Raw genomic sequence first — 230686 nt, 5'->3', positions numbered from 1 at the left:
TACCTACCCTACGTAATGTCACAATCAGCCTGAATGGTCATTACGCGTGTCCCCCAGAAGCTACTGTCCGAGATTGGTGCGAAAAATATCAAAAAATAATTACGCTGGCAATAATTTTCAATAAATCGATAAAAACTTAAATTTTCTATTGATTAAGAATATTGATAAATCAAATGGTTAGTTTATAAAATGAATCAGCCCTCGTATTACGGAGGGCTGATTATATTCTTATGCGTTTTTTGGCAAAGATAAACGAAGCAATATATAGCCTACAATCGCGGCAGTGGTTGAGCCCATTAATATACCGAGCCGTGCAAACGTATCAAATTCAGCATTGGTCGGTCCAAAAGCCAATGACGAGATAAAAATCGACATTGTAAAGCCAATACCACATAGCACTGACACGGCAAAAATATGCTTGAAATTGATCCCTTCAGGCAATTTAGCGACACCGAGTTTCACCGCAGCCCAACTGAAGGTAAAAATACCCAATGGCTTACCAATAAATAGGCCAAGAGCCACGCCCAAAGGCAACATTGACGTGAGGCTAGATACGGAGATCCCTTCCAGTGAAATCCCGGCATTGGCAAATGCGAACAATGGCAGAATACCAAAAACGACATACGGGTGTAGCGCATGCTCAAGATGCTTTAGCGGAGAATATTCACCTTTATCACCTTTCAGCGGAATAGCAAAACCAATCACTACACCAGCCAAGGTTGCATGAACACCAGATTTAAGTACGGCAAACCATAAAATCGCACCGACAATTAAGTAAAGGCTGATTTTGGTAACATGCTTGTTGTTTAGTATAAAAAGCACACCAGTCATTAAGAAACCGACGGTTAACGCAATGGTGGAAAGATCACCGCTATAAAATAGCGCAATAATGACCACAACCCCTAAGTCATCAATAATCGCAAGCGCCAGCAAGAACACTTTTAAGCTGATCGGAACACGTTTACCCAATAGCGCCATAATACCTAGCGCAAACGCAATATCAGTGGCCGCTGGGATCGCCCAACCTTGAATCGCTTGTGCATCACCAGCCGTAAACAGCACGTAAATTAATGCTGGAGCAAGCATGCCGCCGACGGCAGCAATGGCTGGGAAAATAGCCGTTTCTTTGGATTTAAGAGCACCTTCCAACAATTCACGTTTGACTTCTAAACCAATCAACAAAAAGAATACGGCCATTAAGCCATCATTGATCCAATGCGACACTGACATTCCAAACACGTAGGAATGTAAAAAAGATTGGTAAACATCATTTAGCGGTGAGTTAGCAATCATCATTGCAATTGCAGCAGCAATAACCAGCAAAATACCACCTGCTGATTCCATCTTGAAAAAGTCGCGAATCACATCACTCATGATATCGTCCTTATAGTTATGCATGTTAATAAACCATTAACAAATGAATATGACAGAGTTTATACAGTAGCTGATAGAAGTAAAAATCGCTTGTTCAGATATTAAGAATCGGAATTTCCGAGTCAAGTATAACAATACAACGTATATTCCTTGGTTTTCACTATTTTCCCATTGTTGATTAGTTTTCATGTATAACAATTTTACAACAAAATAAAAAAGGTTCACAAAAACACAAAAGGCCAAGAACAACTTGACCTTTAGATTCCGCAAATATTTGAACTTAGTTGCTCGTTAGTTGCATGAAACCCGTCACCTTATGACTACCATCGGTGATAATGGGGCCTTCCCAATAAGGGAGCAGAAAGGGTGACCACAAATCGCGATTCACCGCTTTCGTCACCAGATGAATATTATATTTAGGGATGTTTACCACCCATTGTAAGGGGATGTCACGCTCATTCTCCGACGCGGCAGAAACGACAGGAACTAAATCAATTTCATCAGCAGATAGTGCGATCGTGGTGCCCGAATCTTTCACAATTGCCCCAAACAAATAGGGCTCTTGCTGAAAATAACGATAGCGATTAACCAATAAGGTTGTTTTGCTATCGAGTTTAACGAACAACTTATCCCATCCCTGTTTAGCGTTAGGCAGTAGATTATTACCCCACTCCTTGCTCAGCCATGCATTACCTGTAACTTGAATAGGTTGAGAGTTAACACCTAAGTTGAGCACACCTTTGACCTGCAAAAACGGTGCTTGGAGACTATATGAGGCTAAAGAGAGTGAATCATGCTTTTTTTGGTATCCCTGCTGACCAGGTAATACAAATGGCCCGGAAAGGTTATTTTTTAATGAGAGTGAAAACGTGTCCGTCGCTACGTCTAATACTCCAGGAAATGGAGTCGTCCCCGGTGCGCGCCAGTTCCAATTATCAATCCACATTTTAAACGGTTTTAATTCTAAGCCGGCTTGACCAATTCCGCCCCGCGCAATCCGCTGTTCACGCCAGACTTCATTCTTTGCAGAGATCACCACATAAGCAAGATAAAGCTGAGGACTAAGCCATCCATTGGCATCTCGAGCTTCATTAGCGAGACGAAAATAACTCCACTGGATCCCATATTGCTGCCCATGTTCATCACTGACATTCGCAAAGTAATGCCACCACTCATGTTCAAAACCTTGATGAAAATTGAAATCTTGAGGAAGTCGTACCGAGCGATTAGGAAGCACGAACTCGAACGGGTGCTCTTTCGATATTGATGATGTATCCATTTGCTTAGAAGCTGTTTCAGAAACGGCATATTCTGAAATCGTTTGCTGTGCCTGCCAATACTGGTGCCACGAATAGAGGCTGAACAATACAGCAATCAACAAAGAGCACAAAAGTACGAGGTATCGTTTCATCATTTATAACGCGTCTCTAAATGAGCTAATCGGTGGCCTTCTGACCAAACGAATAACCGGGATTGCACCTGCGCACATCAAGGTCACCATCGCCCATGCTGCCGTTTTCAAATACTCCCCGGGGATCAACTGCAGTTGGATTGTCCAACCAAAGGATTGTTTAATCACGATGTCCACCACAAGACGAGCGAGTGCAAGCCCTAACGGCATTGCAATCACGAGCGCTATCGCCCCAAAAACACACAACTGCAAGCTGCCAATCACCACCAGCTCTTTACCAGAAACACCCAAACAACGCAGTAGCGAAACATGTCGCTGGCGGGAAACCTCTCCGGCTAACGTAGCAAAGAAAATACCACACACGGCAATCAACAAAGTAATACGCCCGAGCGTATCGGCGATGGCAAAGGTTCGGTCAAACACCCGCATCGCTTGAGTGTGGATGTGATTGTTATCAAAAATCCGCTCAGGGCCCAACCTAAATACCGATTCTAGTCGCTTCTTTAATCCTTGGTCATTCACACCTTCGTGCAAAACCACTCCTAGCGCCACATTTCCCGTACTGGCAAACGCAAATAACCAATTTTGGTGTGACAATAAGACTTGGTGGTAAGGGTTACCATAATCGTAATACACCCCCACGACTTGCCACTTTTGGCCCAAAGGCTCAGAAAGGTCAATAAAATCACCAGGCTTAATGCCTAATTTAAGCGCCATGGATTCACTGATCATCAAACTCTTTGAATGGTGTAAATCATACCAATAGTTAGGAACAGCGAGTTTAACCGTCAACGAGTCTAACTCACCATCGGAGATACCCGTGCTGACCACTTGCAATGCACCTTTGTCAGTGGCGAAATCTTTTTCCCAACGCCACCAAACATCATTGACCTCAGGCTGCGCTTTCAACCAACTGCTCATTCTTGATGCCGAACTGTTGGTAGGATAGACATAAATATCGGCCGCTAAACGTTGGTTTAACCATTTTTCAGTAGTGTCTCTAAAGCTACCAACCATGGTTTCAATGCCAATATTCGCCGCCATAGCAATCATAAATGCCATAGTTGCGACACCGCGATAGCTCATACTGGCCGCTGCATCGGCAAAGAACCAACGCGCTTTTACCCAAGCGAGTGAATAGGAAAAACTGTTGAAGAGCGTCCAAATAAGATAAGGCGTAAACAGCGCAACACTGAGTAACATCAACGCAATAATTGCAAAACCAGAAAGTTGCGTTTGTGGAACTTGATACACGGCAATCGCCGCGACAGTCAATGCGCAAGCAACAAGGGCTTGCAGGCGAAATTCTGTGCCAGCAAATCGAAGCAAAGAGAGACGAGCCGAAAGACGAATAGGCTGCGATTTTAGCAACCGGACGAGGGGCCAAGCGCACGCCGCAAATGCACCAATCAACGCCATGGCTAAACTGTAACTACTCCACTGCCAATTCCAGCTAATCGATAAACCGACATTAGCATCATACAAGTCACCCAAACTGGCTGAAACCGCTGGGATAAGTTGATTGGCCAATAATAACCCCAATCCGTTACCGCATATCCAGCTAAGCAGGACCATGCCAAACAACTCAATCACCAATGCTTGGGTAAGCTGCCAGCCAGAAACGCCCGCTTGCCGTAATAACCCGACTAAAGGTTGGCGCTGGATTAAAGATAAAGACATGGCTTGGTAGAATATGAATAGCCCGACCAAAAATGCCAACATACCCATTGCATTGAGATTGAGATGAAAAGCACGCGTGAGTGATTCCAGCTCAGTGCGAGAACTACGGACTAGCGTCAAACCATTAGGTAAATTATCTTTTAGTCTTTTCAGTTTCTCTGGCGGCATATCACCACAAGCAATAACAGATAAGCCCGAACTTTTCTTGAGCATTCGCACCAAGGATAGATCCGCAATAACGCGTGTGCCGTTGATGAGATCTTGTTGATCGATCTGAATAGGACCTAACTTTGATTCATCATCAAGCACGATAAAATCACCCGTTTGCCAACCTTGGAGACGAGCGAGATCAACACTCACCAAAATAGGATACGGCGGATTCATCAATGATAATGTCGAAAATTCCGATAAAGGAAGGCCGCTATTGGTTGGCAACATCGCGACGGGATCAAGCCCAATCAGCGAAATATCCGTGCCATTTTTTGTCGTCAAACGATGGTTTTCAAAAGGAGCGCACTGAGAAAATCCATCACGGCGCAACTGAATATAGAAACCTTGGGGGATTTTATTGGCAATATGCTTGGAACGAATACGATAAGGTAATGGATTAGAAAACAGCTTTTCGCCATGTTCATAACTTTGACGAGCATGCTGGTTGATGGCCGTCACTCCCACCAACAATGAAACGCCAAGCGTTAAACCCAGCCATACTAGGATGATTTGTAAAGGATAACGCCGATAATGACCAAGTAGCGCCTTAACTACGGGCCATAACATGCAACAACCCTCCTTGTAAACGTACGCGACCATCCATATGCTGCGCGACTTTTTCACTGTGCGTCACCAATAATAACGTGCAATCCAACTGGCGAGTTAAGGTCGTCAATAAACGCATCACCGCCTCGGCATTACGCTCATCAAGACTACCGGTTGGTTCATCTGCTAATAAAATCTTAGGCTCCATGTACAAGGAGCGCGCGATCGCAGCACGCTGCTGCTGCCCACCAGAAACCTCTTCAGGGTATCGGCCTAGCAACGGCATTAAATCAAGCGAAGAAAGAATTTGACGCAGTAAACCTTGGTCTTCCGGCATTCCTTTCAACTGACGACAAAAGCGAATATTATCCGCGAGATTGAGGGTGGGAAGAAGATTAAACTGCTGAAATATATGACCAATGTTATTTCGGCGATAAGCGGTACGCTTATTTTCTGACGTGTCATGCATGGCAAAACTTGGAAACCAAATTTCGCCAGAATCGACAATATCTAATCCGGCAATAAGGTTGAGTAATGTACTCTTACCCGAACCACTTTCACCCATCAATGCGATTTGGTCGCCTCGGTTTAATGTTAACTCTGCCCCCTGTAGCACGGGATGAAATTCATCGCCATCTAGATAGCCTTTACACAGGTTGGTCAGCTGTAACATCAAATCGCTCGCAATCGACTAAAATTGGATTGTGAATCTACACTAATTCTCCTGCAGTAGAAAGCATTTTGGATACCGGATCACATTATGTGCATCAAATTGCACCACCTAACTGCGTTGTGTCTAATTTTCAATCAAATTTCGCATCCACTTCTTGCTTTTCATTCGATAAAGAGAACCGCCCCATTTAATCAACTCTTCAACGAGAAACAATAAATAGATGGCTTCAGGCTTAGCCCCAAGCACAATCGCACAAAATGCGGCTAACGGAATACCGATCAGCCACTGCGCGACTAAATCTTGATAAAGACAAAACTTTACGTCACCGCCAGCTCGCAACACGCCAACAATCACCGTCATTGGAATGGAACGTAAAATGATGCCAAGGCTCAGTATCACGATAAACTCTTCAGATAAAGCACGGGTTTCATCCGTCAAGGCGGTGAAAGAGTTCAGGATAGGGATCTGCACCACATACAAAGCGGCAGCGACAACCACGCCCACAAGAAGGCTGATGATAGTTAGGCCCAAGGCTTGATAATAAACGGCATCGTACTGCTTAGCGCCAAGTTGGTTACCGACTAAAACCGCAGCCGCATTCGACATCCCAATCAGTAAACTCAATGAAATTGATTCTACTGGCGTCATCACCGATAACGCAGCTAAGCCTTGCACACCACTCTGCCCCATAATGGCATGATAGACAAATAAACCGCCTGCCCATGCTAGGAAATTAAAGGTAGTTGGCAACGAAAGCTTCAAAAAACGAGAAATGGTAGGCCATTCAATGATGGCTCGGATATCGTCAATTCCAAACGCTAACAGATGTTTCTTGGCATAGAGGTAACCGTATAAACACGCGACTTCAATAAAACCACTGAGCACGGTAGCAATCGCCGCACCTTCGATTCCCATCGCGGGAAAACCCAATTTGCCGAAAATCAGCACCCAGTTTAAAAACACGTTTGAAACAATACCAATACCGCTAAAAAACGTACTGAGCCCCGGTTTATGCATCGCTCGCAGCCCTACCGCCATACTACTGACGCAAGCTACAGCAAACATACTGAGTGAGGTAATAATCAAATATTGGCTACCTAGCGCATTAACGGTCTCGGAATCCGTGGTTAGTGCCATGATTTGACTTGGAAACAGTAAAAATAGTGCCACCGTCATTACAGCAAATAGGTTAGCGACTAACCACGTAAGTGCCGTACTTTCTCGCACGCCCTGTTTGTTTCCTGCGCCCCAATACTGAGCTGTTAAAAGTGCGCCTCCGGTTGTCACGCCCACTAGCATGATGGTGGTGACAAAAGTTGCTCTAGCGGCAACGCCTACCGCAGCAATTTCTGCCTCACCTAATTGCCCTAGCATCAAAACATCCACTAGACCACGGCTAGAAAACATAATACTTTGCAAGGTGATCGGCAGAGCGATAGCCATTAAGCGACGGAAAAAATCGCCTCTTGTATGTAACACGATTTGCGAAAAAACAGACAACCGATCACCTCAAATTCAACACATTGATAGCACAGGAAAAATGAAGTCGCTATTATACGTCTGTGAGCATAATCTAACCATCTTATTTGAAGGGACCGTCATGAAAAAAGTGTTAGTACTCGGCGCATCAGGCTATGTCGGCTCACAACTGTTACCTTTGCTATTAGCGCAAGGTTTTCAAGTAACGGCCGCAGCTAGGCACATTGACTATTTAACCTCACGTGCCATATCTCATCCCAACCTTACCTTGCGTTATTTAGACCTTACCGATAAAGAGGCGACACTTGCGCTTATCCCACAATTTGAACTGGTTTATTTTTTAGTGCACGGTATGGCGCAAGGACATGATTTCGTCGACTATGAATTGTCGTTAGCGGAAAACGTTAAACAAGCCCTTGAGGTTAGCCAGGTCAAACACCTGATCTACTTAAGTGCGATTCAGCCACAAACCGGAAACTCAGAGCACCTCAAAGCACGGAAAATGACCGGCGATCTACTTAGGAAAAGTCCTGTACCAGTGACCGAATTAAGAGCCGGTGTCATTCTTGGACCGGGATCAGCCGCATTTGAAATCATGCGTGATTTTGTTTACAACTTACCGATGCTCATCACTCCCAAATGGGTTGATTCCAAAGCAAATCCGATAGCGCTGGAAAACCTCAATCATTATCTACTTGAATTAGCTAATGAGCAGCCCGTTGCACACCAATTGTTTGAAGTCGGTGGGCCTGACGCCCTCTCCTACCGCGAACAATTTGCCATTATTTGTCAGGCAACGCAGAAACCTTTTCGGTTATGGTCTACCCCACTATTAACCCCCAAAATGGCTTCTTACTGGCTAGGTCTTGTCACCTCCGTCCCTTCTAATATTGGCAGAGCACTACTTGCCGGTTTAGATCATGATTACATTGCCGACTCACAAGCCATTGAAGCACGCTATCCTCAAAGACTGATCTCATATCGTGACGTTGTCACCAAAATAATCGAGCGTGAAGGTGAATTTACACGCTCGCAGGTGTGGGGATTTGATCCAAGTGCCCTACAGCGTTGGCAACCCGGTTTTGGCTACTATCCTAAACAGGCAGGAGCAACGATTCAGACCAGCGCTTCTGCTGAGGCTTTATGGGATGTTATCCGAACCATAGGCAGCCGCCAAGAAGGCTATTTTTTTGCCAATGCACTATGGCGTACACGCGAATGGCTCGATCTTTTATTCGGTGGTGGCAAACCTGTGCGCCGCTCCCCTTGTGGCCCGGAACTGCAAGTTGGCGATTTTATTGATTCGTGGAAAGTGATCCGCTGCCAACCTCAACAGTTTTTGTCTCTTCTTTTTGGGATGAAAGGCCCAGGGTTAGGGCGATTGGAATTTACCATTAAAGATCTAGGCGAAACGCGAGAACTCAATGTGACCGCATGGTGGCACCCCAAAGGATTCTTAGGGTTACTTTACTGGTTCGCGATGATGCCTGCCCACCTTTTTATTTTTAATGGCATGGTCAAAGCCATCGTCAAAAAGGCACAAAAAAAGAGCTAGTGAAATCGCTAGCTCTGCAACTTATTGGGTTTCAATTCCATACTAATCAATAGGAAAGCCTAATGGAATTTCAGCCAATTGCACGCCATGGTTGCTTGGGTATATCAAATACTCACCATGATATTTCACATTCGACTTATAATCGGTACGTTTATGCACCATAAAGCCAGCACTGCTGGCCTTTTCGACGAAATCAGCATGATGGCCCCGTACAAACCAGTTCATCGGCTTCACGAGCAGTTCACCATCAAAGCATGATTCACACTGATTTGCGCACAAAGCTAATGAGTTTTGCCCATCGGTAAAAAGCTGTAATTTGCCTTCATTCACCAATGGATCACATGTTGTCACTTCCCAGTGAGCCGCTTCCATGAATTCCAAAAACGCGTCAATTTTCTTATCGGTAATGATGTTATCCGCGTCTTGCGCAAAAAACTGACCGTAAAATGCTGAGATGCGTTTGAAGATAAACAGTAATTCAGATTGGTTGCCTTTCGAACGTCCAGCTTTCTGCCAACGATTTAAATCATCCACCACACAGCGATGGAATCGTTGTGCTTTCAATGCCTTACTCACCCAATGCACCAAAAAGTGATTATTAGCTAAAGGCGCATTCACCAGCTTATTCGCTTGGTGTTCTGCTGTTAACTCTTGCAGCGCTGTATTCACTACACGTTGAATTTCGAGGTAATACTCTGACATTACGCCTTTCTTCCTAATGTCCAATAAAAAAGAGATGAAAGTACCGAGCACGCCGTCATGACCACAATCATCGGCCACTCAACATCACTAGGCATCATCGCGACAATCGCTGCAACCACTGAGCCTGTACCAAAACGCAACGTTCCAGCCAGTGAAGAAGCGGTACCCGCCATTTTCGGATAACCACTTAACAATAATCCCATTGAATTACTGCCTATCGTTGACAATGTACCAATAAAAAGCACCACAAAAGGCACAATACCCCATAAACCAAGGTTGAGTAACCACGCGATAAATAGCCCGATACCTGCGCACAACTGAATCAACAAACCAAAGCGTAGCATGGCGTGGGAACCGACTCGTTTCACCATTCGACCATTTAAACTGGTCATGATAATCATCGCGACGATATTGAGGCCAAACAGGTAACCAAATTGATCAGGATCGACTCCATAAATATCAATATAGACAAAAGAGCCTGCGGTCAAAAAGGCAAACATACCAGCGAACGAGAAAGCACCAGAAAAAACAAGCCCCATCGCGACTGGGTTACGGCTTAACTGCACATAGTTGCGAATGGTATTTCGAAAGCGCAGCGGTTGACGATTTTCTGCACTGAGTGTTTCTGGAATTTTCCAAACCACGAGAGCAATCACCACCGCGGCAAAAATAGCCAACACCCAAAATATCGAACGCCAACCAAACCAAATGGCCAAGTGTCCGCCAATCATCGGCGCAGCTAACGGGGCAACGGTCATCACTAAGGTGACAAAAGACATGGCGCGAGCAAAATCTTCGCGATCAAACATATCACGCACCACCGCTTGAATAACCACAGCCGCCGCTGCTCCAGCAAAACCTTGCGCAGCGCGAACATACGTTAACGCTTCAATACCTTGCGTAGTCGCACTCACAGTGGCAGCAATACCAAACAGTAATACGCCGATCAGCAGCACTGGGCGACGGCCATAACTGTCGGCTAGAGGACCATGCAATAGTTGGCCTATCGCAAAACCAGCGGTATAAGCAGTCAGCGTCATTTGTACCGCTCCAGCACTCACACCGAGATCTTTAGCAATCGCTGGCATGGCTGGCAGATACATATCAATCGCCAGCGGCGTTAATGCGCCAATCGCACCTAATACTAAGAAGAGTAAAAAACTAATGTGCGGCGTATTATTCGCTGTAACAGGTTGAGATGAAGTCATAGTTCTCCAGATAAATAAGGAATGAAGTTGCAATAAAGCTAGGCCTTTCAAGCCCCAATAGAAGCCACTTCTTGGTCAGTCAAATAACGGTATTCACCGGGCTCTAGTGCCTCATCTAGCACAATATGACCAATGCGCTCACGGTGAAGGCCAACCACTTTATTGCCTAAAGCAGCAAACATGCGTTTAACTTGATGGTATTTGCCTTCATGAATGGTCAGTAAACATTCATTCTCACCGACGACTTCCAATTGCGCAGGCAAGGTTGGCTCACGCTCATTACGCAGTTCAATACCCGTTAAGAATTGTTCGACATAATTCGCTTCAATAGGGTCTGCAAGCCAGACACGGTAGGTTTTGTCGCATTTGTGTTTTGGCGAGGTAATGCGATGAGACCATTGACCGTCATCGGTGATCAGAACCAAACCTGTGGTATCGACATCCAAACGTCCTGCAAAATGCAAGTCTTGAACATTCACTTCATCGAGCAAAATAAATGCCGTATGATTGAAGCCGTCTTCATGTGAGCAAACGTAGCCAGCGGGTTTGTGTAACATGATATAGCGCGGGCCATGCAAGATTAACTCACGACCTTGCCACTCCACCTCACACTCCTGCGTCACCTGCAATGAACCACTTTTCTGCGTCTTACCATTTACTGTGACATCACCACTTTTGATGATCTTGGTGGCTTCTTTACGTGTCGCACCTAACGCATCACACAAAAATTTATCTAACCGCATGATTACCTCATCTAAATCAAGTCAGGTATTATACGCAGCTAAAATGAAATAGTTGATCTATTTCACTGTTTTTATCCAGAGTTCAACAAGAGACAACGCGAGTTATGTACACACTTCGTCCTTATCAATCGGACTCGGTCAAAGCCGTGATCCACTATTTTCGTCATCACACTACGCCCGCCGTAATTGTACTACCGACGGGGGCAGGAAAAAGTTTGGTTATTGCTGAGCTGGCAAGGCTTGCCAAAGGACGAGTCTTAGTACTAGCGCACGTGAAAGAACTGGTAGAGCAAAACCATGCCAAATATGAGGGCTACGGTTTGCAAGGCGCGGTATTTGCGGCAGGTTTAGGACGAAAAGAGACAGATCAACAGGTCGTCTTTGCTTCGGTACAATCCGTGGTGCGCAATTTAGATGCCTTTAAAAATCAATTTTCATTACTGGTGATTGATGAATGCCACCGCGTACCGGATGAGAAAAGTAGTAGCTATCAAAAGGTGATCACCCATTTAAGCGAGCTCAACCCAGGGATTAAAGTGTTGGGGTTAACCGCTACGCCTTATCGTTTAGGCATGGGCTGGATTTATCAATACCATACTCGTGGCCAAGTGCGCAGTGAGGAGCCTCGCTTCTTCCGTGACTGTATTTTTGAGCTACCGATCCGTTATCTGCTTGATGAAGCTTTTTTAACGCCAGCGCGAATGGTTGATGCCCCCGTGCTCAGTTACGATTTTTCGCAGTTAAAACCCGCCAATACCGGGCGCTACAAAGAAGCCGAACTCGACATGGTGATTGAGCAATCGAAACGTGCCACACCACAGATTGTTCAACAAATCATCCAACTAGCACAGCAAAAACAGGGAGTAATGATCTTTGCGGCCACCGTTCGCCACGCCCAAGAAATTGTGCAATTACTGCCCAATAACGAAACTGCCATCGTCATTGGTGACACGCCGACCCCTGAACGCGACACCATCATCAAGCAGTTTAAACAGCGCCAAATCAAATTCTTAGTTAACGTGTCGGTATTAACCACAGGTTTTGATGCTCCGCATGTTGACCTGATTGCGATTTTACGCCCCACCGAGTCCATCAGTTTATATCAGCAAATTGTCGGACGTGGGCTACGCTTATCCGCAGGAAAAACCGAATGTTTGGTATTGGATTATGCGGGCAATAACTATGATCTTTATCAACCAGAAGTCGGAGAGCCAAAGCCCGATCCCAACAGTGAAATTATTACCATTCCCTGTCCGGCCTGCGGTTTTAATAACAACTTTTGGGGTAAACTCGATGCCGCTGGTTTTTTGCTTGAACACTATGGTCGACGTTGCCAAGGCTATTTTACAGACGAAGAAAGTGGCGAACGAGAACACTGTGGTTACCGTTTTAGAGCAAAATATTGCGGTGAGTGTGGGGCTGACAACGATATCGCCGCACGTATCTGCCATGAATGTGACGCAACACTGGTTGACCCTGATAAAAAGCTCAAAGAGGCACTCAACCTCAAAGATGCATTGGTTTTTGAATGTATCGAAATGGATTTGAATGTACATAAAGATGCAAGTGGAAAAGCGCAACTGCGCGTTACCTATCGTGGTGAGAACGATGCACAAGTCCACGAATTTTGGCCACTAACCACCAAGAAACAGAAACAGGTGTTCCACGACCAATTTGTGCGACCACACCTAGCCGATAAGCATCGCCCTTTTGATCAATCTTCACCAAGCAAAGTAGTGGCTCATCAACACCGTTTTCGTCCACCACAATTTGTCATTGCGCGAAAAGTGGGACGATTTTGGAAAATGCGCGATAAGATCTTTGAAGATGAGCTACAAAACCGATGATTCACTTTCTATTCATGTAAGGTCATTTATACTCTGTTCATCTTATTTACAGGGGGCGCAACATGTTGTTCAAAAAGGGTAAAGCTTTCGCACGCTTACTGCTGCTCTCATCATTATCCTTACCCACTTTAGCTGCGAGCAGTGATGTACACGATTGGGTTCAAGACACTTATAAGCCAGGAACCAAGGTAGAGATTGATGAGGATCAAGACGAGGTCTACGCGGCAGTTCAAAAAGGTTTAATTCATCCATTGTCTGAGCTTTATGCCACGATAGATAAAGAACTCAATGGCCGAGTTATCAAGGTAGAGTTAGATGAAGATGATGGTGAATGGGTCTACGAATTAAAACTGATGCATGACAACCGAGTTATCCGCGTAGAATATAATGCAAGCACATTAGAACTAATGGCTATTCGTGGCAGGAACCTACGCGACATCATCAAAAAATAGAGAATAACCATGAAAATATTGGTAGTCGAAGACGATCCTCGTCTTGGGGAACAAATTGTAGAAGCGCTTGAACAGACCGGCTGGGTGCCTGAATTATCACAAGATGGCATTGATGCACTCTATCGCGCTACATCAGAAGAGTGGGATGTGATTGTGCTTGACCTCGGTTTACCCAAGCTCGATGGGCTCACCGTATTGAAAGGCATTCGAGATGAAAACATCAATACGCCCATTGTAATCCTCAGTGCAAGAGACGGTTTGACTCAACGAGTCGAGGGCTTAAATGCAGGAGCGGATGATTACCTCACCAAACCATTTGAGATGGTGGAATTAACCGCTCGTATCCGCGCACAACTGCGCCGAGCATCAGGTAACGCTTCCCCTGTGATGCAAATCGGTGACTTAAGCCTTGATACTCGAACCTCTAAAGTGATGTGGCAAGGTCAAGCGGTGAGCTTGACGGCACTGGAATACAAAGTGGTTGCCTACTTCATGCACAATGCCGACAAAGTCATTTCACGGACTGAACTGGTGGAACACATCTACAAACAAGATTTCGATAGAGACTCCAACACCATCGAAGTGTTTATTGGCCGCATCCGTAAAAAAATCAATAACAACATTATCAAAACCGTGAGAGGACTGGGATACCAGCTTAATGCAAAATAAAACCTCGGCCTTAAAGCGCCTCAGTTTAAAAAGTCGTTTACTGCTCGCGGCAACGTTTTGGTTAGGTACCATGATTTTAGCGGCGGGAATTGGCATTCCCACACTGATCAAAGACTACCTAGTCAATGATGTGCAAAGTCAGCTACGCTTAGCGATGGATGAAATCACGGCGAACTTGGAAGCGACACCGCAAGGGAATCTAGTGCTGTCGTCGCGCCTTTCCGACCCTCGTTTTAGCCAACCCTACAGCGGCCTTTATTGGACGGCCTCAAGCCATGATCAATCGCTTCGTTCTCGCTCATTGTGGGATAAGCGCCTTACCAGCGAAAAACATGGCTTGAAAAGCATCGTCAAAGGCGCAAGAGATGAAAAACTGATCGTCATTGAACAAATCATCTACTTACCAGACTTCCCTTCTCCTATCACCATTACCATCGGTCTTGATGAAGCGCCATTACAAGACACTTTAAACAGCGTAATTAGCCAATTGTGGATGATACTAGGTCTGCTCTTCAGTGGTGTATTGGTGCTGATTGGCTTGCAAGTCAGTTGGTCATTACGGCCGTTAGGGAAAATGCAAAAAGAGCTGGCCGCATTGCGCAAAGGTCAACAAGCCAGTCTCAGTGACGAGTACCCAAAAGAAGTCTTTCCGTTAGTCAATGATTTGAATGCACTGTTATTCCACTATCAAGAATTGCTTGAACGTGCACGTAATCATGCAGGCAATCTCTCTCACGCTTTAAAAACGCCGATTTCTGTACTGCGCAATGAGATCGATCATCTTGATTTCGCACAACAGCAGAAACTCAGAACACCGATTGAACAGTTACAAAAGCAGATTGACTACCATCTAGGGCGCGCGCGCATGGCTGGCTCAATGAATATTCTTGCGGTAAAAGCCAATCCAAGCGAACGGGTAGATGCTATTTCTATGGCATTTGACAAAATTTACGCACAGCGTGAAATCACGTTAGTTAATGAGTTGGATTCTGATCTAGAGGTTGCCGTTGACCCAACCGATCTCGACGAGATGCTCGGCAACCTACTGGAAAATAGCTACAAATGGGCAGCTTCTTTAGTTCGAGTTCACGCAAAAAATCGAGAAGAAGGCTGGGTAGAAATCCACATCGAAGACGATGGCCCAGGTATTGCTGAGCAAGATCTGGCCAAAGCGATACAGCGTGGCGTGCGCTTAGACGAAACAACCTCTGGATCTGGGCTTGGGTTGAATATTGTCAGTGAAATGGCGCACAGTTATCGCGGTACGCTAACCCTATCGACTAGCACCATGGGGGGGTTAAAAGCGGTGCTAACTTTTCGTTCGGTTTAATGGACGAAATCGAACTCGACATTAAACAATAAAGACTGTCACGGTCCTTCGTAACACTGCAATAAATCGATGCTGCAAGGGATTTTCTATTGCCCCATCTTAGATAGAGTGCTAGTATCCGCGCTCGTTTTGTTAGTAATCATTGATTCACTATCAAAGCTATACCACATCAGCAAGGTCGCATTGCAGATGTGAAGTTTATTTTTACTAATTTGAGTGTAAAAACTATGAAATTCGAAGCAGTAGTACGTACTGAACTAGGTAAAGGTGCGAGCCGCCGCCTACGTCACGCGGGCCAATTCCCAGCAGTTGTTTACGGTGGTGAAGCAGCGCCAGTTGCTATCGCACTGGATCATTCTGACGTGATCAACCAAATGGACAAACCAGAATTCTACGAAGCAATTACTCTAGTAATTGATGGCGCAGAAGTAAAAGTTAAGCCACAAGACGTTCAACGTCACGTGTTCAAGCCAAAAGTTGAGCACATGGACTTCATCCGCATCTAATTTCCTACCAAGGAATTAGTTGGATAAAATCCAACCTTTTGCATAAAGATGATCGGCCTTACCATCCGAGAAATCTAAAAATTCGAAACCCCGATAGCTACCAACTATCGGGGTTTCACCGTTTTATAAGACCGTGTTATAACGGAAAGTCATTCAAACAAGAACATGGCTATTATGATCATCACGATTTCCCTCCCCTCATTGATTCATCGGCTTGGTGGAGAAAATGCGAAAAAAGCAAAAATGCTGGCGAGAGAATATCAGTGCGACCTGAAACGAATACGACGTTCCAGAAATTGGCAAATCAGTGGTGAGATAACGCAACTTGAATTATTGGCAAATCGGCTCAGAGAGCTTGATTCACTGGCCATGCAATTTCTAATAACGAGACTCAAAGACAAACTGGCAGAATATCAGGAACAGCTTGAACCCAAATCAGCCAAGTTGGTAAGGCTTGTTAAACAAAACCCATCAATCACTCTCGCCGAACTTATGCACATTACGCACTGCACAATCGCAGAAGCACGCACCGCTCGTTTCAACGCAGACAGTTTTTGATTTAAGCAGAACGTAAAGACGAGAAGTAAGACGGGTATCTTTGGCGAATATAACGCTGTTCTTCAACCATGTGCTTAAAAGCAGGACCATTGGATAGTTGAACCACGACTTCATCTTGTTGAAAGCGCAGTACTTGACCTGCAATTTTGACTGTATTGTTGCTGCGTAGCTGCACCGTACCAGACATCGATAGACCACAATATAAGGTAGTCACTCTCGGCATTGAGATACGAATGCCTTGCTCTGATATTTCACAGACATGGAATAGCTGATCATCAATTTTTACGGTAGGTCTTGCCCGCTTTGGATACTTTAAGCGGTAATATTGCCGTTTCTGTACAAAATCTGCATTGTCCATGGCGTCTATGCATCCTTTATCAAGGTTAATTACTTCTGCGTCATCATGATGCTACGCAAGTGTTGAGAGTCTACCATTTATTATCGGCTTCTGAAGTAAAAACATAATAGAAAGATAGGCAACCGCTATGAATCACCAATTCATCTCATTTGTGAACTCAAATACAATTGGTAAATAATGTGGGAAATTTATCACTGATCACGATAAACGTGAGATAAATCACTCTAAATCCTATATAGTGCACGGCTAAAATTAAGAACTGTAGGCTGTCTGCTTAAGGAACCCGTTAAATGTCATTTTCATCTCAAGGTTTTGCACCTGAACTTGTTAAAGCGCTTACTGAATGCGGCTATGAAAAACTTACCCCCATTCAGCGACAAGCCATTCCCGAGGCTCGTAAAGGGCATGATATTTTTGCAACGGCGCAAACTGGCACAGGCAAAACCGCAGCATTCGCACTGCCCGTTATTCAACATCTGTTAGATAGCGGCAAGCAACCTTCGCCTAAAACAGCGCGAGGCTTAATTTTGGCACCCACGCGTGAATTAGTGGCACAAATTGCCCAGAACATTAAAGACTACGTCAAGTACACCAAACTCAGTGTCGCTGCTGTTTACGGTGGAAATAAAATGTCTTCTCAAGTTCGTCAGCTTGAAATGGGTGTGGACATTTTGGTCGCGACCCCTGGCCGATTAGAAGAGCATTTAAGTGAAGGTAATGTTTCACTCGCTAACCTTGAGTTTTTGGTTTTCGACGAAGCAGATCGAATTTTAGATATGGGATTCATCAATCCCGTGCGTAAAATCATGCTGGAAGTAGAAACCTCACCGCAAATCATGATGTTCTCGGCCACTACATCCACTCAGCTTAACCAACTGGCGGGCGATATTTTACGCAAACCCAAGCGCATTAATGCTGATCGTGCCAATACCACGGCCGCAACAGTGGCGCATGTGGTTTACCCTGTCGATCAAGAGCGTAAAACGGAACTGCTGTCTGAACTGATTGGCCGCAAAAATTGGCAACAAGTCTTAGTGTTTGTGAACTATAAAGAGACGGCTAATGAAGTGGTTAAAGAGCTAAAACTGGATGGCATCAAGGCCGTGCTATGTCATGGCGATAAAGCACAAAGTTCACGTCGACGCGCTCTTGAAGAATTTAAAGAAGGCAAAGTGCGTGTCATGGTTGCGACCGATGTGGCTGCACGTGGTTTAGATATCGTCGACCTGCCGCACGTGGTTAACTATGACATGCCATTTCTCGCCGAAGATTATGTACACCGCATAGGTCGTACTGGTCGTGCTGGCAAACAGGGACATGCTGTCTCATTTGTCAGCCGCGAAGAAGAGTTGACTGTTGTTCAGGTTGAAAACCTTATCCAGCAACGCATCCGCCGTGTTGAACAGCCTGGTTATGAGCCTAAACAGCGTGATGCCTACATTGAAAAACTTCACACAAAAGCGGCGTACAAAGATCGCCAAGGCCGTCGTAACAACCCAAATGACGAAAAACCGGATCAAGCCTCAGCAGAACGTCGTTTGAACATGATGAATCGACTAAAAAATCGTAAGAAGTAAGTCATAACAACGAAAGAGCTGCAGCAATGCGGCTTTTTCATCTCTGTGCATCCTATCTATGCTTCATCATCCCAAACGGTCATCTTTATTAGTTTCAATCCGTAAGTAGCACTGTCGTCAATTGCACAACAAAGTGAAATAGTGAAGATTGTAATTAATGTGTATGCTAGAGCTCTTGTCTCTCAACACGGATTGATTAATGAGCAGTACTTTACTTCTGGCATTTATACCAACATTCTTTTTTGTTTCGATTACTCCAGGTATGTGCATGACATTGGCACTGAGTCTTGGGATGAGTATTGGTTATCGCCGAACTTTATGGATGATGATGGGAGAGATCGTCGGTGTGGCGTTCGTTTCCATCGCAGCCGTTTTGGGGATGGCTTCGATTATGCTCAATTACCCTTGGCTCTTTACCGGATTCAAAACCATCGGTGCCATCTATCTTGGCTATATAGGCATTCAGATGTGGCGCTCAAAAGGCAAGCTTGCCCTCAGTAGCGACTCACAAGTCACTCCCCATAACAAAGACTGGGATCTTGTCATGCAAGGTTTTGTGACCGCGATTGCTAACCCTAAAGGCTGGGCGTTTATGATCTCCCTACTTCCGCCTTTTATTAATAGTGAAGCACCACTTGCACCTCAACTATTACTGCTGGTGTCCATTATTATGGTCTCAGAATTTGTCTGTATGACACTTTACGCAACAGGTGGCAAGGGGTTAAAACGAGCTCTAGGGCATTCAAAAAATGTGCGTCTAATGAACCGTATTTCAGGCTCATTGATGATAGGTGTTGGATTCTGGTTATTGATGAGTTAGTCGTTAAAGTAGTAGGCTCTGACTTTTGGCCAGAGCCTTAACCGTTAATTTAAAACTTTAGCTAATCTAAAACATTAGCATTCAATGCCTTGAGCAATACAATCTCTCGATTGATACGCTGTTTTTCAGCATCAGAAGCTTGGCTACTTTGCAAAATACGCGCATTGATCGCCTCTTCAGCCGCGGCCTTATTGGTAAAAAGTAGTGCTTTAACATTGATCGAGGCGATATTGCTATAACGCCCATCATCACTACTTGGTACATCAATTTGGCCACTATTAATTAGAGCTTTCACGATGGCACGTTCCGATTCATACCCTTGCAAACCTTCTAGCTTCCAACGTTGCATTGGTTTCCCTTCGTAGCGGCCTTGCTTCTCTTGGGTGAGATAGCGGATCGTTAGGTTTCTAATAGTTCCTTCCTCTTCGCCATATTCCGCTTCCGAGTCAAAAATAATCGGGAATGACCGCCCTTCAAGGCTACCCCCTTTCTGCGTCAAATGCCCCATTCGGTAACTATTCATACCCAACCGAATATCACTAGTATCATCAATCGGTTGTCCACCAGCAAAACGCAGATCTTTAATTCGCTTACCCGCAGGTTGAGTAAGATCAATGGTGTAAGTGACACCCGCAAAAAAATCATTGGTTGAGTATTTCGATGCGCGCCGCTTTGGATCAAAGCTATAAGTCACATCGCCTGGCAAGACGGAATTGAAATACCCAGCGGCCCATTCCATGTAGGTGCGCAGCTCTTTACCCGTCATTTGGTAAACCGTAATTTCACCACCAGCATATTGATAGTTAAACGCGATATCTTTTGCTTTGATTGGGCCAGTATCAAGTTGAGCTTGGTCATTATCAATTTGCAGTGCGATCACGTTTGCTTTTGGCGCGTAGAAAAAACTGGCTTCCTGAAACAGCGCACTGATGCCGGTATCTTGAATATGCACTTGAGGGATACCGCGTATTTCATCATCAGGAACCAAGTCGACTCCGTCAAGTATCGCAATTTCGCGATTGGCGTTTTCTCGTAAGCGTTGATGATAAGGTGCGTACAGCGTTTCCATTTTCGAATCAGAATCAACACCTTTCATAGGGTAAGTGAAGCTGTCTTTATGAACGAGCGTATATTTGCCATACTTTTCTTCAAATTGGAAATCGATTCGAGATAAAACGCGTCCATATTTATCAGGCTCGGTAATGATGACACCGTTTACCGTCGCTTTATCAATTTTAGTGTGCATGTGGCCAGCAACAATGGCATCGATTTCTGGGTTAGCATTGGCAATATCAGATACGCCCGTATCTTTGATGTCGTTTTCGTTATCCAGCCCCATGTGCGCAACCAAAACGATCGCATCGACACCATTTTTTATCTGCCCAATCACTTTTTTTACTTCAAGTGTTGGGTTAGTGAAGCTCATGCCTTCAAGGCGATTAGTGCCTTCAGCAAACACTTGTGTCATCGGGGTATCCATTCCAATAATACCGATCTTGACGCCATTTTTTTCAATAATTGTTGCGGCGGGTAAGAATGGATTGCCATCGGGCCTCTGAATATTCCCGGCTAACGCTCGGCCTTTAAATTGAGTCAGGGAGCGATTTAATACCGATAAACCAAAATCAAACTCATGGTTACCCAGTACCCAAACATCGTAGTTCATCTCATTAAAACCGAGCATCATAGGGTCTACGGCTTCATGCTTAAACGTTTCAACAAAGTTTCCCTGAATCGTATCTCCCGCATCCACTAAAATAACGTTTTTATCTTGCTCTCGTATCTGTTTAACCTTGGTGGCGATTTGACTTAGGCTCCCCTGCATATTCAGTTTGTCAGCAGCATAATCCCATGGCATAAAATGCCCGTGAATATCGGAAGTACCAAGAATGGTAACTTGATGAATATCGCCATCAGCAGCGAAAGAAGAAGCGGCAATAGAAGCAAGTATTGCGCTAGTAACAATTTTTAGTTTCATAACATACTCATACGTATAAACAGGCTTTCATTAAAACAGAGTGGATATTATTGATTTTATAAATATGTTTATGTGATGGGGTCGCTCATTTGGTTGCAACACTAAAAAGCAATCACAAAATTTCGGGAGCGATCTCTCTTTAAATAGATTCTATGGCTTAAAGAGCTTTAATCGAGCCAAATCAGGTGGTTAATTTTTAACCATAAAATTGAGCGAATTTTAAGCAGATCTTTGATTGACGCTGTACTGGATCGCTTCTATTTTTTCTATTGGTTACCACAACAATGGAGGTTATAGAAATGAAACGCGCAAGTTCCACTTATCGATTACAACTGATAAAAGATGTTGTAACGCGGCACCGACGTACGGATCCAATGGCGAACTATATTCAACAGCTTCTGACAGAAAAACCCAACATGGAACAACCCGCAGTGAATAAACGTTTTCACGGTAATCATTTTGATGAACATGCTGGTGGTTGGGTCAGTGATTTTTGGGGAATGAAGTAATTGATTAAAACAGATCGCGCTGCGGGTTCGTTTCTGGCTCGGAATCTGCTTGGTTTTGCGCTTGTTGTTTCTGTTTTTTCCGCTTATAGCGCTGTTGGCATAATTTTATGACATGCAGTTGCTGCGCAGCAGTCATTGAGAGCCAGTTAAAACGCTCTTCCCTTTTACGCATACAGCCTTGGCAATAACCTTTGTCATCAACTGAACATACACCGATACAAGGGCTCAGCACTTTAAAAAATTCGAGTTGCTCCATGGTTACTCAATTATTTTTCCAATTTAATGTCCGCCACATAAGAGTAACGTGTGTCACTTCCTGATTGTAAACTGTGACGCATATAAAACAATCACCTTATACTGACAAAAACAGTACTCAATTTTATATACTGTGCGCGTTTTCCAAATTCTGGGGTCTAATACGATGAAGTTTAGTTCAAAAAAATGGCTAGCCGCAATTTCTCTACCTGTATTGGTGAGTGCCTGTGCAAGTAATGGTGATGTAGAAAGCATTACCGCTCAAGATTTGCAGCATCACAATTGGCAACTGGTGCAAATTGATGGCAAGGACGTGGTCAATAATGACAAACAAAAAGCACCGCGATTAGAAATCGGCGAAAAGATGATGGCTAGCGGTAACGCAGGTTGCAATAACTTTTTTGGGCAAGCCGAGCTAAAAGACAACCAATTCCGCATCGAAAAAATGGGCATGACCATGATGATGTGTATCGGTGATGTCATGGATACCGAGCAGGCGTTTTCTCAAACATTGTCAGATTGGAGCGAGATCAATCTGACTAAAGATAGCCTAACGCTTAAAAATGAGGTTCACACGCTCACCTTTACTTTACGTGATTGGGTAAATTAATTTCAGTCATTCTTCTCATGGCAGTCTTCTCCATCAGGCTGCCATTTCCGTAGACCACCTCACACATCATTCACCTATCTGCGACTTCTGCTTTTTCTCACCAATTCAGATCTTTTGTTTTTTTTCGTTCATAATGAATGAATATGGAAATATCTCCGGTCTATTCACTAAGTCACTGAATAAAGCGATCTTTAAGGATAATTATGAAAAAGCTCATCACCTTACTCTGCACGTGTGCCTTCGCACTTTCCGCGTCAGCGCAAACTTGGCAACAAACCACAGATGCAGCTAAAGGACAAACCGTTTACTTTCACGCGTGGGGAGGAAGCCAAGAGATTAATGAGTACATTCGCTGGGCAGGCAACGAGCTTCAAGATCGCTACGGTATCGAGTTAAAACAGGTGAAAGTGACCGATATTGCCGAGACAACAACACGGCTTATTGCAGAAAAGGCGGCCGCTAAAAATAATAATGGCAGTGTCGATCTAGTATGGATTAATGGTGAAAACTTTAACTCCATGAAAAGTAATGGTTTACTGTATGGTCCATTTACGGAGCGTTTACCTAACTGGCAATATGTTGATTCCTCACTGCCGATCGATCAAGATTTTTCAGAGCCGACTCTTGGCCTTGAAGCGCCTTGGGGTGTAGGACAACTGGTGTTTATTTACGATCAGGAAAAGCTCAATAACCCACCCCGTTCATTTTCAGAAATGTTGAGCTACGCAAAGGCGTTTCCGAATCGTGTTAGTTACCCTCGTCCTCCTGAGTTTCATGGCACCAGTTTCCTTAAAGCCTTATTGATTGAACTAACAGAGAACGATGTTGCCCTGTCTAAGCCTGTGGATGAACAAAATTTTGCCATAGTGACAGCACCTCTTTGGCGCTATCTTGATGAATTTCATCCTGTGGCCTGGCGTCAAGGCAAGCAGTTTCCCAGCGGTTCCGCTCAAATGCTGCAATTGCTTGATGATGGTCAGCTTGATCTTTCCATCAACTTTAACCCCAATGCTGTTTTTTCCGCTCAAGCAAATGGAACGCTAGCGGCCTCTACCCGCTCCTACGCGTTTGAAACAGGGGCTCTTTCTAACATTCATTTTCTCGCCATTCCTTGGAATGCGAGCGCCAAAGAAGGCGCATTGGTTGCGATCAATTTCTTACTCAGTCCGGAAGCACAATCTCGTAAAGGAGATCTTTCCATTTGGGGAGATCCATCGGTATTACAAAATGAGTTCTTAAGTGGCAGCGCTAAGAAAACTCAGCTGTTTAAATCAATCGCCGAGCCACATCCAAGTTGGCAAACGGCGCTTGAAGCCGAATGGCAACAACGCTACGGCCACTAAAGAGACTGAGATAAAGCCCGATGTTTAGAGCAAGCTATTTGCTGATTATTGTCATCTGTATTGCCCCAGTTGTTCCCGGCCTACTTGGGGTCATACTCTCCTCATTGGGCTATATTCCTCCCGTTGGCTTGCACCACTTTTCTCTAGATGGCTACATCGCCATCTTACAATGGTCGGGAGTCGGGCAATCTCTACTACTTAGCATAGGTTCTGCGTTAATCAGTACCTATCTCGCCGCAGCGATCTGCTTTGTGATATTGCAATCATTATGGCACAGCCGTCACTGGTCAAAAGTAGAGAACGCTTTGTCACCGCTACTGGCTATGCCTCACGTCGCTTTTGCCATTGGTTTTGCTTTTTTATTCTCGCCAAGCGGCATGACGGATCGCCTTTTGTATCATCTGTTTGGAACCTCATTCATGGGAGATGGCGCTTCACTTTTAGTACGCAACCCTTACGCAGTCGGGTTAACCTTAGCGTTAGCACTTAAAGAAGTTCCTTTTTTACTGCTGATGAGCATCCCCATCTTGCAGCAATTAAACATTGATAAACTGCAACAAGCAGCGGCTTCGCTGGGTTATTCTCAACCCCAACTATGGCTAAAAGTGATCTTCCCACAGTGGTTAAATAAACTGCGGTTTGCCCTCTTTGCCGTGATTGCCTACGGCGTATCCGTTGTCGATTTGGCGCTCATTTTAGGCCCCAATAATCCACCAACGTTTGCAGTATTGGTATGGCAGTGGTTTAGTGACCCTAACTTAGCCTTAATTCCTCGCGCCGCCGCTGGCGCCGTTCTGTTGTTTATACTTGCAAGCGCCATGTTATTGATCGTTCTCTTCATCGAAAAGTGTTCGACGCAACACTACAAACGCTGGCAATACTCAGGCCGCTATGCGCTTTCCTTGCCAGGAAAATCACTGTTTTTATTCATCATTACCTTATCTCTGCTGATGTTGCCTTTAATGGTGATTTGGAGTTTTGCACAACGTTGGCGCTTTCCAGACTTATGGCCCAGCCAGTTCAGTGCCCGTTTTTGGGACAACGAATGGTTGAATATCGCACCAACCATTTATCAAAGCGTACAATTAGCGCTATTTAGCACTGTGATTGCGCTGGTGTTATCTCTACTCGCTCATGAGTATAAGCTCAAATATCAGCGTCATTTACCCAGTTATTTGATCGCCTTGCCAATGCTCATTCCTCAACTTTCACTGTTATTTGGCATGCAGATCGCCACACTCTTTTTAGCCAGCGATCAGTATTGGCTTTGGGTTACATGGTCACATGTATTCTTCGCCTTTCCTTTTGTCTACCTTGCGTTGGATGGCCCGTGGCAAAGCTACAATCAAAACCTGACTAAAGCAGCGTTAAGTTTAGGAAAAACGCCGTGGCAAGTATTTTGGCAAATTAAAACGCCGCAACTCTTGCCAGCCATCGTTTACGCGGCAGCGGTTGGAATGAGTGTGAGCTTAGCGCAATATTTGCCGACTTTGATGCTCGGCGCAGGAAGGATCGCTACTATTACTACCGAAGCCGTTGCGCTCTCGAGTGGCTTTGACCGCAGAGTCACCGCTATCTATGCCATTTGGCAAGCCCTACTTCCTTTAATTTTTTTCACCTTGGCGATTGTGATCAGCCGCCTACAAACTCATCGCCGTACCATGAACCCTATCGTTAAAAAAACTGCCCGTAAGGAAGCCATTACTCATGACGTTCTGCCTCGAAAACCTCGCCATCCATAAACAAAATGGTGAAGCTCTCTTATCGGATTTAAATATCACCATCTCCCCAGGTGAAATTGTTAGCTTAATGGGGCCGAGCGGCTGCGGAAAATCAACGCTACTTAATGTAATTGCGGGTCATTTGGGGAGGGATTTTAGCTTCCAAGGCAGAGTTATACTGGACGGTGTCGACATCACTTTGCGGCCTGCACATCAGCGGCAAGTCGGTATTTTATTTCAAGATGATCTGCTCTTCCCACATCTGACGGTTTGGCAAAATTTGGCTTTTGCCTTGCCCAACTCGGTAAAAGGCCATGAACGGCAGTCTCAAGCAGAAAAAGCATTACAGAAAATTTCTCTCGAACATCTTGCCAATGCTTACCCAGAACAGATATCTGGGGGGCAGCGAGCACGTATTAGCTTGGCTCGCATGCTACTGGCTCAACCTAAACTGGCACTATTGGATGAACCATTTAGTAAGTTAGATAAAGCACTGCGGATCCAATTTAGGGATTGGGTCTTCAATCAACTGGTCGCCGAAGGCATTCCGACCTTGATGGTCACACACGATAAAGACGATGTTCCGCCTAACAGCCGCATTTTAACCTGCTCATGGGAGAGCGCACATGCTTGATCGATTTAGTGTCAAAATCATTCGTTGGCCACTAGAGAAAACAGCTCAAGGGCTTCATCGCTTAGGCATTACAGCGAACCAAACGACACTCTGGGGTTTTGCTTTAGGTTGCTGTGCACTTCCTGCACTTGCTTTCTCGCAGTACACTCTGGCATTAATTTTCATCATACTAAACCGAATAGCAGATGGCCTTGATGGTGCGTTGGCAAGAATTCAAGGGGTCAGCGATGCGGGAGGATTTCTCGATATCAGTTTAGATTTTCTGTTTTACTCGCTCATCCCGTTTGGTTTTGTGCTGGCTTCACCTGAGCACAATGCGGTAGCTGGCGCCTTTTTGATCTTTTCTTTTATCGGTACGGGAAGCAGCTTTCTTGCCTTCGCCGTGATGGCCAGCAAGCGAAACATCCACAGCCCTATCTACAAGCATAAATCACTGTATTACATGTCAGGCTTGACTGAGGGTACGGAAACGGTTGCTTGTTTCGTCCTGTTTTGTCTTTTTCCTCAACATTTTGCCTTAATAGCTTATCTATTCGGCGGCGCATGCTGGTTCACCAGCATTACCCGCATTTATTCTGGATTTCAAACACTCTCTAACACTCACTCACGTCAAGAATACAACCATGATTAACGCTATCACTTTTGGCTTCGAACTACGGCTTCAAATCCAGATAATGTAATACATTGGGTAATCGTATAACTCTTCGAAATTCTCATCAATTGAACCAGTGGCATGCTAAACTGCGCACTTACTAACGCAGTGGCATAACGATGCCTAAGGTTGCATTTATGACTTTGACCAGACCCGTTAAAATAGCGATCTTACTCTTTCTGATCCCGACTCTTATTTTTTCGTTAGCCATCCCGATATTAATCAATCCGTTGACACGCTATGTGCTGGAAAGCAAACTCGATACCGTCAATATTTATTTGTCCAATAGAGCTCAGAGCTTAAATGATATGATTTTAGATCAAGTCGCTCAGATAAATTATGAATGCCAAGCAAGCGATATGTCATTAATTCGTGATTCCAAGTACTACAACCGATTTATCAGAATGATCGCGGTTGTCAACAAAGACGGGCGTAGCTGCTCGACTGTCGGTTTCCCATTACAACTTTCGGATGAGTTGAAAGCCTATGACCTCTCTTCAGGGTTTTACATGTCCACCACTCCCGCACTTTTTGATACAGAAAAAGAGCTACTTATTTATTATCAAAAAGAAGGTAATCGAATTTTTTGGATATTAGACAGTAGCTGGCAAGAAGAGATATTAAAAGGTGATTGTATAAATTGCTTTTTATTAAATTTTCATTATTTATCGCCTAGTTTAAATGGATTGAGAATGAGTCGAGGCAATAAAGAGATTGCTTACCAAGACCACATCACAACCATTAGTTACACCATAAAAGAGTTTGATATTCAAGAAACACTCTCTGTTGGTAAAGAATTCAACCAATATCTTTACTACCAATTAATATATTGGGGTTATCCCATTGCGCTAGCAATTGGTATCTTATTATCTATTTTTTATTTAAAGTTCAGAAATTATAAAAACTCAATTCAAGGATTAATTCTTAAAGGCATTAAAGATAAACAATTCATCCCTTACTACCAAGCCATTCTTGATAGCCGAGAAGAGAGAGTTATTGGCTATGAGATCTTAGTTCGTTGGTGCAAAGGCAAGGAGATGGTTCCACCAAATGAGTTCGTTGGTCCGGCGGAAACATCCGGTTTAATCATCCAGATAACGAATCAAATCATAAGAAAAGTAATTGATGATTTAGAACAATTCGATGTGCAGCAATGGGTGAGTATCAATATCGTGCCTGCCCATATTGAAAGTGGTGGCTTAGCAGAAACACTAGAAGAACTCAATTGGCCGACCACCAAACAGATTCATTTTGAAATAACAGAAAGAACGCCATTTATTAATATTGAAAATGCAGGTAGGGCACTATCTCATCTTATGGAAAAAGGCTATAAATTCAAAATTGATGATTTTGGTACAGGCTACGGTGGTTACTCATATATACAAAATCTTGGCATTTCTTGTATTAAAATAGACAAAATGTTTATTGATACGATTGGAACTGACGACTTAAAAATAAAGGTACTCAATTCCATTATTCTCTCAGCACAAGAAGCTAACATTGAAATTATTGCTGAAGGCGTTGAACGCGGAGACCAAGTTGATTATCTTGCTACTCGTGCTGTGTATCTTATCCAAGGATTCATCTATTCTAAACCCTCACCGATTGAACATATTTTGCAAAATTAATAATTCCTGAAGTCAGGAGCAATCACACCATAACCAACTTTATTATGGCGTGATCTTACCTAGTCTCCATTCTACTTAGGAGAAAATCAGTGCTTTCAGGCTGGCTTGCGGATCAATATCTTCAAACTCTGGTGGGTTTTCTAGGCGAGCTTGAAAAGTAAGTGATGGCGCTTCTACCTTCATCCCTTCGATTAAAAAATCGCAGGTTACGGCTGGTGAATTAACGCATGCAAGCACTTCGCCGCCTTGTTCTAACAGCTCAGGTAAACGGCGTAAGATACGTTGATAATCTTTAGTCAGCGCAAAGCTGCCTTTTTGAAACGAAGGAGGATCAATAATAATCAGATCATATGGCCCTGATTTTTTGATTTTTCCCCAAGACTTGAAAATATCATGTCCAAGAAACTTCACTGAATTGAGATTGTGGCCATTTAATTGATGGTTTTCACGGCCTTTAGCCAGTGATGCTTTGGCCATATCGACATTCACAACTTGGTCAGCACCACCAGCAATCGCTGCTACTGAAAAACCGCAAGTATAGGCAAATAGATTCAGTACATTTTTATGTTTAGCATGAGATGAAACCCACTCACGGCCGTAGCGCATATCCAAAAACAGCCCGAAATTCTGGTTACGCCCAATGCTCAATTGGTACTTTAAGCCATTTTCGACCACCACAGGGAAAGGCTCTAACGCTCCCCATACTGTTTCTGAAGGCGCGCCATCGGCATATCGATGCTGAAGTAAGACACAACTACCTTGCTTTTCTAGCCATAACGGACGGGTTGTTAGGTGCGACAAACCCGCTTTTAACTCCGCGAGAAAATCTTCTTCGACATTTTTAAATAAGTTGACGACTAACTGCCCTTGCAACCAGTCACAGGTGAGCTGTTCTAGACCTGGCCACTGACGACCTCGGCCATGAAATAAGCGGCGAATTTCACCTGTATTACAAGAGAGCTGCTGCTCAATATGGGTAAAAAAGTGAGAAAGCGCTGAACGTTGCATTGTTTGTTCTGTCATTTGTTTACTTTCGGCCAAACTAGATTCCAAGGTGTTAACCAAGATTCAATCCCTTGGCTAACAATGTCTGAGTTCCATTTCTGCCCCATCGCTACTTGATTGCGTGGGTCGCAGATAAATTGATACCACTGATCCTGATAGCAAAAATGTAACGCAAAAGCGTGTAGATAGCCTCTATCAGAACCATCATGAGAATGATAAATCGGGTCACCGACAATCGCAGAGCCGAGTGATTTCAAAGCAACCCTAATTTGGTGGGTTTTCCCGGTAAAAGGTTTACATAAAAAGAGACGTTCACCCGGCTCAGCAGAACAGGAAAAAAACTGCGTTACTGCAGGGTTATTTTGTGTCGCTACTAACTTCCATGACGAACGTCGAGAGCGTTCCATATCACCGCTTATCAAGCCCTGTTTCTTTTTAGGCTTTTTACTGCCAATGGCAAGATAGAATTTCTCGACTTCCCTTGCTGCAAAGTTTTTAGACAACTCACTGGCCGCAGCTTGGTGGCGGGCAAGCAATAAAATGCCGGACGTCATTTTATCCAACCGATGAACTAAGTAGAGCTGGCCATCACCTGAAACCTTACCCACTTCTTGCAGAAGCATCGTATCCCCGTCATCTTTGTGTACAGAAACATTGGGATGCTTGTTGATGATGAGAAAATCGTTGTGAGTATAAAGAATATCAAACATGTGAATCACTAACTGCAGAATAGGCGGCTGAGTATAGCGTTAAACAACACAGATACCAATAAATGCAAGGTTCAAGGCCGTAGGATGATAAAAAGGCTCTCGGATGAGAGCCTTAGGAATGCGCTAAATTAATGAATAAGCAAACACCATTAAAATCGCCACGGGGCAAACAAAACGCACGTACCATGGCCAAATTTTCCAGAATAGGCTTTGTGCAATGTCTGGGTTACCTTGTTTGATCTCATCAAGCAATTTATTACGATGCCAAACCCAACCCACCACAATAGCCCAAACCACACCTAATAAAGGTTGCATATAGACGGTCGAGACGTTAGCCACTAGGTTAAATAACGCCCCAAAGTTAAGGGAAATGATGATGCTCAGCAGCGCAATGGCTCCACCGATCATCCATGTTGCTTGGCTACGAGTCATTTTTAGTTCATCTTGCGCGCAAGATACTGGTACTTCTAGCATAGAAATTGAAGAAGTTAGCGCTGCGATAACCATCAAAATAAAGAAACCAAAACCGAGCAACACCCCTGCACTGCCCATATTATCAAACATCGCAGGCAGCACGGTGAAGACTAAATCGCCCGAACTCATCAAGTTGCCTGCATCATCAAAAATTTCGACACCATGATTTTTAGCCACAAACATTGCTGGGAGAATCAAAAGGCCTGCTGCAAACGCCACTCCTGTATCAATCGCCGCGACTTGCGCCGCTGTTTTTGGCAAATTAACATCTTTCTTAAGATATGAGCCATAAACGATCATCGCTCCAACGCCTAAAGAGAGAGAGAAGAAAGCTTGCCCCATTGCGTCTACTAATAAACTGGGAGTGATGTGCGCAATATCAGGGATCAAATACATCTTCAATCCTTCCATTGCCCCATCTTGGGTAAAGATATAAGCAATCATGGCGCCGAATAGAATAAAAAGCACTGGCATCAAACGGGTAGACCATTTTTCAATGCCGTCCGCGACACCTTTTCGCACAACATAAATAGTGAGCAAAGAAAATGCGAGAGCCAGTAAAACATTGCGTAAGCCGCTAAAATTCACTAACCAATCGGCCGCCGTCTGTAAACCCAACAAGCCTAATATAGGGGATGCCGCAAAACCCATAAGCCATCCGGCAAGAATGGAGTAAAAACTGAGGATCATCGATGAGGCAATCATCGCAATAATGCCAAACAGTGCCGCCGCCGCACGATTTTTGGTCCAGATACTTCTTAAAGAAGCGATGGGGTTAGATTGTCCATGTCGCCCGATCGTCAATTCCGCAACCAGCATTGGAAACGCCAGCAAGAATACCATTGCCAAATAAATCACTAAAAATGCCGCGCCACCATTACTTGCCGCTTTGGTCGGAAAACCCCACACATTCCCTAGGCCAACCGCAGAACCTGCAGCCGCCATAATAAAACCAAGTCTCGATGAGAAATGACCTCTTGAACTACTTGCCATAAACTATTTACCAATGTTGTGTTTGTTAGGCAGTGCTAAAAGTGAGTGTAAACTTTTAATTACACAAATTATAATTTTTAGTCGCACTGTGATGGTGGCAAGTAAAACAGTTTGAGATTAAAATTGGAAGTCCGAACGATATAAATTATGGATTAGACCGTAGTTTTATAGTTCAATTGTTGCTTTTTTATCCTCAGATCATTTTTTTAAACTGCTATGATCACTTTAGTAACACGATTCATCTGTTACTATTTTCATATTATTCACGCGATAAACTTCCTTACCTTTCCCTTTCCCTTTACTATCGTGACTTATTCTATCGACAAGATTAATGGCATGGACAAGGTTTACCACGTTCTTACTTTAGCAGGCATCGCACTCTATTGGTTTTTGGTCGCCGCAGTCACGCTACGCGTTGTATTGAAACGCCGAGCGGTGAGTGTTTCTCTGGCTTGGCTGATGGTGATTTATATCATTCCGATTGTGGGAGTGATCTGCTATTTTCTTTTTGGTGAGCTAAATTTAGGGCGCAAGCGTGCAGAGCGTGCGAAGGAAATGTTTGCTCCATTTGGTGATTGGTTTAGACAGCTTAACGATTGCCAAGCTCATGCCCCTGAGGGAATGGGTGCTCAAATTTATAAAATTGATGAACTGTGTAACCACCGTATGGGGATTCCGGCCTTAAGTGGTAATACGTTATCACTGCAAACCTCCCCTAATGAAATTCTGCATTCCATTATTGCCGACATTGAACAAGCTCACACTAGCATCCAAATGGTCTTTTATATTTGGCACCCAGGTGGATTGGCGGATTCGGTTGCATCGGCTCTGATCCAAGCGGCCAAACGAGGTGTACACGTTAAGCTGCTGCTTGATTCCGCAGGGAGCCCCCGTTTTTTCAAAAGTCATTGGTATACCATGATGAAAGACGCAGGAGTTGAAGTCGTCCAAGCGTTAGAAGTGAGCCCGTGGCGGATGTTCTTACGCCGCTTAGACCTACGCCAACATCGTAAAATCATTGTTATCGACGATAAAATTGCCTACACAGGCTCGATGAATTTGGTTGAACCGGCCTATTTCAAACAAAACTCTGGTGTGGGTCAATGGGTCGATATTATGGTTCGTATTACTGGGCCTGCGGTCAATGTGCTGTCCGCAGTACATTGCTGGGACTGGGAGGTGGAAACAGGAACACGCATGTTGCCAGCACAACCAGAATGCACAATTGGTCCGGATCAGCCCCATCATCCTGTACAGGTTGTCCCTTCAGGCCCTGGTATGCCAGAAAACTTAATCTCTCAAGTGTTAACACTGGCGATTAATCAGTCAAACCAATCCGTTAGGATCACTACCCCTTACTTTGTACCTAGTGCAGACCTATTAGCAACGCTAAAAATGACCGCTCAGCGCGGTATCAATGTTGAGATCATTATTCCACATAAAAATGACTCATTGATGGTCAAATGGGCATCTCGCGCATTCTATGGTGAGCTACTGGAAGCAGGGGTGAAAATATACGAATTCTACGGTGGTTTGCTGCACACTAAATCCGTCGTGATCGATAACCAGTTCTGTCTTGTCGGTACAGTGAATATCGATATGCGCAGCCTATGGCTCAATTTTGAAGTCACGCTCGCGATTGAAGACCAATCCTTCACTCAGGAAATGAACTGGCTACAGCAACACTATATAGAACAATCTCACTTGGTTGAGCTACCAATATGGGAGCAACGCCCGTTGTATCATAGGTTTTTTGAACGATTGTTCTATCTGTTTAACCCTCTGCTATAAACTTTTTATCTGACTGGGGTTGCCAAGCTAGGCAACTCCATGTTTTAAATAACGAACTCTCTCCCAGACAAGGATTTCGGATGTCAGAAGGTAAAAAAACACTGTTGGTCAATGCGGGTCGTAGTAAAAAGTGGACCAATGGCGTTGTCAACCCACCTATTCAGCGCGCCTCTACCGTTGTGTTTGATAGTGTGGCTGAAAAAAATCATGCCACTGTCAATCGGGCTAATAAAACACTCTTTTATGGACGCCGTGGTACTCATACGCACTTTGCGTTCCAAGAAGCAATGGTGGAAATTGAAGGTGGTGTCGGTTGCGCGCTTTTCCCTTGCGGTGCGGCCGCCATTGCCAATAGTATTCTTTCCTTTGTGCAAACGGGTGACCATATTCTGATGGTCGACACTTGCTATGAACCTACTCGTGATTTTTGTGAAAAAATCATGAAAAAAATGGGCATAGAAACGACCTACTACCCACCGACCATAGGTGAAGGGATCCGTACTTTGATCCAACCCAATACCAAAGTGTTGTTCACTGAATCACCCGGTTCGATCACGATGGAAGTGCAAGATATCCCAACCTTAGCGCAGGTTGCACATGAGCATGACATCATTGTCATGCTGGATAACACTTGGGCGGCGGGCGTGAACTTTTCACCTTTTGAACATGGTGTTGATATTTCGATCCAAGCGGCGACGAAATACATTGTTGGCCACTCAGACGTGATGTTAGGAACAGCGATTGCCAATGAAAAATGCTGGGATCAATTACGAGAGCAAAGCTATTTGATGGGACAATGTATCTCACCTGATGACGCTTATTTAGGGCTACGAGGGCTAAGAACGTTAGATGTTCGCTTACGTCAACATGCTCAAAATAGCTTAGCCATTGCACACTGGTTAGCAGACCAACCTGAAGTGGATCACGTTCGCCATCCTGCGTTAGAGACTTGTCCTGGACATGAGTTTTATCAGCGTGATTTCACTGGTGGTAACGGACTGTTTTCATTTGTATTAAAGAGCAGTGATACAAAAGCTACGACGGCTTTGCTCGATGGCATGCAACATTTTAGTATGGGCTTTTCATGGGGTGGATTTGAAAGCTTGATTTTAGCTAATGAACCCAAAAGCTTTGATAGTTTAAGAACCGTCGCACACCCGCACTTTGCAGGTACACTGATTCGAGTGCATATTGGTCTTGAAGATGTAGACGATCTGATCGCTGATCTAAAAGCGGGATTAGAACGCTACAGTGCACAGCTTGCTCTGCGTGCATAATATGAGCGGAAGACCAAAAGGCCGCTGAATCTTCAGCGGTCTTTTGCATATTAGGTTGCCCTGAAAAATTAACGCTTGGGGCAATCAGCCAAATGATCGTTCACCATACCCACCGCCTGCATAAAAGCATAACAAATCGTTTCGCCAATAAACTTGAAGCCTTTTTTCTTTAGAAATTGGCTCATCGCCTTAGACGTGGGCGTCGATGTAGGGATATCACTCATCTGCTGCCAATGATTGAGCACTGGTTGACCATCCACAAACTGCCACAATGCTTTGGATAAAGAGCCATACTCTTGCTGCAACAATAAAGCCGCTCGTGCATTGGAATAGACAGAGGTAATTTTGCCTTTGTGCTTCACCACATCGAAATGCTCGATAATGTAAGGTGCCCGCGTTTCGTCGTACTGAGCCAGTTTTTCAAGATCATAACCGTCAAAGGCTAAGCGATAACCTTCGCGCTTTTTCAAAATCGTAATCCAGCTCAGCCCAGCTTGCGCACCTTCTAACGTCAAAAATTCGAACAACTTGACATCATCGTAAACGGGAATGCCCCACTCATTATCGTGATAATCGCGCTCTAAAGGGTGATTCATCGCCCATGCACAAGTCATTTCTGTATGATGCTTCATTTTTTGTTTCCTTACCCTTACCTTCATTTGCGGTGTCAGTTGAACAATGACACTGCAAACCTACGTGCCCTAGCTTTGCTTTTAAAGCTGATTAAACTCACGATTGACTTTAAATGCTTCAGAGGTGACATAAGCCTCCATTTTACGGATTTTCTGATCCACTTGAGTTAAATCTTGATCCAATGTCGCCAGCAAAGCTTCGGCGGTTTGTCCTTGCTCCCAAGGCTTATTCTTCAATGTATGTTCGCGTTGGGCTTTTAGCGTTTCAACATACTGAGTAGGCTGCTTTTCTAACATCAGCATCAAAGCCATATAAGCTAAAAGCACTAAAAAACCGCCACCGAGTAGTGCAGCCGAGATGACCAATATACGCACCAACCAAACTTCTAACCCAAGATAATTAGCAAGCCCAGCGCATACGCCAGCTATTTTGCCATTGACCGGATCTTTATAGAGTTCTCGGCTAGCCATGATTTTGCCTCCAAGTCGGTGATTCAGCATCTAAGATGCGTTCAAGGGTTTCAACACGGCTTTGCAGTTTTTCCGCTTTTTCAGATAACGCTTTAATCCGCTCTAAATCCTCTTGTGACAATGAGTTGCTGCTATGTCGTTTACCTCTGTAATGCAGAAAAAGCCATATCGGTGCAACAAAAATCAAAAAGACAATCAGTGGACCTGCGATAAAAAATGATGACATATATGCCACTCCTCGTTATTGGTTTTTGTCCATTTGCTGTTTCAGTTTTGCTAGCTCTTGTTCAATTTCATCTTGCGCTTGAAGTTCAGCAAATTCTTGGTCGAGTGACTTAGCGTTACCAGACATAGCGTAGAGATCGGCTTCAGCTTCAAGTTCATCGACTTTACGCGAGTACTGCTCAAACTTCGCCATCGCTTCATCAGTACGGCTAGTATGCAAATGACGTTGCACATCACGACGGTTGTGCGCAGTTTGGCTACGAAGTGCCAAAGCTTGTTGCTTCACCCGTGTTTCGGCAATTTTGGCCTCTAACTTACCGATTTCCCCAGTCAATTTATCGATAGTTTCTTCTACCAAGGTTTGTTCAGTGTGCAAGCCTTTCTGCATTTCTTGCAATTTCTTTTTTTCAACTAAAGCAGCGCGAGCGAGATCTTCACGCTGTTTAGCAAGCGCCAAGGTCGCTTTCTGTTGCCAATCTTCAATATGAGAGGCCATAGAATCCACTTTACGCGCGAGCTCTTTCTTATCCGCAATAGCTTTGGCCGAATTGGTGCGTACTTCCACCAAGGTGTCTTCCATCTCTTGGATGATTAAGCGGATCATCTTTTCAGGATCTTCCGCTTTATCTAACAGTGCACTGATATTCGAGTTTACGATATCGGCAAAACGAGAAAAAATACCCATGTTCAATCTCCTGATTAGTTGTTCATGACGATGTAGTTATTGGTGAGCCATTTTGAATCGCTCAAAACGTTAAGACGAGAAGAGATAACCAAGTTTCATGCCATATATAAATCTATTGATAATCAATAAATTAGATAATATCTCATAGAATGAGATTACTGTGCTATGATGATTTTCGCCAAGAGTTGGTGAATTTAACCACCCTTTCAATCACACAATCACAGTATGGAGAGTGAACATGCAACAAAACTTACTGGGTGAAGCGCCTCAATTTTTATCGGTACTGGATAAAGTCTCTAAGCTTGCACCGATTGATAGGCCGGTATTAATTATTGGCGAGCGGGGAACGGGCAAAGAGTTAATCGCTCAGCGCTTACACTATCTTTCCAAACGTTGGGACCAACCACTGGTTTCGTTAAACTGTTCAACCTTGAGTGAAGGGTTAATTGACTCTGAGCTCTTTGGTCATGAATCAGGCTCGTTTACCGGAGCCAAAGGACGTCACCAAGGACGATTTGAACGGGCAGAAGGTGGAACTCTTTTTTTGGACGAACTCGCCACCGCGCCGCTTGCTGTACAAGAGAAACTACTTCGAGTGATTGAATATGGACATTACGAACGTGTCGGCGGTAGCCAACGGCTTAATGCGAATGTCCGTATCGTCTGCGCAACCAACGCCAATCTTCCACAATTAGCTGAAATTGGAAAGTTTCGAGCTGATTTACTCGACCGACTGGCCTTTGATGTGATCCAGCTTCCACCGCTAAGAGAGCGAAAAGAAGACATTATGCTACTTGCTGAGTATTACGCGATTAAGATGTGCCGTGAACTGAACTTAGCGCTCTTTGTCGGGTTTAGTGCAGAAGCGGCAGATCAGCTTCAACACTACTTGTGGCCGGGAAATGTGCGTGAACTTAAAAATGTCGTGGAGCGTGCTGTCTATCAACACGGAACGGCCTCCCATCCGATTGAAAACTTGGTTTTTAACCCTTTTGCTAATGAGTGGCACAAACCAGATGACCTTACTGGCAATCTCTCCACAGATCGCCATACTTACACCACTGGCTTTGAATTTCCGATGGATTACAAAATGTGGCAGGAGGATCAGGACAGACAACTACTGAGTGCCGCGCTCAATGCCAGTAAGTTTAATCAAAGACAAGCTGCAGAATTACTCGGCTTGAGCTACCACCAATTGAGAGGTATGGTGAGAAAATATCAACTCGTCGGCAGCAATGATGATTAACCCTAGGTTTAGATCAACAAAAAATGGTAGATTATCAGGATTTTGAGGCATAATGATTAGCTTTGTTTGCCCTACTTCTCACAGTTATTTCTCTTTATGAAAACATTGATACGATTCGCACTAGGAATATGCAGCTTTAGCCTACTGATAGGCTGTAGCGAACAAATTGACCATAGTAAAATTCGCCAGAGCGGATTCGTATATTGTGGTCACGGCAATCCCACCACTTTTAACCCACAATTGGTTGAGAGCGGCATTACGTCTGAAGCTCTCAGCCCACAGATTTACGACACGCTGTTGCAATTGGATTCAGAAACCTTACAACCGATACCAAGTCTGGCCACGAGTTGGACAGTGAATCCACAGGGTACAGAGTATACATTCAAGCTAAACGATGGCGTTCAATTTCAATCAACCGCTTGGTTTACACCGACTCGCGCTCTTAATGCCGATGATGTGGTCTTCAGCTTTCGCCGAATCATTGACCCAACCAACCCGTTTCATTACGTCAATAGTGGCGTCTACCCATGGTTTGCGGGTATTGATTTCAAAAACTTGCTGATCGATGTTCAAGCTCTGGATGAACTCACGGTTAAATTTACCCTCAGCCGTCCCGACAACTCCTTTTTATCCAATATCGCCACCAGTCATGCTGTCATACTCTCCTATGAGTATGCTAATCAATTAGTGATTGAAGATGAAAAAAGCATGATCGACAGCCATCCTGTTGGATCCGGACCATTTTATCTAGACGAATTTAAAGTGAATGACCTTATCCGCCTCCGTCGTCATGGCGCTTATTGGAATGGCGTGGCGAAGATGGAACAAGTCGTATTTGATGTCTCCAACCGAGGCACAGGGACACTCGCCAAACTACTACGCCATGAATGCGATGTGCTCAGCTCGCCTATTTCAAGCCAAATCCCTATTATCAAGCAGCAATCGGAAATAGAGCTTGATGCCAAGCCTGCGATGAACGTGTCTTATATTGCTGTGAATACCTCTCACCCTGCGCTCAGTGATGTTCGCGTGCGTAAAGCGCTTAATTTTGCGATCAACCGCCAAAATATTTTGGACTCGGTCTATTACGGTACAGGAAGTATTGCTTATAACATTCTTCCCCCCTCCTCTTGGGCCTATCAAAAGGACAGTATTCAAATTCGCTATGATCGTAACTACGCGATCGCATTACTTAAAGAGGCTGGCTATTACGCCAACTTGGAATTGACGATGTCTGTTCCTGCAGAGTCTCATGCCTATAATCCAAGCCCACGTAAAACCGCCGAGTTAATTAACGCTAACCTTGCCGACATTGGTATTACATTGCATATCATCACGGAAGACCGCCTCGATCGTTCAAATTTGACCCAGCACGCCAACGTTGATCTGATTTTAACGGGCTGGAATGGCGATACCGCAGACCCAGATAACTTTTTGCGTCCACTGCTCTCATGTAATTCAGATCGCTCAGGGCTCAATGCCTCGATGTGGTGCAATAGTGATTTCGATTTTCTACTCGATTTGGCCTTGGAAGTAGACAAGTCGCGCTATCGCCTTAACTTATACAAACAAGCGCAAAATATCTTGAATGAAGAATTCCCTGTTATCCCATTGGCACACGGCATGCAATTTAAAGCGTACAGCAAAACATTAACGGGCTTTAAACTCAGCCCATTTAATGTACAACCCTTCAATACGGTTGAGAGGATCGAATAGTGTTTTTATATACGGTACGCAGACTCAACTTATTTATTATCACGTTACTCATTTTGACTATGGTCGGGTTTGCGCTGCTGCGCTTAGATCCACAGTCGCCTCTAACTGCTCATGGATTTTGGTCAGGTTGGTCAACCTATTTAGGGCAACTACTGCAACTGAATTTTGGCGTCAATCACAGTGGTGTCCCGATTGTGGATGAACTGGCGATGGTCTTTCCAGCAACGCTGGAGTTATGCCTCATTGCTTTTACTCTCTCTTTGTTAATTGGTCTCCCTATTGGTACGCTCGCAGGAATGAAGCAAGGTAAATGGATTGATACCGTCATCTCCTTCACGTCAATGTCCGGCTATTCAGCACCGCTATTTTGGGTAGCTTTGCTAATGATCATGGTCTTTTCACTGCATTATGAGCTGTTTCCTGTTTCAGGACGTTATGATCTACTCTACCAAGTGGAACACGTGACAGGTTTCGCTCTGATCGATGCTTTTTTCGCTGAAGGCAACTACCGTGCTCATGCTTTGCAAAGTGTTATTGAACATATGATTTTACCCTGCTTGGTACTGGCTCTAGCACCGACGACACAAGTGGTGAGCCTGATGCGTTCTTCGGTGGCCGATGTAATGGCTCAGAACTATATACGCGCCGCTCGAATTAAGGGTTTAAGTGATTACGAAATTGTCACCGAGCATGTGCTGAGAAATGCAATTCCACCTATTATTCCTAAATTCGGGGTTCAGTTATCGAGTATGTTAACGCTAGCAATTATTACTGAATCCATCTTCAACTGGCCGGGAATCGGCCGTTGGCTGCTCGATGCCTTATCTAACCAAGATTATGTCTCCATTCAAGCCGGCGTGATCGTAGTTGGTACGCTCGTTCTCACAGCAAACATTCTGTCTGATTTGATTGGCGCTATGGTTAACCCGCTGGTAAGAAAGGAATGGTATGCTAACAAATAACATTTATCAGGAAGAGCATATTCCAACTCAGTTTGAGCGGTTTTGGCGCAGCTATCGCAATAACAGTTTGGCGATGTTTGGCTTGTGGTGCTTAGGACTCATTGTGTTGATTACCCTCACCTCTCCTTGGATAGCCCCTCATGATCCGCAGTTGCAAACGAGCAACCTATTAATACCGCCTTCTTGGGATCCTGCGGGTACTGTCGAATTTTTCTTAGGTACCGACGATTTAGGCCGAGATATCTTGTCACGGTTGATTGATGGTACCCAATACACCTTCGCTGCCGCTATTTTAATCACCGCTATCGCGGCTGTGATCGGCTGTTTTATCGGCATTATGGCAGGCATGACCAAAGGATTATTGTCCAGTACATTGAACCACTTACTCGACACGGTCATGTCGATTCCATCGTTGCTGCTTGCCATTATTTTTGTGGCACTGCTCGGTTTTGGCGAGTTCAATATTTTGCTTGCGATTGGTTTGGCACTCATCCCTCGCTTTGTTCGTTCGGTGTATATTGCCGTACACAACGAAGTAGAAAAAGACTATATCCTTGCCGCACGTTTAGATGGTGCCAATGACTTTTATCTGTTGTGGAACTCCATTTTACCCAATGTCCTTGCTGTCATCGCCAACGAAATAACACTCGCGTTATCCATTGCCATCTTAGACATCACCGCTTTGGGCTTTCTTGGTTTGGGTGCTCAAGCACCAAGCACCGAATGGGGCACCATCTTAGGTGATTCAGTTGAGCTGATTTACCTCGCACCATGGACAGTCACTCTCCCCGGTTTAGCGATTATGTTTACGGTGATCATCATCAACTTAGTCGGTGAAGGTGTACGACAAGCTCTGAATGCAGGGGTGGAATAATGCCATTATTAGATATTCGCCATCTCACCATCGAAATTGATACGCCACAAGGCATGGTAAAAGCAGTCGATCGCATGAGCTTAACCATGAACGAAGGCGAAATTCGCGGGTTGGTGGGAGAATCCGGATCAGGAAAAAGCTTGGTGGCTAAAGCCATCGTAGGAATATGCAAAGATAATTGGACCATCACCGCCGACCGCATGCGCTTAGGTAACATTGATCTACTTCAGCTGACGCCGCGCGAACGCCGGCGAGTGATTGCCCGCGACATCGCGATGATTTTTCAAGAACCGTCAACCTGCTTAGACCCTTCAGATGAAGTGGGAAAACAGTTGATTGAATCAATTCCATCGCGCACATTTGAAGGCAAATGGTGGCAGCGTTTTACATGGCGTAAAAAACAAGCCATTGCCCTTTTACATAAAGTAGGAATCAAAGAGCACGCGCGCATCATGAGTAGCTACCCCTATGAGCTAACTGATGGTGAATGCCAAAAGGTGATGATTGCGATGGCTATCGCAACCAAACCAAAAATTTTGATTGCTGATGAACCAACGAACGATTTGGACCCCATTACCCAATCACAGATATTGCGCCTGCTAAGCCGGATGAACCAGGTTAATAACACCACGATTCTATTGATTGGCCACGACTTAACCACCATTACCCAATGGGCTAACCGTATTACAGTGATGTACTGCGGTCAGTCTGTTGAGTCAGCCGATACCCAGAAAATATTGAGTGAACCCAAACACCCTTATACGGCCGCACTACTGAAAGCGATGCCTGATTTTAGTGATTGGATCCCGCATAAAGAAAAATTGCAATCCTTACCGGGTTCCATTCCACCCTTGCAACATTTACCGATTGGTTGCAGATTAGGGCCTCGCTGCCCCTATGCTCAGCGCCAATGCGTTGAAATACCGTATCCACAACGTATTAAAAATCATAAGTTTGCCTGTCATTTCCCACTCAATATGGAGCAACAGTCATGAGTGCATCATTATTAGAAGTGAACGGGTTAACTAAAGATTTCATTACTCGTTCAGGTCTGTTTCGCAAGAAAATTCAGCATGCGGTCAAACCGGTCAGCTTTACGTTAGAAGCGGGACAAACCATTGGTTTTATTGGCCAAAATGGTTCTGGTAAATCGACATTGGCACGAATGCTTGCGGGGATGGTTGAACCCTCTGCTGGCGAGATACGCGTTAATGGAGAGTTATTGGAACACAAGGATTACTCCACGCGCTGTAAGCTGATTCGAATGATTTTTCAAGATCCGAACACATCGCTCAACCCAAGAATTCAAATTGGTCGTATTCTAGAAGGGCCGCTCAAAAGAAACACCAATATGCCACCGGAAGCGCGCATGAAGCGCGTGAAAGATACGCTATTGCGCGTTGGGTTATTGCCAGAGCACGCCTACTTCTACCCGCAAATGCTCGCCACCGGGCAAAAACAGCGGATTTGCTTGGCACGAGCACTTATTCTACAACCGTCGATCATTGTGGCTGATGAAGCATTAAACGGGCTAGACATGGCAATGCGATCACAGATGATTAACTTGTTTCTAGAACTGCAAGAAGAGATGGGTGTCTCGTTTGTGTATGTATCTCAACACCTTGGTATTGTAAAACACATTACAGACAAAATTATGGTGATGCACGAAGGCGAAGTCGTCGAATCGGGTGACACACAAGAAGTATTGTCTAATCCAACTCATCCCATCACTCAAAGAATGATTGAGAGCCACTTCAACAAAGCGCCCAGCTTTAAATAGCCGCTCTGTATTTAATATCGGAAGACAATATCGTCGATATTGTACTGTTCCTCCCCCTTTTAGGGGGAGGTTAGGAGGGGGTGTACAGGCCCTAGCCCTCCTCTTGAAGGGGAGGATTGACAGTGCTCACCCCACCCTAACCCTCCCCTAAAAGGGGAGGGAATTAGTTTCGTTAGCGTTGAGAGTATTTCATTTATGATGATAGATGCGGGTTGCTAAAATAGTTTTACCCTAAACCTTCTTGAGGAAATTGAGTTCCCATTTCAGTAAATCACTATTTGGCTTGTCTTTTCGTAATACCAATAACCTGACTACTTGATTAGTTTAATTCAATCTACTTCTACTGCTTTTCATAAAACTGAGAGGTGTTTGTCCTGTTTGTTTCTTAAAAAAAGCAATAAACGCACTATCAGAAGAAAAGCCTAGCAAATGAGAGACCTCGCTAACTTGTATTTCTTTAGACAGCAACTCAATCGCCTTTAACAAGCGCCATTGCTGCCTCCAGTCTTGATAGGACATTCCTGTTTCTGCTTTGAATAGCCTTGTGATCGTTTTGGTACTTGCACCTATAGAATGTGCGATGGTGGTAAGAGGCGGCACCAAAAAAGATTCTTGCATCACTTGTTGGCAGAATTTTTTAAACCGACGATCTAACGGTAAGGGTAATTGGAAAGAATGACGTTTAGCCGCATAAAATTCCTCCCAAAAAAGAGCCGTCGTTTTTTGCATTTCATTTTCAGGTTTATCCCATGCCCACAATGCCATCTTATCAATGAGTGCCTTTAGCAAAGCATCAACTTCTATCATAATCATGTTATTTGGACATTCAAAAACTGCACAATCGAAGTATAGCGATCGATAAGCTACCACGTTCGTCATCATCGCTCGATGTTGGATGTATGGTGGAATCCAAACTGCTTTTGTCGGTGGTAAAATACAGATTGAGTTATCTAAAGCAAAGCTGATGCATCCTTGAGGCGCATAGAGAAGTTGGCCTTTTTTATGTTGATGCATTCCCGAGTCGTGTTTACCGATGTCGGCTGCTATCCCTACAACGCAAGCTGTTAATTTATCAGCATCGAATTGGGTTTGTTCATCAATAATCGCCATTTGTTCGAATCTTGTTGTTTCTGGTATTAATGTTGTTAATAGATAAAGAATAGCCTCATTTATACTGTGCGCCAAGTTCATTGATGAGGACACAAGATGAATACAAAACCTTCTTTATGGCTGATGGTTGTCATGTTGATGTTTCCGCAAATCGTGGAAACCATTTACAGCCCTGCTTTAGGTTCTATTGCCCAATCCTTTTCGGTAAACGACGCCCAAGCAGCTCAAACGCTGTCCGTTTATTTTTTAGCTTTTGCTATTGGTGTTCTTGTTTGGGGAATACTGGCAGACAAATTTGGCAGACGCCCAACCATGATTATTGGCCTATTTATATACGGCTGCGCTTCTTTGGTGGCTATGCAAACTGAAAGCTTTAGCATCATCATGGTCGCACGCGCATTTAGCGCATTGGGAATCGCTGTTGGTTCAGTTGTGACACAGACCATGCTTCGCGATGCGTTCAGTGGCGAAGAGTTAGGCAAGGTCTTTAGCCTAATGGGAATGGGGATATCAATTAGCCCTGTGTTAGGAATGCTACTAGGTGGTCAGCTAACGTCTATTGGTGGTCATCATTGTGTGTTCTTGGCGCTATTTGTTATGGCGATAATGCTATTTTTGTACAACCTGATTAAGCTTCCTGAAACTCAAAAAGAAAGTCAGTCTCTACAACTAGGTAGCTTAAGTCTTCGAATGTTGAAAGATTCGCACATCTGGTTTTCGGCTTTATTGGTTGCGCTATACAACATTGCACTGTTCTCTTATTACCAGCTTGGCGCTTTTACTTTTGAAGCGTTAGGTCTTAGCTCTGCCCAATTTGGTTACAGTGGGGTTGTATTAGGGCTTGGGACGTTACTAGGCAGTTACTTAAACAAAACTCTACTTTCGAAACAAGTGTCGCAACGTTCTCTTTTATGGGTATCCGCTATGCTGTTAACTATTGGTGCTATCGGGGTTTATGCCATGCAGGGCTCTATTTGGTTTTTAGCACCAATGATGTTAGTGGTGATGTCTTTTGGTATTGCGATCCCAAATGTGCTGAGTGTCGCTTTGGTTGACTATAAACAACAATCGGGTAGTGCTGGTGCTCTATTTGGACTTCTGTATTACTTATTGATTGGTGGCGGATTAGCTCTAGTTGGCGAGGTTCAAAACTTAGGTATGGTGCTTATCGTATGTAGTGCAGCCACGGTATTGGTCACAACATCACGCAAGTAATAAGTTACTGATATTTAATTGCAAATCTTTCCCGCACTGTTACTAATTTAGCTAGAAAAAGAGCTTCTATCAGAAGCTCTTTGAGTTAGCGCGTTTTACTGGCTTGCTTTTTCAATTCAAAATCAAACTCGTCGGGAAATAACACAACGCCTTCTTCATTCTCATTGGGGAACACCACCACCGACAGTTCATCTTCTTCCAAGCCCGAAGTCCAACGGCTGTGCCATTTGTTCAAAGAGATCGCTTCCGCTTCACACGCTTGCCACTCGCCTGTTGCCCATGCCTTGGCAAACTCTTGGTTAGGCCACACAGGAACACAATCATCTTCTTCTGTGTTGAGCATGACACAACCGTGTTCATCTTTTAGTATCCAAACTTCACGGTTTGCAACAATGGCTTTAATGCAGTATTTAAAACGTTCTTCTTCATTATAGCGATTGATTGTTTCTATCTGTTCTGTGGTTAATGCGTCTGCCATAGCCCGGCTCCATGCGAAAGTTGGGGAATATAAAAACGCCTACAGTGTAGCACTGCAGGCGTTACATTTAGAATCTTAAACAATAAGATGATAAAAAGGATTAAGCCAATTCAGCTTGCAGCCAAGGCCAACCTTGTTTCTTACGGCTTAAGGTATTTTCCATCATCAACATGCCATCTTGTTCGTGTTTAGTCAGTTTTTCAGCCCATTCACCAGTATAAAGAAGACGGGTCTGCGCGGTGGTAATGTCGGTCAACATCACGGCGGCAAACGCAAGGCCTTCCTCTTCACAGCGACGAACTAGATCTGCTTGAATGGCGTCAATCATGCCATCGACTTGTTCAAGCGTTGCCAATTCCACTTGACCAACCACCACATCACGGCCGTTGAATGGGTAAGCTTTCAAATCTTTCTCAACAAGTTGAGCGGCAGATAAACCTTCAATGTCTGTTTTCGCAATCAAAAGCGCTTTAATAAAGGCATCAAGGTCTTCAACATCAGCAATTTCAGCCAGTGCCAGCACCGCTTCTTTATCTTTTGGTGTGCACGTTGGAGACGCAAAACCGACCGTGTCAGACAAAATCGCAGACATCATCAATATGGCTAAAGGACGTGTGATTGGCGCATTTTCCATCTTGAATAGGTTGAACAAGATAGTACAGGTACAGCCAACTGGCCAAATCCACGCTTCTAGCGGATTCACTGTCATTACGTCGCCTAGGCGATGATGGTCAACAATACCGAGAATTTCCGCTTGGTTGATGTCATCAGGTGCTTGCGCAAGATCGGTATAGTCCACAAGCCATACTTTTTCGCCCGCGACGCTAGTACGAAGTTCAGGTTGATCAACACCGGCTGTTGCAAGAATGTGTTGAGTTTCACGGTTAATTTCACCCTGACGAACAGGCGTTGCTTCTAGACCACGTGCTTTAAGTAATTCAGCAGCAACTAATGCACCACAAATGCTATCACTATCTGGGTTTTTATGACCGACAACGAAAATCATCTTTCTTCCTATTTTAATGCTATTTGATGGCCTATCGAAGGTGATAGGCGAGATTGCTCACAAAGGCCGATACTTTACCTGATTTTCAGAATTTGTCATGGCTTGTGGTTAAGAAATTATGGCTAATTTAGCGCAGCATTCCGCTACCCCGAATCATTCAGTTAACCTGAGCACTCTGTTAACAAGGGCACTCCACTAACAAGAGGTAATCACTGCTCGGCTGGCTAAGCCACTTGCCAAGGAGACTTCAAATACTTTGACTGGCTCTGGCGAAAGCTTATCTCCTGTCCAGTAGTCATACCAATCCACTGGCTGGCTCGCTGTTAAGGTATAGTCACACGCCTCACCTTGGTAATTGAATAAGCAGTGCAGATCATTGCGTTCTGTTAACTTTAAAAATAGGTGATTGAGAGCCAATGAAGTTGGCTTAGCCGCATCTTGGTTGTGTTTGCGCCTAATCATTAACTTATTTAGGCTCTGCTTAGCAAAAGAGGTCAATTCTGGGAGTGGATCACCTGAAAGCAATAAACCACCACACGCAAGCAATACATTGCGATGAAATTCATAGCTGATGCGATCGGTCGATTGATTCGCAAGCGACGTCAGTGTTGCGCAATCAGGATCAATTTGCCATAACTTGCGGTGCTGCCAACTGCGATAAAAAGTCTCTTTAGCGATTTGTTCAAAGCGCTGTGGCGAACGCTCGACATCGTCCGAAACACGCATGGCATCTACTAAACCCAGTGACGGCCACATCGGCGCGTTACATCCAAGTAACCATGCCTCTCCCGCGCCTTCTGCGATCGCCTGCATCCCTAAACGGTACGCTTCAACACCCGTCACTCCCGACTGATAGCGCCGCCCTTTAAGTGCTCCCCAATAGTTCGCATCCAATTTAAACAGCTCAACCCCCCACTCTTCTTTCATGGTTTTGATCACATGGGTTAAGTATTCCTGCACGTCAGGATGAGAGCCATCCAGCACATACCAAGGTGTACAGCGCCAGCCACCGTAGGTTATTTCTTCGGCTTTCAGTGGCTGTCTTTGAGCATTTTGTACAAACCAATCTGGATGTTGCTTAAATAATTGAGATTCAGCTTGTGCAATGAAGGGAGCGAGCCAAATTGCAGGTTTTTTGCCCGCTTGTTTGATCTCTTGGATCAGCGCTTTAACACCACGAGAAAACTTATCAGACGGCGTCAACCAATCGCCCATAAACGCCTGATAGCCATCATCCAGCAACACCCATTCTAGCCCCGAAAGTTCTCCTTGCATTGCCGCAAGGTTGGTTAGGATGTGCTGTTCATTAACATCGGCATAATAGGCATACCATGAACACCATCCAACAGGCGCAGGTTGTGCCACACCAGCACGCGGCGTATGGTGACAACTAATATATTGTGCATACTGTTGATACAAATCTGATAATGAATCACCTTGCAAAATAACGACGGATTCTAAACTGTTATTTGTCCAATCTTGTGGATGGGTCTGCTCGCCGTCAATGGAAGCGACTAAATAGGTGCCCGTCCTTTCCTCAAGAATTTCAAAATAGCCAGCAAAACGGTGGCAAGAGGTAAAACCAAACAGTTGGTATCCGGTGGATTGTTCAATCACCAGCGTGTTGTAATAACGTTGGCTGTCTTGCTGCGGGTAAATCCGGTAGCTCAAGCTATTGTCAGGGCAACGCCCCACATCCACCGGATGATGCGGCGAACCTGCAGTTTGCGCTAGCATTTGAAAACCGTCACCAATCACTCGTGCGTCCGATTCAACGTCAAATAGAGTGCGAAACAGCGAGTAGTGATCGGAAATGGGCGAGTTATGTATTCCTGAATAGGAAAAACTGATCTCATCGCCTTGCAATTGGGCAATCAAATCCGGTTGAAGTAACTCAACTTCTCGATGACATGGCAGAGTGATCGTTGTCATAACACCTCAGTACAAAGTACAAATTGTTGTTCTGGCAGTGTCTAATGAATTCGCGTTGCATGTAAGTTGTTTTGATCACGTTTTCTCTTTGACGTGGCTCCGTATGCTGTTTTATTCAACAATGAGAACGCCCAAGGTACAAGTTTGGATGTGACAAGTAAAACGCCAGCATGTTTGCTGGCGTTTCGTTGAGCTAATGACGGAATTACGCCACTTCGATTGGTCCACCGAATGACGTCACTGGTGGTACTTTACCAGTAAATTTCTCGAAATCGACAATGCAAGTATTGGCTGAAGTGGCTTGCGCCAGCTCAGATGAGCCGACATCGAGTGTGAGTGTATTTGGATCGCCATAGGTGCAAATAGCTCCCTCTTTCTCATTCAACGGGCCATACCACGCCCCCTCTTCGATACGGATCACGCCGCGCGGGTAGCCATCGCTTAAGACGGCACCAGCTAATAGCTGGCCGCGATCATTAAATACGCGAACTAAATCCCCTGCTTTAATGCCTTTTTGTTTCGCATCGATTGGGTTGATATACACGGGCTCACGGCCATTGACAGCATAGGTCGCGCGATACTCTTCTGACTCACACATTTGTGAGTGCAAACGCTTATCTGGGTGACAAGATTGTAACCAATATGGATGCTTATCTGAACCTGGGCCACCGTGCGAACGCTCGGTTTTTTCAAACCACATTGGGTGATCTTGGCAATGTTCATAGCCATAACGCCCAATCTTACGTGACGTAATCTCGATAAAGCCAGACGGTGTACCCAATGCGTTTATCTCAGGGTCTTTACGGAAATCGGCGTGGCGAACCCAAGGTTGGCCTTCACCAAAATCCAGTACGCTCTGCTGCCAAAACTGTTCAAATTCTGGTAAATCAAACTTACCCACGTTGGCTTTTTTACACTCGTCATAGAGCGAACGTACCCACTCCATCTCATCCATGCCGCGAGTGAACTCTTCATGGCGACCAAAGCGACGCGTCAATTCAGTGAAAATCTCAAAGTCAGTACGCGATTGGAACAAAGGATCAACCAAGCGGTGCATGGCAATCAAACCCTTGCCCGAATAAGAACCGTATACATCGATATCATTGCGCTCAAACTGAGTACAGGCAGGAAGAACGATGTCGGAGAAACGGCAAGTCGCCGTCCAAGCAAAATCGATCGTGACGACGGTTTGAAGCTTGCGAAACGCCTTCTTCATTCGGTTACGATCTTGGTGATGATGCCACGGGTTGTTGCCTGAAATCACCATCATTTTGTAATCAGGTAGTTTTACGCTCGAACCGTTGTAGCGGATCTCTTTACCCGGCTCTAGCAAGCAATCGACCCAACGGGCAACAGGAATCGTTTTACTGTAGCCGTTGTAGTCTTCGTTGTCCCATTTCGGTTTTGAACCCGAATCTAGGTTACGTGGAAAACCGCCGGGCGAGGCAAAACCGGTTGATGGGACCCCAATACCAGAATAATGATGTCCGTAGGAGATCCCCCCGCCTGGCAGGCCAATTTGACCAACCATCGCCGCCACAACCGCACCAGCCCAGTAAGGTTGTTCGCCATGCTCTTGACGCTGAATACACCAACCAAACAGTAACTGAGTTCGGCCATTAACGAGCATACGTGCAAATTCGCGGATCTTATCGGCTGTTACGCCACAAATCTCGGCGGCCCATTCTGGCGACTTAACAATCTTATCTTTCGTTTCGCCTTGAACGTACTGAATAAAAGGTTCAAATCCTAAGCAATAGGTTTTGATGAACGCCTTGTCATACAGATCTTCGTTATACAACACATGCGCCACCGCCAACATAAACGCCACATCGGTCTGTGGGTTAATGTACCAATGGTCACTGTTTAAGAAGCGCTGGGTTTTATTCTTGACTGGATCAACCGAAATAACGTTGATCTCTCCTTTCGCCACTTTTTCTTTCAACTGATCAAGATAAGGAAAGGATTGGTGCGTTTCACAGTTCCAGCCAACTTGCAGGTTTTTTACCGGGTCGGTCGCCCACAAAACAATGTTGTCTGAATGCTCAAGAATTTCCGACCAAGAGGTTCCTTGGGCATACACTTCTGTCGAACCTAACACGTAAGGAAGAATGGTTTGGCCTGCACCTGTTGAGTAATCACCCACTTTAGTGATGAAGTTACCGTGCATACCTACAGCGCGTTGCATCATCGCTGTACAGTTGTGAAATGACCCCGTTTGGTTCCAACCCGTTTGTCCTGCATGCAGCGCCCAAGGGCCGTACTCTTTTTGTACACGCTCAAGTTCACGATAAAACAGATCCAACGCTTCATCCCAAGTGACGCGGATAAAACGGTTGTTGCCACGTGTTTCGCCGCTGTATTTATGTTTTTTGAGCCAATCAAGGCGAACCATTGGGTAACGCACTCGTGATGGGCTATAGATAATGCCTTTGATCCCGTTGAGCATATCAGTGGGGTGCGTGTCTGACTCTAGCGGCTTGACCGATTGTACTTTTCCGCCATACACATGTGCGCGAAATGCACCCCAATGAGAGCCTGATACTTTCCAACTGCCTGTGGTTTCTGCCGCGTTAGCCGATGTCGAGACCAATAAACTTGGCCCAATAACCGACGCCGCACTGGTGGTTGCTACACCTTTAAGAAAACTTCTTCGTGTAATCGCCATATTTAAAACTCCGTTTGACGTGGATTAATGGTGACCTTCAGCAAAATCTGAAGAGTGTTTTTGTAGATACTTCAAGACTAACGCTTCGCTGTCTGTGTCGAAGTTGACGAATGCCATCATGCCGTTAAACATGCCCGGCCAAGTATTCGCATCAAAATGCGCTTCATCCGGTTGGCTATGACAGACAGAGCAGTTCGTTTTATAGGCCTCACCCGCTTTTTCCCAAATTGGATCCACGCTATCGAGCATGGCTTGTTTTTTCATCCACACTTTCGCGTTTACTTTTTCCCAAGGTAGACCGGTGAGATCATCGACACGCTTTTCACCAACAGTGACGATTGCATCATTTTGTGCCGCTTCTTTCATCAAGGAGCCCACTGCGATGTTCATACCAAAATCTTCTTGGATCACACGACCAAAGCCTTTTGCTTTACGCCAACCATCAATTTCGATTTGAATCATCTCGCCTTTCTCATCCAATACCGTGACTGCCGATGCTGGGTTCAGAAGGCCTGCTTCCACTTGAGCTTGCGCATCTTCATAAATAGGTAAGAAGCGAACGCTCACCACTTGCTTGCCGACCGAGTAATCGGTTTTAGATGCCAACTGCTCTAGCTCGCCAATCAGTCCACCTGAGCTATCCATATTTTTAGGCAGGTTATGGGCGATCCCTTTATGGCAATCTAGGCAACTTTGATCTTTTTCCGCTGCTTGTTTCATCTGAATACGCGCGGTTGCCGACATCTGTTCGAAATCCATCGAATCGTAATTGTGGCAATTTTTACATTCCAATGAGTTGTTGGCTGAAAAGCGCTCCCACTCATGCTTGGCCAATTCAATACGGCGCTCTTCGAATTTTTCAGGGGTACCTAAATCACCAAAAACTTGCGCAAATACCTCCTTAGAGGCTTGCATCTTACGCGCAATTTTAGCGGTCCATTCGTGTGGTACGTGGCAGTCTGGGCAAGTGGCACGTACGCCTGAATGGTTTTTCCAGTGCACGGTTTCTTGCAGCTCAACATAAACGTTGTCGCGCATTGTGTGGCAGCTGATACAGAATGCTTCTGTGTTGGTGGCTTCCAGTGCAGTATTAAAACCGCCCCAGAAAATCACACCGGCGATAAAACCGCCCATCGTGAGCACACCAAGGCTGATGTGCACGGCTGGACGAGTCATAGTGCGCCAAATTTTGACTAACAATGATTTCATGATTCGCTCTCTTAAATTTTCGATCAAAAGGATTACGGGTGAACCGTGGAATTAACCGTGCGCACCAGGAGGACCAAAGAGGAACACTTGCAGCATCCAAACAATAAATCCATAACCGCCGACAAAGGCGATACTTAAGATCGGAAAGAGAACCACTGTGATTAAGAGGAAAGACTTCCACTCAAGCGAACGTTTCTCATTACTCTCTATTTTATTAACATCACTCATACATTTGCCTGTTTTGTATTTCAGTCATTTTGAGCAGCTCGACGACAGAGCTCAGCTTATTACCATTTCTGATACGAAATGTTAGACCATACTCTTTGTAGGGTTCAATCGATTCCTACCTTATATAGCAAGGAATCCACTACTTTTTTGAGCTCGCACGGAGTTGTGTTTGATTAAGAATTTATGTATAGAAATGTGAGTAGTTGTGTCAATTTAATTTCTTTTCATAAACGTTAAACAAGAAACAAAAAAGAAACAAAATGAATTGCAAGATAGGATTGAGGTGCGAATTTCTTCCCGCAAAACGCTCAAATGGCAACCGAAATGTAACACTATTGTTAATAAGATAAGGCATGGTTAGATGTCGATCACCGCTCAGGAATCGGTGTTATATTCGCCCCACTTCAGTGCATAATGCACTGCCCACTGCTGGGTTTTTGTGCACTTCTTGATAGAATTCATCTTACACACTGGCTTTAAAACAGCTTATCCACAGAAAATGTGGATAAGCTGTTTTAAAGGTATAAATAGTGAACAAACACTAGCAGAAGCAGTCAACACCACCTAAGGCGATGGTTTAGAGATGGCAACAAAAAGCGGCCCTTAAAGCCGCTTCTAAAATCATCTCTTCAATAAGGAATTATTCGTGAGATCCATCTCGAAGGTAAATTAACCAGTACCAAATGCCAACAAAAACACCCCCACCGATGATATTGCCAATCGTCACGGGTAATAGGTTATTGATCAAAAAACCCATTAAGTTAAGGTCTGCGTAGTCGGCAATATTGGCACCCGTCATCTGCCAAAACTCAGCGGGTGCAAAATATTTGATACCAATTGCCATCGGAACTTGGAACATATTAGCGATGCAGTGCTCAAAACCCGCGGCGACAAACATGGCGACAGGTAAAATCATCACCATAATTTTGTCAGTCAAGGTACGACCACTGAAAGTCATCCAGACCGCCACGCACACCAACACGTTACACATAATGCCAAGCGCTACTGCCTGCATAAACTCGTGATGCAATTTATGCTGAGAAATGGCCATCGCATTGAGGCCAACTTGGCCACCATCAAACATATATTGTTTGGAAACTAGCATACAAGCGACAAGCATCAGCGCACCAGCAAGGTTGCCAAAATAGACGATGACCCAGTTTTTAATCAACATGCTCCAAGAAATTTTGCCACTCGCACGTGCAACCAACGTTAGCACTGAACTAGTGAATAACTCACCACCGGTGACCACCACCAGAATAAGGCCTAAGCTAAACGCAAAGCCGCCGATAAAACGGCTCAGACCCCAAGCCATATCGCCCGTGCCTGTCGTCACTGTAGTGTAAAAAACGAAAGCAATACCGATATGAATGCCAGCAGAAATGGCAAGAAGGAAAGACTTCATCGGATCTTTCGTCGCTTTTCCAACGCCAGTTTCTGCGGCGCGCTCTGCCATTTGCGGTGGCAATAGGGAATCAAATTGGTTTAAGTTCATGGCAAGTAACATTTTGAAACAAGTTATATAAGGCGCGGATAATCGCTCCATTCCTATGACAATTCAAGAGCTATTTTCTATGTTTACAAAAAATGTGTTTAGCGTGATGAAAATCATAAAAATTTATTGATAGCCCATATCCAGCGTCTATAGATAGCCACTCTCTTGCAAACCAATGATGAATATATACCCAAACAACTTGGAGTTGCAGGTAGGCGGCAAGTGAGTGAGTCCCCATGAGCATAGGCAAACTATGTGATTGGGGTGAACGAACGTAGCCAACACCGCTGCAGCTTCAAGTAGGAAGGGTATAACTGTGTGAAATATCCCCAATTTGGTTGCAGATAACATTTCTTACAACAACTGATTGCAGCCAACAGCGCTGCCATCTATGGTGACAAAAAATCATTCACTATATAGGTGTCGAGATGAAATTTACTCAACAAAATATCGCCGAGCTCAATCTACTCCTCCAATTTGATTTAAGCAGCGCTGCGACTGGCATTAAAGTCCGTAATGATGCGTCTGACGACATGCAATCCGCCGTTCAACGTCTTTACGAAAAAGGTCTGTGTACATTACCTGATGGTGGCTATTTAACGGATGAAGGTATCGAAGTGGCCGAGCATGCAGAGCGCGTGCTGCGCGTTTTGAACTCTTAATCTAGCCTGCAAAGGCAGCCATGACTCTGCTGGCTGCCTTGTCCCCTTAAAAACCGCCCTTCTTTATTTGGCCATTCGCTCAATCCAACGTTGATAGGGCTGAATTCGATCATATCCCCAGTTAAACAGTGTGGTGTAGATAAAGAAAAAGGTCAGAAACCCAGCTTCCAAAATCAATGCATCCCACATCGATACGTCTAAAACCCAAGCGATCACCGGAATAGAAATAAAGACGAGCCCACCTTCAAAACCGGTCGTGTGTAACAAGCGTAAGCTAACCGTACGCGCTAATCGGTTGGTACCAAACACTCGGTCGAACAAAACGTTGTATAGATAGTTCCACGCTACGGCAAATAGGCTCAAACCAATACCTATCATGGCTAAATCCCCCGTTCCCTGCCCTGTCACCAATGCGGAGATTGGAATAATTAACGCTAATGCGGTCACTTCAAACGTTATTGCATGGAAAAGGCGCTCTTTCATCGACAACTCTCTCATTGACATCATTTTTCTCCTCTTTATTCTTCGTCTGAGGTGTTGAATGGGCTCATTTTCATCTATATTGAAGATACTAAAAAGTTAGATAGTATCGGTAAATGAGATATGTTGAGTATTGATCAATTGCAAGCCTTCACCGCAACCGTTGAGAGTGGCTCTTTCTCCGGCGCGGCAAGACAGTTGGGCAAAGTTCAATCGGCCGTTAGCCAACACATCATCAATTTAGAAATTGATTGCGGCGTAGAACTGTTTGATCGCTCCGGCCGTTATCCACGATTAACCGCGCAAGGCGAGCGACTTCTACCGTATGCGCAAGCGACGTTGCAGCAACATCAACGCTTAGCGCAACAAGCACAACTGCTTGCTTCATCACCCAATCAACAGCTTTCGCTCGCGATGGATGAAGGGATCCCGTTACAAGGGTTAACCCATTTATTCAAACAGTTAGCCACACAGTTTCCACACATTGAAATTGAATGTTTAAGTGCATCAAGTACCGATGTGATTGAGATGGTGGAACAAGGTCGCGCTAGCTGTGGGATCATCTTCAGTGAATTGGCCTTACCGAATAACCTTGATTTTGAAAATGTCGGTTCAATCCGTTTTGATGTTTATGTGGCCGCAGAGCATGAATTGGCTCAGCATCAAGCGCCCCATATCGATATGCTAAGATTGCATCGCCAACTCGTTATCCGCTCACGCAGCCATAAAACCAGCAGTTTCCATCAAGCCTTTAGCCCCGAGATATGGTACGCCGATAACTACTATCTATTATTAGAGATGGCGTTAAGCGGTTTAGGATGGTGTTTGCTGCCAAGCTATTTTGCCGAAAGTGAACAAGCGATGGGGAAATTAGTGCGTGTCCCTGTTGAGTTTGAACAGCTGGCTTGGTATACCAACATTGATGTCATTCAGCACCAGCGCATGAGCGCCGATCCTATCCATAAAATGGTCAGGCAGTTGTTGCGCCAGCTTAGCCCACTCACCGATGCCTGATCGGCATACAATCAATACAGGATGTACATTTTATGAGCATCATTACCCTCATTGGCGCAGGTTGGCTAGGCCTTCCTCTAGCGCAAGCTCTTACCGAAAACCACCAAGTCTACGCCAGCCGCACCCAAACGGCAGGAATGCATGAGTTAACGCAACATGGCATCACAGGCTTTGTATGCGATCTTTCTCTGCGCGACCAAAACTTATCGCAGCACTTTATTGCTCAAAAAAGTGAGATTGTGATAGGCAGCTTTCCACCCGGTTTTCGCAAGGGAAGAGGGCAAGAGTATGCGCAGCAGTGGCAGCATTTAGTCGCACAAGCAAAGCTGGCTAATGTGCGTAAAATCGTCATGGTCAGCTCAACCAGCGTCTATCCTGACATTGCACAACCCATGAGTGAACAGGATGCCTCCTTGTCACTGGCGCAAAATGACTCAAACTTCAGTGAAGGAGCACGAATCATGTTGCAAGCCGAGCAACACGTTATCGATTCAGGGCTGGATTATGTCATTGTACGCTGTAGTGGCTTGATCGGAGCAAAGCGTCATCCCTCACGATTTGCAGCGCGTTTGGCGCAAGTCAGCCAGCTTGCACCAGCTAATATGTTGCATCAAAAAGACGCCATTGGTGCACTAATTTTTGCCAGCGAAAAACTCTCCAACCAGGTCGTTAATGCCACCACACCACAAACCGTGAATAAAGCTGAGTTTTATCAAGCCGCGTTGGCAGCCGCCGAGCTAGACTCACCATTGCCGCCAATTGTCGATATTGCAGACAAACGCATCTTAAGCGACAAGCTGAGCCAATTGGGCTATCAATTTCATTATTCACACACGTTAGAGGCACTGGCACTGAATGAGTAAACATCTCTACCAACACATTGAAACCTTGTGGCAGTACATGCAGATGAAGCATGAGCTCGTCGCGGCCGATATCATTATGGTGTTTTGCAGCAATGATTTGCGCGTGGCTGAGTATGCTGCTCATTTGTACCAACAAAATCTGGCTCCCTACCTTCTTTTCTCTGGCGGACAAGGGCGTTTTACTGAGGGTAAATTTGCTAAAAGCGAAGCAGAAACCTTTGCTGACATAGCCAAAGATTGTGGCGTCCCAACCCACGCGATTTTACTGGAAAAAAAGGCGACTCACTCTGGAGAAAATGTACGATTTAGTCACCATCTATTGGCAGAAAAATCGATCACTGCGCAACGTATTATTGTGGTTCAAAAACCCTTCATGGAACGTCGTGCCTACGCCACATTTGTTAAGCAGTGGCCCGCCCCATTTGAGTCATTGATGGTGACCTCTGGCGGAGAGACATTTTTCGATTATCTTGATGAGGATTTCACCGTTGATGTTGTACTGAGTGCGCTATTAGACGATTTTGTGCGAGTCCGCGACTACCCAGCACAAGGATTTCAGATTGAGCAACCGATCCCAGACGATGTGACACTTGCTTACCAAGTTCTGAGTCAATTTGAGTGGTAACACAAGTTGTGGGGCATACAAAATAGATAGGGAGGCTTAAACCTCCCTATCGAATAATTTGTTCAAGGCGCAGAAGTAATGAATTTACTTACCCAAGGCTTCTTTATAGTGCTGACGACATACCGACACGTATTTATCGTTACCACCAATAGAGACTTGATCACCTTCGGCAATCGCCACTCCATGTTCATCGGTACGAATGACCATGTTCGCTTTACGGCCACAATGACAAATTGTTTTCAATTCCACCAGCTTATCGGCCCAAGAAAGTAGATATTTACTCCCTTCAAATAGCTCACCTAAAAAATCGGTACGCAAGCCATAGCACAGTACCGGAATACCGATTTTATCGACCACTTCAGTCAATTGATAGACTTGCTCTTTGGTTAAGAATTGGCACTCATCAACCAAAATACAGTGGCGCTTTTGTTGCTCGTGCAGTGCGTTGATCTCATCATACAAATTCGTTTCAGCGGTAAAAAGCTGGGCGTCTGATTCCAATCCTATTCTTGAACTTACTTTACCAACACCATAGCGGTCGTCGATGGCCGCGGTATAGATCACGGGCGTCATACCACGCTCTTGATAGTTGAAAGAAGATTGTAGAAGAGTGGTTGATTTACCTGCATTCATCGCAGAGTAATAGAAATACATTTGAGCCAAAAGAGAGATTCCTGTCACTAAGTCAATTGGCGAGAGAACAAGGTTCACTCAAATAAAAAAGGATAACCCTACGCGGGGCAAAAAAGAGGGTGACTTTCGCCACCCTGCTACCGTTGCGTTTATTGCGCTTTTTCTTTTGCGACCGTCACCGCAATCGCCAACTCTTCGAGCGACGCTGGGTTAGCCAGACTCGGTGCATCCGTTAGCAAACAAGCGGCGGCGGTTGTTTTAGGGAAGGCAATCACATCGCGAATATTTTCCGTACCACACAACAGCATCACCAAACGGTCAAGACCGAATGCAAGACCTGCGTGTGGTGGCGTACCAAATTTCAGCGCATCCAATAGGAAGCCAAATTTCAGTTGTTGCTCTTGCGCATCGATACCTAAAATATCAAACACCACAGATTGCATTTCAGCATTGTGAATACGCACCGAGCCACCGCCCACTTCATAGCCGTTTAGTACCATGTCGTAAGCATTTGAATTTGCAACCGCTGGGTTGGTTTGCAGCTCTTGCGCGGTTAAGTTAAGTGGCGCGGTAAATGGGTGATGCATAGCATGCAAGTTACCTTCGTCATCTTCCTCAAACATCGGGAAATCAACAACCCATAGTGGAGCCCATGAATTTTCATTGGTGATCGCCAGATCTTTACCCAATTTCAAACGCAGCGCACCCAAGGCTTCAGTCACCACTTTTATTTTATCGGCACCAAACAAAATGATGTCGCCAGACTCAGCGTGAGTGCGTTCTAAAATACCTTCCACAATGTCAGCCGAAAGGAATTTCGCGACCGGAGATTGAACGCCCTCTAAGCCAGCAGCGCGGTCATTGACTTTCATCCACGCCAAACCTTTCGCGCCATAAATACCAACAAACTCAGCGTAGCTATCAATTTGCTTACGAGTTAATGCCGCGCCACCCGGTACACGAATAACCGCCACGCGTCCTTTAGCATCATTAGCTGGGCCAGAGAAAACATTGAAATCCACATCTTTTACAAGGTCTGCAACATCAACCAATTCCAGTGGGTTACGCAGATCCGGCTTGTCGCTACCATAGCGACGCATCGCTTCGCTGTATGGCATCACAGGGAAATCGCCTAGATCAACGTTTAGTAGTTCTAGCCACATGTTGCGAACCATTTTTTCGGTCACTTCACGCACTTGATCTGCCGTCATAAATGACGTTTCAATATCGATTTGAGTAAATTCTGGTTGACGGTCAGCACGTAAATCTTCATCACGGAAACATTTTACGATTTGATAGTAACGGTCAAAACCTGACATCATCAGCAACTGTTTAAACAGTTGTGGCGATTGAGGAAGTGCATAGAAACTGCCTTTGTGCACACGACTTGGCACTAAGTAATCACGCGCCCCTTCCGGCGTTGCTTTCGTCAAAACTGGCGTTTCAATATCGAGGAAACCGTGTTCGTCAAGGAAGCGGCGTACAAAGCTAGACGCTTTAGCACGCAGCTTAATACGATCACTCATTTCTGGACGGCGTAGATCTAAGTAACGATATTTTAGACGTTGCTCTTCTGAGTTCTTTTGGTTGAAATCCAGTGGCAAAACATCACTGCGGTTGATAATCGAAATCCCACTCGCGAGAATTTCCACTTCGCCAGTCGCCATCTCTTTATTGATTTGACTTTCTGGACGCGCGCGTACTTCACCAGTGAGCTTAATGCAGAATTCATTACGCAGTTGGTTAGCTACTGCAAATACATCCGCCATATCTGGATCAACCACCACCTGAACGATGCCTTCACGATCTCGCATATCAATAAAGATAAGACCGCCTAAATCACGACGGCGATTAACCCAGCCGCACAACTCCACAGTTTGTCCTGCGAGGGACTTGTTCAGGTGACCACAATAATGGCTACGCATAATGAATTTCCCAATCTCTAATTAGTTATCAATTCTAAGCCGCTCAGCGTCATTATCTGAGCAGCGCAAAGTTCCATTTATACGCTGAAAGATGTGCAAAATCGACCTTCCAGAATACAATTTGTTGTGTTTTATCAAGGGTTGCTGCTTTTTAAATCAATAATCAACCAAAATAGCAACACCGCTGAGAAATTGCGGCTGATTATAGCGTTAAAATACCAAAATCATCAAAACTCTCGTAGAGTATTTATTTTTAGTAATGGATAGAAGGTCAGTATGATGAATTTACCACTGCGACTCGGCCTTACCATGTGGTCACACGCGGGCTGGCAAAGTACGTTTTACGGCGCGGGAACGCCTGCGGCGCAGCGTCTTGAAAAGTATGCGAGGGTTTTTCATACCGTTGAAGGCAACACTACTTTCTATGCGTCACCTTCCATGAACACAGTACAGAACTGGCGCGCCGCCACTCATGATGATTTTCGGTTTACGTTCAAACTGCCCAAAGCTATTACCCACGAACATAAGCTCACTGGCTGCCAAGATCAGTTAAAAGATTTTATGATGCTCATGGAGCCTCTGCACTCTCGTGTTGGATTATGGACCATCCAACTGCCAGCTACTTTTGGCCCACAGCACTTAGAGCAGCTGAAAAAATTCTGCGCCTATTTTCCCGCGGGTTTTCCACTAAGCGTTGAAGTACGGCACCTTGAGTTTTTTGCTAAAGGCGAAGCTGAAAAAGCGCTCAATCAATGGTTAGTTGAATCGTCGATTGACCGAATCATTATGGATAGTCGTCCTATCTTTTCGGCCAAACCGACGACCGACGTCATCATTGATGCTCAGAAAAAGAAACCTAAAGTCCCTGTTCACGCCATTGCCACGGCACAAACGCCGATGATCCGTTTTATCGGCCACCCAGAATTAGAGGCCAATTACCCCTTTTTTGAAGCGTGGATGACCAAACTGCCACATTGGATCGAACAAGGAAAACAACCTTATCTTATGGTCCACACGCCAGACAATATTGAAGCCCCATTATTAGCCGCCGAACTATACCAACAGCTGCAACAACGACTCACATTACCTACATTGACAACATTTCCAGCCCAAGATGACCAGCACCAAATCACCCTATTTTGATGATCGCGTGCGAGGTTAATGACACGCGCACACTTTTCTCTTAGAATGTGCGCCTTTTTTAAGGTAGCGCGACGGTCAGCATTGCTTTTTACGCATCGCCATGAGGTACATTATGAGCCATCATAAAGACATCATTTTTTCTGCTCCAATCGATAAAATTGGTGATTTTACGTTTGATGAACGAGTTGCTGAAGTCTTCCCTGATATGATTCAGCGCTCTGTGCCGGGGTACAGCAATATTATCTCTGCAATCGGCATGTTAGCTGAGCGCTTTGTTAAGCCACACTCTACTATTTATGATCTGGGTTGCTCTTTAGGGGCGGCTACGCTTTCGATGCGTCGTCATATTCACCAAGAAGGTTGTAAAATTGTAGCGGTTGATAATTCGCCTGCTATGGTTGAGCGTTGTAAATTGCACATTAACGCCTATCGTTCGGATACGCCTGTCGAGGTGATTGAAGCCGACATCCGTGAGATTGAAATTCATGATGCCTCAGTGGTGGTGCTCAATTTTACGCTGCAATTTCTATCGCCAGAAGATAGGCTCGCACTGCTTGAAAAAATCTACGTGGGTCTTCGCCCCGGTGGCATACTGATTTTATCTGAAAAGTACATTTTTGAAGATGAAACGGCGCATGATCTGCTAATTGACCTTCATCATGATTTCAAGCGAGCCAATGGTTACAGCGAATTAGAAATCAGTCAAAAACGCAGTGCGATTGAAAATGTGATGCGCCCAGACTCCATCACAACACATAAAGCTCGCTTTAAACACATTGGCTTTTCAAGTTATGAAGTGTGGTTCCAGTGTTTCAACTTTGGCTCGATGTTCGCTATCAAATAATAGAATGCCGTTTTGGCTTTTTTCCCTAGAAGGCCCAAAACCTGACCAGCCATTTATCTAGGATCTTTTTACCTCATCTAGGAATACGCTTTGCATGTTTAACTTTGCCAATTTTTATCAACTGATCGCTCAAGATACCCGTCTTCAACCTTGGCTAAACGTTTTGCCACAACAGTTGACGGACTGGCAAAATACAGAGCATGGCGACTTTGACCGCTGGGTTCGTGCGTTAAATAAAATTCCCTCGGGTACACCTGAGCTGATCGAGCTCAAGCAGTCAGTCACTCTCTCAAATAGCACACCGCTGACGTTAGGCGAACAGAAGAAATTAGAAAGTTTGCTTAAAACCTTTCATCCTTGGCGCAAAGGCCCCTATCACTTACACGGTATCCATATCGACACTGAGTGGCGATCCGATTGGAAATGGGACCGCGTATTGCCCCACATTTCACCGCTGAAAGACCGTTCCGTGCTGGATGTCGGCTGTGGTAATGGTTATCACATGTGGCGTATGCTTGGCGAAGGTGCTCGCCTGTGTGTGGGTATCGACCCTTCGCACCTGTTTTTAGTGCAGTTTGAAGCGGTGCGTAAACTATTGGGTGATGACCAACGTGCTCATCTTCTGCCACTAGGCATTGAACAGTTACCCGAATTGAACGCCTTTGATACCGTATTTAGCATGGGTGTCCTATACCATCGCCGCTCACCGCTAGATCATCTGATCCAATTGAAAAATCAGTTGGTCACAGGGGGCGAATTGATTCTTGAGACGCTGGTGATTGAAGGCGATGAAAATGCGGTGTTGGTCCCTGTCGACCGCTACGCACAAATGCGTAACGTCTATTTTTTCCCTTCCGCCAAAGCGCTCAAAGTGTGGCTTGAGAAATGTGGTTTTGGTGACGTGCGTATCGTTGATGAGAGCGTCACCTCTGTTGATGAACAACGAACAACTCAATGGATGACGCACAACTCATTGCCCGACTATCTTGACCCAAACGACCCAAGCAAAACCGTAGAAGGGTATCCCGCACCACGACGCGCTATTTTGGTAGCAAAAAAACTATAATTGACACAGTTTTAACGCTTGACTATGCGTATAATACTACCCTTGTCAAAGGATGCCGTACGCATCCTTTTTTATCAGCTAAATTTTGTTAGCTAAACTTCGGTTTATCCGTATTCATTCATTCATTACAAACACATAAGGTCGCAAATGTTTAAGTCTGTAGCCCCCGTCATTGCCATTGCCTTACTGTCAGGTTGCACTCTAACCAATGGTGAACAATACCACCAAGCTACCCTCGCAGCGATTCAAGCTTCCGAATCGAACCTCAGCAACACAATGACCAACCTTGAGCTTCAGCTAAGTAACCAGAATGATTACATTGAAAGCCTTGAAAACCAAATATCAAAACTCGATCGAAAACTAACAAAACTTAAGCAGATCACGACCAATACCCAACAAAAACGTGTAGAAGCAACCAGTAATGATGATGTGATAATTCCAGTCGCTACACCCTCTATTCAAAAATCACGCTATGACGTCATTTTAGGTGAAGTCGAAAAAGTCACGATTGATTCGATCAAACAAACCTTTGATGCTCGAGTTGATACAGGGGCCGCCACCTCTTCACTCAATGCGATTGATATTGAAGAGTTTGAACGTAATGGGAAAAACTGGGTGCGCTTTCATCTTTCCGATGGTGAGAAAGCAACAGACGAGAGTAACTGGATTGAATCACCCATTATTCGCTACGTTAAAATTCGCCAATCGACCAATGAAGAAATGGAACGCAGAGCCGTTGTTGAGCTGTGGGTAAAATTAGGCAGTATTCACGAAAAAGCACAGTTCACTTTGGCTGATCGCTCTCAAATGAGCCATGCTATTCTTCTAGGCCGCGAGTTTATTCGTGATATCGCGTTAGTCGATGTCAGTCGCAAGTACATCCAAACCGAAACTAAATAGTAGCAAGGACATTTATGACGTCACGAGTTCCATTTTATCTATCCGTTTTATTGCTGATAGTGGCAGGAATTACACTGAGTGTAGTTCGCCACCAAACTTACGGGGTGCCATGGACACCTGGAGAAACTCGCCAAATTTGGGATATTGAAGCACGCGTCGAATTCAATGCGTTAGGTAAAGAAGCCAAAGTCTCTTTAGCTGCACCTCATACTCAAGATGGGTATACCTTAATCAATGAATCGTCATCGTCGCCGGGTTATGGCGTAGCTTACGTGACTACTGACACGGGCAAACGTGTTGAGTGGTCAATCCGCAAAGCAACTGGCCCGCAAACGATTTACTACAAAAGCCAATTTTTAGTCGATCCTCAAGCGAAAGCGGACCCTATCCCGCCGGTGGGTGATGTAGTTCAACCGACCTTTAACGGTCCAGAAGAAGCAGCAGCTATCGCATTAATTGAACGAGCGAATCAACGCTCGGCGGATAACATCACTTTTACCCGCGAACTGATTAAAAACCTCAATGACGCCGATAGCCAAAACGCCTCTTTGCTGCTTAATAAAATGAGCAAAGTGGACGCCACACAAAAACTGCTGTCATACTCTCAAATTCCCAATAAGGTCGTTGGTGTTATTCAGCTCGAAGATGGTCGCCGCCGTCAAACGATTCAACACATGAACGAAATATGGAATGGCGATCAGTGGGTGCTTTTTAACCCTGAAACGGGCACGCAGCCCAACCACCCTAACCTACTGGTTTGGGATGAATCCAACGTTTCACTGCTGGATGTCACGGGTGGACAAAATAGCCAAGTTCACTTCACTATGCTGTCTCAAGATGTTTCACCTCAAACGGCAACCAATAATAAAATTGAGGCCGACAAACTCTTAAACTTCTCTATTCACAGCTTACCGCTTGAAGAGCAAGCAATGTTCAAGACCATTATGTTGATCCCTATCGGCGCATTAATTGTGGTGTTCTTACGGGTGATTATTGGGCTAAAGACCTCAGGTACTTTCATGCCTGTACTGATCGCCGTAGCCTTTGTTCAAACTCAATTACTGACAGGTATCGTGGGCTTTCTGCTTATCGTCGGAACGGGTTTAATCATTCGTAGCTATTTATCGAAATTAAACCTGCTATTGGTAGCACGGATATCGGCGGTCATCATTGCGGTAATACTCATCATCTCTGTCTTTACCGTCGTTGCCTTTAAGATCGGGCTGACCGAAGGGTTATCCATTACCTTCTTCCCGATGATCATTCTCTCTTGGACCATCGAACGCATGTCGATTCTGTGGGAAGAAGAAGGAGCAAAAGAGGTTATCTTACAAGGTGGCGGCTCACTGTTTACCTCAGTATTGATCTACTTAGGTATGACTAACTCTTATGTGCAACACCTAACCTTTAATTTTATTGGCTTACAGCTGATCGTATTGGCTGCCATTCTGCTATTGGGAACCTATACGGGCTACCGTTTAACTGAACTTCGCCGCTTTAAACCGTTAGCCGAGGAGTAAAGATGTTTTCATTATCCGAATACACTTCTCCATTTAAGCTACGCCGTAAAGGCATTATGGGCATGAACAAGCGTAACCATAGCTACATTGGTCGCTATAACGATCGCTCAAAATACCCATTGGTTGATGATAAGTTACAAACCAAATTGATTGCGCAACGTGCGGGTTGTACTGTGCCAAAACTGATTGGTGTGATCAGTAATCAAGCGGATGTGAAGTCGATCCATGCCATGGTTAAAGAGTGGCCGGGCTTTGTGATAAAACCTGCACGCGGAAGCGGTGGTAAAGGAATTTTAGTGATTATGTCGCACAAGGATGGCGTGTACACTAAACCTTCTGGTGCGACAATCAACCAGCAAGATGTTGAGCGCCACATCAGTAATGCCTTGGCCGGACTATTTTCACTAGGCGGTAAAAATGATGTTGCTGTGGTTGAAAACCTAATTAAGTTTGACGATTGTTTCGAAGGCTTTAGCTATGAAGGTGTGCCTGATGTACGCATTATTGTCTTCAAAGGTTACCCCGTCATGGCGATGATGCGCCTTTCGACTTCGGCTTCTGATGGTAAAGCCAACTTACACCAAGGCGCTGTTGGCGTAGGTCTTGATATTGCGACAGGAAAAGCAGTACGAGCCGTGCAGTTTAATTTACCCATCACTGAGCACCCAGATACCGGCAAAGAGCTCTCCACGCTGCAAGTACCACATTGGAAAAAGCTACTCACCTTAGCCTCTAGCGCTTGGGAAATGACCGGCCTTGGTTATATGGGAACCGACATGGTGTTGGATAAAGAAGAAGGACCAATGGTACTTGAACTGAACGCTCGCCCAGGGCTTGCTATCCAGATAGCCAATGGCGCAGGGCTGCTGCCACGTTTGCAGCATATCGAAAGTTTAGGATCGCAACTTATCTACCCTAGCCCAGAAGAACGCGTGGCTTATGCCGCTAAGCAATTCGGCTCTGGTGAGTTAAGTGAGTAACTCTCACCAAATTTAATCACTAAAAAGCCCAATCTCTATCAGGAGTATTGGGCTTTTTTATTAGCGATGGAGGCGATGCTTACAGCATTTCGGCCATCTGCTGTGCTTCTGATTTTGGTTTTTCAGTTTGACCAAAACCTCGCAGACCGACCACATGAACGTGTTCGTGATCTTTAAACACTTTGCGCACTAATTTATAGGTCGTGCCTTTCTCAGGGCTAATGTTCTCTGGCGCAGCAATTAAAAGTTGCATATCCAGACGCTCGCACAGTTCAAACAAGGTTGAAATGGATTTAGCATCCAAACGCGCCGCTTCATCTAAAAACAGTAAACGACATGGAACGATGTCTTTACTGCGTAGACGACGAGATTCCTCTTCCCAACTTTGAATCACCATCAATAAAATAGACTGCCCAGTACCAATCGCTTCACCAGTCGATAACGCCCCCGATTCCGCTTGCAACCAGCCATCGGATCCGCGATTTACTTCAACACTCAACTCTAAGTAGTTACGGTAATCCAATAGCTCTTCACCCAATACTTGCGGTGAACGTTGCCCCATATCGATATGCGGGTTAACACGCTGGAACAATTTCGCCATCGCTTCGGAGAAGGTATAACGAGTACTCTCAAACAGATCTTTATGCTGACTCTGTTTTTCAGATAATCCCGCGAGTAGGATTTCATGGCTCTCGCGTACTTTCACGTTAAGGCGAACGCCTTTCACCTGACCAAAGTTAATGTTAGACAAACCTTGGTTGAGCATCCGAATACGATTTTGCTCACGTTGAATGGTTTTTTTGATGATGCTGGCCACCGATTCAGAGCTGATCGCTAAACGGTTTTCACGTTGAGTCAACTCTTCAGTTAGACGCGCAAGCTCCACTTCCATCTCTTCAATCGCTTCAACAGGATCATCGGTGCGAATGATGTCTTGGCGAATACGCTCACGCAGATGTTGATACACGGCGATGTAGAATAACACTTTGCGTTCTGGATGTGCGTTATCTTCCGACAAACGCAGTGCATCGCGTAAGTCGTCATTGCTTGCGACTGCTAAACGCAGCGCGCCCAACGATTTATCCGACATGGAACGCAGTTCATCGGCCGATAGATACGCCAGCTCACGTTTATGCAAGCGGCGCTCAACATCGTGATCACGCGCCAAACGTAATACAGAGCACCACCCTGCTTTTGCATTCACCACAAATGTGCGCAGATCTTGATAATCTTTCTGCACCTTTTTCAACCGTTTAACTAATGCTTTCATTTCAAGATCAGTTGCGGTCAGTGTACGTTCATACTCGCTCTTACGGGTACGTGAGGCATGCAGACGCTGTTGCAATTCATCACGACGACGTTCAGCACGCTCTTGCGCACCTTCATCGGCATGCACACCAAACTCTTGTAGCTCCTGCTTGAACTCTTGAACCGTTTCCAACTTAGCTTGATGTGAGCTTTTTAAGGCTGCTAGTACTTGGTTATATTGGTTCATTTGACTTTGAGCCTGTTTGAGCTCATCACGAGTACGGGTACGGGCGCTTTCTGCCTCAACCAATTTGTTTTTGAGCTGCTCACTTAGCTCGCTGCTTTTACTGAGCAGATCAACCGAATCGGAATAGCTAAAATAGTGGCGGCGTTCAATCACGTCTGAGAGTGCAAAGATCTGCACTTTCAATGTCTGAAGAGCTTGATCCGCTTGCTGATATTGTGCAGTGAGTGCATCAAATTGCTGCGGGTCAACTTCAAGCGCTGAAGCAAGCTGCTCTAACTCCGCGATGGCTTTACCGTGCGAACTTAAAAACGCTTTCGCTTCCGCCAGTTGATTAATATTCAGCTCAGCTTCATCGAAACGTGCTTGCAATGCCTCATCTTCAATGAGCAACATGTTAGGAGCCAGCTTATCGAGCATCGTTAACGCGTGTTTGCTCAACTGTAACTGGTTGCGCTGCTGCTGCTCTTTTGCGTCCAATTCAGCCAATACACGGACGAGCTGATTGCGTTGCTCACGTGCAGCTTGCAACGCTTGTTCTGGATCGGCTTCAAAAGCGACTTGGATGTGTGAAGCAACAAATTGGTTAAAGCTGTGGTATAGACGTTGCAGTTTTTGTGAATCAAACGCCGCTTTCGCGTGCTCTTCCACCACTTCTTCGCGCTCGTTACGCAGTAACTCTAAACGTTGTTCGCGCGCGGCTCGGCCAAAGAGTGGGATCTCAGGTAAACGAGAATAACGCATTTGGCGGTTATTGAGCTGTACACATACCGCTCCTTCCAATTCGTCAGCATTGAACGAGCTATCATCAAAGGCATCGACATCCCCTTCAATGATGTACAGATCTTCTGGGCAGTCATCAAGCTCGACCAGCTTCTCTTTGATGCCAGATAAATCCGAAACCACAATCGCATGGCGAGCCGGGCCGTACATGGCACTGAAATAAGGTGCATCGTCAATCGTGATGTCATCGTAAATTTCAGACAGTAAAACGCCACCTAAGCTATCCGCTAATCCTTTCAAGCGAGGATCATTTGAACCACCAGGAGACGCCAAGCGCTCGATTTCGTTTTCAAGCTGCGCGCGACGTTCTGCCAGCTTATCTTTAGCGATTGATTGTGCTTTTTCTTGCTCAAGCACTTGCTGCATCTGCGCCATCACAGCTTGGCTATTTTCTAATGTTGCACCACTTTGTTCACGTAAAGTATGCAATGCATCATTGGCAGCAATCCAAGTCGGAGCGATCGATTCCAGTCGTTGAATTTCAGCCTGTTTATCTTGTTCGGTACGGCGCTGCTCACTGCGCTGTTCACGCAGCACTTCTTGTTCATATTCCAGAGATTCAATCAGAGCGGCGTGGCGCTCGCGCTCTTGCTCTAGTGTTAGCTCATCGTGCAAGTCAATATGGTGTTGCTTTTGGTATTCAACCACGGACTGACGCGCCACTTGCTGCTGATTTAAGCGACGTTCCAGATCTCGCTGCTGTGCATACCACTGTGCTTCATTTTGGCTGATTTGCTGGGCGTTACGCGCTTGCTGCATGATGGCTTTTGCATGCTGAGCCGCATCATGACGAGGCACTTCACCCACCACACTGCGCACCAATTTCAGTGCCTGCTCAAACTGTTCGACCGCGGCCGAAGACATGTCCAATTTATGCTTTAACGCTAATAACGTGGTCGTATTAGCGTCTTGCTGATGCTTGAGATCAGAAACCTGTGCTTGGGCACGCTCTGGTGTTAACTGATCATCATTTAGCAACTGTTTGGCTTTATCGAGCGCCTGTACGGCTTGTTGATATTGCAAGGCTCGCGTTTGTTGAACATCTAATGCTTGTTGGTAATCGGCCAGTTGACTCTTTAAGCTATCGACCTCATCTTCAGAGATAATCGCTTGCTCTTCAGCCATCATGACGCGCTCTTGCGCCTCTTCGACCACCATCATTTGCTCTTCAAGGCGAATAGTGAGCTCTTGCAAATCCTCTTGATAGCGTTCAATTTTCTCTTGCTGACGCAGTGCGTTTTGCACCAGTTGCAAATGATCAGAAGCGGCTTGGTGATCTTGCTCTAAGGTAGACTCTTGCTCTAACAGCAGTTCAAGCTCTTCTTGAACTTGATTGAGTAATCGGTTTTGTTCAATCAATGTATGGCGAGAGCCGAACAACTCGTTACGCAACGCGAGCGTTTGCTCTAGCTTATTGTGGCGATCGTTAGCGTGGCGCATGTAATCCGCGGCCACGTAATTTGTCGATTCGGTAATCAGGTGCTTGAAGAGATCGCGATCCGCTTGCGTGGTTTTGATCGCTTCTAATGTCATGCGGTTTTCACGTAACGCCGATTCCATATCTTGGAATGCTTTCTTCACACCACCATTTTGTGGCAACAGATAATCACGCAACGAGCGAGTAATGGCACTGGAAATACCGCCGTATAAAGAAGCCTCAATCAAGCGATAGAATTTTGAACGGTCACTGCTGTTACGCAGTTTTTTCGGCACCACGCCAAATTCAAACATCTGCGCGTGATAATCAACAATGGAGCTAAACGCTTTAAAATGCGCCCCTTCAATTTTCGCGACAATCTCTTTCACTTCATTGAGTTGACGCACGCGCGCGTGGTTGTCTGAGACGTTTTCAATCAGTACATCGGTTGGTTTGACATGGCTTGGCAAGCCTTGAATCACAAACGGTTTGATATCTACTTTCTTATCACGCCCCGCCACCTGTTGTAGCTTAACGCCAAACAGTAAACGCTGTTTGCGTGAATTCACTACATCCAACGCGGCGTAACATGCGCCCGCTTGCAGTTTACCGTATAAGCCTTTATCGCGAGACGCTTGTGAGCTGCCCGCTTCGGTGGTGTTTCTAAAATGGAGCAAACTTTGATCTGGGATCAAGGTAGTGATAAATGCCGCCATGGTGGTCGATTTGCCCGCACCGTTACCGCCTGACAAGGTGGTAACTAATCCATCAATATCAAAAGTACGAGCAAAAAAGCCGTTCCAATTGATCATGGTTAGCGATTGATATTTACCTCTCTCAATCATGCTTCACCTTCCCATTCTGTTTGCTCGTTAACATTTTGTTCTTCAATCTCGTCTTCGTTATCCAGCAAGCTGCCTTGATTCGGCTCTTGGGCGTGGACAACCGCCTCACCATCGCGGATCAAACGCAGTTGTGCTTCACGCATGTCGTCACCAATACGCACATCGGCACCAAAACGAAATACGGCTTCGCTAATGCGGAATTTATTGGTATCACCTAAATGGATGATCATCCCCAAACGACGTAAACGACGCAGTGAGGTACGCACTTTTTCAAACAGCTTTTCTTTATCTAAGTCTGAACCGCTGGCTCGGTTGGTAACGAGCTTCATCAGTTTTTTTTCATCGGCCAGAGACAGTAGCTCTTCGTACAATTCTTGATTAGTAAAGATGCCTTCGTGCGCAAGGCGTTCCGGACTCAAATAAAGAAAACAGAGCACTTTGCCGACCAGCATATCCAACTCAGACAGCACGCTACGATTGATTAAAGCAGTAGAGCGAGGACGCAGGTAAAAAAAGCCTTCCGGCGCTTTGACTAATTCGGTGTTATAGCGTTGGTAAAACAGCGCTAAATCGGGCTCAAAATCCAATAAAAAGGTGTGATTATCCAAATCATCACTAGAAACATGACGCCCAGCTCGAAGCTGGCTATCTAGCGCAGGAAATAAAGGATTTGAAATCGCTTTAGCCAGATTTTCTGGCATGTATTCATTAATATCTGTCGATGACATTTGCTTGTACCTTTGCACCAAAATCGTTGATCGCTTGCCAGTCAGGTTGGATGGCTTGGTAATCTTGCTCTGAGTAGCCAAGCCTCACCGCTTGATCAACAATAATTCGGGCTAAATCAAAATGATGTGTATGGGGATGAGTGGCGAGGTAGTCTCTCAGTACTCGTCCTAAATCAATTGGCATCCCTTGATCTTTATGACCTTTGAGCATGCTGCCGATACGCAAGGAGAGCTCATCATTGACTTGCTGGAACTCTTCGTACTCCACTTCTGGAGGCACTTGCCCCATCACCTCATCATCTCTTAACACGAGAGCTTCATCACGCAGGTCGGTTAAACGCTCAGCATCGGCATAAGTGAGATACCAAGGCGCGTCAAAATAGTCACTGAGCGATTGACGTAAACGCTGGCTAAACGCTCGGTTTTGGTCCATATCAATAGCGGTACGAATGAATTTATGAACATGGCGGTCGTAGCCAATCCAGAGATCGATCGCCTGTTGTCCCCAACTGGTGATGCGATCAAGTTTCATCTGTAATCCAAACAGGATTTCTTCAATGAATTCGAGTTCAGCTTCGCCATAAACCAATTCTTGGATATCCAAAATTTGCGTTTGCAGCTCATCCCCCGCCGCTTGTAAAGTGTCTTGCAGTTCACGCAGCGTTGAAGAGGTTTCAGACAATAACGATTCACAGTTGTTGATCGCTTCACGCCAATCTTTATTCAGCAACTCTGCGATTTGCAGTTTGACCGATTGCTGCTGCTCGTCCATCACACGTTGGTTTAAATCGATACGATCAAAAATTTCCCCTACCGAGTATTTTAATACGCCGTAGACGTTCTTTTTCCAATGCCCGGGAGTACCACCTTTATTCGCAGCTTCAATCGCCTTGGCCATTTCATCGGCAACCATAGAAAGCTGAATTGAGAGCTTCAGCTTGGAAAACTCTCTATGGCGGACGTAATAGTCCGTAATACCAATAGCCAACGGTGACAAACGGTAAATACTAACGCCATCAGTCATCTCGCTGGTGAAGCGGCTCATTAAGCGCTGTTTTACCAACTCATTGATCGCATTATTGGCACGAAACGCGGAGGCTTCACCAGTTTCTTCAAATAAGCGAGTTACGATGGCAAACGCATCGTGTAACTCACCTTCACCTAATTCTTCATCAAACCTTTCGTTACTCAATACTGCAATGGCAATAAGGAACGCCAGTCGTTCTGTCGTCAGGTTCAATGAGAAATCATGCTGCTTTACCCAACCAACCAATTCATCAATAGGTTGCTGTGCAGCGTTCTGAGTCATCTCACTCATTGTTATTCCTGCTCTATTTTCTTTTTCGCCCATACATGAATGTATCGACCTAGTGAGAGGTACGGCTCTTGTCTACATAATTGTTGTTCGAGTGCCAGTACATCTTCATATTGGTAGTCACCCATATTTTTCACATTCCCAATATAGTCACTGAATGATCGGATGCCCGATTTTCCACAAATCTCAAATCCTGATTCTTCGATCCATTGATACACTTCTTCAGGTTTTAGCCCTTGCTGAGGCTGGAGCTTAAACCGCTTGCGATGCGGCATGCCCTCCAATACATGGGGAATGTTGCCACAGACAACATTTTTGTACACCAAGCCATGATGGTTATAGAACATGATTGATGCCATACCACCTGGCCTAACTTGCTCTAACAAATTCTGCAATGCGGGTTTTGGCTCGGCTAACCATTCCATCACCGCGTGAAACAACAACACATCCACTGGCGCACTGAGGTGCGATTGGATGGATTGCACGGGGGAATGTACCAACCGATACTGCTCAAGCAGACCATTTTTGCGGATCTCTTGTTCGGCTAGCTGGAGCATTTCCGAGGATAAATCACACAGCGTGATTTGGTGTCCAAGCTTGGCTATTTTTTGTGACATTTGTGCCAAACCGCCGCCAGCATCAAGCACTTGCAAAGGTTTTGGGTGGTTGCTCAACAAAGCGAGCAGTTGCTCAAGATCTTGCCAAACAATGACTTGACGAATTTCACCTTTGTCAGAGCCGTATATGTTTTTTGCAAATTTGTGGGCAATATCGTCGAAATTCCGGTCTTCAGTCACAGTGGCTTGAGTTATGATAGCGAATCGTGCTGCTATTCTGTCATAGGAATGGCAGGAATAAAGGGGCTTTGTTCCTTTTTATTATCAAGTGGTGTTTTTTCGGACTATTTTGTATATGTTTGAGCTGAAAAAAGTTATTTCCTCATTATTAATGCCTCTTCCGGCAATGCTAATCCTCGGTTTTGTCGGATTAATGCTCATAATGTTCACCGTCAGACGTAAGACTGGCTGTATGTTTGTCCTCTTCTCTTTAGTGGGGATATTTCTTATCTCTTTCCAACCCTTTGCAACGCGCATGCTAATGCCTTTGGAAAGACAATACTCGGCTTTTCTCCCCGTTGATGGCACCATCGATTATGTGATGGTTTTAGGTAGCGGCCACGTAGTGGATGACCAAATCCCGCCGACCTCGGAACTCAGCCGCACTGCGTTGGTACGCTTAAACGAAGGCATACGAGTCATGCGTATGTACCCCGGCTCAAAGTTGATTTTATCAGGCTACTCTGGTGGGTCGGAATTTAGCCATGCGCGCATGCTAGCCGTGGTGGCACTCGCGCTTGGAGTGAATAAATCCGATATTATTTTGCTAGAAACAGCTAAAGATACTTGGGAAGAAGCACGACAAGCCGCCGCCTTTGTTCAACAGCGTAGGCTGGTTTTGGTAACGTCAGCCAGTCATATGGAAAGAGCGTTAAAAGAGTTTAATTCTGCAGGTATTGACCCAATACCTGCGCCAACCAATTTCTTAGCGCAAACGAATATTGAGCAACCTTGGGAAAAATACGCTCCTCGAGCGCGTTATTTAGAACAAACCGAGCGTTACTGGTATGAAACGTTAGGGCTGCTGTGGCAAGACTTACGTGATTGGGCCTCCGGGCATGGCGATACAGAGTTGGACATCAATAGCAATTAGCAATTAGCAATTGTATTCAACCCAAAACGGAGCCACTTATGTGCTCCGTTTTTCTTGATAATTGCGGCTACAAAAAATCATGGGAATAAAAAGGCACGGCCCAACGCCAATTTTACACACACGACCACTCAGCTAATCGCCAGCGAACATATAACCTTCACCGTGCACAGTCACAAAGATTTGCGGATTCTTGGGATCAAACTCCATCTTCGCCCTCATGCGTCGAATCAGTACATCAATCGTTCGATCGTTAGGTGCATCCACACGGTGGCTGATCATATTTAAAATACGTTCACGGCTAAGGACTTGATTCGGATATGACGACAAGGCAACTAATAGCTCATATTCCGCTTTGGTCAGTTTTACGGGCTCACCATTACGGCTCAGCGCTCGGCGCTGGATATCAAAGGTCCACTCGCTAAAGCGCACTAAATTCGCATTGTGAGATACACCACTCTCTTCGTTCAGTTTGTTTTTTGCGGTCGAGATCCGCCACAGCAAGTTTTTCACTCTCACCAGCAACTCGCGCAATTCAAAAGGTTTCGTTACGTAATCATCGGCCCCCATTTCAAGACCAACAATCTTATCAATGCTATCCGTGCGCCCTGTCACTAATATGATGCCAATATCAGATTGGCTGCGTAGCTCACGCGTTAACATTAAACCATCTTCACCGGGTAAATTAATGTCTAGCATAATCAGATCTATCGCGCTGTTTTTCAAAGCATCTCTCATCTGAGTACCGCTTTCCGCTTGCGTTACCATATAACCTTCGCTTTGAAAGTATCCAGCTAGCTTGCTGCGAGTGACTGCATCATCTTCAACTACTAATACGTGATAGCTCATTTACACCACTTTACTCGATAGAAATGTTCAAACCTCGGCTCGAGATTCTGTACAAAGCCATTCTATTCATAAATAGTCATAATTCTAGTCGTATCACTTTTAAAATTAAGAAAGATGAGAGTTTATTGATTCAAAACAACCTTCCAGACATCCATTAACTTAATGAAAAAATCACTCATATTTTTTCATTTTCTTAGCGACTGCTATTCATTTTTATTAGTTACACTTAGATCAATTACTTTTTAAAAACGATTTTCGCAAAACCACCCCCTTGGAGAGCCAATACCATGCAAGACATCAAAGCTTTTAATGAACAGCGTGCCGAGATTTATTGGTGGCTTTCGAGCTTATTTGTGAAAGAACTTTCGGAGCATGAATTAGAGCAATACTATACGCCCGCTATTCGCACATTTCTTTCAGGATTAGCAGAAAACGCGACACTTAAACCTGCCATTGATAAATTAGTTGATGCACTGAACCGATTGCAAGACAAAGAAGACGCACAGCTTGAGCTCGCAGCCGATTTCTGTGATCTTTTTTTAAAATCCAATAAGGAGTCCGCGCTACCCTATGCCTCAATTTACATTGGAAAATCAGGGTTGCTCAATGACGAACCAGCCAGAGCAATGTCGGATTTGATGGCAGCCCATCACATTGCAGTCAACGATACACTCAACGAACCCGCCGACCACATTGCGATTGAACTGGATTTCTTAGGTAACTTGATCATTCGCTCAAATGAGCTTGAACAAGAGACACACCTTGAACAAGCCTTTACGCAGCAGTGTGATTTTATTGAACAACATTTGCTCTCTTGGATCCCACAATTCCATCTTCGCTGCCAACAAATTGATCAATTTGGTTTTTACGGTGCCGCAAGCGAATTGTTGGTCGCGTTTCTTCACTTAGACCGCGACTATTTATCAAACTAGTAAGATAACTTGGTTAATACCAATTACTAAATCGGTCAATTGTGACTGTTGACCGATTTATTCGGTGGATTTTTCGTTGCTTGATGGACATTTGCGGACTAGAATCTTGACCGCAAACGATAAAAAATGAATTTAAGATGCAACCGCTGATTAGAGGCGGTTTTTGTGTTTTTACTACTTTTAGGCTTCAATATAACACCGATAGGCCTAATACCGCTGAATTGCTCTTCGTGACTATCACTTTCAGCAGTTATCGACAGGACAGAGAATTTATGGCTACGATTAAAGACGTTGCACGCTTAGCGGGCGTATCAACCACCACGGTATCGCATGTAATCAATAAAACTCGCTTTGTGGCTGAAGCAACCCAAGAACGAGTGATGGAAGCGGTATCAGAGCTTAACTATGCACCAAGTGCAGTCGCTCGCAGCTTAAAATGCAACACCACCCGTACCATTGGTATGTTAGTGACCCAATCGACAAACTTATTTTTTTCTGAGGTTATCGATGGTGTTGAAAGTTACTGCTACCGCCAAGGCTACACACTTATTTTGTGCAATACCGGCGGTATTTACGAGAAGCAACGCGACTACATCCGCATGCTAGCGGAAAAACGTGTCGATGGTATGTTGGTCATGTGCTCGGACCTCACCCAAGAACTGCTTGAGATGCTTGATCGTCATTCAGACATTCCGAAAGTTATCATGGACTGGGGCCCTGAAAGTTCTCAAGCCGATAAAATTATTGATAACTCAGAGGAAGGCGGATATCTCGCCACCAAATACCTTATTGATCATGGCCATACTGACATTGCTTGCTTAAGTGGACACTTCGAAAAAGCGGCGTGCCAAGAGCGTATTCAAGGGTTTAAGCGTGCTCTTGCCGAAGCAAGCCTAACCGTTCATGAAGATTGGATTTTGGAAGGTAACTTCGAGTGTGATACTGCGGTTCTCGCCGCCGACAAGATCGCCGCCATGGACAAGCGCCCAACGGCTGTTTTTTGCTTTAACGATACAATGGCTCTCGGTTTAATGAGTCGCTTGCAACAAAAAGGCATCCGTATTCCTGATGACATGTCTGTTATTGGTTATGACAATATTGAACTTGCTGAGTATTTCTCGCCACCGTTAACCACGGTTCACCAGCCAAAACGACGAGTAGGGAAAAACGCCTTTGAAATCCTATTGGAACGCATTAAAGACAAAGAGCATGAACGTCGTGTGTTTGAGATGCATCCCGAGATTGTTGAACGCAACACAGTAAAAAACATAACGAAATAGTGTCATTATTTAAAGCAAGCGACAAATGTCAATTTTATGGATTTTCCCATATTCGAGACAGAGCGCCGTATTAAATAATAGTAAATTTGGAATGAGCATCACGCAAATAATAAATAAACGTGATGCTCATCCAAAAATTTATATATTCTTACTATTAGAAGTCACGCACAGGGCAAACCATTTGAAAAGATGGGACGCAAAGCCTCCGGCCTAAACCGACTATTCGGTAGGTAGCGGGGTTGCCGATGGCAAATATGCAAACGTTAAGTTTACCCCTTACTGACACTCTTTCTGCATAAGTTTGCTAATCTCTCGGACCTGATTTTGGTGGCGTTTTTCCCATACACCGAGAATTTACAGCATGGATAAACCAGTACTTAAAGATTCAATGCGACTCTTCGAACAACTTGGACGCGTTAAGTCCCGTTCAATGTTTGGCGGCTTCGGCATTTTTGTCGATGACACCATGTTTGCTTTGGTCGTAAACGATAAACTTCATATTCGCGCAGACGATCTATCAACCTCTCGCTTTAAAGAGCAAGGCTATGAGCCCTATATCTATAAAAAACGTGGGTTCCCTGTCGTCACAAAATACTTCGCATTACCTGACAATTGTTGGGAAAACCCTTCGCTTATTTTACGAGATGCTGCTGTCGCACTCGAAATCGCCAAACAAGAACGAGAAGTTCAAGCCCAAACGAAGCCAGAACGCCTAAAAGATCTCCCGAACCTTCGACTCGCCACCGAACGTATGCTTAAGAAAGCAGGAATAGAATCTGTAACGGATTTGCATACAAAGGGGGCTTTGGAAGCCTATAAAGCGATTCAGCAAACCCATTCTTCTTCAATCAGTCTTGAATTGCTATGGGCCCTTGAAGGTGCGATTGAAGGCAAGCATTGGTCGGTTATCCCACAATCTCGACGCGATGAATTAGCGAAAAGCCTTTAACCTCCGAGTAAATAAATATCTCGATTAAATAATCAAATACGCTCGTATCACCATGCGAGCGTTTTTTTTCATCCCGTTTTGAAATATAAATTCGACTTCCTCTGTCTTCTTCACTATATCTAGTAAAATATGTCGTTTTGAGGAATACCATGAATAAAAAACTTCTCTTAGGCTTGGCTTTATTTGCCTTTATTGTCTTTTTGATTGTAAATTTTGGCCACTATCTAACGTTAGATAATGCCAAAGCACAGCAAATGCTATTAAACGAATACATTAGCCAAAACGTGATCAGCGCTGCTTTGATCTATTTCTCACTCTATATTGTGCTCACGGCTTTCTCTATCCCAGGAGCGGCGGTCGTCACGTTACTGGGTGCTGCGCTGTTTGGTTTTTGGACTAGCTTACTGCTTGTCTCCTTTGCCAGCACCATAGGCGCAACTATCGCCTTTTTGAGTAGCCGTTTCTTACTGCGTGAATGGATTCAAACAAAATTTGGTCAAAAGCTGCAAACGATTAATCAAGGCGTTGCAAAAGATGGGGCATTTTATCTATTCTCACTGCGCTTAATTCCGGTTCTCCCTTTTTTCTTGATTAATTTATTAATGGGCCTAACACCCATATCAACCGCTCGCTTTTACCTGATTAGCCAACTCGGTATGCTGCCCGGCACTGCCGTTTATCTGAATGCTGGTACTCAACTAGCTGAAATTGAAAGCTTATCCGGCATTGTATCTCCTTCGGTTTTGCTTTCATTTGCTCTATTAGGTCTTTTTCCTATTCTCACCAAGTGGATTATGGCCAGATTGAACAAAAAACCAACTTCCGCCTGAAGTGAATAATGATGAAAATTTGTGTTTCAAACCACCCGATAGAGGCATATATAGTTTGTCAGTATTTACAGCAATTCAATATTCGCTGTGAAGTGAGAGGCGATAACTTATACGGCTTAGGTGGAGAGCTCCCTTTTTCAGAAGAAACCTTGCCCTATATATGGCTGTTGGATGAAACTCAAATCGCCGAGGCTCAAGCACAATTATTGACCTATCAGATAGAAGAGATAAACGAAGAACCTAACTGGGTTTGTGGACAGTGCAACGAGGAAAATGGGCCGCAGTTTGCAGCCTGCTGGTACTGCGGTTGTTTAGATTCAGACTAACGAGTCTGATGCTGGCGGATGAACTCAATTGAATGGCGGTTAAACATCTCAGATTGTTCAACATTGCACACGTGGCCGCAATCTGGGATCTCTAATAACACACTTTGTCTATGCATTGCCACCATGTCTTTAACGGGTTGAATGAACATATAGTCTCTCTCTCCCATAAGATAAAGAGTGGGAATGGGTAGCTCTTTCTCTTTGAAGCATTTCATCAGAGGATTGACTTCGGAAGTCAGCATAAACCAGCGTTTAAACTCTTTTTGGCACAGCTTCTTCGCTTCTCGAATAAAAAGATGCCGTGACTCTTTTTGGTTGCGTTGTGGCATCACAATGTAAGCAAACAGACGATAAAGCCACATGTAAGGAATGATGTGTTTACTCAAATTACCCAACTTTACGAGCACTTGAGAGCGCACATTCAAACGGGTTATCGCTCCGCCCAAAACCATAGAGCAAACTCGCCCAGTCGCTATTTCAGCAAGATTACGCACAATAATGGTGCCGAGTGACATTCCAACAAAATGGGCAGACTGAATTTTCAAATGATCGAGCACTTTGAGAATATCAAGAGTGACGGATTTAAACGTGTAACGATTTGCCATCAACTCTTTAAACAGCTGGTTTGACTTGCCATGACCTCGTAAATCAACTAATAACAGGTTGAAATGCTCACGGTACGCTTTGATTTGCTTAAACCAGATGGATGAACTTCCACCTGCACCATGCACAAAAACAACCCATTCATCACTGGTGGGATGCAGGTAGGTCTTATGGAAAAGTAGGCTATGAGACATACAAAACCGTTAATCAGCTTCAATTTGAGAAACGCAAGACTACCACAAAACGGGGGCTGAATAGCAAAAAATCATGCGGGCTCGTTCGACTAAACAAGTAAGGCGCCAAAGCGCCTTACTTGTTATAAAAACATCAGTCATGAAACGCGAGATGATACATCTTGATGTACTCTTTCGCTGAATCCTGCCAGCTAAAATTTTGTCGCATCGCCCTCTGCTGAACCTCCAACATAGTTTCGGGATGTTGAAGATAAAACAGCATCGCTCGCTGCATTGCAATAAGCAGTGCTTCTGGAGAAGGATCATGAAAACCAAAGCCGGTCGCTTCTTCAGGAAACTTATCATAATCACGCACGGTGTCTTTTAAACCACCAACTTCACGAACGATGGGCAGCGTGCCATAAGCCATGCTGTAGATCTGATTCAAACCGCAAGCTTCAAATTCTGAAGGCATTAAGAAGAAATCAGAACCGGCTTCAACCAAATGTGCAAAACGATTGCTATAAGCTTCAACAAACGCAAATTTATCAGCATGCTTCGCCGCCATTTTATGTAGCTGAACAGCAACTTCAGGCTCTCCTGTGCCAACAATAATGAGCTGAGCATCATTGCGTAAGAACGACTCTAGTATAGGTAAAATGTAGTGGAAACCTTTTTGGTGGGTGAGTCGACAAACCATCCCAAACAAAGGCAAGTCACGCTGAGGTAATTGCAGCTCCTCTTGCAACATGCGCTTACTCGCCCGTTTGCCCGCTTGAAGTGATTCAGCTTCATCACAGTAGCCAAGAGGAAGAAATTCATCGTTTTGTGGATCCCACTCGCTATAATCACACCCATTAACAATGCCGTGCAAATCTCTAGCTCGGTGAACAAAATCATCTACTAACCCATGAGAGCCAAGCGGTGTTAGCAGCTCGGAAGCATAATTAGGGCTAACGGCATTGATTTTATCAGCAAAGGCAATCCCTGCTCTTAGCATACTGACGTGATCGTGTCCGTAGCGTAAAAATTCCATGCCAGATAAGTTCAATTCTGGGATGATCTCTAATTGATGATAAGAAAAAATACCTTTAAAAATCGCGTTGTGAACGGTCAATACGCTTTTCATATCAGAAAAATAAGCGTCATGCTGGTAACGCGTTTTCAACAAAAATGGAACCAACCCTGTATGCCAATCATTTGCATGGATAATCTGTGGTTTTTTACCGAGCTTAGGTAAAACATCTAGGCTAGCTGCTGAAAAGAAACCAAAACGCTCGCCATTATCAGCGTACGCTTGGTTATTCTCGCCATACATTTGTGCTCGGCCAAAATATTGTTCACATTCAATTAAGTACACGGCCACTCCATCTAGCTCCATCTGACGGACCAGATATGAAGTATGAGGCCAATGGGTAAGCTCAGTTTCTAGCACAACAGGAGCATCTGAAATGCCCAATATAGAACGATAAGCAGGTAGCACAATAGCTACCTGATGACCTAACTCTTGCAGTGCTTTAGGCAGTGCTTTAGCCACATCGGCCAAACCACCACTTTTGATCAAACCTTGAGCTTCTGAAACGGTAAACCAAACATCGATTTTTTCCATTCTAGAATCCAACTTTTGTTCCTTTTGCGATAACAACGATGCCCTCATCAGAAACATGGAAACGTTGTCTATCGAGTTCTAAATCTTCACCAATGATAGTACCTGGTGCTATTTCGACATTTTTATCAATAATCGCACGCTTAATTGTACATCCTTCACCAATTTTAACATCACCGAGGATCACGGATTCACTCACTAAAGTGTTGGCTCCAATGTTACTGCGGTAACCTAGTACCGATTTATAAATCTTCGCACCTTGAATGTAGCTTCCGCCGGAGATCAAGCTGTCGGTGATCTGTACTTTACGATCGTGTGAATCAACAAAGGTTGCAGGTGGCAACGGTGGATAATAAGTGTGGAGAGGCCAGCTACGGTTATACAACGAGAAATCGGCATCATGCTCTAATAGATCCATGTGCGCTGCCCAGTAGGCCTCAATCGTACCGACATCACGCCAGTAAGTTGTGTCTTTTTCGCCTTTGATTTTATTGGTTGAAAAATCATAGACATAAACCTCTCCTTCCGGGAAAAGTTTAGGAATAATATCTTTGCCAAAATCATGGCTGGAGTGATTATCTTCAGCATCACGACGCAGTTCTGCACAGAGTTTATCTGTATCGAATATGTAGTTACCCATAGAAACAAGTGCAAGGTCTGGGTGCCCAGGGATCGCTTTAGGGTTGCAAGGTTTTTCTTCAAAACCGACCATTTTTCCGGCTTCATCAACTTCAATCACACCAAACTGAGACGCTTCTTTCAGCGGCATTCTCAGCGCAGAAACGGTCAGTTTTGCGTCTACACGTTTATGGAAATCGAGCATCTGGCGGATATCCATTTTATAGATATGATCAGAGCCAAAAATACATACTTGGTCGGGGGTAGAGAGTTCAATAAAACGAATATTCTGGTAGATAGCATCCGCAGTACCTTCGTACCAGCGCTTGCCATCACGCATCTGTGCGGGGATTGAATCGATAAACCGATCAGTGATGCCCGAAAGGTTCCAGCCTTTCTTCATATGTAAATACAACGATTGTGATTTAAATTGTGTAAGCACGTAGATACGCATCAAATCCGCGTTTACAAAATTATTCAAAGCAAAATCGATTAAACGATAACTGCCACCAAATGGCACTGCAGGTTTACTACGAGATTCCGTTAAAGGCATCAAGCGCGAGCCTTCGCCACCAGCAAGGATCATTCCTAAAACACCAGCCATTTTAATTCTCCTTATTTCATTCTTATATTTGCATTCCATACCTTAATTTACAGGGGATGTATGGATGCTATCCTTATTGACCACTTGCAGTGGGCTGTATGAAACTCCCTCACCACCCTAAATGCAATCGGTTGTTTATACGTTATCGAATTAAAGAAATAATACAATTTTAAATACGCTGTTCTGACTTGTCTGAACCCTTTAGTTTGCTAACTCCTAACCTAGCTCACATTTACAGCTCGGTGTAACATATAAACATAACAATGTATTAACTAATCATTTTTATTCACTTTATTGATGCATTCTTAATTTTATATACACTCTCTTTTTATTAAAAATACAACGAATTTATGACGCTATGTTTACTAGGTTAAAGACATAAGTATTAATTAAACCAAATATTTTGATTTCAGTTATTAAGTAGCATGAGCTGATAGCAAGGTGCTGACAGAATAGATTAGTTTTATGAGAATGGTTCTTAACATCCGACAATACCTCGTATCGCTTGTGGATAGTTCATCATTACTGTCTTACTCGACAAATGTCAAAATATTGGCGATAAATTCACTATGAATTATATGAATAATTGAACTTGCTCAAACTCCAGCCAAAAAAAAGTAGCCCGAAGGCTACCTTTTCGCATTGATCACATTAAAGGCTATTTTTTAGCGTTTTTACGCTTATCGGTAATTTCCCACCGCCCATTATCGAACAACGCCGTCCAACCTGAGGGTTTACCCTCTATCTCAGTTCGTACATAGTGTTCTTTTGACTTACGACTAAAGCGTACAACCGCCGCCACACCATCAGGATCATGTGCAGGCGCATCAGCTAAGTATTGATACTTTGGTGCTAGGCGCTCTTTAAAACGAGCCAATTCTTCAACCAATGGCGCACGTGTCTCGCGAGATTTCGGGAAATTGCTCGCCGCAAGAAACAGGCCTGAAGCGCCATCACGCAGTACAAAATACGCATCCGAGTTTTCACAAGGCAATTCAGGGAAATGGATAGGATCTTCTTTTGGTGGAGCAACTTCGCCGCTTCTTAAGATCTTACGCGTATTTTTACAGTCATCGCTGGTGCAATCCATGTACTTACCAAAACGGCCATTTTTCAGTACCATGTTTGACCCACACTTGTCACACTCGACAACTGGGCCATCATAGCCTTTAACTTTAAACTCACCGAATTCTACAACGTAACCTTCGCAGTTCGGATTGTTCCCGCACACATGCATTTTACGTGTGTCATCGATTAGGTACGCATCCATCGCCGTTTCACAGATAGGACAACGCTTTTTAGCGCGCAGTGCAGCCGTTTCAACATCTTCTTCCAAGACATTGATGACGCCTTCTTCGTCACCTAGGTTAATGGTGGTTTTACAACGCTCTTTAGGTGGCAGTGCATAACCAGAACAACCGAGGAACACCCCTGTAGAGGCTGTACGAATTCCCATTGGACGTGAACATGTCGGACATTGAATGTCGGTCATCACGATGTGGTTGGGTTTCATACCACCTTGTTCTTCATCCAGTTCAGCCGTTTCTAAATCTGCAGTGAAATCTTTAAAGAAATCGTCCAAAACTCCTTTCCAATTTGCAGATCCTGCTGCAATTTGGTCCAGCTTTTCTTCCATTCGCGCGGTGAAGTCATAGTTCATCAAATCATTGAAGCTGTCATCCAGACGATCGGTGACGATTTCACCCATTTTCTCAGCATAAAAACGTCGCTGATCCACTTTCACATAGCCGCGATCTTGAATGGTAGAGATGATAGAAGCATACGTCGATGGTCGGCCTATACCACGCTTTTCAAGCTCTTTTACCAACGCAGCTTCCGTATAACGTGCCGGTGGCTTAGTGAAATGTTGTTTTGGATCTAACGTTTGCAATAACAACGTTTCGCCCACTTTCACTGGAGGTAAAATTTGGTCTTCATTCTTACCCATTGGCCGTTGAACTCGCGTCCAACCATCAAATTTAAGGATGCGACCTTTCGCCTTAAGGGTAAATTCTGCCGCTTTCACGCTCACAGTGGTCGAATCGTATTGAGCTGGCGTCATTTGGCAAGCAACAAACTGATTCCAGATTAGCGCGTATAGCTTATGAGCATCCGCTTCCATACCTTGTAAATCATCGGCTTTAACATCCACACTGGATGGACGAATCGCTTCGTGCGCTTCTTGAGCGCCCTGCTTACTTCCATAAGCTAACGGATTCTCAGGTAAGTAGGCTTGTCCAAACTCACTACCAATATAGCTGCGAACCGCTTCGACCGCTTCAGCACTTAAGTTGGTTGAATCGGTACGCATATAAGTGATGTAACCTGCCTCATACAAGCGCTGAGCTAGCATCATCGTTTTCTTAACTCCGTAACCCAAGCGAGTACTGGCTGCTTGCTGTAACGTCGAGGTGATAAAAGGAGCGGAAGGTTTACTGCTGGTTGGGCGGTCTTCACGTTTACACACTTCGTAAGAAGCTTTTTCTAAAATCGAAACCGCTGATTTAGCTTCCGCTTCGTTGACAGGCTTAAACGCTACATCATTTTTTTGCGCAACCAACAGACGGAAATCCGTTTTATCTTGCGTTTTCGTATCAGCATGGATATCCCAGAACTCTTCAGGGACAAACGCGTTAATTTCACGCTCACGCTCAACAAGTAATTTCACCGCCACCGATTGGACGCGACCCGCAGACAGGCCACGCGCCACTTTTTTCCAAAGTAATGGAGAGACCATAAAACCCACCACACGGTCCATGAAACGACGTGCTTGTTGGGCGTTTACACCGTCGATATTCAATTCACCCGGTGTTTGGAAGGCTTGTTGGATTGCATTTTTAGTAATTTCGTTAAATACAACTCGTTTGTATCGCTGTTCATCGCCACCGATGATCTCACGAAGGTGCCAAGCGATGGCCTCTCCTTCGCGGTCCAAATCGGTTGCGAGATAAATGCAGTCGGCATCTTTAGCAAGCTTTTGCAATTCCGCCACTACTTTTTCTTTACCCGGCAAAATTTGGTAATTCGCTTCCCAGCCGTGATAAGGGTCGATGCCCATCTTCTTAATTAACGAACTGCGGTCTTTCTCGCTTTTCAAGCGTGCTTTCTCTTCAGCGCTAAGGTTCTTTGAAGAAGAACTAGGCGTTGCTTTTTTAGCGGTACTTTGACCTGCGGTTGGAAGATCACGAACATGCCCTACGCTCGACTTAACAATAAAATCTTTACCAAGATATTTATTGATCGTTTTAGCCTTGGCTGGCGATTCCACTATAACGAGTGATTTACCCATAATTGACTCAAATGCCCTTAATCATTACGCGAAAGTAAATCGCATGACGTTCTAAATTATTGCTTCTTTTTTTACTATCGAGCCAGTTAACAAGAAGATCAACATGTTTTTTAAAAATAAAATTCAACCACGCAATAATTGGTCAAAATGCAACCAGAGCTCAGTGGCCTATTCTCCGCCAGCCTTCCAACCTAAATTGAAAAGTTTAAAATCGAGTCCTGTGGCGCTTGTGAGCTTGACTTTCATTGCTGCAGCACTCTACTAAACGTGCTTTGGCGCTCATACTAAAGTGAGTATTATCAGTTCGCGAAATAAATCCAATGAAATATGCCGTAAGTCACACATTCTCATTGCATAAAAAATCGGCTTTCTTGACTAAGCTTAGACGTGACTTCTCTCTTTGGTCAAAGCTTGAGAATCCACTCCATCGAATTTTGCGCCGAATTCTATTTGAAATCATTGAAATTACCTACCCTTTTACGGCACTATCCTCGCACATCTACTCATAGGACCGTAAAAGATGAGCGAAAAACAATCTATTACTGAATTTGATTTGTTACTTATTGCAAACCAAATCATTCAAGAACATGACGCTTATATCGTTGGCATGCGCGCCGATAGCGTTGAAGAAAAAGAGGATGTATTAGTTTTTAAAGGCAACTACTTTTTAGACGACAAGGGGCTGCCAACACCTAATACCACTGCGGTATTTAACATGTTCAAGTACCTTGCCTTGCATTTATCAAAGCAATTTACTCTCGTTCAATCGTAATTCTTGATGAAAAAAAGCCTCATTCGAGGCTTTTCATTATTGGGTTTAAACGCTCAATGCCTAGTGGCTTAGTTGCGCAAGCTGTTCAAAATAATCAGGAAACGTTTTCGAAGTACATTTAGGATCATTAATCGTCACTGCGGTATCGCTCAGTGCAACCAGCGAAAAACACATCGCCATTCGATGATCGTCATAAGTGTCGATTGCCGCATGCTGTAATGACGTTGGTGGTGTAATGATAATGTAATCATCCCCTTCCTCAACCTCTGCACCCACTTTACGCAGCTCCGTCGCCATTGCGGCTAAACGATCGGTTTCTTTAACACGCCAATTATATACGTTGCGAATGGCTGTGGTGCCTTTGGCAAATAATGCGGTCGTCGCAATGGTCATAGCCGCATCAGGAATGTGATTAAAATCGAGATCAACCGCATTAAGCTCTCCACGACGAGCGATGACATAATCATTCCCCCATTCGATGACTGCGCCCATTTTTTCTAGCGCATCGGCAAATTGAATATCTCCTTGGATACTGTTTTTACCAATACCAGTAACTTTTACTTCGCCACCTTTGATAGCCGCCGCCGCGAGGAAGTAAGAAGCAGAGGATGCATCTCCTTCCACCAAAAACTGCCCAGGAGAAACATACGATTGCCCAGCTGGGATCACAAATTGAGTGTAGTTATGGTTGATCACTTTTACACCAAACTGCGCCATGATGTGTAACGTGATGTCAATGTAGGGCTTTGAGACTAAGTCACCGACGATGTTGATCGTCATTTCACCATCAGACAGTGGCGCAGCCATTAAAAAGGCGGTCAAAAATTGACTCGAGATTGAACCGTCAATCGCCACGGTTCCAGCTTTAAGGCCGGTTGCCGTAATTTTTAACGGCGGGAAGTCTTCGTTTTCAAGGTACTCAATATCAGCGCCCGCTTCACGTAACGCCGTAACGAGATGACCGATTGGACGCTCTTTCATCCTCGGCTCACCAGTCAAAATGAATTCACCCTGTCCAAGAACTAATGCTGCCGCAAGTGGACGCATTGCCGTCCCTGCATTACCTAAAAACAGCTCAACGGATTGCTCGATGCTAAAAGGCCGACCCAAACCTTTTATCTCACACACCGTTTTGTCGTCTGACAAACGATACTCCACACCAAGTTTTTCTAGTGCGTTGAGCATGTGGCGAATGTCGTCACTGTCTAACAAGTTCGTTAGCTTAGTCGTACCACTTGCCAGAGCGGCAAGCAGTAGCGCTCGGTTTGAGACACTTTTGGAACCGGGTAAATTGACTTGCCCATTAATTTTTTTTATTGGTTGTAACGTGAGGCTTTCCATTCGAGTTGTGTTTCCTTGCATCTTCCAAAGAGCTCCTGTTTGCTCTGGGAAAATGAAAATTCTTCGTACTTGCAGCCTATCTAAAAATAAAAGCGAACTCCAGTACAAATATGGCCTGATAGTAATGATTGGCAAACTATTGAAAAATCCCTACTATCCTCATTCCGTGGCCTTATCTTGATGGTTAACCCAGATCGGATCGAACATGACTATTTACCTTCCTCAACTTGCGCTTGATGATTTCTCTTTTCCTTCCGCTGATGAGGCGCTAGAAGAGCCAAATGGACTGCTCGCGTTTGGTGGGGATTTACAACCAGAACGTATTTATAATGCTTATCGACACGGAATTTTTCCTTGGTATGGCCCACAAGAGCCTATTCTTTGGTGGAGCCCCGCTCCACGAGCTGTGTTTAACCCACAAACTTTTTCTCCAGCTAAAAGCGTTAAAAAATTCCAGCGAAAACATCAATATAAAATAAGCCTTAACCATGCAACTAAAGAGGTAATTACAAGTTGCGCCAACGTAAGACCCGCAGATCAAACTTGGCTAAATGAAGAGATGCGCAGCGCCTACCTCGCCCTTGCGGCTTCTGGCCTTTGTCATTCGGTTGAGGTGTGGCAGGAAGATAAATTGATCGGCGGGCTCTATGGCATACAAATGGGCCAAATGTTTTGCGGTGAGTCGATGTTTAGTATCAAAGCCAATGCATCAAAAATTGCGCTTTGGTATTTTTGCCAGCATTTTCAATCACACGGTGGACAGTTGATTGATTGTCAGGTGATGAATCCGCATCTGGCATCATTGGGAGCTTTCGAATTAGAGCGCGACGATTTTCTCAAATCCTTGCTATCTTTTAGAGATAGCTCTGTCGATGAGCGCTGCTTTACACCCCAGTGGATCACCTTGCCTAATGAAGGATAACCATGAGCTCAGATTTACAGCAAATACGCATCGGTTTAACCAATAACCACCCTTGTAGCTATTTAAAAGATAGGCAAGAACGTGTCGCTGTGACTTTAGACTCCGCCATGCAATCGCCTGAGAATTATGAAATTCTACTCGCAAATGGTTTTCGACGCAGTGGGGATACCATTTACAAACCTCACTGTGACAATTGCAACTCCTGCCAAGCATTGCGTGTTTTTGTTGACCAAGTCAAGCTATCAACCAGCCAAAAGCGATTACTCAAAAAGGCACACGCTTTTCAGTGGCAGCTGAAACCGACCATGGATTCGGGTTGGTTTGCACTCTATGCCCGCTATATTGAAGCGCGACATAAAGAGGGCAGCATGTACCCTCCCAACGAGCAGGAGTTTGAAACCTTTTCCGCTTGTCGTTGGCTAGATACTCAATACCTGCATATTTATCAAAACGGACAACTGGTCGCGATTGCGGTGACGGATATTTTACAAAACAGTGCCAGCGCCTTTTATACCTTTTATGATCCAGAGTCAGATCTGTCACTCGGGACACTTGGCGTTTTATTTCAACTGCAATATTGCCAAGCCACACAGAAACAATGGTTATATTTGGGTTATCAAATTGATGAATGCCCAGCAATGAACTACAAAGTACGCTTTGAGCGCCATCAAAAGCTAGTAAATCAACGTTGGCAAGGGTAGAATACGCCCCAACTTTACATATTTATCTTTTAGCGGCAGAATGCGTCCGTTAAAAATCGCCAAGTTTCTAAAGAGGATTAAATGGCTAAAGAAGACGTAATTGAGATGCAAGGCACTGTCCTTGATACTCTTCCAAACACAATGTTCCGTGTTGAGCTAGAAAACGGCCACGTAGTAACAGCTCACATCTCTGGTAAAATGCGTAAGAACTACATTCGTATTCTTACTGGTGACAAAGTAACTGTAGAGATGACTCCATACGACCTAACTAAAGGCCGCATCGTCTTCCGTGCTCGTTAATCTCTGATTTTCGAACGCAACAAAAAACGGAGCTAAATGCTCCGTTTTTTGTTACTTATAGAACTGGATTAAATGCAATGCATAGAAGAAAGCACGCCTCAGCGTGCTTTTGTTATTAGGTGATAAGCATCGGGATTACCGATTAGTGAACCGCTTCTTCACGAGAACCAATGTACTTAAACTTAAGCTCTTCACCATCTAAATCCACTTTCACTGTGCCACCATCGACCAACGAGCCAAACAACAACTCATTCGCTAATGGCTTTTTCAGCTTATCCTGAATCACACGGCCCATCGGACGAGCGCCCATCTCAATATCGTAGCCTTTCACAGCAAGCCAATGACGAGCATCCTCAGAAACCTCTAACGATACACCTCTCGCATCGAGTTGAGCTTGTAGTTCAACAATAAACTTATCAACCACTTGATGGATTACACGCTCATCCAAACGATTAAACCAGATGATGTTATCTAAACGGTTACGAAACTCGGGTGTGAATACTTTCTTAATCTCTGACATCGCATCAAAACTATTGTCTTGTTGGATAAGACCAATCGATTTTTTCACTGTCTCTGCAACACCTGCGTTGGTTGTCATCACCAAAATGATGTTACGGAAATCCGCTTTTCGTCCATTGTTATCCGTTAAAGTGCCGTTATCCATGACTTGAAGTAACAAGTTAAAAATATCAGGGTGCGCTTTCTCAATCTCATCAAGTAGCACCACTGAATGTGGATGTTTAATCACAGCATCTGTTAGCAAGCCACCTTGGTCATACCCAACATAACCAGGAGGAGCACCAATTAAACGACTCACCGAGTGACGTTCACCATACTCAGACATATCAAAACGCAGCAGCTCAATGCCAAGTAGCTTCGATAACTGCACTGTCACTTCTGTTTTACCCACGCCTGTTGGCCCTGCAAACAAGAATGAGCCCACCGGTTTATTGTCGGCACCTAAGCCAGCGCGTGAGAGTTTGATCGCCTCACTCAATACATCGATAGCGTCATCTTGTCCAAATACCAACATTTTCATTTTTCTATCAAGGTGCTGCAAAATGTCTTTATCGGAAGAAGAGACCGATTTTTCTGGAATACGCGCCATTTTAGCAACCATCGCTTCAATATCGGCCACTCCAACGGTTTTCTTGCGACGACTTGCAGGTGCCAACCTTGAACGTGCTCCCGCTTCATCAATCACATCAATCGCTTTATCAGGCAAATGACGTTCATTGATGTATTTTGCAGAAAGCTCTACGGCCGCACGTAACGCTTTATTGGTGTAACGTACATCATGGTGCGCCTCGTATTTTGTTTTCAGGCCCATAAGTATTTTAGTGGTGTCATCCAACGATGGCTCGACCACATCGATTTTTTGAAAACGGCGAGCCAGCGCGCGCTCTTTTTCAAAGATGTTGTTGTACTCTTGATAAGTCGTTGAGCCGATGCAGCGCAATTTACCGCTGCTAAGCAGAGGTTTGATTAAGTTAGCCGCATCCACCTGACCACCAGAAGCGGCACCCGCACCGATGATGGTATGAATTTCATCAATAAATAGAATCGCGTCCTGCTCTTTTTCAAGCTGTTTCAAAATGGTTTTAAAACGCTTTTCAAAATCGCCACGATACTTAGTTCCAGCGAGTAATGAGCCAATATCCAGTGAATAAATAACACTATTTTGAATTATTTCAGGCACTTGGCCTTCCACAATACGCCACGCCAGCCCTTCCGCAATCGCCGTTTTACCGACTCCCGCTTCTCCCACTAACAGCGGATTATTTTTACGGCGACGACACAACACTTGAATGGTTCGTTCTAGCTCTTTATCACGCCCAATTAGCGGATCAATCAACCCTTGCTTTGCCAATTGGTTGAGGTTGCTGGCAAAGCTTTCCAAACGTTCATCAGAACTGACTTCATCAGCTGATTCGCTGCTAAAAGAGTCGGAAGAGGCTGAATTATCACTTGCGCTGGAAGCTTTAGTGATGCCGTGTGAAATGTAGTTGACGATATCTAAGCGACTGATGTCATTTTTTTTCAGTAGGTAAGCCGCGTGTGACTCCTGCTCACTAAAGATTGCAACCAGTACATTCGCCCCTGTGACTTCATTGCGGCCAGAGGATTGCACATGAAATACAGCACGTTGCAGCACACGTTGAAAACTCAATGTAGGTTGCGTTTCACGTGTTTCGTCACTTTCAGGAATAAGAGGTGTGGTTTGATCAATAAAAATATCAAGCTCTTGGCGTAAGGCATCCAAATCCGCTTGGCAGGCTAATAAGGCCTCTCTGGCTGCATCATTTTCTAATAACGCAAGTAGGAGGTGCTCGACGGTCATGAATTCATGTCTTTTGTCTCGCGCTCGAGCGAACGCGCCGTTTAGACTCGACTCTAGTTCTTTATTAAGCATAAGTACCTCCTTAAGGAACCACTTTGTTGCTCCAGCAAGCGACTACGCTTGCTCCATAGTACAAAGCAGTGGATGCTCATTTTCCCTTGAGTACAAAGTAACTTGAGCTACTTTGGTCTCTGCAATCTCAGCACTGAACGTGCCACAAATTGCTTTCCCTTCATAATGCACCTTGAGCATTATCTGTGTTGCTTTGTCGATATCCATCGAGAAAAATCGCTCAAGGATTTCAATCACAAACTCCATCGGCGTGTAGTCATCGTTATTGAGAACTACGTTGTACATCGCTGGTGGTTTAATTGCTGTCTTCTCTTTCTCCAGAAGATCTGAGTCTGGAGTCACCCATTCAAAATGTTTACTCATGATGACCGTATTTAGAGTGCTTCTCTACCTAGTGGAACCGTGTGCCTCTCAGTAACCATTGTGTCGTTGGAATCTATTAATGTTATTAGTGCTACCGACACAGTTGAAAAACAACCCTTACTTAGAGACTAATGCAGCAATTGTATCGCTGCAAATAAAACATTGCTATTCCGAACTATCAACGGCGTAGTTGATTAAAAAGAAAACAAAAGCAACTGCTTTCTTTAACTATTTCATTCTTAACGCCCTATTTAATCGTTACAACAATGTAAACCTGAAAAGTGATTTATTTGCAAATATGTCGAGTATCATACCTTTTGCCTATTGACTGCGCCGAATCATTGACTACATTGGTCAATTAGTGACTAAAAATTTGGCAGCGGCTGAATTGATATTCACATTCGGGTAACGTTTTTAGGATAAGTTTCTCGATAACAACATCAGTAACTAAAATGCAATGAGGGATGTAAAGCATGGCTACAGGTACAGTAAAATGGTTTAACAACGCCAAAGGATTTGGGTTTATTTGTCCAGAAGGTGAGGATACCGATATTTTTGCTCACTATTCAACCATTCAAATGGAAGGCTACCGCACACTCAAAGCGGGCCAACAAGTTTCCTACGAGATTGAACAGGGGCCGAAAGGTTATCACGCTAGCGCTGTTGTTCCAATCGAAGGTCAACTTGCAAAATAATCGCTGCCAAACGTGTATTTGATGAAAAACCCGCCGAACTGGCGGGTTTTTTTATTGCTTAGAGGTGAATAACTGAAGGTTAAGCGCCAATGATCGCGTTCAAGGTTTGGCTTGGACGCATTAGTGCTGATGCTTTTTCAAACACTGGCGCATAGTAACCACCCAAATCACCCGGAGTACCTTGTGCCTGATTCAGCTCAGAGACGATAACCTGTTCATTTTCTTGTAGCTGCTTCGCAATCGGTGCGAATTCCGCCGCTAAATCAGCATCCGCCGTCTGCTCTGCTAAGGCCTCAGCCCAATAGGTTGCAAGATAGTAGTGACTGCCACGGTTATCAAGCTCACCAACTCTGCGCGATGGTGATTTATTGAGATCAAGGAACTTACCTGTGGCTTTATCAAGCGCATCGGCTAGTACTTTCGCTTTCGCATTTCCAGTGACAACACTCAAATGTTCCAAAGACGCCGCCAGCGCCAAAAATTCGCCTAACGAATCCCAACGCAAGTGGTTTTCTTTCTCAACCTGCTGAACGTGTTTTGGCGCAGAGCCACCAGCACCTGTTTCAAACAAGCCACCGCCATTCATCAAGGGAACAATCGACAACATTTTAGCCGAAGTACCGAGCTCAAGAATGGGGAATAGATCCGTGAGGTAATCACGCAGTACGTTACCCGTAACTGAGATGGTATCTTTACCCGCTTTGAGACGCTCAAGTGTGAACAGAGTCGCTTCAACGGGTGATAGGATCTGAATATCTAAGCCAGCCGTATCATGATCAGCAAGGTAGACGTTGACTTTTTTGATCAATTCACGGTCATGCGCACGCTGATCGTCTAACCAGAAAATCGCAGGAACACCAGTAGCTCTGGCACGAGTCACGGCAAGTTTCACCCAGTCTTGGATCGGTGCATCTTTCACTTGGCACATGCGGAAAATATCACCAGCTTCAACAGCTTGCTCTAGCAATACTTTGCCGGAGGTATCCACAACACGTACCGAACCCGCTGCATCGAGGATAAAGGTTTTATCGTGCGATCCATATTCTTCAGCTTTTTGCGCCATAAGGCCCACGTTTGGCACACTGCCCATCGTGGTGGGATCAAATGCACCGTGCTTTTTACAAAAATCAATCACCGCTTGATAAACGCAAGCGTAGCAGCGATCTGGGATCAGTGCTTTGGTGTCTTGTTGCTTGCCATCTGGCCCCCACATTTGACCAGAAGCGCGCAGCATTGCTGGCATTGACGCATCAACAATGATATCGCTCGGGACATGTAGGTTAGTAATACCTCGGTCAGAATCGACCATAGCAAGCGGTGGTTGCGTGTTATAAACCGCTTGAATCGCGGCTTCAATTTCTTCTTTTTGTGCTTGTGGCAATGCTTGAATTTTCGCGTAAACATCGCCTAGGCCATTGTTGACATCAACACCTAATGAGTCAAACAACGCGCCATACTTCGCAAATACGTCTTTGTAGTACACTTTAACGGCATGGCCGAAAATGACTGGGTCAGACACTTTCATCATGGTTGCTTTCATGTGCAAGGAAAGCAGCACATCTTGCTGTTTCGCTGCTGCGATTTGTTGCTCGAAAAACTCAACTAACGCTTTTTTGCTTAAAACTGAAGCATCGATAATTTCTTTATCAAGCAGCGCAAACTCTTTCTTTAAGACTTTAGTCGAGCCATCATGGCCGACAAACTCAATTTTGACCTTAGTGTCACCTTCAATGGTGACTGACTTTTCTGTTCCATAGAAATCTTTGTCTTGCATGCTGGCAACATGTGAACGGGATTGCGGTGACCATGCGCCCATTGAATGTGGGTTTTTCTTCGCATAATTCTTGACTGATAATGGTGCGCGGCGATCGGAGTTTCCTTCACGCAACACTGGGTTAACCGCACTGCCTTTGATTTTATCGTAAGTCGCTTTAATCGCTTCTTCTTCGTAGGTACTTGGTTCTTCAGGATAATTTGGTAGGTCGTAACCTTTTTCCTGCAACTCTTTAATCGCGGCTTTCAATTGTGGGACCGATGCAGAAACGTTAGGCAGTTTAATAATATTCGCTTCTGGTTTGGTCGCCAGTTCACCTAATTCGGCAAGCGCATCACTTACACGTTGATTTTCTTTTAAATGTTCTGGGAAGCTGGCAAGGATACGCGCAGCCAGTGAAATATCGCGGGTTTCAACGCTAATGCCTGACGAGGCGGTAAAGGATTGGATAATCGGCAATAAAGAATAAGTGGCCAGTGCTGGTGCTTCATCTGTGATGGTATAAATAATTGTAGGTTTTTCTGTAGGCATGAAAAATTTCCCTATTTGTTCTAGCAGCACCATTGGATGAAACAGCGCTGTGTGATTGTCCGTGTCAAGTGGGTTAGCATCCTCGCGACTTGAACACGATAGCGTCACTCTTTCAAAAACTGAATCGAATGTCGTTGAGCGTTATCCGATTTTAGTCATTGAGTGAAAATACGTATACACCCAAACCCTTTATTGATACTGAATCCAAATAGCATGGGTTGGGTATAATTAAACAAAACTAGGATAATAGTCTATTATCTTGTGCGTCAATCCTGTTTCTGGGCGCGCAAATCATAGCTTAAATCCAAAGTTCAGAAAACTTTCAAACACACTTCATTTACATTTTTGCAAGGTAGTTAACATGTCATCCCGCTTGCGTCGTGATTCTTCATCAGTATCAAAACCCTCTGGCTCTTCTCATTTTAAACGGCGCGATCCACATCAGCGTTCAACCGCCCGTTCCTCTTCATCTGCAGAAGAGGTAAAAAAACGAGTATCACTTGCTGATCGAAAAGTCATCATCTTTAATAAGCCTTTTGATACGCTAAGCCAGTTTACCGATGGTGATGGGCGCAAAACTCTCGCTGATTTTATTCCCGTAAAAGAGGTGTATGCCGCAGGTCGCTTGGACAGAGACAGCGAAGGTTTGATGGTGCTCACCAATGACGGCATCTTGCAAGCAAGACTAACGCAGCCGCAGTCAAAATTACCAAAAACGTATTGGGTTCAAGTAGAAGGAGAACCCGCTCAAAACGATTTAGATAAATTGCGCCAAGGTGTAGAGCTAAAAGATGGCATGACGCTGCCTGCCAAGGTTGAGATTTTGCAACCGCCTACCTTGTGGGAACGTAATCCACCGGTTCGTTTTCGCGCACAAATCCCAACCACATGGCTTGCGATTACCATTACTGAAGGTAAAAACCGGCAAGTACGACGTATGACAGCGCATATTGGCTTTCCAACACTGCGCTTAGTGCGCTACGCGATGGGCGACATTGTTTTAGGCGATCTACAACCCGGTGAGTGGAAAGAAATTACCCTCTAACACCGCTCTCAAAAAACGGAAGCCTCTTTAATTTAAGAGGCTTCACTGTGTTTATTTATGGCGTTCTTTAAGCTTATCAATCACATCACTCAACGCTAATCCTTGGTCTTGCAATAGCACCAATAAGTGATAAATCAAATCAGCAGACTCACACACTAACTCCGCCTTATCGCCCGACGTCGCCGCAAGCGCAACTTCAACGCCCTCTTCACCCACTTTCTGCGAAATACGCTTTGTTCCACGGGCATAAAGGCTAGCGGTGTAAGAGGAATCAGGGTCGGCACTCTTGCGGGCAGCCAATAGCTGCTCAAGCTGATGAAGCCACACCATTTGAGACTCTTCTTGTGCATCGTTATCCCAACAGGTTGTGGTTCCAGTATGGCACGTTGGCCCAATGGGATTCACTTTGACCAATAAAGTGTCGTTATCACAATCGAGCGCCATGTTTTTCAACTGTAACACATGACCAGAGGTCTCTCCTTTGGTCCAAAGGCGCTGTTTGCTGCGAGAAAAGAACGTCACTTGGCCTGTTTGCGCGGTTTTTTGCAACGCATCTTGGTTCATGTAACCCATCATAAGCACTTGACTTGATTGAAAATCTTGCACTATCGCCGGAACAAGGCCATCAACTTTGTTCCAATCAATACGCTCAGAAAGTGCAGCCGCACTCGATACTTGAAAACTCATCGTCTTACCTCTACACCTTCTGCTTGTAAATATTGTTTTAATTCGCCGATATTGATGATCTGCTTGTGAAAAACCGATGCCGCCAACGCGCCATCGACATGAGCTTGTTGGTAAGCTTGCGCAAAGTGCTCCATCGTTCCCGCCCCGCCAGAAGCGATAAGTGGCACGCGACACACAGCACGTACCTTCTGGAGTTGCTGTAGATCATAACCATTACGCACGCCGTCTTGGTTCATCATATTCAATACGATTTCACCCGCACCACGTTTTTGTACCTCTTGTACCCAATCGCAAGTTTGCCACTGTGTTGCTTTGGTGCGCGTCTCATCTCCAGTAAATTGATAGACCTGATACTGACCCGTTTCTTGATCGAAGTAAGAGTCAATGCCGACCACAATACATTGCACGCCAAATTTATCCGCCAAGTCAGTAATCAACTGTGGGTTAGCGAGTGCTGGAGAGTTAATGGAGACTTTATCTGCACCAAATTCTAAAATTCGCGCAGCATCTTCGGCAGATTTAATACCGCCCGCGACGCAAAATGGAATATCAATCACTGCCGCGACACGCGCAACCCAACTTTTATCCACCACTCGGCCATCACTCGACGCGGTAATGTCGTAAAACACCAATTCATCCGCGCCCTCTTCGGCGTAGCGTTTTGCAAGCGGTACGATATCACCAATGATTTCGTGATTGCGAAACTGCACCCCTTTCACTACTTGTCCATCGCGGACATCCAAACAAGGAATTATGCGTTTTGCCAACATTCGAATGCCTCCTGAGCGGTGAACTTACCATCTAATAAGGCACGACCGACAATCACGCCTGCGACGCCACTGCCTGTTAAAGCTTTGATGTCCGCTAAGCTACCGATACCACCTGAGGATTGAAACTGTACTTGTGGGTACTGTTTGCATAAATCGATATACAACTCAACGTTAGAACCGGCTAGTGTGCCATCGCGCGAAATATCAGTGCACAATACGTGCGTCAAACCGACCGTTAGGTAATCATCAATCAAGGCTTCTATCGTTACACCTGAATCTTCTTGCCAACCTGAAATGGCCACTTTACGTGTGCCGTCTTGATCAATGTTGATGTCGAGCGCTAGCATAATTTTTTCTGCGCCATACTTTTCCATCCATCCTTTGACTAATTCAGGCTGTTTTACGGCCGTAGAACCGACAACCACGCGCTGCGCACCCGCATTTAATAAATCCACCACATCTTGCTCACTACGCACACCGCCACCAATTTGAATATTGGCAGGGGTACTGGCAAGCAGTTTGGCAATCAGATCAAGCTGTCGGGCTGAGGTATCTTTTGCACCCGTTAAATCGACAAGGTGCAACCAGTTAGCTCCAGCCTGATGATAGAGGCGAAACTGCTCTGCAGGATCCACTTTGTATTCGGTAACTTGACCATAATCGCCTTGAAATAAGCGAACCACTTGGCCATCAATTAAATCTAATGCTGGAATAATCATTGCTAATTCCCTTTTATAATTCCAAGAAGTTCTTGATCAGTGCTGAGCCTGCTTTGGATGAGCGCTCTGGGTGAAATTGGACACCATAGTAATTACCGCTTTGCAGCGCCGCGGTGAAAGGCTTACCGTATTCACATTCGGCAATCGTGTATTCACCGACGGGCATGGCGTAGCTATGGACAAAATAGAAATATTCGCCTTGCTCAATGCCTTTAAACAGAGGATGGCCGCTTTCGGCATTGACCGTGTTCCAACCCATATGTGGCAGTGGTAAATCGCCTGTATCCATCAGGCGAACCTCGCCGTCACATAACCCCAAGCATTCAACAATGTCATTAGCTTGATCGTTAGCTTGCTGTCCTTTTTCTTCTGACAGCTGACCTAACAGTTGCATGCCTAAGCAGATGCCGAGCAGTGGCTTTTCAACCTGTTTCACCAGCGTGATTAAATCGCGCTGTTGCAGATTTTTCATCGCCTCACTTGCCGTACCGACACCGGGTAAAAACAGCTTATCTGCCGTCAACACCACATCAGGATCTTTTGAAATAATGACTGGGTAACCCAAGCGTTCGATGGCAAATTTCACGGAAGAAACATTAGCGCAGCCTGTATCAATGATGACGACCTTTTGCGGCTGGCGGCTGTTATCACTCATCGCTTCGCGGACTGACGACATTACAGTACTCCTTTGCTGCTAGGTAGTTCATTGCCTTCCACTTTAATGGCTTGGCGCAATGTGCGGCCAAAAGCCTTAAACAAACTTTCAATAATATGGTGATCATTCTCGCCATTGGATGAGAGATGTAGCGTACAGGCCAAAGTGTCGGTTAATGAACGGAAGAAGTGATATACCATTTCAGTGGAGAGATCGCCCACTTGCTCACGTGTAAAGGTGGCCTCAAATTTCAGATAAGGGCGACCCGATAGATCGAGCGCGCATTGTGCTAAACACTCATCCATCGGCAACGAAAAACCAAAACGACCAATGCCACGCTTATCGCCTAATGCCTCTTTTAAGGCTTGCCCGAGTGCTAATGCCGTATCTTCAATGGTGTGGTGATCATCAATGTGCAGATCACCATTGACGCTCAACTTCAATTGAAAACCACCATGGGTTGCGATTTGGTCAAGCATGTGGTCAAAAAAACCTAACCCCGTTGTAATCTGATTACCACCCGTTTCATCCAAATTGACCGCAACTTTAATGTCGGTCTCTTTAGTGGTTCTTACCACTTCGGCGCTGCGCGCTTTCACGGTTAAGTCTTTAACTATTTCACGCCATCCCATACTTTTCGGATGATATTGAATACCACGGATCGCCATATTTTCAGCCAGTTGCAGGTCGGTCATTCGATCGCCAATCACCACTGATTGCTGAAAATCGACTTTGCCTCCTTGCAGATACTCTTTAACCATCCCCAGTTTGGGTTTGCGGCAAGAGCAATTATCTTTTTCAAAGTGCGGGCAAATCAGCACATCATCAAAGATCACTCCTTGGGACTGAAAAATGTCCATCATCATCGCATGAGGGGCATCGAAATCCGCTTGAGGATAGCTATCCGTCCCCAGCCCATCTTGGTTGGTGACCATTACCAGCCGATAACCCGCAGCCTGCAAAGCCAGTAGGCTTGGGATCACATACGGCTCTAGTTTCAGTTTGTCTAAACGATCAACTTGGAAATCGACCGGAGGCTCAACAATTAAGGTTCCGTCACGATCAATAAAGAGAATTTTTTGCTGTTTGCTCACTGGAATATCCTTTTCTATTGGCCAGTAACGTCACTTAAACGACTGGCTCTTATTCATTTTGGGCTATTTATGGTGCTCGATTACTGATAATAATTGCGAATAAAAGCGAGTGTTTTTTCACACTCTTCGCGATTACCGATACTGATCCTCACGCAATTTTCAATCGGAGAATTGCGTAAAATGATGCCGTGATCCCAAGCGGCTTTAAACAGCGCATCACCATCGGGAAATTTCACTAATAGGTAGTTTCCCCACCCTTCAAACACAGTTAAATTGGGCATCATATACAGCCCTGCTTGTAAGTAAGCACGGTTTGCATTGAGATCCAACACTTGAAATTTGGTACGAGCCAGCCCAGCTTCCGATAACGCTTGCACGGCAATGTCTGCTATCGGAATTGGAACGGGATAAGGTGCAATTACCTTCTGCAGCACATCAATCAGCTCTTTATTGGCCAAGGTAAAACCGCAGCGCAAACCGGCAAGCGCAAACGCTTTAGATAAGGTGCGTAAAATCGCCAAATTCGGGTATTGCGCTAATAAATCAACGGTTGAGGCTTCTGGACAAAAATCAATGTAGGCTTCATCCATCACGACAATAGCGCGGTCTTTAGTCATTTCCAGCAAAGCAATAATATCTTGGCGCTTAACCAAATTGCCGGTTGGATTATTAGGACTACAAATGAAGATCAACTTCACGCTGTCCAAATTGGCACGAATGGCTGACAGGTCGAGCTGCCAATCCGCCGTTAATGGCACAACTTTACGCTCGACACCGAACGTTTCAGCGCTAATCGCGTACATACCATAAGTCGGTGGACAGTATAAAATAGCGTCTTGATTGGGCTCACAAAATGCGCGGATCAAAAGTTCAATCCCTTCATCGGCACCACGTGAGGTCAACACCTGCTCTGGCTGTACCTTGGCATAAGCCGCATACGCATCGATCATAGCTTTGGGTTGGCAATCACTGTAACGGTTCAAACGCACAAAATCGGTTTTGTACTCATTATTGAATGGCGATTCGTTGGCATTGAGCCACACATCACCACTGCCGCCAATACGGCGAGCCGATAAGTAAGGTTTCAGTGCTTGAATTTGCTTACGAGCCAGTTTTTCCATTATTTTTTCGCCTTTTGCAATTTTTCGACTCGAATGGTGACCGCACGTTTGTGTGCATCCAATCCTTCAGCTTCTGCCATTGTGACCACGGTTGGCGCTAACCCTTGTAAGCCCTCTGCACTGAGCTCTTGCACCGTCATGCGCTTACTAAAATCGGCCAAACCAAGGCTAGAATAAGTACGCGTGTAACCGTATGTTGGCAAAACGTGGTTGGTACCCGAAGCGTAGTCACCGGCTGATTCTGGTGACCACTCACCTAAGAAAATTGAGCCGGCGTTATCAAGTAACGGCAACAGCTCACGAGGGTTCCGCGTTTGCACAATTAAGTGCTCAGGACCGTAGTAGTTCGAGATAGAAACCGCTTGGGTCAAAGACTCAGCGATGATAATCAAACTAGAAGCCAAGGCCTTTTCTGCAATGGCGGCGCGAGATAAGCTTTTTAGCTGCTTTTGCACTGCATCTGTTACTTGATCGGCAATCACCGCTGAAGGGGTCACTAACACAACTTGTGAATCAGGTCCGTGCTCAGCTTGGCTAAGCAGATCAGCCGCGATAAAATCGGCATCAGCCGTATCATCAGCAATCACCAACACTTCCGAAGGACCCGCTGGCATATCAATCGCTGCACCGCGAAAATCATTACTCACTTGACGTTTTGCTTCTGTCACGTAGGCATTACCGGGGCCGAAGATTTTGTCTACTTTAGCAACGGATTTAGTCCCATAAGCCATTGCTGCAACCGCTTGACCACCACCAATGTTGTACACCTCATCAATGTTACACAGCTTGGCCACGTAGAGGATTTCGTCCGCAATCGGTGGCGGTGAGCAGAGCACCACTTTACGACACCCTGCAATTTGTGCAGGAACACCCAACATTAATACGGTAGAAGGTAAAGGCGCACTGCCTCCGGGAATGTACAAACCCACCGTATTAATTGGACGCGTCACTTGTTCACACACCACTCCCGGCTGCGTTTCCACTTTGATCGGTTGCAGCTTTTGTGCTTTATGGAACTTAGTAATGTTCTCATAAGCTTGTTGAAGCGCTTGTTTCATCTTGTCAGAAAGACGCTCACACGCCGCATCAATCTCACCACTTGAAACGCGAATTGAATCCGGTTTCACGCGGTCAAATTTTTCAGTTAACTCAATTAACGCTTGGTCACCTTGCGCTTTCACCTGCGCAATCACGGCGCTCACGGCAGCAGTGACATTGGCTCCTTCAGTAATGGCCGGGCGTTCTAAAATTGAATCTTGCTGAGTTTCACTCAACGATTGCCAAACGACAGTTCTCATCGCCGTTACTCCATCATTTTATCGATAGGTAAAACCAAAATAGAACTCGCCCCTAATGCTTTTAGGCGCTCCATGGTTTCCCAAAATAGGTTCTCGGTACTGACCACATGTACTGCAACACGATTTTTCTCCGCCGATAAAGGCAGCACTGTTGGGTCTTCCGCTCCCGGAAGTAAGTCTTTAATCGCTTCTAATTGATCAACCGGAGCATGCAGCATGATGTATTTGGACTCTTTGGCTTGAATCACGCCTTGCATACGCGTCAATAAACGAGCAATCAATGCCTGCTTATCTTCACTGAATTCACCTTGACGCTGAATGAGTGTTGCTTTGGATTGGAAGATAACTTCAGCCTCTTTGAGACCATTCGCTTCTAATGTTGCGCCGGTAGAAACAAGGTCAGCAATCGCATCAGCTAAGCCAGCTCGTGGCGCAACCTCAACAGAGCCTGTGAGCACACAAGTGCTAAAATCAATGCCCTTTTCATCCATGTACGCTTTGAGTAGCTGCGGATAAGTTGTGGCGATGCGTTTACCCGCCAAATCTTGAGGACCGTTGTATTGCTGATCTTTATTGATCGCGATGGATAAGCGGCAACCACCAAAATCAAGACGGCGCAGTGAAACAAACTCACTTTTCTTATTTTGCGACAAGCGTTCTAAACGCACCTCTTCCAGTTCATTCTCACCAATGAAACCGAGATCAACCACACCGTCCATCACCAGCCCGGGTATGTCGTCATCACGCACTAGCAGTAGGTCGATCGGCATATTGAGAGAGTGAACGACAAGACGCTCACCCATGATATTGAATTTCACGCCGCATTTTTTAAGTAAGTCTTGGCACTCTGAGCTCAAGCGGCCTTTCTTCTGGATGGCAATTCTTAGGCGTTGTGTTTGCATGACAATTTCCCTGTGCAATGTATTGAATGTATTTGGAATTGAGTTAAAGCAAAATGAAAAAACCCTCGGGAGATTTGCGTTCTCCCGAGGGTTTTAATCTAAATGCTTTGACTTAACCACCGGGAGTTTCCTGCCTCCCGGGTATGCGTACATCTCCCCGAAAGATTATTTAGGGTGATGGTGATGATGAATGTTCATTACAAAATTACGCATACTTATCAGCTCTTATTGGTTTGCTGTCTTGACTCCACACTAACCAAGCTGATGTTCTTTTTCAACTAAAAATTTTGCTTTTTTAAAATCTTTTTTCGCCGTCGTGCACCAGTAATAAAAAAGGGAAACTTTCGTTTCCCTTTTATCAACTCTATTTAACCAAAATACGGCTACAACGTCTCGCAATGTGTCATTTTTGATTTCGCCATAGCGGCCATAATCATGCACACAATGATAAATGCAACAGAGGCACAAGCCAACGAGATCAGCACTGACGCTGTCATGCCTAAAACAACAAAACCGACACTCGAAACCAAGGCCGTAGCCAGTGCATACGGCAATTGTGTCGCAACGTGATCGATATGGTTACAACGCGCGCCTGTCGACGATAAAATGGTGGTGTCAGAAATAGGAGAACAGTGGTCACCAAAAACGGAACCAGCGAGCACCGCGCTCAGCATCGGGAGTATTAGAGCGATATCGGTCGCCGCGGCCATATCTCCAGCAATGGGCAACATGATGCCAAACGTTCCCCAAGAAGTGCCGGTTGAAAACGCCATCACACCCGATAGTAAGAATAAGATGACCGGTAGCCAATGCGGATCAATATTACCTTGAACCAAAGATGACATATACGCACCGGTTTTCATGTCCCCAATAACAGAGCCAATTGTCCACGCAAAAATCAGGATCAAAATCGCACCAAACATCGATTTAGCACCGATCCACAATGTATTACTGATGTCATTTATTGGCAGCTTTTGCTTAAACACAGTAAACAGAGCCATCGCCAAGCCAACTAGCCCGCCGTAAATCAATGAAGCGCCGACATTGGTGTTTTCAAACGCACCCAGTAGATCAAATGCTTTACCGTCTGCGGCTAAAGATTGACCACCCGTAAATAACATGGCTGAAATCGTTGCAATGATGAGTAATACGATAGGCAAAACCAGATCCAACACTTTGCCATGTTCGCTCTCTTTGATATCAAGCTCTTCATTTAACTCATGTGCGTCTTGGCTATCGTTTTCATTTGCGTCGTCAAATCCACGGCCTTGGGAGGCATTAATTTCATGCTGGCGCATTTGACCAATATCTAATTGGAACCACACCACCGCAAACACCATCAGTAATGCAAAAATGGCATAAAAATTCATTGGTACTAAACGCATGTACGCGCCCAATGCCGAATATTCGGTAATCCCGTGAGAAACGAGAATACCGCCAATAATCGTCATAATGTACGCGCCCCAGCTAGAAGCTGGCATCACAACGCACATTGGTGCTGCAGTTGAATCAAGGATATAGGCAAGTTTAGCGCGAGATACATAAAAGCGGTCAGTCACAGGACGAGAAATAGAACCTACGGCTAAACTGTTAAAATAATCATCAACGAAAATAAACACACCCAAAAATGCCGCCAGCAGTTTTGAGCCACGTTTACTTTTTACGCGGACTTGTGCCCATTCTGCAAAAGCACGAGTACCGCCAGACAAAGTTAATAGCGCGGTCATCATACCTAATAAAAGCAAAAACCCGACGATACTCATATTCCAAGTGTTAATGCCGCCATCAGCAACAAAGACGCTTGATACCTTAGTAGCAACATAACTGAATGCACTACCAAAAGAATAATCCGCGAGTAATACCGCGCCTAATACAATACCGACACCTAATGAAACAAGTACTCTGCGTGTAAGAACAGCCAAACTTAATGCTACCAGAGGCGGTAACAGCGACAGAGGAGATGATGCAAAATCGATTAAATTCATGATCTTCAAAAACCAGTAAGTAAATGGTTAGAGATCTACTGCAGACAAATTACGAGCTAAGATAACCACGTAATTCATGTTGAACTAAGCGAAAGGGAAGCGAACACTTCACCCAACCCTACAGTAGCGCTCCATAGTTTAAAAAAAGAATAGACTATGGCAGTGTTGTTCCTATTCGAATACAACCCCAGCAAGCTGCTTTAATGTGCATACTTACTTCGGCGATAAAACCTTTCACTTTTGTTCATTGGCATTACCCCAACAGAAGTTACTATTTTTTACCGCACCTCTACGTCAAAGAAAGTACAATAAATCACCGTTATTAAGTCATTTTAACAATGATAAATGTCTTACTTCGCTTTAGGTAAATGACATTGTACTTAACAACGAATGCATTGCAACCGATCATGTCATCAAAGTGCATCAATTATTGGTCACATTCATTAAGAAACATTGAGACTTCTTTCATAATGTGGTGCAATGAATATCACGAAGATTATAATAAAAAACATTAATTATAAGTCTATCTAAGAATCATTGATGATCTTCTTGATACTACTACTTATGTATGAAATTAGCTCATCACTAACAAGTTCATATTTTTTTGATTTTTATTTATCTATAAAATTTTCATTAATATTTGAATCTAATATTGTAAGTACCAATTCAGCAGTTTATTATTGCTGTGTCGACTAAATTAAATCAAATAGGAATAGTCATGTCTGAATTAACAAAAACTCTACTTAATATTCGTAGCCTACGCGCTTTTTCTCGTGAACTCACTCTAGAGCAGCTTGAAGAAGCACTAGATAAATTAACGATCGTTGTGCAAGAACGCAGAGAAGCGGAAGAAGAAGAACGCTCTGCTCGCGCAGAACAAGAAGCGAAGCTGGCTGCGATTGCAGAACAGATTGCCAAAGACGGTATTGATGTAAGCGCATTAATTTCTGCACTTTCTGGTGAAACTAAGAACAAAGTTAAAGTTCAAGGCAAACGCGCACCTCGTCCAGCAAAATACAAATATCTTGATGCCAATGGCCAAGAAAAAACATGGACAGGTCAAGGTCGCACACCTTCTGCAATTCAAGAGCAACTTGATGCAGGTAAATCTCTAGAAGAATTCGAGATTTAATAACTCTTTAGCAAATAAAAAGGCTCCTAACGGAGCCTTTTTATTATTTTAATCTTTTATCTTTCCCAATACGCTTCTTCTAAGCTGTCTTCACGTTCAGGTAAACCACGTGACAGACGAGGTGAATGCTGGGCTAGCACCTCATAACTGGCACGGTTGGAATATTTGCAAACTTGCGAGAAGGATGAATAGGTTAAAAAGTTATTCTGATGCTTGCTCGAATTAGGGACGTTCTCTTTATGATATTTATTGGCTGCCATATCATGCAGCAATGCCGATAACGCCGCATCTCCCGCACCATTAGTATTTTTAATTTTCTCAGGCCCACCCATATACGGTGAAATATGAGAATAAACACGTATCGGATTTTCACAACTTATTTTTGATGCTGGGCGACTAAATTCATAACGATTGAATTCAGCAATAGAACCAGGTAATAGTGGCAACGATGTTTCACGTTTCGCCGCATCTTCAGTATATCCTGCCATAAATAAACCGACTGGGCCTGCGGTGCATAATACAAGATCAACCCAGTTTAAGGCTTTATTTGACGCTGCAAGGGGATCACTTTCCCCGGTTAATGCTTCGGCTTCATCTTCATTCATGGCAACAACAGTGACATGATCACGCAAAAAATTTTGCCAAAATTGAGGGTCATCTTGAATAACAAATTTAGTACCTAAGGTTAAAACAACAGGTACATCATATTTCTTAGCATATTCAATCGCTCTCATTGTTGCCTCTGGCATTGGATCACCAGTTTTGCAGCGAATTAAATAAGCAGTCAATACTAAGGCTGAAGCACTTTTAAATATTTTTTCTGGAACACTTTCTGCGCGAAGTTGGTTCATTTGCCCTTCACTAATAGCAAAGGTTCTTTCTCCATCCTCTGTGATCAAGGCAAAGCAGCGCCCAATCGCTCCATCGACCGCTTGTAAATAATTCAGATCCATCCGACTTGATGTATTACATAAATAACGATAACCGTAGCTACCAATTTTTATATCTTGACTCATCACACCTAACAACGTTGAGCGATCATCTGCCAGCACCGAATAATTGTGTAATGTGTTGCCAATCGTTCCCCCAGCATATTCGTTAGTAATCAGACCATTTTGTTTGAGCTCAGTGTACAAAGCTTCAGCCTTTTGGTCGTCAATCACTAATGAATGGCCTTTACTAAGCTCATATTTGTCAATGAGGTCAGTATTTACTTTCGCCTCTATATCCACCAATGTCTGGTCGATACCAATAATATGTGTGCGCGACATTTTTTTATTTTCTTGTGCTTGGATCACAAGTGGGTCACGAGCATGGACAGGAAAGTAGTGCTTTGATTTGCGTTGGCCAGGAAATTTCATAACATCAGTCTGAGTAGAGGGGAAAAAGATGCGCGATTCTACCGCGCACCCATTAGCGCGGCAACTAAGGCAATCATAGCAAACGTTTGCTCTTGGTTATTTTTATTCACCTTCCATAAAGCTGAGATCAGGTAACCTATCTAAATGCTCTGAATAGCGTTTTAGGTCAAATTGCCCTTCGTTTTTCATCACATCAAAAATCTCAATTGCAAGCGCACAAGCTATCGATGCTACGGCGTCTTCCCTTGAATGGCCTGTCATCATTAGGCGCATCAAGGTTTCTTTAACTTTTATCGGATTCCCATCCGCAAGCTGGTTCTCTACGGTTTCGATCAGAAACGCGTCATCCATAATCTGGTTGTCATCTTGCATTTTGCGACCTTTTATTACGCTTTAAAATGGCACGCACTATGCCATAAGCAAGAGTGGAATTCTAAAACTAATTATGGACAATATTGATGGAAACAAAGCCAATTAAACTCAATGGAAGTGTGATTACTGTCTCGGATCTGTCGCGACGAAAATCTTTCTGCTAGAATCTGCGACCAAGTCAATCGAGTGGTACTAAGTAATGTCAAACAACCGCAGCGCAAACAGCCAAAAGAAAGTCATCGTCGGCATGTCCGGTGGTGTTGACTCCTCCGTTTCGGCGTATCTTCTCAAAGAGCAAGGTTATCAAGTAGAAGGCCTGTTCATGAAGAACTGGGAAGAAGATGATAACGAGGAATATTGTACAGCGGCGGAAGATTTAGCCGATGCACAAGCCGTGTGCGATAAGTTAGACATCCCTCTTCATACCATTAATTTTGCCGCCGAATATTGGGACAACGTATTTGAATATTTCCTTGAGGAATATAAAGCCGGGCGAACTCCCAACCCAGACATTCTTTGTAACAAAGAAATCAAGTTTAAAGCCTTTTTAGAGTTTGCAGATGAAGTGCTAGATGCCGATTATATCGCCATGGGCCACTATGTTCGACGCACCTTCCCTGAAGGTAATGACAAACCACAAATGCTGCGCGGCTTGGACAACAACAAAGACCAAAGCTACTTCCTCTATACATTAAGCCATGAACAAGTGGCTCGTAGCTTATTTCCTGTCGGTGATTTAGAAAAACCCGAAGTTCGACGCATTGCGGAAGAACAAGGTTTGGTGACGGCGAAGAAAAAAGATTCAACTGGTATCTGTTTCATCGGCGAGCGCAAATTTACCGACTTCTTGTCTCGCTATTTACCAGCACAACCGGGTAAAATTGAAACACCAGAAGGTCTCGTTATTGGTGAACATCAAGGCCTGATGTACCACACTTTAGGTCAACGCAAAGGGTTACACATTGGTGGCCAAAAAGGCGGTGGCGGTAACGAAGACCCATGGTATGTCGCTGATAAAGATCTTAAACGTAACGTTTTGATTGCAGTCCAAGGCGCTGATCACCCATTATTGAAATCTCATGGCTTGATCGCTTCCCAATTACACTGGGTTGATCGTACACCAATCCAAGCAACGCTAAGCTGCACGGTAAAAACACGTTACCGTCAAACGGATATAGCGTGTACCATCATCCCTATTGATGATGAAAACATTAAAGTCATTTTTGATGAGCCACAAGTGGCCGTCACGCCTGGTCAATCCGCGGTTTTCTATCAAGGCGATGTGTGTCTTGGCGGTGGAATTATTGAGCAGCGAATTTAAACAACTTAGGAGTAATAAACGTGGCTAACACCCTTTATGACCGTACCATCGCTTTTGCGGGTATCTGCCAAGCTGTCGCTTTAGTGCAACACGTAGCAAAAAATGGTCACTGTGATTCAGACGCGTTTGAAACTTCTCTAACGGCTATCTTAAGTACTAATCCAAACAATACACTTGATGTCTTCGGCTCTGAGGCCAACTTAAAAATTGGCCTCGAATGTTTGGTGAAAGGTATTGATAGCACGCCATCAGGGAGTGAAATCACTCGCTATATCATTAGCCTGATGGCATTAGAGCGTAAATTAAGCGCTCGTCGTGATGCGATGTCACAGCTGGGCGATCGTATTCAAACGATTGAACGTCAAGTCAACCATTTTGACTTGCTTGATGATCAGATGATCAGCAACCTTGCCAGTATCTACTTGGATGTTATCAGCCCTATTGGCCCGAGAATCCAAGTCACTGGAACCCCTACCATACTTCAACAAACTTCAACCCAGCACAAAGTGCGCGCCTTACTCCTTTCAGGAATTCGTTGCGCTGTCTTGTGGCGTCAGGTTGGAGGAAAGCGTCGCCATCTGATCTTCGGTCGTAAGAAAATGATCGAACAAGCTCAGATTTTATTAGCTCGAGTCTAATATTGACGCAAAGAATTCACTCTCACACTTAACCTCAAAATTCAGGAGAAAAACATGGAACTGTCAGCCTTGACTGCTGTTTCACCGGTAGACGGCCGCTACGGAAGTAAAACGATTGCGTTACGCAGTATCTTTAGTGAGTTTGGTCTCCTCAAGTATCGGACCATTGTTGAAATTCGTTGGTTACAGAAGCTTTCAGCCACTGCTGGAATTGCCGAAGTTCCAGCATTCAGTGATGAAGCCAATCAATTTCTTAATGCGATAGCAGACAATTTTAGCGAAGAAGATGCCGCTCGTATTAAAGAAATTGAACGCACAACGAACCATGATGTTAAGGCTGTAGAGTATTTCTTAAAAGAAAAAGTAGCGGGTGTTCCTGAGCTGCACGCCGTTAATGAATTCATTCACTTTGCTTGTACTTCAGAAGACATCAACAACACATCTCACGCGCTAATGCTCAAAGAAGCGCGCGATACCGTGCTTCTTCCTGAAATGCGCAACATTATTGATGCGATTCGTCACTTAGCAGAAGAGTATCGCGATATTCCGTTATTGTCTCGTACCCACGGACAGCCAGCATCACCAAGTACTATGGGTAAAGAGATGGCTAACGTAGCGTACCGTATGGAACGCCAATATAAGCAGATTGCCAATATCGAGATTCTCGCAAAAGTAAACGGCGCAGTAGGTAACTACAACGCTCACCTTTCAGCCTATCCAGAACTCGACTGGCATACCTTTAGTGAAGAGTTTATCACTGAATCGCTAGGTGTGGCGTGGAACCCTTATACCACACAAATTGAGCCACATGATTACATCGCAGAGCTATTTGATGCCGTTGCCCGCTTCAATACTATTCTGATCGACTTCGATCGTGACATTTGGGGCTATATCGCTTTGGGCCACTTCAGACAAAGAACCATTGCGGGTGAAATTGGTTCATCGACAATGCCACATAAAGTCAACCCGATCGATTTTGAAAACTCAGAAGGCAACCTAGGCCTTGCTAATGCCGTGTTCAATCACCTAGCACAAAAGCTGCCTATTTCTCGCTGGCAACGTGACTTAACAGATTCAACCGTGCTGCGTAACCTTGGTGTGGGTGTTGGTTATGCGATCATCGCCTACACTTCAACGCTAAAAGGGATCAGTAAACTGGAAGTGAACCGTGATGCGCTGCTTGCTGAGCTCGATAAAAACTGGGAAGTCCTTGCTGAACCAGTGCAAACAGTTATGCGCCGCTACGGCATCGAAAAACCGTACGAAAAATTGAAAGAACTCACGCGCGGTAAGCGAGTCGATGGTGAAGCAATGCGCCACTTTATTGATGGCCTTGCGCTACCTGAAGCTGAAAAAGCACGCTTGAAAGAGATGACACCAGCCAACTATATTGGCCAAGCAATTGAGTTAACCGACAAATTGTAATGCTCTTCAATCTAGCCGATTAATGACAAAGCCCACTTAGTGGGCTTTGTTTTTTAAGGTCGTATTTTATGTTATATCGTTTTTGATACCATCAAAAAACGTTAGGCGTACTGCTGTTCAAACTCTTGCATAAAATCAACTAAGGCTTGAACGCCTTCCAGTGTCATCGCATTGTAAATCGAGGCACGCATACCACCCGCGACTCGGTGACCTTGCAGCGAGACTAAACCACGCGCTTCAGCCAACTCTAAAAACGTACTATCCAACTCTGGTTTCACTAATTGGAAAGGCACATTCATCAGTGAACGGTTGTCTGGGTGAATGGTATTGCGATAGAAAGGTGACTCATCAATTGCGTTATAAAGCAGCGCTGCTTTCTCGCGGTTGATTTTCTCAATCGCCGCGACACCACCCTGCCCTTTTAGCCACTTGAACACGAGACCCGACAAATACCACGCAAACGTAGGCGGCGTGTTGAACATAGAATCTTGTTCAGCTTGCACTTTATAATTCAATATAGTCGGTAGCACATCACTGGCTAAATCAAGCAAATCATCACGAACAATCGCAATACAGATCCCCGCTGGCCCAATGTTTTTCTGCGCTCCCGCATAAATGACTCCGTACTTTGAGACGTCTATTTGGCGCGACAAAATCGTAGATGACATATCAGCTACAATCGGTTTGTCTGTATCTGGTAAATCATTAATCTCAATACCATCTATCGTTTCATTCGGACAAAAATGCACGTAAGCCGACTCAGGATCGATTTTCCATTCGCTAGCTGGTAATACCGCTGTTTTGCCCTCTTTGGTCACTTTGGCGTTGAAAACATCGATTTCACAATATTTCTTCGCTTCTTTGACCGCACTTTCAGCCCAGTAACCCGCATCAATATAGGTCGCTTTAGTCGCATCGCCTAATAAGTTTAAAGGCACCGCCGCAAACTGAGCGCGCGCTCCACCCTGACAAAATAATACTTTGTAATTACTCGGGATATTAAGCAAATCTCGCAGATCTTGCTCCGCTTCTTGAGCAACGCGAATAAAAGGTTTACTGCGATGACTAATTTCCATAACGGACGTGCCAAGCTCGTGCCAGTTAATAAACTCGGCTTGCGCTTTTTCCATCACGGCTTTAGGTAAGGCTGCTGGGCCTGCGCTGAAATTATAGACTGGGCCCGCTTGATTTGATTCCATGAGTTCCTTGCTCCTGCTATCGACAATTAATGTGATTAATACCACTTTTTGATGTGGATAAAAAGCGAGAAAAGAGCTTCTATCGGCTCTTTTCTCTTACTGATTGCTAAAACTCGCGAAATCGTTTGCTTGAGCGCCGTTCGCTATCGCATCAATGCCGGAAGTAATAGTGTCAATAGCGGCATTTGGTTGCCATTTTCAAATTCCAAGTTGCCCTCTTTCAGTTCAGCTTGGAGTCGATATCCTTGATCGGTTTGCTGCATAATTTCCATCACAACAAGCTCATCAATACCTTGCTGGATAAAAGGAAAATCTTCAACCAGCTGGTCAGAAATGAAGGTATCAATGTGGCCGGTTAAGGCTGGTAAAATGGTACTCGGATCTTGCACCACATTATTTGTCCCTTCAGGAACCGCTATCTTCCAGTTTGATTCAAACTCACCTTGGCCAACTTTTAGCGCCATTTTATTCATCGATAGATAAAAACCTTTCTCGAATAATGATTGCACATAAGGTAGTGCTTGCTGAATGTCCTCATCAGAAAGTTCTGGGCTGTTTTGGTAAAGCGTTGAGAGCTTCTCAAAAGCGTCACCATCTAAATCACCCAAAGTAAAATCAAGATTGAGGTCCTTCACCTCGCCTTCGCTATAAGTTAATTTATCCATCTCAATCAAGTGATTACTATCAAAGCGAGAAGGCTCTCCTTTTAATACCGAATCAAAGGAATAACGCATGTTGTCCATACTCAGCGTATTTTCACCTAGGCCATCGACAAGATTAATTTTTGCTAACGCCAATGACTGTTGTCCTAGCCAGAAGCCTTTATCTTGTTTACCTATACCTTGACCAGTTAGCTGTGAAAGCATCATTTTTTCACCACTGGTAAAATCCAACTCAACAGAAGGAACATTCAGTTGATAAGTGATTTCACCTAGCACCGAAATATCACCTTTCAATGTGGCGGGCGTTGTCGAGAACGTCATCTCGCCATCTTCACTTTGGTAGTGCCAACTGTCTAGCGCCACAGTGTATTGAGTATTGCCATTCAACTGCGTGATACTGGTCATCGTCAATGGTAGATTTTCTTGATCAGCTATAACGGATGTTGCTGTTAAACTCAACAGGCCATGCTTAACCTCGCTATTGACTAAAACTTGGGTCGGTAAACCATCGGCAACAAACTGTTGTTTGAGCGTTTTATCTGCAATCTGATAGCGGGTTTGCACGGTTGATGAAAGGTAACCGCGCTTATAACTGACAATGTCAGCCTCGATTGAACCTGAAGAGATATTTGCAATACCGTTAGTGATCACCTTTTCACCGATTTGCCCGACAGCCAACGGCCAACATGCTGCTAAGACGATAGCACCACCAACCGCACCAATGATTTTTAACTGTTTCATAGTGTTCCATTCCTTAAGATTTTACCCAGTCTACCGTAAACAATTGAAAACCAAAACATGGAGTTAGGTCAGAGTATTGCTAAGATGTGATGAGAAATTCTAAAACCTAGCTCTCAAACCCACTGCGTAATACTTGCTACAGTAGTCAAAACAGCGATGACAGTAGAGGCTTGTGTGAACCATTACGCACTACTTTGTTTAGACAATAACCCAATCAGCACAGAACAGTTGCGAGCTGAGTTAGCTCCGTTCGCCGCTAAATTTGATCTTCATACAGCGGACACCATAGATGAAGCTGAGCAAGCCCTAGAATATTTGCACGAGCAGCAACAAACGATTGCATTGGTCATTGCCAGTCACCATGAGCAGTTTGATGGTGCGGATTTTTTGACTCAACTCGATAAATCAATCCACACGCGTTCAGCGCGGAAAGTGCTGATAAGCTGCGGACAAGATATTCAAGCCATTCTCACCGCCGTCAATGAGGGGCGATTAGATCACTGCCTCACTAAGCCACTACAAAATAACGTGCTCTATAAAACCGTCCAAAAAGAGCTCACGACCTACATCTTAGATCACGATAAAGACAACATTCTCAACTACAGCACAATACTTGATCAACAGCGCATCTTACGCGCGCACATCGATAATAAAATGCGCAGTTATCGAGATGGTTTTATCTCCGATTACCACAAGCTTTCTGATACAGAACTGGCTGAGCAAGTAATTGGTGCTTTACACCAATTTTTTGAAAATGAAGATGAAACTCGCGCCTGCCGTACCTACTCCACTAATCACTTTCTTACCAAAGAGGGAGAAGAGAACCGCTTTCTTTGGTTCATCACTGAAGGTGAAGTGGCCTTGTATAAAAAAGATGATTTAGGGCAACAAAGAGAAGTGGTTCGCCACAAAAAAGGCAACATTGTCGGTGGTATGTCTTTTGTGACTGGTGAGAAATCTTTTTCTACTGCCGTCACCCTGACTAAAACCGATGTGATTAAACTAGACCGAGATGTGTTTGCAAAAGTCATGCATTCGGATACTCGGCTATTACCCCTATTTACTAACTTGCTGCTCCGCCATTTTAACCGCCGCTTACAACGCAGTATTAACACTAAATTGCAACTACAAAAAACGCTCGAATCACTTGAGTCAGCTCATCAGCAATTAATCGAGCGGGAAAAAATGGCCATGCTCGGCCAGCTTGTTGCAGGTGTCGCTCATGAACTAAACAATCCTGTCGCCGCAATTTTACGTGGAACCGAAACATTGTCAGACAAGATTGAGCACTTAGTCCAAGAGACTGAACATAAAAATCTGCAACATAAAGGCAGCCAACTATTAAGGAATGCACTTTCAGCCAAACCTACTTCTACATCAGAAGAGCGGGCACGCGCTAAAGCCATAGAAAATGAAATTCATCATCGTTTGATCGCGAAAAAATTGGTCAAACTCAATCTAGATGACGATCTTGCGCTCCGACAATCGGCTAAACACGATCCCGAAAAAACGTTAGAAACACTGGAACAGTTAGAAAACTATTTCCTAACAGGTAGTACACTTCGTTCTATCAATGTTTGTGCACAACGCATAGCCGATATGGTACGAAGCCTTAAAGGGTATGCTCGCCCTGATGATGAAGCGCTGCACAAGGTCAATATTCATGAAGGTATTGAAGACACTCTGGTTATTTTCGAAAATCGTCTTAAGCGCCACAAAGTCGAAAAAGAGTATGCCGACTTACCTTTGATTACCTGTCAGCCGATTGCATTACAACAAGTATGGACAAACCTCATTTCCAACGCTATTGATGCCTTCCCAGCCAATGGCGTACTGCACATTGCAACCACATTAGCAAAACAGGGTAATCAATCTTTTGTGACCATCAGTTTCACGGATAATGGTTGTGGGATCCCGTACGAGCAGAAAGAGCGTATCTTCACATTAAATTACACGACGAAAAAAGAAGGTAACTTTGGACTCGGTATTGGGCTTTCTGTCTGCCAACAAATAGTCCACCAGCATCAAGGTTGGATCGATGTTCAATCTGAACAGGATAAATACACGACAATGACGGTATGGCTGCCAGTTAGTCGATAACTTGTCGTGCTGATGATTAAGGAGAATATCATGAACAAATTTTTGATCTTATGCGTGGACGATGAACGTGAAGTATTGGACAGCGTCATACAAGACCTCGACGAATTTGAAGAGTTTTTTATCTTAGAAGCCGCAGAATCTGTTGCAGAGGCAAAAGAAGTGATTGCCGATCACCAAGCTCAAAATATCAAGCTGGCTTTAATTTTGTGCGATCACATTATGCCCGAACAAACAGGTATTAGTTTCTTAATTGAATTAAGCCGCAATGAAGAGACGCAACATACACGCAAAGTACTACTAACAGGCCAAGCAGGGCTAGAAGACACCGTAGAAGCGGTGAATCATGCCAGCCTACATTTTTATGTAGCCAAACCTTGGGATGGGAACAAACTTCGCGATGTTATCAAAGATCAATTAACACAATATATGATTGAAAACGAATCAGATTTAATGCCTTGGGCCAGAGTCTTGGATGCCGAGAAAATCTTCAATGCGATCGCACAAAACCGCATCAGTTTTGGTGAATAAAATATCCTAACGAAGAAATGGCACTCTCTTTGCTTATTTTTTGCGAAGACAACAAAAGAATGACACTTTTTAATGGCGACAATGTCAATCTATGCACTATGATGTCTAAATTCTTTAATGTCACCGCGGGTATTCCGCGACTGACCATGGAAATAAACTAAAAATATAGGTTTATAGTGACTATGCGTAAAACAATCATTGCAGCCGCTTTGCTGCTAGCCTCAGGCCAAACACTGGCAGAAATAGACCGAAATAGCCCATCCGTTATGAGCAATTTTAGTTATGACTATATCGAAGCTCGTATTGGAGCAAGTCCAGTCACCTTTGGTGCTGCGATGAGCAAATCAATTCACCCAAATGCACATGTTATTGGTCGTATAGACTCTGAGTTTGAAGGTGATTTTGACGCAGCCGCAGGTTTTGGCTTTCATGCTCCTATTAACAACTGGGCTGACTTCACGGGTGAAATGCTATTACGCGTCGTAGATACCCGCGATAATAAAAGCGCCGATACAGGAATGGAATTAAACCTTGGCGTACGTCAATGGCTTGGACCACAGTTGGAAGTTGGTGGCAAAGGTGGCTTTGTTTCTATCGATGACAATGATGACTGGATTGCGTCTGTTTATGCCCGTTTTCATTCTACAGAACTTTTCTCTCTCGGTGCCGAGGCTCGCATCAATGATGCTTACGGCGATCAACTGATGTTTACGACTCGTTTTAAGTTCTAGGTGTAAGCTAAATACAATAAAAAGCCGAGACGTAAGACTCGGCTTTTTATTTGATAACTATTTATTTGATAACTGTGCTACAAAACTGTCAGCGTAATGAGCAGCTTTCTAATAATTGACGCTTGCGAGGCTCTTGCAGCAATTTCCAATGAATACCTTCGATCGCACCAGCAAACTTCCACAGTAGTTTTACATCGACGTCACTACCGTACGTTTTTCTCACTTTAGAAAATATCGTAGGAGCACCTAAGCGCATGAACGTTTCAACATCATTGATGCCCGCTTTTTTAACCATACGCTCTAACGTTAACTGCATGTTTGGTAAATCACGTAGTCGACGGCTTGCAGAGGATTTTTGAAAACTACGTTGCTCAACAGAATAGCGAATGGAACGTTCAATGATCGTATCTAGGCTCTCATGATTGCTCACAAAAAGCTCAGTAATATCATAATAATTAACGGTTGCTGTAGTCTGCTTTTTAACGTGTTTGTATTTTTCGCAGCCTAATTTTGTGAGTGCATCATCGAGCTCTTCACCTCCACGAATAAAAACAGACTCTTCACTAATCAGTGAATACATCGCTTCTTTTTGGAAAAGCCCAACACCGCCAAACATTGAACGCTTTTGAAATGCGCCAAATTTAATAACGTAATTGAAAAATGCATGCTCAATCATATCCATTGATCCTTAATCAAGTTCCCCGATTAATAGTGATCACCAGATAGCAGCGTATTTTTGCGAATAAAAAGAGTAAGTTAGTAACAAGCTTGTAGTAGTTTAGTATTAGCTTGCTTAATATGGGTACTATCATAGTTAACGATACAAAATAAGTCTGGGCATACATCACATCAATAGACATATCTCAGCAGAGTTATGAGATAGAAATCACATCATTGTGTTTATGAATAAATTTTTTTGACACATACGCTTTCCATTAACGTATTAAGATTAATGCATCAAGAAAACAAATTAATGCGATTGATGGTGAATTGATTGCTTATTTGGGTTAGCAGACGGTAAAATGCCTTCAGTACAGATTGAGCACAAATTTATGAATCATCTATCTTTTTACTGGCTTCCAGATCATCATCAAATGCTCATCCAAGGGTTAGAAAGTGAATTTTCTCAATTGGTTGAACACTCACTCAGCACAGGAAAAATTTCACTTCCTCCTATTCCGGATGTTGTTCTAAAAATACAGCGCTTATGCACATTAGAATCTACTGAAATTTCAGATGTCGCCGATTGTCTACTTGAAGATCCCGGACTGACTGCAATTGTAGTACGCGTAGCAAACTCTGTTGTCTTTAATCGTCGAAATATTACCTGTACGGATTTAGTCACGGCTGTATCACGCTTAGGCATACTACGAGTACGCGACATTGTAACAGCCCAAGCGATTGAGCAGTTAAAGCACTCTGTAAACTTAAGCAAAGAATGCAATAAAATATTGGTTAATAGCGCCGCCATATCGCGAGAGCTTGGCGCAACCATGGTGATGGTAACTCACGCATTTAAACAACTTGAACCAAGCCGATATCAACATTTAGAGCAGGAAAAAGCCTTACTTGTCGGTCTACTTGCGGATATTGGCTTGTTTTGTCTGGTACACGAATATCATTTATATCTTGAGAAAGGCAACTATCTCGATCAAGACATCGCCCTACAGATTTTTCAGTCGCGATGTTCAAAAACCAGTCAGCTTGTGTTAAGAAGTTGGGGGTTCGACTCAGATTTCCTTGAAGTAGCAGGAAATCAATCTTTAGTCGCATCTTCTCACGAAGTCAGTTACCTTGATGTGGCACGTATTGCTCACCATCTTTTACTGTTTCGTCGTCAAGATGAAGAGATTGAAGAGCATGACGTCGAAATTAATGCGACCGGAGCTGAGGTGCTATACAACTTAAGTAACCTTAGTGAGCTTGAATTCAAATCAAAACTCAATGATGTGATCAACGCAAGCGGCTTCTAAACCCAAAATAATCAGAGGATGAGATGTTCTCAGGGATGTTATTTATTTTTGCCCCACTAATAGTGGGGTATCTATTTTCTATTGCCAATCAACAGTGGCTAGCAGCATTAAATAAAGCCACGTCTTGGTTAGTTTACGTCATTCTGTTTCTGATGGGTTTAAGCTTGGCAGCCCTCGATAACTTGGGCAGTAACCTACAGTTGATACTCAAATTTACCACCGTATTTTTCTTGATGATTGGTGCTTGCAACTTATTGGTCTTGCCTTTTATTGACAAATTTCTACCCATAAAAACCGATGCGAACCATTCAAAACTGCCACTATCTAGCATGGCGTTAGAATCCGTAAAGCTGATTGTGGTTGTCGGTGGAGGATTGGCGCTTGGGGTTGTATTAGGATTCGATTTAAGTTGGGTGAGCACCGCCAGTGAATGGATCCTGTTCGTATTACTTTTCTTTATTGGTATTCAGTTGAGAAATAGTGGTTTAACTCTACGACAAATTTTGCTCAATAAATACGGAATGGTCATCGCATTAGTCATTATATTGACCTCTTGGATTGGGGGGATCATTGCGGCCATGATTCTTGATATCCCAATTTATCGAGGACTAGCCATGGCTTCCGGTTTTGGATGGTATTCACTTGCCGGGATTTTAATGGGTGATGCTTTCGGCCCAGTCTATGGTGGTGCCTCTTTCATGATAGAGCTACTTAGAGAACTGGTTGCTTTAGTGATGATCCCCATGCTAATCCGAACCAAACCTTGCTCTGCCATCGGCTATGCTGGGGCAACCGCGATGGATTTCACCTTGCCCGTGATCCAGACAACTGGCGGGGTTCGTTGCGTACCGATCGCGATTGTCAGTGGGTTTATTCTCAGCCTACTGGTGCCTATTCTTATGCTGTTCTTTGTATCACTTGCAGGCTAGATCTCAGGAATCACTTTAGCCTTCATTTAAACTAACAATAGGGAGTAGAAAACTCCCATACAATAACAAAGCCCAAAGGAAGATTTATGAAACGTGTTATCGTTGCCCTACTGCTCTCAACTTCAGCGAATGTTGCTCTCGCTGCTGATAACCAATGCTTATCCGAAAAATATGACGCTTATGTCGACGCGTCTCTCCATTGGTATAGTGATCTCGCAGACTTAACGACCGCGCAATATCCTGAACTTACTGAAGTCAGCCAATGGTTTCTGCAAGGACGCCAGCATCACTTTGAATTAAGCCGTGCGGCAGTCCACTATTACCTAAGCAACGATCCTTCTAAAGTTGCCACCTCGCAACCTGTAGAAGCTTGGTTAAAACTAGAACAGCACGACATTAAAGTATTGGCCTCACGCAGTGATGATCTCGGCCACATTGCTAAAATTACCTATGAAGATCGCCAAGCAAAGCCTAACGAAAAAAACTATGAATTACGTTCAGCTTTAGCCGAATTGCTCAGTCATCCGAAGCAGATCGAAGCTGCGTTGAATAAATATAACGATGCCATCGCCTTGATCGAAAAGAAAGTCTGTAACTAGTCGCCGCCTCTACTCTAGCCGAATTAAGACGGGACAACTGTCCCGTTTTCGTTTAGATTGTGCCGCTCGCATTCCATAAAATCAAAATAACGAAGCTATATGGTATCAGAACAAAAAACTGCAAATGTGAGTTTCGAGAGCTTGTTACGGATCTTCACTGTGCCCGAAGGCCCCGATTCAACACTGACAAAAATAGACCAAGAGCTATCGCGCAATTTGAACCTCTTCTTGCGTGAACATATTGTCGCTGAAGAAAAACCACTCAAAGAGATCGAAAAAGATTTCTCTAATCCGCAAATTCCAGAGTCACCGGAGTTCGTTTCAGAACATACTCAGCATTTGTTGGATAATTTAGTCGCTCATTCAGTGCATACCTCGGCTCCTAGCTTTATTGGTCATATGACATCTGCACTGCCATATTTCTTGATGCCGTTATCAAAGATCATGATTGCGCTGAATCAAAACTTAGTCAAAATTGAAACGTCAAAAGCGTTTACACCGCTAGAACGGCAGGTTTTGGGTATGTTGCATCGTTTGATCTATCAAAAAAACGACGCTTTTTACAGCCAATGGATGCATAGCGCTAATCATTCGCTCGGTGCATTTTGCTCTGGCGGAACAATTGCCAATATCACGGCATTGTGGGTGGCTCGTAATAATGCTTTGAAAGCCGATGGTGATTTCCAAGGCGTCGAAAAAGAGGGGCTGTTTAAAGCCATGCGTCATTATGGTTACCACGGGTTAGCCATTTTAGTGTCTGATCGTGGCCATTACTCTTTAAAGAAAGCCGCTGACGTATTGGGTATCGGCCAAGAAGGCTTGGTTTGTGTAAAAACCGACCACAACAACCGCTTATGCCCACAAGATTTGAAAGCCAAAATGGCACACCTAAAAAGCCAGAAAATTAAACCTTTTGCGGTTGTTGGCGTCGCCGGAACGACAGAAACGGGCAACATTGATCCCTTAAGAGATATCGCCAATATTTGCCAGCAAGAAGGTTGTCATTTTCACGTAGACGCCGCTTGGGGCGGTGCAACATTAATGTCGAATAATCACCGACACTTACTCAATGGTATTGAGTTGGCTGACTCCGTCACGATTGATGCACATAAACAGCTCTACATCCCTATGGGGGCAGGCATGGTACTATTCAAAAAGCCTGATGCTATGCATTCAATTGAGCACCATGCGCAGTATATTTTGCGGAAAGGTTCAAAAGATCTAGGCAGCCATACGTTAGAAGGTTCTCGTTCAGGTATGGCCATGTTGGTGTACGCTAGCATGCACATTATTAGTCGCCCTGGCTACGAATTATTGATTGACCAAAGCCTAGCTAAAGCTCGCTATTTCGCCGATCTAATTAAAGAACAAGACGATTTTGAGCTGATTTCTGAACCCGAACTGTGTCTTTTAACCTATCGTTATATTCCTGCTTTTGTTCGCCAAGCACTGCAACAAGCCTTGCCCAATCAAAAAGCAGAACTGAACGAGTTGCTGAATGAAATCACCCAGTTTGTGCAGAAAAAACAAAGGGAAACGGGGCGTTCATTTGTCTCTCGAACCCGTTTAAACCCAGAACGCTGGGACAAGCTTGATACAATCGTATTTCGCGTGGTACTAGCCAACCCGCTAACGACACATGCTATCTTGCACTCGATATTAGATGAGCAACGACATATTGCCACGCTAGCCCCTAATTTGATGGCCAAAATTGAGCAGCTTGCTCAAAGAATCATCAGCTAGAATCCCTGTAAGTTACAGCGAATTGAAAATTTATTTCTTTTTGCTGTAACTAATACATCATTAATGAGCTGGAAATTTCCATTAATCATCGATTTAAATCTAAATCCTGTAGTTTTCATGAAATTTTGTTTGAGGCTTGTCATGTTCTCATCAATTGTTAACTTGAATTGTTACGGAAATCTACATCCTAGGTTTATACTCATTGCATGGCGTTGGTTTAACTTACCTTTTTGGAAATGTGTTATTTCCAATCCCCCCAAAGGGCGACCGGGTAAAACCAACGAGTTGTTCTCTTCGCCCGCGTGAACACTATGAATACATTAGAAAAAATTCAAAAAAATCTGGAAAACTTTAGCAAGTCGGAACGTAAAGTCGCCGAAGTAATTATGGCTTCGCCCCAAACCGCGATTCACTCAAGTATTGCGACGCTCGCCAAAATGGCCGATGTCAGTGAACCAACGGTAAACCGCTTTTGTCGACGACTCGACACCAAAGGCTTTCCCGACTTTAAGCTTCATTTAGCGCAAAGCCTTGCTAACGGAACTCCGTATGTAAACCGAAATGTTGAAGAAGATGATGGCCCAGACGCCTACACCCATAAGATTTTCGAATCGACTATGGCGTGTTTGGATGTGGCTAAAAACAGCTTGGATCCAATGCAAATTAACCGTGCAGTTGACTTACTCACACAAGCAAAACGGATATCTTTCTTCGGCTTAGGAGCCTCTTCTGCTGTAGCAAAAGATGCCCAGAACAAATTTATTCGCTTTAACATTCCGATCACTTGCTTTGAAGATATCGTGATGCAACGCATGAGTTGTATCAACTGTACCGATAATGACGTAATTGTTTTGATTTCGCATACAGGTCGTACTAAAAGCCAAGTGGAAATCGCCAATCTTGCGCGCGAAAATGGTGCGACTGTCATTGCGATTACGGCAAAAGATTCACCGCTGGACAAAGCAAGCTCGTTGTCGATCTCTCTTGACGTACCTGAAGATACTGACGTCTATATGCCCATGGCAAGCCGTGTGGTGCAAATGACGGTAATTGATGTACTGGCTACTGGTTTCACCCTGCGCCGTGGCTCTGGTTTTCGTGAAAATCTTAAACGCGTCAAGGATGTACTAAAAGACTCGCGCTACGATAAGCTGTCACAGTTCTAAGATAATCGCGATCCTAAAATAATCGTTAGAACGGAGCTCAATTGCTCCGTTTTTTTATCAACTTTGCTTGCTACTTTCAGGCGCGACTGGATCATGCCTAACTTCTACCTGATTGGATGAATTCGGTTGCCACTCCTCACACTCACCTTGGCACTCGCAAACTTGATTTAATATATGGATTAACCTTTCTTGTGTTAAAGGCAAAGGGTTACCTTTAATCGCGACCGACTTTAAAGCATCTAACGCCACGCGCTCAAACGACGTATTGCACACACCAAACTGGTTGAGTTTAGGCAGTTGCAACTTATCTAACATCATTTTCACCCACAGCACGCCATCTTCAACGTGAACATTTGTTCTGCCAGTCACAATTTGAGCTATTTTTTTATAACGTGTAAGTACATCATTTCGCCCTGCTTTTTGCGCTGCTCGAATGTTTTCTCGCATAACATGAGGGGCTAAACGCGCCGTGATCACGCTGTGTGGGGCATCAAGTTTTCCTCCCAATGCCGATGCCAAGCCATGTGCAGCGCCAAGCTTTGCATTGGTAATTGCCATTCCTCCAAGCATTGCTGCAAAAGAGAGATCCGCTCGCGCTTTATGATCATCTTTTCGACACGCTGGCAATATAGAACGACTGAGTTTGCGCAACCCCTCTTCACACACCATATCGGTGAGTGGATTGGGTTCACCACACACATAGGCTTCCATTAAATGCGTAAAAGCATCCATTGCGCCTCTGCCAGAGGTGTAACTGTCGGTACCATGGGTCAACGTGGGGTCAACAATCGCAACATCTGCCAGCATATCTGGGCTGCGCAAGCTTACTTTTACTTTGTCTTGTCCCGATTTCAACACAGCATTACGCGTGACTTCGGATCCCGTACTGGCGGTGGTTGGAATAGCAATAAATGGCAACGGTTTTGTCTTTAACGGCACATTTCGGCCAACCACTTCCACATAATCATAAACGTTACCTTGGTTAGGAATGATTGCCGCGAGTGCCTTGCCCATATCAATCACACTACCGCCACCAATAGCAACGACCATGTCCGGTTGAAAACGTCGGCCTAAAATGGCCGTTTCCTCCACCATGGTAATATTAGGTTCACCAACAATAGCTACATGCTGATAGCGCATATTCTGCATTTTCAGGTATTGAACAATAGGGGAAGCTCGTTGTTGTTCTTTTCCCGAAACCAGCAGTACGCTATAGCCATATTGGTTGAGAACAGAAAGTGAATTCAATAACGCTCCTTCTCCAAAAATGATCCGCGTCGCCGTCATAAATTGGAACATGAATAACTCCCTTTTCTCTCATCTAGATTAGCTCTGTTTAGAGTGCACCTATCGTTAAAAAAATTTTTTGATGCAGTGCAATGTGGAGCAAATAACCATATAAAAAACACAAGTTTATGCGGCATGTCACAGCCAAGCCATTATTGATCTATTCCCAACACCATCGAGAGGTAAGCTTGCTTTGATTAAGGAATAAGCAATAGCTTTTACCTATTGAAGTAACTGGTGAATGCCACTTTATTTCCGACCTTGGATCGGGCATAGTTGCATGCAACAAGAATGAAGGAGAAAGCTATGTTCGTTGTTATTTTTGGCCGCCCTGGTTGCCCCTACTGTGTTCGCGCAAAAGAACACGCTGAAACATTGAAATTAAAACGCGATGATTTTAACTACCGTTATGTCGATATTCACGCGGAAGGCATCAGCAAAGCTGATTTAGAAAAGACAGTGGGTAAACCAGTTGAAACTGTGCCACAAATCTTTATTGATCAAGAACACATCGGTGGTTGCACTGATTTCGAAGCTTATGCGAAAGAACATTTAGGCTTATTCGACGAATAAAACCAAGAAACATAAAAACCCGCTGATTTTTAGCGGGTTTTTGCTATTTATAGATAAATGGCTCTTTCTCTCAAATTAAGTCAATGAAATGTCAATTGTCACAAATTTCACTTATCTTTTTGCAATATTCAGATACAATTCCCACACTTTACCTACCCCACTTGGCACACATAACGAGTTGAGCCGTGAATATCGACGTCGTACTTTTGCTTGATCAGAACCCTATTCTTCTTATTTTTGTTGTCTTAGCGATTGGCCTTGGTTTTGGCAAAATTCGTTTTGGTAGCTTACAACTGGGCAACTCTATTGGGGTGTTAATTACATCACTCATCATGGGGCACCTTGGTTTTTCCTTCAATGCTGAAGCCTTAACCATAGGTTTCATGCTGTTCATTTACTGTGTCGGCATTGAAGCTGGCCCTAACTTTTTTGGCATATTTTTCCGTGACGGAAAACATTATCTCATCTTAAGTTTAGTGGTGCTCATTACCGCCACTTGGATTACTTATTTTGGCAGTTATTATCTCGGCCTCGATTTTGGCTTAGCTGCTGGTATGATGGCAGGTGCATTAACCTCCACCCCCGTATTAGTAGGCGCACAAGATGCGTTAAACTCCGGGCTAGCCACCATTCCAAGAAATATGGATTTATCCCTTATTTTAGATAATGTTTCGGTGGGTTATGCGATGGCTTATCTAATTGGCCTCATCAGCATGATCATGTTTGCCAAATTGCTGCCTAAGTTGCAAAAACAAAACCTCTCTGATTCTGCTCAACAGATTGCTCAAGAGCGTGGATTAGGTGGTAGCGGTCAACGCAAAGTCTATTTACCCATCATCCGTGCCTATCGTGTTGGTCAAGAGTTGATCAACTGGATTGATGGGCGCAATTTACGTGAGCTTGGTATTTATCGCCAAACCGGTTGTTATATTGAACGCATTCGACGTAATGGCATTCTTGCCCATCCTGACGGTGACGCCATCTTGCAAGAAGGGGATGAAATTGCACTGGTCGGCTTCCCTGACAGCCATGCAAGGCTAGACCCTAGCTTTCGAAATGGCAAAGAGGTGTTTGATCGCAACTTGCTTGATTTGCGCATCTCTGAAGAGGAAATCGTCGTAAAAAGTGACAGTATTGCCGGTAAACGCCTATCGGATCTGAATTTATCCGAATATGGTTGTTTCCTGAACCGAGTGATACGCGCACAAATTGAAATGCCAATGGACTTAGACATTGTGCTTGCCAAAGGCGATGTACTGCAAGTCAGTGGTGAAAAAAGCCGTGTTCAAGGCTTGGCCGATAAAATCGGTTTCATCTCTATCCATAGTCAAATGGCCGATTTACTCGCCTTTTGTAGCTTCTTTATTCTCGGCATTTTATTTGGTTTGATCACCATGACCTTTGGACAAGTCTCCTTCGGTTTAGGCAACGCGGTTGGGCTACTGCTTTCTGGTATTATGCTTGGCTTTTTACGAGCCAATCACCCCACTTTCGGCTATGTACCACAAGGGGCATTAAATATGGTGAAAGACCTAGGTTTGATGTTCTTTATGGTAGGCATTGGCTTAAGTGCTGGCGGGAAAATGTTCCAGCACCTCTCAGAAGTGGGCGTACAAGTGATCGGCCTTGCATTTTTAGTCAGCGTGGTGCCAGTCGTCTTTGCCTATTTGGTCGGTGCGTACATTTTGAAAATGAACCGCGCGCTTCTATTTGGTGCGATTATCGGGGCACGAACTTGCGCACCAGCGATGGATATCGTTAACGACTACGCAAAATCGACCATTCCCGCATTGGGTTATGCTGGCACCTATGCTATCGCCAATATACTGATGACACTGACAGGAACTATTTTAATTTTACTCAGTTAAACCTAATAATCCTCAGTGCTACTCGCCAAAAGTCACATGTGTGGCTTTGGGCGAGCCATCGCCCCTCTATTTACTTCGCTTTTATCTCAATGTTTGCCGCTTTATCGGCTCAGAACTGCATCTTTTCTCCTGAGTTCAACTCACCACTGCTTAATTTTCCAAACAAAAGGCAATCGTTTGCTTTTTATCTGGCAGCAGAAAATAGTTCTGGTATGATGCGCACAGTTTATCGATATCCTTACTAGCGTTGAGCTAAGCGATATCTTCTCTGTATGACGTTTGAAAAAGATAGGAATGTCTAAATGAGCCTTGCTGATCAAATCCTTGCCGTCAATGACGACCTCCCAATTCGCACTCACCAACCTGTTCATAGCGGCAAAGTTCGCTCTGTTTATTGGCTAACTCCAGAAGATAGCCAGCGTTTGATCAAAGAAAAAGGTTACAACGTTGCTCCTGATGCACCTTTAGCCATTATGGTAATCAGTGACCGTATTTCCGCTTTTGATTGTATCTGGCATGCCGAAGGTGGCATCAAAGGTGTACCGGGTAAGGGCGCGGCATTGAACGCGATTTCAAACCACTGGTTTAAGCTATTTCAAGAGAGCGGGTTAGCCGATAGCCATATTTTAGATATTCCCCATCCTTTTGTATGGATTGTGCAAAAAGCCAAGCCAATCAAAATTGAAGCGATTTGTCGCCAGTATATTACCGGTTCAATGTGGCGTGCTTACGAAAAAGGTGAACGAGATTTTTGTGGTATTCAATTACCAGAAAGCTTGCAGAAAGATAAAAAACTGCCAGAACTGCTCATTACACCATCAACCAAAGGCATCTTAAAAGGCATTCCCGGTGTTGCAGAAGCCGATGATGTCAATATCTCACGTCATAATATTGAAAAGAATTTTGCCGCTTTTAACTTCAGTCGTGTCGAAGATATTGCCTTGTATGAAAAGCTATTAAAAGAAGGCTTCAGCGTCATTAGCCATGCACTCTGCCAAGTAGAGCAAATCTTCGTCGATACCAAGTTTGAGTTTGGTTATGTCACCGATGCCAACGGCGTTGAGAAACTCATTTATATGGATGAAGTAGGTACGCCGGACTCTTCTCGCATCTGGGACAGCGCTTCCTATCAGCAAGGACGTATTGTGGAAAATTCGAAAGAAGGTTTTCGTCAATTCTTGCTCAACTACTTCCCTGACCCAGATATTTTACTCAACAAAGAACGGATGGCTGAGCGAGAAGCGCTTGCACGTGATAATGCGCTGCCTTTGGCTGCATTAATAGATATTTCCAATACCTATCTTGCGATTGCAGAGAAAATTGTTGGCCAACCGATCGTATTAAGCCAAAACCCAAAGCAAGAGATCATTACGATCCTGCGTTCTCAATATGGCTTGATTGACTAGCACTCAACAATAACGGGGCATTAAATATGCCCCGTTATCTGTTTATACCCTTACAGGGTGATAATAAATTCGTCTGGTTTTGTATTTTTTATCAAAGATTGGCTTTTATTTTGAATCAATTGGATCTGTTCAGAATCCAACGCATACGGCATCACTAATTTTAGCTCTTCAATCCCCTCTAATTTCGCCAATCTCACTAGTGAAATTAAATTCGCTTCATCACTACGGCGTGTTGATAACGACTTCAACGCCATTTCCCATAGGCGATCCTCTGGGCTTGATAATTCTTTAATGCTGTCTTTCCATACCGTACCAAAAATCGGTGCAAATGACGTCATGGCTTCGAGGAATGTCCATTTCTTATTACATGACGCACCAAGAAATGTAGTGTAATCAAACACCACCCGTCTCCTTTCTTGTGTATTCATTTTGTCCCCCGACAAATTGGCAGCACACTGTACTCAATATCATCCATGATTGTTCATATAGCAATAGGATATAAAAAAACAGTCTTTTATGCCTTAAAACCGAATAGATTGGCTATATCAAAACCAGGTTTGTAACAAGGCATAAACAGACTTACTGACATATGTGTCTGATTGATTAATATTTCAAACCGTGAACAAAAAGTCGCTTTATCACTTAAAGTGATCATCGCTCAACACTACTTTTGAAATCTCTGCTTAAGGAGACCAATAGACAAAAATGTGTACATTGATGCCCTCAGCAATTAACACGGAGAATTCTACCGTTTTTATCGGCATTCTTCAGTATTCTGTGCCATGTGTCGCCGCTCGTCTATTTACAATCTCATGAGTAAACCGTTATCATTTTTGAGTTCCCTTCTACCCTAAAATAGGCCGACAATGAATAATGATAAACGCCCTCTTTATATTCCCTATGCGGGCCCAGCTCTACTCAGCACGCCTTTGCTCAATAAAGGCAGTGCATTTTGTGCTGAAGAGCGCAGTTCCTTCAACTTAGAAGGCCTGCTTCCTGAAACGACGGAAACGATACAAGAACAAGTTGTTCGCGCATACCAACAATACTGCAGCTTTGAAAGTGATATGGATAAGCATATCTATCTGCGTAATATTCAAGATACTAACGAAACCTTATTCTATCGTTTAGTACAAAACCACATCACTGAGATGATGCCCATCATCTACACACCAACGGTGGGTGCCGCGTGTGAAAACTTTTCAAATATTTATCGTCGCGGCCGCGGTCTGTTCATTTCCTTTCCGAATCGAGATCGCATCGATGACTTACTCAATAATGCAGCGAACCATAACGTAAAAGTTATCGTAGTGACCGATGGTGAACGCATTCTCGGCTTGGGCGACCAAGGAATTGGTGGCATGGGTATTCCTATCGGCAAACTGGCACTTTATACCGCATGTGGTGGTATTAGCCCTGCTTATACTTTACCGGTCGTGCTCGATGTTGGAACCAATAACCCACAGCGCTTGGCTGACCCGATGTACATGGGCTGGCGTCACCCTCGGATTACCGGGGCCGAATATGATGCATTTGTAGAAGAGTTCATCCAAGCGGTGCAACGTCGCTGGCCTGATGCATTGATCCAATTTGAAGATTTTGCGCAAAAGAACGCAATGCCACTATTAGAACGTTATAAAAACCGTATTGGTTGTTTTAACGATGACATTCAAGGCACTGCGGCGGTGACTGTAGGTTCGCTATTGGCCGCATGCAAAGCCGCAGGCAGTCAACTCTCCGAGCAACGTATCGCTTTTCTTGGTGCGGGCTCTGCAGGCTGTGGTATTGCCGAAGCAATCATCGCGCAAATGGTGTCAGAAGGTATTTCAGATGCTCAAGCTCGTTCTCAAGTCTATATGGTTGACCGCTGGGGTCTGCTGCAAGAAGGAATGCCTAACCTACTTGATTTCCAACAGCGCCTAGTGCAAAAAAACAAAGACACACATGATTGGAACACAGAAGGTAATGGTTTCTCATTATTGGAAGTAATGAGAAATGGCAAGCCAACGGTGTTGGTCGGTGTTTCTGGGGCTCCGGGATTATTCAGTGAAGAGATTATCACTGAGATGCACAAACACTGCCCACGCCCGATTATTTTCCCACTATCGAACCCAACCAGCCGTGTTGAAGCGACGCCCAATGACATTATCCGTTGGACCAACGGTGAAGCACTCGTCGCCACAGGCAGCCCGTTTGCTCCCGTGTTGCATAACGGTAAAACCTACCCAATTGCGCAATGCAACAATAGCTATATTTTCCCTGGTATCGGCTTAGGCGTACTGGCGGTCAATGCACGTCGAGTTACTGATGAGATGCTGATGGAATCAAGCCGCGCACTCGCCAACTGTTCACCTCTGGCGCTTAATGGGCATGGTGCGTTACTTCCACCACTGGAAGCCATTCACTCCGTTTCCAAGAAAATTGCGTTTGCGGTAGCGAAAAAAGCAATTGAGCAAGGCGTTGCACTGGAGATCCCAGATGATGTGTTAGAAACCGCCATTGAGCAGCATTTTTGGCAGCCAGTATACCGCCGCTACAAACGCACTGCTTTCTAAGCTACTACTCTGCTGTCCCCTAAGCTTCGGCTGATGTTTAGGGGCTTTTTCTGTGAGTCAATATGATGAACTTTTTAGCGCCCGCAGGGCATTACTTATCACCGTATTTAACGGAGATATCAACCGCATTGATCGCTTGTTTGCTCGTGATGCTCGGTGGGGAGATTAACGCCGCGATGCGCAAGCTAATGCGCAACCAACACTTTGTCGTTCGCACATTTACGTTTATATTGATTAACGCTTTCGGCTACGGTTTGGTGATCATCAAAGCGAGCCCTTACCTTGCTCGGACACTTTCGCAGTTAGAATCAGGCATGATGTTTAGCATTATTATGCTCTGCTTTATTGCTATCGGGATCTGGGCACAAAGGAACCGTCAAATTTAGTGTTAAAATTTTCATCTTCAAATCACTCTCGCCCTGTTTGGAAAAAGCGGGTTCACACGCTGCTTCGCTACGTGTCTGTACTGTTGTTCATTTCAAGCCTTTTTGTGCTTGGCATTGATCGCTGGGTCAGTTGGCAAGCCGAAAAACAAATCGTCACCGAGCAAAATCAAGTCGGTCAATTCCAAGTCGCTGTTGTACTTGGAACCAGTAAGTACTTGGGTAAAACGCTCAATGACTACTATACCCACCGAATTGAAGCCGCGATCGCTTTGTATGAGCAAGGCAAGGTAAAAGGGTTTTTACTCAGTGGTGATAATGCTCACCGTTCGTACAATGAACCGTGGACGATGAAACGCGATCTGCTGCGCGCTGGGATCCCGAGCGAACATATTTACTTAGATTATGCAGGGTTTCGTACTTTGGACTCCATTGTTCGCGCAAAACGTATCTTCGAAACCGACAATTTTTTGATCATTTCTCAACAATTTCATTGTGAGCGAGCACTCTTTATTGCCAACTACCATAACATTAATGCTCAGTGTTTAGCGGTTGCAGGGCCAACAACTCGTTCTGGTTTTAAAGTGAGGCTGCGTGAGGTCTTTGCTCGTACGAAAGCATTCTTAGATCTCTATATCACGAATACTCAACCTAAATTTTTAGGTCCCAAAGAGCCAATTGTGATCGAAGAGTTACCCTTAGAGCCAACCGAAGATGAAAGCTAAAAGAGGCACTGCGCCCCAGAAACCTTTCCTTCGACAGATTTCCGGGCCACTTTGGTTACGCTAATGTGGATAAGACATCAAACAAAGCGTCAATTTCACTGCGCGTGTTGTAGTGCATAAAACCGATACGGACAACTCCACCGCTGTTTTCAAGATCTAACTGACGCACTAAACCAAGCGCATAGAAATGCCCATTCCACACACAAATATTATGCTCGCCCAATGTTTTGGCCACAAATTCTGGGTGGTGATTAGCTAAGCGAATGGCAAAGGTCGGTGTACGTAGTTCACTGTTAGCCTTGGTCAGGCCATAGAGCTTAGCCGAACTCAATCCTTTAAGTTTATACAGAAAATACTCACTCAATTGGCGTTCATGCTGGTTGTATTGAATGAAACTATCGCTCAAACGCTCTCTTAACGAGCCACTCTCGTCTCCCCATTGCGCCAAATATTCCACTGTAGCAATCACGCCGGCCAAACCTTCAAAACTCTGTGTACCGGTTTCAAAACGTCCCGGACCAATATTGGTTGCTGGTTCAACTTTGTAGGGTTTAAGTGCATGTAACCACTGCGAAGCGATATAAGCGATACCAACGTGTGGACCAAAAAACTTATATGCCGAACAGGTTAAAAAATCACAGCCTAATTCTTGTACATCAATCAAATGGTGCGGAGCATAGTGAACGGCATCCACATACACCATCGCGCCGACTTGATGCGCCGCATCCACAATGCGTTTAACATCGACAATAGATCCTGTGGTATTCGAAGCATAAGTGACCGCGACCAGCTTTGTTTTAGGATTGAGCAATGACAGTAAGTGCTCAATATCCAAAGTACAATCTTGTTGGTTCACCTTTACCTGGTGCACTGTAACGTGCTTATCCTGCGCCGCTTGCTGCCAACTGGAGACATTGGAGTAATGGTCAAGCGCAGTAACAATCACTTCATCGCCCGCTTGCCAATCTCGGCTAATGGCTCGACTTAGCTGAAAAGTCAACGAGGTCATATTCGCGCCAAATACAATATTTCCTGATGACTCAGCGTTCAGAAGTGCTTGCACCGACTCACGAGCCTGCTGCATTAAATCAGTGGTGATTTGGCTTGAAAAATAGTGTCCGCCCAAATTAGAGTTAAAATGGCCCAGATATTCACTCATTTTTTCTATTACCGACTTAGGTACTTGCGAGCCACCTGGACCATCTAAGAAACTCACTGACTTACCATGATATTTTTGCGACAAAGCACTAAACTGCGTACGCACTTTTTCAGGAGTGAAGATCATTTCGGCCATCCTTAGCGGTTAACACAAAAACATCCATATGACCTTCTTGCCCATGCTCAATCGAGCGAATAGGGCAAGCGTTATGCCATAACTTACTGTCCGCGAGCATCGCAATCTCACCATTTTCTAACACTTTCCGAAAGAAAGGGGCTTCATGGCAGTCTTGATAAAGCATAATTTCACCGCCGACGATGTTGTGGCGATTCACCCCCACCAACGCAATATGATCAAAACCATCTTGATGGACACCTTCTGGCGCGACTTGCGTCTCATCAAACACAGCAGCAATTCGGATCTGATGGATTTCAATCTCTTGCCCATTAGGCAGACCATTCATACTCACAAACACCTCGCACACTTCTCTCATCCCTTCACTTTGTAGCGTGGAGGGTAAAATAGGATCGAAATGACGCTTAATGTTGCCTTGAAAATGATTGATTTGATCGGTTTGCATAAAGTCATGCTTGTCCAACGCCTCGACTTTCCCTTTGTTAAATTGAACCACAGAGTAGCGCCGTAAACGATACTGACCATCAGCATGCTCCGTATGTGGTAATTGCGCAAAGGAGGGAGCAAGTTGTTGAATCGCTTTTTGACTTAATTGCGTAATCTGTAAAGTGTTTTCGTGTACAGCTAACATCACCAGCTCCTTAATTAAATGATTGGACACATTAAATTAACAATTAATTTACATTAAGGATACGCACTAATATTGCACATTCAAGTAAAAATGAATGTTATATCTGTATGTGACTAGCAATATAAAATTTAATACTTAAATAATCACAAAAATAAGAATTAACATCCAATAGCGAGCATGACACATAGCGATTTTTAGACAAGCTCACTACTTCAAGGTTAATAAGCTTTTAAAAACAATGAATTACCAACATTAGGATGATGTAGGAATGGTATGTAGACCATGGGCGGGTTTAAAGGAAATATCAGTAACTAATTTATCAGCTCGATTCGACTAAATTTAGCAAGTATTAATCCATGAGCCATATAGCATCTCATCAACTCGAAATTAGCACCATTTAAGTAGTAAGCCATGCCAAAAATTAGACTAAAGTTAATACTAGATCATCAAACTAATTGATATATTTGACTATTAAGACTTAGTTGAAACATCGCTCAGCTGATAAGGAGATCCTCAACTCGTGAACTCTAGTATTAAAGTCACACTGTGGACTTTCATCGCATTAGGTTTCAGTGTAATCAATGCCTATGCGGCTATGGATCCTAAAGATAAATTTCTCCAAGCATTGGAGGGCATTGAGCAGATCACCTATTCACTACCGATCAAGGCAAAAGCACAAATTAGTGAACTAGAAGAAGACTACATCATATTGTCACAGCCTTCCGCTCTCGTTGTACGTTACTATTTGGCCAAAGCCACTGTATATGGGCTACTAGAGGAATATGATAGGAGCTTAGAAGCGGCACAATTAGGATTAAAGCGAACAGAACACACCAACGTTGAAACGCTCACTCTCAAACTAAGAGAGATTCAAGCTTTACGGCACCAAAAAGTCGACGTGTTGCCGAAACTTGACGCACTGTTAGTTGAAGCAGGAAACGATCACAATGCACAAATCGAATCAGAAGTATTACTAGCTAAAAGCCTCTATTACCAAGAGCAAGGCGAGTTTAAAAAATCGTACGCCGCAATAATGACCTCAATTGATACAGCAAAATCAATAGATAACAAAGAGTTAATGGAGAGAATATCTCACGGTCTAGGTCAAATACTGGTTCAGCTACAAGATTTTGATCGTTCACAGCTGTTACTTGAAAATTCCTACAGTTACTTCAAGCAGCGTAAAATGTCCTATAGCCAGTTGGTTAGCTTACTCGACATCTCTAAGTTGCAAGAGTCACGTAATCAAATCACGGCGGCGATCGAAACCTATAAAACAGCACTCAAGCTGGCACAAATACTGGGTGACGGGCGACATCGCTTTCGTATTAACATTGAACTTGCACGGCTTTATCGAGATACCAACAACCGTGATCAAATGCGCTTTTTCTTGAAAAAAGCGGAGGAACTGCAGTACCGAGAAAGCCAACCAGGCTACCTTGCCACTTTTCAGCTATTACAAACACAAGATCTATTGGAACAAAAACGCTACGGTGAAGTGATTGAATTTGTAGAACCACTCATTGCGCATATCAAACAAAGATCAAATCTACTTATTCAACAGATAGAGTTGTTAAAAGTGGCAGCACAGGCTTATGCTGGGCAAAATAACTACAAACAAGCCTATGAAACTTATGATTTTTATCATTTACGTTCGCTCACACTTCGCAATGTTGAACAGATAGAGAACTTACAGAGACAACAAATGTTGTTTGATCTTGAGCGTCTACAATATGAAAATCAGGATCTAAACTGGAACAACGTACTTCAAAAGCTAGAGATTGAAAACCATCAGAAAACGTTTCATCTATTAGGTGAAATCGTCTTTTTCCTTGCTCTTGCATTAATCGGATTATTGGTCATATTTATCTGGGCCAACCGCTCTCGCATCAAAATGGGCATGCTTGCCAAAACGGACACCTTGACTGGCTTGTATAATCGACGCTACATGGAAGAACGATTTGCAAAACATCAATCCAAATCTTACCAAAATAGTAGCGAAGCGCTTATTAAACTCGCACAACGGATTTTGATGTGGCAACAGACTTGGTTCAAAGGTCAATCTTCACCTAAAAAAAACGCCGAACCATTCGACTCAGCGCAATTAGACGAACAAATCCAACACAATGAAGATGCAAAACCGATTAGCCTTATTTTGACCGATATTGATTATTTTAAAGTCATTAATGACACTTATGGTCACGCCTTCGGCGATCAAGTATTAGTGGAAATTGCGGCTATCTTTAAGTCATCGGTACGCTCTTCCGATGTTGTCGCTCGCTACGGTGGGGAAGAGTTTCTCATCTTACTACCCGACACTGACTTAAGCATCGCTAGCGAAATTGCCGAAACCTTGCGCCGAAAAATTGAAGATCACCATTTTGTAACCGAATCACGAGAATCGGTATCCGTCACTTCGAGTTTTGGCGTGTTGACCGCAACAAATACTGATTTAGACCTCCAAGCATTGTGTGAAGAAGTCGACCAACTACTTTATGCGGCTAAAGCCAGCGGCCGAAATTGCTTAAAAACACGTTGGCTGACTTATTAGCCAAGTCCCATCATTGCTTAGTTTGGCTATATAACGATTATTTCTAAGCTAGCCCATGTAATCGCTTTAATTGACTCGAGATATTCCCTACAATCGTGTTAAATTTTCGAGCATTTTCGATACTGGAGTCCCCATGAGCAACGTGAAACATTGCAAACTTCTTATTCTTGGTTCTGGCCCGGCTGGTTATACGGCAGCCGTTTACGCAGCTCGCGCTAACCTTAATCCAGTTCTCGTTACCGGTATGCAGCAAGGTGGTCAGTTAACGACCACTACAGAAGTAGAAAACTGGCCAGGAGACGCCGAAGGCCTCACGGGCCCTGCTTTAATGGAGCGAATGAAAGAGCATGCCGAGCGCTTCGAAACCGAGATTGTGTTTGATCATATTAATGAAGTTGATTTTTCACAGCGGCCATTCCGCCTTAAAGGCGATAGTGCAGAATATAGCTGCGATGCTCTGATCATTTCAACAGGTGCATCCGCACGTTACCTAGGTTTAGATTCAGAAGAAGCCTTTAAAGGACGAGGAGTTTCCGCTTGTGCTACTTGCGATGGTTTTTTCTATCGTAACCAAAAAGTGGCCGTTGTAGGTGGCGGCAATACCGCGGTGGAAGAAGCGCTTTATCTATCTAATATTGCGGCACAAGTTCACCTCATCCACCGCCGTGATTCGTTCCGCGCAGAAAAAATTCTGATTAACCGTCTGATGGATAAAGTCGCAAGCGGCAATATAGTGCTGCACACTGACCGTACCTTAGAGGAAGTCTTAGGTGATGAGACTGGCGTGACGGGTGTTCGTATGAAACACACCCAATCAGAAACGACAGAAGATCTGGACGTGATGGGCGTCTTTATCGCGATTGGTCACAAACCGAATACCGACATGTTTGCTGGTAAGCTAGAGATGAAAGAGGGTTATATCGTCGTCAAGTCTGGTCTTGACGGTAATGCAACTCAAACTAGCATTGAAGGTGTGTTTGCTGCTGGTGATGTGATGGATCACAACTATCGCCAAGCGATCACTTCGGCAGGAACAGGTTGTATGGCCGCCTTAGATGCGGAACGTTACCTAGATAGCTTGAACGATAAGTAGGCTTGAACGACAAGTAAGCAAAAGGTTATTTTCCAGTTTTATAACAAAACCCTACAGCCCGGTGGTATATCCATCGGGCTTTATTTTGTATACTACCGCCCTTCCGTTTACATAATAATTCTCATTAAGCCTTCGAAATGGATAAGAAAAAGCAACGTAGCTTGAATAATTGGCTCAAACAGCAAAGTAAACTGGCAAAACGCTGGTTAATGATTGCTGTTGGCCTTGGCGTATTATCAAGTGTGTTTTTGCTGGCTCAGGCCGCACTCCTCGCCTCCATTCTGCATCAACTGATTATTGAACAAGTTGATAAAGCAGAGCTCATTCCCTATTTTCTTGGTTTGGTGGTGACGATTGCCGCACGTGCCGCGTGCGCATGGGGGCGTGAAATTGCGGGTTTTCGCTGCGGAGAGCAGATCCGCATTTATATCCGTCAGTTAATACTGGATAAAGTTCGCGAGTTGGGCCCTGCTTACATTAAAGGTAAGCCTGCCGGTGCATGGGCAACATTACTGCTTGAACAAGTCGAAAACATGCAGGACTTTTTTGCGCGCTATTTACCGCAGATGTCATTATCTGTGTTGATCCCGTTTATGATTTTGATTGTGGTCTTTCCCGTCAACTGGGCGGCGGGTTTGATCTTCTTAATCACCGCCCCCTTAGTGCCGCTGTTTATGGCCTTAGTCGGTATGAAAGCGGCCGATGCTAATCGTAAAAATTTCAAAGCTCTGCAGCGGTTATCTGGTCACTTTTATGATCGCCTGCAGTCGATGACCACAATACGCCTATTCAACCGCACACAAGCCGAAGCCGATCAGCTTAAAGGCGCTTCTGAAGTCTTTCGCACTCGCACAATGGATGTATTGAAAATCGCCTTTCTATCATCAGCAGTGTTAGAATTTTTCACCTCGATATCGATCGCCATAACCGCCGTTTACTTTGGTTTTAGCTTTATTGGCGAGTTGAATTTCGGCTACTACGGTACAGCCGTAACTCTATTTTCCGGCCTATTTATCTTGATCCTTGCGCCTGAGTTTTATCAACCATTACGTGATTTGGGCACCTTTTATCACGCCAAACAACAAGCTGTCGGCGCGGCTGAAAGCATTGTCGAGTTTTTGGAAACAGACATCAGCAAGGTGAAATCAGGATCTATCTCGCTCGATGGTGCACAGCAGATTGACATTGTAGCGCAAGATCTCGAAGTGTTTAGCCCAGAAGGAAAACGCTTGGTCGGTCCAATTTCATTTACGTTAGATAACCATTCAACCACTGCGCTTGTCGGGCCAAGCGGTGCAGGTAAAACCAGCTTAGTAAACGCCATTTTAGGCTTCATGCCTTACCAAGGCAGTTTGAAAATCAATGGTATAGAACTGAGCGATCTTGAGCATACCAGCTGGCGTAAGCAGATCAGTTGGGTTGGGCAAAACCCACTATTGGTGCACGGAACCATCGTTGAGAATATCAGCCTCGGTAAGCATGACATGAGTGACGAAGCGCTTCATTCGGCTTTAGATAATGCCTATGCGGCTGAATTTGTCGACAAACATGGTTTGGATTACGCCATCACCGATCGATCTGGTGGATTATCTGTCGGACAAGCTCAGCGAATTGCACTTGCTCGCGCGCTGCTACAAAACGGCAATTTTTGGCTACTTGATGAACCAACCGCCAGCTTAGATGCACGCAGCGAACAGTTAGTGATGCAAGGTTTGAACCGCCAAATTCAACACCACACCGCTTTAATCGTGACGCACCAATTAGCACCATTAAAATCGGTACAACAGATTTTGGTGATGCAAAATGGGGCGATAGTTCAAACAGGCGATTACAACACACTCAGCCAGCAAAAGGGCCTGTTTTCCGATATGTTACAAGCTAATCAAGCGCTTGATGAAGCCAATAAGGGGAACCTTGATGCGTGATCTCATCCCTTACCTTAAATTGTATAAAAAGCACTGGTTTGGTTTATCTCTCGGTATGCTGCTGGCCTTTTTAACCCTGTTTGCCTCGATTGGTCTACTGACCTTATCCGGCTGGTTTTTATCCGTAGCGGCCATTGCTGGCTTAACCATTGCTCGTGAAACATTCAACTACATGCTACCGGGCGCGTTTGTACGTGGGTTTGCCATGGGACGCACTGCAGGACGTTGGGGTGAGCGTGTTGTCAGCCATAATGCTACATTCAAGCTGCTGACGGATCTGCGTATTTTCTTCTTCCAAAAACTCGCGCCACTGATCCCAGGACGTGTGTCAAACCTCCGAGACGCTGATTTACTCAACCGTCTAGTGGCAGATATCGATGCTATGGATCACGTCTATTTACGCTTAATCAGCCCAGTAACCGTGGGTGTACTGGGCATTAGTGCGTTAACGGCATTCTTATGTTGGTTCGACCCTGCCATTGGCTTAACCCTTGGTGCAATTCTTCTGACGCTACTGCTCGTGTGGCCTGTCCTCTTTTATAAACTGGGTCAGCGTAATGGTGCCGAGCTCACCCAGCACAAGGCGGATTTGCGTATTGCAACGCTTGACTGGTTGCAAGGCTACAGTGAATTGACCCTGTTTGGTGCAGAAAACCGTTACCGTGAAGCGATTCTTAGAGCGCAGCAAAAATTGCTGGTCAATCAATTGGCTAACGCTCATTTTTCTGGCCTTGCACAAGCACTGCTCATGCTCGCTAATGGCTGGACGCTTGTGTTAGTGATCTGGCTTGCCGCCGATGGTGTGGCAGGTAATCAACCCGACCCGATGATTGCACTGGTGGCTTTTGCAACTATGGCAAGTTTTGAGCTGCTGATGCCGATTGCTGGTGCATTTCAACATTTAGGGCAAACACTCACTTCTGCTCGCCGCCTCAACGATATTATTCTGGCTGAGCCTGAAGTCCAATTTCCTACCGCTTTAACTCAGCACTCAGGTCAATTCGATATTGAATTTTCAGACGTAACCTTTCACTATCCTGACAGCAGCCAAGATGTGTTACGCGGTGTTAATCTCCATATTCCCGCAGGGCATCGCGTTGCGATAGTGGGGCAAACAGGCTCTGGCAAATCAACCTTAATGCAATTGCTGTCACGCTATTGGGATCCACAGCAAGGCAGCGTCTCCATTGCAGGTACCCACTTAACAGCGTGGAATGAGAGCGAACTTCGCCAAACCATCAGTGTGGTTAGCCAACGTGTAGATGTACTCAATGGCACGCTGCGAGACAACCTCGCGATGGCCAATCCAAGCGCAAACGATCAACAGTTAGCTCACGCCTTAACGCAAGTCGGTTTACATACTCTATTGGACGATCTAGGTTTGGACGCATGGCTGGGTGACGGCGGCCGTCAGCTCTCTGGTGGAGAGAAACGCCGCATCGGTATCGCGCGCGCACTGCTGCATAACGGTTCCATTTTATTACTCGATGAACCCACGGAAGGCTTGGATAAACAAACAGAGCAGCAAATTCTGGCTCTATTTCAACAGCATTTTGCGCATAAAACGGTCCTCTTTATTACTCACCGCTTGGTCGAGTTAGAAACAATGGATGCTATTTGCCTGATTGAACAAGGTGAAATAGTGGAATACGGTAGCCACCAAGCGTTATTGGCCAAACAAGGCCGCTATTTCCAACTACAGCAAACCTTGTAGCCATCGTTTGTCATTTGCTCGTTATGAGACTTATCTTTTTTAGGAACACTATGCTGAATTAGGTAACTGAAGCTTGGTATGAAAAATCTTCGCCCTCTTGCTTTGAGAGTCAGTGCATGAGGGTGAAGAAGCGGCCTTGCAAAGAAGCGGCAGTCAACCAAACTAGCTAAATACGTACCTCATCAGCTTAATAAGTACTGAGCGTACTACTCATTTTATAGGTGAGATTTTTAATTAATATTCAAAGATAGATGGTTAATAAGATCTTCCACTGGCATTGGGTGTCCTAGGTAGTAGCCCTGCACTTGTTGACAGCCCATTGTCTGCAAAATTTTCAATTGGTTGGCTGTCTCTACGCCTTCTGCCACAATATTGATGTCAAAACTTTGCGCCATAGCAATAATGGCATTCACTATCGTTCTTGAGCGATCATCATGTTCTACTTCAGAGACGAAACTGCGGTCAATTTTGATTTCATCTACAGTAAGATCTTTGAGCATGGCAAGTGACGTATAACCCGTGCCAAAATCATCGATGGAAAAAGTAATCCCGTTAGATTGCAGATTAGAAATAATTTCAACACTCTTTTTCATATCGGTAAGCGTTGCTGTTTCCGTAATTTCAATGCGTATGAATGAGTTCAAATTCTCATGCTGCTGAATAAATCGCGTGAGTTCATACATCTCATCAGCATTATTGAACTCAGTCGCGGAGACATTAACAGCAACGTGTTTAATTTGTGTCCCCAATATTCCTGAACGCCCCAGCTCCTGTGATACTTTTCCAACCACAAATTTGGAGATAGCGCCCGTCAAGCCATTGTCCTCGGCTAATGGGATAAAAACATCAGGCGGGATAGCGCCTTTAACAGGATGGTTCCAACGAATCAGTACTTCGACACCGTTGACTGTTAATGTTTTTAGGTCATATTTAGGTTGATATACAACCGTTAAGCTATCGTCGTCGATCGCTAAGCGCAGGTCGAGGACCATTTGCCGGCGCTGCATCGCTTTTTCTGTTAATGTTTTGTCATGATACTGAATGGCATTCTTTTGTTTCTTTGCAACATTAAGAGCCTCAGTCGCGGAAACCATCAGTTCTCTAGCACTGATACCATCGGCTGGGTAAATGGCAACACCTATGCAGCAAGTTGTTTCAATATTGTGTTGCTTGGCCCGATGGGTATACAGACGTTGGACGCTCCGAACATGAGAATCCATATCTACAGCGTCACTCAACTTTACAAAACTGGCAAACTGATCGGCATGTAAGCGCGATACTAATGAGCCGGGCAAAGTCATTTCGTTAATATCGTGAGCTAAATCCTGCAAAAATGCATCTGCACGCTCAAACCCCAGAGTTTCGTTGATACTTTTAAAATCGTCGACATCGAGGTAACAAAGAATAAATCGCTCATTAGACTTTAATTTCTTGATCGTTATATTGAGAGTGCGCACAAACATACTAAGGCTGTGCAGCCCAGTGAGGCTGTCCATATCATTGGCCTTTTCTAGTAAGCGGTTACCTCTAAGCACCAACATGAGCAAAAGTAAGGCGGTAATACTGACAAACATCAACCCCTTATAGGTTTGAGCGAGAGCACGCAACTGGGCGTTATCTAGCAATAATTCGACTGTCATATCCGAGAATAATATCCAGAGCACGGCAAATGTTGCGTAGATAAGTGTCACTTTAACGGCTGAGATGCCTGCTCTATCCATGTTTAACTAACTCCAAATCTACCCGCTTATGATCGTAACATTGTAGCATCACTAAAATTTAGTCAACCATACCATACATGCCACATGTAGCCTGTTTCTTCACTCTACTCACTTAAATACCAGAAAATATGAACATAGGGATGTCAATCATGTACAAGTGCTCAATACCAACTCTATTGTTTTAATTTTTAGTTTATTATCAATCTCTTAAACGAAAAAATCCCGAGCTTAGCTCGGGATTTTAATATCAATTAACAGGCAACGAGAAAGTTTCGCTTATCGACGTGGCGCTTTCGCTTTACCAGTTTGAGGCCGACCAGTGCCGCGGCTACCATCTGCACCACTGTTACGGGTACTTGAAGCAGGCTTGCGACGGCCAGTAGTTGTGCCATTGGTTGTCGTACCGTTAGTTTTTTTACCATTCGTCGTTGTACCATTGGTCGTACGACTTTTAGGCTTGCCTGTCGTCGTTACGCGCTCTTCATGGCGCTTAACGGCACGGCGAATTTTTTGGCTACGCGCACGCTCACGAGTACGTGAAGTGTTGTCTTTGCTCAAATCTAGCATCGTCTCTTTTTCAGGACGCAGTTCAACCAATTCACGTAAATAGTTTACATCTTTAAGATCCAGTTCCATCCAACCGCCGCGTGGCAGTTTTTTGTCCAAATAGATCTCGCCATAACGAACGCGTTTCAAACGGCTCACTGTGGTATCTTGAGATTCCCAAAGACGACGAACTTCACGATTACGGCCTTCGTTAATCGCGACGTAGAAAGTATGGTTCATACCTTCACCACCAGCGTAAACGATATCTTCAAAGCGTGCCAAACCATCTTCTAGCTCAACCCCTTTAACGAGGTTACGCACTTTCTGTTCGTTCACTTCGCCAAAAACACGCACTAAATATTCGCGTTCTACTTGACGGCTTGGGTGCATAAGGCGATTAGCCAATTCACCATCGGTAGTAAAGAGAAGTAAGCCTGAGGTGTTGGCATCTAAGCGGCCAACTGAAATCCAACGTGAACCACGAATTTTAGGTAGACGATCAAATACCGTCCGACGACCTTCTGGATCATGACGTGTACAAAGCTCACCTTCCGGTTTGTAGTAGGCAAGCACTCGACAAATAACCTCTTCTGGCGCTTTAACGGAAACAGCATGTCCATCAATACGCACAACTGCGTTATCATCTTCTAGACGCTCGCCCAACATAGCTACCTTGCCATTAACACTGACACGTCCTGCTCTAATCAAAGCTTCTAACTCACGACGAGAACCATGACCAGCTCGTGCTAAAACTTTTTGTAACTTTTCGCTCATTTATCTACCTATGTGTCGTCTTCACAGACGTCGAATGAAAAAATGCGACCCCAAAATCGCGGCCGCATAGTATCTCAAATTCTACGCCAAAAAGCACTCGTTTTGATGGCCTACTCAAAAGCTATTCAAAAGGTGTTGGATCGCCCGCTCCCACGCGAGCAACCACCATCTCATCTTCACTGAAATCAATCACTGTCGTCGGCTGTTCACCTAAATAACCCCCGTTTAAAATGACATCCACGGCGTGTTCAAGGCGATCCCGAATCTCTTCTGGATCCGATTCTGTATGGGTGTTGCCGGGCAAAATAAGTGAAGTGGACATTAGTGGTTCACCTAACGCTTCAAGTAAATCAAGTGCAATACGGTTATTAGGCACGCGGATACCGATCGTCTTACGCTTCGCATTCATCAACCGACGTGGCACTTCTTTGGTCCCTTTGAAAATAAACGTATAAGGGCCAGGTGTATTATTCTTTAGCAAGCGAAAAGCGGTATTATCCACACGCGCATAAAAAGAGAGCTCTGACAAATCACGACACAGCAAGGTAAAATTATGCTTATCATCAAGGCGGCGAATTTGGCAAATACGCTCTAATGCTTGTTTATTTTCTAGTTGGCAGCCTAGTGCATAACCAGAATCCGTTGGGTACACAACAACTCCGCCATTGCGGATAATAGCAACCGCTTGAGTAATCAAGCGAGTCTGCGGGTTTTCTGGATGAACGTAAAAAAACTGGCTCATTGTAATTCCTCATTATTGAGTCTATCTACGGGGCTTAAACCCCAATCTTTCCAGACAGGATCGACGCCAGAAGGCAACCAAAGATTTCGCCCCAGTTCCATCCAAGGTGAGGGGTAATGAAAGTCACTGCCTTGAGAAGCTAATAGATTGTATTGTATGGCATAATCGGCCAAATTACGTCTTTCTTGTGGCGCTTGTTGTGGCTGTGCCACTTCCATAGCGTCACCACCCGCTTCTACAAACGCCGTTATTAAGCGCTTGAGCCACTTGGTCGTCAAGTCATATCGTCCAGGATGCGCTAATACCGCTTGGCCACCAGCGGCGTGTATTGCTTCAACGGCATCGGTCATCGAGCACCAACTTGGTGGTACATACCCAGGATTATCGCGGGTGAGAAACTTTTTGAACACCTGCTGCATGTTCTTCGCAAAACCCTGTTCAACCAGCCATTTTGCGAAATGCGCACGAGTAATCGGTGCTTCTCCGGCGATGGCTTGCACCTCTTCTAACACCCCTTCACGTGTCACTTTTTGCAATCGTTGTGCAATCAATTGTGCGCGCTGCACACGATGTGCCTTTTGCTGCTCAATTAACTGCTGCAAAGCTTGAGCGTTTGAGTCGATGTTGAGCCCAACAATATGAATATCTTTATTTTGCCAAACCGTGGAAATCTCGATGCCATCGATCAAGGTGATGGGTAATTGTTGCTGATTAATATAGTCATGAGCAATAGTTAATGCATCAGTCGTATCGTGATCAGTGATCGCCAATACCTCAATATCAAAGCTTAGCGCCCTATCGATTAACGCTTGCGGCGATAACCTGCCATCTGAAGAAGTGGTGTGGCTATGTAGATCAATTCTCATAATTTTATTTTGGCCATCTTTTAGGCTTGACTTTTTACTCTCGCACTAGTTAACTAGTACACAAATGCAAGGCACGTATTTGAGGTTGACCATGTTACAAGAATTTAACCAAAACCATAATCACAATTTAAGCGCAGCTTCATCTGAGCTCAATTGGTGGCACACTTGGACAAGTTCTTGGTGGGCAACCGTGTACTTTTAAAATAGAACACGAATTCACAAAGCCCGCCTCAATGAGCGGGCTTTTTATTTTGTCGAATAGCTCACATTACATTGCGCAATAAAACAGCGCCCCCCCCAAAGTGATGATTGGGTCTCTAAGAGGATTATGCGAGTATGGACGACAGGAACATTAAAATTCATCAAGGAGGTCTTGTGAATAAGACCATTGAAATTAAAAACTTAGGCCAAATTGACGTAATCAATATGTCCGTGCCTTATACCCAAGATCCAACACGTCTATTTCATACGCTATGTGAGTCAAAAACAGATTGTTTGCTATTAGAATCCGCCGAGATCGACTCAAAACAGGATCTCAAAAGTCTATTATTGGTTGATGCTGCCGTGCGCATCACTTGCTTTGGTCACGTTGTCACTTTTCACGCATTGACAGACAATGGTCAACAGCTCATCGAACATCTACAGCGTAATATTAAAACGGATATTGAACATCAGTTACAACAAAATACCTTAACACTTCAATTTCAAGCACCATGCGAAACGCTAGACGAAGATTCTCGCCTACGCGAAGCCTCTTCTTTTGATGCACTACGTCTCGTGCAGCACAGTTTCGATCTTCGTCATCACGATAAACATGCCCTCTTTCTAGGCGGTTTATTTGCCTACGATTTGGTGGCCAACTTCGAACCGCTAGGAAATGCCGATACGACTAATCAGTGTCCAGACTACGTTTTTTATATCGCGGAAACCTTGTTAGTGATTGACCATAAAACTGAGCATTGTCAGTTGCAAGCCAGTGTTTTTAACCCCACGCCAACAATGCGCGAAACATTAATTACTCGTTTACAAGAGATCGCGCAGCAATGTGCCGCACCCAAATTACTACCGCAAGCCAAAACCGTAGCTAACGTAAGCGTGACAACGAATATTTCTGACCAAGAGTTTTGCAAGACCGTTCAAGCGTTAAAAGAATTTGTCGTGAAAGGCGATGTTTTTCAGGTGGTGCCTTCTCGCCGATTTACTCTGCCTTGCCCTTCACCACTTGCTGCTTATAAAAAACTGAAAGAGAGCAATCCAAGCCCTTACATGTTTTATATGCAAGACGAACGCTTTACTCTGTTTGGCGCTTCTCCTGAAAGCGCATTGAAATACGCCACCGAAACCAACCAGATTGAGATTTACCCTATCGCAGGGACTCGCCGCCGTGGTAAACGCGCCGATGGTTCAATTGATTTTGATTTAGATAGCCGCATTGAACTTGAACTACGTTGCGACAAAAAAGAGAACGCTGAACACATGATGTTGGTCGACCTTGCGCGCAACGATGTCGCGCGTATTGCACAAGCAGGAACGCGCCACGTCGCTGATTTATTGAAAGTGGATCGCTACAGTCACGTTATGCATTTGGTTTCTCGCGTGGTGGGTCAACTCCGAAGCGATCTCGATGCACTGCACGCTTACCAAGCCTGCATGAATATGGGCACACTCACTGGTGCGCCGAAAATTCGGGCCATGCAGCTTATCCGTAACGTGGAAAAAGCCCGCCGTGGCAGTTACGGTGGCGCGGTAGGCTACCTTACCGGGGAAGGCGATTTAGATACTTGCATCGTGATCCGCTCGGCTTATGTCGAACAGGGTATTGCGCAAGTTCAAGCGGGCGCTGGGGTCGTTTATGATTCAGACCCTCAATCGGAAGCTGACGAGACACGTGGTAAAGCACAAGCCGTGATCTCTGCAATTCAAGCCGCGCATCAGGAGTAGCAGACATGGCCAACATTATTTTTATCGATAACTTTGATTCCTTTACCTACAACCTTGTTGATCAATTCCGCTCACTCGGCCATACGGTGACAGTTTATCGCAACAACATCGCCGCACAGAGCATTGAACAAGCGGTCTTTCAATTGGATGAACCGCTGCTGCTACTCTCCCCCGGACCGGGCGCGCCCGCAGACGCGGGATGCATGCCACAATTAATCCAACGCCTTAAGGGCAAAGTGCCGATCATTGGCATCTGTTTAGGTCACCAAGCGATTGTTGAAGCTTACGGCGGCACCGTCGCGGGTGCTGGCGAAATTATCCATGGCAAAATCTCGATGATGGAACACCAACATCATCGTATTTACCAACAGCTACCGTCACCACTAGCCATTGCTCGTTATCATTCCCTAGTGGCTACTGAAGTTCCGGATAGTTTAACCATCACGGCAGAGGTTGATGGGCTCGTGATGTCCGTGGTGCAAGAGCAAGATAAAGTGTGCGGCTTTCAATTTCATCCAGAGTCCATCATGACTACTCATGGCGCAGCATTGCTTGCCAATGCGATCGATTGGGCTTTAGAAAAAAGCACCCACTAACGGATTTATAGGGATATTTTATGGAAAACATCATTAATAAACTTTACGCGCAGCAGTCGCTCTCGCAAGCAGAAAGCCAGCAACTGTTTGATGTCATCATCCGTGGTGAACTCGACTCTATTTTGATGGCAGCGGTATTGACGGCACTGAAAATCAAAGGTGAAACACCCGATGAAATTGCTGGCGCAGCCAAAGCATTATTGGCTAACGCGACCCCGTTTCCAAGGCCAGACTATGATTTTGCAGACATAGTCGGCACTGGTGGTGATGGCTCAAATACTTTTAATATTTCAACCACCGCAGCATTTGTTGCTGCTGCCTGTGGCGTAAAAATTGCCAAACATGGTAATCGTGGAGTATCGAGCAAATCAGGCTCTTCTGATCTACTGGATTCATTTGGTATTAACCTTGCAATGAGCGCTGCAAATACTCGCCAAGCCATCGATGATTTGGGCGTCGCTTTCCTATTTGCGCCGCAATATCATGGTGGCGTGCGTCATGCGATGCCCGTGCGCCAAACCATGAAAACGCGCACTATCTTCAATATATTAGGGCCGCTGATTAACCCCGCTCGCCCCAACATTGAACTGATGGGTGTTTACAGTAAAGAACTGGTTCTGCCTATTGCCCAAACCATGTTACAAATGGGACTGAAACGTGCAGCGGTCGTTCATGGCAGTGGTTTAGATGAAGTGGCGATTCATGGTGAAACCTTAGTGGCTGAAATTCGTGATGGACACATCATCGAATACACCTTAACACCTAAAGATTTTGGTGTTGAAAGCTACCCACTCGAAGCCATTCAAGGTGGTGAGCCTGCGGAGAATCGCGCCATTATCACCAACCTGCTGACTGGGAAAGGCACGCCAGCGCAACTGGCTGCCGTCGCTGTCAATGTGGCGCTGCTGCTGCGTCTTTTTGGCCAAGAAGATCTCAAAGCCAATACACAACAGGCCATTAGTGTAATGAACTCGGGCAAAGCCTATCAGCTTGTCCAACAACTGGCACAAAGAGGTTAAGCCCCATGCCTGAGCAACTTTCTGACCACATTTCAACCCAGCATACTCAAATGGCTGAAGTGTTGGCCAAAATCGTCAATGACAAATATGAGTGGGTCGAACAGCGTAAAGCGCAGCAACCATTGGGCAGCTTCGAACATTTATTAACCGCATCGGGTCGCTCGTTTTATGATGCGTTAAATACGGGTAAAACCGCTTTTATTTTGGAGTGTAAAAAAGCCTCACCTTCCAAAGGGCTCATTCGCCAAGATTTTGATTTGGATTATATCGCCTCGGTTTACCATCAATATGCAGACGCCATTTCAGTTTTGACTGATGAAAAATATTTCCAAGGCAACCTCGAATTTCTGCCACGCGTTCGCGCGCAAGTAAGCCAACCTGTGATTTGCAAAGACTTTATGGTTGATGTTTATCAGGTTTATTTGGCTCGTCACTACAGTGCAGATGCCATTTTATTAATGCTGTCCGTCCTTGATGATCAACACTATCAAACGCTAGCCAATGTGGCTCACCAACTGGGTATGGGTATTTTAACCGAAGTGAGCAATGAGGAAGAGCTGCATCGGGCAGTCGCCCTGCAAGCGAAAGTTATTGGCATTAATAACCGCAACTTGCGCGATCTCTCAACCGATCTAAATCGCACTAAACAGCTGGCACCTTTACTCCCAGAAGGAACCATGATCATCTCGGAGTCTGGTATTTATACTCACCAACAAGTGCGTGAACTTTCGCAATACGCCAACGGATTTTTAATCGGCAGCTCGTTAATGGCCGAAGAAAATTTAGAGCTAGCGGTACGCAAAGTGACGCTCGGCGAAAACAAAGTGTGCGGCTTAACTCACGCTGACGATGCGGCCAAAGCCTATCAAGCTGGAGCCGTGTTTGGTGGCTTAATTTTTGTGCCGCAATCCAAACGCTATGTCGACTTGGACAATGCACGTTTGACGATGAGCGGCGCACCGCTGCGCTACGTGGGCGTGTTTCAAAATCACACCATTGAAGCCATTACGCAGATTGCTACGACGTTAAAACTCTTTGCGGTGCAACTGCATGGCGAAGAAGATCAAGCCTATGTTGACCAATTGAGAGCTCACTTACCTAGCCAGATTGAAATCTGGAAAGCTTATGGCGTGAGCGACTGCCTACCGACCAAGCTTGAGCGCCACATTGACCGTCACTTATTCGATGCCAAAGTAGGAACGCAATCTGGCGGCACTGGCCAACGTTTTGACTGGCAATTACTAACCGAGGTAAACGATGTCATGTTGGCGGGTGGCTTATCCCCTGAAAATGCTCAGCAAGCAGCAAACATCGGTTGTTTAGGGCTCGATCTCAATTCAGGTGTTGAGAGCGAACCGGGGAAAAAAGACTTACACAAGCTAACCCTAGCGTTCGACGCTATTCGGCAGTACTAACACTAAATCGATTCCCATTGGCTTGAAAAGCGAGTAACTCACCCAGCCGCAAGGTCAAGTATCAAGGGATAACAACAGATTCATTACCACTGAATCACTCAGTAGTAACACAGAGACTAAGGATACGAATCATGGCAAAACTCGATGCCTATTTTGGCGAATACGGTGGTCAATACGTTCCACAAATTTTAGTACCAGCGCTTGACCAATTGGAACAAGCTTTTATTGATGCGCAGGAAGATCCTGAATTTCGTGCTGAATTCATGACGTTACTACAAGAGTATGCAGGTCGGCCAACGGCGCTAACTTTGACGCGAAATCTCACGAAAGGCACAAAAACCAAATTGTACTTAAAACGTGAAGACTTATTGCACGGTGGCGCACACAAAACTAACCAAGTACTTGGTCAGGCACTGCTTGCTAAGCGTATGGGTAAACATGAAATTATTGCCGAAACAGGCGCAGGGCAACATGGTGTTGCAACGGCGTTGGCCTGCGCACTACTGGGGCTAAAATGTCGCGTTTATATGGGCGCAAAAGATGTTGAACGCCAAAGCCCCAACGTGTTTCGTATGAAGCTAATGGGCGCAGAAGTGATCCCCGTTCATTCAGGATCAGCAACACTTAAAGATGCGTGCAATGAAGCGCTACGTGACTGGTCTGCCACCTATGAAACCACCCACTATTTATTAGGTACAGCAGCGGGTCCTCACCCATTTCCAACCATAGTCCGTGAATTTCAACGCATGATTGGCGAAGAAACGAAACTGCAAATTTTGGCTCGCGAAGGTCGTTTACCAGATGCGGTGCTTGCTTGTGTCGGCGGCGGTTCGAACGCGATTGGCATGTTTGCTGACTTTATTGAAGAAAAGAATGTCCGTTTGATTGGCATTGAGCCAGCAGGAAAAGGCATTCATACCCACCAGCATGGCGCGCCATTGAAGCACGGCAAGACAGGTATTTTCTTCGGCATGAAATCACCTTTGATGCAAGATGAAAACGGGCAAGTAGAAGAGTCTTACTCGGTGTCCGCTGGGCTTGACTTCCCTTCTGTTGGCCCTCAGCACGCTCATCTTTATGCGACAGGCCGCGCTGAGTACGAAAGCATTACCGATGACGAAGCACTCGATGCTTTCCAATCGATCGCACGTAACGAAGGTATTATTCCCGCGCTGGAATCATCACATGCGGTTGCTTACGCCGTGAAGATGGCGTATGCCGAGCCAGAAAAAGAGCAGTTATTGGTCGTGAATCTATCCGGTCGCGGCGATAAAGATATTTTCACCGTCCATAAACTATTAGAAGAGAAAGGAGCGCTGTAATGGATCGCTATCAAACCCTATTTCAGCGTTTAGCTGACAACAATCAAGGTGCGTTTGTTCCATTTGTGACCATCGGGGACCCAGATCCAGAGCAATCACTGCGCATCATGCAAACGCTAGTGGAAGCAGGAGCAGACGCATTAGAACTCGGTATCCCTTTCTCTGATCCGCTCGCTGATGGCCCAACCATCCAAGGGGCGAATATTCGTGCACTGGATGCAGGGACGACTCCAGATATCTGCTTTGAGTTGATCACCAAAATTCGCGAGCAATATCCTGACCTGCCTATCGGGCTGTTGATGTATGCCAACCTCGTTTATTCACGCGGCATCGAGAACTTCTACCAACGCTGTAAAAATGCAGGTGTGGATTCAGTATTGATCGCCGATGTTCCGACTAATGAAAGCCGTGAATTTGTCGCGGCGGCAGACAAATACGGGATTCAACCCATTTTCATCGCACCACCCACCGCCAGTGATGAGACCCTATCCGCGGTCGCCAAACTTGGCCGTGGCTATACTTATCTACTGTCTCGATCCGGTGTGACAGGAGCAGAAACAAAAGCCAATATGCCAGTACATGCCTTGTTGGAAAGACTGAACCAATTTGATGCCCCACCCGCATTGCTTGGGTTTGGAATATCAGAACCTGAGCAAGTCAAACAGGCCATCACCGCCGGTGCCGCTGGCGCAATATCAGGATCCGCAGTGGTGAAAATTATTGAACAACGACTTAATCAGCCAGATGAAATGTTAACGACTCTCAGCCATTTCGTTTCCAGCATGAAAGCAGCGACGTTGGAATAAATTGGTTTACAGCAAAAACCAACCCGATCGATTTCTGAGTCAAACCAAGAAATCGATCTTTTTTTTAACATTTACGCCTCGCCAAATTCATTCACAAAACACAAACCAACCACTCATTAAATTGACAAAACAAATAGCAAACGTTTTCTTTTTGAAAAAACCACGTTTCATGTCAATGAACTATCAATAATCTTGTCAATTTACCTTGTTACCATATTGCTAAATGTAAAATATCCGTGTAAAAAGCTAGTCGAAATATTTATCCACCGATTGATATTTATGCAGTGGGTAACACTAGGAATTTACAATTAATTAGCACAGAGGTTATGGAAGTGTTAAACAAAAAGAGTTTGTTAAGCAACATTGGCGTGCAAGTCGTCATTGCAATGATCATTGGTACTGCCGTTGGTGCCATGATGGGACACGATGCGGCCGTCTTTTCGCCACTGGGTGTCATTTTTATCAACCTAATTAAGATGCTGGTGATCCCACTGGTGGCCGTTGCGCTTATTTCCGGTGCTGCGGGCCTTGGTAATAGCCACGCGGCGGGTAAAGTCGGTTTTGTCACACTCAGCTTTTTTGCGGTCACTTCCGCACTCGCCGTAACGCTAGCACTGGTAATGGGCGAAGTCTTCCAACCGGGTATCGGCGTCGATATTTCGGGCGTTGAAGGTATGTTTTCTGCCGAATACGCAGCAAAAGGTGAACTACCTACTTTTTGGGCAACCATTACGGGTATGATCCCAACCAACGTTTTCCAGTCACTGAATAATGCCAACATTCTACAAATCCTTGTTTTTTGCTTGTTCTTTGGCATTGCCATTTCTAAACAGAGCAAAGAAAAACGTGACCCGATCATCAATGGCGTAAACACCATTGTTGATGCCATGGTGTGGATGATCAACAAAGTGATGATCATCGCGCCTATCGGTGTATTCGGTTTGATGGCTGAAGCCGTCGGCACGTTTGGTTTTGGTGCACTGATGGTGGTATTTAAGCTGTTTGTCGTTTATGTCGCGGCCATTTTAATTTTCGGCTTTATTGCTTACCCGCTGATGATTCAGGTCTTAACCAAGACGTCGGCTAAGAAATTTATCCTTGCGATGAAAAAGCCTCAAGCCGTAGCCCTTTCAACCGCGTCATCAATGGCGACACTCCCTGTCACTATGGATACCGTAGAACACGACCTTGGCGTACGCAACTCAACTGCCGCCTTTGTTCTGCCGTTAGGTGCCACCATCAACATGTCTGGCAACGCCATCTATTACGGTTTAGTTGCGATTTTCTTCGCCCAGCTATTCAATATTGATCTCTCGATGGGCGCTTACATTGCCATCATCGTAACAGCGACACTGGGCGCCGTCGGTCAGGCAGGTGTTCCTGGTCCTTCTTTCCTTGTAGTAGCCGTTTTGTTAGCGGCTGGAATTCCAATTGAAGGTTTGCCACTACTGTTCGCCCTAGACCGTATCTTCGACATGATCCGTACCGCGCTCAACATCACAGGGGATGCCGCGTGTGCCGTTATTGTTGATGCTTTGATTGAAGAAGAAGCCACTGAGGCCTCATTGAAGCAGCAAAAAGCCTAACTCATCACAGAGCATCATTGATCCAATACAAGCCGCATCCTATGCGGCTTTCTTTTTGCATCGCAATTTGCAAAAAAAACAGTTCTCATACTAAAGTTAATCATTAAAGCGCCCTATGACTGACGATAAAGTTGGCATTGCGATTGCTATAATAAACGACACCTCTTTCGTGCCACATAGCAGCGGCAAACTTTTGGCGTTAGCACGAATCGACTTGGAGTATGAGTAATGGATATTCATCGTGATACTTATTATGGTTTGATTCACCACGGGATCCGAGAATTGGTTATCGATCGGATTGGCCATTTCAGTGAATTTGAATACCACCAATATCTAGGCTTAATTACTGGCAAAGATTCCTGTTTTTCAATGACAGATGAAGAATTGCAGATAGCCGTCGCCAATTTAAAAAGTGAAGGCTATTTAGAAGATATGAAACGAGCAATACCACAACTTGAAACCAGCGGCTGGGAACGCTGATCCATTTCTAGTTAATTTGTTTCGAATTGTCTCTTTCTATTTAGCTCTGACACGGTTTTGGTTAGACTGTGCGCAACGTTTAAATCGGAAGCATAAATACGAATGAAGCAACTTATTGATTTTATACCACTTATCATCTTTTTTGCCCTTTTCAAGATGTACGACATCTATGTCGCCACAGGGGCACTTATCGTGGCCAGTGCGGTACAGATTGCCCTGACCTACGCACTGTATAAGAAAGTTGAAAAAATGCAGATCATCACTTTTTTGATGGTGACTATCTTCGGTGGTATGACGATTTTCTTTCACGATGACAATTTCATTAAATGGAAAGTCACCATTGTTTACGTTGTTTTTGCCTTGGGCTTGACCATCAGCCACATCATGGGCAAATCAGCCATTAGAGGAATGCTTGGCAAAGAGCTAACCTTACCTGAACACGTATGGACAAAAATCAACTGGGCGTGGGTTTTCTTTTTCAGCGTTTGCGCTGTACTAAACATCTATATTGCATATCAACTGCCATTGGATGTTTGGGTCAACTTCAAAGTATTTGGCTTATTAGCCGCAACTTTTGTTTATACCTTATTAACGGGCGTTTTTATCTACAAACACCTGCCAAAAGAGAAGCAAGTTTCCGAGAGCAAACCCTCCTCGCACGAGCACTGATTGCACTAACCTTCTCGCTAGGACTCATTCAGAGGACTCTTTGAGTGCAAAACAGGCTGTCTTTGGTATAATCCGTCCCTATTTTTCAGCGACCAATTTGGTCGCTGTTTTGTTGTTGTGGATGTCGAAAAATGAATCAGGAAAATAGCGCCCCAAGAGGCCAATTATTGCTACGCACCTTAGCCATGCCAGCAGATACTAACGCCAACGGTGACATTTTCGGCGGTTGGATCATGTCTCAACTCGACTTGGCTGGCGCAATTTTAGCCAAAGAGATCTCATTTGGCCGCGTTGTCACTGTGTCTGTTTCTAGCATTACGTTTAAAAAACCCGTCAAGGTAGGTGATGTAGTGTGTTGTTATGGTGAATGCACCAAAATTGGCCGCACTTCAATGTCCGTCAATCTTGAAGTATGGGTAAAACCCATCAAATACGACAGCGTGGGAGATCGTTTCCAAGTATGTGAAGCAACCTTCAATTATGTCGCCATTGATACCGATGGCCGCCCTCGACCAATTAAGCCTAGCAACTGATCACAGAAATTCAGTTTGGTTGCTTTCAATACGCGCCAGTTTCAGTACAGTAAGGCCTCGACTTCATTATCAAACAATAAGGATATCAATATGTGGTACGTTATTTTCTCTCAAGACGTAGAAAACTCGTTGGAAAAACGCATGAGTGTCCGGCCACAACATTTAGAGCGCTTACAAACCTTGCAAGATGAAGGTCGTCTATTAACTGCAGGACCAATGCCAGCAATTGATTCGGAGAATCCAGCAGAAGCTGGGTTTACGGGGTCAACAGTCATCGCTGAGTTTGATTCGTTAAGACAAGCTCAAGCATGGGCGGATGCCGATCCTTATGTTGCTGCCGGTGTGTATCAACATGTTATCGTTAAACCCTTCAAGAAAGTGTTTTAAGATGAAAGTCATTCTCTGTGCTCTGTTTACAACACTGGTACTGGTGGGTTGTAGCTCGAATGGTGATCAGCAAAAATATTTGGAAGCCGTAGCCAGTAATCGCGCGAATGTGATTAGTGCTGAGTTACCCTTAGAGTTTGGGCCTTTGTCCGTGATGCGTGCCAGTGCTAAAGGCAGTACGGTGGAAATTATGATGATTTACAATGAGGATCAAAAAGGAGCAAAGCCGATTGATCAAGTGTTGAAAACCAGCATCAATACCTACTGCTCAGATTCAACCACACGCGCTAACCTCGACCTCGGCTTGACTTATCGAATTAAAATGCGCAATACGCGGGGCCAACTTGTTGTGGACCAATTAATTAGTAAAGCAACTTGTTCGGCACAATAGTCCTCCCCTTATTAGTGATGACCACTCATCAACCACTTTATTCGTAAAAAACAGAGGCTTCATTTGAGGCCTCTGTCAAGATTAATGTGGCTTAACTTTGCTGGGGTTTAAGCTCTTTGCGCAGCGCTTTAGCTGCTGACACTAAGTTGGTCAGTGCTGCCTCCACTTCATTCCAATTGCGCGTTTTTAAACCACAATCAGGGTTAACCCATAATCTCTCTGCTGGAATTTTTTCCGCCGCTTTACGCAACAAACCTTCAATCCACTCTTGAGAGGGAATGTTTGGCGAGTGAATATCGTACACACCTGGGCCAATTTCATTCGGGTAGTTAAACTCTTCAAATGCTTTGAGCAGTTCCATATTCGAGCGAGAAGTTTCAATCGTAATCACATCAGCATCCAGTGCCGCTACTGAGTCAATGATTTCATTAAATTCGCTGTAACACATGTGAGTGTGGATCTGCGTTTCGGGTTTCGCACTCGCCGCCGCAATTTTAAATGCCTCAACTGCCCACGCCAGATATGCTTGATGGTCACGCTTCTTCAATGGCAATCCTTCACGAATCGCAGGTTCATCAATTTGGATGATGTTAATGCCCGCTTGCTGCAGGTCTGCCACTTCATCACGCAAAGCGAAAGCCAATTGCTGTGTGATGGTTTGACGAGAAATATCTTCACGAGGAAACGTCCAGCATAAAATCGTTACAGGCCCAGTCAACATTCCTTTCATTTGCTTCGCAGTCAATGATTGAGCATAAGTAGACCACTCCACCGTAATCGGTTTTTCACGTTCAATATCGGCCACCACGATAGCCGGTTTTACGCAGCGTGAGCCGTAACTTTGCACCCAGCCAAATTGTGTAGTCTGGAAACCGGCTAAGTTTTCGGCAAAGTACTCCACCATGTCGTTACGCTCAGCTTCACCGTGCACTAACACATCGAGATCAAGTGCCTCTTGACGTTTTACTGCATCGGCAATGTGCCCTTTCAATGCATTGATATAATCAGCGTGTGCCAGTTTACCTTGACGGTAAGCACTGCGCTGATGACGGATCTCACTCGTTTGAGGGAATGAGCCTATGGTTGTCGTTGGCAAAAATGGCAACCCTAACACTTCAGCTTGGTGATGAGCGCGCTCTGAATAAGGTGCACTGCGCTCAGAGAGTGCCGCCGTTATGCTGTTGACTCTCGCCTGTACATGCGGTTTATTAACGTGAGTTGCCGTTTTACGTGCAAGTATCGGTTGGCTATAAGTTTCACAGGCCAGAATCGCCGCGTCATCACCGTCCAGTGCCTTACCAAGTAAAGCAACTTCTGTCACTTTTTGTTTGGCAAATGCAAACCAACTTTGTACTTCATCACTGAGCTGCTGCTCAAGATCTAAATCAACTGGGCTATGCAAGAGTGAACACGAACTCGCAATCCACAGACGATCCCCCAGTTGCTGCTTCACTGGCTGTAAACGAGCCAATAACGTCGCAAGATCGGCGCGCCACACATTGCGTCCATTGACCACACCTGCCGAAAGTACCCAATTTTTGGGCAATTTCTCTAGTACCGCGTTCAATTGATCGGCAGAAGCGGAGAGATCGATGTGCAATCCATTTACTGGTAGCTCAATGATTTTATCGAGCGTATCAAGCACCGAATCAAAATAAGTAGTCAGTAACAGTTTTACATCGCCAGCGATCACTTGATAAGCCAACTTAAATGCATCTTGCCACTTTGATTCTAGCTCTAACGCTAAAATAGGCTCATCGATTTGTACCCATTCCACTCCTTGTTTAGCAAGCTTAGCTAAAATTGCTTGATAAGCGGTCAATAAACGAGGCAGTAAGGTCAGGCGATCAAATCCCTCTTCGACCTCTTTACCCAAGTAGAGGTAGCTCAGCGGGCCAAGCAGTACAGGCTTAACTTGGTGGCCTGCTTTCGACGCTTCATTGACTTCCTCAAACAGTTGAGGCCAGCTGACTTCGAACGTATCGTCTTGGCTGAACTCCGGCACAAGGTAGTGATAATTGGTATTAAACCATTTAGTCATATCAGAAGCGGCACTTCCGCTACAGCCGCAACCCGCTTGTGATTGACCGCGTCCAACGCGAAAGAGTGTATCTAAATCAGGAAAGCCGTTTTTATGACGTTTAGGAACGTGTCCAAGGAGCAATGTAGTTGTGAGTACGTGATCATACCAAGCGAAATCGCCTACGGTTGAAAAACTCAGACCCGCTTGTTGCTGCTCAGCCCAGTTTTTCTGACGAATGTCATGCCCTACTTGCAGTAACTGCGCTTGGTCGCTTTCGCCACGCCAATATTTTTCTAACGCAAATTTCAGTTCGCGTTTTTCACCAATACGTGGATAACCTAAGATGTGAGTCGTCGTTGTCATGTCCCTAGTCCTTTTGCTGTTGATCGTATCTGATTCTTTATCGCATGAGATAAAGATGTCTGGATGGCTAGAATATCCATCTAAACTGACCCACAGACAAGGTGCAATTATTCAACTTGTTTATTAAAAAAATTCATGTTGATTGCAGAGAGCTTTAATTGACATCAAGATAAATAGACGTCTAGATGTTTACAGCTCCATATTAAAAGCGTAACTTAGCTCAGAACAGCAGAATGGTCACCGTGTTGATGCAACCCACGATATGGTATCAACCACCGTTCTCTCAAAGGGATGAAGGAAAATAATGGCAATGATTGAACTTAAGCATCTGAAGACTTTAGTTTCTTTAAGGGACAGCGGCTCACTCACCTCAACAGCTACCGCGCTCCATTTGACGCAATCGGCCCTTTCACATCAGATTAAAGATCTCGAAACACGCATTGGCGGGCCACTGTTTTTACGTAAAACTCGCCCAGTGAAATTTACCTCAGAAGGAGAGATCCTACTGAAACTGGCTGACGAGATCCTGCCAAAGCTGGCCAGAGCTGAAAATGACTTGGCCAGTTTGAAAGAAGATGTCAATGGGCGCTTACACATGGCGATTGAATGCCACTCTTGCTTTCAATGGTTGATGCCAGCGCTGCGCGAATATCAGCTTGCTTGGCCAAGTGTGACGTTAGATTTTTCGTCCGGCTTTGGCTTTGAACCTTTACCCGCATTGCTGGCTGGCGAACTTGATTTGGTCATCACTTCCGATATTTTGCCTCGCTCAGAGGTACATTACGAACCACTCTTTGATTTTGAAATGCGCCTTATCACCTCTACAACTCACCCACTTGCAGGAAAATCGGTGATTGAACCAGAGGATCTCGCCTCACAAACGATGCTCACTTACCCCGTACAAAAGCAGCGTTTGGATGTGGTGAAACACTTTCTACAACCTGCTAGTGTTGAACCCGCGAAGTGGAAACAAGCCGACAACACTTTGATGCTAGTACAAATGGTCTCTGCTGGATTAGGTGTGGCAGCACTGCCCAATTGGGCCATCAGCGAGTTCTCTAGGCAGGGGCTTATCACCAGCAAGCCACTAGGGAAAGGTTTATGGCGTCGACTATTTGCCGCAACACGCCACAGCGAAAAAGATCGCCACTATTTACAAGCTTTTTTTGCCACCGCGCGCCAACAATGCAAAAGCCACCTTGACGGGATCAAGATGGCTTAAACTATTCGTCGTGTCGACATGGCTATTTGAATGACAGTGCGGTTGGTTAACTGTCACTGCACGCTGCTTAGCACTAGCGTTGGTTCGCTTTAAATTGGTTGGTCAGTGGGTCGTATTGGTAACCTAAAACATCCAGCTTACCGACTACATTTTCTCTATCCATTTCATACATACTGGCAAGTTCTTCGAAGCTGTCACACTCTAAGCGTAGCTTCTCATTGACGATGCCAAGTAATATATTGCTATCAAAACGGCTGACGTTACTCAAATCCATGGCTCACTCCTATAGCAAAGAGACCACTAAAGACTAGCGGTAAAATTCGCACTAAAGAGTGACCCAGGTCTAGAGATTAACTAAACCTTGAAAACAAATACTGGCTGCCAACATCAATAACAAGGCTGCCGTTAATTGAATTTTCTCAGCGCTTTTGGCAAACAGGATATGCCAGCACCACACGATAATACCTGCAATCATGAAACCGAATGTCGTTAGTAACGGCAATGTTGCTTGAGCCAACGTTTCATCATCTAACCCGTACGCGTGCGGCACAACGCATAAAGCGATCCCCATCGAGCAGAGAATGCCCACAACGGGTAGAACTCGATGGAAAGCTTGTAAACGCGAGCGCGCTATCGTTAGTAGAAGGTGCGAGAAACTCGCGCCCAACAAACCAACCAACAGCAACATGGCGATAGAAGCTGACCAATGACCCTGCTCTGATATCTGAATCGCGACATAAGCCAAGGCAAGGCCATTCGCCAAATACAGTGCCCATAACGGGCCTTCATCTCGAGTTTTCTTGGTTTGAACTTGTGAATAGAAATAGAAGATGGAAAAGACGACCAAAAAGGCTTCAATTTTTAGTGAAGCCACTGCCAACCAAAGCACACCAATGGCTGGCAAGACGCGATGAATACGGCCACGTTGTCCAGGACAAATATCCCCTTTGACCAGCACTAACGTCAGTAAGATTTGCGCACCGAGCAGCATGGGTGAAAAAACAGAAAGTAAGGTTTGAATCATAATCTAAACATCATCTGGAAACATCTGGGCGCGATAATAGCAAAGAGTAAGCGCGGATGCCCAGAGAAGGTTACTGACTTTTAGCCAAATACCTCAGCACGTCCGCTTGAGTCAATAAGCCTTTGTAACGAGTGTTATCGACCAGTACCCATGGAAACGCATGTCCTTTTTCGATCAAATTCACCACTTGATTCAGCTCGGTGTACGCGTCAAGCTGAGTGAAATGAAATTTCATGATCTGATTCACGGGCTTACGCCATACGGCCGCTTCACGCGTGGTTTCAAGATCGGTCCCCATGTTCGGCGTCAGATATAAATTGAGTGAGGCTACATCGACGATGCCGACACACTCTCCTTGATTGACGACTGGCAGCACATCAACTTTAGTCGCTTTAATATACTGATAAGCAAGAGAGATTGGCTCACTGGGATCCAGATGTGGTTTCCCCTCTTTGAACAGATTGAGCAAACAGTTGGGCTTTCGCTCTTGTTCCACTTTAGCGCCTGAATACACAAAACGGTTACGATACTCCTTGGCCCGAACCAGTTCCTTAAGCGGTAGTGGTTTTGAAAAAATATAGCCTTGTATGTAGTCAATGCCCAATGATTTAAGCACCCAAACCTCATGCTCTGTTTCCACCCCTTCAGCAACCACTTTCACGCCGAGTGTGTGCGACAGCTCAGTGATCATTTTAACAATGCTGTACTTATTGCTGTTGACCTGAATGTCCGTGACAAACTCGCGATCTATTTTTAAATAATCAAAATTGCAATCACTGAGGTAGGTAAAAGAGGAATAACCCGTACCAAAATCATCAATCGCAACCGTTACGCCACGCGATCGAAGAGCATTGAGGGCATCAACCTGATGAGATTGGCTATCAAAATAGGCGCTTTCAGTTAGCTCAATGGTGACTGATTGAGGCGTATCCGTGTAGCGATCAATGATCTCCATGGTATTGGTTAAAATCTGCGTCGCATCCATTTTGGTATTGAAAGAGCGGTTGATTGTTACCCCAACACCTTGGCCAAACAAGGTTTTTATCTTTGGTAAATCTTGCAAAGACAAGATACTGACACAACGATCAAGCTCGGCAATCAAATCCAGATCTTCCGCGATACCAATCATTTCTTGCGTGGTAAAAGGTAAATCGGGCACAGGCTTAAAACGGCATAACGCTTCGAATTTCGCAATGTTCCATGTTTTAGTATCGACAATCGGTTGGTAGTGTATCTCCAAGTCCTTCTGCGCAATCGCTTTAGCGACTCTGTCTTCCAAGTTTTTTCTACGTTTCACTTGTTGATGTATTTCACTGTGATAGAAACTGATGTTACGCGCTTCCCCTGCATGTTGTTCAAGCATTGCTTGCATCGCATGCGTCACCATTCGAGCTGGCGTTTTTGCATCGAACCCTAAAACAGACACACCAATTCGGCCATTAATAATCGCGGTATGTGAGCTGGATTCGTTCTTTAACTCTTTCATAAAGCGACGGATCGCATGCTGGATGAGACGAAAATCTGTGTTTTTTTGGCACTCTGAACAACTCAAACTCACTAAATAAATATCTTTTCCCACATAGCCCACCAACTTAGCTTCTTTACAGCGCGCCAAAAAACTGGAAAGCATTAAAGTTTCTACATGGTGTCGATCTGATTCAAACGCAGGTTGAAAAGCCAAAACAATTTGTGTTTGGCCTTTGGGGTACTCCATGCAATATGTTTCGAGCAAGGCTTTAAACTTTTGTTCGGTGGGTAGTTGCGTCAAAAGATCGATATCCCCGAGCGCCGTATCGGCTACGCGATGAAGATTATCGGCTAAATCGAGCGTCATCCCTACAAAGAAAACTCGGCCATCTTGCAGTACGATTTTTTGAATCGTTAATTCTTGTGGTGCAACCAGCCCAGATGCCCGACGATTGAGAATGACACCGCTCCAATGATCTTTGGTGTTGATGTCATGCCACATCGATTGGTAAAACTCTTTGGAATGCTTGCCTGCATTAAATAGGTTGGCTTTTAATCCAAGTAGCTCATTTTGTTTGAAACCTGAATGCTGCTCAAAATAGTGGTTACAAGCCAAAACCCGCGTTTGATCGTCGGTTAGGATCAAACCATGATGTGTATTATCAAACACTCCTTCAAAAAGCTTGGCCACCTCTTGCAATGATTCCAGTTTGAGCAGCGGTCGAATCGTACCTTGCAACTGCGTGAGAGAGGTACGCTCGATAAAAATCTCCACATAAGTTAACGCCTGATCCGAAATAACAAGGTTGCAATTTAAGGCATGGCTTTTGCCACTTTCAATCACATACTTGAAGCAGCGCTTCATCTCTGCAGCTTTGCTCGGCGTCATATAACGCAATAATTCTTGAATATTGGCTATCGAAACACGGGAATGAAGTAACGCATTCGCCGCTTTCAGATCACAAATAAATTCGGAAGTCGTTAGGTTAAACGACCAATCAATCGCATCATATCGAGCCACTGGCGGTTCTCGAAGCACTGCCTTTTCTCGTAGCTCTTGAGACTTCACCTGTGTCATATAGACTCCAACTCATTCAAATAATTGACCATTAATGGCACAGCATAGAGCAAAACTTAATCACAAGCCGTGAGTTAGCACTAATGATGTAAATGCAGTTGCTTATTTATTATTTTAGGCCAGACAAGCCATATAAAAAACGCCGAACATCAATACACCTCAAAAGGAGTAGCCTAGAACTATCGTAATCGAAAGAAAATAACGAACATAAAATGACCAATACGTTCGTTTTATAAGCTACTGAAATACATTAACTTGCCTTATTTGATTAATATATCTTGTCGATATGATAATTATTACTGATTGACGAGATTCACTAGCCCCTATATGGTACCGTTCCCACACCCAAGAGGTGCTGGAAAAACTAATCCGAGGTACTCATGAACAAACCCCTTTTTTCAGTCGCGCTAGGAGCGCTTCTGTTTACATCTTTTCAGTTCAGTGCTTCTGGAACGGAATCCGGAATATCAACTAGAATCATCAATGGAACCCCTGCTGACGCGGGTAACTTTCCCTTTATGGTTGCCTTACACTATTCAACTCTTAAAAGCTCTTTTTGTGGTGGCAGCTACTTGGGTAATAAGTATGTACTTACCGCCGCTCACTGCGTAGCAGGAAAAAACCCGCTCAATGCTGAGGATATTGAAGTGACGGTTGGAGCGTATGACTTACGCACTAATTCTGGTCGCCGGGTGAAAGTCAAGCAAATCTATTATCATGAGGCTTATGATGATAAAGATCATCCTGGCTATACCGAAAAATTCAACGATATCGCTATTCTTGAATTGGAACGTGCATTACCAATCCAAGCAATCAAAAGACCTAATACTGGTGATTTTGATAGTATAGCCGTTGGCTCGATTCTGGAAATTATTGGCTTTGGTACAACGAAATACAGCCAATGGTTGAATAAATCGAGCAATCCTTCTTCACTATTGCGTAAAGCAGAGGTGTCGTTAATGGATACAGCAGCATGCAAAGCTTTAGGTGGCAGCGACTACCCTCGTATAGGAAATGACGCTTTTTGTACGAGCAGTTTTCCACAAGATGCCTGTCAAGGTGACAGCGGCGGCCCTATCTTTGTTAAAGAGGGTGATGACTTTATTCAATATGGTGTTATCAGTTGGGGACGTGGCTGCGGATTAGCAGGTGCTGCTAGCGTTTATAGCAAGGTCGACTATTTCAATGATTGGCTGGATCAAAGAACGTCAGGTGTTTCTTTTCGTCAATCTCAATACCAAAGCGAGATTAAGTACGGCACTTACACCCATCGCTTTCATTTTGTAAATGGTTCGACCGAGTCTATTACGGCGCAAGATGTGAAAATATCTCCAGTCTCTGCAGATATTACTGGCCAAAACTGTACGCTAGAACCAACATTGGCTAGTAACAGCCAATGTTATATTGATGTTTCCTACACCATTGATTCAATGACCCCGGCTGATGTTAGTTTAGGGATTACCACTCGAAATTTGGGAACGATCACCTCATCATTAAAATTCATCTCGGTTTTAGAACCGGCATCTCCAGAATTAAGTGGAATGATTACCGTACCCAATAACGGCATTAGTGTTAACGTAAACCCTTGGATAGAAGAAGATGGTTGGTTACGCTCTGCAAGGATGGACGATACAGCGAGATCGGTTCTGCTGCTTGAGAATGTCCCGAAAGGAAACATAAGCTTTGATTTCCAAGTTTCCTCAACTTTTAATGATTCTTTGATTGTGAAAGTAAGCGGCACTACCCTCGCAATCGAAAATGGTGAATATTCCGGCAGCAGAACGCTATATTTGGATGATGAAGTCAACGATATCCGCTTTGAATACGTAAAGACATCAAGCACACCAACCGGCAGTGATGCGGCTTACATCAAAAATTTGAAATATGAAAAGCCTTACTCCTTTACCTTACCCCCACTTTCAGGAGGTTCAGGTGGCGGTAGTACTGGTGGAATGACTTTATTGTCAATGCTGGCCGCCTTATTGATTCGACGTCGTTACTTGAGCCACTAACTCTTGTCTAAAGGTCAACTCGTTTTATTACTGGTTGACCTTTTTACTATTGGTGCATCTTTTTTATCACATATCACTTAGTATCTCTCCGACACACTTACCGCTCACTTTATTAATAATTTTCTTTATAAATAGAACGCAAAGCCAATGTTCCGCTAGATACTACCAGTGCAAGTCGTTATAATGCGCGGCTCATTAATCAGAGGTCAAAATATGCACAGCAACGTCACTCCTATTCATCAATATAAAAAATACTGGGCAGAGTGCTTTGGAACCGCACCTTTCCTGCCAACCAGTAAAAAGGAGATGGATGCCCTAGGATGGGACAGCTGTGACATCGTGATCGTCACGGGTGACGCTTATGTGGATCACCCCAGTTTTGGTATGGCGATCATTGGCCGTTTACTCGAAGCGCAAGGCTTTCGCGTTGGGATCATTGCCCAGCCGCAATGGCAAAATAAAGACGCTTTCATGGCGCTGGGAAAACCTAACCTGTTTTTTGGCATCACGGCCGGCAACATGGATTCGATGATCAACCGCTACACCTCTGACAAAAAATTACGTCATGATGATGCCTATACACCCAATAATGAAGGGGGCAAACGTCCAGATCGCGCCACACTTGTCTATTCGCAGCGTTGTCGTGAGGCCTATAAAGATGTGCCACTGGTGCTCGGTGGTATCGAAGCCAGTTTGCGCCGCGTTGCCCATTATGATTATTGGTCAGACAAAGTGCGCCGTTCTGTGCTGTTTGATGCCAAAGCTGACATACTGCTGTTTGGTAACGCAGAGCGCGCATTGGTTGAAGTAGCGCACCGCTTAGCCAATGGCGATAACATCGCTGATATGACCAATATTCGCGGCACGGCCGTGAACCTGGCCGCTGAGCCTGAGCATTACACCATTATTGACTCATCACGTATTGAAAAACCGGGTAAAGCGTTTGTTCCCGTGAACCCTTACGCGGTGGAAACGCAGTGTGAAACTAATCAAGAAAAAGAAGCCGAAGCAAAGCCAATCACCATTCGTCCTTCTCGCCATGATGCCGCGACAACAGCGGTTCGTTTGCCTGCTTTTGAAAAGCTCAATAATGACCGGATTTTATACGCGCATGCAAGCCGTGTACTGCATTTAGAAACCAACCCCTATTCAGGTCGGGCGCTGATCCAGCGTCATGGCGACCGTGAGTTGTGGGTCAACCAAGCCCCGATCCCACTCACCACAGAAGAGATGGATTACGTGTTTGGCCTGAGCTACGCACGCGTGCCTCACCCCATGTATGGCAAAAGTAAAATTCCTGCTTATGACATGATCAAAACCTCGGTTAATATCATGCGCGGCTGCTTTGGTGGTTGTTCATTCTGCTCGATTACCGAACATGAAGGGCGCATTATCCAAAACCGTTCAAAAGAGTCGATTTTGAATGAGATGGAAGAGATCCGCGATAAAGTTCCCGGCTTTACTGGAACCATTTCGGATTTGGGTGGGCCAACGGCGAACATGTACCGTTTAGGTTGTAGTGATCCTAAAGCTGAGATGAACTGCCGCCGCCCATCGTGTGTTTTTCCCGGAATTTGCCATAAGCTCAATACCGACCACAAACATACGATTGATCTCTATCGTGAAGCGCGCAAAGTCAAAGGCATTAAAAAAGTGATGATCGCCTCTGGTGTGCGTTATGACTTGGCGATTGAATCTCCTGAATATGTGCGTGAATTGGTCACGCATCACGTAGGAGGCTATCTCAAGATCGCCCCAGAACATACCGAGAAGAATCCGCTCGATCTGATGATGAAACCGGGCATGGGCACCTATAATCGCTTCAAAGAGATGTTTGAGAAGTACAGCGCTGAAGCAGGTAAGAAACAGTACCTCATCCCGTACTTTATTTCCGCGCATCCCGGTACGGAAGATGAAGATATGCTCAATTTGGCACTGTGGCTAAAATCAAACAATTTTGAGTGTGATCAGGTGCAGAACTTCTATCCATCGCCAATGTGTAATGCAACCGCGATGTATTACTCAGAGACTAACCCGCTCAAACGTGTGAAATACAAAAAACGTGAAGAAGTGACTGTCGCGAAGGGAGAGCGTCAACGCAGGCTGCACAAAGCGCTGTTACGCTACCATGACCCATTAAACTGGCCGATTATCCGTGAAGCCTTGATCAACATGGGTAAAAAGCATTTGATTGGTGATAAACCTAACTGCTTAGTGCCTGCGAATGATGTCGATGCACTCACGCCTGCGCAGCGTCGTAAATCTGGCCGTCACGGAGCGAACCGTTTTGCGACCAAACACACCAAAACTCAGCCGGGTTTTGATGCTCTTAACCCGCGTAAAGAGAGCGCTACTTCACCAAGTAAATCGCCAAACAAACCACGCGCTAGCAGCGCGGCAGACAACGGTAAGAAAAACCAAGGCGGCGCATCTAAACCTGCACACTCTCGCCCGACAAGTAAAGGTAAACCGTTTGCTCAAGCCTCTAAGCCAAGAGCGCCACGCGCAGAACAGAGATAATTCCAAAGCCATATGATCAGCACACTAAGGCTCCTTACGGAGCCTTAGTGTTTTTCAAAGAACAGCGTTAGTTTACCGACCTCGATACCAAATTTTTTAATTTTAGTCAGGTTAAACACCCGCTTTTCATCTTGCCGATAAAGCCAGTCGTCAAAGGTAACGGTTAGCGTAGAATCACCATAAGGTAAGGAAAAATCATATTGCCAACGCAAAGCGTTACCCACTTCTTCCCCTTGGGCTTGGCCTAATACATCATCCGCTTGGCCGATATATTTTCCATCAGCAAAACGTTCAATCACCCATACTCTTTGGCTTTTTTCACCATCATCAAAATTGAAGTCTTCAACCAAAGTGAGTTTATTCCCCTCAACTGTTCCGTCGATGGCAACCTCGAAACGACGCGTTTGCATCCCCGTATAATCTTGCACCATCCCCCATGCGAACGTTCGACCAGAGAAGTATTCAAATAGATCAAACTTAGGTTGCGTGGATTGGTATTGAGTGAGATCAGCGCTGCACCCCACTAACCAAAGTAGAAGTAACAGATAACTGCGTCTGGCTATCGCTTTCATGGTTGCATTCCTATCAATTGTTTGCGTAAGTGTGGGTATTGCGTCTGTGGCGACAGCCATATCGCGAGAAAGGCGTCATTTAACGCTTCGTCGACTACTGTACCAACCTGAGCTTGAACACCATTCTTAGGATGAAAAATAAAAGCGCCCTGCTGCCCATCGGAGGTGTAAATCAAGCGGTCGCCCTCAGTAACGCTGGGAAAAATGGACGATAGGTGCACCAGCCACGGTGCAATTTGTTGCTCGGTTAATTTGAGTTTTTGCCACTGCTCTGCGGTCGATTCCACCAGCTGTTTACTACTGATGTCGCGCTGATATTCAATTTCAAGCGCCAAGGGATGGGGTGATAAATCGCATCCTTGATCGTACTGCCCTGATGGGGTACGCAGCTGCGAGAAATAAATATCTAGCCATAACCAGCTTAAATTCGCTTGGCCAATCACTGGCCAAGTTTGCCACTCGGTCAGTTTATCGTCTGCCACCGCCGCAAAAGCATTATTCACCAAGCTGTGAAAGGCAATCACTATCAGTAACAGGTTGAATTTTCTTAGCCTATTTCTCTTTGCTAACATCATCGCTAAATATCCTAAGTATCAATGCACCGATCATCACCCACTGCAGCCACAAGATGGCCATAGTCAAACCCAATGGCCAATCAAAATGTACAGCGCCTAAACGTTCTGCCGCCCAATAACTTAAACTACCTAACACGCCGACCACCAAACAAATGAGTTTGGATGGATAACGTTTCAGCAGCACCACTAAATGGGAGGCATACCAAGAAAAAGCACCCCACAACACCATTAACCAAATGGGAAAGTCATTAGTAGCAAAGCGTAATAATCCGAAATACTGATTAAGGGTATCGATAACAATACCCAACATGGTTAACGCAATCACCCTTTCCAAAGGATAAGAGAAGTGCCGCAAGGAAAACATCAATGCGGCTAACATCATGGTCAATGCCAACCACTGCAAACGTTCTGTCCCCAACACAGCAACAAACCAGATCGCTTGAAACCAAAGAGAGACAGCAAACAGCGTCTTCATTACATCGGTCTTTGCAAAGTCATATGTACAGTGCTGATGGATTTTGCTAAAAATCCCCCCTCGCAGTAGCAGAAATAGTAACGCCACATACGCGTGAATCGCTCATCATACCCAAGTTGTGAAACCTGATGTTTTGCAAGCTCAAAACGGTGATGCCAATGAGCAAGCGTATGCGCATAATCAGGACCAAGATCAAACAGGTTGCGAACCACTAAATCACTGTGCTGTGTCGCCGCCGTTGTCAATGCAGTAATTGAGGGTAAAAAACCGCCGGGGAAAATGTATTTCTGAATGAAATCGACATTATTGCTGTAATAATCATAACGTTGATCAGCAATGGTAATGGCTTGAATCGCCATCAAACCATTGGGTTTTAGTAGTGACTGGCACTTTTCAATATAAGAGGCGAGGTACTCTTTACCGACCGCTTCGATCATCTCTATCGAGACTAATTTATCATACTGACCTTGTAGCAGGCGGTAATCTTGCTTGAGCAAGGTGATTTGACTCTCCAGCCCCTGCCGCTCTATCTGCTGCGCGGTGTAGTAATGCTGCTCTTCAGAAATGGTCGTCGTCGTGACCTGACAACCGTAAGTTTTGGCCATGTAAATCGCCATCGCGCCCCAACCGGTGCCAATCTCAATCACGTGGTCGCTTGCTTTGAGTTGCAACTGCTGGCACAAACGTTCCATTTTATTGATTTGCGCCTGCTCTAACGTTTCATCCGGATGCAGAAACAACGCGCTGGAATAGAGCATATTACTGTCTAAAAAGGTGTGGTAGAGATCATTACCTAGATCGTAGTGGGCATGAATATTCTCTTTGGCTTTATCGATTGAATTTCGGTTGAGCCAATGGCTGACTTTATAAAAAAGTTTGGTCAACACACTACTGCGAGCTTCAATGCCATCTAATGCACTGACATTACGAGCCATCAGTTCCATTAGGCTGGTCAAATTCGGGCTATCCCACCAACCATCCATGTAAGCTTCACCCGCTGCAATACTACCCCCTTTTAATAAACGAGCATAAAAATGAGGGTGATGTATTTCAATAGTTGCATGGGGTTGATGCTCTTTAAGTACGCCAAAAGTCTCCTGACTGGACGCGCCTTCATTGGAAAAGGTTTCAATGATGGTTAAAGTGCCGACGTCTAAACGCTGTAGACAGCGAAAAATGAAGCTTCTTGCACTCTTTTGCAACCCTGTCAGTTGCTTGGGCAACGCGAGAGTTTGTGAATTAAGCATTGAGCCTTCTCCTTGTTATTGTTATTTAGACACTGTCTCTGTATAGATCTTGCGTATTTATGAATGTGGGTTGGAGTAGAAAGGTGCTCCTTTAAGCCACAGCTTTAAAGCATGCCAGTAAATACCGATTGTCACTTTTACGGCCATCACGGGTGTTTTGATCAATAACTTGAGTAAATTTTTTGAATTAAATGGTTGTGCCTTCATCGATAAAGTCGCATCGAAAACTTTACCTTCTTTGTGACATTCCAAATGCACACTCAATGACGAACCAAGCGGCTTCAACTTCCAATGATATTGCTGATCAATAGGATTGAAGGGAGAAACATGAAACGCCTTTTGATGACGCCACTGTTGCTGCTCTTCTCCCGCTTGTGCTTTCACCGCGTAGTAGTGCCGTTGATTCCAAGGTGTATTACTCACTTCGGCCAACAAATATTGCCATTCACCTTGTTGATCATAAAGATAATAGAAATTAACCGGGCTGAAATAGATTCCTAAATAACGAAGGTGACATACTGCCATCACCTTTCCAGAGCAGCGGTCGCCCGTCAGCTCATGAACTTTATCTTGTATGCACTGTTTTAAATCCCCTTCACCAAGATAATCGGCTCGCTGAAAACGCGCCCAGTGCCACCATTTTTCGCCAAACCCCCAAATTGAATCACTCAGTTGCTCCAGTTCATCGAGATCAATACACGGCATAAACAATGGATAATTGAGCGCATGTTCAATCGGTGTAAAGCGTCGATGACGTACCATGCCAACCATCAAACAACTGTTGGGTTCAGTCTCCATCACGCCGCGCCTTTTAACTGCTGCGCTTGCGCTTCAAGTTGTGTCACCACATCCAGCGCACTGGTCACGCCATCTTCATGAAAACCATTGCGCCAATAAGCGCCACAGTACCAAGTGTTATTCACACCGTTAACTTCAGGCTTGCGTTGCTGAGCCGCGATAGATTGCGTGGTGAATACCGGGTGGTGATAAGTAAACTGTCGTAAAACTTTCTCATCAGCAATACGGTCACCACTGTTGAGCGATACACAAAAAGTATGAGCGCCTTTAATATGCTGCAAGATATTCATATTGTAGGTCAGCGCTGGTAAACGCGACTCTTGATCTGGACTGCCATCAAGCCAATAGTTCCAAGCTGCCCAAGCGGCTTTTCGCTTAGGCAGCAGTGATGTATCGGTATGTAAAGTGACTTCATTGGCTTGATAGTGCATTACACCGAGCACTTCTTGCTCAGCCTCTGTCGGTTGCTCTAACATACCTAATGCCTGATCGCTGTGACATGCAAAAATTACATGATCAAAGTGGTGTGATTGCCCATTAACAATGAGCTCGACACCTGCCGAGCCGCGTTTGACTTGTGTAACTGGGCTATCAAGATGAATCTTATCTTTAAAACCTTGCGTCAAGGGTTCGATGTACGCGCGCGATCCGCCTTCAACCACATACCATTGTGGTCGGTTAGTGATCTCTAGCAGGCCATGGTTGAGGAAGAAACGCAAAAAGAAACTTAACGGAAAAACCCGCATATCAGCCAAGGAAGATGACCAAATTGCCGCTCCCATCGGTAAAATATAATTTTCACAAAAATAGTCAGAAAATTGGTGCTCAAATAAGAAATCACCTAAGGTTTGCATTGATTGATGCGCTTGTTCTGCTTGTTGTTTCGCTAACCGATTGAAGCGAATGATTTCAAAAATAAAGCGATAAAAGACAGGGTTTAACCAGTTCCGCTTTTGTGCAAACAACGTAGTTGCGGTATGACCGTTATATTCCAGCCCATTCGCATCATTGCGCACACTGAAGCTCATTTGAGTCGGAATGCCTTTTACGCCAATTTCATTCATCATTGCGATGAAATTTGGGTAGGTCCGGTCGTTGTACACGATAAAACCAGTATCAACTGCATGATTTTGACCATCGAGCTCAATATCGACGGTGGCGGTATGCCCCCCAATGTAATGATTGGCTTCAAACACGGTAACATCATGATGTTTATGCAAATAATAACCGCATGTCAAACCGGAAATACCGCTACCAATAATGGCGATTTTCATACTCAATTCCTTTAATTACAAAACAGCTCGTTATTTAAGTAATGCCGCAACTAATTTGCCTTGCCATGCGTAAGGTAAGCTGCCAATCAAACGTAATAGGCTCGTAAAACGGGCCGGAAAATAGAGGGTGGTTTTGCCTTTTTCCAACCCACGGCGAATCGCCTGCGATGCATACTCGGCACTGACCATCATTGGCATCGAAAAACTATTTTTATCAGTCAAAGGCGTGGCAACAAACCCAGGATAGATCATCGTCACAGCAACACCTTGCGCTCGCCAATCTTGCATGAGCGAGCGTGCTAAGTAGCTAACCGCCGCTTTAGAAGCGCCATAGGCTTCTGCTCTTGGCAGCGCGATTTCACTGGCGATGGAACCAACGATCGCCACACGGTGGTTAGCAACAAAGTGATGCTGTATCGCCTCAATGCAATGAGCTAAACCCAAAACGTTTACGTCAAACACACGCTTAAACCGAAGTGAATCCATTTGACCATGATCGATGTATTCGCAATCGCCAGCGTTGAGGATCCACAGTGAAGGAGTAAAAGGCAGTTGCGATAAAGCCGATTTCGTTTGCTCAAAATCGGTAATATCAAACGCAATGCCTTGGATCTGCGGATACTCTTGATGCATTTGATTAAGCTTGGCTTGGTTACGCCCACAAGCAATAACTTGCCAACCCGTTTTTGCATAATCAACAGCTAGCTGATAACCAATACCAGAAGTGGCTCCCGTGATAAGTACACTCTTCATTGCCCTAACCTCTGTTTGATCGAACGAATAACACTTCCCAGCAGCGGAATGTGCTCATAGAGCATTTCTCCCAAGTCGAAGTAATCACGGTGATAAATAACTTGGTTGTCTTGAAACTTGAGATGGCTCATCCCTTGCACTTGTATAAGTTTTCCACGAGCTAGCCGAGGATGCTGCAAAGACATAGTCCATGTGAGAAAGCCGCAGTCACCGACTTGCTGGTGATCATGGATGGTAAAATCACAACGCTCTACGTTCTGATACAAACGAGCAAAATAATCCGATAGCGCACACCAACCTTCTATTCGATGAGCGGCATCCTCAAAAAGGACATTGTCGTGATAAACCTGACGTAATAAAGGCAAGTTCTCTTTGTTGAGTTGACGATAAACTTGAGCAACCGATTCGACATCCATTGTACGTTTCCATAAGTTATACAAAAACTTCACATGTACAAAATAGTACAAGTCGCTTAGTTATACAAAATATTTCTTGTATAACTTTGTATCTTTTCAATGCATACGTGGTTGCAAGGAATTAAGATCAAAAAAGAAAATAAAGACCAAAATTCCAATAGTTACGACGATCAAAAAGGCCAGCGTAATTCGCTGGCCTTCTCTTTTTAGTTAGCTTAGATTAACTATTGCGCAAAGCGGCGATGCGTTTATCAAGCGGCGGGTGACTCATCAATAATTCCGTCATTGAACGTTTACCGTTGATACCAAAAGCCATCATGGAACCTTCTAATTGAGATTCTTGCCCCATTTTTAAACGCTCTAACGCCGCAATCATCTTGTGTTTACCCACAAGCTTTGCTGCACCTGCGTCGGCGTGGAATTCGCGATGACGGCTATACCACATCGTAATAAAGCTCGCGAGGAAGCCAAATACCAATTCCAGCACCATAGAGATTCCAAAATAAACCATCATATTGCTACCGCCACCCTCTTCTGAATCACGAGACGACACGATGTTTGCGATAAAGCGCGATAAGAAAATAACGAAGGTGTTAACCACTCCTTGCATTAAAGTCATCGTAACCATATCGCCATTGGCAATGTGGCTCACTTCATGCGCCAATACCGCTTCGGCCTCGTCACGCGTCATGCTGTGCAATAGCCCCGTTGAAACAGCGACGAGAGAATCATCACGTTTAGCGCCGGTTGCAAAAGCGTTGATGTCCGGTGAATCATAAATTGCTACCGTTGGCATACCAATACCCGCTTGCTGAGCTTGACGACTTACAGTTTGCAATAACCAGTGCTCAGTTTCGTTACGTGGACTTTCAATCACCATTCCACCTACCGAGCGCAGAGCCATGCTCTTTGACATCAATAATGAAATAAATGAGCCGCCAAAACCAAACAACGCGGCCATGACAAGCAAGCCAGATAAACTGCCAGGCTGCATCCCCGTCACAGCATAAACAATATTTAATACAAGGCTAAGAACCAGAACCACCGCAAGGTTGGTTGCTAGAAATAACATGACTCGCTTCATTACTTATCTCCGAATGAAAAGCTTATTATGAGTGTAGGCTGCAAGCGACGCTAGCATGAACCTACACAATTTTTCATATACATATAGTCTAAGATTTGAAAAACAAGGTTAAGCGATAAATTGAAACATTTAATGTCTGACGCCGAGTTTTCTAAAATCTGTTATTGAACAGCAAGATGGTTAACCTACCCTTACAGCACGCCGTAGGCAATTGAACGCATAAGACTTTGGTCGTATTGAGAGTCCCAGCTAAAGTGACTACATTGCATGGGAAACAGACATTTTCGACGGACAAAGGACAGCATCATGGCTGAAACGAGCAACTATCAAATGGCGATTGATTTACTGTGTTGCCACTTAGGTCTCTCTGAAGATGAAGCTAAACAACAATTGGGAATTGGCAGTACACCATCCGCGCAGCAGCAAATATCTGACACGCAACAAGCACTGATGGGGCTGATGCAAGAAAAATAGCCGTTAGGCTGGCGAGAGTTTATGCTAGCTAAATTGAAACAGCGCCGCTCATGGCATCATGGGTGGCGCTGTTTTGTTTGTGTTGCCTACAATGACCGTGATTAATCTCGCGGCGGCGCTGGCGATAGAACTTCGCGATTACCATTATGGCCGGGAGCGCTCACAATACCTTGTGCTTCCAGCTGCTCTACAATTCTTGCAGCGCGGTTGTAACCGATTTTAAATCGGCGTTGTACACCTGAAACTGAACCTCGACGCGTTTCCACTACATGTTCAACCACTTGATCAAATAGCGGATCCACTTCTTCATCACTTTCCATCTTCTCACCGGGTAGCAAGGCTTCTGGTCCTTGGTCACCATAAGTGATCTCTTCTATGTAGTTCGGCTTACCGCGTGCTTTCCAGTTGTTTACCACCGCATGCACATCTTCATCCGAGGCAAACGCACCGTGAACCCGGATCGTGTGGCTAGAACCCGGTGGTAGATAGAGCATATCGCCCATACCGAGCAGTGATTCCGCACCACTTTGGTCCAAAATAGTTCTTGAGTCGGTTTTAGTCGAAACGGTAAACGCAACGCGGGTCGGAATATTCGCTTTGATTAAACCGGTGATCACATCAACCGATGGGCGCTGAGTGGCCAAAATAAGGTGAATACCCGCAGCTCGAGCCTTTTGTGCCAAACGCGCGATCAACTCTTCTACTTTTTTACCCACCACCATCATCAGATCAGCAAATTCATCAACAACAACGACAATGTAAGGCAGTTTTTCCAGCAGCGGCGGTTCACTCTCCATACTGTCCCCTTCTCTCCATAAAGGATCGTGGATGGGGTGGCCAGCAGCAGCAGCCATTTTTAGCTTGTCATTGAAGCCTTTGATGTTACGCACACCAAGCACAGACATTAATTTATAACGACGTTCCATTTCACCCACACACCAACGTAAAGCATTTGATGCGTCTTTCATGTCAGTCACGACTTCAGCCAACAGGTGAGGAATACCCTCGTAGATCGATAGCTCTAACATTTTCGGGTCAATCATAATAAAGCGAACGTCTTCTGGGCTCGCTTTATAAAGCATGCTGAGGATCATCACGTTGACCCCAACCGACTTACCTGAGCCTGTAGTACCAGCCACCAACACGTGCGGCATTTTGGCTAAATCCGCGACCAATGCTTCGCCTGCAATGTCTTGCCCTAAAACGATGGTCGTGGGTGATTTCGCTTCTTGGAATTGACGGCTTTTTATAACATCTGACAAATAGACGGTTTGACGACTCATGTTTGGCAGTTCAAGACCAACATAAGGTTTACCGGGGATCACTTCAACCACCCTCACCGCCATTGCCGATAAAGAACGCGCCAAATCCATCGATAGGCTAGAAATACGGCTCACTTTTACGCCTGGAGCTAAATCTAATTCAAAACGAGTGATAACCGGCCCCGGAAAGATATCAACCACTTGCGCTTGGATTTTGTAATCCGCGAGTTTAGATTCAACCAAACGAGCAACCTCCTCTAATGCCTCTCGGTCAATAAAGTGTTCACGCTTTTCTGGGTGATACAGAAGCTCTAACGTCGGTAGTGGCTCCGTCGGTTTAGGCAGGTTAGTCTCTTTTTGCATTAAAAATGGGTTTTGCTTGGCCGCCATATTGGCCTGAGCCGAAGACACCATGTTCTGAAAAGCCGTCACATCGCTATCTTGCTGGCCTAACGGTGGCTCGTCATCTTCTGACATCACATCAAGATCAGCAGCCAACGCTTGATCTGATTCATCTTCATCCAGCACATCTAAATTGGAAATAACCGGTTCAACACGCGACACATCAAGATCAACTTCTGTCATCGTAAGCGACGGCTCGCTCACCTCTTCGTCCTCTGCCCATGCATATTGCTGAGCTTCTTGACTGGCATCGAGGTCGGCACTGGCTAATGCTTGATGCTCATTAGCTCTTTCATCTACCCAGTCTGCCGATGAAAGAGCAAGGTCATCCTCTTCCAACGCAACAGTTTCTAACTCTTCAATCGTTGCACTAAGCTGCTTGCTGCGATCAAATGGCGCTTCATCTGAGTGAGTTTCACTGAATTCAGGAGAAGTGTCAGCCTGAGTTTTGGCCGCTGGCATGTGAATATTAAAACGTCTTGGCGAGTGAGTCTGTTCCAGCTCTTCTTCAACCCCTACCGCAGGCGTGTATTGCTCGGCCCCAAACGCATCGAGGGCTGATTTGACATATTCTTCATTTGGCGAACTAGACTCAACAACGGCTAAGTCTGCGGATGATGATTCAAGCGGCGACAACTCCATTGGCGACAAAACGGGCGCAATATCTTCATCTTTCTCACCACGTAATCGATTGATCAACGCAACGCCAAGAGAAATACTCATCGTGCCTAACCATTCCACGATGCTTAGCCAGGAGATACCCGTTAGCAGCGTAAAACCAGCGCCCCATAAAAAGAGCAATACTAGGGTTGAGCCTAGTAAATTAAGCGTTGGCAGCGCCAAACTGGTTAAGACATCCCCAATCACACCACCAGATGAAAAATACCAAATATCGTCAAAGTTGATATCCGCAAGGCCACAACTGGTCAAAATCAAGATGGTTAAGCCGAGTAAACGCGTTCCCCACAGCACAAAATCAAGGGGTTCATTCTCTTCTCTTTTACGCAGAAAAACCCATGCTAGTACGGTAATCATGAGCGGTATTGGGTAGGCCAGCGAGCCAAAAATAAAGAACAAGGTATCGGCAATCCATGCGCCAATAATACCGCCTGCATTTTCAATATCGCCTCCCCATGCGGTTTGCGACCATGAAGGATCGGCGGGACTAAATGTTAATAAAGCGATGGAAAGAAGCACAGAGGCAAGCACAGCGACAATAAGCCCGCACTCTTTCAGACGCTGCGATCCATTGAGGCGTGAAGACTGAGGCTCTTCGCTGGTCTTAATAATGGTCTCAACTTTATTTTGGTTCTCTTTGAACATAAACCTAGATTCTGATTAACGCCAACACTCAAGGTTTATTGCGGCTTGATGCGTTGGTTTGGGTGAAAACAGTCCGAGCGGCAAAAGCCGCTCGGTTTGTTGTGTGATTTAACCACATCAAGGTTAAAAACCCAATTGGCGAACGTCAGAATGTGGAAAGAAGTACCACTATTCAGACAATCTGGCGTTATCGAGTTTTGATAACCAACTGGTTACTTTGCTTCACTTCTTCCATCACAACATAAGTGCGAGTGTCATTGACTCCGGGCAAACGCAATAGCGTATCACCCAACAATTTACGATACGCCCCCATGTCAGAGACTCGAGTTTTGAGAAGATAGTCAAAATCACCCGAAACAAGATGGCATTCTTGAATGTCATCCAGTTTTTGAACCGCAGTATTAAACTGTTCAAACACATCAGGTGCACCGCGATTCAATGTAATTTCCACAAATACCAACAGCGAAGCATCAAGATATTGTGGATTCAACAACGCGGTATAACCGGTAATGAAACCTTGACGCTCTAAACGACGTACACGCTCTAAACAGGGGGTTGGAGATAAACCCACTCGTTTTGATAATTCTACATTCGAAATACGACCATCTTTCTGCAATTCATTCAAAATATTGCGATCGATACGGTCTAAATCCTTGGACGGCCTTTTATAGTTGTCTGCCATTTTTTATTCCACCTTATTACTTCCTTGCAAAAATATATACTACAACTTTTTAATATTCAGTATCAAATTTTACACATTCACATCTATACTAGTCACAAATTCGAAACAACAACCCTACATATAGTTATAACAACCAAAAAAACCTAAGGAGTCAGGATGATCATTGGAGTTCCTAAAGAAATCAAAAACCACGAATATCGTGTGGGCATGATTCCCGCAAGCGTGCGCGAACTTGTCTCACACGGTCACCAAGTTTATGTTGAAACAAATGCCGGTTCCGGCATCGGCTTTTCAGACGATGATTACATCGCTGTAGGCGCATCCATTCTTCCTACTGCTTCTAACATTTTTGCGAAAGCAGAAATGATTGTTAAGGTCAAAGAACCTCAGGCTGCTGAACGAGCAATGCTCCGCGAAGGCCAAATTTTATTTACCTATTTACATCTAGCTCCAGATTTTCCACAAACTGAGGAGCTAATCAAGAGCAAAGCTGTCTGTATAGCCTACGAGACTGTAACAGATAATATGGGTCGCTTGCCACTATTAGCACCAATGTCTGAAGTCGCTGGTCGAATGTCTATTCAATCAGGTGCGCAGTGTTTAGAAAAATCACACGCGGGCTGTGGTTTGTTACTGGGTGGTGTACCCGGAGTCGCACCAGCAAAAGTGGTGGTGATTGGTGGTGGTGTAGTCGGTGCTAACGCAGCCAGAATTGCTGTCGGAATGCGTGCTGATGTGACGATTCTCGACCGAAGTGTTGATATGCTGCGTAAACTCGATGAAGAATTCCAAGGTCACGCTAAAGTCGTGTATTCAACAAAGGATGCGATTGAAAAATACGTCCTCGAAGCCGATTTAGTAATAGGCGCAGTACTGATCCCCGGAGCAGCAGCTCCTAAACTCGTAACTAAAGATCTGATTTCTAGAATGAAACCTGGCTCTGCGGTCGTTGATGTGGCAATTGACCAAGGCGGCTGCTTTGAAACCTCACATGCTACCACTCATGATGACCCGACCTATATCGTTGATGACGTCGTTCATTACTGCGTCGCAAACATGCCAGGCGCTGTGGCTCGCACATCAACTTTCGCCTTGAATAACGCTACGTTGCCTTACATTGTTAAACTGGCCAATAAAGGTTATCAACGTGCATTATTAGAGGATAAAGGATTCCTAGAAGGTTTAAACGTGATACACGGAAAGGTCACCTGTAAAGAGGTCGCCGAGAGTTTCAACCTTGAATATCTTGACCCATCTGAAGCTATCGCTCTGTTTAACTAACGATAACAATTTGCGGTAGGGCTCTCAATTCTTAGCCAAGTGCATCATGCGCTTGGCTTTCATTTTTTAAAAGCGTGAACCAATATATTGCGTGGCGTTACTTTCCTAGCGCAAAACTGCTCAATCTGCACCTCATAGCCTTGCTCTTGAAGATAAAGTGCCTTATCCAATACCAACCAAAGCTCAATCATGCGGCGAAATGCCTGTTGTACTAAGCCTATCCTTTCCATCTGCCAAAAACGCTGCTTGCCTTTACGTTCATAAGCAGGCCAATCCACTTCTGGTAATACGATGCCTTTTTGTGCCGCCGCCCAATAACAAAAAGCTAAAAATCCTTCGGCTAGTTGTGATTTTTTGAGGCTCGGAATTGGGCAATATTGATGATGCCCAAGCTCAGATCTTAGCAACAAATCAAAACCCAAACGAAACGTCATTTCTTGCAAACGATGACGGCGAACCCGCTCTCCCCCCGTAACGGTTTCTTGTAGCGGAATACGTAGCTCTTCTTTGGACAGGGCAAGAGAAGAAGTACGACCGTAGCTGGACATGGGTTGGTAGCTATCGGCTTTGATTAAATGGTAGCAACATGGTGAAAACGTAATCGCAGGCAAGCGATGAGCAACGGAATATTCAAGTAGGCGAACATGGAGATCACCACAGGCATGTAAAGCGACGGCATGTTGATTGGTATTGAAAACGCCAAACGCTTGCGGCTCAAAAGCGTCCCCTTGAATAAATTGCATCGGAAGATCATGTTCATCGGCGCATGCTTGTCCTGCATGGCAGAGCTGCGACTGATATTCAAAACTAGTGACTTTTTGTTTTGACTGCGCTGCGATAATTCGACCTAAAAAGCCTTTACCCGCGCACCACTCTAGCCATTCCGTTCCTGAATGCCTAGAGAGGAGTGATTCGCTCATTAAACGAATTTGTTCTAGCTTTCTGCCAGGGATCCCCTGCTCTAAGTAAGGGCTGAGTGCTTGCTGAGTATTACGAGGGGCATCTTGAAGCCTAATCATGATATCCGCTTCTTTTAACCCCTCGATATACGGATGAAGTTGCTCAATGAGCACTTGCGGCGATGACTTTAAGCTATCGATACTGTCCAAAGATAGCGTTTGCAACCACTGATCCAGCCTATGGTCTGAATGTTTCCAAGGTGAACTGTCTAAGCCACTATGATGAAAGGGCTCAAATCGCCAAAAACGTTGATTTTCAATTAAAAAAGCATCGATATGTTTGAAAAGCGCGCGCATACATCCCCCCTAGAAAGGCCAATTCTAGGAGGTGATGGTTTAATTAGGAAGTGTTTCGTTTTAAATGATCAAAATTTGCTTAACGAACTGGCAATTCAATGTCTTTAAACATCTCTTCTATTTCGATATTCGATTTTAACGAGGTAGCCCGTTCGACGACAGGGCGAGTAAGATGAGGCGCGAAACGTTCCATAAAGTCAAACATATAAGAGCGCAGGAATGTGCCTCGGCGAAACCCAATGCTAGTCGTGCTCGCACCAAAAAGATGGCTGGCATCAATCGCGATAAGATCGGTGTCGCGTGATTTATCTATCGCCATACTTGCGATAACACCCACCCCAATTCCCATTCGGACATAAGTTTTTATCACATCCGCATCGGTGGCGGTGAAGACAACTCGCGGCGTTAACCCTACGCGATTAAATGCAGTGTCTAACTCTGAACGACCAGTAAAACCAAACACGTAAGTGACCAATGGATACGCGGCTAAATCCTCAATCGTTACCCGTTCTTTTTTTGCAAGAGCATGATCTTTAGGCACAACAATAGAACGATTCCAATGATAACAAGGTAGCATGATGGCATCTTGGTACAGATGAAGCGCTTCTGTTGCTATCGCAAAATTAGCGGTGCCTTTTGCAACCGCTTCCGACATCTGACTTGGAGTACCTTGGTGCATGTGTAACGACACTTTCGGATAACGCGCAGTGAATCCTTTGATTACATCAGGTAACGCGTAGCGAGCTTGTGTATGAGTCGTTGAAATATTCAGCGTACCCATCTCAGGGTGCGTATGCTCCCCTGCCACGGCCTTAATGCTTTCCACACGTGAAAGGATCTCTTGTGAGATACGAATAATATCTTCACCTGCACCCGTGACTTGTGTCAGGTGCTTACCGCTACGCTCAAAAATTTGAATACCCAATTCATCTTCGAGTAAACGAACCTGTTTACTAATGCCTGGCTGAGAGGTATAAAGGCTTTCCGCAGTTGCTGAGACATTCAGGTTGTGATTAACCACTTCAACAATATATTTTAACTGCTGTAACTTCATTATTGGCCCCGTAATCCATTATCAAAGATCCAGATCTTTCAATCATAGTTTATAATTATTAGTTATAACGCTTAACACTCTCAATTCAAAGCTTGATGATTCAAGAGCGAAGAAAAAAGTAAGTATTTTGCGTAGCTGACTAAATTTTTGCCAACTATCGCCCAATCTAAGCAATAAAAGGCAGTTTTTAGGGGTTAAAACAGGAATAATAAAAATAGTCAATTTGAAGGTGTAGTGATAACTAAGGATCGTGTATTCTTAATTGCGAGCCACTGAATTCTAATAAAGATACGGATTATATGAATATAGGTTTAATCATTGCTCTTGTAGCAGTTTTGCTGGTGTTAGTCCTTGGCTATAACATCATGCTTCAATACAAAGTAAAGGTCGAGTCAGCTAAAAAGCAGGAGTCGACTCGATATATCGCCATTATTGATGCGACAGAAGACCTTATCGGCAACGCACACCACATGCCGTTTAGTAAAGAACTCTTAGTGTGTTTAAATACCCGTATCCTTGATGCCCTGCTTAGTATGTATGAGCTTGACCCGAAAAATAAGCAGTTGGCACAACGCATTGAGCATATGAAAGGGCAAATTAAGCATTTACAAGAAAACCACCCAGGTGGTGACAGTACAACGTTTAAAGTACCCACCAGCGATAAACAAGCTTTGATTATGCTTAAACTAGTGAAACGTTTAAGAGACACGATTCGTAGTGAGCACAATAAAGGACGTTTTGAAACACAATCTTACGTCGCTGAAAATGCGCGTCTAGAAACAATACAAATTCGAATCAACATTGAAAATGTTGTTAAGCGAGCAAATGATTCGATCGTTCGTGGGCAACCCGGAACTGCGATTCAGCTATTGCGTAAAGGGATCGATGTTCTGAGCTCAAAAAATGATGCTTATTCCAATCAAGCTCGTGAAAAACTTCAGTCAATGTATGATGACTTAGAAAAACGACGCCAAACAAAAAGTGCAACAGATCTTCAACAAATTGAAGATAACGAGAGAAATAGTGATATGGAAGCACTGTTTGGTGAAAAGAAAAAATGGTAGCCCATTATTTTTGCTTAGGAAATATTTTTAAGGTCGCATAAGCGACCTTTTTCATACAACAACGTAAAGAAAACATTAATTTAAATTAACGTATCATTTATCGCTTTTAGGACTTCATCCGGTCTTGTTGCCTGAGTAATTGGGCGACCGATGACTAGATAATCTGAACCAGCTTTTATGGCCTCACTCGGAGTCATAATACGTCTTTGATCTCCTACTTCAGAACCAATAGGGCGGATCCCTGGCGTAACTAATTTAAACTCTTGACCAAGATGGCTCTTAAGCATGTGCGCTTCTTGAGCTGAGCATACCACTCCATCTAACCCTGCATTTTGAGTTAGGCTAGCCAGACGCATTACATGCTCTTTAGGCGCAACATCGACGCCAATACCACGAAGATCAGATTGTTCCATACTGGTTAGTACTGTGACAGCAATAAGTAGTGGTCTATCGTTACCATAAGGTTCAAGAATCTGACGAGACGCCGACATCATTCTCTCCCCACCACTGGCATGAACATTCACCATCCATACGCCAAGCTCAGCCGCCGCACGTACGGCTTTAGAGCACGTGTTGGGAATATCATGAAACTTTAGGTCTAAGAATACCGAAAAACCTCTTTTGTGTAGCTCACGCACAAAATCGGGACCAAACAGGGTAAACATCTCCTTGCCCACTTTTAATCGACAGCTGTTGGGGTCAATTTTATCAACAAAAGCTAACGCTTCCGCTTGTTGCTCATAATCCAACGCGACAATTACTCTCTGGTCTTTCATTTTCACTCCTAAAATAATTAAGCTAAAAAAATGCAGCTTTCATAAGCTGCAGTTTTCGAGTCGATCAGTAACTCCAGTACATGAACTCTATTCACCATCCAAACCACGGATAGGTTTAATTGAACCCCAATTCTTACATGATGGGCAGTGCCAGTAGAGAGAATGGGTTGAGAAACCACACTTTCTGCATCGGTAGTGAGGTTTTACTTTTAGTTGCTCACCTACCAACTTTTGCAAGGTCGACAAGCTCTCTTTCGCTCGACCTTCCTCTGCTTCGATGAGATGGTAGTCAATTAAACGGTAGAAACCCTTCATGGTCGGATTTTTAACCAATTGCCGTGTCAAAAGTTCCTGTGCAGCTCCAGCACCATCATGTTGTGCCACCAACTGTGCGAGCATCAGTTCAGCTGACACTCCAGCTTCATTGATAATGCACTCGCGTAAAAACTCAACAAGTTCACCCTCTTTCCCAATATGGTGATAGCACTCAGCAAGCGTAGGCAATACCTCGCCGATAAAATCAATGTCCTGCTCCAAGACCATTTGCATATACTGGATTGTATGACGGTAGTCATCATTTTCAAGATACAGCTTACCTAAAGAGATCGTTGCGCGTACACATTTCGGATCTTCAGACAGCGCTTTTTTAAGATATTGAATCGCTTTGCTATCGCGTCCTTCAGCCTTCTCTTGCATTGCAAGTTCACACCAAAAATGGGCTATAACACTGTGCATCCTTTTTCTGCCTAATTTTACCAACGCATAAGCGTAATCGATAGCTTTATGCCACTCTCGAGTCTGTTGGTAAATAGAAACCAATTGTTGCAACGCCGCTTCTTTGTGTTCGGGCTCTTCAATCAGTTGTTCAAATATTTTTTCAGCGCGGTCGAGAAAACCTGCCACCATATAATCTTTTGCCAATTGTTGTAAGGCGAGATTTTTTTGGTCAATAGTAAGACTTGAACGAGATATGAGATTTTGATGGATGCGGATAGCACGATCAACCTCTCCTCTTGAACGGAATAAGTTGCCCAGCGCTAAGTGGGTGTCAATCGTTTCATTGTCTACTTGGAGTAGCTCGATAAAATGGTCAACGGCCTTATCTGATTGATCAGAAAGCAGTAAGTTAAGACCCGTCACATACTGACGAGAAATTTGGTGAGAGTGTTTCTGCTTGTCTTGCTGAGCACTACGATTTCCCATATACCAGCCGTAGGCGGCGGCAATCGGTAATAGCAAGAAGAGAATTTCTAACATCAAGTCAGCCTTTATTTCACTACGCTTTACTTGTTACAGAGCTGTTCTCTGCTGTTTGCTTTTTCAGTTGCTTATTCAACTTTCTAACTTGCAACTGAGACTTGAAGTAGAAGCTACTGCCAAGCAAACAAGCAAGTAAAAAACCAGAGACAAAGACAGTGCCAAGTAAAGTAGACAGGTGAAATTCGCCTTGAGCGATCAAATAGTTAAACGTCACAACTGCTTGATTTTGAGCCCCTAATGCTAAAGCAATCAAAAAAAGTGCAAGAATTAGAACGATTTTTATAATTTTCATATGCCACTACCTATCCAGTATTGATCTGGTCTGATTATGCAGGAAAATGGCCTTACAAACCATGTCTATTATGGATTCCTTTCTTAAAAAAACGGCATACTTAAGCTGTATGCCGTTTTTTAGAATACTCTCTAAATCGCTTTAGATATTCTCATTAACTCGCTCACGTAACTCTTTACCTGGCTTGAAATGAGGGACGAATTTGCCATCCAACACCACTTTATCACCGGTTTTAGGATTACGACCTACTCTAGGCTCACGATAGTGCAAAGAGAAACTACCAAATCCGCGAATTTCGATTCGCTCTCCGCTTTCTAAAGTTGATGCCATATGTTCAAGAATATCTTTCACAGCGTCTTCAATTTCTTTAGCAGATAGGTGCGTCTTCTCAGCACAGAGTCTTTCTATCAATTCAGACTTAGTCATAGTTTCCCTCATTACTTATCAAAGTAGGCACTAACTGAAAAAAAAGGAGCCTTACGGCCCCTTTTAGCGAGTTAGATTATTCGCCTTTAGCAGCCTTGAATGCATCAGCCATAGCATTACCAAACGCACCTTCATCAGCTTTGTTCAGAGTAGCCATTGCTTCTTGCTCATCAGCTTCATCTTTAGCTTTGATAGATAGGTTGATTACGCGGTTTTTACGGTCTACACCAGTAAATTTCGCTTCAACGCTGTCACCAACGCTTAGGACTAGAGACGCATCTTCAATACGGTCACGAGATGCTTCAGAAGCACGGATGTAACCTTCAACGCCGTCTACAAGTTCAATTGTAGCACCTTTCGCGTCAACTGCAGTAACAGTACCGTTAACTAGAGTACCTTTTTTGTTATCAGCAACATATGCGTTGAACGGGTCGTTTTCCATTTGCTTAACGCCAAGAGAAATACGCTCACGCTCTGCATCTACTGCTAGAACAACTGCAGAGATTTCATCGCCTTTCTTGTAATCACGTACCGCTTCTTCTCCAGGAACGTTCCAAGAGATGTCAGATAGGTGAACTAGACCGTCGATGCCGCCGTCTAGACCGATGAAGATACCGAAGTCAGTGATAGACTTGATCTTACCAGTAACTTTGTCGCCTTTAGCTTGCGCTTCAGCGAATGACTGCCATGGGTTAGCTTTACACTGTTTAAGACCTAGAGAGATACGACGACGCTCTTCGTCGATATCAAGAACCATAACCTCAACTTCGTCGCCAACATTAACAACTTTAGATGGGTGGATGTTCTTGTTAGTCCAATCCATTTCAGAAACGTGTACTAGACCTTCAACGCCTTCTTCGATTTCAACGAAGCAGCCGTAGTCAGTTAGATTTGTTACACGGCCAGATAGTTTATGACCTTCTGGGTAACGCTTAGCGATAGCTACCCATGGATCTTCGCCAAGTTGCTTAAGACCTAGTGATACGCGAGTACGATCACGATCAAACTTAAGAACTTTAACTAGGATTTCGTCACCAACGTTAACGATTTCTGATGGGTGTTTAACGCGTTTCCAAGCCATATCTGTGATATGTAGAAGACCATCAACACCACCAAGGTCAACGAATGCGCCGTAGTCAGTAAGGTTCTTAACGATACCTTTAACTTCAGTGCCTTCTTGTAGAGTTTCAAGAAGTTCGTCACGTTCAACGCTGCTTTCTGATTCGATAACAGCACGACGAGAAACAACAACGTTGTTACGTTTCTGGTCTAGTTTGATAACTTTGAACTCTAGCTCTTTGTTTTCTAGGTGAGTAGTGTCACGGATAGGACGCACGTCAACAAGAGAGCCTGGAAGGAAAGCACGGATACCGTTTAGTTCAACAGTGAAGCCACCTTTAACTTTACCATTGATAATACCAATAACAGTTTCAGCTTCTTCGTAAGCTTTCTCAAGAACGATCCAAGCTTCATGACGCTTAGCTTTCTCACGAGAAAGTTGAGTTTCACCGAAACCATCTTCAACAGCGTCTAGAGCAACGTCTACTTCAGAACCAACTTCAACTTCAAGTTCGCCAGCAGCGTTCTTGAACTGTTCAGCAGGGATAGCAGACTCAGACTTAAGACCAGCGTCAACAAGAACGAAACCATTCTCGATAGCGACTACAGTACCTTTAACGATTGTACCTTGTTGAAATTGTGTTTCGTTTAAAAACTCTTCAAAGAGTTGAGCAAAAGATTCAGTCATTTATTTAATCTTCAATAATTAAACTTCCATGGGTATCCTACCGCATGGGGTTATTAAATTCGCCAGTCATCATCCTTGCGACCGACGCTCTTACCTAGCAGAACTACTCTGCCAGCTTAGATTCTACGTATTGTAATGCTTCTTCTACAACTTCGTCGATAGACATTGAGGTTGAGTCAAGCAATAGCGCATCCTCTGCAGGGCGTAATGGGGCCACTGGGCGGTTACGATCTCGGTCGTCACGCTCTTGGATCTCGCTTAAAAGGGCGTCAAATTTAACATCTAGCCCTTTGAGTTGCAACTGCTTAAAGCGACGTTGGGCTCGCTCTTGCGCACTGGCATCGAGGAATATTTTCACTTCTGCTTGAGGAAACACAACGGTGCCCATATCACGTCCATCAGCAACCAGCCCCTGCCCTTTCGCAAAGGCTCGTTGGCGACGTAATAATGCCTCACGAACTCTAGGCAATGCCGCTACTTTTGATGCCGCCATTCCTGTCTCTTCTTTGCGCAATTCTTTCGATACGTCCTCACCTTCAAGAATCACTCTAACCAAGTCGCCTTCTGCGATAAATTGGACATCTAAATGTGTCGCCAGAGGAACAAGCGCTTCTTCCGACTCCGTATCCACACCGTGGTGAATCGCCGCCAATGCAAGAACGCGGTAAATAGCTCCAGAATCGAGCAAATGAAAGCCTAATTTCTTAGCCAACAACATACAAAGAGTGCCTTTACCTGCACCACTTGGTCCATCTACGGTAATTACCGGAGTGTGAGAGGACATGATTTACTCCACTTAGTTTTTATGCGGCTTGCTTGCTCGCTTTTGTCGGCGACAAATTATAGTGCTTATCCGTTACAGGCGCTAGGAAGGAATGGTGATATGACTGAAATTTCACAGTGATACAAGCGTCGCTTTTAGGGGGCGACGCTTTTGATAGAGACTTTTATAAAATGATACGCTCAGCGTTTTGCCTGACAGTAGCGGCACCAATGCCTTTCACCAAGCTCAGATCTTCTTTGGTTTTAAAATCGCCATTTTGTTGACGATATTCAACAATCGCTTGTGCTTTTTTAAGTCCAATACCTTTTAACAAAGTAGCAATTTCCTCAGCGGAAGCCTGATTTATATTAACCGTAATTTCAATGCCTTGGTGCGTTTCTACCACCTTTTCTTCTGCTAATGTCGGTGAAAGAGGCAATACGATACTTAGAAGTAACAACCCGAGTTTTGTTTTCAATTTCATATGAACATTTCCTTGTTTATTAATGGGTACCAATATTAATTGAGCTTGGAAATGAGAGGGAATCAAAAAGGTAGAAATTGAAATGGGCTGCATAAGCAGCCCATTTTGAGTTTCATATCAATTACATTACTAGCCTTTATTGGCTCACAACATAATATTCAATGTCTGTATTTTTACGCAAAGTTGTAAGTATCGCAGCCAAATCACGTTGGCTACCGATGCGCTCTAACTGAGCCGTAATTTGATCGTTGTACTGAGGTGTGACTTTAGCCTCAACCTTATGTAGTTCAACAAGAACAATATCACCGTTCATTGCTTTCGCTTGACCGTAAACCACACTATCTGTAGCGGGTTTAGGGAGAGAAAACACCGTACTCGCCAATGGAGAGCTACGATCAATCATTTCCAACTCAGCAAATTTTAACCCACGCTGTTCCAATAAGGATTGGTCACCTTGCTTTAGGGTATCAATCAATTTTGTGGCTAACTCAATCGCTTGTTGTTCGCCTTTGACTTTAGAAAGCTGAGTAACCACTTGCTCTTTCACTTCAGCCAAAGGAAGAACTATTTGTTCCCGAGCATCATCAACACGAACAACGATAACATGTTCTGGGGCAACTTCTAATACCTCAGAATTGAGCCTATCTTCTTTTACCTCTGGGCTTAGAATAGCTTGAAGAACAGCTGGATTTTTAAGAATTTCAGGCGCATCTTGCTGAGAAATAAAATCGGTTTTCTGAATCTTAGCTGAGATAGCGTTTGCTGCTTCATCCAGAGAGTCAGGTGATTCAAATGCCACTTTTTCTAGCTTAGTCTGCAACTCATAAAACTGATCTGCGGCCTTTTGGTCTACCATTTCAGCTTTGATTTCAGAGGCAACCTGTGCGTAGGGCTGTGCGATAGGGGCTTTAACATCATCAAGACGGATAATGTGATAGCCAAATTCAGATTTGACCAACCCTGTGATATCCCCTATCTGTTCGATAGCAAAGGCTGCTTGTTCAAAAGCTGGGTCCATCACATCATGTTCAATCCAACCTAGCGAACCACCCTCTTCTGCGCTTCCTACGTCTTCTGATTTTTCTTTCGCTAAAGTCGCGAAATCAGCGCCAGCATTCAGTTCATCGAGAATCGCCTGCGCTTTAGTTTTATCATCACCTTGAACCAAAATATGGCTTACTTTACGCTGTGCTTGAGTGGAGTATTTGTCTAAATGCTCTTGGTAGTACTGCTCGGCCTGTTCATCAGACACTACAATTTGGTTTTTCAATTGTTGGGCAGAAAGCTCGATATAAGCCACTTTAACCTGCTCTGGACGGGTATAGCGCTCTGCATTTTGTTGATAATATTGAGTAATTTCTTCATCACTCAACTCAACATTTTTAGCAAAGTCGCTGAGTGACAATGTGAGCGCACGGATATCACGGGTTTGAGAGATCAGTTCACTTTGCTGATTAACCTCACTCTGCAACGTAAATTCACTACCTTGGATAGCACTAAGTAACTGGTTACGGATAAGATCACGACGTAGATATTCTGCAAAGCTTTCAGCAGAGAAACCTGCACGGCGAAGAGCCGCTTGATAGATTTCTTGGTCAAACTTACCGCCAGTCTGGAATTGGGGCATGTCTAAAATCATTTTACGAACCTGATCATCGCTTACTCGTAAACCTAGTGATTGTGCATGCTGCTCCAACAATAAATCGTTAACCATACGATCAAGCACTGACTTACGAAATGACTCGACATACTGAGGATCAGCGAGCAAGTTAGCAAAATAATCCCCTAATTGGGATTGCATGCGATTGCGCTCGTTCTGGTACGCTTGTTCAAATTCACCACGGCCAATCTCACTATTGCCAACTTTAGCCGCAGCATTACTGCCACCGCTGACCAAGTAGCTACCGACACCTGCGAATACGAATGATAAGATAATCATTCCTAGAATAATTTTCACCGCGATGCTGTTCACGCCTTCGCGTAATCGATCCATCATAATCTAACTGCTCTCCGGATAAGAAGCTTCACACTTCAGCCTAAAAATTGAATAGCGCGATAATATCAGAAAAAGAAATGCGCATCAGTAGGATGCGCATAATTTCAAAAGGTTCGAATTAATTTTGCGCTTAAGCCGCAAAAAATAACGATTTTGATTAGTTGCAAGCGTCTTTAAGCGCTTTGCCTGCTTTGAAAGCAGGTACTTTTGCTTCTGCGATTTGGATCTCTTCACCCGTTTTAGGGTTACGACCCGTGCGCGCTGCACGAGTGCGAACGCTAAATGTACCAAAGCCAACAAGCGCTACTTGATCGCCAGATTGAAGAGTGCCACTAACGGCTTCGATGAATGCATCAAGAGCACGGCCTGCCGATGCTTTAGAGATGTCAGCGTTTTCTGCGATTTTTTCTACTAATTGTGTTTTATTCACTGTGATTCCCCTTTGCGTCACCCATTATTATTTTTTAACGGTGACTTTTCGTTCCATTAAGTTCCCAAACTAGCTTGAAGCCTTATTACATCTGGGCTGCAAGCTATAGGGGCTTACGTTAGCGCCCAAAAAAAACGCTGACAAGCCTTTTTAAGCCTATCAGCGTGATCTTTTACTTATTTTTGCTGCACATCACTATTTTTTAGCTTCAAATTCAACCCCAGAAGGGTCTCGTTCAAGTGCGATCTTCAAAACTTCATCAATCCATTGAACGGGAATGACTTTTAGATCAGCAATCACATTTGCAGGGATCTCTTCCAAATCACGCTCATTCTCTTTTGGGATCAATACGGTGGTGATACCACCACGATGTGCTGCGAGCAGTTTTTCTTTCAAACCACCGATAGGTAATACTTCACCACGCAACGTTATCTCACCCGTCATCGCGACTTCCGCTTTCACAGGATTACCCGTCAAGCTAGAGACAAGCGCCGTACACATAGCAATACCCGCGCTTGGGCCATCTTTTGGTGTTGCGCCTTCTGGCACGTGAACGTGAATGTCACGCTTTTCATAGAAATCAGCGTTAATCCCTAATTTCTCGGCGCGTGCGCGAACCACCGTCATCGCAGCTTGAATGGATTCTTGCATCACCTCGCCCAGAGAACCAGTTTGCGTCAACTTGCCTTTGCCAGGCATTGATTCGGTTTCAATAGTCAGCAAATCACCGCCTACTTCTGTCCATGCTAAACCCGTAACTTGGCCAATTTGGTTACTATCGTCGGCTTTGCCAAAATCACAACGTTGCACACCTAGAAACTCTTTTAAATTCTCTTGGTTGGCTACCACGGTTTTTATGTCTTTATTCAACAAGATTTTCTTCACCGCTTTACGGCAAATTTTTGAAATCTCTCGCTCTAAGCTTCGTACGCCCGCCTCACGTGTGTAATAACGGATAATACCAATGATGGCTGAATCTTCGATAACAATTTCATGAGGCTTCAAACCATTCCGCTCAACTTGCTTAGTCACTAGATGGCGTTTAGCAATATTCAGCTTTTCGTCTTCTGTATATCCGGAAAGGCGGATAACTTCCATACGGTCAAGCAGCGGACCTGGGATGTTCATTGAGTTTGATGTCGCAACAAACATGACATCAGACAAGTCATAGTCAACTTCTAAATAGTGATCGTTAAAGGTGCTATTTTGTTCAGGGTCAAGCACCTCCAACAATGCGGAAGATGGGTCACCACGCATATCTGAAGACATTTTGTCGATTTCATCAAGCAGGAACAGTGGGTTTTTCACGCCAACTTTCGCCATTTTTTGAATCAACTTACCCGGTAGAGAACCGATGTAAGTACGGCGGTGACCACGAATTTCTGCTTCATCACGCACTCCACCTAACGCCATACGGGTATATTGTCGACCTGTTGCCGCCGCTATCGAGCGGCCAAGAGACGTTTTACCAACGCCCGGGGGACCAACAAGACACAAAATTGGCCCTTTCAGCTTGTTGATACGACTTTGTACCGCGAGATATTCTAAAATACGCTCTTTGACACGATCTAAACCGTAGTGATCGGCATTTAAAATCTCTTCAGCTTTTGCCAAATCTTTCTTAACTTTTGAACGTTTTGCCCAAGGAACATTGACCATCCAATCAATATAGCTACGCACAACGGTTGCTTCTGCAGACATTGGAGACATCATCTTTAATTTCTGCAGCTCTTGTTCCGTTTTTTGGCGCGCTTCCTGCGGCATTTTGGAATCGTCAATCTTCTTCTTCAGCATTTCAAATTCATCAGGTGCGTCATCCATCTCACCTAATTCTTTCTGAATCGCTTTCATCTGCTCGTTGAGGTAATACTCACGCTGAGATTTTTCCATCTGCTTTTTAACGCGACCACGAATGCGTTTTTCAACCTGTAATAGATCGATCTCCGCTTCCATTTGTCCCATTAAAAATTCCAAACGTTCACTGACATCAACGATTTCGAGAACTTTTTGTTTTTCAATCAATTTCAATGGCATGTGAGCGGCGATGGTATCAGCCAAACGCGCTGCTTCATCAATCCCATTTAACGACGTTAATACTTCAGGCGGGATTTTCTTATTGAGTTTGATAAAACCATCAAATTGGTTGATTGCGCTGCGAACGACGACTTCCTGCTCTTTATCATCCAACTCAGGAGTGACAAGATACTGCGCTTCTGCGGAGAAAAATTCACGCTCGATGAAGCGATCAATTTTCGCTCGCTGTTGGCCTTCAACCAACACTTTCACGGTACCGTCAGGTAATTTCAGAAGTTGTAAAATCGTTGCAACTGTCCCGACTTCAAAAAGATCTTCAATTTTCGGTTCGTCGGTTTCCGCTTGCTTTTGTGCCACAAGTAACACTTGCTTGTTGTTATCCATCGCCGCTTCAAGGCATTGGATGGATTTTTCTCTGCCAACAAACAAAGGAATGACCATGTGAGGATAAACCACCACGTCACGTAGAGGTAGTACGGGGATCTCGATACGCTCGGAACGTTCCAAGTTCATATTATTCTCTCTTCCGCTTCAACTGATTACCGAGTATATGGGGGCTAACTCACTGGATTCAATAACAGAATAAAAAAAAGGAGGTATTTGCTACCTCCTTTAAATATTTCTGATTGAGATTTACTCTGCGCCAGCCGCTTGGCTCTCATTTCCGCTGTAAATTAGTAGCGGTTGTGATTCACCATTAATAACTGATTCATCGATAACCACTTTGCTGACATCGTTTACCGATGGCAGTTCATACATGGTTTCGAGTAGTACACCTTCCAATATTGAGCGTAAACCACGTGCGCCCGTTTTGCGGTTCATTGCTTTTTTTGCAATGGCGCGCAATGCGTCTTCACGAAACTCTAGGTCAACGTTCTCTAACTCAAACAAGGCTGCGTACTGTTTCGTCAGCGCGTTTTTCGGCTCACACAGGATTTGAATCAGTGCTTCTTCATCCAGCTCTGTCAAGGTAGCCGTTACGGGAAGACGACCGATAAATTCAGGGATCAACCCATATTTTACCAAATCTTCAGGCTCTACTTGATTGAACAACTCACCGATAGTTTTGGTTTCATCTTTAGAGCGAACTTCCGCACCAAAGCCAATACCTGAACCTGTCGCAACACGTTGTTCAATCACTTTATCTAGGCCCGCAAATGCACCACCACAGATAAAGAGGATTTTGGATGTGTCTACCTGTAAAAACTCTTGTTGTGGATGCTTACGGCCACCTTGCGGCGGAACCGAAGCGATAGTGCCTTCCACCAATTTCAACAGCGCTTGCTGAACCCCTTCACCTGAGACATCTCGGGTAATTGAAGGATTTTCTGCTTTACGAGAAATCTTATCAATTTCATCGATGTAGACGATACCACGTTCCGCTTTTGCAACGTCATAATCACATTTTTGCAGCAGCTTTTGGATGATGTTTTCAACATCTTCGCCGACATAACCTGCTTCAGTTAATGTGGTGGCGTCTGCCATTGTGAAAGGTACGTCTAGGAAACGAGCTAATGTTTCTGCAAGCAGTGTTTTACCACTACCTGTTGGGCCAATAAGAAGAATATTACTCTTACCTAACTCAACCCCATCGCTCGTTTTATCACCGTTTCGTAAACGCTTGTAGTGATTATATACGGCCACTGCGAGCACTTTTTTTGCATGTTCCTGGCCAATCACATAGTCATCAAGATGTTCACGGATCTTATGCGGCGTAGGTAACGCCTCAGATTCCTTTTTTGGCAGAACATCCTTAATCTCTTCACGAATGATGTCGTTACATAAATCAACGCATTCATCACAGATGTAAACAGAAGGACCGGCGATCAGCTTGCGAACTTCGTGCTGGCTTTTGCCACAGAAAGAGCAATACAACAGTTTACTACTACCGCTCTCTTTGCTTTTGTCTGTCATTCGCTAACCTCTTAGCCTTTACTTTTAATCGTCTGAGTGTAACTCAAATTACGCCAAAATGCGTTAAACAATTCTGAGAACTGTTATTCGCCGCGGTGACGCAAGACTGCATCGACTAAACCGTATTCCACAGCTTGGTCAGCAGACATAAAGTTATCACGGTCGGTATCACGCTCGATAACTTCAAGCGGTTGGCCTGTATGCTCAGCAAGCAATTTGTTGAGTTTTTGCTTGATGGTAAGGATCTCTTGAGCATGGATCTGGATATCCGAAGCTTGGCCTTGGAAACCACCTAACGGCTGATGAATCATCACGCGTGAGTTAGGCAACACATAACGTTTCCCCGGAGCGCCACCAGCCAATAGGAATGCTCCCATTGAACAAGCTTGGCCCATACAAACAGTGCTAACATTCGGCTTGATGAACTGCATGGTGTCATAAATTGACATACCAGCAGTCACACTACCTCCTGGCGAGTTGATGTAGAGGAAAATATCTTTATCAGGGTTTTCCGATTCTAAAAACAACAGCTGCGCTACAACAAGGTTAGCCATGTGATCTTCAACTTGACCCGTTAAGAAAATCACTCGTTCTTTGAGTAGGCGAGAATAAATATCGTATGAGCGCTCACCGCGGGAAGTCTGCTCAACCACCATGGGTACTAGCGCGTCAAAAATTGGCGACATTGCGTTTTTTTCTTGGTAGCTCATATTGTTATGTCCCTAAAATAAATGGCCCGAATGATGGGTATCACACGGACCATTGTTAGCAGAATAGTTAACCTGTAGTCAACCACCTACGCTACATATTGCTTATTAAGCAGGTTGCTGGTTCATTAGCTCATTGAAGCTAACAGCCTTTTCAGAAACCTGTGCTTTAGCAATGATCGCGTCGATTGCTTGCTCTTCTAGAGCAAGGTTACGCATGTTGTTCATCATTTGCTGATTTTGAGAATAGTATGCCATTACTTCAGCTGGATCTTCGTACGCTGTTGCCATCTCTTCGATCAATGCTTTCACTTTATCTTCGTCAGCTTTTAGCTCTTCAGACTTGATCACTTCACCAAGAAGTAGGCCAACCACTACGCGACGTTTTGCTTGTTCTTCGAACAATTCACGTGGTAGTTGAGCGGCCGCTTCTGGGTTACCGCCAAAGCGTTGTGCAGCTTGTTGACGCAGTACGTCGATCTCTTGATCGATCAGTGCAGAAGGAACATTGATATCGTTCTCTTTTACTAGACCTTCAATCGCTTGCTCTTTAATGCGGTTTTTTACTGCTTGCTTAAGTTCACGTTCCATATTCTTGCGAACTTCAGCTTTCAGCGCTTCAACGCCACCTTCAGCGACACCGAATTTGGCAACGAACTCGTCGTTTAACTCTGGTAATTCACGCACTTCAACTTTGTTGATTTTAATTGCGAATTTCGCCGCTTTACCTTTTAGATTTTCCGCGTGGTAATCTTCAGGGAAGTTAACGTCGATTTCAAATTCCATACCTTTGGTTTTGCCAACGATACCGTCTTCAAAACCAGGGATCATGCGACCTGCACCCATTTCTAGAGGGAAGTTTTCAGCTTTACCGCCTTCAAACTCAACGCCATCAATAGAACCAACGAAATCGATCGTCGCGCGCGAACCCGCTTCCGCAGCTGCGTCTACTTCTTTCCACGTTGCTTGTTGCTTGCGTAACGTTTCTAGCATCTCAGCAACGTCTTCTTCCTTCACTTCAACCGCTGGTTTTTCAACAGTGATGTTTTCTAGACCTTTTAACTCAACTTCTGGATATACTTCAAAAGTTGCATTGAAAACAAGGTCTTGGCCTTCTTCGATAGAAACTGGTGCGAATGTTGGTGCACCTGCTGGGTTGATTTTCTCTTTTACGATAGCTTCAATGAAGTGGCGTTGCATCACTTCGCCCATGACGTCTTGACGTACCGCTTTACCGTACATTTGCGCAACCATTTTCAAAGGCACTTTGCCTTTGCGGAAACCATCGAAACGACGATTCTTAGCGATATTGCGTAGCTCTTTTGTAACTGCATCTTCGATGTTAGCAGCAGGAACAGTAATATTCAGACGGCGCTCTAGGCCTTCTAGCGTTTCAACAGTAACTTGCATTATTTATAAACCTCAAAACTGGCCCAGTATTTCTGAGCAATATGAGCCGCAACTTAGGCGATGCCTTGTGCTTGGCTGCATCCTTGTGTTGTGCTCTATCCGAACACTTATATTAAAACCAGCATCAACATTGGCCAAAAGACCCAATATTGGACTAATAAGCGATATCTTTAGAGACTCTAATGCATCACAAAAGGTATCTCTGATTAGTCTCAGGACAGAAAATTTAGACGCGACATTCTACCGACCAGAATCAGTGCTGTCGAGCCAATCACCGCAGAGAGATGATTCCGTACCCTAAATTGCTTTCTAAGTGCTAAAAATTCCACCAACGTGAAAAAGCACAGTTTTGAAATGGGGACAATAAAGGCTTTTTCAAGGGAATCGAGGCTTTTTTTACCCCAAAAGCGTAAAAAGAGATCTTGCTCCTGTTTTGCACCCCACAATTGCGCTCTTTTTAAACATCACCCAAAGGAAAACCAGTAGAATTATGAGTCAATGCTGGGAGCATTATCACTTGCAAAAATGAATATCTCTCGCAAAAGAACTGCCCTTGTCGCGCCGCTGAACATGGAGAAAGGATGCTACATATTCGCCGAGTAAACCTTATTTTTGTAACGTTATTCCTTTTGTCTACCGCGGCTGGGGCGCATTTTGTTTGGCGGCACAACTACCAAAGTTTATTGATTGAACATCAAGCTCAGCTAGAGCGATTCTCTAGCCACATCACCACAAAACTTGATAAATATGCACATATCCCAAGATTGCTAGCCAAAGATAAAGAACTCATTGACGCTTTACACAGCCCCAGCAATAGCGCCCAAATTGAAATCACTAATCGCTATTTAGAACAGGTCAATGAAGTGATTCAAGCCGCTGACACCTACCTCATCGACCAATATGGCGACACGATCGCAGCAAGTAACTGGCACCTCACTCACTCATTTATTGGCCGAAACTTCGCTTGGCGGCCTTACTTTAAAACGGCCATAACTGGGCAAGAGAGCCAATATTTTGCGTTAGGATCAACATCGGGGCAACGAGGATATTACTACTCCTACCCTATCGTTTATGCCGCAGATGTCATTGGCGTAGTGGTAGTGAAGATGGACCTTTCCGCGATTGAGGAAAACTGGCAGAGCAAACAAAGCTATTTTGTCGCCACCGACAGCAACAACATTATTTTCATGTCCAGCCAACCGGAGTGGCTGTTTAAAAGTGTTGCCATGCTGAGCGAGAGCGATCGAATTGCGGTTCAAAATAGCCGCCAATATCTTGATACCTCCATTCGCTCACTCGGATTGATCGGCGATTTCAGCGCATCCGTTGCCGAATGGGAAAATCCTTATCAAACTTGGATTAAAGGCGATTTCATCGTTTCAACCAAACCGCTGCCCAGTATCGGGCTAAACATTCGGGTTTTATCGCCCAAAATAAACATTTTCTGGGATAGCTTTGGATTTACTCTGATCAACAGCATGCTGTTTGCCATCGTCTACTTAGGGCTATTACTGGTTCATCACCGCCAACTTAAACAGCGCCAAATCGAACAGTTACAGTCTGAAGCAAAACAAAAATTAGAGTTTCTGGTGATGGAGCGAACCTCTGCACTGCACGCGGAAATTGCGGAGCGAAGTAAAACAGAGAGCATGTTACGCCAAACTCAAGATGAATTGATTCAAGCAGCGAAACTGGCTGTGCTTGGGCAAATGTCCGCCAGTATTAGTCACGAGCTGAATAATCCACTGGCCGCTATCCGCAGTTTTGCCGACAATGGGCGGCGTTTTTTAGCCAATGGTAAGCCGGAACGGACCGATGACAACTTGACTCGCATTTCAGCGCTCACCGAACGCATGGCTAAAATCAGTGAACAGCTCAAATCGTTTGCGCGAAAAAGTAACACCGATGAGAAAGTGAACGCGCAATTATTACCGATTATTTTGTCGACAAAAGAGTTGATGCAACCGCAATTTAAATCGAATTTGATTCAGTTTGAAATGGAATTACCCGCGATGGATCTTTGGGTGCGTGTCAATCCAATCCAACTAGAACAAGTCTTGATTAACTTGCTAACCAACGCGATGCAGGCCCTTGAGGAACAACATCAAAAATGTGTTCGTTTGAGCACTCAGTGCAAGGCCTCTCAAGTGTTGATCCATATTGATGATAACGGCCCGGGAATTACACAAGAAAAAATAGCCCATCTTTTCGAACCGTTTTTCACCACGAAAAAAAATGGCTTAGGCTTAGGCTTGTCGATTTCACAGCAGATAATACAAAGCATGGACGGTGAGTTAACGATGGCCAGTTCACCGCAGTGTGGGGCGCGATTTTCAGTCTCTCTACCGATCGTTACGCCAAGCTCGTGATTTACAGACAAAGTATGGTTTAAAGATAAAAAGCAGTTAAGGACAACCAATGTGTGATGTATTTTTTATCGATGATGAGGCGGATATCCGTATCGCCATTGCGCAAAGTTTCGAGCTCGCCGACCTCACAGCGCGGTTATTTTCCAGTACGGAAGAAGCCTTACTGGCGGCCAAAGCCGACGGGCTGCCTCTTGTGGTGGTGAGCGATATTTGCTTACCTGGCCTCAGTGGCCAGAGCTTACTCAACTCGATTCATCATCAAGATGCTGAGGTCCCTGTTATTTTGATCACAGGACATGGCGATATTTCGATGGCCGTACAAGCGATGCACGATGGCGCATACGATTTTATCGAAAAACCTTTTGCTACTGAACGCTTGATAGAAACCATCCACCGCGCGATAGAAAAACGCCACTTAACGTTAGAAAATCAGCAGCTAAAACGCAGCTTAAAAGCGAGCCAAACTCTTGGACCACGCATTATCGGTAATACTGGCAACATCCAAGCGTTAAGGGACACCATCACTCATGTCGCCGACACTCAGGCTGATATTCTACTGTTTGGCGAAACTGGTACAGGAAAAGAGCTGGTTGCTCGATCGTTACATGAGCAGAGTTCTCGCCGCGAGCTCAATTTCGTCGCACTGAACTGCGGCGCAGTGCCTGAAAATTTGATAGAAAGTGAACTTTACGGCCATGAAAAAGGCGCCTTTACTGGCGCTGAAACCAAACGCATTGGTAAATTTGAACACGCACAAGGCGGCACCTTATTTCTGGACGAGATTGAATCAATGCCGATGCAGGCACAAATTCGTTTATTACGCGTATTGCAAGAAAGAGTCATTGAACGAGTTGGGTCCAATACCTTGATTCCTCTGGATATTCGAGTCATCGCCGCAACAAAAGTCGATTTAAAGCAAGCAGCTCAAGCAGGAACCTTTCGTCAAGATCTCTACTATCGCTTAAACATTGTCACATTAGATATTCCACCACTTCGCCAACGTAAAGAGGATATTCCTGCCCTTTTCCATCACTTTTTGTTAGTGGCCGCGGCTCGTTACGGTAAAGCGGCAACCGCACTCTCTCAACCTGAAATGCAGCGCTTAATCAGCCATGACTGGCCGGGAAACGTGCGCGAACTACGCAACGCCGCAGAGCGCTATGTGCTATTGGGGAAACTGGCTCAGTTAGGCGACAGCGAGCCATCACAAAAGTTACCCACCCATTTAGTCGAACAAGTGGCCGAATTTGAAAAATCAGTGATTGAACAAGCATTGATTGAGTGTGGTGGGCGTATCAATGAAACAATGGAAAGGCTCAACGTACCGCGTAAAACGTTGTACGACAAAATGCAGCGTTACGGATTAGACAAAGAGCTCTATAAAATATAGAGCTCTAATAACATGCCGCAGCCATAGAAATTTCAGGTCAGCATTTTGGTTACTTAGTGATGATTTCCGGCCCCATTAAGGTGGTTGGTAACCAAGTGGAAATCCAAGGCACGTAGGTCACAATCATCAAAAATAGGAACATAATCGCCACCCACGGTAGCGCCGCTTTCACCACATTCATCATCGACATTTTGGCAACCCCTGCGGTGACAAACAAGTTTAACCCGACGGGCGGTGTGATCATCCCTATTTCCATGTTCACCACCATCATGATCCCAAGGTGAATGGGGTCAATACCGAGTGCGATGGCGATGGGGAAGACCAATGGAGCAACAATGATCAGCAGCCCTGATGGCTCCATAAACTGACCACCAAGTAGCAGTAATATGTTGACTACAATCAAAAATGTTATAGGCCCGAGACCGGCGGAAAGCATCGATTCAGCAATAATTTGCGGAATGCGCTCTTCGGTCAGAACATGTTTCAATATCAATGCATTGGCGATGATAAACAGCAGCATGATGGTCAGTTTACCAGCGTCAAACAAAGTCGCTTGCGTATCTTTATGGAAAAAGGCTTGCACGATTTTGACCAAGGCAGGTTTGGTATTTTCTTTGTCGGCGAACGGCCCCATATCTTTGTAAACAAAATTGGCAATCAAGAAAGCGTATACCGCTGCCACCGCAGCCGCTTCGGTTGGCGTAAAGATACCACCGTAAATCCCGCCGAGAATGATCACCACCAGCAACAAACCCCAGCTGGCATCTTTGGCGGCGAAGATCGCTTCTTTCCAACCCACAAAAGGTTGTTTCGGCAGGTTTTTAATTCGTGCAAAAATGTAGATAGCAACAATCAGCATCAAACCCGCTAATAAACCTGGGATCACACCGCCTAAAAACATGCGCCCTACCGATACATCAGTGGCAGCGGCGTACACGACCATTACAATCGAAGGTGGGATCAAGATGCCCAGTGTGCCAGCATTACAAATAACCCCAGCGGCAAACTCTTTGCTGTAGCCATTTTTAACCATTCCGGCAATAACAATACTGCCGATCGCCACCACTGTCGCCGGTGAAGAACCTGACAGCGCTGCAAACATCATACAGGCCACTACCGAAGCAATCGCAAGCCCTCCTCGAAACCAACCCACCATAGCGATAGCGAAACGGATAATGCGTTTTGCCACACCTCCGGTTGACATAAAGCTGGAAGCCAAAATAAAAAATGGAATCGCAAGCAAAGTGTAATGGCCTTCAAAAGCATTAAACAAGGTTTGAGCCACTGACGCTAAAGAAGTATCGGAGTGCCAAAGTAGGAACAGAACGCTGGATAATCCGAGCGAGATAGCAATGGGTACACCGACTAACATAAAGCCGATGACCATAACAAACAGCAGTAAAATATCCATGAATTAACGCTCCTTGCGAGAATCAATAGGCGGGGTCGCTTCGCGGTTCGGCTCTAACATGGTCTCGCTCACTTGAGCCATTTCCGCTTTCAGCGCTTCAAGATCTTCCTCGGCTTCATGGCCAGAAATCATTCTGTCTAACTTACCGCTGAGAATTTGATAGGCGATTTGTAAAAAGCGAAAAGTGAGTAATCCCATTCCGATAGGCAATGCCATGTATGGAATAAAGCGCGGCATTTTTTCATAGCGCTCCCCTTCATTGAGCCAATCGGAGAGAAATTGCAGCATTTCCGGCATAGGAATATCGTCGGTTTCATACCAAGCACGCTCAGTCGCAAACGGATACCAGTAATTCCACGAACCGATGAGCAGTAAAATAGAAAAGGTTAAACAACAAGCCACCGCGACCAGTGCAGACACTTTTCGCATGGTTGCAGGCACCATGTTAATGACCACATCAACTCCGATGTGAAAGTGTTTCTTTACCCCATAGGACGCACCAACCAGTACCATCCATGCAAACATGAACACGGTTAATTCCAATGCCCATAAAATGTTGCCGTTAAAAACATAGCGATAAACAACGTTAACGAACGTTAATAAGGTCATCGAGCCCAAGAAGAATGCAATCAGCATTTCTTCAATCGCATCGGTAAATCGGCCGACTTTAGAGAAAAAAGAGTGTTCCATGTGATACATCGCTCTCATAGTAATTATCGGAATTGACTCAAGGTCACCGCACGGCTTCAGGTTAGTTATCAATGAGACGAGCAATAAACGCGTTGAGTCCAACCCCACCACGCAAGGTGGGGTTGGAGGCTGATTATTTGTTTGAAGCCAGCGCTGCCTCAATCAAATCTGAACCGATGTCTTTTTCAAATTTCTGCCACACAGGCTTCAGCGTTGTAACCCATTGCTGGCGCTGTTCAGGTGTGAGAGTGCGGATCACGCCTCCGGCTTCCAACACGTATTGTCTATTTTGGAGCTCGACTTTATTTGATTCCGCATTACGTGCTTCAGTGACTTCTTTTAAAATGGTCGCGAACTGGTCACGCACGTCGGCTGGTAGGCTGTCCCACCACTTGGTTGACGTCACCACTAGGTAGTCCAAAATGCCGTGATCGGTTTCGGTAATGCCATCTTGCACTTCAAAGAATTTCTTACCGTAAATGTTGGACCATGTATTTTCTTGACCATCAATAACTTTAGTTTGCAAACCGCCATACACTTCTGCAAAAGACATTTTTTGCGGGTTTGCACCAAGCTGCTCAAACTGAGCCACCAGTACATCAGATGCTTGCACGCGGAACTTTAATCCTTTTGCATCCGCTGGAACGAGTAGAGGTTTATTGGCTGACATCTGTTTCATACCGTTATGCCAAAACTCCAACCCTTTCACACCACGACGTTTCATTGAATTCTTTAGTTTTTCACCGTCAGCCGAGCTTTGGAAACGGTCAACTGCGTCCACATCCTCAAATAGGAATGGCAGGTCAAAAATACGGAATTTTTTGGTGAATTTTTCAAATTTTGATAATGAAGGCGCCGCTAGCTGCACATCGCCGTTGAGCATGGCTTCCAATACTTTGTCGTCATCGTATAAGGTTGAATTAGGGAAAACTTGTAGGCAAGCCTTACCATTCATCTCCTTATTAACACGCTCTTCAAGCAGCGAAGCCGCAATGCCTTTAGGGTGCTTATCTGTATTCGTGACGTGGCTAAACTTAATGACGATTTCGCCGGGGTCGCAATTTGCGGCCGCATTAAAACTGGTTACAGCAAGAATGGAAGCGGTCAGCAAAGTCAGTGGCTTTAACATTATTATTCTCCTTGATTGAATATATCAGCCCCATCAATGGGTGCTGGTTGTTTTCTATAAGGCAATTAACAAGCCAACATGACACATTCCATTAACAAGCCAGTAACCATAAGGTGTCACCAGCTATTCAGTTAACAACAACCCATAGAATCTTATGATAGAAAGCAAAAATGGGTAGAAAATGACCCAAGGAATATGAATTTTGGGTGGGAAATGACACCCAGCTAAATCCATCAAAGGGCGGCGATGAGAATGACAAAAAAATGTGAAACAGGAAGGAAGCGCACCCTCCGCCCAAACAGCAAGCCTAGTTTGGGCACTCCCCCCGAGCTCTTTATCGGAGAGCGCGCTAATTGGTTAGAACCGACAGATTATGTTAGTAGCACACTGAAAGTGGTGTGCTACAAAAAAGAAGAGGGTGAGCAGGCAGGCTAAAAAACCTACCCACTCTGGGGGTTAGGGCTACATCGCAGCTTTCACCGCTTTCGCTAGTTTTTGTGCTGCTTGTTTTGGATCCGCTTTTGGATCATTGAAGAAGTTCGTTACGACATCAAAAATCGCGCCTTGGGCATAGCTGGTTGTCGACATACCATGGGCAATACTGGGCACAAGGTTGTTGGACTTAGCCGTCGCTTTAAAGGCCGCCATTGAGTCCAACGCGCACTGGTCAAATTTTGACATATTCATATCTGTGCGTACCGGGATCGAGCCTTTGTTGAGGTTAAATACCTCTTGGAATTTAGGATCTAGGATCGTGGCGGCTAGCGCTTTTTGCGCCTGCTTATTGTCTGCATCAGTTAGCTCAAAAAAGACAAAACTATCGACATTATGGATAAATTGATCGGCCGTACCTGGCGCGGCCACGCACAGGTAATCTTTACCCGCAACTTTGCCCGCTGCGGTAAACTCCCCTTTTGCCCAGTCGCCCATGATCTGCATCGCCGCTTCACCATTTATCACCATTGAAGTCGCAACGTTCCAATCACGGCCTGGAGAGTTAACATCAATGTAGTCATGAACTTTTTTAAACTGGCTGAACACGTCAACCATTTTGTCGCCCGCGAGCACAGCCATATCAAGCTCAACAAATGCTTTCACGTAATCTTGTGAGCCAAGAACGCTCAACGCCACCGTTTCAAAAACCGTCGCGTCTTGCCAAGGTTGACCACCGTGCGCCAGTGGCACATAACCCGCGGCTTTGATCTTATCGCCCGCAACAAAAAACTCGTCTAACGTAGTTGGCACTTTAGCACCCACTTTAGCCAGTACCGCAGGGTTAACCCACAACCAGTTGACGCGATGCACGTTAACTGGCACGGCCACATACTGGCCATTCCACTTCATGACATTGGTGATCATCGGTGGTACGACTTCATCCCAACCACCCTGTTTGGCTACGTCATTAAGGTTCGTGAGAAAACCAAGCCCCGCCCATTCTTGAATATCGTGTCCTTTAATTTGAGCCGCCGACGGTGGGTTACCCGACACCGCGCGCGTTTTCAATACCGTCATGGCACTTTCACCACCACCACCTGCGACAGCGAAATCTTTCCAACTATGGCCTTGCTGCTCCAACATTTCGGTGAGCACAGCTATCGACTTGGCTTCACCACCGGAAGTCCACCAATGGAGTACTTCCACTTCACCAGCGTGAGTCGAAGGGATGAAAGAGACAGAGAGGAAAGATAAAGCAAGCAGAGTGTTATGAAATTTCATCATCATCTTCCTTGGTTTTGATTCGGCAAACCTGATTCGCAAACTTTTATTAACCATTAAAGTGCTGATCGTTTACCTACTAGTCTAATCAAAGAAAATTTTTTTCGTTGAAACAAACCGTAATTTTAACGTAACGAAAGCGTTACACTACACCGCTAAGGTAGGTGGGATAAAGACTTGTGCTTCCAGACCACCATGAGCTGGATTGCGTAAAATGAGATCTCCGCCGTGTCCATGTAAAATACTTCGGCATATTCCAAGGCCAAGACCGTGGCCTTGGTCATCATCGGCAAGGCGAAAATAGGGCTCAAAGACCGCTTCTAATTTATCTATCGGGATCCCCGGGCCTTGGTCTTGAATGGTGATAACCACCCACTCTGGATTTTCTTCCAACTTCACCCACACTTGCTGACCATACTTCACGCCATTGCCAATCAAGTTTGTCAATACTCGTTGAATAGCTAGAGGCTTAGCGATTATCGGTTCAAGCTGTGTAGGCGAAAAATGGACCACTTGGCGAGTTAAGTTGTACCCTTCAGCAATCATCTGAATCATCTCATTGAGATCAATACTGCTGTTATTTTCGTGTAAATCGGTATCTCGCACGCACTGCAATGCCCCTTTAACCATCATCTCTAGCTCATCGAGATCGCGGTTAAATTTTTCGCGCTTAACATCGCTTTCGAGCAATTCAGCCCTTAGGCGTAAGCGGGTGATGGGTGTTTTTAAATCATGAGAGATGGCAGAAAACAGATGCTCTCTATCGGCCACGTAACGTCGAATTCGTTGCTGCATACGATTGAATGCGCGGGTCGCCGTGATCAATTCTGTCGCCCCCTCTTCACGCAAGGGACGCTGGGCAATATCCATACTCATCTCATTCGCCGCTTTGGCTAAATTTCTCAGTGGCCGAACTTGGCGGCGCATAAGCAAGTAGGTCAACGCTAACAAAATAGTGGTGGAAAAAAAGAGAAATAAGATCTGCTCTTTTCTTAATAGAGTGTCATCCAGTTTCACGTATGGGGCGGGAAGTAGCGCCGCCACGTAAACCCATTCATGGCTTGATAGTTCGATTTGTACCACCAGCACTGGCGGGTTTAGCGGTTCAAGTGTGAGTGTATGGTAGGCCCACGACTTAGGTAAGTCGCTGAGAAAAATATCGTTTTTTAGTAACCGCAAATGTTCTGGTTTGGTAAATTCAACTTGAATACTCTCAACGTTATTGAGCTTTTGTTGCAACACTTCCCTCACTGCATCGACTGAAGCTCGCTTGAGCGGCGTATCGATAATCGGCTCCACAGTCAATGGCTCTTTATTGAATGAGACAAAAAAACGGGTTCCCCCCATATTGCGAATTTGATCCAGCACGATATGCCGATATTTGACGGGCAGTGATTGAAAAAAGGTCACGGTGGAAGCAAACATACCTGCCATGCTAGAAGAAACGGAACTGATCCCTTCCAACTCTTTTTGTTTAGATTGGCTGTACCAAATCGCCGTTGCAATGCCCTGCGCTATCACCACCGCCAACAAAGTCAGCAGCAGTGTTCGTGAGACAAGAGAGTTGGGTTTTAAGCGTGAAAAGAGACGTCTTAGCGTCATTTTTAATGGCCGTAACTGACCGGAACGGCCAGAATATAGCCGTTGCCACGCATAGTTTTAATGTAGTGAGGATATTTTGCACTATCACCCAATCGCTGACGTAAACGGCTAAGTTGCACGTCGATACCTCGCTCAAAAGGGAGCGCTTCACGTCCACGAGTAGCAAATGAGATGGTATCGCGATCAAGCACTTCCTTAGGCCGGGTTAAAAACAGCATCAGTAGTGCAAAATCACTGCCCGACAAGTCATGCTCATCGGCACGCTCTAGATGTGTAATTCGGTGTGACAAGGTATCGAGCTGCCAATCACCAAACGTAATTTGTTTGGGCAACGCATCGGTTGTTTTTTCATCATTGACTTGTACCCGGCGCAGCAAAGCCTTGATGCGCGCCATTAACTGACGCGGGTTAAAAGGTTTCGCCACATAATCATCCGCGCCAATTTCTAAACCAATGATTTGGTCAGTTTCATCAGAAACCGCGGTCAACATAATGATAGGAACGTTCGAATGACGACGGATTTTTTGGCATAAAGTAAAACCATCGTCTCCGGGCATCATCACATCCAACAAAATAAGATCGGGATAACTGTTGCGTTCCAAATAGGCTAATAGCTCGATGCCATCCGCGGTGGTGACGATATCAAAACCAGACTTCGTCAAGTACTCATCTAATAATTGCCGAATCTCTTCGTCATCATCCACGACTAGAATGCGCGTTCTTGCCTGCATGTCCACTATCCATATTTTCAACTGATCGGCCTAGTGTAGCTATAGGTCATTTTTTTGATTATTGATATTTATGTAAAGTTTGAATTCTGTCTAGATAGAGATCACAAAATGCGTTACTTATGAGGAACAACTGATTTCCATTTTTTTCCCCCATTCAGGAGGAAGCTGGGCAAAATGACTCTTTTCTGGCTGCTCAGCATAAGGGTTGGCTAACAATTGTGCTAATTGGTGCACTTGTTGGTAATCACCCTGTTCTGCTTTATCGATCGCTTGTTGAGCCAAATAATTACGCAAAATATATTTCGGATTCACTTTTCTCATCTCTGCGCAGCGCTGCTCAATCGAAATCGCGTTCCCCGAACTGTCGATTTCTCGCTCACAACGAGCCAGATACTGTTCAAGCCAAGACTGAGCGGCAGCGCGGTCAATGAAGAGATTCAATACAGGTTGCTTTCCTTCTCGATCAAAGTTGGATAGTTGCCGGAAAAAGCGAGTGTAATCGGTGTGATTTTTGGTTAATAACTCAAACATTTGCTCAAACAACACCGAATCACCGGGCAGAGAGGTCAACAACCCCAATTTACGACGCATTTGCTGGCTAAAATAACGGCCGAGCTGCGCTTCAAACTGAGCGAGTGCCTCTTCCAGATCGCTTCTTTCCACTAACGGTGACAATGCATGCGCTAAAGCGGACAGGTTCCACAACGCCACACGCGGCTGCTGATCAAACGCGTAGCGGCCTTGATAATCGGAGTGATTGCCAATATAAGTCGGTTCATAATCGTCGAGAAAAGCAAAAGGACCGTAGTCAAAGGTTTGACCGAGGATAGACATGTTGTCGGTATTCATCACACCATGGGCAAATCCAACCGCTTGCCAATCGGCAATCATCTTAGCAGTACGCTCAACAATGTGACTAAACATGGCCGCATAAGGTTTTTCTTGTGTAAGGCAATCAGGGTAATGCCACTCAATCACTTTATCAGCCAGTTGCTTTTGCTCTGCTAATTGGTTGGTATAGAAAAAATGTTCAAAATGGCCAAAGCGAATATGGCTCTGCGCTACACGTACCAGCAGCGCACCTCGCTCTTGTTTTTCTCGATAAACGGGCGTATCACTGCTCATCATCGCCAACGCTCTTGTGGTCGCAATCCCAAGACCCGCCATCGCCTCACTACACAAGTATTCGCGAATAGTGGAGCGCAGTACGGCGCGGCCATCCCCCATACGCGAATAAGGCGTAAGCCCTGCACCTTTCAAATGCAGATCATACACTTCACCCGTTTTACTCTCGATTTCGGCCAACAGTAACCCACGGCCATCACCTAAATCAGGGTTATAAATACCAAATTGATGGCCCGCGTATTTCATCGCTAATGGCTTAAATTGCGTGGGAATAACTTGGCCAGACAGGCTGTGCAGTAGCTCATCATTAGGTTGTGTTGGTAAAGACAAATCGCCAGCCAGTGAGGCATTCCAAGCAACCCAACGCACATTGTCTAAAGGCGCTGGGTTCACTTGAGAATAAAAAACCGAGGGTAATTCACCATAGCGAGTGTGCAGTGTTACTTGATCCCAAATCGACATGCGAAGTCCTCATAATATGGTTTTGGTTAGACTTTTGCACGTTAGCAAATACTTGAGCTCTAGACTAGGGTATTATTAGGCAAAGTTGTCACCTATTACAGGTCACATTCAAGGTGAAGTCGATGTTATCCATTTTTGATATTTTTAAAATTGGTGTGGGCCCTTCTAGCTCACACACCAATGGGCCAATGATTGCGGGCTATCAATTTAGCCAAATCATTGCTGATTTAACGCAAGTGGCAAGAGTGCAGATTGACCTTTACGGTTCATTATCACTTACAGGACGTGGCCACCACACTGATCGCGCCGTGATATTAGGTCTGCTGGGCAATAAGCCTGACACCATCAAAATCACCAGCGCCAATCAAGCGCTAGCGCATGCTATTGAACACGGTGAGCTTAATTTAGCGGGAAAAAAGCTCATTCCATTCCAGCTAAAAACTGACCTCCTCTTCCAAAATACTAATCTTCCCTTACATGAAAATGGTATGACGATTACCGCTTTTGGAGCGCAAGGAGAAACGTTAGCCTTTGAAACTTACTACTCGGTGGGAGGCGGTTTTGTTGCTACCGCCAAAGAGTTGGAACACGGTAGTGCAAATGCACCCGTGGAGGTCGAATTTCCTTTTACTTCTGCTGATGAATTACTCTTTAAAGCCGAAAAACATGGCTTAAGTTTAGGCAGTCTCGTTTTGCGCAATGAAATAGCATTTCATGACCTTGAAACGATTAACCACAAAGCCGATCAAATCTGGAAAGTGATGTCGCTCTGCATGCAGCGCGGCTTTGAAACGGAAGGCATTCTCGAAGGTGGGTTGCATGTCACGCGCCGCGCACCAGCACTGCTCAAAAAGCTGGAAGCTAACGCGGCGATTGAAAGTGACCCAATGGAGATCATGGACTGGATTAACCTGTTTGCTTTCGCGGTCAGTGAAGAAAATGCAGCGGGAGGGCAAGTGGTCACCTCACCAACCAATGGCGCGGCAGGAGTGATACCCGCCGTATTAATGTATTACCACCGCTTTATCCGAGAGCTTGACACTAAGCAGTTGAAAGATTTCCTCGCCGTGGCTGGCGCTATTGGTATTTTATACAAAACCAATGCTTCTATTTCGGGGGCCGAAGTAGGCTGTCAAGGGGAGATTGGAGTCTCTTCCTCAATGGCGGCGGCAGGGTTGACCGCGCTAAGAGGTGGCAGCAACGAACAAATTTGCATGGCGGCTGAAATTGCCATGGAGCATTCATTGGGTATGACATGCGACCCAATGGGTGGCTTAGTTCAAGTCCCTTGCATCGAACGCAATGCAATGGGAGCCGTGAAAGCGATTAACGCTTCACGCATGGCCCTAAAACGGACCAGCAAATGCTTAATTTCTCTAGATAAAGTGATTGAGACCATGTACCAGACGGGGAAAGATATGAATCGGAAATATCGTGAAACCTCGTTAGGCGGCTTAGCGTTAATCCACCTATCACCACCTTGTGAATAGTAATACCGTTCCATCCTCATCAAGCCCTGTGTGAATACAGGGCTTGTTTAAGCGGTAAATTCAGGAATGCGTAACTCTTGGTTCTGAGTAATCGCTTCTCGCTGCACAATCCACTGAAAGCTGAGCGACAACACACAAATCTCAACCGCACAAACCACTAACCAGACGAGTGACAATAGTAATGTCAATGGCAGAAAATGCAGATTAAACAAAGGCTGTAGTAGTGCGTTGATAAGCATGGGGATCACACCTATCAGCACAAATAGTGCTTTGGCATGAGGCTTTGACATTTGCCACGCGACACTCAAACCTCTAGGTTGATGATCTAGTGCTGTTGCTGGCAAAACTAATGACCAGCGGGAGATAAACCAGCCAATAGGCAGCATTGCGGCATAGGTACAAAGCTGGATTAACCACATTGGCATAGTCACTATATTTGCCAGCGAGCCAATGATAAACATGGGTATGATTAAAATGGCAAACAGCATAGCGCCTAAAGCAGCCCACCATCCAATAAAGCGCAATTCACGCGAACTTAAATAAAAAATCGTGCTCAAACGGCAAGATTTTTCACCCAGCAGAACCAAACGATGCAAGCGCACTGTCGCCATCGCCGCCGTTATCGTATAAAGCACATAAACAATCACATTCGTTAATGTGAACAACCGTTGTGGATCATCAAAGTCAACAACACCAATCGTGAAATAGAGATTCACCACCAAAAAAGGTGAAGATTGCAGCATGAGAGTCAGCCAATTTTTTTGGACTAATTTTAACGCACTCACCACAGTATACTGAATCGGTAGCTGCTGATATTCCATGAATCTATTCCCTGACAAATAAGTAAGGTTAATATATCGAAAATAGATCCCACTTGTTCTAAAAGCTCTGTGATGCCAATCCAACTCCCTGCACTCATTGATAACAATCTTATTGGTATCTCAGAATAGCGACTCGGCAACGAGGCGCTATTCTGAATAAAGAGACAAGCGCTGACACTGAGGTATCTCACCGCATTTGAAGAGTTCATGCTAGAATGCGCCGAATTTGCGATGAGTTGCACTCAAAGTATTAGGGCGTAGCGCCTTACGATGAGAAAGCCATCGCTTGCTAACTGTTTTGACTTTTTAACTCTGAGAGCCCGCATGCCATTTTCCAACCTAGGATTGAGCGATCCAATCTTAAAAGCCGTTCACGAACTCGGCTATTCTGCCCCAACACCGATTCAAGAACAGGCAATCCCAGCCATTTTGACGGGTAAAAATGTCATTGCGGCAGCGCAAACCGGCACGGGTAAAACCGCTAGCTTTGTACTGCCCATTTTGCAGATGCTTAGTCAAGGAACAACTCAGCGCGCCAAACGTGTTCGCGCATTAATTTTAGCGCCCACGCGCGAACTGGCTCTGCAAGTGGAAGAGAACGTCACTCAATACGCAAAGTATCTGCCCTTAACCTGCCTTGCGATGTACGGCGGTGTCGATTCGCAAAAACAAAAACAACGCTTGATTGAAGGGGTGGATATTTTGATCGCCACGCCGGGGCGCTTGCTTGATATGTATGGCCAACGCGCCGTTCATTTTGATGAGCTTGAAGTGTTGGTGATGGATGAAGCTGACCGCATGCTCGACATGGGTTTCATTGAAGACATCAATAAAATTGTTGATCGCCTGCCACTAAACCGTCAGAACTTGCTGTTTTCGGCGACCCTTTCTCGCCCAGTGCGCGAGTTGGCCAAATCAGCCATTAATGATCCGATTGAAATTGATGTCGCTGGTTACAACCGCACGCCAAATCAAATTGAGCAGTGGATTATCACTGTCGATAAAGATCAAAAATCTGCACTACTGAGCCATTTGATTACTGAAAACCAATGGCAACAGGCGATGATTTTCATCGAAACCAAACACGGTGCGGCAAAGCTGGCGAGCCAACTGGAAAAGCGGGGCATTGCGGCAGAGGCGTTTCACAGTGGCCGTAGCCAAGAAGTTCGTGAAAAATTATTAGCCGATTTCAAAGCAGGTAAACTGCAATTTTTGATTGCAACGGGCGTTGCCGCGCGCGGTATTGATATTGACAACTTAGAAAGAGTGGTGAATTACGACTTGCCTTATCCTGCGGAGAACTACATTCACCGTATTGGACGAACAGGTCGTGCTGGTGCAACCGGCGAAGCAATTTCTCTCGTATCACGCGATGATTTTAAAAACTTGTGCATGATTGAAAGCCGCTTAGGACATTTGCTTGTGCGTAAAGAAATTGAAGGTTTCACACCGAAAAAAGACGTGCCTATTTCCATTTTAAATTACCACTTGAAAAAACGTGATAACGAGCACTCAAGTGCACCGCGTCGTAGCCCTCGCCCTAAACAAGAAAAACGCTCATAAGCATAATGCTTCTTTACAAATCCCACCGCCCGGTGGGATTTTGTTGACTAAACCATTCCCGCATCACACTTTTACGCCTTCTTTCTCTCTACGCCCCAAAATCACTACCCAAGGATGATTCTGTCTTCATCAACTTCTATTAGCCTGCAACTCATCTCCTATTTCTCGCATCCCATCATCGCTTAGGTTGACACGTTATGGCTTACAACAAATACACTATCTATCAAGTTTTCACGCGCTTATTCGGTAATACAAACTGTTGCTACACACCTTGGGCAACGAAAGAACAAAATGGCGTCGGTAAATTAAGTGACTTCACTGACGATGTACTCAATGCAATTCATCAACTTGGGATCACTCATATTTGGTATACCGGTGTTTTACATCACGCACTGGTGGGTGATTACCGTGCATGGGGAATAGAGAATGATCACCCAAGTGTTGTCAAAGGTAGAGCGGGCTCGCCTTACGCCATTAAAGACTACTATTCGATAAACCCTGATTTAGCCGACGACCCAGCTCAGCGTAATCACGAATTTGAAGCCTTGATTAAGCGTACACACCAAGCGGGCATGAAAGTCATCATCGACATTGTCCCTAACCACGTGGCGCGCCAATATCAAGGGCTCAATAACCCTGTCGGAGTCAATGATTTTGGTGAAAATGATGATACCAGTGTGCAATACGCCAGGGACAATAACTTCTATTACCTACCCGACACCTCCTTTAAACTGCCAGATATTCCCACCTCATTGCTACCGTTGGGCGGTGAATGCCACCCAGATTTAGCCACCCCGTTTTACGAACACCCCGCAAAATGGACAGGCAATGGATCTCGTTTGGCCAAGCCGAACATCGATGATTGGTATGAAACCGTCAAAATAAACTACGGCATCAAACCGGATGGAAGCAAAGATTTTACCGAACTTCCGCAGCAATACCGTTTTCTATCTCACCTTGAACACGCCGTTTTCTGGCAAGACAAAAGTGTCCCGGATTCATGGCGTAAATTTCGAGATATCGCTCTTTATTGGATCGATAAAGGCGTGGATGGCTTTCGTTATGATATGGCCGAAATGGTACCGATTGAATTTTGGAGCTATCTCAACTCGGCAATTAAACTACACAACCCCGATGCTTTTTTAATGGCAGAGGTGTATCAGCCAAATTTATACCGCGATTACATCCAGATCGGGAAAATGGACTATCTGTACGACAAAGTCGACCTTTACGATAGTCTCAAAGCTATCATGCAAGGACACGGCTCTACCAAAGAGATTGGTCGTATTGAATATCAACTGCGCGACATTGAGCATCACATGCTGCATTTCTTAGAAAACCATGACGAGCAGAGAATTGCCTCACCTGAATTTGCAGGGGAAGCACATAAAGCACGCCCAGCCATGTTGATTTCAGCCTGTTTATCCAGCTCACCAACCTTGCTTTATTTTGGGCAAGAAGTGGGCGAACCTGGAGCGGAACATGCCGGCTTTGGCCAGCCTTCTCGCACCTCTATTTTTGACTATATCGGTGTTCCACAACACCAAAAATGGATGAATAACGGCGCATTTGATGGTGGCCAATTAAACGAGAGCGAGAAGCAGCTGCGCCATTTCTACTCAACATTACTGAATTTAGTCAAACAGAGCCCCGCACTGACCGGTGAATATCATGATCTGTACGCCGCCAATGTTGAACACTTCTCCGACCAACAAGATGGCTTATTTGCCTTTGCTCGCTCTAACCCGTCACAAAAGCTGATCATCGCAGCGAACTTCAGTGCCACAAGTGGCAAAACCGTAAAACTGCATTTACCTAAAGCATTGACCACTTATTGGCAGTTAACCTGTGGTGAGCACACTCTATTCGACCCGCTAAATCAACAAACGCTGACGCTCTTCGTCAACGAACAAGAGAGCTATGTGATGATCGACTTCACCCCACTTTCGACCCATTTCATGGTTCTCAATAATATTTAAACCTCAAAGAGAGTCATTGGTCTTCTTTCAATACAGCAAGCCAGCATCTTCATCGTGCTGGCTTGTTTTGCTAAAGGCTATAAGGTTAAGGCTTGCTTTAAGTGACTTTCATTAACACGGGCTCTTGATCAGATTCCCGCTCATGCTGATTGGGCAAAATGCCTAAAGTATGTAAAAAGGTTTTGAGCATGATGGCGTAAATGAACATCATAGGAAGGCCTGCGACCACACAAAGCGACTTAATGGTTTCAATCCCTCCCCCAGCCAAAAATACACTTAAACTGATCAGCCCAATCGCACAGGCCCAAAGCAATTTTACTCGGTTATCGGGATCACCATTCAAAGCCAATTCATTGGTGGTGAGCATCGCCGTCGCAACACTCGCACTGGACATAGTGGTCAGCATCAATAAAAACTGAATGAGCAGAAATAGCCCAAGCACCCCATTTCCCCCAGGCAAGGTTTTTATCAATGAAACCACTGCGTAGGTTAAGCCACCTTCTGCCATCCAGCCCTGAACGGGTAGACCGCCCAGCATTTGAGCCCACACCGCATAGCCACCAAAAATGGAGATAAAAAATGCGCAGCCCAAAGCGCCCATAGAGATGGTGTACAAAACCACTTCACGAATCGTTCGTCCACGAGAAATTCGCGTGATGAATAGGCCCATCATAATCAAGTACGCGTAATACCAAAACCAATAGTACTGAGTCCAGCCTTGTGCAAAACCACTTTGCTGAACAGGGTCTGTCCACAATGACATTCTAAAGAAATTATCCAACATCACGCCCAGTGAGTCAGTGAAACTATTAAGAATGAAAGAAGGTTGAGTCGCCAATAATACAAACAGGGCAAACAACACCGCCATGCTGACTGTCCAGTTAGAAATCATGTTGATGCCTTGATTAAAACCAACCCCCATCACAACCACTAACGCAGCCACAAAAAGCACAATAATTGTGCCTTGTAAGCCAAGACTATTCTCAATCTGTAACAGCTCTGCCACACCGGCGCTAACCAAGGTCACAGTTAAGGCTAGCGAGCTAGCAAACGCGGCCAACGTACCAAAAATCGACAATAGATCGATACTTTTTGCCACCAAAGGATGGTCACCCACTACCGAAGAACACAAACTGGAAACTTTTAACGTGCGTTTTTTTTGTACATAAAATGCGTAAGCAAACGGAATCGCTGGAAAGCAGTAAATCGCCCAGCCTGTAATGCCCCAATGAAAAATAGAGTAAGTAACGGCCCATGCCGCAGCAGGATAACTATTAGGCTCAGCAAATAACGGCGGTGATTGTAAGTAATACATCGGTTCACCTATCGCCCAGTAAATGAGTGACGCCCCGACGCCAGCGGTAAAAATCATCCCGCCGTAAGAAAAATTACTGTATTCGGTTTTTTCTTCACCTAAACGAATGCGGCCGTATTTCGAACACGCCAGCCACAGTAAAAAAACCACTAACGCCAAACTTGTCATCTGTACTAACCAGCCAAACCAGTGGCTCACCCAGCCCATAGCTTGCGCCGCCATCGCTTGAGAGGTGGCTGGATAAAGCGCAGATACCGTTAACAAAACAAGCACTAACGCAATCGCAGGAAAAGCCAATCCATAATTAAGATTTTTCAAAACTGCGCCTCCATTCATAAAGTGCTTGAATATGGCGAGGGGTGATGCCGCAACATCCGCCGATCACGGTTGCACCGAGGGCATACCACTGCTTGGCAAATGCGAGATAATCTTCTGCACTAAACTCACGCATGGCTTGTACGGTTTCGTTAGCGGCGTGATCCGATTTAATCGGCGTAAAACTGTTTGCATAAACGCCGATTTCAATCTTTTGCGCTCGGCCTTCCAACACCATTTTCGCCTGTTGAATGGCATCAGCCATCACCTCGGGTATTGAGCAGTTAAAGAAAATACCCGCCCCACCCGCAGAATAGATTTGTTCTGTGGCTTCAGACACTGACTGCCCAGAACGCAATTGTGCGATATTAGAGTCATCTTTCAGAGTCAGTGCGTAATAGCAAGGCTTGGTTGATGAGGCAAACACCGATTGGATCATGCTCAACTCTTCTAAACTGGCAATCGTCTCCGCTAACCAGACGTCCACATAAGGATCTTGTGCTTGATACAAAGTGAGTGAAATCGCTCGCGCGACTTCGGCTTGAAAGAGATCAGGCCGATAGCTTCCCATAGCCGGTGGCATAGAACCCGCCACTAAAATCGGACGTTCTGACTGTTGTGCTACTTCCGCAGCAATCTGCGCGGCTAAGTTCGCTAACCTTGCACCATCGGTTTGATATAGTGACTCGCCCAAGTGAAAAGGGACACACGCATAGCTATTCACCGTGATGATGTCGGCACCGCTATCAATAAATCCTTGGTGAGCTAAACGAACATGTTGTGGAGATTCAATCAGCGCTTGCGCGCTCCAAAGTGGCTGAGAAAAAGGAGCGCCAATTCTTTTTAATTCACGCCCCATGCCACCATCAAGAAGGGTTAATTTGCTCATAATATCGTATCCATAATGCTTTATTGGTCAGTGCCATTGAAGCATACTGTGAGCAAGATCATAGTGAATAACATTGAAGTGCAATATGAATTTCATTCAAGTAAGTGACTTGATTTATCTATTCTTTTTCGCAAGGTCACTATCTGTTGTTCATGCTGTCATTCGTGCTGTCATTCTTAGAAAACATGGGGCTTGGTCATTTCACAACAAATACTCAACGCATCATAAACAACTCTTCATGGAACTGAGTTTCAACGTCTACATGGTAAGGCTTCAACGCCTGTTTTAAAGTCCGTGAAAACGCAACAGGGCCACAAAAGAAAAACTCAAAACCACTTAAATCACCACACTGGCGAGCAATAGTCTCGGCAGACAAATGCGGCGCAATGCTTGAATCAATCACTGTGAGGGAGACACCTGCACGCAATGCTTTCTGCTTAAGCTCATCACACAGGGCTTGCTCTGCATGATGGCAGCAGAAGAACAGATAAGTAGCCGGATGCGCTTTTACCGTGTGTAAATAATCTAACCCAGCCATAAATGGAGCGATGCCGACACCTCCACCAATCCAGACTTGTGGCCTATCACTATAAAACTCAAATCGTCCATATGGACCTTCGACCTCAATCGGCTCACCCACGGTAATTCTCTTATAAAGGCCTGTGGTAAAATCGCCGAGCTCTTTGATCAAAAATCGCAGCTCATTAGCCTCATTGTACGAAGCAATAGTAAACGGATGCGGCTCTTCGCCAACAAAACTCAAATAGGCAAACTGCCCTGCTTTATGCCCGGGCCAAGGTTTCTCCATCTTAATTCTTAAATCTAACGTTTGGCTCGCTGCGCAGTAGTGGCATGCGCTAATCTTCGCTGAATAACGTGCATTTCGGCCCACAAATCCAAACAAACTGTAGATTGCTGCCGCGGAGCCAAGCGCAATAAACATCAACACTAACCAATAAATCGGCCAGCCCCAATACGCCTTTTTCAACAATAATACCGAATGCCCAGCCAGCAAAAGGTACACCACCGCCATCAAACGGTGCGATAAGCGAAACGGTTTGTATTTAATGGTTAGCCACAGTGATACACCCACCAGCAGCAATAATGAGTAGAACCCCCATTCGCCAATAGCTAACCCAATCGGGCGCATCTCTTTTACCCAAAGCGCAAAACCCGACAAGTTCCCCTGTGGGCCCGAGCCATTGAGCCGATTAGGTTTAGTCAGGAGATCAAGTGCGATCATCCATTTCGGTATCTGGTAACAAAGCCAGTGAAATAAACCAAGCAACGTGGCCGAAATGCCCAGCCATTTGTGTATCCGATAGCCTTTATCGATTCCTTGTGTCCACTGCTCAACAAGGGGCAAACGAAGCGCCAGCACCATAGCCAATGACATCGCCACAATGGCCAAAATGCCTGACCACTGGATAAAAGCCGATCGCCACTTGAAGAGGTTTTCAGACACCAAAAGCGTTGGCTCGGCTTGCATCCATAATACCGAGACAACCACCATCACAATCAATACCGTTTTGCTTACTCTGCTCATCACAATAACCACTTAAATAGAAAGGTTATCTAAGAGTAACAAGCACAACGTAAAGTAGATGAAGTAACAAGTAAATCTGTGTAAAGACGACAATCCAAGCTCTTTAAGCGCTATGTCCTTTTTATTGAACGCAGAAAAATCTGACCAATCAAACAACGCTGATCTTCCGCACGATAATCTTAGGGAGGGTCACTGAATTCTGTTAGAATGCGGCCCCTTCAACTAGCGTGTTAAGAGATGATCATTCGTGATGCCACGTTGTTTGAATAAAAAACCAACGAAAACCATACACCCCTGCTGGCCTCGGTTAGTGAACTACTTAGGAACTCGTTATGATGACTGAAGAAGAAAGAATTGAATTACAAAGAAATAACCCATTACACGGTCTTAAGTTAGAAACATTACTGCAAGAACTAGTGGATTTTTACGGTTGGGATATTCTCGATACGGCAATGCGTTTTAACTGCTTCCATACCAACCCATCGGTTGCCAGCAGCGTGAAATATCTCAATAAAACCGATTGGGCGAGAGAGAAAGTAGAAAACTTCTACCTATATCGCTTTAAACGTATGCCACGCGCTTCAGCTGAAGAATATGATCTGCCACCGCGCGCGCGCACTTTCCCACATGGCCTCAAACCTAAAGAGCCAATGGAGCTGACGGTTGATTCCATTTTAAACTCACAGGCTAAAGCGGCTTCTGCCCATAAAGAGCGTTCCGCACGTAACCGTTCGTTTCGTCGTTAAAGAACGATAAGTCAGTGATCGGCTCACGACACAACAAATCGGTTGAGCACAAAATGAATGTTGGTGTAAGAGAACCTTGCACCAACATTTTCCATCACAACATTTCAGCGTGAACCTTAATTATAAATAGGTTGCCATAAGCAGACTTTCTGCTGCTTACGTTGGTCATACAGCCATGTATATTGGCAATGATTATCGTAACTATATCGCCCAGTCTGAACCTTATATGGCCCAAAACTCACACCTTGTAAAGATTGAAAACGCCCTTGATAAAGCAATGAGAAGTGCAAGTGAGGACCGGTGGACGATCCACCTTCACACAAAGCAATGGAGCGCTGGTTAGCATAAACACCCAACTTACTGTCTTTCGTCACCCACTGATTATTCGCGACTTGGATTCCGTCCATATGGTAATAGTTCGTCGCCCAACCGTTTGGATGCGTCACGCGCAGTTGGCACCGAGACATCACCGACACGTAGCCATCATGCGCGGCCGTTACACTGTAAGTTGGCGCGCCCCAAGCTGGCCAATCGTAAGAAACGTCGATCGAAGAAAGCGGAAAGCCTGAACCACTGTGCGCATGCGTACCGTTAGGTATCCACTGATACCCTTTGCGCCATGGCCACTGCATAAACCCCTCACTAGGCGAAGCAATGAGGTTCCCCATACGCATAGGAGCTGGTGTGTTTTGTGGTTCGCTGAAAGCACCAAACCAAAGCTCATATTGCGATTTCCATAATGCCCAATCATCCACCCGATTCAATTGCTGCATGACCGCTAACGTCGCAGCATTGTATTGAAGAGCCGATGAACTTTCTTGATAGTGATAGAAACGCTGAGACAGTTGATTCGCAATATCTTTGATCTGCCGCTGTCTATCGTCCAAGCTTTGCTCCGAAGCACTCTCTTGTTCTAATAACGCTAAAGTGGTCAATAACACTCGAGGATCAACCCCCGTTGCCCCAGCCCAATGGCTAACTGACTCGACAAGCTCAAGCCAATTTGGCTGATGGGTACCAATAAAATCTTCAATATTGAAAGGACGTTGATGAGGTCGAAAAACAAACTCATCATCGCTAATCAGAGAAAATGGCAGTTGGCTCTCTGCAAGCTGCGCTTCGTTAAGCCGTGGAGTATCGACATCAGGATACAACTGATGGCTTACCACCATTGGGCTAAAACAGATAAACCATGTCACTAAAGAAGATTTGGTTAGATTCATTACACACCCTCCATATGAATTAAATTTCACATAGAGTGTGGCACAAAATATTCGTGGGATAGCTAAGAAGGTGCGTTTTGCGAAGCCAGTGGGAGCAAGATGTAATAAGATGAAAGCGATGAAATTATCAACACTCTGCACAAAAGTATCATCGGAGTAAAAAACCGAACGGATGAACATGAAAAACAAAAGCCCCGACAACTTTTTGAGTTATCGGGGCTTTCTTGAATAAATGGCACGCCCTGTAGGATTCGAACCTACGACCACATCCTTAGAAGGGACGTGCTCTATCCAGCTGAGCTAAGGGCGCGCTACAGGGACAGGATTATACGAGTTGAACTCCGTAAATCAATCGCTTTCTCTAACATTCTGTTTCAAATGCCTAAAAAACTGCCATTCGCTAACCATGTGACGAAAAACAGAACAAAGCAAACGTTTGCTTATAGATGTTACTTTAAATATCTGCGACAATGCGCCCAAAAATATTTGCGACCAATGTGTAAGGAAAGCCATGACTGCTCAAAATATTGATGGGACACTCATCTCCCAGACGGTTCGATCTGAAGTAGCGGCGCGGGTAAAAGCTCGCACTCAAGTGGGTCTTCGAGCTCCGGGGCTAGCGGTGGTGCTGGTGGGAGAAGATCCTGCGTCACAAGTGTATGTCGGCAGCAAACGTCGTGCTTGTGAAGAAGTAGGTTTTGTTTCTAAATCCTATGATCTTCCGGCCACTGCAGGTGAAGAGGAGCTACTGGCGTTAATCGATAAGCTCAATGCCGACCCTGAAATTGACGGCATTTTAGTGCAACTGCCCTTACCTGCTGGGATTGACACAACCCATGTGCTTGAACGCATTGTTCCTGAAAAAGATGTCGATGGTTTTCACCCTTACAATGTGGGCCGTTTAGCCCAACGCATTCCTAAACTGCGCTCTTGCACGCCCAAAGGGATCATCACTTTGCTTGAGCGCTATAACGTTCAACTGCGTGGTAAGCATGCGGTGATTGTGGGCGCATCCAATATTGTCGGCCGACCAATGACGTTAGAGTTGCTACTGGCTGGTTGCACCACAACCACATGCCACCGCTTCACTAAAGATTTAGAGCACCATGTTCGCCAAGCTGATTTATTGGTGGTAGCCGTTGGTAAACCCAATTTTATTCCCGGCGCATGGATTAAAGAAGGTGCCGTAGTGATTGATGTGGGCATCAACCGCTTGGAGTCAGGCAAACTGATTGGCGATGTCGAGTACGATGTAGCGCGCACCAAAGCAAGCTTGATCACCCCCGTTCCGGGTGGTGTCGGGCCAATGACGGTGGCCAGTTTGATTGAAAACACCCTGTTGGCGTGCGAGCAATTTCACCCCAATAACTGATCTTGTTATTGATTATTGCTAGTGGTTATTGATAGCTATGATCAGCGAGCCAAAAAGAACCCCAGCATTGCGCTGGGGTTCTTGCGTTATAAACCAACTTAGCCTTTATTGGGCATTATTCATTTGCGTCAGTTTGTTGCCTATTGGCGTAGAGAAATTGTAGCCGTCGTGTTCGTCCCAGTTAATAGACCATGTCATCACACCACCGTAGTTAGGGTAGTTGAAACTCGGTTTCACCGTCGCGCAAGAGGTTCCCTTGGTTAAGCAGTCCAACGCATCAAGAATGTTTTGCGTGGGCGCTTGCCCAGAGTTGGCAGAGCTCGGGCCAGAAGGCAAACCGATTGCAACTTGATCGTCACGCAGTGGTTCAAAGCGTGAACCATCGGCCAAATCAAACCCTTCTAACAGCATTTTTGATTGGGCGACCATCATATCCACCGAACCTTCAGGAGCTGCACCCGGTAGATAAGGGTTTGGTAACCCACCGTTGTTATAAAGCTGAACATGAAGTAGATCGAGCGTGTCACGAACCTCATTGATGATAGGAATATACGCTCCCCAAATGCCGCTATAAGCCACCATTCCTCCTTGAACATAAGGATGTTCTGGTGCCATGGTCAGGTACATATCACCGCCGATGTTGGCTTCAATTTGCTTTAATGCTCGGCCTAGGCGCGCTTGAATTTGCGAGCCATGCATTAAGTTAGAACCACTTTCTAAATCAACATCCAAGCCATCAAAACCCCACTCTTTGATCAACGCCGTCAAACTATCAACAAAGTGCGCTTCATCACTGTCAGTATTGAGAGTAATGTTGCCTTCAGCGCCACCAAGTGACAAAACAAAAACTTTGCCTTTGGCTTGCAAGGCCGCCATATCTTGCTTGAACTGGGTAGCATCTAAGGCGGGACAGCTACTATGCGCATCGCCTGAGAAAAGATTGAAATGCACGGTTCCATTACTGTTGCGGTCATTATCGGCAAATGCAATATCGATCACATCCCACGCATCAGACATATCAGCGAGACGCATTGGGCAGCCAGCAGCATTGACAAAATTATGCCAGTAACCGATCAATTTGTGCTTTTTCTGTGTCTGTTCAACCACCTTCACGGCAGCTGCGTCTGACAATACACTACTACCTGCATCATAAGCTTGCGCAGCCACTGTGTATTCGCCGATAGCCGTAGGTGTCCAAGTGTAGGCATAAGGCGCACTGGTATCAGTTGCGACCACCGCTCCATTCACTAAGAAATCGACTTTAGAAACAGCACCAGTGAGTGACGTCGCATTGGCAGCAATATTGACTGGTTTACCCAAACCGACGGTTTGCCCTGACGTTGGCGATGTTAACGACACCACTAACGCTTGATCGCTCACTGAAACGTTAATCTGACTTTCAGCGCTATTATTGTCATTATCGGTTGCGATGGCTTTGAGTGTGGTACTTCCGACCTTGCTCGCAACCCACTCAACCGAATAAGGCGCTTGGTTTACTACGCCAAGGCTCGTGCCATCAGCAAGAAATTCCACTTGTACTACACTGCCATCGACATCATTAGCTTGTGCACTGAGCAGGATGGTAGAACCAGCCAGAATCACTTCATTGTCAACAGGGCTTGTCAATGAAACGGTAGGTGGCGTGGCGCACGCGCCCATTCCTGTCCACGCTTCTTGCCAATAACTTCCTTTGCCCGGCTCATAGGCCCACGCTGAGCTGGAAGAGCACCAACCTGCGATATCACAACGGAACTTTTGATTATTGTTTTGCACCAGTTCGCCTGCAGCGTAACTGCTACCCGCCACATAGGTTGCTAAACCTGCACAACCACCACTTGAGCCTCCAGATACAACTAAGGCGACCTCTTGGCTATGAGTCGTTTGGTTACCATTATCCGTCGCTTTGGCTTTAAAGGTGTGAGAGCCTGAGACAGCAGTCCAATCGTGGACATAAGGTTCTGAAGTATCTGAAGCGATGAGTTGTCCATCCACATAAAAATCAACTTGCGTGACGGTTCCATCCGAATCGGTGGCATTAGCGCTTAGCGTCAATGAGTCACCAGCCGCTAGCTGCTCAGCACCTGTTGGGCTGGTTAAGGAGATGGACGGAGGCACTAAACCACCAACAGGCGTAACCGAGATGG

The 230686-nt window shown here is 44.7% G+C and carries 202 protein-coding genes, 1 tRNA gene, 2 riboswitches and 2 other annotated features (1 of these 207 running past the window's edge); of the genes, 95 read left to right on the top strand and 108 right to left on the bottom strand.

Going from position 1 to position 230686, the window contains the following annotated elements; all coding sequences use genetic code 11:
- Positions 1–228: 228 nt before the first annotated feature.
- From nhaA to AACQ79_RS12595, 5 genes are all read right to left on the bottom strand, one after another.
- Complete coding sequence (gene nhaA / locus AACQ79_RS12615) at positions 229–1374, bottom strand: Na+/H+ antiporter NhaA (protein WP_170899180.1); 1146 nt, start codon at positions 1372–1374, stop codon at positions 229–231.
- Between the two features lie 280 nt (positions 1375–1654).
- Positions 1655–2788, bottom strand: a complete 1134-nt coding sequence (locus AACQ79_RS12610; protein ID WP_170899179.1) for a lipocalin-like domain-containing protein — start codon at positions 2786–2788, stop codon at positions 1655–1657.
- Entirely contained in the window at positions 2789–5242 is a 2454-nt protein-coding gene (locus AACQ79_RS12605; RefSeq protein ID WP_013857012.1) for an FtsX-like permease family protein, read from the bottom strand.
- Positions 5223–5894, bottom strand: a complete 672-nt coding sequence (locus AACQ79_RS12600; RefSeq protein ID WP_013857013.1) for an ABC transporter ATP-binding protein — start codon at positions 5892–5894, stop codon at positions 5223–5225. The genes AACQ79_RS12605 and AACQ79_RS12600 overlap by 20 nt, the downstream gene beginning before the upstream one ends.
- A 123-nt stretch (positions 5895–6017) precedes the next feature.
- Positions 6018–7394 (bottom strand): MATE family efflux transporter, encoded by a 1377-nt coding sequence (locus AACQ79_RS12595; protein WP_047689207.1) that lies wholly within the window; start codon positions 7392–7394, stop codon positions 6018–6020.
- A 40-nt stretch (positions 7395–7434) separates the two neighbouring features.
- Between AACQ79_RS12595 and AACQ79_RS12590 the strand changes: the two genes are divergently transcribed.
- Positions 7435–8928, top strand: coding sequence for a DUF2867 domain-containing protein (locus AACQ79_RS12590; RefSeq protein WP_170899178.1), 1494 nt, complete (start codon positions 7435–7437; stop codon positions 8926–8928).
- Positions 8929–8970: 42 nt separating this feature from the next.
- Here AACQ79_RS12590 and AACQ79_RS12585 read toward each other — a convergent pair whose 3' ends face one another.
- The 3 genes from AACQ79_RS12585 to rsuA are packed head-to-tail and all read right to left on the bottom strand — an operon-like array spanning position 8971 to position 11581.
- Entirely contained in the window at positions 8971–9630 is a 660-nt protein-coding gene (locus AACQ79_RS12585) for a DUF2913 family protein (protein ID WP_017046180.1), read from the bottom strand.
- Positions 9630–10838, bottom strand: coding sequence for a Bcr/CflA family multidrug efflux MFS transporter (locus tag AACQ79_RS12580; protein ID WP_013857017.1), 1209 nt, complete (start codon positions 10836–10838; stop codon positions 9630–9632). The genes AACQ79_RS12585 and AACQ79_RS12580 overlap by 1 nt, the downstream gene beginning before the upstream one ends.
- 47 nt (positions 10839–10885) lie before the next feature.
- Entirely contained in the window at positions 10886–11581 is a 696-nt protein-coding gene (gene rsuA, locus AACQ79_RS12575) for a 16S rRNA pseudouridine(516) synthase RsuA (RefSeq protein WP_017044313.1), read from the bottom strand.
- A gap of 104 nt (positions 11582–11685) precedes the next feature.
- Between rsuA and AACQ79_RS12570 the strand changes: the two genes are divergently transcribed.
- The 6 genes from AACQ79_RS12570 to AACQ79_RS12545 all read left to right on the top strand — a co-directional run bounded on the left by AACQ79_RS12570 (position 11686) and on the right by AACQ79_RS12545 (position 16943).
- Positions 11686–13428, top strand: coding sequence for a DEAD/DEAH box helicase (locus AACQ79_RS12570; protein WP_013857019.1), 1743 nt, complete (start codon positions 11686–11688; stop codon positions 13426–13428).
- Positions 13429–13490: 62 nt separating this feature from the next.
- Positions 13491–13880 carry a PepSY domain-containing protein gene (locus tag AACQ79_RS12565; protein ID WP_010318383.1) on the top strand — a complete coding sequence of 130 codons (390 nt, stop codon included), beginning with the start codon at positions 13491–13493 and terminating at the stop codon, positions 13878–13880.
- A 9-nt stretch (positions 13881–13889) separates the two neighbouring features.
- Positions 13890–14549, top strand: a complete 660-nt coding sequence (locus AACQ79_RS12560; RefSeq protein ID WP_010318384.1) for a response regulator transcription factor — start codon at positions 13890–13892, stop codon at positions 14547–14549.
- Entirely contained in the window at positions 14539–15879 is a 1341-nt protein-coding gene (locus tag AACQ79_RS12555; RefSeq protein ID WP_170899177.1) for an ATP-binding protein, read from the top strand. The genes AACQ79_RS12560 and AACQ79_RS12555 overlap by 11 nt, the downstream gene beginning before the upstream one ends.
- A 227-nt stretch (positions 15880–16106) precedes the next feature.
- The gene (gene rplY, locus AACQ79_RS12550) at positions 16107–16385 is read left to right on the top strand and encodes a 50S ribosomal protein L25 (protein ID WP_010318386.1); all 279 of its coding nucleotides are present in this window, start codon (positions 16107–16109) and stop codon (positions 16383–16385) included.
- A gap of 165 nt (positions 16386–16550) precedes the next feature.
- On the top strand, positions 16551–16943 hold the full coding sequence (locus tag AACQ79_RS12545) for a ribosome recycling factor family protein (RefSeq protein ID WP_017046183.1): 393 nt from the start codon (positions 16551–16553) through the stop codon (positions 16941–16943).
- A 1-nt stretch (position 16944) separates the two neighbouring features.
- Here the strand turns inward: AACQ79_RS12545 and AACQ79_RS12540 are convergent, their stop codons facing one another.
- Entirely contained in the window at positions 16945–17301 is a 357-nt protein-coding gene (locus AACQ79_RS12540) for a PilZ domain-containing protein (RefSeq protein ID WP_017046184.1), read from the bottom strand.
- A 290-nt stretch (positions 17302–17591) separates the two neighbouring features.
- On the opposite strand from AACQ79_RS12540, the gene AACQ79_RS12535 reads away from it, so the two are divergent.
- Positions 17592–18878: a DEAD/DEAH box helicase gene (locus AACQ79_RS12535; RefSeq protein WP_029388373.1), complete on the top strand. Its 1287-nt coding sequence runs from the start codon at positions 17592–17594 to the stop codon at positions 18876–18878.
- A gap of 199 nt (positions 18879–19077) precedes the next feature.
- Complete coding sequence (locus AACQ79_RS12530) at positions 19078–19698, top strand: LysE family translocator (RefSeq protein WP_013857026.1); 621 nt, start codon at positions 19078–19080, stop codon at positions 19696–19698.
- A gap of 61 nt (positions 19699–19759) precedes the next feature.
- Here AACQ79_RS12530 and AACQ79_RS12525 read toward each other — a convergent pair whose 3' ends face one another.
- Positions 19760–21676, bottom strand: a complete 1917-nt coding sequence (locus tag AACQ79_RS12525; RefSeq protein ID WP_170899176.1) for a bifunctional metallophosphatase/5'-nucleotidase — start codon at positions 21674–21676, stop codon at positions 19760–19762.
- Between the two features lie 299 nt (positions 21677–21975).
- On the opposite strand from AACQ79_RS12525, the gene AACQ79_RS12520 reads away from it, so the two are divergent.
- Positions 21976–22185: a hypothetical protein gene (locus AACQ79_RS12520; RefSeq protein WP_170899175.1), complete on the top strand. Its 210-nt coding sequence runs from the start codon at positions 21976–21978 to the stop codon at positions 22183–22185.
- 4 nt (positions 22186–22189) lie between these two features.
- On the opposite strand, the gene AACQ79_RS12515 is transcribed toward AACQ79_RS12520, so the two are convergent.
- Positions 22190–22441, bottom strand: coding sequence for a DUF1289 domain-containing protein (locus AACQ79_RS12515; RefSeq protein ID WP_170899174.1), 252 nt, complete (start codon positions 22439–22441; stop codon positions 22190–22192).
- 165 nt (positions 22442–22606) lie between these two features.
- Between AACQ79_RS12515 and AACQ79_RS12510 the strand changes: the two genes are divergently transcribed.
- From AACQ79_RS12510 to AACQ79_RS12485, 6 genes are all read left to right on the top strand, one after another.
- Complete coding sequence (locus AACQ79_RS12510; protein WP_026028018.1) at positions 22607–23050, top strand: META domain-containing protein; 444 nt, start codon at positions 22607–22609, stop codon at positions 23048–23050.
- A gap of 203 nt (positions 23051–23253) precedes the next feature.
- A complete protein-coding gene (locus tag AACQ79_RS12505) occupies positions 23254–24393 on the top strand; it encodes an ABC transporter substrate-binding protein (RefSeq protein ID WP_170899173.1) in 1140 nt (379 codons plus the stop codon).
- A gap of 20 nt (positions 24394–24413) precedes the next feature.
- Positions 24414–26135 (top strand): ABC transporter permease, encoded by a 1722-nt coding sequence (locus tag AACQ79_RS12500; RefSeq protein WP_096036318.1) that lies wholly within the window; start codon positions 24414–24416, stop codon positions 26133–26135.
- Positions 26101–26748, top strand: coding sequence for an ATP-binding cassette domain-containing protein (locus tag AACQ79_RS12495; RefSeq protein WP_019282608.1), 648 nt, complete (start codon positions 26101–26103; stop codon positions 26746–26748). Before AACQ79_RS12500 ends, AACQ79_RS12495 begins: the two co-directional genes overlap by 35 nt.
- Complete coding sequence (locus tag AACQ79_RS12490; RefSeq protein WP_170899172.1) at positions 26741–27379, top strand: CDP-alcohol phosphatidyltransferase family protein; 639 nt, start codon at positions 26741–26743, stop codon at positions 27377–27379. Before AACQ79_RS12495 ends, AACQ79_RS12490 begins: the two co-directional genes overlap by 8 nt.
- A 158-nt stretch (positions 27380–27537) precedes the next feature.
- A complete protein-coding gene (locus tag AACQ79_RS12485; RefSeq protein ID WP_170899171.1) occupies positions 27538–29028 on the top strand; it encodes an EAL domain-containing protein in 1491 nt (496 codons plus the stop codon).
- 75 nt (positions 29029–29103) lie between these two features.
- On the opposite strand, the gene AACQ79_RS12480 is transcribed toward AACQ79_RS12485, so the two are convergent.
- The 3 genes from AACQ79_RS12480 to AACQ79_RS12470 form a co-directional block, all read right to left on the bottom strand.
- Complete coding sequence (locus AACQ79_RS12480) at positions 29104–30036, bottom strand: class I SAM-dependent methyltransferase (protein WP_170899196.1); 933 nt, start codon at positions 30034–30036, stop codon at positions 29104–29106.
- Between the two features lie 11 nt (positions 30037–30047).
- A complete protein-coding gene (locus AACQ79_RS12475; protein ID WP_096036315.1) occupies positions 30048–30743 on the bottom strand; it encodes a TIGR01621 family pseudouridine synthase in 696 nt (231 codons plus the stop codon).
- A 123-nt stretch (positions 30744–30866) separates the two neighbouring features.
- Positions 30867–32210 (bottom strand): sodium-dependent transporter, encoded by a 1344-nt coding sequence (locus AACQ79_RS12470; protein ID WP_013857032.1) that lies wholly within the window; start codon positions 32208–32210, stop codon positions 30867–30869.
- 336 nt (positions 32211–32546) lie between these two features.
- Here AACQ79_RS12470 and cls point away from each other — a divergent pair, with 336 nt between their 5' ends.
- Both cls and AACQ79_RS12460 read left to right on the top strand, forming a co-directional pair.
- Positions 32547–34001: a cardiolipin synthase gene (gene cls / locus AACQ79_RS12465; RefSeq protein WP_170899170.1), complete on the top strand. Its 1455-nt coding sequence runs from the start codon at positions 32547–32549 to the stop codon at positions 33999–34001.
- An 80-nt stretch (positions 34002–34081) separates the two neighbouring features.
- On the top strand, positions 34082–35278 hold the full coding sequence (locus AACQ79_RS12460) for a cystathionine beta-lyase (protein WP_170899169.1): 1197 nt from the start codon (positions 34082–34084) through the stop codon (positions 35276–35278).
- Positions 35279–35346: 68 nt separating this feature from the next.
- Here AACQ79_RS12460 and AACQ79_RS12455 read toward each other — a convergent pair whose 3' ends face one another.
- From AACQ79_RS12455 to pspA, 4 genes are read right to left on the bottom strand one after another with little or no spacing between them, the layout of a single operon-like run.
- Complete coding sequence (locus AACQ79_RS12455) at positions 35347–35937, bottom strand: DNA-3-methyladenine glycosylase I (RefSeq protein WP_047690935.1); 591 nt, start codon at positions 35935–35937, stop codon at positions 35347–35349.
- A gap of 54 nt (positions 35938–35991) precedes the next feature.
- Entirely contained in the window at positions 35992–36381 is a 390-nt protein-coding gene (gene pspC, locus AACQ79_RS12450) for an envelope stress response membrane protein PspC (RefSeq protein WP_017043965.1), read from the bottom strand.
- Positions 36374–36607 (bottom strand): envelope stress response membrane protein PspB, encoded by a 234-nt coding sequence (pspB, locus tag AACQ79_RS12445; RefSeq protein ID WP_026027627.1) that lies wholly within the window; start codon positions 36605–36607, stop codon positions 36374–36376. Before pspB ends, pspC begins: the two co-directional genes overlap by 8 nt.
- 15 nt (positions 36608–36622) lie before the next feature.
- Positions 36623–37291, bottom strand: coding sequence for a phage shock protein PspA (gene pspA / locus AACQ79_RS12440; RefSeq protein ID WP_170899168.1), 669 nt, complete (start codon positions 37289–37291; stop codon positions 36623–36625).
- Between the two features lie 238 nt (positions 37292–37529).
- Between pspA and pspF the strand changes: the two genes are divergently transcribed.
- From pspF to AACQ79_RS12410, 6 genes are all read left to right on the top strand, one after another.
- A complete protein-coding gene (gene pspF / locus AACQ79_RS12435) occupies positions 37530–38537 on the top strand; it encodes a phage shock protein operon transcriptional activator (RefSeq protein ID WP_170894742.1) in 1008 nt (335 codons plus the stop codon).
- A 96-nt stretch (positions 38538–38633) separates the two neighbouring features.
- Complete coding sequence (gene sapA, locus AACQ79_RS12430) at positions 38634–40253, top strand: ABC transporter substrate-binding protein SapA (protein ID WP_038149069.1); 1620 nt, start codon at positions 38634–38636, stop codon at positions 40251–40253.
- On the top strand, positions 40253–41215 hold the full coding sequence (locus AACQ79_RS12425; RefSeq protein ID WP_013857041.1) for an ABC transporter permease: 963 nt from the start codon (positions 40253–40255) through the stop codon (positions 41213–41215). Before sapA ends, AACQ79_RS12425 begins: the two co-directional genes overlap by 1 nt.
- Positions 41202–42089 (top strand): ABC transporter permease subunit, encoded by an 888-nt coding sequence (locus AACQ79_RS12420; RefSeq protein WP_013857042.1) that lies wholly within the window; start codon positions 41202–41204, stop codon positions 42087–42089. The genes AACQ79_RS12425 and AACQ79_RS12420 overlap by 14 nt, the downstream gene beginning before the upstream one ends.
- Positions 42089–43084 carry a peptide ABC transporter ATP-binding protein gene (locus tag AACQ79_RS12415; protein ID WP_010320232.1) on the top strand — a complete coding sequence of 332 codons (996 nt, stop codon included), beginning with the start codon at positions 42089–42091 and terminating at the stop codon, positions 43082–43084. The genes AACQ79_RS12420 and AACQ79_RS12415 overlap by 1 nt, the downstream gene beginning before the upstream one ends.
- On the top strand, positions 43081–43869 hold the full coding sequence (locus AACQ79_RS12410) for a peptide ABC transporter ATP-binding protein (protein ID WP_013857043.1): 789 nt from the start codon (positions 43081–43083) through the stop codon (positions 43867–43869). The genes AACQ79_RS12415 and AACQ79_RS12410 overlap by 4 nt, the downstream gene beginning before the upstream one ends.
- A gap of 324 nt (positions 43870–44193) precedes the next feature.
- Here AACQ79_RS12410 and AACQ79_RS12405 read toward each other — a convergent pair whose 3' ends face one another.
- Positions 44194–44979 (bottom strand): AraC family transcriptional regulator, encoded by a 786-nt coding sequence (locus AACQ79_RS12405; RefSeq protein WP_017043971.1) that lies wholly within the window; start codon positions 44977–44979, stop codon positions 44194–44196.
- Between the two features lie 96 nt (positions 44980–45075).
- On the opposite strand from AACQ79_RS12405, the gene AACQ79_RS12400 reads away from it, so the two are divergent.
- Entirely contained in the window at positions 45076–46194 is a 1119-nt protein-coding gene (locus AACQ79_RS12400; protein WP_170899167.1) for a multidrug effflux MFS transporter, read from the top strand.
- 85 nt (positions 46195–46279) lie between these two features.
- Here the strand turns inward: AACQ79_RS12400 and AACQ79_RS12395 are convergent, their stop codons facing one another.
- From AACQ79_RS12395 to focA, 7 genes are all read right to left on the bottom strand, one after another.
- Positions 46280–46672, bottom strand: a complete 393-nt coding sequence (locus AACQ79_RS12395; RefSeq protein ID WP_010320150.1) for a DUF2750 domain-containing protein — start codon at positions 46670–46672, stop codon at positions 46280–46282.
- A gap of 100 nt (positions 46673–46772) precedes the next feature.
- Positions 46773–47678 (bottom strand): manganese-dependent inorganic pyrophosphatase, encoded by a 906-nt coding sequence (locus tag AACQ79_RS12390; protein WP_088728800.1) that lies wholly within the window; start codon positions 47676–47678, stop codon positions 46773–46775.
- Between the two features lie 195 nt (positions 47679–47873).
- Positions 47874–49610 carry a glycoside hydrolase family 36 protein gene (locus AACQ79_RS12385; RefSeq protein WP_170899166.1) on the bottom strand — a complete coding sequence of 579 codons (1737 nt, stop codon included), beginning with the start codon at positions 49608–49610 and terminating at the stop codon, positions 47874–47876.
- A 205-nt stretch (positions 49611–49815) separates the two neighbouring features.
- Positions 49816–52278: a trimethylamine-N-oxide reductase TorA gene (gene torA / locus AACQ79_RS12380; RefSeq protein WP_170899165.1), complete on the bottom strand. Its 2463-nt coding sequence runs from the start codon at positions 52276–52278 to the stop codon at positions 49816–49818.
- 24 nt (positions 52279–52302) lie between these two features.
- Entirely contained in the window at positions 52303–53487 is a 1185-nt protein-coding gene (gene torC, locus AACQ79_RS12375; RefSeq protein ID WP_026028833.1) for a pentaheme c-type cytochrome TorC, read from the bottom strand.
- A 51-nt stretch (positions 53488–53538) separates the two neighbouring features.
- Entirely contained in the window at positions 53539–53715 is a 177-nt protein-coding gene (gene torE, locus AACQ79_RS12370) for a trimethylamine N-oxide reductase system protein TorE (protein ID WP_010318622.1), read from the bottom strand.
- A 640-nt stretch (positions 53716–54355) separates the two neighbouring features.
- On the bottom strand, positions 54356–55210 hold the full coding sequence (focA, locus tag AACQ79_RS12365) for a formate transporter FocA (RefSeq protein WP_026028023.1): 855 nt from the start codon (positions 55208–55210) through the stop codon (positions 54356–54358).
- 428 nt (positions 55211–55638) lie between these two features.
- On the opposite strand from focA, the gene AACQ79_RS12360 reads away from it, so the two are divergent.
- Positions 55639–55872, top strand: coding sequence for a TIGR02647 family protein (locus AACQ79_RS12360; protein ID WP_010318620.1), 234 nt, complete (start codon positions 55639–55641; stop codon positions 55870–55872).
- A 63-nt stretch (positions 55873–55935) separates the two neighbouring features.
- On the opposite strand, the gene AACQ79_RS12355 is transcribed toward AACQ79_RS12360, so the two are convergent.
- Entirely contained in the window at positions 55936–56379 is a 444-nt protein-coding gene (locus AACQ79_RS12355; protein ID WP_013857051.1) for a PACE efflux transporter, read from the bottom strand.
- A 96-nt stretch (positions 56380–56475) separates the two neighbouring features.
- On the opposite strand from AACQ79_RS12355, the gene AACQ79_RS12350 reads away from it, so the two are divergent.
- From AACQ79_RS12350 to AACQ79_RS12340, 3 genes are read left to right on the top strand one after another with little or no spacing between them, the layout of a single operon-like run.
- Positions 56476–57366: a LysR family transcriptional regulator gene (locus AACQ79_RS12350; RefSeq protein ID WP_170899164.1), complete on the top strand. Its 891-nt coding sequence runs from the start codon at positions 56476–56478 to the stop codon at positions 57364–57366.
- 32 nt (positions 57367–57398) lie between these two features.
- Entirely contained in the window at positions 57399–58229 is an 831-nt protein-coding gene (locus AACQ79_RS12345; protein ID WP_170899163.1) for an NAD(P)H-binding protein, read from the top strand.
- Positions 58222–58854 carry a YdcF family protein gene (locus AACQ79_RS12340; protein ID WP_017043933.1) on the top strand — a complete coding sequence of 211 codons (633 nt, stop codon included), beginning with the start codon at positions 58222–58224 and terminating at the stop codon, positions 58852–58854. The genes AACQ79_RS12345 and AACQ79_RS12340 overlap by 8 nt, the downstream gene beginning before the upstream one ends.
- Before the next feature lie 84 nt (positions 58855–58938).
- On the opposite strand, the gene AACQ79_RS12335 is transcribed toward AACQ79_RS12340, so the two are convergent.
- Together AACQ79_RS12335 and aspS are read right to left on the bottom strand one after the other, a co-directional pair.
- Positions 58939–59517, bottom strand: a complete 579-nt coding sequence (locus AACQ79_RS12335) for a thymidine kinase (RefSeq protein WP_026027614.1) — start codon at positions 59515–59517, stop codon at positions 58939–58941.
- A gap of 119 nt (positions 59518–59636) precedes the next feature.
- Positions 59637–61412 (bottom strand): aspartate--tRNA ligase, encoded by a 1776-nt coding sequence (aspS, locus tag AACQ79_RS12330; protein WP_094147087.1) that lies wholly within the window; start codon positions 61410–61412, stop codon positions 59637–59639.
- A gap of 276 nt (positions 61413–61688) precedes the next feature.
- On the opposite strand from aspS, the gene AACQ79_RS12325 reads away from it, so the two are divergent.
- From AACQ79_RS12325 to AACQ79_RS12300, 6 genes are all read left to right on the top strand, one after another.
- Positions 61689–62555 (top strand): DUF72 domain-containing protein, encoded by an 867-nt coding sequence (locus AACQ79_RS12325; RefSeq protein WP_064625032.1) that lies wholly within the window; start codon positions 61689–61691, stop codon positions 62553–62555.
- A gap of 100 nt (positions 62556–62655) precedes the next feature.
- A complete protein-coding gene (gene cmoA / locus AACQ79_RS12320) occupies positions 62656–63399 on the top strand; it encodes a carboxy-S-adenosyl-L-methionine synthase CmoA (protein ID WP_170899162.1) in 744 nt (247 codons plus the stop codon).
- A gap of 94 nt (positions 63400–63493) precedes the next feature.
- Entirely contained in the window at positions 63494–64465 is a 972-nt protein-coding gene (gene cmoB, locus AACQ79_RS12315) for a tRNA 5-methoxyuridine(34)/uridine 5-oxyacetic acid(34) synthase CmoB (protein ID WP_017047721.1), read from the top strand.
- A gap of 147 nt (positions 64466–64612) precedes the next feature.
- Complete coding sequence (locus AACQ79_RS12310; protein ID WP_096036302.1) at positions 64613–65365, top strand: ATP-dependent zinc protease family protein; 753 nt, start codon at positions 64613–64615, stop codon at positions 65363–65365.
- A gap of 14 nt (positions 65366–65379) precedes the next feature.
- Positions 65380–66885, top strand: a complete 1506-nt coding sequence (locus tag AACQ79_RS12305) for an inactive transglutaminase family protein (protein ID WP_170899161.1) — start codon at positions 65380–65382, stop codon at positions 66883–66885.
- Between the two features lie 2 nt (positions 66886–66887).
- Positions 66888–67865 (top strand): alpha-L-glutamate ligase-like protein, encoded by a 978-nt coding sequence (locus AACQ79_RS12300; RefSeq protein WP_170899160.1) that lies wholly within the window; start codon positions 66888–66890, stop codon positions 67863–67865.
- Between the two features lie 79 nt (positions 67866–67944).
- On the opposite strand, the gene mukB is transcribed toward AACQ79_RS12300, so the two are convergent.
- From mukB to cmoM, 4 genes are read right to left on the bottom strand one after another with little or no spacing between them, the layout of a single operon-like run.
- On the bottom strand, positions 67945–72402 hold the full coding sequence (gene mukB, locus AACQ79_RS12295) for a chromosome partition protein MukB (protein WP_170899159.1): 4458 nt from the start codon (positions 72400–72402) through the stop codon (positions 67945–67947).
- A complete protein-coding gene (mukE, locus tag AACQ79_RS12290; RefSeq protein ID WP_017044662.1) occupies positions 72399–73130 on the bottom strand; it encodes a chromosome partition protein MukE in 732 nt (243 codons plus the stop codon). The genes mukB and mukE overlap by 4 nt, the downstream gene beginning before the upstream one ends.
- A complete protein-coding gene (gene mukF, locus AACQ79_RS12285; RefSeq protein WP_017044661.1) occupies positions 73111–74448 on the bottom strand; it encodes a chromosome partition protein MukF in 1338 nt (445 codons plus the stop codon). Before mukF ends, mukE begins: the two co-directional genes overlap by 20 nt.
- A gap of 2 nt (positions 74449–74450) precedes the next feature.
- On the bottom strand, positions 74451–75242 hold the full coding sequence (gene cmoM / locus AACQ79_RS12280) for a tRNA uridine 5-oxyacetic acid(34) methyltransferase CmoM (protein WP_017044660.1): 792 nt from the start codon (positions 75240–75242) through the stop codon (positions 74451–74453).
- 88 nt (positions 75243–75330) lie between these two features.
- Here cmoM and elyC point away from each other — a divergent pair, with 88 nt between their 5' ends.
- Entirely contained in the window at positions 75331–76155 is an 825-nt protein-coding gene (gene elyC, locus AACQ79_RS12275) for an envelope biogenesis factor ElyC (protein WP_013857069.1), read from the top strand.
- A gap of 132 nt (positions 76156–76287) precedes the next feature.
- On the opposite strand, the gene torR is transcribed toward elyC, so the two are convergent.
- A complete protein-coding gene (torR, locus tag AACQ79_RS12270; RefSeq protein WP_013857070.1) occupies positions 76288–77001 on the bottom strand; it encodes a two-component system response regulator TorR in 714 nt (237 codons plus the stop codon).
- Between the two features lie 287 nt (positions 77002–77288).
- Here torR and torD point away from each other — a divergent pair, with 287 nt between their 5' ends.
- The 5 genes from torD to AACQ79_RS12245 all read left to right on the top strand — a co-directional run bounded on the left by torD (position 77289) and on the right by AACQ79_RS12245 (position 81318).
- Complete coding sequence (gene torD, locus AACQ79_RS12265) at positions 77289–77933, top strand: molecular chaperone TorD (protein ID WP_017044658.1); 645 nt, start codon at positions 77289–77291, stop codon at positions 77931–77933.
- A 272-nt stretch (positions 77934–78205) separates the two neighbouring features.
- Positions 78206–79213, top strand: a complete 1008-nt coding sequence (gene purR, locus AACQ79_RS12260) for an HTH-type transcriptional repressor PurR (RefSeq protein WP_026028025.1) — start codon at positions 78206–78208, stop codon at positions 79211–79213.
- Positions 79214–79374: 161 nt separating this feature from the next.
- Positions 79375–79460, top strand: a riboswitch (cyclic di-GMP riboswitch).
- A gap of 114 nt (positions 79461–79574) precedes the next feature.
- Positions 79575–80162: a TfoX/Sxy family DNA transformation protein gene (locus AACQ79_RS12255; RefSeq protein ID WP_013857073.1), complete on the top strand. Its 588-nt coding sequence runs from the start codon at positions 79575–79577 to the stop codon at positions 80160–80162.
- A 149-nt stretch (positions 80163–80311) separates the two neighbouring features.
- The gene (locus AACQ79_RS12250; protein WP_170899158.1) at positions 80312–80992 is read left to right on the top strand and encodes a TVP38/TMEM64 family protein; all 681 of its coding nucleotides are present in this window, start codon (positions 80312–80314) and stop codon (positions 80990–80992) included.
- A gap of 8 nt (positions 80993–81000) precedes the next feature.
- Positions 81001–81318 carry a putative signal transducing protein gene (locus tag AACQ79_RS12245; RefSeq protein ID WP_017044655.1) on the top strand — a complete coding sequence of 106 codons (318 nt, stop codon included), beginning with the start codon at positions 81001–81003 and terminating at the stop codon, positions 81316–81318.
- Here AACQ79_RS12245 and AACQ79_RS12240 read toward each other — a convergent pair.
- The 4 genes from AACQ79_RS12240 to topA all read right to left on the bottom strand — a co-directional run bounded on the left by AACQ79_RS12240 (position 81315) and on the right by topA (position 88211).
- Positions 81315–82115: an alpha/beta fold hydrolase gene (locus tag AACQ79_RS12240; protein ID WP_013857076.1), complete on the bottom strand. Its 801-nt coding sequence runs from the start codon at positions 82113–82115 to the stop codon at positions 81315–81317. The genes AACQ79_RS12245 and AACQ79_RS12240 overlap by 4 nt on opposite strands.
- Positions 82116–82248: 133 nt before the next feature.
- A complete protein-coding gene (gene glgA, locus AACQ79_RS12235; protein ID WP_013857077.1) occupies positions 82249–83703 on the bottom strand; it encodes a glycogen synthase GlgA in 1455 nt (484 codons plus the stop codon).
- Position 83704: 1 nt separating this feature from the next.
- Positions 83705–84922, bottom strand: a complete 1218-nt coding sequence (gene glgC, locus AACQ79_RS12230) for a glucose-1-phosphate adenylyltransferase (RefSeq protein ID WP_017043916.1) — start codon at positions 84920–84922, stop codon at positions 83705–83707.
- Between the two features lie 658 nt (positions 84923–85580).
- Positions 85581–88211: a type I DNA topoisomerase gene (gene topA / locus AACQ79_RS12225; RefSeq protein WP_094165742.1), complete on the bottom strand. Its 2631-nt coding sequence runs from the start codon at positions 88209–88211 to the stop codon at positions 85581–85583.
- A gap of 520 nt (positions 88212–88731) precedes the next feature.
- Between topA and AACQ79_RS12220 the strand changes: the two genes are divergently transcribed.
- Positions 88732–88983, top strand: a complete 252-nt coding sequence (locus AACQ79_RS12220) for a YciN family protein (RefSeq protein WP_013857082.1) — start codon at positions 88732–88734, stop codon at positions 88981–88983.
- A 60-nt stretch (positions 88984–89043) separates the two neighbouring features.
- On the opposite strand, the gene aroA is transcribed toward AACQ79_RS12220, so the two are convergent.
- Entirely contained in the window at positions 89044–90324 is a 1281-nt protein-coding gene (gene aroA / locus AACQ79_RS12215) for a 3-phosphoshikimate 1-carboxyvinyltransferase (RefSeq protein ID WP_029189739.1), read from the bottom strand.
- 205 nt (positions 90325–90529) lie between these two features.
- Here aroA and aat point away from each other — a divergent pair, with 205 nt between their 5' ends.
- The 3 genes from aat (at position 90530) to infA (ending at position 92247) form a co-directional block, all read left to right on the top strand.
- Positions 90530–91246, top strand: coding sequence for a leucyl/phenylalanyl-tRNA--protein transferase (aat, locus tag AACQ79_RS12210; RefSeq protein WP_094163491.1), 717 nt, complete (start codon positions 90530–90532; stop codon positions 91244–91246).
- 2 nt (positions 91247–91248) lie between these two features.
- Positions 91249–91947, top strand: coding sequence for an arginyltransferase (locus AACQ79_RS12205; protein ID WP_013857085.1), 699 nt, complete (start codon positions 91249–91251; stop codon positions 91945–91947).
- 81 nt (positions 91948–92028) lie between these two features.
- Complete coding sequence (gene infA / locus AACQ79_RS12200) at positions 92029–92247, top strand: translation initiation factor IF-1 (protein ID WP_006075347.1); 219 nt, start codon at positions 92029–92031, stop codon at positions 92245–92247.
- Between the two features lie 142 nt (positions 92248–92389).
- Here the strand turns inward: infA and clpA are convergent, their stop codons facing one another.
- Together clpA and clpS are read right to left on the bottom strand one after the other, a co-directional pair.
- Positions 92390–94660, bottom strand: a complete 2271-nt coding sequence (gene clpA / locus AACQ79_RS12195) for an ATP-dependent Clp protease ATP-binding subunit ClpA (RefSeq protein ID WP_013857086.1) — start codon at positions 94658–94660, stop codon at positions 92390–92392.
- A gap of 42 nt (positions 94661–94702) precedes the next feature.
- A complete protein-coding gene (gene clpS, locus AACQ79_RS12190) occupies positions 94703–95023 on the bottom strand; it encodes an ATP-dependent Clp protease adapter ClpS (RefSeq protein WP_010319243.1) in 321 nt (106 codons plus the stop codon).
- A 473-nt stretch (positions 95024–95496) separates the two neighbouring features.
- Here clpS and cspD point away from each other — a divergent pair, with 473 nt between their 5' ends.
- The gene (cspD, locus tag AACQ79_RS12185) at positions 95497–95718 is read left to right on the top strand and encodes a cold shock domain-containing protein CspD (protein ID WP_013857087.1); all 222 of its coding nucleotides are present in this window, start codon (positions 95497–95499) and stop codon (positions 95716–95718) included.
- Positions 95719–95797: 79 nt separating this feature from the next.
- Here the strand turns inward: cspD and AACQ79_RS12180 are convergent, their stop codons facing one another.
- On the bottom strand, positions 95798–98023 hold the full coding sequence (locus AACQ79_RS12180) for an NADP-dependent isocitrate dehydrogenase (protein WP_170899157.1): 2226 nt from the start codon (positions 98021–98023) through the stop codon (positions 95798–95800).
- Between the two features lie 361 nt (positions 98024–98384).
- Here AACQ79_RS12180 and AACQ79_RS12175 point away from each other — a divergent pair, with 361 nt between their 5' ends.
- Positions 98385–99068: a pseudouridine synthase gene (locus AACQ79_RS12175; protein ID WP_206208096.1), complete on the top strand. Its 684-nt coding sequence runs from the start codon at positions 98385–98387 to the stop codon at positions 99066–99068.
- A 51-nt stretch (positions 99069–99119) separates the two neighbouring features.
- On the opposite strand, the gene hisIE is transcribed toward AACQ79_RS12175, so the two are convergent.
- From hisIE to AACQ79_RS12130, 9 genes are all read right to left on the bottom strand, one after another.
- Positions 99120–99755: a bifunctional phosphoribosyl-AMP cyclohydrolase/phosphoribosyl-ATP diphosphatase HisIE gene (gene hisIE, locus AACQ79_RS12170; protein WP_013857090.1), complete on the bottom strand. Its 636-nt coding sequence runs from the start codon at positions 99753–99755 to the stop codon at positions 99120–99122.
- The gene (hisF, locus tag AACQ79_RS12165) at positions 99752–100525 is read right to left on the bottom strand and encodes an imidazole glycerol phosphate synthase subunit HisF (RefSeq protein WP_017044649.1); all 774 of its coding nucleotides are present in this window, start codon (positions 100523–100525) and stop codon (positions 99752–99754) included. The genes hisIE and hisF overlap by 4 nt, the downstream gene beginning before the upstream one ends.
- Complete coding sequence (gene hisA / locus AACQ79_RS12160; protein WP_170899156.1) at positions 100507–101244, bottom strand: 1-(5-phosphoribosyl)-5-[(5-phosphoribosylamino)methylideneamino]imidazole-4-carboxamide isomerase; 738 nt, start codon at positions 101242–101244, stop codon at positions 100507–100509. Before hisA ends, hisF begins: the two co-directional genes overlap by 19 nt.
- Before the next feature lie 13 nt (positions 101245–101257).
- On the bottom strand, positions 101258–101920 hold the full coding sequence (hisH, locus tag AACQ79_RS12155; protein ID WP_170899155.1) for an imidazole glycerol phosphate synthase subunit HisH: 663 nt from the start codon (positions 101918–101920) through the stop codon (positions 101258–101260).
- Positions 101920–102993, bottom strand: a complete 1074-nt coding sequence (hisB, locus tag AACQ79_RS12150) for a bifunctional histidinol-phosphatase/imidazoleglycerol-phosphate dehydratase HisB (RefSeq protein WP_094124047.1) — start codon at positions 102991–102993, stop codon at positions 101920–101922. Before hisB ends, hisH begins: the two co-directional genes overlap by 1 nt.
- An 80-nt stretch (positions 102994–103073) precedes the next feature.
- Positions 103074–104114, bottom strand: coding sequence for a histidinol-phosphate transaminase (hisC, locus tag AACQ79_RS12145; RefSeq protein WP_170899154.1), 1041 nt, complete (start codon positions 104112–104114; stop codon positions 103074–103076).
- Positions 104114–105412, bottom strand: a complete 1299-nt coding sequence (hisD, locus tag AACQ79_RS12140; RefSeq protein ID WP_064624995.1) for a histidinol dehydrogenase — start codon at positions 105410–105412, stop codon at positions 104114–104116. The genes hisC and hisD overlap by 1 nt, the downstream gene beginning before the upstream one ends.
- A 5-nt stretch (positions 105413–105417) precedes the next feature.
- Positions 105418–106314 (bottom strand): ATP phosphoribosyltransferase, encoded by an 897-nt coding sequence (hisG, locus tag AACQ79_RS12135; RefSeq protein WP_026027608.1) that lies wholly within the window; start codon positions 106312–106314, stop codon positions 105418–105420.
- Between the two features lie 53 nt (positions 106315–106367).
- Positions 106368–106504 (bottom strand) — a sequence feature (His leader region).
- A 193-nt stretch (positions 106505–106697) separates the two neighbouring features.
- The gene (locus tag AACQ79_RS12130; RefSeq protein ID WP_088732249.1) at positions 106698–108299 is read right to left on the bottom strand and encodes a Na+/H+ antiporter NhaC family protein; all 1602 of its coding nucleotides are present in this window, start codon (positions 108297–108299) and stop codon (positions 106698–106700) included.
- A gap of 116 nt (positions 108300–108415) precedes the next feature.
- Positions 108416–108599, bottom strand: a riboswitch (Lysine riboswitch).
- Positions 108600–109017: 418 nt separating this feature from the next.
- On the opposite strand from AACQ79_RS12130, the gene AACQ79_RS12125 reads away from it, so the two are divergent.
- Positions 109018–109431: an H-NS histone family protein gene (locus tag AACQ79_RS12125; protein WP_017043902.1), complete on the top strand. Its 414-nt coding sequence runs from the start codon at positions 109018–109020 to the stop codon at positions 109429–109431.
- Between the two features lie 56 nt (positions 109432–109487).
- On the opposite strand, the gene AACQ79_RS12120 is transcribed toward AACQ79_RS12125, so the two are convergent.
- Both AACQ79_RS12120 and AACQ79_RS12115 read right to left on the bottom strand, forming a co-directional pair.
- Complete coding sequence (locus AACQ79_RS12120; protein ID WP_170899153.1) at positions 109488–110792, bottom strand: inosine/guanosine kinase; 1305 nt, start codon at positions 110790–110792, stop codon at positions 109488–109490.
- A 102-nt stretch (positions 110793–110894) separates the two neighbouring features.
- On the bottom strand, positions 110895–111164 hold the full coding sequence (locus tag AACQ79_RS12115; RefSeq protein ID WP_010319700.1) for a hypothetical protein: 270 nt from the start codon (positions 111162–111164) through the stop codon (positions 110895–110897).
- A 199-nt stretch (positions 111165–111363) separates the two neighbouring features.
- Between AACQ79_RS12115 and mnmA the strand changes: the two genes are divergently transcribed.
- From mnmA to purB, 3 genes are read left to right on the top strand one after another with little or no spacing between them, the layout of a single operon-like run.
- Entirely contained in the window at positions 111364–112485 is a 1122-nt protein-coding gene (mnmA, locus tag AACQ79_RS12110; RefSeq protein WP_170899152.1) for a tRNA 2-thiouridine(34) synthase MnmA, read from the top strand.
- A gap of 20 nt (positions 112486–112505) precedes the next feature.
- The gene (hflD, locus tag AACQ79_RS12105) at positions 112506–113123 is read left to right on the top strand and encodes a high frequency lysogenization protein HflD (protein ID WP_013857105.1); all 618 of its coding nucleotides are present in this window, start codon (positions 112506–112508) and stop codon (positions 113121–113123) included.
- A gap of 54 nt (positions 113124–113177) precedes the next feature.
- On the top strand, positions 113178–114548 hold the full coding sequence (gene purB / locus AACQ79_RS12100) for an adenylosuccinate lyase (protein ID WP_013857106.1): 1371 nt from the start codon (positions 113178–113180) through the stop codon (positions 114546–114548).
- Between the two features lie 101 nt (positions 114549–114649).
- On the opposite strand, the gene serC is transcribed toward purB, so the two are convergent.
- Together serC and AACQ79_RS12090 are read right to left on the bottom strand one after the other, a co-directional pair.
- Positions 114650–115747, bottom strand: coding sequence for a 3-phosphoserine/phosphohydroxythreonine transaminase (gene serC / locus AACQ79_RS12095; RefSeq protein ID WP_026027606.1), 1098 nt, complete (start codon positions 115745–115747; stop codon positions 114650–114652).
- 143 nt (positions 115748–115890) lie between these two features.
- Positions 115891–117150 (bottom strand): DUF945 family protein, encoded by a 1260-nt coding sequence (locus tag AACQ79_RS12090; protein WP_064624993.1) that lies wholly within the window; start codon positions 117148–117150, stop codon positions 115891–115893.
- A gap of 174 nt (positions 117151–117324) precedes the next feature.
- Between AACQ79_RS12090 and AACQ79_RS12085 the strand changes: the two genes are divergently transcribed.
- From AACQ79_RS12085 to AACQ79_RS12075, 3 genes are all read left to right on the top strand, one after another.
- Positions 117325–119250, top strand: coding sequence for an ATP-binding protein (locus AACQ79_RS12085; protein WP_170899151.1), 1926 nt, complete (start codon positions 117325–117327; stop codon positions 119248–119250).
- A gap of 30 nt (positions 119251–119280) precedes the next feature.
- Positions 119281–119778, top strand: coding sequence for a response regulator (locus AACQ79_RS12080; protein ID WP_026028033.1), 498 nt, complete (start codon positions 119281–119283; stop codon positions 119776–119778).
- Positions 119779–119960: 182 nt separating this feature from the next.
- Positions 119961–120509, top strand: coding sequence for a hypothetical protein (locus tag AACQ79_RS12075; protein WP_026027603.1), 549 nt, complete (start codon positions 119961–119963; stop codon positions 120507–120509).
- 88 nt (positions 120510–120597) lie between these two features.
- Here AACQ79_RS12075 and AACQ79_RS12070 read toward each other — a convergent pair whose 3' ends face one another.
- The gene (locus AACQ79_RS12070) at positions 120598–121191 is read right to left on the bottom strand and encodes a TfoX/Sxy family DNA transformation protein (RefSeq protein ID WP_013857112.1); all 594 of its coding nucleotides are present in this window, start codon (positions 121189–121191) and stop codon (positions 120598–120600) included.
- A gap of 370 nt (positions 121192–121561) precedes the next feature.
- Between AACQ79_RS12070 and AACQ79_RS12065 the strand changes: the two genes are divergently transcribed.
- The 5 genes from AACQ79_RS12065 to AACQ79_RS12045 all read left to right on the top strand — a co-directional run bounded on the left by AACQ79_RS12065 (position 121562) and on the right by AACQ79_RS12045 (position 126919).
- Positions 121562–122482: an HDOD domain-containing protein gene (locus AACQ79_RS12065; RefSeq protein ID WP_026028826.1), complete on the top strand. Its 921-nt coding sequence runs from the start codon at positions 121562–121564 to the stop codon at positions 122480–122482.
- 23 nt (positions 122483–122505) lie between these two features.
- Positions 122506–123411, top strand: coding sequence for a lysine exporter LysO family protein (locus tag AACQ79_RS12060; RefSeq protein WP_017047741.1), 906 nt, complete (start codon positions 122506–122508; stop codon positions 123409–123411).
- A gap of 86 nt (positions 123412–123497) precedes the next feature.
- Complete coding sequence (locus tag AACQ79_RS12055) at positions 123498–124010, top strand: hypothetical protein (RefSeq protein ID WP_017044636.1); 513 nt, start codon at positions 123498–123500, stop codon at positions 124008–124010.
- A 99-nt stretch (positions 124011–124109) separates the two neighbouring features.
- Complete coding sequence (panP, locus tag AACQ79_RS12050) at positions 124110–125753, top strand: pyridoxal-dependent aspartate 1-decarboxylase PanP (RefSeq protein ID WP_017049893.1); 1644 nt, start codon at positions 124110–124112, stop codon at positions 125751–125753.
- Positions 125754–126064: 311 nt separating this feature from the next.
- The gene (locus AACQ79_RS12045) at positions 126065–126919 is read left to right on the top strand and encodes a MurR/RpiR family transcriptional regulator (RefSeq protein WP_010320194.1); all 855 of its coding nucleotides are present in this window, start codon (positions 126065–126067) and stop codon (positions 126917–126919) included.
- Positions 126920–126976: 57 nt separating this feature from the next.
- On the opposite strand, the gene AACQ79_RS12040 is transcribed toward AACQ79_RS12045, so the two are convergent.
- The gene (locus tag AACQ79_RS12040) at positions 126977–128218 is read right to left on the bottom strand and encodes an iron-containing alcohol dehydrogenase (protein ID WP_170899150.1); all 1242 of its coding nucleotides are present in this window, start codon (positions 128216–128218) and stop codon (positions 126977–126979) included.
- 294 nt (positions 128219–128512) lie between these two features.
- Between AACQ79_RS12040 and AACQ79_RS12035 the strand changes: the two genes are divergently transcribed.
- The 3 genes from AACQ79_RS12035 to AACQ79_RS12025 all read left to right on the top strand — a co-directional run bounded on the left by AACQ79_RS12035 (position 128513) and on the right by AACQ79_RS12025 (position 132053).
- Complete coding sequence (locus AACQ79_RS12035) at positions 128513–128779, top strand: GrxA family glutaredoxin (protein ID WP_010320195.1); 267 nt, start codon at positions 128513–128515, stop codon at positions 128777–128779.
- A 185-nt stretch (positions 128780–128964) separates the two neighbouring features.
- A complete protein-coding gene (locus AACQ79_RS12030; RefSeq protein WP_013857120.1) occupies positions 128965–130647 on the top strand; it encodes an aspartate:alanine antiporter in 1683 nt (560 codons plus the stop codon).
- A gap of 302 nt (positions 130648–130949) precedes the next feature.
- Positions 130950–132053, top strand: a complete 1104-nt coding sequence (locus AACQ79_RS12025; protein WP_170899149.1) for a phosphoribosylaminoimidazolesuccinocarboxamide synthase — start codon at positions 130950–130952, stop codon at positions 132051–132053.
- 50 nt (positions 132054–132103) lie between these two features.
- Here AACQ79_RS12025 and AACQ79_RS12020 read toward each other — a convergent pair whose 3' ends face one another.
- Positions 132104–132481: a hypothetical protein gene (locus AACQ79_RS12020; protein WP_026028577.1), complete on the bottom strand. Its 378-nt coding sequence runs from the start codon at positions 132479–132481 to the stop codon at positions 132104–132106.
- A gap of 438 nt (positions 132482–132919) precedes the next feature.
- On the opposite strand from AACQ79_RS12020, the gene AACQ79_RS12015 reads away from it, so the two are divergent.
- From AACQ79_RS12015 to AACQ79_RS12005, 3 genes are all read left to right on the top strand, one after another.
- A complete protein-coding gene (locus AACQ79_RS12015) occupies positions 132920–134608 on the top strand; it encodes an NAD-dependent malic enzyme (RefSeq protein WP_170899148.1) in 1689 nt (562 codons plus the stop codon).
- A 62-nt stretch (positions 134609–134670) separates the two neighbouring features.
- Positions 134671–134994 carry a DUF3392 domain-containing protein gene (locus tag AACQ79_RS12010; RefSeq protein ID WP_017042030.1) on the top strand — a complete coding sequence of 108 codons (324 nt, stop codon included), beginning with the start codon at positions 134671–134673 and terminating at the stop codon, positions 134992–134994.
- Positions 134967–135716: a SanA/YdcF family protein gene (locus AACQ79_RS12005; RefSeq protein WP_026028037.1), complete on the top strand. Its 750-nt coding sequence runs from the start codon at positions 134967–134969 to the stop codon at positions 135714–135716. The genes AACQ79_RS12010 and AACQ79_RS12005 overlap by 28 nt, the downstream gene beginning before the upstream one ends.
- 55 nt (positions 135717–135771) lie before the next feature.
- Here AACQ79_RS12005 and AACQ79_RS12000 read toward each other — a convergent pair whose 3' ends face one another.
- Both AACQ79_RS12000 and AACQ79_RS11995 read right to left on the bottom strand, forming a co-directional pair.
- Positions 135772–137010 carry a cysteine desulfurase-like protein gene (locus AACQ79_RS12000; RefSeq protein WP_170899147.1) on the bottom strand — a complete coding sequence of 413 codons (1239 nt, stop codon included), beginning with the start codon at positions 137008–137010 and terminating at the stop codon, positions 135772–135774.
- Positions 136985–137641 (bottom strand): 2OG-Fe dioxygenase family protein, encoded by a 657-nt coding sequence (locus AACQ79_RS11995; RefSeq protein ID WP_026028580.1) that lies wholly within the window; start codon positions 137639–137641, stop codon positions 136985–136987. The genes AACQ79_RS12000 and AACQ79_RS11995 overlap by 26 nt, the downstream gene beginning before the upstream one ends.
- A 520-nt stretch (positions 137642–138161) precedes the next feature.
- On the opposite strand from AACQ79_RS11995, the gene AACQ79_RS11990 reads away from it, so the two are divergent.
- The 4 genes from AACQ79_RS11990 (at position 138162) to cydC (ending at position 144924) form a co-directional block, all read left to right on the top strand.
- On the top strand, positions 138162–140192 hold the full coding sequence (locus AACQ79_RS11990; RefSeq protein WP_170899146.1) for a GGDEF domain-containing protein: 2031 nt from the start codon (positions 138162–138164) through the stop codon (positions 140190–140192).
- Between the two features lie 133 nt (positions 140193–140325).
- Complete coding sequence (gene trxB, locus AACQ79_RS11985) at positions 140326–141285, top strand: thioredoxin-disulfide reductase (RefSeq protein WP_170894761.1); 960 nt, start codon at positions 140326–140328, stop codon at positions 141283–141285.
- A 137-nt stretch (positions 141286–141422) separates the two neighbouring features.
- Complete coding sequence (gene cydD / locus AACQ79_RS11980) at positions 141423–143210, top strand: heme ABC transporter permease/ATP-binding protein CydD (protein WP_013857131.1); 1788 nt, start codon at positions 141423–141425, stop codon at positions 143208–143210.
- Positions 143203–144924 carry a heme ABC transporter ATP-binding protein/permease CydC gene (gene cydC, locus AACQ79_RS11975; RefSeq protein WP_170899145.1) on the top strand — a complete coding sequence of 574 codons (1722 nt, stop codon included), beginning with the start codon at positions 143203–143205 and terminating at the stop codon, positions 144922–144924. Before cydD ends, cydC begins: the two co-directional genes overlap by 8 nt.
- 230 nt (positions 144925–145154) lie before the next feature.
- Here cydC and AACQ79_RS11970 read toward each other — a convergent pair whose 3' ends face one another.
- The 4 genes from AACQ79_RS11970 to rnm all read right to left on the bottom strand — a co-directional run bounded on the left by AACQ79_RS11970 (position 145155) and on the right by rnm (position 149573).
- The gene (locus AACQ79_RS11970) at positions 145155–146645 is read right to left on the bottom strand and encodes a putative bifunctional diguanylate cyclase/phosphodiesterase (RefSeq protein ID WP_170888681.1); all 1491 of its coding nucleotides are present in this window, start codon (positions 146643–146645) and stop codon (positions 145155–145157) included.
- Between the two features lie 276 nt (positions 146646–146921).
- Positions 146922–147965, bottom strand: a complete 1044-nt coding sequence (gene rluB / locus AACQ79_RS11965) for a 23S rRNA pseudouridine(2605) synthase RluB (protein WP_013857138.1) — start codon at positions 147963–147965, stop codon at positions 146922–146924.
- 121 nt (positions 147966–148086) lie between these two features.
- Complete coding sequence (locus AACQ79_RS11960; protein WP_013857139.1) at positions 148087–148707, bottom strand: L-threonylcarbamoyladenylate synthase; 621 nt, start codon at positions 148705–148707, stop codon at positions 148087–148089.
- The gene (gene rnm / locus AACQ79_RS11955) at positions 148704–149573 is read right to left on the bottom strand and encodes an RNase RNM (RefSeq protein ID WP_017042022.1); all 870 of its coding nucleotides are present in this window, start codon (positions 149571–149573) and stop codon (positions 148704–148706) included. The genes AACQ79_RS11960 and rnm overlap by 4 nt, the downstream gene beginning before the upstream one ends.
- Before the next feature lie 64 nt (positions 149574–149637).
- On the opposite strand from rnm, the gene AACQ79_RS11950 reads away from it, so the two are divergent.
- The 13 genes from AACQ79_RS11950 to AACQ79_RS11890 all read left to right on the top strand — a co-directional run bounded on the left by AACQ79_RS11950 (position 149638) and on the right by AACQ79_RS11890 (position 160718).
- Entirely contained in the window at positions 149638–149775 is a 138-nt protein-coding gene (locus AACQ79_RS11950) for a hypothetical protein (protein WP_010318233.1), read from the top strand.
- Positions 149722–149824, top strand: a sequence feature (Trp leader region). It overlaps the preceding gene by 54 nt.
- A 124-nt stretch (positions 149825–149948) precedes the next feature.
- Complete coding sequence (locus AACQ79_RS11945) at positions 149949–151514, top strand: anthranilate synthase component 1 (protein ID WP_094125513.1); 1566 nt, start codon at positions 149949–149951, stop codon at positions 151512–151514.
- Positions 151515–151519: 5 nt separating this feature from the next.
- The gene (locus tag AACQ79_RS11940) at positions 151520–152110 is read left to right on the top strand and encodes an aminodeoxychorismate/anthranilate synthase component II (RefSeq protein ID WP_013857142.1); all 591 of its coding nucleotides are present in this window, start codon (positions 151520–151522) and stop codon (positions 152108–152110) included.
- Positions 152111–152130: 20 nt separating this feature from the next.
- Positions 152131–153129: an anthranilate phosphoribosyltransferase gene (trpD, locus tag AACQ79_RS11935; protein WP_094149693.1), complete on the top strand. Its 999-nt coding sequence runs from the start codon at positions 152131–152133 to the stop codon at positions 153127–153129.
- Between the two features lie 5 nt (positions 153130–153134).
- Positions 153135–154544 (top strand): bifunctional indole-3-glycerol-phosphate synthase TrpC/phosphoribosylanthranilate isomerase TrpF, encoded by a 1410-nt coding sequence (gene trpCF / locus AACQ79_RS11930; protein ID WP_094149695.1) that lies wholly within the window; start codon positions 153135–153137, stop codon positions 154542–154544.
- Between the two features lie 131 nt (positions 154545–154675).
- Entirely contained in the window at positions 154676–155866 is a 1191-nt protein-coding gene (trpB, locus tag AACQ79_RS11925; protein ID WP_013857145.1) for a tryptophan synthase subunit beta, read from the top strand.
- A complete protein-coding gene (gene trpA, locus AACQ79_RS11920) occupies positions 155866–156672 on the top strand; it encodes a tryptophan synthase subunit alpha (RefSeq protein ID WP_170899144.1) in 807 nt (268 codons plus the stop codon). The genes trpB and trpA overlap by 1 nt, the downstream gene beginning before the upstream one ends.
- Positions 156673–156998: 326 nt before the next feature.
- A complete protein-coding gene (locus AACQ79_RS11915; protein ID WP_038171785.1) occupies positions 156999–158258 on the top strand; it encodes a dicarboxylate/amino acid:cation symporter in 1260 nt (419 codons plus the stop codon).
- Positions 158259–158486: 228 nt separating this feature from the next.
- Positions 158487–158738 (top strand): hypothetical protein, encoded by a 252-nt coding sequence (locus AACQ79_RS11910; RefSeq protein WP_017044617.1) that lies wholly within the window; start codon positions 158487–158489, stop codon positions 158736–158738.
- A 102-nt stretch (positions 158739–158840) separates the two neighbouring features.
- Positions 158841–159407 carry a septation protein A gene (locus AACQ79_RS11905; RefSeq protein ID WP_094149964.1) on the top strand — a complete coding sequence of 189 codons (567 nt, stop codon included), beginning with the start codon at positions 158841–158843 and terminating at the stop codon, positions 159405–159407.
- Between the two features lie 131 nt (positions 159408–159538).
- A complete protein-coding gene (gene yciA, locus AACQ79_RS11900) occupies positions 159539–159940 on the top strand; it encodes an acyl-CoA thioester hydrolase YciA (RefSeq protein ID WP_013857152.1) in 402 nt (133 codons plus the stop codon).
- Positions 159941–160030: 90 nt separating this feature from the next.
- Positions 160031–160327: a YciI family protein gene (locus tag AACQ79_RS11895; RefSeq protein ID WP_013857153.1), complete on the top strand. Its 297-nt coding sequence runs from the start codon at positions 160031–160033 to the stop codon at positions 160325–160327.
- 1 nt (position 160328) lies between these two features.
- The gene (locus AACQ79_RS11890; RefSeq protein WP_115339684.1) at positions 160329–160718 is read left to right on the top strand and encodes a GspS/AspS pilotin family protein; all 390 of its coding nucleotides are present in this window, start codon (positions 160329–160331) and stop codon (positions 160716–160718) included.
- 91 nt (positions 160719–160809) lie between these two features.
- Here AACQ79_RS11890 and metE read toward each other — a convergent pair whose 3' ends face one another.
- The gene (gene metE, locus AACQ79_RS11885; protein WP_094124022.1) at positions 160810–163104 is read right to left on the bottom strand and encodes a 5-methyltetrahydropteroyltriglutamate--homocysteine S-methyltransferase; all 2295 of its coding nucleotides are present in this window, start codon (positions 163102–163104) and stop codon (positions 160810–160812) included.
- Positions 163105–163414: 310 nt separating this feature from the next.
- Here metE and metR point away from each other — a divergent pair, with 310 nt between their 5' ends.
- Entirely contained in the window at positions 163415–164326 is a 912-nt protein-coding gene (gene metR, locus AACQ79_RS11880; protein WP_038148387.1) for an HTH-type transcriptional regulator MetR, read from the top strand.
- 73 nt (positions 164327–164399) lie between these two features.
- Here the strand turns inward: metR and AACQ79_RS11875 are convergent, their stop codons facing one another.
- From AACQ79_RS11875 to AACQ79_RS11865, 3 genes are all read right to left on the bottom strand, one after another.
- The gene (locus AACQ79_RS11875; protein ID WP_010316942.1) at positions 164400–164600 is read right to left on the bottom strand and encodes a DUF4250 domain-containing protein; all 201 of its coding nucleotides are present in this window, start codon (positions 164598–164600) and stop codon (positions 164400–164402) included.
- Between the two features lie 69 nt (positions 164601–164669).
- The gene (locus tag AACQ79_RS11870; protein WP_170899143.1) at positions 164670–165350 is read right to left on the bottom strand and encodes a hypothetical protein; all 681 of its coding nucleotides are present in this window, start codon (positions 165348–165350) and stop codon (positions 164670–164672) included.
- A 70-nt stretch (positions 165351–165420) separates the two neighbouring features.
- Positions 165421–167895 carry a sensor domain-containing phosphodiesterase gene (locus AACQ79_RS11865; RefSeq protein WP_170899142.1) on the bottom strand — a complete coding sequence of 825 codons (2475 nt, stop codon included), beginning with the start codon at positions 167893–167895 and terminating at the stop codon, positions 165421–165423.
- A 380-nt stretch (positions 167896–168275) separates the two neighbouring features.
- Here AACQ79_RS11865 and AACQ79_RS11860 point away from each other — a divergent pair, with 380 nt between their 5' ends.
- Together AACQ79_RS11860 and AACQ79_RS11855 are read left to right on the top strand one after the other, a co-directional pair.
- Positions 168276–169907 carry a S1 family peptidase gene (locus AACQ79_RS11860; RefSeq protein ID WP_170899141.1) on the top strand — a complete coding sequence of 544 codons (1632 nt, stop codon included), beginning with the start codon at positions 168276–168278 and terminating at the stop codon, positions 169905–169907.
- Positions 169908–170120: 213 nt separating this feature from the next.
- Entirely contained in the window at positions 170121–172427 is a 2307-nt protein-coding gene (locus tag AACQ79_RS11855) for a YgiQ family radical SAM protein (RefSeq protein WP_170899140.1), read from the top strand.
- 44 nt (positions 172428–172471) lie between these two features.
- Here the strand turns inward: AACQ79_RS11855 and AACQ79_RS11850 are convergent, their stop codons facing one another.
- From AACQ79_RS11850 to htpX, 9 genes are all read right to left on the bottom strand, one after another.
- Positions 172472–172999 (bottom strand): DUF3833 domain-containing protein, encoded by a 528-nt coding sequence (locus AACQ79_RS11850; protein ID WP_170899139.1) that lies wholly within the window; start codon positions 172997–172999, stop codon positions 172472–172474.
- Positions 172996–173574 carry a chalcone isomerase family protein gene (locus AACQ79_RS11845; RefSeq protein ID WP_170899138.1) on the bottom strand — a complete coding sequence of 193 codons (579 nt, stop codon included), beginning with the start codon at positions 173572–173574 and terminating at the stop codon, positions 172996–172998. The genes AACQ79_RS11850 and AACQ79_RS11845 overlap by 4 nt, the downstream gene beginning before the upstream one ends.
- Positions 173552–174049, bottom strand: a complete 498-nt coding sequence (locus AACQ79_RS11840; RefSeq protein WP_170899137.1) for a DUF2878 domain-containing protein — start codon at positions 174047–174049, stop codon at positions 173552–173554. Before AACQ79_RS11840 ends, AACQ79_RS11845 begins: the two co-directional genes overlap by 23 nt.
- Positions 174049–175296 carry an SAM-dependent methyltransferase gene (locus AACQ79_RS11835; protein WP_170899136.1) on the bottom strand — a complete coding sequence of 416 codons (1248 nt, stop codon included), beginning with the start codon at positions 175294–175296 and terminating at the stop codon, positions 174049–174051. The genes AACQ79_RS11840 and AACQ79_RS11835 overlap by 1 nt, the downstream gene beginning before the upstream one ends.
- A 57-nt stretch (positions 175297–175353) precedes the next feature.
- Positions 175354–176094, bottom strand: a complete 741-nt coding sequence (locus tag AACQ79_RS11830) for a DUF1365 domain-containing protein (RefSeq protein ID WP_170899135.1) — start codon at positions 176092–176094, stop codon at positions 175354–175356.
- Positions 176094–177368 carry an NAD(P)/FAD-dependent oxidoreductase gene (locus AACQ79_RS11825; RefSeq protein WP_170899134.1) on the bottom strand — a complete coding sequence of 425 codons (1275 nt, stop codon included), beginning with the start codon at positions 177366–177368 and terminating at the stop codon, positions 176094–176096. The genes AACQ79_RS11830 and AACQ79_RS11825 overlap by 1 nt, the downstream gene beginning before the upstream one ends.
- Positions 177369–177398: 30 nt before the next feature.
- The gene (locus AACQ79_RS11820) at positions 177399–178121 is read right to left on the bottom strand and encodes an SDR family NAD(P)-dependent oxidoreductase (RefSeq protein WP_013857166.1); all 723 of its coding nucleotides are present in this window, start codon (positions 178119–178121) and stop codon (positions 177399–177401) included.
- The gene (locus tag AACQ79_RS11815) at positions 178118–178537 is read right to left on the bottom strand and encodes a nuclear transport factor 2 family protein (protein WP_170899133.1); all 420 of its coding nucleotides are present in this window, start codon (positions 178535–178537) and stop codon (positions 178118–178120) included. The genes AACQ79_RS11820 and AACQ79_RS11815 overlap by 4 nt, the downstream gene beginning before the upstream one ends.
- A 220-nt stretch (positions 178538–178757) precedes the next feature.
- Positions 178758–179621 carry a protease HtpX gene (htpX, locus tag AACQ79_RS11810; protein WP_017044602.1) on the bottom strand — a complete coding sequence of 288 codons (864 nt, stop codon included), beginning with the start codon at positions 179619–179621 and terminating at the stop codon, positions 178758–178760.
- 306 nt (positions 179622–179927) lie between these two features.
- On the opposite strand from htpX, the gene AACQ79_RS11805 reads away from it, so the two are divergent.
- A complete protein-coding gene (locus AACQ79_RS11805; protein ID WP_017041998.1) occupies positions 179928–180095 on the top strand; it encodes a hypothetical protein in 168 nt (55 codons plus the stop codon).
- A 101-nt stretch (positions 180096–180196) separates the two neighbouring features.
- Here AACQ79_RS11805 and AACQ79_RS11800 read toward each other — a convergent pair whose 3' ends face one another.
- Both AACQ79_RS11800 and lrp read right to left on the bottom strand, forming a co-directional pair.
- Positions 180197–183082: a DNA translocase FtsK gene (locus AACQ79_RS11800; RefSeq protein ID WP_170899132.1), complete on the bottom strand. Its 2886-nt coding sequence runs from the start codon at positions 183080–183082 to the stop codon at positions 180197–180199.
- 187 nt (positions 183083–183269) lie between these two features.
- Positions 183270–183764, bottom strand: coding sequence for a leucine-responsive transcriptional regulator Lrp (gene lrp, locus AACQ79_RS11795; RefSeq protein ID WP_010317439.1), 495 nt, complete (start codon positions 183762–183764; stop codon positions 183270–183272).
- A 156-nt stretch (positions 183765–183920) separates the two neighbouring features.
- Here lrp and ald point away from each other — a divergent pair, with 156 nt between their 5' ends.
- Positions 183921–185045 carry an alanine dehydrogenase gene (gene ald / locus AACQ79_RS11790; RefSeq protein ID WP_017041996.1) on the top strand — a complete coding sequence of 375 codons (1125 nt, stop codon included), beginning with the start codon at positions 183921–183923 and terminating at the stop codon, positions 185043–185045.
- 59 nt (positions 185046–185104) lie between these two features.
- Here ald and AACQ79_RS11785 read toward each other — a convergent pair whose 3' ends face one another.
- Both AACQ79_RS11785 and cysB read right to left on the bottom strand, forming a co-directional pair.
- On the bottom strand, positions 185105–186301 hold the full coding sequence (locus tag AACQ79_RS11785) for a methyltransferase (protein ID WP_170899131.1): 1197 nt from the start codon (positions 186299–186301) through the stop codon (positions 185105–185107).
- Between the two features lie 79 nt (positions 186302–186380).
- Complete coding sequence (cysB, locus tag AACQ79_RS11780; protein WP_010317444.1) at positions 186381–187355, bottom strand: HTH-type transcriptional regulator CysB; 975 nt, start codon at positions 187353–187355, stop codon at positions 186381–186383.
- A gap of 299 nt (positions 187356–187654) precedes the next feature.
- Here cysB and AACQ79_RS11775 point away from each other — a divergent pair, with 299 nt between their 5' ends.
- Positions 187655–188419 carry a hypothetical protein gene (locus tag AACQ79_RS11775; RefSeq protein ID WP_013857174.1) on the top strand — a complete coding sequence of 255 codons (765 nt, stop codon included), beginning with the start codon at positions 187655–187657 and terminating at the stop codon, positions 188417–188419.
- 80 nt (positions 188420–188499) lie between these two features.
- On the opposite strand, the gene pyrF is transcribed toward AACQ79_RS11775, so the two are convergent.
- The 13 genes from pyrF to tig all read right to left on the bottom strand — a co-directional run bounded on the left by pyrF (position 188500) and on the right by tig (position 202658).
- Positions 188500–189195, bottom strand: coding sequence for an orotidine-5'-phosphate decarboxylase (pyrF, locus tag AACQ79_RS11770; RefSeq protein WP_094151449.1), 696 nt, complete (start codon positions 189193–189195; stop codon positions 188500–188502).
- Between the two features lie 87 nt (positions 189196–189282).
- The gene (gene lapB / locus AACQ79_RS11765) at positions 189283–190452 is read right to left on the bottom strand and encodes a lipopolysaccharide assembly protein LapB (RefSeq protein WP_026028046.1); all 1170 of its coding nucleotides are present in this window, start codon (positions 190450–190452) and stop codon (positions 189283–189285) included.
- A gap of 19 nt (positions 190453–190471) precedes the next feature.
- On the bottom strand, positions 190472–190747 hold the full coding sequence (locus AACQ79_RS11760; RefSeq protein ID WP_017044598.1) for a LapA family protein: 276 nt from the start codon (positions 190745–190747) through the stop codon (positions 190472–190474).
- Positions 190748–190888: 141 nt separating this feature from the next.
- Positions 190889–191173, bottom strand: a complete 285-nt coding sequence (gene ihfB / locus AACQ79_RS11755; RefSeq protein WP_010317449.1) for an integration host factor subunit beta — start codon at positions 191171–191173, stop codon at positions 190889–190891.
- Positions 191174–191249: 76 nt separating this feature from the next.
- The gene (gene rpsA, locus AACQ79_RS11750; protein ID WP_013857179.1) at positions 191250–192920 is read right to left on the bottom strand and encodes a 30S ribosomal protein S1; all 1671 of its coding nucleotides are present in this window, start codon (positions 192918–192920) and stop codon (positions 191250–191252) included.
- 103 nt (positions 192921–193023) lie between these two features.
- A complete protein-coding gene (gene cmk, locus AACQ79_RS11745) occupies positions 193024–193704 on the bottom strand; it encodes a (d)CMP kinase (protein ID WP_013857180.1) in 681 nt (226 codons plus the stop codon).
- A 163-nt stretch (positions 193705–193867) separates the two neighbouring features.
- Positions 193868–194167: a ComEA family DNA-binding protein gene (locus tag AACQ79_RS11740; RefSeq protein ID WP_017044597.1), complete on the bottom strand. Its 300-nt coding sequence runs from the start codon at positions 194165–194167 to the stop codon at positions 193868–193870.
- Positions 194168–194303: 136 nt separating this feature from the next.
- Positions 194304–196163, bottom strand: coding sequence for a peptidylprolyl isomerase (gene ppiD / locus AACQ79_RS11735; protein WP_170899130.1), 1860 nt, complete (start codon positions 196161–196163; stop codon positions 194304–194306).
- 157 nt (positions 196164–196320) lie between these two features.
- Positions 196321–196593 (bottom strand): HU family DNA-binding protein, encoded by a 273-nt coding sequence (locus tag AACQ79_RS11730; RefSeq protein WP_026027116.1) that lies wholly within the window; start codon positions 196591–196593, stop codon positions 196321–196323.
- A 195-nt stretch (positions 196594–196788) separates the two neighbouring features.
- Positions 196789–199140 (bottom strand): endopeptidase La, encoded by a 2352-nt coding sequence (lon, locus tag AACQ79_RS11725; protein ID WP_013857184.1) that lies wholly within the window; start codon positions 199138–199140, stop codon positions 196789–196791.
- A 120-nt stretch (positions 199141–199260) separates the two neighbouring features.
- Positions 199261–200541, bottom strand: coding sequence for an ATP-dependent protease ATP-binding subunit ClpX (gene clpX, locus AACQ79_RS11720; protein ID WP_013857185.1), 1281 nt, complete (start codon positions 200539–200541; stop codon positions 199261–199263).
- 83 nt (positions 200542–200624) lie between these two features.
- Positions 200625–201251 carry an ATP-dependent Clp endopeptidase proteolytic subunit ClpP gene (clpP, locus tag AACQ79_RS11715; RefSeq protein WP_010317461.1) on the bottom strand — a complete coding sequence of 209 codons (627 nt, stop codon included), beginning with the start codon at positions 201249–201251 and terminating at the stop codon, positions 200625–200627.
- Between the two features lie 105 nt (positions 201252–201356).
- Positions 201357–202658 carry a trigger factor gene (gene tig, locus AACQ79_RS11710; RefSeq protein ID WP_013857186.1) on the bottom strand — a complete coding sequence of 434 codons (1302 nt, stop codon included), beginning with the start codon at positions 202656–202658 and terminating at the stop codon, positions 201357–201359.
- A 581-nt stretch (positions 202659–203239) separates the two neighbouring features.
- Here tig and AACQ79_RS11705 point away from each other — a divergent pair.
- Positions 203240–205027, top strand: coding sequence for an ATP-binding protein (locus AACQ79_RS11705; RefSeq protein ID WP_170899129.1), 1788 nt, complete (start codon positions 203240–203242; stop codon positions 205025–205027).
- Positions 205028–205076: 49 nt separating this feature from the next.
- Positions 205077–206417, top strand: a complete 1341-nt coding sequence (locus tag AACQ79_RS11700; protein WP_170899128.1) for a sigma-54-dependent transcriptional regulator — start codon at positions 205077–205079, stop codon at positions 206415–206417.
- A gap of 49 nt (positions 206418–206466) precedes the next feature.
- Here the strand turns inward: AACQ79_RS11700 and AACQ79_RS11695 are convergent, their stop codons facing one another.
- From AACQ79_RS11695 to AACQ79_RS11665, 7 genes are all read right to left on the bottom strand, one after another.
- The gene (locus AACQ79_RS11695) at positions 206467–207828 is read right to left on the bottom strand and encodes a TRAP transporter large permease (RefSeq protein ID WP_013857190.1); all 1362 of its coding nucleotides are present in this window, start codon (positions 207826–207828) and stop codon (positions 206467–206469) included.
- A gap of 3 nt (positions 207829–207831) precedes the next feature.
- Positions 207832–208518, bottom strand: a complete 687-nt coding sequence (locus AACQ79_RS11690; RefSeq protein WP_026028632.1) for a TRAP transporter small permease — start codon at positions 208516–208518, stop codon at positions 207832–207834.
- Positions 208519–208651: 133 nt separating this feature from the next.
- A complete protein-coding gene (locus tag AACQ79_RS11685; protein WP_094133676.1) occupies positions 208652–209647 on the bottom strand; it encodes a TRAP transporter substrate-binding protein in 996 nt (331 codons plus the stop codon).
- A gap of 462 nt (positions 209648–210109) precedes the next feature.
- The gene (locus AACQ79_RS11680) at positions 210110–211363 is read right to left on the bottom strand and encodes an ABC transporter substrate-binding protein (RefSeq protein ID WP_026027514.1); all 1254 of its coding nucleotides are present in this window, start codon (positions 211361–211363) and stop codon (positions 210110–210112) included.
- A gap of 147 nt (positions 211364–211510) precedes the next feature.
- Positions 211511–212965, bottom strand: coding sequence for an ATP-binding protein (locus tag AACQ79_RS11675; RefSeq protein WP_170899127.1), 1455 nt, complete (start codon positions 212963–212965; stop codon positions 211511–211513).
- Positions 212966–212967: 2 nt separating this feature from the next.
- A complete protein-coding gene (locus tag AACQ79_RS11670; RefSeq protein WP_026028047.1) occupies positions 212968–213696 on the bottom strand; it encodes a response regulator in 729 nt (242 codons plus the stop codon).
- Between the two features lie 117 nt (positions 213697–213813).
- Positions 213814–215283, bottom strand: a complete 1470-nt coding sequence (locus AACQ79_RS11665) for a protein adenylyltransferase SelO family protein (RefSeq protein ID WP_170899126.1) — start codon at positions 215281–215283, stop codon at positions 213814–213816.
- Between the two features lie 122 nt (positions 215284–215405).
- On the opposite strand from AACQ79_RS11665, the gene AACQ79_RS11660 reads away from it, so the two are divergent.
- Positions 215406–216773 carry an L-serine ammonia-lyase gene (locus AACQ79_RS11660; RefSeq protein ID WP_029189727.1) on the top strand — a complete coding sequence of 456 codons (1368 nt, stop codon included), beginning with the start codon at positions 215406–215408 and terminating at the stop codon, positions 216771–216773.
- Between the two features lie 47 nt (positions 216774–216820).
- Here AACQ79_RS11660 and AACQ79_RS11655 read toward each other — a convergent pair whose 3' ends face one another.
- Positions 216821–217594, bottom strand: a complete 774-nt coding sequence (locus tag AACQ79_RS11655; protein WP_170899125.1) for a hypothetical protein — start codon at positions 217592–217594, stop codon at positions 216821–216823.
- A gap of 324 nt (positions 217595–217918) precedes the next feature.
- Between AACQ79_RS11655 and AACQ79_RS11650 the strand changes: the two genes are divergently transcribed.
- The gene (locus AACQ79_RS11650) at positions 217919–219157 is read left to right on the top strand and encodes a DEAD/DEAH box helicase (RefSeq protein WP_026028635.1); all 1239 of its coding nucleotides are present in this window, start codon (positions 217919–217921) and stop codon (positions 219155–219157) included.
- A 197-nt stretch (positions 219158–219354) separates the two neighbouring features.
- Positions 219355–221136 (top strand): alpha-amylase family protein, encoded by a 1782-nt coding sequence (locus AACQ79_RS11645; protein WP_170899124.1) that lies wholly within the window; start codon positions 219355–219357, stop codon positions 221134–221136.
- A gap of 97 nt (positions 221137–221233) precedes the next feature.
- Here the strand turns inward: AACQ79_RS11645 and AACQ79_RS11640 are convergent, their stop codons facing one another.
- The 3 genes from AACQ79_RS11640 to AACQ79_RS11630 form a co-directional block, all read right to left on the bottom strand.
- Positions 221234–222769 (bottom strand): BCCT family transporter, encoded by a 1536-nt coding sequence (locus AACQ79_RS11640; protein ID WP_170899123.1) that lies wholly within the window; start codon positions 222767–222769, stop codon positions 221234–221236.
- Complete coding sequence (locus AACQ79_RS11635; protein WP_017050201.1) at positions 222756–223655, bottom strand: homocysteine S-methyltransferase family protein; 900 nt, start codon at positions 223653–223655, stop codon at positions 222756–222758. The genes AACQ79_RS11640 and AACQ79_RS11635 overlap by 14 nt, the downstream gene beginning before the upstream one ends.
- A 214-nt stretch (positions 223656–223869) precedes the next feature.
- On the bottom strand, positions 223870–225201 hold the full coding sequence (locus tag AACQ79_RS11630) for a ferredoxin reductase family protein (RefSeq protein WP_170899122.1): 1332 nt from the start codon (positions 225199–225201) through the stop codon (positions 223870–223872).
- A 332-nt stretch (positions 225202–225533) separates the two neighbouring features.
- Here AACQ79_RS11630 and AACQ79_RS11625 point away from each other — a divergent pair, with 332 nt between their 5' ends.
- Positions 225534–225947 (top strand): VF530 family protein, encoded by a 414-nt coding sequence (locus AACQ79_RS11625; protein ID WP_013857204.1) that lies wholly within the window; start codon positions 225534–225536, stop codon positions 225945–225947.
- A gap of 116 nt (positions 225948–226063) precedes the next feature.
- Here the strand turns inward: AACQ79_RS11625 and AACQ79_RS11620 are convergent, their stop codons facing one another.
- Both AACQ79_RS11620 and AACQ79_RS11615 read right to left on the bottom strand, forming a co-directional pair.
- Positions 226064–227170 (bottom strand): M23 family metallopeptidase, encoded by a 1107-nt coding sequence (locus tag AACQ79_RS11620; protein ID WP_017050203.1) that lies wholly within the window; start codon positions 227168–227170, stop codon positions 226064–226066.
- 233 nt (positions 227171–227403) lie between these two features.
- Positions 227404–227480: transfer RNA gene (locus tag AACQ79_RS11615), tRNA-Arg, on the bottom strand.
- 201 nt (positions 227481–227681) lie between these two features.
- Between AACQ79_RS11615 and folD the strand changes: the two genes are divergently transcribed.
- Positions 227682–228542, top strand: coding sequence for a bifunctional methylenetetrahydrofolate dehydrogenase/methenyltetrahydrofolate cyclohydrolase FolD (gene folD / locus AACQ79_RS11610; RefSeq protein ID WP_010317168.1), 861 nt, complete (start codon positions 227682–227684; stop codon positions 228540–228542).
- Positions 228543–228647: 105 nt separating this feature from the next.
- On the opposite strand, the gene AACQ79_RS11605 is transcribed toward folD, so the two are convergent.
- On the bottom strand, positions 228648–230686 hold the 3' portion of the coding sequence (locus AACQ79_RS11605; protein WP_170899121.1) for an Ig-like domain-containing protein. The gene runs 502 nt beyond the window's last position; 2039 of the gene's 2541 nt are visible here — the last part of the coding sequence; its start codon lies beyond the right edge, outside the window — the gene reads right to left on this strand; its stop codon occupies positions 228648–228650.

The sequence above is a fragment of the Vibrio sp. 3-2(1) genome (assembly GCF_963887575.1).
Classification (GTDB): domain Bacteria; phylum Pseudomonadota; class Gammaproteobacteria; order Enterobacterales; family Vibrionaceae; genus Vibrio; species Vibrio anguillarum.
Note: the sequence above shows the minus strand (reverse complement) of the source record. Positions and strands in the feature narration are given on the sequence as shown.

Coding starts and splice junctions, on each gene's coding strand:
- AACQ79_RS11645 (WP_170899124.1), top strand. CDS start 219,355: ATGGCTTACAACAAATACACTATCTATCAAGTTTTCACGCGCTTATTC.
- AACQ79_RS11910 (WP_017044617.1), top strand. CDS start 158,487: ATGGATATTCATCGTGATACTTATTATGGTTTGATTCACCACGGGATC.
- trpD (WP_094149693.1), top strand. CDS start 152,131: ATGGAAAACATCATTAATAAACTTTACGCGCAGCAGTCGCTCTCGCAA.
- AACQ79_RS12525 (WP_170899176.1), bottom strand. CDS start 21,676: ATGAAACTAAAAATTGTTACTAGCGCAATACTTGCTTCTATTGCCGCT.
- hisF (WP_017044649.1), bottom strand. CDS start 100,525: ATGTTGGCAAAACGCATAATTCCTTGTTTGGATGTCCGCGATGGACAA.
- AACQ79_RS12090 (WP_064624993.1), bottom strand. CDS start 117,150: ATGAAACAGTTAAAAATCATTGGTGCGGTTGGTGGTGCTATCGTCTTA.
- cspD (WP_013857087.1), top strand. CDS start 95,497: ATGGCTACAGGTACAGTAAAATGGTTTAACAACGCCAAAGGATTTGGG.
- glgC (WP_017043916.1), bottom strand. CDS start 84,922: ATGGCTGGTGTTTTAGGAATGATCCTTGCTGGTGGCGAAGGCTCGCGC.
- AACQ79_RS12360 (WP_010318620.1), top strand. CDS start 55,639: ATGAAATTTACTCAACAAAATATCGCCGAGCTCAATCTACTCCTCCAA.
- torE (WP_010318622.1), bottom strand. CDS start 53,715: ATGAGTGATGTTAATAAAATAGAGAGTAATGAGAAACGTTCGCTTGAG.
- folD (WP_010317168.1), top strand. CDS start 227,682: ATGACTGCTCAAAATATTGATGGGACACTCATCTCCCAGACGGTTCGA.
- AACQ79_RS11940 (WP_013857142.1), top strand. CDS start 151,520: ATGGCCAACATTATTTTTATCGATAACTTTGATTCCTTTACCTACAAC.
- AACQ79_RS11800 (WP_170899132.1), bottom strand. CDS start 183,082: ATGTTCAAAGAGAACCAAAATAAAGTTGAGACCATTATTAAGACCAGC.
- nhaA (WP_170899180.1), bottom strand. CDS start 1,374: ATGAGTGATGTGATTCGCGACTTTTTCAAGATGGAATCAGCAGGTGGT.
- AACQ79_RS11665 (WP_170899126.1), bottom strand. CDS start 215,283: ATGTCGATTTGGGATCAAGTAACACTGCACACTCGCTATGGTGAATTA.
- AACQ79_RS12130 (WP_088732249.1), bottom strand. CDS start 108,299: ATGAATTTAATCGATTTTGCATCATCTCCTCTGTCGCTGTTACCGCCT.
- AACQ79_RS12460 (WP_170899169.1), top strand. CDS start 34,082: ATGTCAGAAGGTAAAAAAACACTGTTGGTCAATGCGGGTCGTAGTAAA.
- htpX (WP_017044602.1), bottom strand. CDS start 179,621: ATGAAGCGAGTCATGTTATTTCTAGCAACCAACCTTGCGGTGGTTCTG.
- AACQ79_RS11835 (WP_170899136.1), bottom strand. CDS start 175,296: ATGCTTAATTCACAAACTCTCGCGTTGCCCAAGCAACTGACAGGGTTG.
- pspB (WP_026027627.1), bottom strand. CDS start 36,607: ATGTCATCATTTTTTATCGCAGGTCCACTGATTGTCTTTTTGATTTTT.
- AACQ79_RS12205 (WP_013857085.1), top strand. CDS start 91,249: ATGAGCTCAGATTTACAGCAAATACGCATCGGTTTAACCAATAACCAC.
- AACQ79_RS11760 (WP_017044598.1), bottom strand. CDS start 190,747: ATGAAAATTATAAAAATCGTTCTAATTCTTGCACTTTTTTTGATTGCT.
- AACQ79_RS11845 (WP_170899138.1), bottom strand. CDS start 173,574: ATGATGTTAGCAAAGAGAAATAGGCTAAGAAAATTCAACCTGTTACTG.
- torD (WP_017044658.1), top strand. CDS start 77,289: ATGCAAGACATCAAAGCTTTTAATGAACAGCGTGCCGAGATTTATTGG.
- AACQ79_RS12480 (WP_170899196.1), bottom strand. CDS start 30,036: ATGCAACGTTCAGCGCTTTCTCACTTTTTTACCCATATTGAGCAGCAG.
- ihfB (WP_010317449.1), bottom strand. CDS start 191,173: ATGACTAAGTCTGAATTGATAGAAAGACTCTGTGCTGAGAAGACGCAC.
- AACQ79_RS11890 (WP_115339684.1), top strand. CDS start 160,329: ATGAAAGTCATTCTCTGTGCTCTGTTTACAACACTGGTACTGGTGGGT.
- AACQ79_RS12075 (WP_026027603.1), top strand. CDS start 119,961: ATGCGTAAAACAATCATTGCAGCCGCTTTGCTGCTAGCCTCAGGCCAA.
- AACQ79_RS12400 (WP_170899167.1), top strand. CDS start 45,076: ATGAATACAAAACCTTCTTTATGGCTGATGGTTGTCATGTTGATGTTT.
- rsuA (WP_017044313.1), bottom strand. CDS start 11,581: ATGCGGTTAGATAAATTTTTGTGTGATGCGTTAGGTGCGACACGTAAA.
- AACQ79_RS11860 (WP_170899141.1), top strand. CDS start 168,276: ATGAACAAACCCCTTTTTTCAGTCGCGCTAGGAGCGCTTCTGTTTACA.
- AACQ79_RS12180 (WP_170899157.1), bottom strand. CDS start 98,023: ATGCCTACAGAAAAACCTACAATTATTTATACCATCACAGATGAAGCA.
- AACQ79_RS12310 (WP_096036302.1), top strand. CDS start 64,613: ATGTTTAAGTCTGTAGCCCCCGTCATTGCCATTGCCTTACTGTCAGGT.
- pspF (WP_170894742.1), top strand. CDS start 37,530: ATGCAACAAAACTTACTGGGTGAAGCGCCTCAATTTTTATCGGTACTG.
- AACQ79_RS12555 (WP_170899177.1), top strand. CDS start 14,539: ATGCAAAATAAAACCTCGGCCTTAAAGCGCCTCAGTTTAAAAAGTCGT.
- AACQ79_RS12545 (WP_017046183.1), top strand. CDS start 16,551: ATGGCTATTATGATCATCACGATTTCCCTCCCCTCATTGATTCATCGG.
- mukB (WP_170899159.1), bottom strand. CDS start 72,402: ATGATTGAGAGAGGTAAATATCAATCGCTAACCATGATCAATTGGAAC.
- AACQ79_RS12220 (WP_013857082.1), top strand. CDS start 88,732: ATGAGCGAAAAACAATCTATTACTGAATTTGATTTGTTACTTATTGCA.
- AACQ79_RS11915 (WP_038171785.1), top strand. CDS start 156,999: ATGGAAGTGTTAAACAAAAAGAGTTTGTTAAGCAACATTGGCGTGCAA.
- AACQ79_RS12565 (WP_010318383.1), top strand. CDS start 13,491: ATGTTGTTCAAAAAGGGTAAAGCTTTCGCACGCTTACTGCTGCTCTCA.
- AACQ79_RS12305 (WP_170899161.1), top strand. CDS start 65,380: ATGACGTCACGAGTTCCATTTTATCTATCCGTTTTATTGCTGATAGTG.
- cmk (WP_013857180.1), bottom strand. CDS start 193,704: ATGTCCTCTCACACTCCGGTAATTACCGTAGATGGACCAAGTGGTGCA.
- AACQ79_RS12385 (WP_170899166.1), bottom strand. CDS start 49,610: ATGACAACGATCACTCTGCCATGTCATCGAGAAGTTGAGTTACTTCAA.
- AACQ79_RS12475 (WP_096036315.1), bottom strand. CDS start 30,743: ATGTTTGATATTCTTTATACTCACAACGATTTTCTCATCATCAACAAG.
- AACQ79_RS11705 (WP_170899129.1), top strand. CDS start 203,240: ATGCTACATATTCGCCGAGTAAACCTTATTTTTGTAACGTTATTCCTT.
- trxB (WP_170894761.1), top strand. CDS start 140,326: ATGAGCAACGTGAAACATTGCAAACTTCTTATTCTTGGTTCTGGCCCG.
- AACQ79_RS11660 (WP_029189727.1), top strand. CDS start 215,406: ATGTTATCCATTTTTGATATTTTTAAAATTGGTGTGGGCCCTTCTAGC.
- cmoA (WP_170899162.1), top strand. CDS start 62,656: ATGAGGTACATTATGAGCCATCATAAAGACATCATTTTTTCTGCTCCA.
- AACQ79_RS12610 (WP_170899179.1), bottom strand. CDS start 2,788: ATGATGAAACGATACCTCGTACTTTTGTGCTCTTTGTTGATTGCTGTA.
- AACQ79_RS12045 (WP_010320194.1), top strand. CDS start 126,065: ATGAATACATTAGAAAAAATTCAAAAAAATCTGGAAAACTTTAGCAAG.
- hisC (WP_170899154.1), bottom strand. CDS start 104,114: ATGGAAAAACTGGCTCGTAAGCAAATTCAAGCACTGAAACCTTACTTA.
- AACQ79_RS11820 (WP_013857166.1), bottom strand. CDS start 178,121: ATGAAGAGTGTACTTATCACGGGAGCCACTTCTGGTATTGGTTATCAG.
- AACQ79_RS12570 (WP_013857019.1), top strand. CDS start 11,686: ATGTACACACTTCGTCCTTATCAATCGGACTCGGTCAAAGCCGTGATC.
- AACQ79_RS11680 (WP_026027514.1), bottom strand. CDS start 211,363: ATGAAATTTCATAACACTCTGCTTGCTTTATCTTTCCTCTCTGTCTCT.
- AACQ79_RS11805 (WP_017041998.1), top strand. CDS start 179,928: ATGGCTGAAACGAGCAACTATCAAATGGCGATTGATTTACTGTGTTGC.
- AACQ79_RS12060 (WP_017047741.1), top strand. CDS start 122,506: ATGTTCTCAGGGATGTTATTTATTTTTGCCCCACTAATAGTGGGGTAT.
- AACQ79_RS11655 (WP_170899125.1), bottom strand. CDS start 217,594: ATGGAATATCAGCAGCTACCGATTCAGTATACTGTGGTGAGTGCGTTA.
- hisH (WP_170899155.1), bottom strand. CDS start 101,920: ATGTCGTCAGTCCGCGAAGCGATGAGTGATAACAGCCGCCAGCCGCAA.
- pyrF (WP_094151449.1), bottom strand. CDS start 189,195: ATGAAAGACCAGAGAGTAATTGTCGCGTTGGATTATGAGCAACAAGCG.
- AACQ79_RS12395 (WP_010320150.1), bottom strand. CDS start 46,672: ATGGCAGACGCATTAACCACAGAACAGATAGAAACAATCAATCGCTAT.
- AACQ79_RS11690 (WP_026028632.1), bottom strand. CDS start 208,518: ATGGAACACTCTTTTTTCTCTAAAGTCGGCCGATTTACCGATGCGATT.
- pspA (WP_170899168.1), bottom strand. CDS start 37,291: ATGGGTATTTTTTCTCGTTTTGCCGATATCGTAAACTCGAATATCAGT.
- AACQ79_RS12560 (WP_010318384.1), top strand. CDS start 13,890: ATGAAAATATTGGTAGTCGAAGACGATCCTCGTCTTGGGGAACAAATT.
- AACQ79_RS12010 (WP_017042030.1), top strand. CDS start 134,671: ATGATGAACTTTTTAGCGCCCGCAGGGCATTACTTATCACCGTATTTA.
- AACQ79_RS12390 (WP_088728800.1), bottom strand. CDS start 47,678: ATGATTTTCGTTGTCGGTCATAAAAACCCAGATAGTGATAGCATTTGT.
- aat (WP_094163491.1), top strand. CDS start 90,530: ATGACTATTTACCTTCCTCAACTTGCGCTTGATGATTTCTCTTTTCCT.
- AACQ79_RS11850 (WP_170899139.1), bottom strand. CDS start 172,999: ATGAAAGCGATAGCCAGACGCAGTTATCTGTTACTTCTACTTTGGTTA.
- AACQ79_RS11625 (WP_013857204.1), top strand. CDS start 225,534: ATGATGACTGAAGAAGAAAGAATTGAATTACAAAGAAATAACCCATTA.
- AACQ79_RS12040 (WP_170899150.1), bottom strand. CDS start 128,218: ATGTTCCAATTTATGACGGCGACGCGGATCATTTTTGGAGAAGGAGCG.
- trpB (WP_013857145.1), top strand. CDS start 154,676: ATGGCAAAACTCGATGCCTATTTTGGCGAATACGGTGGTCAATACGTT.
- hisG (WP_026027608.1), bottom strand. CDS start 106,314: ATGCAAACACAACGCCTAAGAATTGCCATCCAGAAGAAAGGCCGCTTG.
- sapA (WP_038149069.1), top strand. CDS start 38,634: ATGAAAACATTGATACGATTCGCACTAGGAATATGCAGCTTTAGCCTA.
- AACQ79_RS12505 (WP_170899173.1), top strand. CDS start 23,254: ATGAAAAAGCTCATCACCTTACTCTGCACGTGTGCCTTCGCACTTTCC.
- hisA (WP_170899156.1), bottom strand. CDS start 101,244: ATGATTATTCCAGCATTAGATTTAATTGATGGCCAAGTGGTTCGCTTA.
- trpCF (WP_094149695.1), top strand. CDS start 153,135: ATGCCTGAGCAACTTTCTGACCACATTTCAACCCAGCATACTCAAATG.
- AACQ79_RS12495 (WP_019282608.1), top strand. CDS start 26,101: ATGACGTTCTGCCTCGAAAACCTCGCCATCCATAAACAAAATGGTGAA.
- AACQ79_RS12250 (WP_170899158.1), top strand. CDS start 80,312: ATGAATAAAAAACTTCTCTTAGGCTTGGCTTTATTTGCCTTTATTGTC.
- AACQ79_RS12500 (WP_096036318.1), top strand. CDS start 24,414: ATGTTTAGAGCAAGCTATTTGCTGATTATTGTCATCTGTATTGCCCCA.
- cydC (WP_170899145.1), top strand. CDS start 143,203: ATGCGTGATCTCATCCCTTACCTTAAATTGTATAAAAAGCACTGGTTT.
- AACQ79_RS12530 (WP_013857026.1), top strand. CDS start 19,078: ATGAGCAGTACTTTACTTCTGGCATTTATACCAACATTCTTTTTTGTT.
- serC (WP_026027606.1), bottom strand. CDS start 115,747: ATGGAATCAAATCAAGCGGGCCCAGTCTATAATTTCAGCGCAGGCCCA.
- lon (WP_013857184.1), bottom strand. CDS start 199,140: ATGAACTTGGAACGTTCCGAGCGTATCGAGATCCCCGTACTACCTCTA.
- AACQ79_RS11685 (WP_094133676.1), bottom strand. CDS start 209,647: ATGTTAAAGCCACTGACTTTGCTGACCGCTTCCATTCTTGCTGTAACC.
- AACQ79_RS11785 (WP_170899131.1), bottom strand. CDS start 186,301: ATGCGCGCGCTTTTCAAACATATCGATGCTTTTTTAATTGAAAATCAA.
- AACQ79_RS12025 (WP_170899149.1), top strand. CDS start 130,950: ATGAGCCTTGCTGATCAAATCCTTGCCGTCAATGACGACCTCCCAATT.
- metR (WP_038148387.1), top strand. CDS start 163,415: ATGATTGAACTTAAGCATCTGAAGACTTTAGTTTCTTTAAGGGACAGC.
- AACQ79_RS11815 (WP_170899133.1), bottom strand. CDS start 178,537: ATGGATGTCGAATCGGTTGCTCAAGTTTATCGTCAACTCAACAAAGAG.
- AACQ79_RS11620 (WP_017050203.1), bottom strand. CDS start 227,170: ATGAATCTAACCAAATCTTCTTTAGTGACATGGTTTATCTGTTTTAGC.
- focA (WP_026028023.1), bottom strand. CDS start 55,210: ATGAACTTAAACCAATTTGATTCCCTATTGCCACCGCAAATGGCAGAG.
- cmoB (WP_017047721.1), top strand. CDS start 63,494: ATGTTTAACTTTGCCAATTTTTATCAACTGATCGCTCAAGATACCCGT.
- AACQ79_RS12035 (WP_010320195.1), top strand. CDS start 128,513: ATGTTCGTTGTTATTTTTGGCCGCCCTGGTTGCCCCTACTGTGTTCGC.
- AACQ79_RS12415 (WP_010320232.1), top strand. CDS start 42,089: ATGCCATTATTAGATATTCGCCATCTCACCATCGAAATTGATACGCCA.
- topA (WP_094165742.1), bottom strand. CDS start 88,211: ATGGGTAAATCACTCGTTATAGTGGAATCGCCAGCCAAGGCTAAAACG.
- AACQ79_RS11670 (WP_026028047.1), bottom strand. CDS start 213,696: ATGCAGGCAAGAACGCGCATTCTAGTCGTGGATGATGACGAAGAGATT.
- AACQ79_RS11995 (WP_026028580.1), bottom strand. CDS start 137,641: ATGTTAGCTGTACACGAAAACACTTTACAGATTACGCAATTAAGTCAA.
- rplY (WP_010318386.1), top strand. CDS start 16,107: ATGAAATTCGAAGCAGTAGTACGTACTGAACTAGGTAAAGGTGCGAGC.
- AACQ79_RS11875 (WP_010316942.1), bottom strand. CDS start 164,600: ATGGATTTGAGTAACGTCAGCCGTTTTGATAGCAATATATTACTTGGC.
- AACQ79_RS12355 (WP_013857051.1), bottom strand. CDS start 56,379: ATGATGTCAATGAGAGAGTTGTCGATGAAAGAGCGCCTTTTCCATGCA.
- AACQ79_RS12325 (WP_064625032.1), top strand. CDS start 61,689: ATGATGAATTTACCACTGCGACTCGGCCTTACCATGTGGTCACACGCG.
- AACQ79_RS11830 (WP_170899135.1), bottom strand. CDS start 176,094: ATGGAGACTGAACCCAACAGTTGTTTGATGGTTGGCATGGTACGTCAT.
- AACQ79_RS12065 (WP_026028826.1), top strand. CDS start 121,562: ATGAATCATCTATCTTTTTACTGGCTTCCAGATCATCATCAAATGCTC.
- AACQ79_RS11650 (WP_026028635.1), top strand. CDS start 217,919: ATGCCATTTTCCAACCTAGGATTGAGCGATCCAATCTTAAAAGCCGTT.
- pspC (WP_017043965.1), bottom strand. CDS start 36,381: ATGGCTAGCCGAGAACTCTATAAAGATCCGGTCAATGGCAAAATAGCT.
- rluB (WP_013857138.1), bottom strand. CDS start 147,965: ATGAGCGAAAAGTTACAAAAAGTTTTAGCACGAGCTGGTCATGGTTCT.
- AACQ79_RS11855 (WP_170899140.1), top strand. CDS start 170,121: ATGCACAGCAACGTCACTCCTATTCATCAATATAAAAAATACTGGGCA.
- rnm (WP_017042022.1), bottom strand. CDS start 149,573: ATGAGAATTGATCTACATAGCCACACCACTTCTTCAGATGGCAGGTTA.
- AACQ79_RS12015 (WP_170899148.1), top strand. CDS start 132,920: ATGAATAATGATAAACGCCCTCTTTATATTCCCTATGCGGGCCCAGCT.
- AACQ79_RS12585 (WP_017046180.1), bottom strand. CDS start 9,630: ATGTCAGAGTATTACCTCGAAATTCAACGTGTAGTGAATACAGCGCTG.
- AACQ79_RS12420 (WP_013857042.1), top strand. CDS start 41,202: ATGCTAACAAATAACATTTATCAGGAAGAGCATATTCCAACTCAGTTT.
- infA (WP_006075347.1), top strand. CDS start 92,029: ATGGCTAAAGAAGACGTAATTGAGATGCAAGGCACTGTCCTTGATACT.
- AACQ79_RS12345 (WP_170899163.1), top strand. CDS start 57,399: ATGAGCATCATTACCCTCATTGGCGCAGGTTGGCTAGGCCTTCCTCTA.
- AACQ79_RS12340 (WP_017043933.1), top strand. CDS start 58,222: ATGAGTAAACATCTCTACCAACACATTGAAACCTTGTGGCAGTACATG.
- hisD (WP_064624995.1), bottom strand. CDS start 105,412: ATGAGAACTGTCGTTTGGCAATCGTTGAGTGAAACTCAGCAAGATTCA.
- AACQ79_RS12455 (WP_047690935.1), bottom strand. CDS start 35,937: ATGAAGGTAAGGGTAAGGAAACAAAAAATGAAGCATCATACAGAAATG.
- ppiD (WP_170899130.1), bottom strand. CDS start 196,163: ATGATGGATCGATTACGCGAAGGCGTGAACAGCATCGCGGTGAAAATT.
- cysB (WP_010317444.1), bottom strand. CDS start 187,355: ATGAAGTTACAGCAGTTAAAATATATTGTTGAAGTGGTTAATCACAAC.
- mukF (WP_017044661.1), bottom strand. CDS start 74,448: ATGAGTGAGATGACTCAGAACGCTGCACAGCAACCTATTGATGAATTG.
- AACQ79_RS11825 (WP_170899134.1), bottom strand. CDS start 177,368: ATGAAAATCGCCATTATTGGTAGCGGTATTTCCGGTTTGACATGCGGT.
- torR (WP_013857070.1), bottom strand. CDS start 77,001: ATGAGCTATCACGTATTAGTAGTTGAAGATGATGCAGTCACTCGCAGC.
- glgA (WP_013857077.1), bottom strand. CDS start 83,703: ATGGAAAAAATCGATGTTTGGTTTACCGTTTCAGAAGCTCAAGGTTTG.
- AACQ79_RS11675 (WP_170899127.1), bottom strand. CDS start 212,965: ATGACGCTAAGACGTCTCTTTTCACGCTTAAAACCCAACTCTCTTGTC.
- AACQ79_RS11740 (WP_017044597.1), bottom strand. CDS start 194,167: ATGAAATTGAAAACAAAACTCGGGTTGTTACTTCTAAGTATCGTATTG.
- torA (WP_170899165.1), bottom strand. CDS start 52,278: ATGGCGATTACACGAAGAAGTTTTCTTAAAGGTGTAGCAACCACCAGT.
- trpA (WP_170899144.1), top strand. CDS start 155,866: ATGGATCGCTATCAAACCCTATTTCAGCGTTTAGCTGACAACAATCAA.
- purR (WP_026028025.1), top strand. CDS start 78,206: ATGGCTACGATTAAAGACGTTGCACGCTTAGCGGGCGTATCAACCACC.
- mukE (WP_017044662.1), bottom strand. CDS start 73,130: ATGTCATCGACAGATATTAATGAATACATGCCAGAAAATCTGGCTAAA.
- lrp (WP_010317439.1), bottom strand. CDS start 183,764: ATGGCAGACAACTATAAAAGGCCGTCCAAGGATTTAGACCGTATCGAT.
- AACQ79_RS12070 (WP_013857112.1), bottom strand. CDS start 121,191: ATGGATATGATTGAGCATGCATTTTTCAATTACGTTATTAAATTTGGC.
- AACQ79_RS12510 (WP_026028018.1), top strand. CDS start 22,607: ATGAAGTTTAGTTCAAAAAAATGGCTAGCCGCAATTTCTCTACCTGTA.
- AACQ79_RS11775 (WP_013857174.1), top strand. CDS start 187,655: ATGAATATAGGTTTAATCATTGCTCTTGTAGCAGTTTTGCTGGTGTTA.
- AACQ79_RS12000 (WP_170899147.1), bottom strand. CDS start 137,010: ATGGCCGAAATGATCTTCACTCCTGAAAAAGTGCGTACGCAGTTTAGT.
- AACQ79_RS12300 (WP_170899160.1), top strand. CDS start 66,888: ATGTTTTCATTATCCGAATACACTTCTCCATTTAAGCTACGCCGTAAA.
- AACQ79_RS12540 (WP_017046184.1), bottom strand. CDS start 17,301: ATGGACAATGCAGATTTTGTACAGAAACGGCAATATTACCGCTTAAAG.
- AACQ79_RS11960 (WP_013857139.1), bottom strand. CDS start 148,707: ATGAGCCAGTTTTTTTACGTTCATCCAGAAAACCCGCAGACTCGCTTG.
- ald (WP_017041996.1), top strand. CDS start 183,921: ATGATCATTGGAGTTCCTAAAGAAATCAAAAACCACGAATATCGTGTG.
- AACQ79_RS12590 (WP_170899178.1), top strand. CDS start 7,435: ATGAAGTCGCTATTATACGTCTGTGAGCATAATCTAACCATCTTATTT.
- AACQ79_RS12490 (WP_170899172.1), top strand. CDS start 26,741: ATGCTTGATCGATTTAGTGTCAAAATCATTCGTTGGCCACTAGAGAAA.
- lapB (WP_026028046.1), bottom strand. CDS start 190,452: ATGTTAGAAATTCTCTTCTTGCTATTACCGATTGCCGCCGCCTACGGC.
- clpA (WP_013857086.1), bottom strand. CDS start 94,660: ATGCTTAATAAAGAACTAGAGTCGAGTCTAAACGGCGCGTTCGCTCGA.
- clpS (WP_010319243.1), bottom strand. CDS start 95,023: ATGAGTAAACATTTTGAATGGGTGACTCCAGACTCAGATCTTCTGGAG.
- tig (WP_013857186.1), bottom strand. CDS start 202,658: ATGCAAGTTACTGTTGAAACGCTAGAAGGCCTAGAGCGCCGTCTGAAT.
- metE (WP_094124022.1), bottom strand. CDS start 163,104: ATGACAACGACGACTCACATCTTAGGTTATCCACGTATTGGTGAAAAA.
- clpP (WP_010317461.1), bottom strand. CDS start 201,251: ATGAGCTACCAAGAAAAAAACGCAATGTCGCCAATTTTTGACGCGCTA.
- AACQ79_RS11905 (WP_094149964.1), top strand. CDS start 158,841: ATGAAGCAACTTATTGATTTTATACCACTTATCATCTTTTTTGCCCTT.
- purB (WP_013857106.1), top strand. CDS start 113,178: ATGGAACTGTCAGCCTTGACTGCTGTTTCACCGGTAGACGGCCGCTAC.
- AACQ79_RS12255 (WP_013857073.1), top strand. CDS start 79,575: ATGGATAAACCAGTACTTAAAGATTCAATGCGACTCTTCGAACAACTT.
- AACQ79_RS11865 (WP_170899142.1), bottom strand. CDS start 167,895: ATGACACAGGTGAAGTCTCAAGAGCTACGAGAAAAGGCAGTGCTTCGA.
- AACQ79_RS11970 (WP_170888681.1), bottom strand. CDS start 146,645: ATGGATAGAGCAGGCATCTCAGCCGTTAAAGTGACACTTATCTACGCA.
- AACQ79_RS12120 (WP_170899153.1), bottom strand. CDS start 110,792: ATGAAATTTCCTGGCCAACGCAAATCAAAGCACTACTTTCCTGTCCAT.
- AACQ79_RS12175 (WP_206208096.1), top strand. CDS start 98,385: ATGTCATCCCGCTTGCGTCGTGATTCTTCATCAGTATCAAAACCCTCT.
- cydD (WP_013857131.1), top strand. CDS start 141,423: ATGGATAAGAAAAAGCAACGTAGCTTGAATAATTGGCTCAAACAGCAA.
- AACQ79_RS12240 (WP_013857076.1), bottom strand. CDS start 82,115: ATGTCTCATAGCCTACTTTTCCATAAGACCTACCTGCATCCCACCAGT.
- AACQ79_RS12605 (WP_013857012.1), bottom strand. CDS start 5,242: ATGTTATGGCCCGTAGTTAAGGCGCTACTTGGTCATTATCGGCGTTAT.
- AACQ79_RS11700 (WP_170899128.1), top strand. CDS start 205,077: ATGTGTGATGTATTTTTTATCGATGATGAGGCGGATATCCGTATCGCC.
- AACQ79_RS12245 (WP_017044655.1), top strand. CDS start 81,001: ATGATGAAAATTTGTGTTTCAAACCACCCGATAGAGGCATATATAGTT.
- AACQ79_RS12520 (WP_170899175.1), top strand. CDS start 21,976: ATGAAACGCGCAAGTTCCACTTATCGATTACAACTGATAAAAGATGTT.
- yciA (WP_013857152.1), top strand. CDS start 159,539: ATGAATCAGGAAAATAGCGCCCCAAGAGGCCAATTATTGCTACGCACC.
- AACQ79_RS12020 (WP_026028577.1), bottom strand. CDS start 132,481: ATGAATACACAAGAAAGGAGACGGGTGGTGTTTGATTACACTACATTT.
- cls (WP_170899170.1), top strand. CDS start 32,547: ATGGACAAGGTTTACCACGTTCTTACTTTAGCAGGCATCGCACTCTAT.
- AACQ79_RS11870 (WP_170899143.1), bottom strand. CDS start 165,350: ATGATTCAAACCTTACTTTCTGTTTTTTCACCCATGCTGCTCGGTGCG.
- AACQ79_RS12055 (WP_017044636.1), top strand. CDS start 123,498: ATGAAACGTGTTATCGTTGCCCTACTGCTCTCAACTTCAGCGAATGTT.
- AACQ79_RS12470 (WP_013857032.1), bottom strand. CDS start 32,210: ATGGCAAGTAGTTCAAGAGGTCATTTCTCATCGAGACTTGGTTTTATT.
- AACQ79_RS12405 (WP_017043971.1), bottom strand. CDS start 44,979: ATGGCGATTATTGATGAACAAACCCAATTCGATGCTGATAAATTAACA.
- AACQ79_RS12515 (WP_170899174.1), bottom strand. CDS start 22,441: ATGGAGCAACTCGAATTTTTTAAAGTGCTGAGCCCTTGTATCGGTGTA.
- AACQ79_RS11840 (WP_170899137.1), bottom strand. CDS start 174,049: ATGAAGACGCTGTTTGCTGTCTCTCTTTGGTTTCAAGCGATCTGGTTT.
- rpsA (WP_013857179.1), bottom strand. CDS start 192,920: ATGACTGAATCTTTTGCTCAACTCTTTGAAGAGTTTTTAAACGAAACA.
- AACQ79_RS12125 (WP_017043902.1), top strand. CDS start 109,018: ATGTCTGAATTAACAAAAACTCTACTTAATATTCGTAGCCTACGCGCT.
- AACQ79_RS11950 (WP_010318233.1), top strand. CDS start 149,638: ATGCAAGGCACGTATTTGAGGTTGACCATGTTACAAGAATTTAACCAA.
- AACQ79_RS12535 (WP_029388373.1), top strand. CDS start 17,592: ATGTCATTTTCATCTCAAGGTTTTGCACCTGAACTTGTTAAAGCGCTT.
- AACQ79_RS12600 (WP_013857013.1), bottom strand. CDS start 5,894: ATGTTACAGCTGACCAACCTGTGTAAAGGCTATCTAGATGGCGATGAA.
- AACQ79_RS12080 (WP_026028033.1), top strand. CDS start 119,281: ATGAACAAATTTTTGATCTTATGCGTGGACGATGAACGTGAAGTATTG.
- hisIE (WP_013857090.1), bottom strand. CDS start 99,755: ATGAGTTTTCAAGTATCGAGTGCGGCTGCACTTTCTGAGCGTATTGAT.
- torC (WP_026028833.1), bottom strand. CDS start 53,487: ATGAAATCATTGTTAGTCAAAATTTGGCGCACTATGACTCGTCCAGCC.
- AACQ79_RS11635 (WP_017050201.1), bottom strand. CDS start 223,655: ATGAGCAAATTAACCCTTCTTGATGGTGGCATGGGGCGTGAATTAAAA.
- aspS (WP_094147087.1), bottom strand. CDS start 61,412: ATGCGTAGCCATTATTGTGGTCACCTGAACAAGTCCCTCGCAGGACAA.
- AACQ79_RS12580 (WP_013857017.1), bottom strand. CDS start 10,838: ATGACTTCATCTCAACCTGTTACAGCGAATAATACGCCGCACATTAGT.
- AACQ79_RS11695 (WP_013857190.1), bottom strand. CDS start 207,828: ATGGATATTTTACTGCTGTTTGTTATGGTCATCGGCTTTATGTTAGTC.
- AACQ79_RS12350 (WP_170899164.1), top strand. CDS start 56,476: ATGTTGAGTATTGATCAATTGCAAGCCTTCACCGCAACCGTTGAGAGT.
- AACQ79_RS12115 (WP_010319700.1), bottom strand. CDS start 111,164: ATGCAAGATGACAACCAGATTATGGATGACGCGTTTCTGATCGAAACC.
- aroA (WP_029189739.1), bottom strand. CDS start 90,324: ATGGAAAGCCTCACGTTACAACCAATAAAAAAAATTAATGGGCAAGTC.
- clpX (WP_013857185.1), bottom strand. CDS start 200,541: ATGACAGACAAAAGCAAAGAGAGCGGTAGTAGTAAACTGTTGTATTGC.
- panP (WP_017049893.1), top strand. CDS start 124,110: ATGGTATCAGAACAAAAAACTGCAAATGTGAGTTTCGAGAGCTTGTTA.
- AACQ79_RS12410 (WP_013857043.1), top strand. CDS start 43,081: ATGAGTGCATCATTATTAGAAGTGAACGGGTTAACTAAAGATTTCATT.
- AACQ79_RS11630 (WP_170899122.1), bottom strand. CDS start 225,201: ATGAGCAGAGTAAGCAAAACGGTATTGATTGTGATGGTGGTTGTCTCG.
- mnmA (WP_170899152.1), top strand. CDS start 111,364: ATGTCAAACAACCGCAGCGCAAACAGCCAAAAGAAAGTCATCGTCGGC.
- AACQ79_RS11895 (WP_013857153.1), top strand. CDS start 160,031: ATGTGGTACGTTATTTTCTCTCAAGACGTAGAAAACTCGTTGGAAAAA.
- AACQ79_RS12485 (WP_170899171.1), top strand. CDS start 27,538: ATGACTTTGACCAGACCCGTTAAAATAGCGATCTTACTCTTTCTGATC.